Below are 230,686 nucleotides of genomic sequence, written 5' to 3' on the forward strand. Positions count from 1 at the left end.
TCGACGGCAGGGCCTTCCCTGCCTCTACTCTCGTTCCTTCCGAAGAAGATGTGATCTTGAACAGATCCATCAGACGCTTCGTTCCGGTGAGCCCCTTCCCGAGCCCCGTTTTCGAAACGTATCGGCCGTCCAGCACTCCTTGTAAATCGGAAATGCCTGGCCCCGAGTCGCTGACAGCCATCACGAACATCTGCGGAGTGGAGTCCACGATTAGGAACTCCACAACTCCGTCTTTCGCATACCTGTAAGCATTGCGAGCAAGTTCTGAAACCGCTGTTGCCAGACGGATCTGCTCCTGGTGCTCGAAACCCAGTAGTGCCGCAATATCCCGCGCTCGCTGACGCGCGTGTACCACGTGACGTTCATGCCGTAACCGCAGTGTCAGGATCGAAAACGTCTTTGGATCATTCATGCTGCTATCCGCGAAACCAGGATCGTAGCGTCATCCCGTTTCCGGCAAAAATCTCTGAAGAGCACGCCCGCAATCAGAGCCGGATGCCGCATCGTCAACCCCGGATATTGTTCAAAACTCCACCGCGTGCCCAAACCGTCGGAATGCATGATCAACGAAGACCCTGGCTCCCAAGGGTAGGAGAACTGGTGCAGTGTTCCCATCGAGTGCCCCACTGTCCCATTCATCGATACCAAGCTTCGCGTCTTACCCGCGTGGCAGATCGCACCAACAATGTTTCCTGCGCCGATGTAATTGAGCACGCGCTTCTCGTGTATAACTTCCGCAATCGCCACCGCCGCGCCACGCGTCTTGGCTAAGGCCAGGTGTATCTGACTCAAGATCTGTTGCGGTGTCCAGTCCGCGCACTCGTGGAAGACTCTCACGGCCTCGTTCGCGGCCTCTGCCGCCGTTGGACCATGCCCCAATCCATCAGCCACAATGTAAAGAGTGCGCCCCGTTCTCCACTCCGCGCTCCAGGCGTCCCCGCATACCGTCTCCCCATGCACCGGCAGCGAAATCGCGCTCATGTTCCACTGCTGATCTTCATCTTTTGGAGTGCGAAGAACCCTCGCCCACACCACCGTCCCATTCCCTGGCAACGAGAAAATCTGGAAGCTCTCTGCCAGCCGCTCCATTGCTCCCAACCCGTTGCCCGGAGTTCCTGCCGTCGAATAGCCGTCTTGCATACTGCGGTCAACATCTTTGATGCCCTTACCTTGGTCCAGGGCAAACATGTCGATCCCCGCCGAATTGCCAAACGTCCACGGAGAGAGAACAATCTGCCCCTCCCCGGCATGAGTGGCGATGTTCCGAGCCGCCTCTGTCACGACAATTCCGAGTTGCCCCTGCCGCACTTCATCGAAATGCATCGATGAAGCCATCGAAATCGCCGTTCGCCGCGCATTTCCTGCCAAACTCGAATCTGCCGAACTGATCGGAATCTGGCGATGCTCTTTCGACATCATCTACAGCACTCATTTCCATCGAATCGTCGTGACTTTCGTACCGGCGCCCGGCTTCGACTCGATCTCGAATTCATTCATCAGACGTTTACTCCCGCCCAGTCCAAGTCCCATTCCCTGACCAGTCGTGAACCCGTCCTTCAACGCCTGCTGCACGTCAGGGATACCCGGCCCGTTGTCAACAAAACGTAGCCTGATGCCTGTTCGTGTTCCATTCATTACTTGTGACAACTCGAGGAATCCGCCACCACCATGTTCCAATGTGTTGCGGGCAAGTTCGCTGGCTGCTGTCACAATCTTCGTCTGCTCAACCAGGCTGAACTTCATTTCAGTAACCCACACGCGAACGCGCTGCCGCACACTCACGACATCGGACTGGACCTTGATGGGGATATTCTCAGCCTTCAGTACGGTCCCCATCATACTCATACCCATCGCTCTCCTCGCGGCTCGTCAGTTTCTCGCGCAGGTATTCCATCCCGGATTCGACATTGAGGGCCGTTCGTATTCCTGGTAGTGCCATCCCCAGTTCCACTAGGGTGATCGCCACAGCCGGTTGCATTCCCACCACCACCGTCTCCGCGTCAAGCACCTTCGCCATCGATGCGATATTGGCCAGCGTTCTCCCAATGAAGGAGTCCACGATCTCAAGCGATGAGATGTCGATTAGGACACCTTTCGCACTCACCTCCGCAATGCGGGTTGTGAGATCGTCCTGTAACGTCAGAGCCAGTTTGTCGTGCATATCAACCTGGATCGTGACCAGCAGGAAATCTCCCATTCGCAGAATCGGAATTCGCTCCATCATGCCCCTCGCTGTTGTTCAGAGGTGCCCGAATTCGTGCCCGTTAGCTTTGTGGTAGTCGCGCGTACGACCTTTCGTCCGCTCTTTTCCAGCGCCAGCCAGAGTGCGTCAGAAAGTTTTGCCTTTGTGATGACATCTTCCAGGTTGATCCCGAGATGTACAATGGTCTGCGCAATCTGCGGTCGTATGCCGCTCAAGATGCACTCGGCGCCCATCAGACGTGCAGCCGTAATCGTCTTGAGCAAGTGCTGTGCCACCAGAGTGTCGACCGTCGGTACTCCCGTGATGTCGATAATGGCGAATCGCGAGTTCGTACGCACAATTGCATTCAGCAGCGACTCCATCACCACTTGTGTGCGCGCGCTGTCCAGCGTGCCAATCATCGGCAGCGCGATGATTCCGTCCCACAAAGAAACCACCGGAGTCGATAACTCCAGCATTTCTTCCTGCTGCCGCTGAATGATTTGATCGCGCCCATGTATATAGCTGTCCGTTGTGTGCAGCGCGAGATTATCGACAAAATCGTTCGCCAATGAGATCTGCCTGAACATCTCGTCAGGATCTTTGCCCCACTGTTTCCTCACTAGGGAATAGAGCGGTCCCTTAAGCGAGATCACAAACTTCGCTGTATCAGATGGCGTAAATCCCTGCACAGCGCGCGAAGCCGACAGATTGGCCAGCAACTCCCTCAGTGGTTGCCACTCAGCGGAATCGAGATTATCCAGCGCCCCCCTGGTCCCAACCGACGTGATCGTCGAGAGCACATCCGTTGCCTGGGCATTCAATTCGCGCTCATCGAACACACCGTTCCGACTGATGCGCTTCTTCAAATCACCGATCCAATCCTGCACAATCAACTCAGAGTTCTTCTGAATCAAATCCAGCAAACCGTCCATGAATGCTCCTCCGGTTAATGCTCTGCGGTCATCTGGCCGCGTGTCACACAAAGCACGGCTGTTGCGTTTGTTTGAGACCGAATTTGTAGTGGGAAAAGAAGTGTGCCTTCGTCAAATCTGGCTCGATTTCACAGCACGCTCTTGACTTTGGGAGCACTGCTGCACCTGTATGATGCCGATTCCGCAGCAAAGGTTTACACGGCCCAGATACTTCGCCTTAATGCCAAGGTGCTCGCGTTAAATCCACACATCCCGTGCACGCCGCCTCCCGGCGGGGTCGAAGACGAACAGAGATACACTCTCCGGTCCGACGTTGCATACTGACGCCACGTCGGACGAAATACAAATTGCGACAATGAAACTTCTCCCCCGTTGATATCGCCACCCGCAAGATTCGAATCCATCGCTTCAAGATCGCGTGACAGCAACACCCTGCGCGCTATGACGCAATCCCTGAACCCGGGTGCATAACGTTCGATTTGCGCTTCAAACCTCGGCAGCATATCTTCTGTGGAACCGTTCGGCACATGGCAGTAAGTCCAGGCCACATGCTTTCCCTCAGGTGCTCGCGTGCGGTCAAACAATGTCGGTTGCGACACCAGAATGTATGGACGCTCTGCATGACGCCCCCTACTGACCGTCTTTTCGGATTCCGCAATCTCTTGCAGACTACCGCCCAAGTGCAGTGTTGCTGCCCTTGAGCACTCCTTCGCTGTCCATGGAATCGGCTGCGACAGCGCGTAGTCCACCTTGAAGACTCCCGGCCCATGCCGAAATTTCTCCAGCAGGTTCCTGAACGGCGGAGTAAATCGTTCTCCCGCCATTTCAAGCAAAGCTCGCGGAGTCACGTCGCACATTGCCACATCGAAGTCGCCTAGATCCGACAACCGTTCCACGCGCTGCCCGGTCTTCACCTTTCCGCCTAACGATTCAAGATGCTGAATCAGCGCTTGCGTAATTGACTGTGATCCCCCTCGCGCAATCGGCCAGCCCTCCGCGTGCCCAATTGCCGCCAGAATGATTCCGAACGAGGCACTGAGTGGTTCATCCAGCGCGAGGAATGAATGCGCCGCCAGTCCAGCAAATAGCGCTCTAGTTCTCTCATTTCGAAACGCGCTCTGCGCCAGCGTCGATGCAGGCATTAGCGCCTTCACCCCAAAGGCCGCCGCCAGCAACGGATGCCTTGGCACATGCAGCATCGGACGTAGGAGATCTATCGCAATGCTCTTCCAATTCAGTGCCAGGCTTTCCACCAGTGTCCGCCACGCCTCGCCATCTTCCCCTAACTCGCGCACCGTTGCATCAAGGTCGCGCTCCAGCATTACGGCCGTGCCATCATCGAGCGGATGCGCCAGTGGCGCGTCTGGATGAATCCATTCCAATCCGTACTTCTCAAGTGGAAGTGACGAAAAGAACGGCGAACCCGCAGCCATCGGATGCACCGCCGCCCCAAAGTCGTGTTTGAATCCCGGAAGCGTCAACTCCAACGTCCTCGCCGCTCCACCTGCCACTTCTTCGGCCTCAAACACTTCGACTCGCATCCCGGCCTGCGCCAGTACGATGGCCGCCGCCAATCCATTCGGCCCCGCACCCACTACAACCGCCCTGCGCTGTGAACTCATTGCTTCGGCTCCGTTATTGCGGGCATGCTGATCACCGCCACTCTTCCGTCTGGCAACTTTTCCAGTGTTGGCGCGTATGGCCCCACTAACTCACGCCGCCACCAATTTCCTGTTTGGCGCTTCTCATTCATCGATGTCATCCAGTACTGCCACAGGACAGCGCGCACTTGTCGTGGCGGAGCCTTCGCAAATGGGTTCGCTGCAAACAACCCCAGAACGTCAGGATCATTGGACAGCAGCAACAGCTCGGTGCTCGGAACCAGCGCCGAATCTCTCCACGTTCCCAACGAAGCGAACCACAGGTTCCAATCGAATCGTGGTTGGTACGGCGCATATATCCTCGGCCTTGCGTCCAGTGCTTGTGGCTTGTAGCGAAATGGATATGCGACCCAATTCACACCATCTGCCGAGCCCTGGAATTCCACTTCGTATCGCCCACGCGTCATCACCGCAAACAGCCCGTACTGGTTCGTTACTCGGAATGGCTCTAGCGCTTGCACGGGAGCCATTGGAAGCGGTGCTCGACGAGCCACCATCCACACCAGCTTTGCAGTCGTGGCATAAAACATCCATCCCAACACGACGACAGTTCCGGCCAGCTTCATCGCTCCAAGCTGCTTCGAAACACTCTCGCCCCATCCATTTTTCGAAGCTGGCGACTCATCCAAATTCCTTGGGGCAATCCAACCTCGCAACACCGCAGGAGTCCACTTCATTACGAACCGGTCGTCCACCAGCAGGATTCCCAGCGCGAGCACCAGATAGTTGAGAAACGCATAATTCGCCGTCAGGATTACCCCTGTCTCCCACAGCGTGACGATCACGAACAGTACTCGCCGAAGTCTTCGCGGAAGCAGAATCATCCAGACCAGCACCAGTTCCATCACGAGCGTCGCAACCACCGTTCCCGCATGAAACCAGTGCGGAAGATGTTGCACGTACCATCCCACCCACGTCGGCAGCGGACAGTTCTGGTAATACTCATCCATGGCCGTGAAGTTGCGCCATTGAGGGTCACCGCTTGCCAGCTTCACCATGCCCGACTGCAAGTAAATCCGGAACCACTCCCACTGCAGCAGAAACAGGCTGAACCTCGAAGGAGGATTCGCCTCACCAAGCCCCGGCCTCACACCTGGCGGCGCGAAAAACAGGCAGATGAATCCTGCCTCCAGCAACATCCCATCTGATTGGTATCCCGAAAACTCTCCAGCCGCGGCCACAAATGACAGGAAGCACACGAAGCACAACGCCAGCATCAAGCGCGGCCATACATTCACAACCAGCAGCACCGACGCAAGCAATCCCACCCAACACAACCCCATCAGCATGCGCGCGCTGCTCGCAAACCACAGCAGCGTTGGCGCATACCAGAAACGAATCGCGCCCGGAGCTGCATCACTAATCAGCCTCAGATACTGTCCCGCGGACAAAATCCCATGCGGTCCAATCAAGCCTTTGATCTGAAACAGGAGTGCGTAGAAAGCAGAAAAGTAGATCAGTCCCAAGGAGCGTAGGAAAATCCATCGTGGCAGCAGCCTGTCGGTTGCTCCGAACCGAATCTCTCCATGGCGTGAACTGAAGACCCTGCGCAGCAATGAAGCGGGATCGCGCGAGCCCGGAACGGTCTTCTCTAGTTCCACGGGCTCCATTTCCCGGTCCATAGTAGTGCGGAATTATATAGACATTCTGAGCTGCGCAGTCCTGCGCCTCGTCACTTGGCGTAATTCACCTAGCACCCGTACAGGCATGTGGTGTTGGTGGGTCGCAGAACCAATCCCAGCTTCTTCATCTCCCCTACTTCTCCTGCAACACTGGCGCATTTACCTCGTACGCCTGATCTCCCTCCAACAGCACTCCTGTTATACGTGCTGGCACAGCATGCAGGTGATCCGACTTCTTCAGCTCCAGCCTTATGACTCCCTGAGTATCTTGACGTTGCTGCGGGGCGGCGTTGTCAATCGTCCCAACCTCCTCCGGAAAGAACGCCACCGCCTTGGTCGCATCTCCCGCAAAGCTCAGATCGAACGCATCCTTCTCGTTTGTAATTTTCAGCCGCACACGATGCGGCCACGACTTCGGCAGTTGAGCTGCGGCTTCTTTCAGAGTTGCGTCTGTGCTCGCGTCCGCGTGCTCCACTCCCGCGACCTTCAAGTCCGCGTTGAGTTCCGCTTTATGCGGCATGCAAACATCGTGGCACACCAGCCATCGTAGTTCGCCATTCACCGCCACATTCGTTCCAGCCTTCATCGTCGCCGGAATCTTCAAGGTACTCAGCAGCACTGTTTTTCCCTCGTACCCGTAACCCGTTCCAGCGGTATTCGCAATGTGTTGCGGTGCTGGCCACTCCAGCGGTCCCATCGTCACGCCTTCCGGAAGTTGCCACTTGATGCGTGGTGGCTCACCCGAATCTCCCGGATTCTTCCAGTACGTGTGCCATCCCTTATCCGTTTCGATCGCGATCCCAACTCGCACCTGCGCACCGGGTTTAGCGGCCGTCCGCTCCAGCAGCAGCGATGCTCGCGAGTGCGCAGGCGGAGCACTCGCCTGCGCCTCCTTTTTGTCCTGCGAACACGCCACCGTCATTATCAGAAACAAGCAGGCAGCCAGAATTGCTCGCATACATTCAAACTCCCGGAGCTATAGATTGGCTCTCACCATCAGAAGCTTCATTGCGACGAGGAGTTCAATACGATGCGATTCATGGTTCTGGTAAAGGCCGACAAGAATTCCGAGGCAGGTGTACTTCCCGATCCTTCTCTTTTTGAGAAGATGGGCAAATTCAACCAAGCCCTTGTAGAGGCTGGCGTGATGCTCGCTGGCGAGGGACTTCACCCCACATCCAAGGGAGCGCGCGTGCGCTTCGAAGGCTCCGAGCGAACCGTGATCCCCGGTCCTTTCTCTAAGGGTAAAGACCTCATCTCTGGCTTTTGGATCTGGCAGGTGAATTCCTTACAAGACGCCATTGAATGGCTTAAGCGCGCACCCTTCGACGGCGGCTCCGAAATCGAGATTCGCCAGATCTACGAAGCCGCTGATTTCGGCGATGCGCTCCCGCCCGAAGTCCGCGAGCAAGAAGAGCGTCTACGCCGGGAGGTTGCTGGGAAAAAATAACTCATCCAGCTTGCAATTCTTTCCCACCCAGTGCTGGTTTCCGTGCACACTACTCAGCCGGAGGATTACATGGACAACGTTCATGCCACCGTTGCCGACGCTGACTTGACGCTTCGTCTCTATGACTTGCGCCGCGAATCCGAAATGCGCAAAGCCCGAACCTGGTTTGGAGGCGAGTTCTGGCCACAAACCTTTGCCGAAGTCGAGCAGTGCATGTTCGATTTCGATTCTCAGCACAATCACTGGCTCCGCCAGGTACTGTCTTACTGGGATATGGCAGCATCGCTCGTACTTCGCGGAGCCTATCATCCAGGGCTCTTCTACGACACCTGTGGCGAGGCTTGGTTCTGCTACGCCAAGATGAAGCCTTTCCTTGCAGAGTGCCGCGCCCGTTTCGGCCCGGAATTCTTCTCGCATCTCGAGAAGGTCATCCTGAGCACGGAAGAAGGGCGCACCCGGCTCCAGCAACTAGAACAGCGTATGGCTCAGTTCAGCGCCATGCGACGTGGCCAGCGTCAGCCCAGCGCCACAACGGCTGCATAACGAAAAGGCCGGACAGTGTCGTCCGGCCTTCATCCCAACCAATCTCGATCTTAGTCGCGATCAGCAGCTGCAGACTTCCGCTTCGCCTTCAACAACCGTTCGATTTCATCCAGGATGCGGAATATGCCGCCGCCCTTCATGAACATTGCATCGGCACCCGCATTGCGCCATTCCGATACCGGGATCGGATAGGCCGACAGGATGATTACCACGGGCCTATTGTCGCGAGACTTTGCCTGCCGAACGACCTCGAACCCAGAGGTTTCCTTCTCCATGCGCATGTCCGTTACAACCAGGTCAAATGAAAGCTGGGCGAGTCGCTTAGTCGCATCTCCAGCAGAAACCGCCGTCGAAACGCTGAAATTGCGCGTCTCAAAGATGCTCTTCAATGTCTCGAGCACTGCTGTATCGTCATCCACCAGCAAGGCGTTAAATTGCATGTATCCTCGATCTTGCTTCATTTCTGTCAAGCGTGTGTTTCGCTAACATCCTGTGCCGAGTAGTCAACGCGGCGCGAGAGTGCGTCGGCCGTGGCATCCTTCAACGCCATATTGATGCGCTCCACTGCCTCATCGGCAATTCTTTTTGCGTCTGCATCACCGAGTCTCTCTACCGCTATATGCATCGGGAAAATAGCATTCCGCACATGATGATTCAACTCGGCAACGATTGCTGCACGCTCTAGTGCGACTTGGAAGTGTACTTCCTCGTGCCCAAGCTGAATAGCGAGCGTCACAATTACGGTCACCAGACCACCAATGCTGTTGGCGATCACCTGCCGCGCCATGGTCGAGTGGTCAATGGGCATCAGCGCCATCTGCGCTATGGCCGAAACCACCCATACCAACAATCCGGCGGCAACGGCCTTCATCACCTTTCGTTCTCTCTTGCGTCGTACCTGCACGTGCGCCCTCCAAGTCTCTCCATGAACCCACAAAAAGCAAACTAAAGCCTTTGAATGTTAAGGAACATCAGATAAATAGATGAGCAAATTGTCTGCCACGGCCCTAACTTCCACGCACTCTGCCTTGGTTACCATTGGCCCTGCTCAGCGCATGTCCTAAACTGATGTACTCTCGTTCAGCTCACGATTCCTTGGGCTGTCAGAATCTTCGGCAAAAGAAAAGAGGCCCTATTCTAAGGCCTCCTCCTAAGTTTCTGCATCTCGGCCGGCTAGCCCATCTGCTCCGATAGGTAGCGCTCGTATCCAATCTCCTCGATTAGGTGCAACTGCGCTTCCAGCCAATCCACGTGCCCTTCTTCGTCCTTCAGAATATTCTGAAGAAAATCGGCCGTGGAGTTATCTGCCTCTTCTCTCGACAACTTGATTGCGCGGTTGTAAAGCTGCACTGCGCCCAGTTCCAACTGCAAATCGCTCGCAAGTTGCTCTTTCACCGTCTTGCCCACGTTCAACTGCGTAGGCCCGCTAAGGTTAGGCGTTGCATCCAGGAAAAGAATTCTTTCGATCAACTTTTCGGCATGCTTCATCTCGTCGATCGATTGCTTCTTGATGTACTTTGAGAGCGCTTCGTACTTCCAGTTTTCGCACATCTCCGCATGAAGAAAATACTGATTCACCGCCAACAACTCTTCTTGCAGAGCCTCGTTCAATACGGCAATTACCTTGTCATTACCCTTCATCGCCTGTATTCCTCCGGGGATACGTCCGCTGCGCGGAACAGATAGCTTACACCACGAACACCCTTCCATGTAGTATCCGCGTAAAAACCAGATCTAAGCTCCGCGCCCACTCGCACGCGAGGGCTTGACGAAAGAGACTGTCATAATTCTTGGCTTCTCCCGTCCCTTATCGCCGTTGTTGAGCGTTTTCATTAACTCGAACTTTGCGCAGACTCAATAGAATTTTTCTATCTCGAAAGTCCGCTCATCATGTGCTCGGGATACCGCGTTCCTGCCGCGACTCCCTTTGGTGCGATCTCCTCAATCTGCTTCAACTCATCTTCCGTCAGCTTCACATCTAACGCCGCCAGGTTCTGCTCCAAGTACTTCCTGCGCTTCGTACCCGGAATCGGCACGACATCCTCTCCCTGTGCTAGCACCCAAGCAATTGCCAACTGCGCGGGCATGCATCCCTTCTGCGCTGCCAGCTCTTCCATCTTCTTCACCAGTTCCAGGTTCTTGTTGAAGTTCTCTCCCTGGAATCGTGGCTGGTGTTTGCGGTAATCGTCATCCGAAATGTCTTCCCAGCGCTTGATCTGTCCTGTAAGGAACCCGCGCCCCAGCGGACTGTAGGCGACGAATCCAATGCCCAGCTCGCGACACGTCGCAAGCACCCCATCCTCCGGATCCCGTGTCCATAGCGAGTATTCCGTCTGCACCGCCGTAATCGGGTGCACCTTGTGTGCCCGCCGAATTGTGTCCGGTCCGGCTTCGCTCAGCCCCAAGTAGCGCACCTTTCCCTCGCGCACTAGTTCCGCCATGGCGCCAACAGTTTCCTCAATCGGAGTCTCCGGATCGACGCGATGCTGATAGTAGAGGTCAATCGTGTCCACACCCAGACGCTTAAGACTTCCTTCACAGGCCTGCTTTACATACTTCGGTGAGCCATCGATTCTTCGATCCAGCGCCCCTGGGCCTGTGCGTACAAATCCAAACTTCGTAGCGATCACCACATCATTGCGCTTGCCGCCCTTCCAGCTTTTCACCGCCGCACCGACCAGCATCTCGTTCGTATGCGGCCCATACATATCGGCCGTATCTAGAAAGCGCACCCCTCGATCCAACGCGAGATGAATCGTTGCCGTAGATTCCGCGTCATCACGGGTCCCGTAGAAGTCGCTCATTCCCATACAGCCCAGCCCAAGAGCCGTGACCTTCAAGCCTTGCTTACCAAGTGCGCGTTCCTGCATTCAAACTTCTCCTTTTTCAGTGTTTGATGATTCAGCGTCTGCCCGAGCGACATCAACCACCTTGCGAAACTTTGATCACTTCGCGAAATCTCGCGAAACCTTATAATTTTCCTATGTCCTTCCCCGTACAGAACGTAACCATAGGCGGCCCAGATCTATTTCTCATCGCTGGCCCGTGCGTCATTGAAAGCGAGGAGCATGCTCTCCTCATGGCCACTTCCATTTCAATGATCTGCCGTGAGCTCAACGTGCCGTATATCTTCAAAGCAAGCTACGACAAAGCGAACCGCACATCCATCAGCAGCTTCCGTGGCCCCGGTCTCTCCGAAGGACTTCGCATTCTGCGCAAGGTCCGTGAACAAGTCGGCGTCCCCGTTCTCACCGATGTCCACGAAGCCTCACAGGCTTCCGCTGCGGGAGAAGTCGTCGATGTGTTGCAGATTCCGGCATTCCTCTGCCGTCAGACCGACCTTCTTGTCGCCGCCGCACACACTGGCCGCGCTGTAAATATCAAGAAGGGCCAGTTCGTCGCGCCGCAGGACATGCGCCACGCAGTCTCCAAAGTTCGCGAGAGCGGCAACGATCATGTCTCGCTCACCGAACGCGGAGCCAGCTTCGGCTATCACAACCTCGTCGTCGACATGCGTTCCTTGGCCATCATGCGCGAGTACGCTCCCGTCATTTTCGATGCGACTCACTCCGTCCAACTTCCCAGCCAGGGCGAGCAGTCCGGAGGACAGCCGCAGTTCATTCCCATCCTTAGCCGCGCCGCCGTCGCCGCTGGCATCGATGGCATTTTCATGGAAGTGCACGACGATCCCGCACAAGCAAAAAGCGACGGAGCCAATGCTCTGCCGCTGGCAAACCTCAAATCAACCTTGCAGCAACTCCTGGCCATCCGCAACGCCATCACAGTCTAGTTAGTTGGGTTGGTGTGCAACCTGTTCAAGATCACTGCAACCCCAAGCACCGCGGGTGCCCCATATACGCTCGCCTCTTTTGGCGAGCGCATGTGGGACCTAACAAAGATCGCGCGAAGCGCGCACCAAAGGTTCTTCTGTTGCCGTCGCTCTTGCCTTTGGCCTTGCCTTCGGTCTTGCTTCTGGTTTTGCCTTGAAGGTGTCATCCTGAGCGCAGCGAAGGACCCCTACCGACTCCCATTCATCTTTTGCCGCTCAAGGTCACCTACCACCAAACGCTCGGACCACATCACCTTCTCCCCTGCTTCCACCTCCACATCCACCCTGCATACACTTCATGGTTATCAATCCCCGGATTCAGAGGCGCAGTCTCATTATTCGAAATGTGGTGATAGTTCCACCCGACCAACAACGACGACCTCTTACCGCTAAACACCTGCACTCCGGCCCCGAAGTTGAACGTAAAATTGAATTGCGAAGAGTTCGGCACCGGTTCCTGCCGCGAGAAGTACAGGAATCCACCATGTGCATCGATGAACGGCTGAACCATTCTCCGATTGCGGAAGTTCAACTGCATTCCCAATGGAGTGAACCCGCCCGCATAGACCGTCGCACCCGGACGGGAATAGAGAAGCTTGTGCTGTGAATCGAAGTAGTATTCGGTTGGCTCATTCAGCAAAGTGACCGGCTCAACTTCCGATACCCACTTCACAGCCAACTGCCGCCACGTCACGAACGTCACCGCATATTGCCCATTCAGTTCAAACCAGCTTCGGTCATTCACCTTGCCGATGCCGATTGTTGAATTCGGCGAGTACCCAGCCCAGACACCGATTTCCTGCGTGCCTCGCCTCAACGTAACGCTCTCGTTCGTTTGCGCGGCCATGGACAACGATAGGCCGGCGACTACGGTCAAAACCCGAAGCCAATCTCTCATTCCCACATGGTACGATAACCAGCAGTAAACTCCTGTGCGTCGCAGTCGAAAGTCAACCGCGTTCCGGTTGCAGCGTCTCGGTGCACACTTTTTCGTAAATCATGGAAACCGCAGAAAAGGTCGTTCGCATTGAAGCCGAGGCTCTGGGCCGCCTCGCCGATCGTATTGCTGGCCCCATGGCCGTTGACTTCACGCGTGCCGTTGAACTCATTCTCTGTTGTGCCGGTCGCGTCGTTGTTACCGGTATGGGCAAGAGCGGACTCATCGGACGCAAACTCGCCGCTACGTTCGCTTCGACCGGGACACCGGCTCTCTACCTGCATCCCGCCGAAGCACTCCACGGCGATCTTGGCATGGTGATGCGTGGCGACCTCGTGCTCGCGCTCTCCGCTTCAGGCGAAACCACTGAGATTCTCGAACTCCTTCCGACCATTAAGCGACTCGGAGTTCCCCTCATCAGCTTCACCTGCGACTGCCTGCACCCGACTAACGGCCATCCAGCATCAACGCTCGCCCAGGCTGCCGACGTTGCACTCGATTGCTCCATCAACAAAGAAGCCTGCTCTCTCGGACTCGCGCCCACCGCTTCGACCACGACCATGCTTGCACTCGGCGACGCACTGGCCGTTGCTCTCAGTGAGCGCCGCGGCTTCCGTGCCGAAGATTTCGCCAACCTGCACCCCGGCGGCAAGCTTGGCAAGCGTCTCGCACGCGTCTCCCAACTCATGCATACCGGAGATGCCATCCCGCGCGTCTCGCCATCGACACCGATGATCGAAGTCATCTACGAAATGTCGCGCAAGGGTCTGGGCGTGACCGCCGTGACCGACAACGACGCCCTCGTCGGTATCGTCAGCGATGGTGATCTCCGCCGCCTCCTCGAAAGGCGCGGCAAAGACGTGCTCGACCTAACAGCCTCGCAGTGCATGACTGCGAATCCCCGCACGATCCAGGCAGGAGCTTTCGCTGCTCAGGCTCTCGACATCATGGAGCAGAAGAAGATCACTTCTCTCATGGTCGTCTCCGAAGGCAATCGCCTCGAAGGCGTCGTCCACCTCCATGACCTGTGGGGAGTCGAACTCGTTTAGCTTCGCGACAACTTCCTTTCGAACGAAATATGCGGGCTCCTGGATTAACTCATCATCCACCAGGAGCCCGCACATATTTACCTATCAGTTACGCCAGCGCGCTGAAATCTAAACCATTCACCACTTCAATAACTTCTGCGACATCGAGCGATTAACCAATTGGTGAATGCCCTCTACTGCAAAGGCTTTCCGCCCGCCGTCATCTGATCGAGCAATTTCTGGTCTTGCGCAATCAGTGCAGGCGGAAGAGGAGCATAGTGCAATGCACTCGCCTGCTTCTGTCCGTCCGTGACCACATACTTGATGAAGCGCTTCACAACCTCTCTTTTCGCAAGGTCTGGCCCATCCGTCGTTATCATCAGGAATGTCAGTCCCGTAATCGGATAAGCGTCTGGCGCGCTGGCCGGAGGATTCACGATCGGCACCCGGACATCAGCCGCAATCTTATCCGCATACGCAGCGATAGCTGCCGAAGCACTCTCCGCGCTCGGCGCAACGAACTTCCCTGCCGCGTTCTGCACTTCAGCGACCGGCAGATTGTTGCCAAGCGCATACGTCAGTTCAACGTACCCAATCGCGCCCGGCGATTGCTTCACGATTCCCGTTACCCCCTCGCTGCCTTTGCCACCAAGCCCAACGGGCCATTGCACGTTCGTCCCTTTGCCAACCTTCTGCTGCCAATCGGGACTGATCGCCGAAAGATAAGTCGTGAAGATGTTGGTTGTTCCGCTGCCTTCCGTACGATGCGCCACCACGATCGGGGTATTCGGCAAAGCCGCGCCAGCATTGGCTTTCACGATCTCAGGATCTTGCCAAGTCTTGATCGTGCCAAGGAAGATTCCCGCCAGCGCCTTCGAGGTCAAGCGCAGAGGCTTGGCGATGCCAGGGAGGTTATACGTTATACAAACTGGTCCCGCACTTTCAGGAATCTGCAGCATAGGAGCAGTTCCTTTCAGCGCCTCATCGTCCAGCGCGGCATCACTCGCGCCAAAATCAACAAGGCCTTTCTTCAACTGCTGAATGCCGCCGCCCGAACCAATCGACTGATAGTTGATCTGCACTCCATTGCTCTGCTGCTGAAAACCCTCGATCCACTTGCTCATGATCGGATAAACAAAGGTGGAACCGGCGCCAATGATCTGATTTGGATTACTGCTCTTGTTCGCAACCACGGCGCTCGAGCCAGACTTCGAATTGCAGGCTAGGCCAACCATTAGCGCCAGCGTCGCGAAAACCAACATCCATTTGCCATTCTTCATAGGTGCCTTTCTGTTGCGGAACTCCTCCGCATCAGCAGCAGTATATGAATGACGTATGAACAGAATGTTAAAACGAGCGTCGTTGTTTCTTTTTGGAGCGTGTTTCTGAGCGGGTGCTTTTCGCCTTGATTCTGTTAGAGGTGTTCCTTTCGGCGAAGAAAGTATGGTGATGAACAGCCATGTCGACCTTCAGTCCAAGAAACCTTACGCCCTCAGCCTGCAGGTGCATTCTCTGCTCGAATCCATGTTCACCGGTCAGAAGAATCTTTCCACCAGCACCGACTATGCGATGCCATGGCACTCCGGCGGCTGAAGCGTGCAATGCCCAGGCGGCTTGTCGTGCCGCACCAGGATAGCCCGCAGCGTACGCGATGTCGCCGTATGTCGCCACTTTGCCACGCGGAACTTTACTGACCTGCCGCAGCATGTCTCGAAACATGCTGGTCTTCTCAGCACGCGGCTTTTCGCTTTCTGAAGTTGCCTTCGTCTTCATTTCGCGATGTTCCGCATGACGGGCTTCTTCGGCGATCGGCGCGCGACTTCCCGAAACCCGGCTCGTTCGAACGTCGGCATCACACCTGTCCAGACAAATGCAGGCGGCAGTTTCTCTTTCAACTCCTGCGGATACCCCTCGACTATCTTCGCGCCGCGAGAGCGCGCAAACTCCACTGCCGCTTTCAGAACTTCGACTGACAGTCCTTTGCCGCGAGCTTTCTTTTCGATGAAGAAACACGTGATTGACCAGACCTTCTGATCATCAACCGGAGCCCATACTTTTGAAGCACCAAGCCGTATGAACTCTTCCCGAGGCGCAACCGCACACCAGGCAATGGCGCTGCCATTCTCATACAGCAGCACTCCGGGTTCATGTCCAGCATCCACGAGTGCGCGCATTGCTTTCTTATTGCCTTCACCCTCGTTCTGTTTGAACTCCGATCGCGAAAGACGCCAGGTCATACACCAGCATCCGCCACATGCACCGCGAGGACCGAACAGCGTCTCGAAATCATTCCAAGTCTCGGGAGTTAAAGGCTTCCAGTTCTTCGCGGCATTCGTCATCGAGTAAGGATACTAGCTCGGCAGCTAAGCGAAAAGCACGTCATCATGCTGCAAAGCTGAGACGATCTGAGTAGCTCTTTAGGAAGTTGTCCCGAGGGCGAACGCTCCTGAAAGCAAGCTACAATGAAAGTACATGGAATTATCGAAGTTGCAGCTGAAACAATTTCTCCCAAAATCAATTCTCTGCTTCAAAGACTACTCCGCTAAAATCTTCGCTGCGGATCTCGCGGCAGGGGTCACCGTTGGACTTGTTGCATTGCCGCTCGCCATGGCGTTCGCGATTGCATCAGGTCTGACTCCACAGGCCGGGATTTACTGCGCGGTCGTCACCGGATTCCTGATCTCGGCGCTCGGCGGCTCGAAGATGCAGATCGGCGGACCCACCGGCGCATTCGTCGTCGTAATCGCAGGCATTCTCGCCAAGCATGGTGTTCACGGGCTCTTTCTTTGCACCATGATGGCCGGAGTGATCTTGGTTGTGATGGGCGTTACTGGATTGGGGAAAGCAGTACAGTTCATTCCACGTCCGGTAGTAATGGGCTTCACAAACGGCATCGCCGTATTGATAGCCAGCACACAGATTCGCGATTTCTTCGGGTTGAAACTCGAGCACAATCCTGGCGAATTCTTTGCCCGCATGAAAGAGCTGCTCGAACACGCGAACACGATCTCGCTGCCTGCCACGGCGCTCGGCATTGCGTCGCTGGCTGTCATTCTGATCACGCCGCGCATTACGAAACGAGTACCTGGCTACATTGTTGCGATGGTGGCGGGAACGGCGGCCGCGACTCTGCTGCATCTCAACGTCGAGACAATCGGGACGCGCTTTGGCGGAATTCCCAAAGGGCTTCCGCAAATTCAGGTTCCGGAATTTCACGTCAGCCTGATTCTGCCGCTGATTTCTTCAGCGATGACGATTGCAATGCTTGGCGCAATTGAATCTCTGATGTCGGCAGTGGTTGCCGATAACATGAGCGGCGACAAGCACAATCCGAACGTGGAGCTCGTCGCGCAAGGTGTTGCGAATATTGTTTCTCCGATATTCGGAGGTCTTCCGGCGACAGGAGCCATCGCACGAACGGCAACAAACATTCGCTCCGGCGCGAAGACGCCGATGGCGGGCATAATCCACGCGGTAACGTTGCTGGCAGTGCTGCTGTTCGCCGCGCCACTGGCCCGTTTCATACCGATGGCGATCCTCGCGTCGATCCTCTTCGTCGTGAGTTACAACATGGGCCAATGGGCAGAAACGTTGCGCTTATTACGCGTGAACAAAGCGGCAGTCGCTGTGTGGCTTGTGACGTTTGCGCTCACCGTGATCGCTGATTTGACCACAGCCGTTGAATTCGGAATGATCCTTGCTGCGCTGACATTCATTCGCAATGTCGCCGACACCACGTCTGTATCGCCTGTGACGAAGGATTACATTCTCACTGGACGTCCGCATGTTCTGCACGATAAGCACATCCCCGAGTACGTTGAGGTCTTTTCGGTTCAGGGAGCGTTGCTGTTCGGAGCGGCTCAGAAGCTAGAGATTATTCTTCATCGCCTTCAGCACTTGCCACCGATTGTCATACTGCGATTGCGAGGTATGAGCGCGCTGGACTCGACTGGGCTTGGAGCGATTGAGGACATCGCAAACCGCTTGCGAAATAGCGGTCGTCACCTTCTGCTCTGCGGAGCAAAAGAACAGCCATCGCGACTGATTCACCAGGCTTCATTCATCGAGCGAATCGGTGCGGACAACGTTTGCAACAACATCCAGCAAGCTTTGGATCGGGCCGAGGTGATTATGCAACAGCAGACCGCGCAGCAAGCATAGACTCAGCAAGAGAAATGAAAAAGGGCATCGCAGCAGCGATGCCCTAAGTTTTTTCTCCAACCGAACTACTTAGCGGCTACAGTCTTCGCAGCCTTGGCGGCTTCGCGAAGAGCGTCAGCCTTGTCCGTCTTCTCCCACGTGAAGTCCGCGTCATTGCGGCCAAAGTGGCCGTAGGCTGCGGTCTTCTGGAAGATCGGGCGGCGCAGGTTAAGCGATTCGATGATCCCCTTCGGTGTCAACTGGAAGTTCTTGCGAACCAGATCGCTCAGGACATCGCGGTCGAACTTGCCGGTGCCGAAGGTTTCAACCAACACGCTTACAGGCTCGGCAACGCCGATAGCGTAAGCAAGCTGAACTTCAGCGCGGTCTGCCAATCCGGCAGCGACGATGTTCTTGGCGATGTAGCGCGCCATGTAGGCTGCGGAACGATCAACCTTGGTCGCGTCCTTGCCGCTGAATGCGCCGCCACCGTGACGGCCCATGCCGCCGTAGGTGTCAACAATGATCTTGCGGCCAGTCAAACCGGTGTCGCCCATCGGTCCGCCAACTACGAAGCGGCCAGTTGGGTTGATGTGGTACTTGGTGTTTTCATCCAGAAGGTCAGCTGGTACGGTTGCCTGGATGACGTGCTTGAGAATGTCAGCGCGGAGTTGCTCGGTGGTCACGGAGTCAGCGTGCTGGGTCGAGATGACCACAGCATCGACGCGTAGCGGCTTGCCGCTTTCGTCGTACTCAACAGTGACCTGACTTTTTCCGTCCGGACGCAGATAAGCAAGCTTTCCGCTCTTGCGAACTTCGGTCAGCTTGAGAACCAGCTTATGGGCCAGAGAGATTGGGGTCGGCATCAGTTCGGGCGTTTCGTTGGTTGCATAACCAAACATCATGCCCTGGTCGCCGGCGCCGCCGGTATCAACGCCCATTGCGATATCGCCGCTCTGCTTGTTGATGCTGGAGATGACGGCACAGGTGTTGGAGTCAAATCCATACAGAGCGTTGTTGTATCCGATGGAGCTGACTACGCCGCGCACCAATTGCTGGAAATCAACATAAGCTTTGGTAGTGATTTCGCCAGCAATCACGACGAGGCCGGTACAGGTGAGGGTCTCGCACGCCACGCGACTGTAAGGATCCTGCTCCAGACAGGCGTCGAGGATTGCATCGGAAATCTGGTCTGCGATTTTGTCGGGATGCCCCTCGGTCACCGACTCAGACGTGAAAAGAAACCGGTTATTGGACGACAAGGTAAAGCCTCCTAGAACTAAGCCCGTTTGCGTCTCGGACAGGAGAGGGTGCCGCAAGCCGAGATCTGGGCTGTAGCTTCGGAAAGAGTTTACAGTGCGGAAGTCTCGTAAAACAATGCGGCATAAGCCCGAAGGTGAAATCCGGAGTTAAACGGCAAGATCAGCGCGGCGAGTGGAACAGCAGCTTGCGAACTGTTTTGCTCCATGCACACGAGGCTGTTTTGCCCTGCGGTTTGGGGGAATCAAAGCTTGCGTTTGCAGGTAAAGCGCTGACGCGAGCGGAGTAGCTTGTTACAATCAGCTTTCACAATCCAATAATGGGAATTCTCTAAAAATGCAACGCTGGTCCAAGCTGTTCATTCCGACACTCCGTGAGGCTCCCGCCGACGCGGAAGTTGCCAGCCACAAGTTCCTGGTTCGCGCGGGATACATCCGCCAACTGTCGGCCGGGATCTACTCCTATCTATTTCTTGCTCAACGAACCGTTCTGAAGATCACGAACATCGTGCGTGAGGAGATGGACACGATCGGGCAGGAACTCTACCTGCCTGCGCTGAACCCGCGCGAGGTTTGGGAGGCGAGTGGCCGCTGGGAAGTGATGGGCGACAACATGTTCCGCCTAAAGGACCGCAAAGGCGCCGACCTGTGCCTCGGCATGACGCACGAAGAGGTCATGACCGACATTGCGCGCAAGGAACTACGCAGCTACAAGCAGCTGCCGCAGATTTGGTACCAGATTCAGACGAAGTTCCGCGACGAGCCTCGCCCAAAGAGCGGACTGTTGCGAGTACGCCAGTTCACGATGAAAGACTCGTACTCGTTTGACATTGACCGTGCGGGACTGGACAAGAGCTTTGATCTGCACGATGCCGTGTATCGCCGGATCTTCAAGCGCTGCGGGTTGGAGTTTGTCGCCGTCGAAGCGGATTCGGGTTCGATGGGCGGATCGCAATCGCAGGAATTCATGGTCTACACCGATGCAGGCGAGGACCTCGTGGCCTCGTGCGCGAAATGCGGGTATGCGGCAAACCTTGAAAAGGCTACGTCCAAGCTCGAAGCTGTCGAAGACCTTGCACCGAATGCCAGCGGAGCACGTGAGAAAGTTCACACGCCTGGAACAAAGACCATCGATGAGGTGGCCACGTTCCTAAAGACTCCGGTCAACAACAATATGAAGTCGCTGGCGTTTGTAGCGACCGACGGCACTTCGGCGAATGGCGCACCGGTGTACCGTCCTCTGCTCGTCCTGATGCGCGGCAACGACCAGATGAACGAAGCGAAGCTCTCCAGCGCTATCGGTGGACGCGAATTCCGCCCCATGCAGGAAGAAGAAATCGTGAAGTATTTCGGTTCCCCTGCCGGGTATCTTGGTCCGGTCGGACTGAAGCAGGTCCGAGTTCTAGGGAACGATGGCACCTCAAATTACGTCGGCGAGGCAGACCACTTCATTGTCCTGATGGACGAGGCGCTACGCGGACGTAGGAATCTTGTCGGCGGTGCAAATGAGGTAGATCATCATTTCACCGGACTGAACGTGGGTACGGACTTTGAGGTGACCCGCTACGCCGATCTTCGCAATGTAGTCGAAGGCGAGGGTTGCCCCCGCTGCGGAGAACCTCTGAAACTGGGCAAAACGGTCGAGATCGGACACATTTTCAAGCTCGGGTACAAGTACTCGGAGTCGATGGGAGCGAAGGTTCTCGACAAGGACGGCAAGGAAGTGATGCCAATCATGGGCTGCTATGGCATTGGTATCGAGCGAATCCTGACGTCCTGCATCGAGCAGAACCATGATGACAATGGATTCTGGCTGGCGCCATCTATTGCGCCATTCACGGTGGTAGTGGTTCCGACTAACGTGAAGGACGCTACCCTAGTCGAGGCGGCGGAAAAGATTGCGGCCGAACTGGAGGCAGCAGGATACGATGTCCTGCTAGACGATCGGGACGAAAGACCGGGAGTGAAGTTCAAGGACGCCGATCTTGTAGGCATTCCGTATCGTATCAACATTGGCAAGACGCTGGCGCAGGGCAAAGTTGAAGTTTTCGAGCGCGCAACAACTCAGAAGAGCGAGGTTGAGGTTTCGGAAGCCGTAAAGCATCTGCTTGGCTTGTACAATCCGCGGGCTTAGGAGAGTTCCCTTGAAAGAGTGGAAGTCGATTTTCGGTCTGCTTTTACTCGTGGTGGGTGGTTTTGTGTTTTACAAGCTGTTCCCCGTGTACTGGGACGACTATCGTCTCGGCCGTGTCATGGATGAACAGTCAATCAACTTCACCTATAACCCCAAGAGTGATTCGGATATAGCGATGTCTATCGCACAGAAGGCACAGGACTTCGACATTCCACTCGCGCCCGAACAGGTAAAAGTTGAGCGCAGCGGTTCAGAGCTGATGATCTCTACGAGCTACACCGTTCACGTCGATCTTCCGGTCTATCCGCTTGATCTCCACTTCAACACCGCTAGCAAAAACAAGAATGTAATGAGATAGTTTCCAACTAGTAAACAGATGGGCCGGGATCGTGAGTCCCGGCCTTTTTGTTTCGCGATTGCTAAACCCTTGTCGTACTTGAGTCCGTCGCTTGGTAAGTGAGTTTTTATCTGATTGAATGGAAGTCTCTAGAGCCGGTGTTATGCAGAGCCGCTTTCTTGCGCCACTCCGGTGTCTTACAATGAAAAGTACATCGCTGTGGCCATCAAAGTAAAAATTCCGACCTCCTCGTCCACTGGCACGCGCGGTCCGATTCTTCGCGCCGTTGTCGCCGCTGCAATTTTCATCGCGCTCTGCGTCTTCGGAGTCTTTGCTTTTTATTACGTGAGATATGACCGCATCATCTCGAAGCGGATGAGCGGGCAGATCTTTTCGAACTCAGCAAAGATCTATGCGCGGCCGGTGGCTGTGCATCCGGGCGATAAATTCACGTCCTCGCAGATTGCAACGACGCTGCGCCGGGCCGGATACGTCGATGCGGATACTGGATCAGATGGACCACTAGGCACCTTCCGCGTGATCAGTGGCGGAATCGAAGTTCGCCCGGGACCGCAGTCCTACCATTCGACGGATGGGGCGAAGATCGTGATCGGTTCTGACGGTCGCGTGGATCGCATTGTCGGCGTGGGAAGCAATTCAGGAGCTTCACTGGATTCGTATGAGCTTGAACCTGAGCTGCTGACCGCACTCTTCCAAGGCCAAGACCGCACAAAACGCCAAATTCTGCGCTATAACGACATTCCCAAGGTGATGGTGGACGCAGTTCTGGCAATCGAGGATCGCAAGTTCTTCGAGCACAGCGGAATTAATTGGGTCAGTCTGATGGGATCGTTTATCACCGACGTGCGTGGTGCCGGACGACGACGCGGCGGTTCAACGATCACTATGCAGGTGTCGCGCGGCTTCTTTCTGACCCAGGAAAAGACGTTCAAACGCAAAGCCACAGAAATGCTGATCGCCATTGAACTGGAGCAGAAGTTCAATAAGCAACAGATCTTCGAACTCTACGCGAATCAGGAGTACATGGGGCAGCGTGGGTCGTTCTCGATCACTGGCTTTGGCGAGGCTGCCCGTTCATATTTCGGCAAGGACATCAAGGAGATCACGCTGCCCGAGGCGGCGCTACTGGCTGGCTTGATCCAGTCCCCGAACAATCTTTGGAATCCCTACAAACGCCCCGAGAAAGCTCTCGAACGTAGAAACATCGTGCTGGATTCGATGGTCGAAACCGGAGCCATCACGCGCGAGGAATGCGAGAAGGCCAAGGCTACGCCGCTGAAGCTCGCGCCGCCTAATGTCGAAGCCAGTGACGCTCCGTATTTTGTGGACATGGTGAAGGACAACCTGGCCAGCAAATACTCGGAATCGGATCTGAACGAGAACGCTTACCGCATCTACACCACCATCGATCCTGACTTGCAGCACGCTGCCGCCGAAGCTGTCGCGGAGGGCATCAAGCTGGTGGACGATCAGGTTGCGAAACAGCGCACGCACCGCACAAAAATCGGCAAGGGTAAGGATGCAACTGTCCAAGAAACGAAGGTTTCCGGCCCTGTTCCTCAGGTAGCGCTGGTTGCGCTGGACCCACACACGGGTGAAGTACTGGCCCTGGTTGGTGGGCGGAACTATGGCTTTAGCCAGTTGAATCACGCAATTGCAAAGCGCCCAACAGGCTCGATTTTCAAGCCATTCGTGTATGCAGCAGCCATGAATTCTGCGCTGACGGCGCAGGGTAGTGATCCGGTCTACACGCCAGCTTCCCTGCTGGATGATTCGCCGACTACGTTCGAGTTCGATGGCAAGGTGTACGATCCTCGCAACTACAAGAACGAGTACCACGGTCAGGTGACCGCTCGTTACGCTCTGCAGATGTCGCTGAACAATGCGACGGTCAGGCTGGCTGAAATGACCGGCTATGACAGAGTGGCGGAGTTGGCCAGAAACGCGGGTATTGCCAGTGTCAAGGCGACTCCTGCAGCCGCGCTCGGTGCGTACGATGCGAGCCCGGTCGAGATGGCCGGAGCATACACGGTTCTGGCAAATAGTGGTGTGCGCCTGGATCCCTTGATGATCCACTCGGTCCGCACTGCCAAGGGCGACGTAGTAGAAGACTTCCACAACGGCACCCGCCCCGTGCTCGATCCTCGTATCGCCTACGTCGTGACCAACATGATGCAGAACGTGATCGATCATGGCACGGGCTTCACGGTGAGGGCTCGTGGATTCACAGCTCCTGCCGCGGGCAAAACAGGTACGTCTCACGATGCATGGTTTGCCGGTTACACCAGCAACCTACTTTGCATTGTGTGGGTGGGCTATGACGATTACAGCGATCTGAAGCTCTCGGGCGGCACAACCGCAGGCCCAATCTGGGCAGAGTTTATGAAGCGTGCGGTTCGCTTGCCGCAGTACAGCAACACGAAAGATTTCACGCCCCCATCTGGCGTCATCACCGTGAGCCTAGACAAGGCGACGAACATGCTAGCAACCGCAAGCTGTCCCGACGCCTACAACTCCGCATTTGTCGAAGGTTCTGAACCGAAGGACACCTGTGATCACGCAGATCAGAGAAACATCTTCCAGAAGATATTTGGCGGTGCTCCGACTCCTCCGCCTCCGGTGAATCAGCCTGGACACGTCATTCCACCAAACGCGCAGCGACAAGTATCAGGAGCACCGGGGGCGGCGCAACCGCAGCCGCCTGCTCCCGGCCAACCGGCTCAGGAAGAGAAGAAAAAGGGATTCTGGGGCAAGTTGGGTGGAATCTTTGGCGGCGGTGACGACAAGAACAAAGACAAAGATTCGGATAGAAAATAAAGCGAAAAATGGGAACAATCTGAGAGCCGTATAGGTCTAACATCTCAAGCGCGAAAGTATCGCCCTGTGACGGTAACTTAAGGGTAGCTTGGGGGGGTAGGATATGGCTTTGGGTTCGCTTAAGGTCGCCAGTCTTTTGTTCGTTGCTGCAGTTTACATGGATGCCGCAATCGGCCAGCAGTCGGCCACACAACCGGCCATTCCTTCTGACCCGCAGTTGGGCGCTGTTGTCAGTCCTCTGGTTTTAGATCCCCCTCCGCCGACTCCAGCGGAGATGCGCGAGATGAGCGCCGATCGGCTGAACGCCGAAGGCGACCGGATGCGAACAGCCAAGAACTTTCTGGCAGCGATCGACTGCTATCGCGCGGCGATCAAAAAGCAGGCCAGCGCCGAGTACTACAACAAGATTGCCATTTCCGAATTGCAGTTGCGGCATCCATCAGAAGCAGAGAAGGCCGCAAAAAAGGCTCTCCGCAAAAACAAGCAGATGGCCGAAGCCTGGAATAATCTGGCAGTAAGCTACTACATGCGTCATAAGCTTGAGAACGCGATCCGAACTTATCAACGCGCAATTGCTTTGCAGCCCGATAATCCTTCATTTCACAACAACGTCGCTGCGGCTCTAATGGACGACAAGCAGTTTGAGCGTGGGATGGCCGAATATCGTAAAGCATTTGAACTCGACCCGTCGTTCTTTGAACACGCCTCAAGAAATGGCATCAGCGCGCATATGAGTTCGCCTCAGGATCGCGCCCGGTTTTCGTTCGTGATGGCCAGGCTATTTGCGGCGAGCGGAGACCTCGATCGAGCGCTGCACTACCTGCGCAGCGCAATGGAAGATGGGTATCCGAAGATCGACGAGGTCTACAAGGAAAAGGAATTTGCTCAAGTGGTGAAAGATGAGCGATTCCAAGCCTTGATGAAGGATCGCCCAGTCGCCATTCGCTGAAAGCTTATCCTCCCAAACCGGATGCGGGAAGGAGAATGGTCTGGTTGGCACGGCGTGAACGCTCTTCGAGATGCCGCTGGCGGAAGTGCGCCAGCGCGCGATTTCCCCACGCCTTTACGAAGTAGTAGTTGAGCACAGCGCCAACCGCCGAACTGACAACAGGCACTGCACGCGCCACGATCTTTTCCGAAAACTCGACACTGAATCGCGCCGCCATACGCCCGATCACCCGCTGAACAAAGCTCTTGAGGACTGTCCGCTCCAGCAGATCCTTGCTCATATCCACTCCTGCCGCAGTGGCCGCCGCTATCCAGAGCTCCGCAACTTCCTCGTCGGTGTTGTATTGGAATCCGTAGATCAGGCTTAGTTTCTGAACTGTTCGCATCGTAATCGCAGACAGAATACCCAAATCAGGCACGATCGTCAGGAAGCCACCGAATCCGAGACCAGCGCCCTCAGCCCCGGCCATTTTCATGGCCCCGCGCACGGTCTGTGCAGCGATGGAATCAAGTTCTGCCACCGGGACGGAGAACAATCCCTCGTAACTTGCGACTGGCACGGCATGCTCGGTCCGAAGCTGCATCAGGTACTCGTCCGGATCTACACGCACGCCCTTGTACGCCCGGGTCAGCGCGGACCTGAGCGCCCATTCGAGGCGCCTCGTAATCCAGGAATTGTTCTCTACTGCTTCATTCATGAGGGCACCAGTGTATTCGGATGCGAAAACCGCGAAAAGGTGGTTTCTTATGCAAGCTTGCGATGATTGCAATTGCGGGAATCTGCAGGTCGCTGAGCGTGAGCTGTCGTCGTGTATGTGCTAGCATCAAAGGTCATGCCAGTTGGAAAGCTACATATAGTGCCACTGGGTGGTCTTGGCGAGTTCGGAATGAACTGCATGGCCATTCGCTGGAACGATGACATCATCATCATTGATGCCGGGATGATGTTCCCTGAGGGCGAACTACTTGGAGTGGACATCGTCGTCCCCGCACTCACCTACCTCACGGAAAATCGAGATAAAGTTCGGGGCGTACTGCTCACACATGGACATGAAGACCATATAGGCGGAGTTCCCTGGCTTATTTCAGAAATGAACGTGCCTATCTATGGCACGGAATTCACTCTGGCATATGTGGAAGACAAACTGGAAGAGCATGGGTTGCTCGCGAGCGCGGAATTGCACGAGATGCTGCCCGGCAAACGCTTCCAGATTGGCCCATTCACGATTCATCCCATACAGGTCACGCACTCGGTAGTTGATTCGGTATCGCTCGCGATACACACGCCACTAGGCGTCATCATTCACACTGGCGACTTCAAAATCGACCCCACGCCCACGGACAACAAGATGTTTGACTTGCACTCGTTTGCCGAATATGGCAAAGAGGGCGTACTCGCGCTATTGCAGGACTCGACTAACGTGGAGCGGGCGGGCTATACGCCGAGTGAGCGGGCAGTCAGACCAAAATTTGAAGAGATCTTCGTGCAGACGAAGAAGAAGCTGTTCGTTTCGTGCTTCTCGTCCTCTATCCACCGGATCAAAATGGCGACCGAAATGGCTCACCAATTCCGGCGCAAGATCGCGCTGGTGGGCCGTAGTCTGACGGAGTCCACTGAGATCGCACAGGACCTTGGCTACATCAATCTCCCACAGTCGGCGTTCATCACTCCCGGGCAGATTCGGGATTTTCCGCCCGAACAGGTGATGGTGATGATCAGCGGCACGCAGGGAGAACCGATGAGCGCATTGTCACGGGCTGCGGTGGACAATCATCGGCACGCGAAAATCGATCCCGGCGACACGGTGGTACTGAGTTCGAGAGTCATTCCAGGCAACGAAAAAGGCATATACCGGGTGATCGATCACCTGTTCCGCCGGGACGCAAACGTCATTTACGACGACGGCTCCAAGCCTCCGGTACACGTGAGCGGACATGGCAGCCAGGAAGAGTTGAAGCTGCTGATCAATCTGGTGCGCCCACAGTACTTCATTCCAATTCACGGTGAATATCGCCAGTTGAAGCGCCATGCTGAAATGGCAGCCGGGATGAAGGGCGCTGTAGGTCAGGTCATCATGATCGAGACGGGCGACATTCTGGAATTTGACGAGATCGGCGCGCGGCGAGTCGGCGAAGCTCCCGTGGGTCGTGTCTGCATTGATTCGGGATCCAACTCAGACATTGTCGAAGACCTCATCATTCGCGACCGCAAGCACCTGAGTGAAGACGGTTTCGTGATGCCGATTCTGGCAATCAATAAGTTGACCGGAAAGCTGGAAGGTATCCCCGAGATCGTCATGCGCGGTTTTGCGGGAGCGCCGGACGACAATGGATTCCTGAGTGAGGCGAAGGGTACGGTGCTTCGCACCTTCGAGCAGTCAACAAAGGAAGAAGTCGCCGACTATGGGCTGATCAAAGAAAAGATCCGCGTTGATTTGAAGCGTTATATCAACCGGAATACATCTCGGCGGCCGCTCATCATACCGGTGATAGTCGAGATCTAGGGTTGAAGTATTCGGCGTTAGGTAATGTAAGTACCTGACTGAAGGTGTGCCAAGTCTGGTACGCCTTTTTGTTTGCCTGCAATTTCTGCGATGCGCATGAGATTTCCTGGCATCAGACCTAAGGTTCGTTGCCCGCGAGCTGAGCAAAAACTTACGGGCGGGCCTTCCCTTGTACACGCAAACCAGAGTACAACGATTGTATGTCTTCAGCTGCAACCCCGGCGTTAGCACCAGCGGCGCAACCCGCTCCGCCGCCGGTACGACACACTCCCGTAGTCCGGCCAATTCGCCGGATGTTTGTTGTGCTTTCGTTCTTTCCGGTCCTAATTCTTGCGCTGGCGCCGACTACTTATAAACATGTGCGCGCGGCATCCGTACTGATGGTGATTGCCGACATGCCGCAGTCGGCGATGACCAGATTCGATTCGAATCCGATCAGGGAAGAAGAGATCACGTTTCCCTCGACCACGACGGCGCGGGCGAGAATCTATCACCCAGTCGGAATCACGCATCCCAGCCCCGTCGTGGTCGTCCCCGGTGTGCATCATCTGGGTATGAATGAACCGAGATTGGAGCGATTCGCTCGGGCGCTTGCGTCCCATGGCTACCTGGTATTGACGCCCCAGGTGGATGACCTCGCGGATTACAACATTACGAAGGATTCCTCGGTGGTTATCGGCGATGCAGTGCATGAACTGGCGCGCAGAAGCGGCGCCCCGAAAGTGGCTCTTCTTGGTTTGAGCTTCGCCGGTGGAATGTCGCTGATTGCCGCGAGCGATGACAAAGTGCAACCGCAGCTTTCGGGCGTGATTGCCATTGGCGCTCATGACGATTTGAATCGCGTCTTGCAGTTTTTCGAAACCGATCAGACAGTCGCTCCTGACGGAACCGTTCTGAAGATGAAGGCGCACGAGTATGGGTCGCTGGTAACGGCCTATTCTCATGCTTCCGCATATTTTGCTCCCGAGGATGTTCCGCAGGCACGCCAGACGCTTCGAACCCTGCTTTGGGAGAAGGTTCCGGAGGCTCACGCCGAGGCTACTAAGTTAAGCCCGCGTGGCCGCGAGCGTATGTCACTGCTTTTCGAACACAATACAAAGTCGCTGACGGAAGATACGCAACGCACACTGGCTAGTGTGCAACCGGAGTTGCAGGCGGCGTCACCGCATTATTATCTCTGGAAAATCCATGTACCCGTAATGCTGCTACACGGTTCGGCTGACAACGTTGTGCCTCCTACGGAAACCCTATGGCTGCAGCGAGACCTGCCGAAAGGCGTATTGAAGTCTGCGCTGATTTCCCCTGCTATCGGCCATGTGGAAGTTGGCGGCGCCACCACCATGGACAAACTTCGGCTGATACATTGGATGAAGCAAATGCTGGACCTCGTGGATACATCCACGGCGCAGCATAACTAGTCCCGCAAGATGACTCACGCATGATTACACTCGCAGATTTGAAGCAGGCGCAGGCACGGTTGGAAGGCGTGGTTGTACATACACCTTTGGTTCGCTACTTTGGCCCAACCGCATCTGGCACGGACGAGCAGCTTTACTTCAAGCCGGAGTGCCTTCAGCCCATCGGCAGTTTCAAGCTGCGCGGCGCATACAATAAGATTGCCTCGCTGAGCGCGGAGGAGCGCGCGCGGGGCGTTATCACGTATTCGTCGGGAAACCATGCACAAGGAGTTGCCTATGCGGCGCGGGCACTCGGTACAAAAGCCGTGATCGTGATGCCGCGCACTTCTCCGAAGGTGAAGATCGACGCTACGGCTGCGCTTGGGGCCGAGATTGTAATGGTTGGCCCCGGCAGCAATGAACGTCGCGAGAAGGCCCTGCAACTCGCAACCGAGCACGGCTATGTCGTCATTCCCCCCTACGACGATCAGAAGATCATCGCGGGACAAGGTGCGGCAGGTTTGGAAATTCTGGAGGACCTGCCCGATGTTGAACTAGTACTTGTACCCATTGGGGGCGGAGGTCTTTCGAGCGGCGTGGCTTCGGCATTGAAACTTGGCGGAAGCCGGGCGAAGGTCATTGGAGTGGAACCCGCGCTCGCCAACGACGCTCAGCAAAGCCTGCGCGAAGGGCACATTGTGACAATTCCCGCCGAACAGGCTGCGAGCACCATTGCTGATGGATTGCGCACCCAGAGCATCGGCACAGCAAACTTCGAGCATCTCACAAAGTACCTTGATGGAGTTGTAACCGTAAGCGAAGACGAGATTACGGCGGCCATGCGGCAGGTCATCACCAATGCGCATTTGATGGCCGAACCCAGCGGGGCAGTCACGATGGCGGCATGGATGTTCCACCGCGGCGAACTGCCTGAAAGCTGCAAAACGGTTGCCATTATCAGCGGCGGAAACGCCGATCCGAAGCAGATAGCGGAGGTCCTAAAGAGTCGATGATTGCGAAGGCGCACTTGAATGCTGCCACGACCGCGGTTTGGCGTACTTTCTCGATGTGCCTGCTCCTGGGCGCGTTGGCAATCGGCGCTTCAGCGGCCACGGAACGCGGAACGATCATTCGCCAGGCAGTAATTTATGTGGCTCCGGACGTAACCAGCGCCAAGCTTGCGACGGCAGACCGGGGACGTGAGGCAGTTGTGCTGGAACGAACAAAGGGCTGGGTGCATGTGATCGCGACCCTCATGGATGCCCCGTACAATCCTGATCCGGAGGCGACAGGCGAGCGCAACGTGACCGGGTGGATCCTGGAGAAAGGCTACATCAGCGACCAGACTCCAAAGGGCGACGAGATCCTGTTCGGAGAGGCCGCAGCGTGCGAAGATGAGGCAAGTAGCGCGCATTCACGGAAGGGTGCGGCAGCGGACGCCAAACGTCTTTACTACCGTGTTTATGACATCTTCCCCAAGTCGCCGCTCGCGGGCGAAGCCTTGTATCGCGCAGCCGACATTCAATGGCAGCTCGACCGGGAAGACATGCAGACGCGACCTTCATACAAAGCGATGAGCCCAAATGACCGGATGCCAATTGACGAACAGGCAATGCGGCTTGTGCAGAAGAAGTTCCCGGGAACGAAATGGGCTGATATGGCCGCTTTCGAAATGCTTGAGAACAAGATGTGCGGAGATTGGGCGGGAGCTTCCAAGTGTCCAGAGAAAGAGGCCGAGATCTACGAAAAGTACGCCAATGATCATCCGAACTCGCCTAAAGCCGCCGAAGCCTATTACAACGCGGCAGAGCGGTGGGCCGCAGTGATGGTGATTTACGCTGGCGAAGGACAATCGAAAAAGGTTCCCGAGGCGCAACGCCGTGCCGTGGCTGTGGCGCAGAAGGCTTTGGCGAAGAACGCTAGCCCGGAATGGAATGCGCGCGCCGAACGGTTGCTGTATATGGCGCAAAACGAAGTTCCGGTTTACGGTTCGGCCGTCGAGTAATTGCTAGTAGAGCGTTCACCATCCCACACGTGAGCTGTTAGACTCGAAGCACAGTCATGCACAACTACGTCCTTGCCCTCGTCCTTGGAATTGTTGAGGGGTTGACCGAATTCCTTCCGGTCAGTTCCACAGCTCATCTTCGTATCTGCCAGTCGCTGTTTGGAATAGCCCTCGACGACGGATACTGGAAGATGTTCGCCATCGTCATTCAGCTTGGCGCGATTTTGACTCTGCCTATCTACTTCCGATCGCGCATCACGAAGTTCCTGTCGACGTTTCCTGATGGCGAGCGGGGCGACCGCACCGTGCTAACGCATCCACTGACGCTCGTGCTGATCGCGTTTGTATGCACTGCGGCTCCGGCATTCCTGCTAACGAAGATCATCGGCAAGCACCTCGAAAGCTTGGTGATCATGGGCGCTTCCCTGCTATTGGGCGGCGTGATTATGTGGGTAGTCGATGCGCTGTACTCACGTGGAGCGCTGGCGCACAACACCGATCACGTTGAGGAAATGTCGCTGGGGCAGGCTGTTTGGATCGGCCTCTGCCAAACGCTGTCTGCCATCTTCCCCGGGACGTCGCGCTCAATGTCTACGATCGCCGCAGGTCAACTTGCTTCGATGTCGCGCGCATCGGCTCTTGAGTTTTCGTTTTTCTTGTCGATCCCGACAATGGTGGTCGCCACGGGTTATGACCTGCTCAAGAGTGTGAGACCGCATCATGGAGAACCGGCTGTGATCGGGCATCTGACGATGAACTCGAGCAACTGGATTACTCTGGCAATCGGGTTCGTGGTCAGCTTTATCGTGGCGTACGGAGTCGTCGCTTGGTTCATGAACTGGGTACGTACGCGCGGGTTTGCTCCGTTTGCGGCGTATCGAATCGTGGTTGGATGTGCTGTCCTCTGGTGGGCGTTGAAGTAAAAGATTTATCGCGAGAATCACCCGACGTCCATCATCGACTTCAACCCGATTCGATGATGGACATCTCCCGCCCAAATCAACGTGGCAACAGACATAAGGACACGTCCTGCCGGGAATCCTTCTCATAACCAACCTGAGCTGATTCAGATTCGTTTTCCCCTCCGATTGCGTCATAATGATCTAGCTCTGGCGTTGATCGGACGGATTCCGGCGCAGTACTTGCGCGCTCGGGTTGGTGTGTCCGGTCGCTGTCCTGCACGCCACTTATGATGGTTCTCTCCCGATTGTTTGTTCCCACTCAGAGCAAGAGGCTCAATGAGCTGATCGGCATCGTATTGCTTGCAATTGCGGTACTGATGACGCTGGCGCTCGTGTCGTACTCTCCGCTGGACCGTTCGCTGAACACGGCGACCAATCCCCCGGTTGGCCGTCCGGCTCACAACTGGATCGGTCTTGTAGGAGCGTATTCTGCCGATCTTGTGCTTCAGTCGCTTGGCTTGATCGCTTTCCTCGTTCCAGTGATGCTGGTGTTCCTCGCCGTGCGCTGGATGCGTTCCCGGACAGTGGAGAACCCGCTGGTAACGGCACTTGGGGCCGTTTCGCTTCTAGCTTTCCTGAGCGCACTGTTGGCCTTGCTACCTTGGCCGTTGCGCTGGATGCATGCCGTCCCGATAGAGGGACTCCTGGGCCGGTTATTGGGCGATCTGCTCGTCCATTACCTGAACTACGCTGGGGCGTACATCGTCGCATTCACCGCGATTGCCGTGGCGTTGTATTTGGCAACTGCTTTCTCGCTGAGCAGCCTTCGTCTGTGGATGCAGACGCGGTTGACGTTCTTCTACGCGCTTCGCGACCGGTACAAGGAATGGCAGGAGCGGAGAACCAAGGCACATGAACTGAAGCTGCTGGAAAAGAAGCAGCGCATGCGCGAAAAGCAGGAGAAAGCAGCAGAGGCCGCCAAGGTCCGTGCTACAGCCCGGCAAAGCACAAGAGAGTCGGAATCTCCGATCATGTCAGCACCTCTGCAGGCGCAGCCAGCGGAGCAAACAGCGACCGAGGATACGGCAGTTACCGAGCGTGACGTGGAACCCAGCTACCGGCCACCACGGCGCGGCGAACGCGGGCCCTCCGGAATCGAGCGCATGGATGGCGACGACTTCGCGGAGAACACGACGCCGTTGTCGGGAGAACCGATCGATTCCATCTCGTTTGGTACGCGAGCCGATGCTGGGCGCGCACAGACGCGTACGACGTTGCCCAAGCAGCAGGGCTCATGGAAACTGCCTTCGAGCACCCTACTCAAGCGTCCCGAGGCACGCGAAGCCTATGACGAACAGGAACTTAAAGAACTCGCGCTTACGCTAACGCAGAAATGCCAAGAATTTGGCGTCCTCGGATCGGTGGTACAGATCAATCCGGGCCCGGTGGTGACAACATTCGAGTTCAAGCCGGAAGCGGGCATCAAGTACAGCCGGATCGTGGGATTGCAGGACGATCTCTGCCTTGCAATGCGCGCAGAAAGCATCCTGATCGAGCGCGTGGCCGGGAAATCGACCGTCGGCATCCAGGTTCCGAACGAAAAGCGCGAGACTATCTGGCTACGTGAAGTCGTCGAGAGTCCGGATTTCAGCGTCTCCAAGTCGCGGCTTACCATCGCTCTTGGTAAAGACATCAACGGGCGCCTGATGACTACCGAAATGAACTCGATGCCACATCTGCTGATCGCCGGTTCGACCGGTAGCGGCAAGTCGGTGGCAATCAACGCGTTTATCATGTCGCTGCTCTACAAGAGCACACCCGACCAAGTGCGCCTCATCCTGGTCGATCCGAAGCGAGTCGAACTGACGAATTACGACGGCGTGCCGCATCTGTACACGCCGATCATTAGCGAACCCAAGCAGGCGAGTAACGCTCTGCGCAACGCTGTTCGCGAGATGGAGCGCCGCCTGAAACTGCTCGCTCAGAAGGGCGTGCGCAACATCGACCAGTACAACAAGCTGTTTGAGGACGGCTACACGCCTTCGCTCTTCGAGGACGGCACGGAAGAGAAACCGCTTCCCTACATCGTGATCATCGTCGACGAGTTGGCCGACCTTATGATGGTGGACGGGGCCAACGTCGAGGAATCGATCACGCGTTTGGCCCAGATGGCACGAGCCATCGGCATTCACCTGGTATTGGCGACGCAACGTCCTTCGGTCGATGTGATCACGGGCCTAATTAAAGCGAACTTCCCTGCCCGTATGTCGTTCCGAGTGGCAACGAAGATCGATTCCCGCACGATCCTCGACGCGAATGGTGCGGAGTCATTGCTCGGGCGTGGCGACATGCTTTACTTGCCAAGTGGATCGTCTCGCGTACTTCGCGTACATGCCCCGTTCGTGACAGAGACAGAAATTGCAGCGACGGTGGAGTTCTGGAAAGCGCAGGCTCCGGCGCAGTACGAGCACGGCTTCCTGGCCGCGCCGAAAGAGGAAGGCAACAGCGTGATGGACGAGGCCGGACTCGAAGCTGACGCGGATGACAACGATCCGCTGTATAACGATGCCGTGCGCCTGGTATTTGAATTCGGCAAGGCATCGACTTCCCTGCTGCAGCGCAGACTTCGCGTCGGTTATGGGAGGGCCGCTCACCTGATCGACTTGATGGAACGCGATGGAATCGTCGGACCGGCTGATGGACCTAAGCCGAGAGAGATTCTGAAACCACCAGATTGGCTTTCAGAGCTTGAGCAGAATTGATTCCAGGCGCGGATGAACTCCGCGCCTGATTTATTTCACCTTACTTGCTCACGCGCCACACGACATTCCCGCCGTCATCACTAACCAGAAGGCTGCCATCCGCGGCGACAGCAACTCCTACCGGCCTTCCCCAAACTTTCCCTTCCGGCGTTACGAATCCAGTTAGAAAGTCCTCATAGGTACCGTCAGCGCGTGTGCCTCCATGCATTGGAACGCGGATAACTTCGTATCCGGTGCGAGTGCCGCGATTCCACGAGCCATGCTCCGCAGCGAAGATATCCCCACGGTACTGCTGGAACATCTTGCCGTCGTAGAAGACCATTTCGAGCGAGGCGTTGTGCGGCTGCACGAGTACGTCGGGAGTGATCACTTTCTGTTTCAACTCAGGATGCGCGCCCTTGTGTCGCGGGTCCTGCACTCCGCCCATGTACCACCACGGCCACCCATAGAATCCATTGGGCTCCACGTGGGTGATGTAGTCAGGAACCAGGTTGTCTCCGAGTTCGTCACGCTCGTTGACTGACGTCCAGAGTTCACCGTTAGTGGGATGAACAGCGATTCCGACCGCGTTGCGAATTCCCGAGGCAAACACCTTCTGCCCACTACCATCGGGATTGAATTGCAGAATGTCGGCTCGATTCTTCTCGGCTGGATGAGTATCGGAATCGTCGTCATTGGAGTGCGATCCGACGGAAACATACATCGTCTTTCCTTCAGGAGAAAACGCGATGTCGCGAGTCCAGTGCCCTCCACCTCGCAGACGACCGCCTCCGGGAAGATCGCAGATCTTCTCGGAGGGACCGCGCGCCTTGAGGTCGCCATTGCGATATGGAAACCGCACAACAGAATCAGTATTGGCAACGTAAACGTATTGTGGATTCTGTCCCGGAGGATAGAAAGCTATTCCGAAGGGCTGCGTCAATCCGCTGGCGAATACTTCCACCTGCTTCGCGCTGCCTTTCTCATCAATTCCCCGGAGGGCCTTGACGTTCCCAGAATAGCTTTCCGCCAAGAACACGTCCCCGTTTGGCGCCGTGCGCAGCAGCCTCGGATTCTTAAGTCCCGTGGCATAAATCTGAACAGAGAATCCTTCCGGAGCTTTGGGCCATGCGTTGGCAGGACGAGGAATCACCGAGGAAGGCGTGTCAGCAGAGTCGGTGGCATAAGGCTTAGGCAGGTCCTGAACTGTGATGTGATGCACTCGCCCCGGTGATTGCGATCGAAAGTCTGTAAATGGGGAAGACGCTTCTGCAACCGCATCCCGATTGCGCGTGCGGTGATAGACGATAAACGATGAGAACAGAAGCAATGAGAGGGTGAACAGCCAGACATAGCGCGGCGAAGTACGCGATCTCATGGCCTTTTAGATGCGGGTGCCTGTTGGCCGATTCTCAGAACCTGGCGTCAGCCTGTGCGCGACCGTTGAAGGCCGAGCCAATCGCGCTGGTAGGCATACGATACGGCCAGCAACAACACTCCGAGAATGATGAAGCTCAGCACACGCCATGCGTGTTCAAGTTCCGACACATCAAGCAGAAACACCTTCAGGACGGTGACTCCAATCAACAGAATCGCCTGCCAGCGCAGTGCCGCCGACTTTCGTACAAATCCGAACCACATAAGTACTGCGCCGTAGAACATGAAGAGCGCCGAATACGAAAAGTTTTGCGCAATCGCCAAGGAGTGTCTGACCTGTTCCACGTCGCTGCTGGCTGCTTGCCGGGCATTGATGAGCAGTTGGAAGTGGTCGTGAATCTCCAAGCCCGCTGCGAGCAGCACCAGCGCATTCACAACAACCATGCCCTCGACCGTTGCCGTCGCGCGATCAACTGCACGATTGAGATAGCCCATCCAGAACATCACAGCGATAGCAACTGCGAAAGTTGCAAATCGCGCATTCAAGATGAGGTGCTGTTGCAGTCCCCAGTCCATGAGGTCGAGCGTAAGCAGGCGCACTATTGCGAGAGCGACCACCACAACCGCGAACTGCTTGATCCTGGCCCGAGAGGTCCGCACCCCAGCCCAGAACAGCATTGCACCTTCGAGCAGCCAGCCAAGGGTAATCCAGTGCTGTTGCAGTTTGAGAGCGATGCCCGTCGTGACAAAGGTGACAGCCAATCCGTAGTGTGCAAGCGGGAGGAGACGCTCTACTCCGGGATGCTCGGCAACTCGCCTTTCCAATGCGATCGCCAGAGACAAATACACAATCGCCAGACCGAAACTGTACGCGGCGGCACGAGGCTGCACGGCGACGCCAGAGGTCAGCAGCATCGAATAGATTGAAATGAAATATGTGCCACCGTTGAGAATCGCGAGCAGCAATCCACTCTGCTGAGTAGAGCGATCTCGCTCAGGCTCAAGGATTGAATACAGCGGCGCCACGGCGAATAGCGAAAAAAGAAGCGTGGAAAACAGAAGAGTTTCACCGAACTGAGGATCGGTGTAGAACTTGTCAAACCATCCCGCCGCAAGCACTGCAGTGCCAACAAAGGCTCCGAATAAAATGCGCGGCCAGGGCTTTACACGCTGGAGGATGAAGGCTCCGAGCGAGAGCAGCAGCAAGTAGCTAAACAGCACGCCTTCGTGGTTTTCACCCGTGCTGCAGAGGACTGGCGTTAACAAGCCGCCAAGCAGCGCAAGTCCGGCAAGCAGTTCGGCATCTTGCGACAATGCCATTGCTGCTGTCGCCGCAGTGACGATGATCATGGCCAGAAATGCGATCGTTCCCGGAACGAGATTGTAGAGCTGAAAAGATGCCCAAAGCGAGAGATAGAGGATTCCGATACCAACAGCTTTTAGTGAGTATGAGAAAGCAAGCGAGGTGGGCCGGCGAAACCGCTCGCTCCACCAGCACAGGCCAGCACCACACACGATTCCAAGGAGCACGCGCAGGCCGGGACCGATCCAACCATAGTCAAACGCGAGTTTCAGGAAATAGGAGACACCAACGAGTACGGCGATTACGCCTACGCGATTGAGCCACTGCGAGCCAATCCGACGCTCCAGAGAGTCTCGTTCCTGTATCTCGTTAAACAGTGAAGATGCTGCGGGGGAAACATCCTGTACTGTTGGTCGCGGCGGTGGGGGCGTGGCTGGCGGCGTTGAGGAAGCGGATTCGGCCTCAGACGGCGCGCGTTGTCCCTGCTCCAATCTATAAACGCGCTCGGTGAGATTGGCGATAAGTTCGCGTATCTCGGCGATTTCGTCGTGGTTGGCCATCGCCGGGATTATACCCGTCGAACACCGTAAATCAATGCTTGGGTTGTGGCTTACACTTTCTGTATGAAATCGCATACCGAATACCTGACGTTCAACACGCGCAACGAACACGAATACGTTCACATCACGCCCCAGGTGGAGAAGATCGTGCGCCAGAGCGGCATACAGGAAGGATTGGCGCTTGTGTCGGCCATGCACATCACAGCTGGTGTTTACGTCAACGACAACGAAGAAGGCTTGATTGAGGACATCGAGACCTGGCTGGAGAAACTTGCGCCACGGGACCCGGATTATAAGCATCACCAGACAGGAGAGACAAACGGCGACGCGCACCTGAAATCCATGTTGGTGCACCATCAGGTTATCGTGCCTATCACGGCAGGTCGGCTTGACTTGGGCCCTTGGCAGAGGGTCTTCTACGCAGAGTTCGATGGACGACGCAACAAGCGAGTTCTCGTGAAGGTCATCGGCGAGTAATTCGATGCCCGATTCTTTGCAGCCGGTCGTAAATGAGACAATACAGGGGTGCATTACAGGTCCAGTTCTGAACCCCACAAGGGGCCGCCCGTAAAGGTATTCAAAGCTCTTCCTGAAGTCTGGGCGCTCATGCGCCCACGCCGAGGTCTGCTCGCCCTTGGATTCGGACTCATGGTGGTCAACAGGATCACCGGACTGGTGCTTCCAGCCTCTACGAAGTTCCTTGTGGACGACGTTATTGGTAAGCACCATCACTCGTTGCTTGCTCCGTTGGTCTGCGCAGTTCTGCTCGCAACAGTCATTCAGGGAGCCACATCCTTTGCGCTGACCCAAACGCTGTCAAAGGCGGCACAACGGCTGATAGCAGAGCTGCGAAGTCAGGTCCAGGAACACGTCGGTCGATTGCCTCTGCAGTACTTCGATTCAAACAAGGTGGGCACGCTGGTGTCGCGCATCATGACCGACGTGGAAGGCGTCCGCAACCTGATCGGCACAGGGTTGATTGATTTTGTCGGCGGGCTGCTGACGGCAATGATTGCGTTCGTCGTGCTGGTCCGAATCAGCCCAGTAATGACGGCCATCGCCTTCGGATTCCTGCTGGTGTTCGGCATCGTCCTGCGCAAAGCCTTCCAGGTAATCCGTCCCATCTTCCGCGAGCGAGGTAAGATCAATGCCGAGGTCACCGGACGTCTGACCGAATCACTCGGCGGCGTACGCGTGGTGAAGGGATACCACGCGGAAGAGCGCGAGCATGATGTCTTCGCTGCTGGGATCGATCGCCTGCTCCAAAACGTCTTCCGCACCTTGACCGCATCGTCCTTGATGGGACTGTCTTCGGCGATGCTGATGGGAATAGTGGGCGCAATCGTGATGTACATGGGCTCGCGACAGATACTCGCAGGCAAACTCACCATGGGCGGGTACTTCACCTACATTATGTTTCTTGGGTATCTTGCCGCGCCGCTGTTTCAGGTGGTTGGCATCGGAACGCAACTCACCGAGGCTCTTGCAGGACTAGAGCGCACTCGCGAGGTTCTGAGTGAGAGCCCCGAAGATGAGGATCCCAATCGCACTCAGACGATGGGCAGGGTCGAGGGACTGGTCGATTTTCGCGATGTCACATTTGGCTACACATCGGAGAAGACAGTCCTTCACTCCATCAGCTTCCAAGCTCTACCTGGAACGTTAACGGCTCTCGTCGGATCGTCGGGCTCGGGCAAGTCAACCATCATTTCACTTCTTGCGGCGTTTCATAAACCGCAATCAGGAGAGGTACTGGTCGATGGCGTCGATCTCTCGAACGTTCGACTGGACAGCTATCGTAGCCAACTTGGCGTAGTGTTGCAGGACTCGTTCTTGTTCGACGGCACCATTCGCGAAAACGTGGCATTTTCGCGTCCGAACGCTAGTGACGAGCAAGTGATGGAAGCTTGTCGCATCGCACGGGTGGACGAGTTTGCTGAAACATTTGAGGACGGCTACAACACCGTGATTGGTGAGCGAGGGGTGAAGCTTAGCGGCGGGCAGCGCCAGCGCATTTCAATCGCGCGCGCCATCCTGGCCGATCCGCGGATTCTGGTTCTCGATGAAGCGACCTCAAGCCTGGACTCCGAATCGGAGGCGGTCATTCAGAGCGGACTTGCATATCTCATGCGAGGCCGCACAACGTTTGTTATCGCGCACCGACTCTCCACGATCCGCAAGGCCGATCAGATTCTGGTTATCGAGGCCGGGCGCATCGTTGAACGCGGCACTCACGCAAAACTGCTGCTGCATGAGGGCCGCTATTACGATCTCTACACACGCCAACATGGATTGGAGGAGAATCTGTTTCTCGCTCCCGGTGAAGGCGATCCGCGCTAGATCACTGAATCAGCGGTCGGCAGGTGATACAGCAGAATGGATTGGAACTATGCCTTTGGGATGCGCCGCATGCTGTGTCAGCTGCTGAAAGAGCGCACTCGCACGAGCGGTTTCGTCGGGAGTGCCGGTATCAAGCACAACAAAGTCTTCGCGCTCTGCTCGATTCACGTTGGCTTGAAAGGCTCCTTGCGATTTGTGTGCAGCGACTTCCCAGCTCACCACGATGCGGTAATCAAGAGCATCGTTGAATCCGAACTTCACAGTGCGGTCCGTCGAATAGACCTGCGGCAGCACGGAAATCGGGTGCTGCTGACTTTGGAATGGCAGCCATGAAAGCTTCGCCTCCGCATCGTTTCGGGAGGCTTGGCACCCAAGCACGACGGGCTTGCGCCCCGTCATCTGCTGTACAGCGTTGATTGCAGTAACTGTCGCGGCCTTATGGCCTCCATGCGTCTGCGGAGATGGGAACAGCGTGAAGACAAAATCGTAATTTCCTGCTGCGAGGCGACGTTGGACCGCTGGCAGGACTACACCGGGATGCCAGTGCTTAGTTAAGACTTCTTCGATGTCCTTGGTATTGCGGAGATCGGGCTCATCCAAGAAAAAGTGATTTGAAATGCCCAGGACACGTCCAGCTTCAAGCAGTTCGCGTTTGCGAATCTCGGGCAGTGAGGCCCGGCCCGTAGCTTCATCGGTAAGCGCGACGCCATAGTAGGATTCAGCTAGCAACGAGTACCGATATCCGCCCTCGCCATTCGTGACCACAAGTTGATCGACGGTTCCGCCCAGGTTGTGCGTGATTTCATATACGGTCGCCGCAAAGCAAGTCTCATCATCAGGGTGCGCTACTACGATCAGGGCACGTACAGCTGTTGCGGATGCAGCGGGTTGCTGTGCAATGGCGACCCCCGCCAACAGAAGGAAGATCAGGGATAGCACGGTCGTGCGCGTGACGACCGGAAACGATTTCTCCATCGAGCGCTCCGAAAGTGAATCAGATGTAGCAGGTCTGAGTGTAGTCGCAAGCGGCGGGAAGGACAAAACACGGTACTCTGGTTTGGGGATGTTGGGTTGCAGGAATTATAGTCAAAGCAATGCACGCGAACTCACAGCAAGGTCACTCTGCGGCGCCGAATGGCAAGTCGGGACTGGAACGTGGACTGACATTGCTTCCGGCAACGGCGCTGAACATGGTCGACATGATCGGCGTTGGACCGTTCGTGACCCTTCCGCTGATGGTCGCAGCGATGCATGGGCCACAGGCAGTTTACGGATGGATAGCAGGCGCGGTGCTTGCTCTCTCCGATGGACTGATATGGGCTGAGCTTGGCGCGGCAATGCCCCGCGCCGGCGGTTCTTATGAATACCTGAAGCAGATCTACGGACCACAGAAATGGGGTCGGCTGCTGTCATTTCTGTTCGTGTTTCAACTTGTCTTCAGCGCACCGGTGTCAATGGCCACAGGATGCATTGGACTGGCAGGATACGCAGCTTATGTCCTGCCAGCGCTGAGCAAGGTGCTATGGCGCACTACAGTGGCCTTCCCAATGTTGGGAACGGTGCGACTGGTGTTCGAATTATCAGGCGCGACCGTACTGGCCATGCTGGCTGGAGCCTTCGCAACGTTCCTCGTGTACCGACATATCAGCGGCGTGGGCCGGGTATCGAAGTTCTTGTGGGTCGGCGTTCTCGGCACGCTAGCTTTCGTTATCTACGTAGGCTTCTCTCATTTCGATCACTCACTCGCTTTTCCTGCAGGCTGGGCCACGCCTCCCGCGACAGGATTCACGGCAGCATTTGCGAGTGCGCTGATGGTGGCCCTTTACGACTACTGGGGCTATTACAACATCTGCTTTCTTGGTGAAGAGGTAGTCGACCCGGCAAGAACGATCCCGCGCTCAATGCTGCTGTCCATTGCTGCTGTCGCTACCCTCTACATTGCCATGAACGTCAGTGTGCTCGGCGTGATGCCAGTGACGCAGATTGCGGCGATGTCGGGCAGCACGGCTCAGAATTTTGTGGTCGCGAAGGCCGCTGAGATTGTATATGGCCGATGGGCAGGAATACTCGTTGCGGTTCTAGTGATCTGGACTGCTTTCGCGTCGATCTTTTCCTTGCTTGCAGGCTATTCGAGGATTCCATTCGCCGCCGCGCGCGATGGAAATTTCTTTGCGCTGTTTCGGCGCGTGCATCCAACGGGACATTTTCCATCGGCGAGCGTTCTGCTGCTGGGAGGATTGGCTTGCCTGTTCTGCATTTTCCAATTGCGCGATCTGGTCAGCGCTTTGGTGGTCATCCGCATCCTGCTTCTGTTTCTATTGCAAGCAGTAGGCGCTGTGGTGTGGAGAGTCACGAACCCGGATCAGCCACGGCCCTTCCGAATGTGGCTTTACCCTCTCCCAGTGGTGATAACGGTCGCAGGCTTCTCGCTGGTGTTGCTGGACAAGTTGCCCCTTGTCGGTCGTGCAATGCTGTTCGCCGCAGTCGGGATCATCGGCTTTCTGATGCTCTCGATGCGAACCCGCAAATGGCCGTTCGAGCCACAATCGCGCTAGAAGTCGCTACTCGAATCGAAGTGTAAGTCCGGTACTGAAGCCAATCGGATAGCCCGGCGTGCCGTGAATACGAGCTTGCACGGGACCGGTTGGAGTCAATCGCGAATCGAACAGATTCTGCGTCTCGTAGTAGCGCTTGTTGTTGAGATTGTCGATTGCCAGATTCCAGTCGAGACCTCGCCGCAGTCTCTTACTCAGAGCAAAATCGATCACATCCAGACCGCTCGCGTGTGCAACCGCTTGGTTTGAATAGGGCGCAGCGGCAGTAACCGAAGTGTCGTCTGGATTGACGAGCAGATATCGGCTGATATGTCGATATCGGATTGAAGTGAACAATCCATGCCAGGCGTTCAGTGTGAGGCTGGAATTCGCCACTGTATGTGGGGCGCTATCTACATACTCGCGAGGACGTGTGCCGAGGAAGAATGCGTTTGAAACCTGCGTCACGCCAGCAGCCCAACTTAGATGATCGGTGAGCTGTACTGAGGTCTTCGCTTCCCAACCATACGAGCGGGTCGGGCCTTGATATTCCATGCTTCCATTGTCGGCGTCGTACACATCCTCATGCTGGCGATTGATCAAGAACAGATCAGTGCTGGCCGAAAATCGCTTCAGATTATGAGACGTCCCCAACATGTAGAAATCGGTGGCGCTCGCCTTGGGAGCATCTGGAGCCAGTGCGATTCCTCGTGCATCCTGACTGGTAACGGCGCGGCCGTAATTAAAATGGAAGGATGCGGGAATGCGTTCCGATGGGGTGTAAACCACATTCAGTTTCGGCTCCGCGTAGCCTGAGTAACTCGTGCCTCGACCTGAAGAGAGTCGGTCTACGGAGTTGAACCGGTAAGCGTCGTATCGTAGGCCCGCATCGAGATGCAGATGCGGAAAGTCCGCGCCCTCCTGCAAATAGAACGCCCCATTTGTGATATGCGCGTTGTCCTCGGTCCATGGTATTCCCGGCACCGGAGCGATGATTCTGCGGTCCTGCTGATGGAACAAGTCCACATTAATCCAGCTTTCAAACAGATTAGCGCCAGCAATCAGCACGGCCGGGTGTCCGAACAACTTGTGTGCATGCACGTACTGTGCACTCGTCCCATCCTGCAAGCGAGAATCGTGCTGCTGAATGCCATCGCCGTGAATAGGATCATTCAGGAAGAACGTGAAATTGGAATACAGGTCGAAAAGCGAACGGGTCAAGTAGGCATCGAGCCGCAACGTGTTCGTTCTAGAAATATCGACTTTGTAGTACGCCGCGAGTGTGCCGTTGCGGACGCTTCCCCCGTCACTTGAATCGATAAAGCCAAACCGATCCAGATGCCCAGACATCACCTGGTCGAGCGGAAGTTGGCCAGACGAGTCAAAGTCATTACGCCCGATCGCAAATCGCAACGCGACCGACTGAGTACCTGCAAACTTGAATGAGTAATTTCCCGTGAGGTTGTCGCGAACATACTTCAGCGGCCGCAAGAAGGGGCCATTGGTATATGCATGCTCCCACGCGACGAAACTATCCGCGTCTGCGATTCGTGGACTCCACGCGGCAAACGTACGATACGCCCCGAACGATCCCCCTTGAGTGCGCAGGGTGAGGACGTTCTCAAGTCGTTGTTTCTGGCGTACGTGAACAACACCCAGTGCTGAAAAATCTCCGTACTCTGCATTGAACGGACCATTGATTACGTCGACTGAATCCACTAGCTCAGGACTGAGCGCCTTTAGAGCCGAGGTAGCCCTGTCCGTGGGCCTGTGTCCCCTGATTCTGCGGTACATCGTCGACAAGAATCTTCAACCCGCCGTTTACCCCACCGTGATCGAGGTTGAATCCAAATCTACGGAATTCCAGCGACTTGCCACCGCCCTCGTGCTGCCCTGCATTGATCCCACTGTCCAGCGCCTCGAAGAGCTGATCGTCTCGCGCGAAAAGCGTCTTTTCGTAAATAGCTCCGTCGCGGCGATCAATAGACGGGTCGGCGGCGTTTGCACTAATAACAATTGATTCCTTCGCAACAGGAATTGCGTAGCGAATCTTCAAGCGCAAATCTGTGGTTGCGGCATCGGCCGCGACCACCTGCTCAAATTGTGTGATGAACTTTCCTGTAACCGAAAGCCTAGTAGGCCCTCCAGGAACACACACACTGAACAGGCCCTGAGCGTCTGACCTTGTAGTCTCGACAAGATCTGCCGCATGCGCCGAGATAGTTGCACCCGGAACAGTTTCTCCCTTGTCAGTCACTACAACACCGGAAACGACACGACACACGGCCTCAGAATACGCCTGGGAATACACCGAGAACGCTAGCAAGAAGCAACAAATCAGCAAAGCCTTGATTGAGCGGGGCGGGAGTCCGAAAAGAGTGTTACAGATCATGCGCAACCCTGTTCGCAAGGAGAAGTACTGAACAGAGTTGATCCTGTTCTACAAAGATGATTGCATGCGTAACACGCTTTTGTAAATCGTGCTACGCACAAAACAAGGTCAATGCTGGGCTACGAGGTGGAAAAGGTTCAGAGATTCTCGCCCGTGGTAGTCATCACCAGTTTGCCGTGTTTCACTCCCTTCATGCTAAGCATGTGGTCGGCAAGATGTTTCACTTCGCCTGCCCGGCCCTTCATGATCACTACTTCCAGGCAGTTGTTCTGGTCGAGATGAACGTGAGTGGCTGCGAGCACGTTGTCATGGTGATGGTGTTGTGCGGCATTGAGCTTGTTGGAAAGCTCCGGGCGATGGTGGTCATAGACCATGGAGAGGGTGGCAACAACTGCCTTGTTATCGCTGATTTCTTCAGACACAAGCGCCTCACGAATCAAATCACGCAGCGCTTCGGATCGATTGGCATAGCCGCGTTTGGCTATTACTTTATCGAACTTCTCCAGTAGGTCCTGCTCGATGGAAACCCCGGTTCTGATCAGTTCAGGCATTTTGTCGTTACCTATGGCTCATTGTGACTGATACGACATTTCCACCAACACATCTTCGGGCGCAACTTGGATTTCCAGCGAACCTTCTTGTGGCAGGGCGTCGATGGGCAATCGATCGCGATAGAGCACAAATCGAAGGTTGAAGGTCTGCCCCTCTTTCGCTCCTACAAGCGCCATAGGAATCTTTACTTCGAGCACCTTGCCGATCGCAATCTCAACTCCTTGCGGCTTGCTCTGTGACGCAACGGAACTCTTTCCATTGCGCAGTTTCCACCCGGTCACCTGATCGTTCGCCAATTCGACATCGAGACGATGTGTCGCGATGGTCTGCTCGCTGTCACGCAATGCAAGCTGAAGCGCTGCCGTCGTGCTTCCGGCAGGCAGTGTGGCAGCGAAATCGAGGCGAGCATACAGATTGTCGTCGTCAATACCTGCGTAGATTGCCTCGAGCACGAAGAGTTTTCCGTGCATGCTACCGCTGCGCCTGTCACTCGAGAACATGGCCGCGCCCATCCAGTCGAAGTAACTGCTCACCTGACCATCGATGTAAGGGTGCACGTACGCGGTCTGCGGAACAAAGATAGACCGCGTCGGCACACCGGAAATTGGGTGCGCGAGATGATCGGGCGGCACACCACCCAGAGCGGTGTACACGTTGGAAAGATGCTTGCGGTAGAGTTCGTCGAAGTCTCGGTCGTTCGCCGAGTGATGCTCCGGCCCGTACCACCAGTTCCAGTCGCTGCCTTCAGCGATAAGCAACTCTTCATAGGCAAGGGCGCGGTCGGAACTCTTTACACGGCTTTCATTCGTGTCGAAGAACTCTCGTGCCTGATTCAAGTAATCCCAAGCCTTGTTGTCTTCAGGCGCACCGATCCAGACGTTGAAGTTTGCATTGATCCATGACCCGGGAACAAGCCCGCGCAACTTGCCAATCGTCTCTGGCTGCTGACGCTCGATCGCCTCGGAAATAGTAATCGGCTCTATTTGGGGTTCATGCTGAAGCCCATCGTAGAAGCGGCGCAGGAAATCGCGGCCATTCGCTTCATAGCTTTCCCAAGCATTTTCCCCGTCTAGGATGATTGGCAAGACGGCATCGCGTCCTGTCTCCACGACCGGCGCTGCCGCACGCTTGATAGTGCCGAGCAAATGAGCAGCGGCATCAGCAGAACTCATGCCGGCATACACGAATCCGAGCAAATCGCTAATACGATGATCCCGGAACACGAGGTTCATCGACTGACCATCGTGCTCCCAGCAATAGATGTTGTATAGCTTCTGAGCGCTTATGCAGTCGAGGAACCCGTCTGCGTCGCGTGTCATTTCATGGCCGATGCTGCGCCCAAGAACGCCTTCGTCTGTAGCCATCCACTTGACGCCCAGTTGAGCAGCAATGCTCAAGGCCTCATCCGACACCGAGCCTTCGCTCGGCCACATCCCAGCAGGACGAACGCCGAAAGTGCGCTCGTGTAAGTCAAGCGCGCGGCGAATCTGCTCCTCGGCATCCTCGGGACGGCGGAATCGTTCCGTCGGCATCGGCAGTCCCGGTACGGATTCCCTGCCCGAATCCGTATCGCAGATCAACGGCAAGATTGGGTGATAATACGGTGTTGCGGACAGTTCTGCAGAACCTCGCACGGAAGCGGCACGATACGCTGGCAACACGGCCCGTAAGATTTCGTGCTGCTTGCTCATAATAAATCGCTGATCTTCGTCGCTGAAGTCCTGGCCCTTCTCGATAAGGGCTTTCACTGCAGGATCTTCTAGGTAATACTCATCAAACCAAGCAAGCTGCGATAGGACCTGCAAGTCGCGATAATCGCGGTCGGAAAAAGTAATGGCAGCATTGGCTGGATCCGGCCCGGCTGCACGTACCTGATCCCACAAGCGGCGATATCTTGGATACCGCCCGATCATGTGCTCGCCGTGGGCCTGGAAAAAGTAGGTGAGGGCAAAGTGCCGCTCCTCAAGGCTCAATTCCGATGCGGGCTTGGCAGCGACATCCCAAAACGGGTCGCGGAACATTCCGGAGTTGTAGTCCTCAATTTGCGCCACAAGCGAAGGCACAATATTGAAGTTCTGGTGAACCTCCGGGAACTCATCCAGCAGTTTCACCATCCCGTAGTAGTCTTTCAGTGCATGTAGTCGAACCCAGGGAAGACGGTATTCGCCACTGACCAAGTCCTTGTAGAAGGGCTGGTGCATGTGCCAAAGAAGTAGAAGTCGGATTTTACCTTGAGCCATCGGTATGAACTAAACGGTACAATTTGCCTTGAACTTGACTAGGATAGCAGTCCCCAAGCATTTGCGGCCATGCTAGACTCACGAAAGCACATTTAGTATCGACGAAAGTACTTGCCGGTTGCGCCGTGAAGATTCTCTCGCGCTACATCCTTAGCGAAGTTGTACAACACGCCGTGATCGGCGCATCGCTGTTCACCTTCGTAATCTTTATGCGCGATCTCGGGAAGCTTCTCGAGATCGTCGTGCGCAACAGTGCGCCGCTTCCCAGTGTAGCCGAGCTTTTCTTCCTTACACTTCCCGTAGCTTGCACCATAACGATCCCGATGGGCCTGCTGATCGGCATCTTGCTCGGTCTGAGCCGGCTCGCTGCTGACAGCGAAATCACCGCCATGCGTGCAAGCGGTTTGGGCGCTTGGAAATTCGTGAGAATCATCGCGATCTTTGCGATTGCTACGTGGGTCTTAGCACTGACAAACAGTGTTTGGATCGCGCCGATGTCGTCTGCCGCATTGGCACGCTTGCAGGATAAGCTGAAGGGTTCGCAAGCGTCTTTCGAAGTGCAGCCCCGAGTGTTCTATGAAGATTTCAAGAACATGGTGCTGTACGTCGAAGACGTGCGCTCGGGATCGAACGCTTCCGAATGGCGCGGGGTGTTCCTGGCAGATGTGTCGGACCCGACCGCGCCGAAAGTTACCGTAGCACGCAACGGACTGATCATTTCTGATAGCCCGGACACGATCCGCATGCACCTGAACCAGGGCTCGCAGCAGATCGTGCAGTCGCGCAACCCGGATCAGTACGAAATTTCGACCTTTTCTCACACCGACATACCCATTTCCCTGCCGGCACCGGAGGAAGACAAGAAAGAACTGGTCCCGGTAAGCGAAATGAGCACCGCCGAGCTTTGGTACCGCGGACATCACCCGGACGCGAATACAGGAAAGCCTCGAAATGCGCAGGACACCCCTGCCGCCCGCGCCCGCTGGAACTTAGTTGAATTCCATCGCCGCCTTGCCCTGCCCACATCATGCCTTGTACTTGCTCTGGTTGGCATCCCTCTGGGCCTGTCCTCGAAGAAGGGCGGCAAGAGCATGGGATTCGTGCTCACAATTGTTCTCGTATTCCTGTACTACTTCGTCTCGCTCACAGGAATCTCACTCGGACGGAGCGGCAAGATTCCTGCCGGCGTTGGAGTCTGGGGGGCCAATGTTGTCTTCTTGATCGCAGGAATCATCCTGCTGTATAGGGTCGAGCGTGCCCTCATCGACATTGGCTCAATTCGTGGTGCGTGGGACGCGATTCGTGAACGTTTCACGGCACGCGAGCCGGACAAGGACCGCCGCAAATCACCACGAGGACTTTCTCGTGCAAGCGACAGAGCTTTGCGCAGCGGCAAGTACAGCCTCCGCTATCCGTTGCTGCTGGACGAGTTAATTCTGCGCGATTTTGTCATGTATCTCGGGATGATCCTCGTTTCGTTCATCCTGCTGACCCTCGTTTTCACATTCTTTGAACTGCTCGGTGACATCGTTCGCAATCGGATTCCGCTGATCGTGGTCGGAAAGTATCTGTTGAATGTAACGCCGTCGATGATCTACATCATGACGCCGCTCAGCGTGTTGTTGGCGGTGCTGACCACCATCGGCCTGCTGCAAAAATCGAACGAAATCACGGCGATGAAGGCTACGGGCACGAGCATCTATCGCGTGATCTTCCCGGTGTTCGTGATTGCGGCCATTTTGAGCACGGGGCTGTTCTTCTTTGACCAGTTTTATATTCCGGGCGCAAACCAGCGGCAAGAAACCATACGAAATCAGATCAAAGGCAAGCCTGCGCAAACCTACCTGCGTCCGGATCGCAAGTGGATATTTGGCGAGCATCACACGATCTACTACTACGAGTTCTTCGATCCGGATCAGAACACCTTCGTGAACGTGACCGCCTTCCAGTTCGATCCGAACACCTTTGAGCTGACAGGTCGAGTGCACGCGGCACGGGCTCATTGGTCTGAAGAGGTCAAAAAGTGGATTTTTGAGCAGGGTTGGGCACGAAGCTTCAATGGATCGGCTATTCAGAATTTCCACCAGTTCGATGCTGAGACTTTCCCGAGCCTGATCGAGCCGCCAACCTACTTCAAGAAGGAAGTACGCCAAAGCTCGGAGATGAATTACCAGGAGCTGCGGGCTTACATTGCTGACCTTCAGCAGAGTGGTTTTGATGTTGTTCGCCTCCGAGTGCAATTGCAGAAGAAATTTGCCTACCCACTCATCACTCTCGTGATGGCGGTTTTGGCAGTTCCCTTCTCGCTTTCCTCGGGCCGCAAGGGTGCACTAACGGGTATCGCCGTGGCGCTTGGAGTGGCTATTGTGTACTTCGTGGCAGCTGGCCTCTTTGAGGCTATGGGCAACGCGAGCCAGTTGCCTGCAGCGATGGCTGCATGGGCTCCAGACCTCATTTTCGGCTTCCTTGGCGGATACCTTCTGCTCAAGGTTCCGACATAGGTGAAAAGCTGCTCGCGACCACCGCTGCTACAATCGCATCTAGATAAAATCGATAGTTCCTACAGGTGACTAGCTTTGCGATTGTCAGAATTCCGCCCCCTGCTGCCGTACATGAAGCGGCATTGGAAGGGGTTTCTTGCCGGCACGGTTGCTGTTTTCTGCAATAACGGCATCTGGATTCTAAGCCCGCTTCTGATCAAATTCATCATTGACGACCTGAACCGCGGCGTTACGCATGGCAAGCTGCTCATGTGGTGCTGCTTGCTCGTGGCCGCAGCAGCCGGAAAGGGAGTATTCCAATTCCTTACCCGCTGGATCGTGATCGGAATTTCGCGCGAAATCGAATTTGATCTGCGCAATGACCTGTTCAGGCATTTGGAAGCCTTGGATGCGGGGTTCTATCAGCGCACACGCACGGGCGACATCATGGCCCGTGCTACCAACGACCTTAATGCGGTTCGCATGCTGCTCGGGCCAGCGATCATGTATTCGGCCAACACGCTGGTGTTTACCACCGGCGCTCTGATCTTTATGACCCAGATCAGCCCGAAACTTACTCTGTGGGCCTTCTTGCCACTGCCGATCGCCAGCGTTATCGTGCAGTACTTCGGCACCAGAATTCATGAGCGGTTCGAGAGAATTCAGGCGAAATTCAGCGACATCAGCGCACGCGCTCAGGAGAATTTCTCCGGAGCTCGCCTGATTCGAGCATATGCCCAGGAAGATTCGGAAATAGCACTCTTCGAAACCGAAAACATCGATTACATCAATCGGTCCATGCCGCTGGCTAGGCTCATGGGAATGCTTTGGCCAACTTTGGAGATGATGCTTGGATTCGCTCTGGTCATCGTGCTCTGGGTGGGAGGAAAAGAGGTACTGCTCCACCGAATTTCGGTCGGCAGCTTCGTCGCATTTACGACGTACATGATCCAACTCACGTGGCCGATCATCGCTCTGGGATGGGTCATCAACATTTTCCAGCGCGGCACTGCTTCGATGCAGAGAATCGACGAAATCCTGCGGCAGAAACCAGCAATTATCGATCAGCCAGCGCTCATAACAGTCCCTTCGGACACCGAGATCCAAGGCGAAATCGAATTCCGCAACCTAACGTTCGCATATGACCAGCGTTCCAGCTTGGCGAACACGGGTCAGACAGCCAAAGTCGAGCCCGGAAGTCCTGTATTGCGCAATGTGAACTTGCGAATCCCTGCAGGAACTAGCTTGGCTATTGTGGGCCCGACCGGATCCGGAAAATCAACACTCGTTTCATTGATTCCGCGAATTGCCGATGCTGAACCCGGATCTGTGCTGATCGATGGACGTCCTATCCGCGAATATCCTCTGGAAACGCTTCGGCGGCAGATCGGGTTTGTTCCCCAGGAAACATTCCTGTTTAGTGCAACTATTCGCGAGAACATCACCTTCGGCACCGAGAACGCCACGGAGGAGCAAGTCCGAAGAGCAGCGGAAATCGCGCGTATTGCCGACGATGTCGAGGGTTTTCCCGAGAAGTACGACACGACGGTGGGAGAACGCGGACTCACGCTATCGGGCGGCCAGAAACAGCGAACGGCCATTGCCCGAGCCGTGATTCGCGAACCTAGAATTCTCGTGCTGGACGACGCCTTGGCGAGTGTCGACACTCAGACCGAAGATCACATTTTGAACGGACTTCGCGGCATCATGAAGGGGCGTACCACAATCTTCATCTCACACCGCGTTTCGACCGTACGGAATGCTGACCGCATTGCGGTGTTGCACGATGGAAAGATCGTAGAGTACGGCACTCACGACGAGTTGCTCGCGCTGAACGGGTACTACACCGATCTGCATGACAAGCAGTTGTTGGAAGAAGAACTCGAAACCGCTTAGCGCACCAGCAACACTTCGCGAATGCTTTCCTTGCCCAAGAAGAACTTAATCGAGGTGTAGTCGTGGAAGAGGTTCTCGACGTGGCGGTTCTGGAACACGCGCTGCAGTTGGAAATGAGGGCCCTGCTGTAATTCCAGAGTGTCTTCGCTCTTTATGTGGAACCGATAGAACGGTGCTTCGTGGCCTGCGTCCTTGGTGTGAAAGAACGCCAGCAATACACCTTGTGGCTTCGTGATCTGGTAGATTCGGTCCACAACCGGCTTGACCAGTGGCTCTGCCAGGTAATCACACACATCCCACAACAACACGGCGTCGAAAGACTCGTTCTGGTACTGCAGGTTCTCAGTCAGGAACCGCTCAACATCTACGGTTGTGCTGCCTTCCTCAGGGCCAGGGATGACCAGCTTGCTCGCATTCGCTTCCATCAGCACATCTTCGTTGTAGGCCTTATGACCAAGCCCGGTAATGAACTGGATGTTGCTGCTGGATGTCGAGCCTAGGTCAAGGATCCTTTGCCCATCAGGACGCAGAATGGCCCTGGTGAACTGGTTGAACCCTGTGGAGCGGCGGGGTATGCGTGGAGCACTTTCGCCAGCGGCGGACTGCTGCTGGGCGCTACCCCCAAAGATGTTGCGAAAGAAACCCAAAGGAAACCTGACCGGACTGGAGAATGTGGATCGGCACACCAGAGTGCGCCGATGCCAATGTCGTCAATTCTACTTCTTTTCAGCTCCCACCGATGCGCTTGAAGCCGGACCATTGAACAGGGGGTTTGCAGCGGTGGCCTGCGCAGCCGGGCGCGGCGCGTCAGACTTGGAAGGCTTCGCTTCGCCCTTGCGAATGTCAATCGAACCCTTAAAGTACGCTCCATCCTCAATGACGATGCGCTGAGTATTGATGTCTCCATTCAGCACTGCGGACTTCTTCAGCTCGACCTTTTCCACCCCGGTGACATTGCCGTCGACCTTGCCCTGAAGCACAACATCCTTCGCGTAAACGTTCGCGCGCACGCGACCATTGGGACCGATCACCAGATTGTGCTCACGAAGATCAATGCTGCCCTCGACTTCGCCATCCAGATACAAATCTTCGCTGCCGGTAAGTTCACCTTTAATGATCACAGACTTACCAATGTGCGCCACATCAGTGCGATGAATGTCCACTTTCGGAGTCTCCAGAGTGCGAGGTTGGTACGCTGTAGGGGCCGGAACGACCGGTGCCGGCTGCTGCGGAGTAGGTGACGCTAACGGCTTTTCGTCTTCTCTGCGGGTTTTCCACATTGGGAACACTCCCATCATTCGGCGGCCGCTAAATTGGCCAACCGATTTATATATCACAAGGAACAGCTGAACCTTCGGCTCACTTGACTATAGCGAACCGCGAAGCTAGCGGCAATCGCCTTGCCAAACATTTTACGCCTGCCCTGATGGCCGCCCTCGTTGAGAGCTCTTTGCAGGCTGCTGCGAGTTCGCGCCCTGAACACCTGATCGGGCATATGCCTCCTTGCTGTAATATGCAGCGCCTGCAACAACTCGCGCGCCATTTGCTTCTAAATCTGCCTGTTCGTTCTTCAATAAAGATGATTTCTTCAAGACACTACCGGAGCAGTTTGAACCCTCAACGCGCGTTTGCCCTGACCTGTCTGCTATTCGTTCTATCACTCAGTACTCTTGCCCAGTTGCAACAAACGCCACGCGAAATTGTGGCCATGGCAGTCCAGCACGAACTGCAGGACAGTTCCCGGCGCTCGCACCTTTTCACTTGGAAGGAACGAAAGAAGCGTGGCCGCGACACTGAGACCGAACGCATCGTGGAAACACCGAATGGGGTCCTGAGCAGGGTTGTGCTCATCAATGGCAAGCCACTCACTCCTGAGCAGTTGCAGATGGAGGAAGATCGAATCCGGAAAATGAGGGAGCCCGCACAACTTGACCGCAAGAAAAAAGAACGGCAGGAAGACGATCAGCGGACGAGCAAAATGCTCGCGACTATCCCAGATGCTTTCGATTTCCAATTGATCGGTACTACGCAGGACGCGAACGGACACAAGATCGATCGAATCCGCTTTGTGGCGCGCCCCGGGTTCAACCCACCCAGCCGCGAATCTGCGGTTTTCACAGGAATGCAAGGCGAAATGCTAATCGACGAAACCGCAGGCCGCCTTGCAAGCATTGACGGCACCTTATTCAAGGACGTGAACTTCGGCTGGGGCATCCTCGGCAAACTGTACAAAGGTGGCCGCTTCGTTGTGCAGCAGAGCGAAATCACGCCGGGACATTGGGACACCACGAGAATGATTCTTCATTTCGACGGTAAGGCACTATTCCTTAAATCGATTCACATCGATGAAGACGAAAGCTCCTGGGACTACCAACCCGTACCTCCCATGTCGGTAGATCAGGCACTGAATTATCTGAAGACAGAGAATTCTCAGAACGCGCGATTACGCCGCTAAGCTCGGATGGTCTCTTTTCGCACCGTCAGATGCTCGATTAAGTCGGATTTGAGCTCATAGCCGCGTCCCGGCTGTTCGCTAATGGCGATGGTGCCCGCTGGCGAGACCACAATCTCCGGATCGATGATGTCCTCACGCCAATATCGAGCGGAAGCAGATATGTCTCCCGGTAGTGAAAACCCCACCAAGGTCGATAGTGCGATATTGTGTGCGCGACCGATTCCGCTCTCAAGCATCCCACCACACCAAACGGGAATCTCGGAGGCGAGCGCAACATCATGAACACGAATTGCCTCTGCAAATCCGCCAACACGACCAAGTTTCACGTTCAGGATCCGACACGCTTTCATCTCGATGGCGGCCAGTGCATGACGTGCGTTCTGGATGGACTCATCAAGGCAGAGACTTGTAGCAAGTTCGCGTTGAAGTAGTGCATGAAGATAAATCTCGTCGCTCCAAAGCGGCTGCTCGATCATCAACAGTCGGAACTGGTCGAATTGCTTGAGATGCTCAACCTGGTCGAGCGTGTAGCTGCTGTTCGCATCACAGGAGAGCAGTATCTTCGGCCAATTCGCACGTATCTTGGCTAAAACTTCCAGGTCCCAACCGGGCTTTACCTTCACCTTGATGCGCTGATATCCGGCAACAACTTCGACGGCGATCTTGTCCAGCAGTTGCTCGTGCGAGTCTTGAATCCCGATAGAAACGCCCGCTGCGATTTCCTTGCGTGCGCCGCCGACCAACTTCCACAGCGGAACATTTTTGATCTGCGCTTCTGCGTCCCAGACAGCGTTTTCGAGTGCCGCCTTGGCCATCCGATGCATGCGCACACCCGGCATGCGGAACGGAGCCTCGCGCCCACTCTCAATGGATAGTCCAGCAAGCGCCGGTGCGAGGTACTCCTTCAAGACGTACCACGCGGTGTCCGTCGACTCTTCGGAGTAGAAAGGGTGCTCGCCTGCGGTACACTCGCCCCAGCCATCCACTCCTTCGCAATGCACAGTAACAAGCAGAATGCGGCGTTCAGTCGTGCGCCCAAAACTAGTCTCAAAAAAATGGACCAGCGGCATTCGAATTTCGCGGAGTGTAATGGCTTCGATCTTCATTCCGTGCACGGTACCAGAGCGCTCCGTCGTGTGCAACTCTGTGCTCATGCCGCGGGTCTGCCGATTTCCAGTTCTGCTCTATTCCAATGTCCGAGTTCTGCAGCCGCCTCGTAGGTACTCTGCAGGAAGCTCATCACCGTTTGCTCAGGCGATTTCGCTCCCCTCACGCGGTCATACATCAGGATGAACTCCTTCAACTCCCGATGGTAAAACGCGTCTTCGGGCTGGACTATTTGCTTGTCGAGTCCTGCAGGTTCAGGTGCAGCATAACAGTAGAACGCCGGGCCATCGATGCCTGCCCCTGGCCACCATCCGGCACTGATTACCTCGTGTGAATAGGCCTCACGCGTGATTGGGTCGGCGCCCGGACGCTCTGGAGCGCGGCGGCCGGAAAATCGAGTTACGGCCAAATCGAAGCTGCCCCAGAAGAATTGCACCGGACTGTTCTTTCCCGTGAAACTCGCACGGAACTGCTTAAAGACAGCGTCGCACGAAACGAGAATCCTCCAGAATCGATGGGCGGCTTCGGCGTCGTAAGCTCGGTATAGCCGGTCACTGGCAAACGGAACCGGGTCAACAACCTCCACAGGCATGGCATAGATCTTCACGTCGATACCGAGTGAACTCAATGCTCCCATGAAATTTGTGTAGAAATCGGCGACCGTGCACGGCTCAAGCGGTAAGGTTTGTCGTGTTCCATCGGAACGGTCGATCAACAGCTTGTGATCAATAAAGTCGAACTGCACCTCGAAAACAAAATTAGTGTATGGAATGGGGCTGGTCGTCAGGCCACGTGCGCTCACATATAGAGGCACGTTCCACCAATGATTCGTGCGATCGGTAAGTTCGAGACGAACCTTGCCCACGATCTGTGTCCACATATGCAGGTTGTGGTAGGTTTCCCGCCATTCGTTTAACGGCAGTGCGGGCCAAGCTTCGGAAGGTGTTACGGCGAGGGGGCGCGAGGGGGTCTGATTCATGGCGCAGCGCTCCAGACAGAGATGCGCAGCCTTCATGATGGCGAAGGCTGCTGAATGTCAGATGCGTTTCTGCACGACCAATAATGTCTGATCGTCGTAAACGGGAGCTGCTCCAAGGAACTTTTCCAGGTCGCTAACACACTTTGCCACTACGTCGCAGGGATCCATGCCGACGCAGTTCTGCACAGCAGCGGCCAGACGCTCATAACCGTAGTCTTCGTCTTCGAATCGCGCCTCTGAAACTCCATCGCTGAAGAGCACCAGCGAGTTCCCTGCCTCGACTTGAAACTTCGACGTCGAGAACTTCTGATCGGCAAAGAGACCAAGCGGTAGTCCATGCGAATCTACCTTTGTGACACCAGACTCGGTCACAACCAGTGCAGGAACGTGGCCAGCGCTGCATAGCTCAAGTGCGCCTCCGTGTAATCCGCGGCCGCAAATGAGCGTCGCGAACTGAGTAGGTAGAGTGTTTCCGGTGAATATGCGGTTTGCACGCTCCATCAGCTCAGCAAGCGGTAAGCCCAGGGGAATCAATGCGCGGAAAATCGCACTCAGATTCGACATCAGCATGGAAGCGGCAACGCCTTTTCCGGCAACGTCCCCCACGATGAAGTAGAGCTGCTCGTCTGGTCCGACCACGAGATCACAATAATCGCCGCTCACGATTCCCAACGGCTTGTAGTGGTAAGCGGCACACCAACCATCCGCTTGGAAGTTGGATTTTGGGAGCAAGCGACGCTGAATTTGTGCCGCCAACTCGAGGTCGCGTTCAAGGAACGCTTGCTCTTTAGGGGCCAAGTGATCGAGGCAAAATCTAACGAGGGGATCAGCCAGCAACCGATTATCTTCGACAGTGTCGTGGCACACCTCGCAAATTCCATACGTACCAGCGGTGAGGCGGTCCAGTGCGGCATCCACGTCATGCAGGAGTTGAACTATCTGCGCTCCGTCCGGAGCTGTTTCTACGGCTTCTGCTAAAACTCCGCGCCGATGTTCAAGTTGGTGGCGAAGGGCGGAATGCAGTGCATCATTGCGCTTGGATGATTGCTGAAGTGAGTAGTCTCTGGCGGCCATGTGCGCCTCCCTTTCACCCGCATACAGATGTCCAGCAGCGGCGATGGATTCTGTATCTTCCTCTAGAAAGCCGGCCTGCGCTTAACTCGCAGCGACATACTTTCTCACTCTCAAGGGCTAAAATGGAAGCCCAAGGGGAGCTCACTCGAATGAAACTCGAGATTGTACAGGCAGGGGATCCCGTTTTGCGCCAGATGGCCCTCCCCCTTACGCCAGAAGAAATTGCAAGTCCGAAAATTCAGCAGACGATAGAGGACATGCTCGAAACCTTACGCCTCGCTCCGGGTGTTGGACTCGCGGCGCCGCAAATCGGATTGGGGGTGCAACTCGCGATTATCGAAGATCGCCAGCAGTATCACTCGGCATGGAGTCCCGAGCAGTTGCGCGATCGGGGGCGTGTTCCCGTTGATTTTCATGTGCTTATCAACCCTGAGTTGGAGATTCCCGACGAGTCACAAGTCGAGTTCTTCGAGGGCTGCCTTAGCGTGCAAGGCTACACTGCCGAAGTCCCCCGGTATCGCAGCGTGCGAGTGCGCTTTCTGGACGAGCATGGTGAAGCACACTCCGTCAATGCGGAAGGATGGTACGCTCGAATCCTGCAACACGAAATTGACCATCTGCACGGCACTCTTTACGTGGACCACATGAAGTCGCGCACTTTTATGTCAGTAAAGAATTACGTCGAACGCTGGCGCAATGCCGAACAGGAAGCTCACGAAGTTTTCGGATAGCGGACTGCGGAATTACCAGTTCGCCTCGTTCCAGAGCCCAAGAAGGAAGCGACCATCACCGTGTTCGGTTTGTTCAAAACCGACGACACACAATCCCTGGTCGAAGTATGTCTGTAACGCTTCGCGATTGTGTCGCTGAATCTCGGCAGCACGCGAACGAGTCTCCGGTTGCGACTTCCACTCGGGCACTTCTGCAGGAACTTCCACCTTCTCGATGACAGCGACTTCAGGTCTCTTTCCGCAGTCCAGCGTCTTCTCGACGCGGGGCGATTGCAACCACCATTCCGCGATCAGGCGATCGCTAGGCAGGCCACCTTGCAACGGCGACGAAGTGATTCCATATTGATTCACCACGTAGCGACGGACTACCGCACCGAGCTTCTCCAGGTTGAAGTAAGCATTCTTGATTTCCAACGGATCGAATGTCCACTCGATCAGATCGAAACCTTGGTCGATCGCTAGCTCGCGCTGAAACAATTTCATCTCGCGACCAAGTCCGGTATTTCGATATGCATCCTTAACTCCGAGCATGTGTGAGTGGATATACGAATGCCCATCGCGGATTCCAACTAGACCATAGTTGAAAGCTACGAGCGATAATCCATCGAATGCACCGAGCACATGTCCACCGATCTTTTCGCCGACGACGAAGAGTCGTGTTGGGACAAGTTCGATGTCTTCGAACTGCCAGATTTCTTTCTGCAGGTCCACGGCCTGTCGGAAATCACCGACAGTGTGGCAAGTGCGTAATGTGAGTCCGTTCCACTGCTTTTCTGCATGTGCTCCCAAATTCGTTGCCTCCACGATTACTCAACTGCATTGGGCAGGTTTATCGGTCGTACAACTTCGCCAGGGCTAGCAGCCGCTCTCCCATTTCCGGCTTCAGTTGATTGCGATCGTAACGCCACTTCCAGTTTCCGCTCATTCGTCCGGGCAGATTCATCCTGGCCTCACTGCCTGCCCCGAGAATGTCTTGCATAGGGACGAGCACTGTGTCAGCGACAGACGCCATCAGAGTACGAATCATCGCCCACTGAATCTCTTCGTCATCAGAAAGGTGCAGGTATGCGATGGCGAATTCGTGCTCACGGCGCAGATCGTCCTCGGTTCGCGTCGATCCCTCTACACCGCTACTCCACCATCCCCGTGTCGTGTCGTTGTCATGCCCGCCGGTATAAGCGACAAGGTTGCGAGCGTAATTGTGCGGACGGAAACTTGGTCCTTGAGGGTCGTTGCCAAAGGCAAATTGCAGGATTGCCATCCCCGGATAATTGAATTGATTCCGGATTGCTTCAACTTCCGGCGTAATAACACCAAGGTTCTCGGCAACGATGGGAAGTTCACCGAACTCGCGCTCGAGCACCGCGAATAGTTCCGCGCCTGGCCCCTTGATCCAGGTGCCATTTATAGCAGTGGTCTCCTTGGCCGGAATCTCAAAGTACGCCTCAAATCCGCGGAAGTGGTCGATGCGCACCATGTCGAACATCTTCAGCACGCCGCGCACGCGCTCGATCCACCAACGATATCCATCTTGTCGAAGCAAATCCCAGCGGTAAGTCGGATTGCCCCATAGCTGTCCTGTCGCGCTGAAGTAGTCAGGAGGTACGCCAGCAACCTTGATCGGTGTGCCATTGTCGTCCAGCCAGAACAGATGACGAGCAGTCCAAACGTCGGCACTGTCGTGAGCTACATAAATCGGCACATCGCCCATAATGCGAATGCCCTTGGCGTTGCACGCCGCACGCAACGCGCTCCACTGATTGAAAAACTCGAATTGCCAGAACTTATAGGCGGAAATGTCAGCAGCAAACGTATCGCGCGCACCGGCCAGTGCCTCGGGATCACGGACAACGTACTCATGCTCCCACGAGGTCCAACTGACTCCGCCATGAGCATCCTTCAGAGCCATGAACAGGGCATAGTCCTCGAGCCACGATGACTGTTGCAGGCAAAACTCTTCGTAAGCGGCCCGTCGCGCACGGTTCGCTGCTACCTCAAGAGTGGCGAAGAACCGCTCTGCTGCGAGGCGCAGCAACGGGAAGCGGAACTCGATCACAGGACCGTAATCAATGCAGGTAGTCGAAAATTCCGGGACTGTTGCCAGTTCTTCGCGAGTGAGCAACTGCTGCTTTGCAAGCAGATCGAGACTGATCAGCAGCGGATTGCCAGCGAACGCTGAGAAACACTGGTACGGCGAATCCGCGTATCCCGTCGGATTGAGCGGAAGCACCTGCCAGATATTCTGTCCGGCGGCGGTTAGGAAGTCGATGAAGGAAAAAGCCTCGGGTCCAAGATCACCAGTTCCATACGAACCCGGCAGCGAGGTCGGATGCAACAGGACTCCGGAACTGCGCTGAAATCTCATAACTGGCAACACTAAATTGTCGGTGCAACAACATGCAAGACTTTCACTGTTGCCAATCTCATTCGATCACTTTCGCCTCTTGCCAATGCTTCTCCATTTCGTCGAGTGATGCATCGGCAGGATTCTTCCCTGCTTTCTGTAAGCTGTTCTCCACATGCGCGAAACGTTTGCGAAACTTTCGATTGGTGTGTCGAAGCGCCGATTCAGGATCGACTTCGAGATACCGTGCAAGATTCACGACCGTGAATAGCAGGTCACCGACCTCGTCCTGGAGGCGGGATTGGAGGTCGGGAGGGGTGGTGGTACCCCGGGCACCGGCTACCCCCCTGCCGATCGGTTGGGGGCCGGGGGGCGGGATCTTGGCCACCTCCTGCTTCAGTTCGTCTGCCTCCTCGTGGAGCTTGTCAAAGATGCCTTCGATGTTGGGCCAGTCGAACCCGACGTGGGCAGCCTTGTTGGACAGCTTTAGTCCTTCCAGCAGAGCCGGCATGGCGGTGGACACGGAGGCAAGGAGCGACTTCGGCTTGGCTTCGCCATCGTCGCCGTCCTTCTGAGCGCGTTCCTGGGTCTTGATCGCTTCCCAGTTCTGCAGCACCTCCCGAGACGTTTCAGCCTCCACGTCCCCGAAGACATGCGGATGGCGGCGAACCAACTTGTCACTGAGTGTCTGGAGGACGTCATCCATGGTGAAGTGACCCTGTTCCTGGGCCATCTCGGCATAGAACAGCACCTGGAGAAGGAGGTCTCCCAGTTCCCCAGGAAGTTCCTGCCAATCACGGTTCTCGATAGCCTCAAGGACCTCGTAAGTCTCCTCGACGGTGTACTTCTTGATGCTGTCGAAGGTCTGTTCGCGATCCCATGGGCATCCGCCGGGAGCGCGGAGGCGGTGCATTATCTCCACGGCACGTTCAAAGCGCTGGCCTGTTGTCATGATTACCAGTTTCGATGCCGGGGCGGGCTCGTGGCAAGAGGCGCAGGTCTGACGAGCCAGAGTTTCTCCCCAGATGCAGCCGACCCGACTGAAGCACACCGCATCTAATCTGCTCTATGCGCAGCTTCCTCGGACGTGGGCCTTTGCCGGAACGAGTCGATATCACCATCATCGGTGGAGGCGTCAGTGGGGTAGCTCTGGCCAGGGAATGCGCACGTGCGCGGAAGTCTGTTCTGCTGCTGGAGCGGGAGGACTTCGGCTCTGGCACAACGAGCCGCTGCACGCGCGTGATCGAAGGCGGTCTGCGTCACCTGGAACGGGGCGAGCTGGGCTTGCTGCGGGAGTCACTACGTGGACGCGAAACTCTGCTGCTGGAGCAACCGCATCTAGTGCAGCCGTTGCCGTTTGCATTGGCGGTTGGGCCTGGCACACGCTACTCCTCACTCGAGATACGTGCGGCGCTATGGCTGTATCGCAAGTTCGGCAGGATTCCAGCACTAGACACGGACGCGCATGTCGCAACCCTCAAACGCAGCCTCGCGGGAGATCAGCAGTGGTCGCTCTATTCCTATCAGGATGCGGTGTGCGACTTCCCTGAGCGCCTGGTCGCGGACTGGCTAGTGGAGGCATGTGCGGATGGAGCCGTGGCCCGCAATCACGCCGAGGTGCTGGCGATTCGGACGTCCGAGGGACGCGTGCGAGGAGTTCTCGTGCACGACCTGCTGTCGGACAAGCACTCGTTCGTGGAAAGCGACTGGGTGATAAACGCCAGCGGACCGTGGGTCGATCGCGTGCGCGACCTGACGGATCTTCCGGCACAGAGCAGGCTTGTGAGCGGGATGCGCAGCACACACGTGATGCTGCGGCGATGGCTCGATGCCCCGACGATCGGCTTGCAGATGAAAGTCAGAAGTGGACAGTCCATCTCGATAGTCCCCTGGAATGGCATGATTCAGGTCGGCGCGACCGAGATGGTGCACGGCAGCGATCCCGGAATGGCTCAACCGGACACGGATGAGATCGCTTCCCTGCTCAATTCGGTCTCGGCAATGTTCCCCCGAGCAAAGCTGGGCCGGGCAGACGTTGTATTCAGCTATACGGGCGTTCGGCCGTTTGCGTATGCAGGGATGAAGCATAGAGGCAACAACACGCTCGAAGCAGGCGTGTGCCGTCACGTCCTGCACAACCATGCAGACGAAGGCGCGCTTGGCATGCTCTCCATATTCGGAGGGAACCTTACAACCGCAATGTCGCTTGCTCGGAGTACCGCGAAGACGATGGGGTTGACGCCCAGCCAACACTCAGCAAGGCAAGTCGCCATTGGCGAGGCAAGCGGTGTAGAGAGCACGCTGCAGCAATGGTCGATGGCGGTAGATGCGGTGACTGGGATTCCGCAGACCTCGGCTGAAGCAGTAGCACGTTGGCACGGGCGCCACGCGATGTGCGTGATTCAGACCGCAATGCACAATCCTGTAATGCGCATGCCGATCCTCGACGGGCAGCCGCAGATCGTGGCTCAGGCAGTGGAAGCGGTAACTTACGAGCACGCAGTGACGCTTGGCGACATCCTGTTACGTCGCGTGCCGATGGCTCTTGACCAGTCTTGGGACGAGAATTGCACGCGTCAGGCCGCAACGCGACTGGCTCCAGCACTGAACTGGAATGAGCGCCGAATGAAGCAAGAGATCGAAGCTTTCGAGGAAGAGCGCAGCGGTTTTTTGCAGAAGCCGAAAAATCTGCGCGAAAACGGCGTCGCTGCCGCCTGATGGACGGGGGATCCCCTCCCCCTATATTTCCGCGCAAAAATTTGGAAACAAAGGGCTTAGATGCCTCGTTATACCCCTCTATTCAGAGTAGCAGATTGGAGGGGTGATTCCATCGCAGGAAGGTCAACTCTATGTTGCTGCCTATCAGCAGGTTGGGAGGGATTCGGCAAAAATGGGGGTTGACAGAGTGGGGGCCTTGGACACGGGGAGAGGTGGTAGGGATCCTTCGCTGCGCTCAGGATGACACAACATCTTCCAGATGAGGTTGGGGATGGGACATTGTCCCTGCGACGGTGAAGATTTTTAAGAACGTGGCCGATAGACTCACTTCGCGAAGGAAGCGTTCAAGCAAAGAGGTGAGGAAGGGGTTATGTCCATAAACGGAGTGGGGGGTGGTTCGTCGGAAATTGCACAGACTGCGTCGCAGTTTTTGAAAGACTTCAGGCAGATTGGCAAGGATTTGAAGAACGGCGATCTCGAGGCCGCACAGCAGGATTTTGTGACGCTTTCGAAGGATGCACAGTCGGCCTCTGTCACCTCCGCTATCACTGGTTCGAGCGATTCGCAGTCAAGTCAGGCTGCGATGGCAGCGGCATTCGCGGCATTGAATCAGGACCTGCAATCCGGAGACTTGGACGGTGCGTCGCATGCTTTCGCGGAGATCAAGAATTCGCTGCAGGCGAACAATGGACATCACCCTGAGCACCCGGGTAGTGCTTCGGATGCATCCAGCTTGGTTTCGCAGCTACTTAAATCTCTGTTTGGCAGCAGTGCAGCCGGAGTGAGTGAAGGCAGCGACAGCTCGGACCCGGAGTCTGGCAATTCGTCCACAAGCGCCTCGACATCAGCTTCTGTACCCGGCAGTTCGAGTTCTTCAAGCACGTCGAGCACGGGTTCGGACTTGTCGAGCGCGCTCAGCACGCTGACGAATGATTTCCAGGCGATTGGAACGGCGCTTCAGTCGGGCGATGCTGCCGGAGCACAGCAGGCATTGGCAAAGTTCGCACAGGATGCGCAAAGTGCAGCCAAGACCTTCGCATTGCCAGCTACGCAGTCACAGCGGGACGACTCGCGCGCTCAGGGTCTGGTCCAGAACAATCCCGGCGAGCAGCTCTTGCAGGCGTTCATGCAGAGCCAGAGCACGAATACAGTGGTGAATGCTTCGGCCACAACCATTACTGATTCGGCTGTAAATGTGAATGTTTGATACTGGATTGCATCGGCGCAGTTCAGCGCTCGACATTCCCCCCTCGCTACGGTAAGCAACAGTGATGATGATCTGGCGGTCCACGCTAGAGGTGATAGGCTTGCGTTCGTGAACAAGAACATTGTCATTGTTGACATTGATGGAACGCTGGCAGATGTACAGCACAGACTGCACTTCATCAAAGGTCCGGGAAAGAAGAATTGGAAACAGTTCTTCCGACGCATGTCAGCCGATACACCAATTGACGTAGTCGTACGCTGGGTGAATAACCTGACTCCGGAATATGAAGTCGTCATCATCACTGGACGACCAGACGAGTACCGCCAGATGACGGAAGAATGGTTGGCGGCGTCAGATATTCACTATTCACGACTGCTGATGCGGAGATCAGGAGATCACAGGCCAGATACGGTAGTTAAACGCGAATTGCTGGACAGCGTGGGCCGAGAGCGGGTCGCATTTGTGATCGACGATCGGCAGTCGGTCTGTGACATGTACAGGGAATGCGGTGTGCGAGTTTTCCAGGTATCAAGTGGCGAGAGTTATTAAATTGCGCCATTCCCGCACATTCGTCAAATAACAATCATTGCCATCGAGTTCTATGCGGCTTCGGCGCGCGTACGAGCGAGTAGTACTGGGTCGTCGCCGATGACACCATCGACTCCGAGTTCCATCAGACGCCGCATCGTCACTGGATGATTCACCGTCCAAGCCAAGACTTTCTTCCCCTCCGAATGAAATTCGCGAACGCGCGAGGGATTCACAACCCGGACGCTGGGCTTAACGTATTGGACGGGCAGCCTTCGCCAGACGTGTGCGCGCGGCATGCGGTCGAAGATAAATCCGAGCGGTAGCGCAGGGTCGACACGATGAAGGTCGAGCAGAATACGCCGCCGGAAGGATGAGACAACGAATCCGCGAGCTGGCGGGAAACGGCGCAGCAGCGTGGCTATGTGGGCTTCCATCCCCGGAACTTTGAGCTCGATGTCGATCCAAGCAACATGGGAATAACGGGCGAGAACTTCCTCAAGCTGGCAAAGATCAATGATCGGGCGGCGAGGCAGACGGCGCGCAAGAGAACATCGCTGGTGAAGGCTCGCATAGGGTTGCCGGGAGATGAACCGGCCGCGAAGGCGCGCATCGTGCCAGATGATCGGTATGGAATCGGCGGTTCGACGCACATCGAGCTCGAATCCATCACATCCACTCTGAATGGCGTGGTCAAACGCGGCGAAGGTGTTCTCCGTGAATCGGCCGCGACATCCCCGGTGTCCCAGCAACAACATGTGGTTCTCTTAGACTTTGGCTTTCAAACCTAAAGTGTAAAAACCCCACTCAAGCCAAGGAAGGCTTGAATGGGGTACCAGATCACTGAAATCTATTCAAGATCGAAATCGCGAAGGAAGGGCTTGGAGAGATCGGGTGCTTCCTTGGCTTTCTTCACGGCTTCGGCAAACTTCTTCTCCAGCAGGTCGGCCTTATTCTTCTCAGCCTCAACCGACTGGCGGAAAATGGATTCCTTACGGACATCGCCCTCGCGCATGGCGCGGGCTGCCGCTTCCATGTCGGCGAACGTGCGGGCAGCCGGCTTGGGAGTATGGGAGATGACGGCGCGAGTGACCGGATCGATCCGCAACGTCGCCTCACAGCAGGGGCACATGACTTCAAAGCCGATTTCGGGCGCGGAATTCTTCTGCTTCTTCGACATAACGCCCTTCATGGTAGCACTAGAGATGGTTGCTATGAGATAGCAGAGTTCAATCGCGTCGTCCGACATTGAACTCTCAAGAAAATGCAACCGCATGGTTGCGATTGACGCGCGAACGGAATAGTATTCATGCACTAAATGCAACCAGGAGGTTGCGAATGAATACTGACCGCATCGAGAAGAAGATTCTGTTGCGAGCGCCTATCAAGAGGGTTTGGCGGGCGATCTCAGACTCGAAAGAGTTTGGGACGTGGTTTGGGATGAACTTCGATGGGCCGTTTGTTCCTGGAACGAAGCTGCGCGGGACGCTTGTGCCTACGAAAGTAAATACCGAGGTCGCTAACGCCCAAAAGCAATACGAGGGCATGGCGTTTGAGATTTTCATCGAGGAAGTAGTCTCGGAGCGTACTCTCTCCTATCGCTGGCATCCTTATGCGGTCGATCCCAAGGTGGATTATTCCTCGGAACCGACCACGCTGGTGGTCTTTTCTCTGGAGCAGGTTCCGGAAGGCGTTTTGCTGACGGTGACGGAATCAGGGTTCGAGCAGATTCCACTGGCACGACGCGCAGAAGCTTTCAAGGCCAACGATCAGGGCTGGGGAATGGTCGTGAAACTGGTCGAGGAGTACGTGGCCGATGTCCACGCGCAATAGCGCACGGAACAAAGCGGAGCCAGAGAGTTCGGCAGTGGTGTTTGCGGCTTTGGGAGATGAGTCGCGGTTGCGGCTTGTCTCCCGGCTGTGCGCGGACGGGCCGATGTCGATTGCTCGGCTGACCGTGGGATCGAAAATCACGCGACAGGCGGTCACAAAGCACCTCCGGGTGATGGAAGGCGCGGGGCTGGTGCGCAGTTCACGTCATGGCCGCGAGCGGCTGTGGGAACTGGACCAGCGCCGGTTGACTGATGCCAAGCATTACCTCGAGCTGATTTCAAACCAGTGGGACAATGCCCTGCTCCGGCTGCGAAGCTTCGTCGAAGACTAGCTCACAGCCGGATGATCTGATGTCCGGGGCATTGCGGAGCGGCGGCCTGCTTCAGATGGGTGATCAGCTCCGGACCGTAATGCGCGAGGAAGTAGATGCCGGGAAGAACTCGCTCCTGAAGCTCCTTATGCGGGAAGAGTTCCGTGAGCACGTGGTGTGCATCGCGCGTGAGCAATTCGCTTTGACGTAGCTGGGCGCGAGCAGCCTTGCTGCCGATTTTTGAGAGCTGGTAGAGCATCTTGCGCTCGCTGCGAGAGGCGGCATCGACCAGCGTGGGATCAAGCTTTTGAAGCTGGGTGCGCAGTTCGGCGAGATTCGCTTCCAGCGACTCACGAGCGGTGTGCAGGGCGGATTGAAGTTCCGGAGCGAGGACGCGAGAAGAGAGCAGCTCGCACACGCTTTCGGTCCCGTGAAACAAGTCTTTGAAGCTGAGATGGTACCGTGCAAGAAGGTCACTCATCTCGGCACTGACGATGGTGGCAGAAAGGCGCGGCATCACTGGAGTGGTGCGGCCAAGCAGCTTCTCGTAAACGACACCAGCCTGCGCGAAGTAGGCGATTTCGGCTGGTCCGCCGAAGTAAACGGCGGTTGGGAAAAGGTAATCCTGCAAAACCGGACGGAAGAGTACGTTGGCGCTGAACTGCTCTGGGTGCGTGCTGATCTTGTCTAGAATCTGCTGGCGCGGAACGCGCTGGGCGCCAAGCATGAATCCGTCTCCGGCAAGGTGGAGCACGGTGCGACGATTGCCTTCAATTGAAAACAGCAGCGTAGATTCAGGCGTGACGCGGACCTGCTCGTGGTATCCAGCAGCGTGGAGAGCTTTGCCGCGCTCAAGTAGCGCCTGGTCGAGTTCGTCGGCGCGTTCGGCGGCAGCGGTAAAGAGCGGCTGGACAATGCTGTGCAGATCGTCATCCAACGGATCGACAAGCACCATGCCGGTTTCGGCCACTATGCGCGTGAAGAGCCGGGCGAAAGCGGAACCGTAAGTCTCACCGGAGCGATAGCTGTCACGGAGCGCATCGCTGATCCAGCCGGGGCCGAGCAGTTCGGCGGCGTGCTTAACCATCGAGTCGATGCGCGGATCGAGAGGCAATGAGCCGACCGGAGCATCGGAGCCGTTCTGTGTGGCGGCGGTCAGCTTTTCGAGCTCGCAGCCGTTGGGCAGCGTGACGCTCGCGATTTCGGCGAGGTCGTGATCCTCAGTTGCCAGCCAGAAGATCGGAATAGCTGGAACGCCGAGGGACGAGAGTTCATCCGCCATCTCAATAGCTGAGATGGCTTTGAGGATTGAATAGAATGGCCCGCCAAAGACTCCGACCTGCTGCCCGCTGATGCAGGCGACGGCGCCCTGCCGAAACTTTTCAATGGACGCGAGTGCCGCGGAGGAAGCTCCCCATCGGCGATTCTGCCTTTCGAGGACATCGGCCACACGGGCACGGCGCTCGGCAGGAAACTGGATGGTACGGGCGTACTCGAGTACAGCCTGCGAATGAGGACGGTGCTTGTAGAAAGCTGCGACCTTGTCGTACTGGAAAAGAAAATCGAGGAAAAGGCGGGAGTTGTGAGGAATTGCCGTGAACGGCATACACTCGGTTTTCACAGCACCACCACCTTACATTGACACGACTCGAACATGCAGGCCACTTTCTCTCTGTCCTATGTTATCGCTGGTGAAATGGAGCTTCACCGGATTGGATGTTGCGGAGCTTTGCACGATGCACCGGATGAGGCTGACGGGGCTTCCAGCAACAACCCTGAATCTTGATTGTATCGAAACTTTCCGCCTCGAAACTGCACAGGGCTAACAACTCACTAATTCCGCAGACACTTAGGGTCGCGGAAGGCTCCTTGTGCTTCTAACAGAGTAATGATGCTTCCCATTGCCTCTGTTGTAATGCATTCCTTCTGGATGTTTGTGCGCCGTTTTGGTGCTTTCATGTTCTTTCCCCTTGGATTGCTGGACATGTCCGTTATACCCGCGCCGGGCAGCTTTGACGCACTGCTGATCGTTCTCACGGCGTCGCGCAAGGAATTGTGGTGGTACTACGCGTTGATGGCTACAGCGGGTTCGGTAGTTGGCGGGTGGCCCACTTTCCGTTTGGGACGCAAAACAGGGGAGGAAGCGCTGGAAAAGAAGCTGGGCGAGGCTAAGTCCAAGAAGATATTCAGGGCTTTCCAGAAATGGGGCTTCTGGTCGATGTTTGCTGGGGCGCTGGCACCACCGCCGATGCCAGCTTCTGCTTTCGTAATGACGGCTGGAGCCTTGAAGTACCCTTGGCACAAGTTCCTAGCCGCCTGGACCCTGGGACGCTTGGTTAGATTCGGGTTGGTGGCGTGGATCACAGAACAGTACGGAGGCGCCATTTTCAAGTGGCTGCACACGTATTATCGGCCGGCACTTTGGACGGTGACGCTGATCGGAGTTGCCGGAGGCGCTACAGCTCTGTGGTTTTACTTACGCGAACGCCGCAGGACTGAACACGCGGAACCGCAACGCCGGGCAGCCTAGAGACGCGTATTCACATCTCACTGTGCGCGTCCTCGTCTTTAAAAGGAGCATGCAATGAAGAAACAGTACTTTGTGCTGAGTACTCTGCTGGCCCTTGCTCTGTCGTTGCAGCCGGCCATGGCTCAGACCGCAACTTCAACTCAGGGAGAACAATCCAAAAGCGCCGCGCAGACCGCCGGAAGCGAGACGAAGAGTGCCGCAAAGAGCGCAGGCAAAGCTACCAAGAGCGGTACGCTGGCCGTCACGGACAAGATTCGGGACAAAGTTGACATTAACAGCGCCAGCAAAGAGGACCTAATGAAGGTTCCAGGAATCGGCGAAGCGATCTCAGACAAGATCATCGCCGGACGTCCGTATAAGACTAAGAGAGAGCTGGTCACTCGCAAGGTTGTCAATCAATCGACGTACGCGAAGATCAGCGACAAGCTAGTGGCGCATGAGCCGAAGTCGAGCAAGTAGCCACAACTCTTTCACGATAGCCGCGCTCACCTTCCGGGCGCGGCTTCTTTTTTGTCTAATCGAAGCTCTTTCGCTTCCGGTATCATGGAATTCGTATGAGCCTTACGCGCGAACAAGCCTTGGACATGTTTCGCTCCGATGATCTGATCGGAATTGGCATGGAAGCCGATTCGATCCGCCGCAAGCTGCATCCCGACGGAATCGTCAGCTACATCATTGACCGGAATATCAACTACACGAACATCTGCACGGAGTACTGCTCTTTCTGCGCCTTCTACGCACCAGTGAAGGGGCCGGGACGCGAGAAGGGTTACCTGCTCGACTTCGATACGATCTACGCAAAGATCGCCGAAACCGTGGAGATGGGCGGCACAGGTGTGCTGATGCAGGGCGGCATAAATCCCGACCTGAAGATCGATTGGTTCGAAGCGCTGTTCCGTGGAATCAAGGAACGCTTCCCGCAAGTGCATCTGCATTGCCTGTCGGCGAGCGAAATTATCGGCATTGCCGAGTACAGTAATTTGTCGATCGAGGAGACGATCCGGAGGTTGCAGGCTGCGGGACTGCAGTCGATTCCGGGCGGTGGTGCGGAGATTCTGGATGACGAGGTACGTTCCAAAGTGGCGCGCCTGAAGTGCACGACACAGGATTGGATCGATGTGCATCGCGCGGCGCACAAGCTGGGCATGAAGACTACCGCCACCATGATGTTCGGCGTAGGCGAAACGGTCGAGCATCGCATCAATCACTTCCAGCAGATATACGATTTGCAGGAAGAAACGGGCGGATTCACTGCATTCATCCCGTGGACCTTCCAGCCAAAGCACACGGCACTTGGCGGGCGTGGCTGGCCGGAAGCGACTGCGGTCGAATACTTGAAGACGCTAGCAATTTCGCGCATCTTCCTGTCGAACTTCCCCAACGTACAAGCAAGCTGGGTGACACAGGGCTTGAAAGTCTGCCAGATGGGATTGAGATTTGGCGGAAACGATGTGGGCTCGGTGATGCTGGAAGAGAACGTGGTAAAAGCCGCGGGAACCAGCAATTGCACCACGGAGGAAGAGTTGCGGCGCATTATTCGCGATGCCGGATTCCGTCCTGTGCAGCGCGACACGCTGTATCGGACTTACTTCCTCAACTAGATCCGAACAGATAGATTCAAGCGCGCCGACTTCCAGTTGGCGCGCTTTTCTTATCGCCCACTAAGCGGTCTTCGTCCCTAGCGCAGGTTTTCGCTCTGGAGCAGGAGCCCCTATGCGCACGCGAAGGTCCTTCGGGATGAAGAAGAACGTTAGCATCGCACCAATGAGCAGCATCGCGGCAATCACGTAAAGAGCTGCTGATTTGTCGCTCGATACCGACCTGACCCAGATAGGCACATTCGGCCCGACGTAGCCTCCGAGATTGCCGATAGAGTTCACGATTCCGATGCCAGCCGCAGCAGCCGTTCCTGCAAGGAAGGCAGAAGGTATAGGCCAGAATAGTGGCATGGCTCCGATGACGCCGAGAGTTGCGACGGATAGGAAGACGATGGACAGGACAGGACTACTGGCGAAGACTCCACTCAAGATCAGCCCCAATGCTCCAGCAGACGCAGTAAAGACGTAATGTAGGCGCCGCTCACCGGTCTGGTCAGAGTGATGGCTGATCAGAATCATGCCGATTACCGCGACTCCGTAGGGGATGGCCGTGATAAGGCCGACACCGAGGTATCCCTTGATGCCGAAGGCCTTCACGATGGTGGGTAGCCAGAAGGCGATTCCGTACAGGCCGATCATCAATGTGAAGTAGATGGCGCAGAGCACCCAGACTTTCCCGCTCTTGAAAGCGTCAGAGAGGCGATTTTCGGTCTTGTGCTGATCTTCGGCTGCGAGGTTGCGCTCAAGTAGCGTCTTCTCGTCAGCCGTGAGCCACTTCGCTTCCTGAATACCGCTTTCGAGGTAGTAGATCACGAAGAAGCCAACGAGGATGGACGGAATGCCTTCGGAGAGGAAAAGCCACTGCCATCCGGCAAGTCCTCCCGCTCCAGACAGCGCGTCCATGATCCACCCGGAAATGGGATTGCCAACGACGCCAGAAACCGCGATCGCCGCAACGAACCAAGCGGTGCGAGTGGCACGCATCCGCGAGGGATACCACAGAGTGAGATAAAAAATAACTCCCGGGAAGAAGCCTGCTTCCGCTAGGCCCAATAGGAATCGCAGCGCGTAAAACGACATCTCACCTTTCACGAAAATCATGCAGGCGGAGACAATGCCCCAGGTGATCATGATTCTGGCGATCCAGCGGCGGGCACCGAACTTCTTGAGCAGAACGTTACTCGGAACCTCGAAGAAGAAGTACCCGATGAAGAAGATTCCAGCGCCAGTCGCGAAGGCCGCATCGCTCAGGTTGAGCGCCTTGAGCATTTGCAACTTGGCAAAGCCTACGTTTACACGGTCGAGATAGGCGAGGATGTAGCAGAAGAACAGGAAAGGAACTAGCCGCAGGTCAACTTTTCGGTAGGTGTTGTTCTCAAAGCTGCTGTCGAGACTCATACTGCAGACCTCCGCTTCCTCGGGCTCTAGCCGGGATTTCCACGCAAAACCGAGTAGAGACGGCGTCCGGCGGCGTGCGCTCGCGGATTGTATCCTGCTTCAGCGTCCCTCAAACGTATATCTCGCTCGTGCGAGCTATAGATGCCCAGAACGGTGCACGGGGTCCCCGAGCCGGGGTATCCGGCTGTAAATGAAGGCTGGCTTGCGATGATGGAGGCGGATGCTACTCGTCACCGTCATTCGCGAGTTGCTCGGCTTTCTTCGAGGCAGCTTCAGCTTCGGAGGTCATGCCCTTCGCTTTGTAGGCTTCGGAGAGGAGTCGCTCCGTCTCGGCGTCGTCTCCGTTGAGCTGAATTTCGCGGCCGTATGCGGCTATGGCCTGATCGTATCGCTTGGCAAGCATCCAGCAGCGACCCCGTCGAGAATTCAGGAACGGCAGGCGGGGATTCAGCCGCTCGGCTTCGTCGAATTCCTTCTGTGCAGCATTGCAATCGCCTTGGCTGGTCGAAACGGCACCCAACCCGAGGTGAGCGAGGGCGCTCTCCGGATTGACAGCAAGCAGTTGGAGGAATGTCTTTCGGGCATCCTCAAAGCGATGCTGCTCGAGGCGCACTCCCCCGAGTTCGTACAAGGCTTCCTCGTCACGAGGAGCGGCAGCAAGGGCCTTCTGCAACTCTCGCTCGGAAGCGTCGTAGTTTTGCTTCTGCCAGTAAGCATGGGCCAAATCATAGTGAACGCTGGAGGCAGACTCGGGCTTGAGCTGAATTGCTCTCTCGAAGAGGGGCACTGCGCGATCAATATCGCCGTCCGAAGCAGTTTCGGTTGCACGTGCCATGTATGAAGCAAAACCGCGACTTCGCTGCAGCGAGTACGCAGCTGTGCCGAGGAGCGCGGCTACTACGAAGATGACTGCGAATCGCGGGAGAATACGCGAGCTGCGTGCAACAAGGGCGATCAGCGCGCCGAGAACGACTCCGGCGATAAGGCCTCCACCGTGGGCGGCGTTGTCAGTGCGGCCCGAGAGGGCTCCAAATAGAACGCTGTACCCCAGGAAGGCTATTAGGCTCTGGAGGGTGCCACCCGCGAGCCCTGGAAACGAGAACTCGCCGAATTTCAGTGATGCAACCAGAGCTCCGGCGATGCCGAAGAGGGCTCCGGAAGCCCCGGCGCTGATCGTAGGAGGACGGTGCCAGAAGACAGAACCGAGGCTTCCCGCGACGCCGCAAATAATATAGATACATGCGAATGTAAGGCGTCCGTAGAAGCGCTCGGCCAGCGCTCCGAGTGACCACAGGCACCACATGTTGAGAGCAATGTGGATGATGCCTATATGCACGAAGCATGACGTCAGAAGACGCCACCAATCACCGCTTAATGTGTACGGTCCGTAATTGGCACCCCAGGAAAGGAGGCTCTCGGAGGATGGATCCACGGGAGAGACACCGGAGAGAAGCATGCCGATGAAGACGGCGACGTTGATTCCAAAGATCGCCTGAGTGACCAACATGGGCATCGCTTCGTGGCGCGCCCACGGCGCTGGCATTACGGGCTGAAACTCGGAATCCACACCACGTTGCGCGGCTTCGTGCTGCTTGCACCAGACACAGATCTTCTTGCCAAAGCCGAAGGCAGAGATCGCACGACCACAACGAACGCATTTAGACATGATGGGGCTTCCGAGGCAAAGTTCTGCTACTCAGTTTGCCATGGATCCCAGGTGCGACGAAGCGATTTCGACTGGAACGCGGACTATCCAACAATGGCCGAGAACGTGCCGTGGAGAGCTCCGTAGCCCACCCATGAAGCCGCGGCGGCCAGCGATATAACGCTCAAAATCATCACGCCACTGGAGGTGAGCCCTTCATTGCGGCGCCGGTAAAACTGCGCCAGCGGGAATAGATAGAAGAACTGCACCAAGGCAAAAAGGATGTACCCGATGAGGCGGGCCTCGTTGGTCAGTATTTCAGTGCAGAAGGAGAGATATGCAAACTGGCACAGGAAGGCTAATCCGATTCCTTTCCAGATGCTGCCGCCCTTGGAAGTCTCGTTTGTGCTGTTCATACCAAAACCCCATGCGGTACAAGCCGCGACCAAGCGTCCGGAAGTACATGTCCGTATGCCTGTATGAGTAACCATAATTGATGGGCAGAGATGATCCAACCGAAAATGATTGCAGTAAAAAACGTAAGTAACCGACAAAAAGAGTCCGGCGGAAGTAATCACGCCGGACGTTACTCAAGGTTGATCAGTGCTTCTATTCCCACTCGATAGTGCCGGGCGGCTTCGAGGTAATGTCGTAAACCACACGATTGATGCCGGTGATTTCGTTCACGATGCGACTTGAGATGGTCTTAAGCACCTCATGAGGTAGGGGCACCCAGTCGGCCGTCATTCCGTCTTCGCTGGTGACGGCACGGATGGCGCAGGTGTAGGCATAGGTGCGCTGGTCTCCCATCACTCCGACGGACATGACAGGAAGCAAAACGGCGAACGACTGCCAGATTTGCTCGTATAGTCCGGCACGCTTGATCTCGGTCACGACTATGTCATCGGCTTCCTGCAGCAAGCGAACGCGTTCCGGCGTGACTTCGCCGAGGATACGGACGGCGAGACCGGGACCGGGGAACGGTTGGCGCTGCAGCATGTCTTCGGGCATTCCGAGATCGCGACCGATGCGGCGAACTTCGTCCTTGAATAGATCGCGCAGAGGCTCGATGAGCTTGAGCTTCATCTTGGCGGGGAGACCGCCGACGTTATGGTGGCTCTTGATGGTGACGGAAGGGCCTCGCACGCTGACTGATTCGATGACATCAGGGTAAAGCGTGCCCTGGACAAGCCATTCCACTTCGCAGTGTTCGCGCTTGATGCGCTGCGACTCAGCGTCGAAAACCTCGATGAATTCATTGCCGATGATCTTGCGTTTGCGCTCGGGGTCGGTGACTCCGGCGAGTTTGGAGAGAAAACGCTCGCTGGCATCAACCGCGTCAATGTTGAGCTTCAGCTTGGTGCGCAGATTGTGCTGAACTTTGGCGAACTCATCTTTGCGTAACACACCGTTGTCGACGAAAACGCAGGTGAGGCGGTCTCCGATTGCGCGATGGACAAGTGTTGCTGCAACACTTGAATCCACACCGCCAGAGATGGCGCAGAGGGCGCGGCCTTCGCCGACGGTTTCACGAATCTTCGAAACCGTGGAGTCGATGAATTTCTGCGGAGTCCACGTGGGTTCAGCGTGGCAGATGCCGAAAACGAAATTCTTCAGCAGGTTGGTACCGAACTTTGTGTGGTGAACCTCAGGGTGGAACTGCACGGCGTAGTATCCGGCGGCAACGTTCTCGATGGCCGCAACCGCGTTGGAGGAACGTGCAACCAGGCGAAAGCCCGGTGCTAGTTTGTCGGCCTCGTCGCCGTGCGACATCCAGACGGATAGCGTCTGAGGCATATCGGCGAACAAGGTAGAGGTCTCAAGGACGGAGACCTCAGCGTGTCCGTACTCACGCTTGCTGGCGGCGTGAACTGTACCTCCGAGCGTGTGGGTCATGAACTGGAGGCCGTAGCAGATGCCAAGCACAGGCAGGCCCAGATTGAGCACCTCGGGATCGGCGGGTGGCGCGTCTACGTCATAAACCGAGCAGGGGCCGCCAGAGAGAATGATTCCGACCGGGTTGTAGCTGAGAACTTCAGTCACCTTGGCCGTGCAAGGCAAGACCACGGAAAAGACATTCTGCTCACGAATACGCCGCGCAATCAGTTGGGTGTATTGCGAACCGAAGTCCAGGACGACGATAGAAGGAAGTACGCTGTGTTCCACACTCAAGGTTCGCAAAATTCAGGGCGGAATGTAAAGCGTCTATTGCGCGATGGTCCCGGAATGGTTCGGGGAAAGTTCCTGGGTAAGCAGACGCTCGCGGACCGCAATCGAGACATACGCGCCAAGACGCACCAGGAGCAGGGCGTCGGAGATGACGAAGTAAGCGCAGGTTTCGAGCGCGAGAAGAATAGAGATTGCGATGGGCGATAATGACGAGCGCGCAGCGACCGTGCCAAGGGCCAGTGCTGTAAACACAACAGCAGAGATGCTACGGATACTCGCATTTGCAGAGGCGGCGCCTGTGAGCCTCGGGAGATTGCGACGGACGAAAGCAACGGCCTCAACGATAGCATCCATTGGCGAGAGCGCATCGCGGACGACGAACAGCGGTGCAAATGAGAGCACCCAGTTCACGTACGCCCAAAGCAGGCATGCGAATGAAAGCGAAACAAAGACGATTAGCGCAGAACCAAGCAGGTTCTGCCCTGACGGATCGATAAAAGTGGCCAGGAGCGCTCCGCCGACGTATCCGATGACAAGGATCAACGTCATGAGCACGCGGGCGAGGTGCAGCACGGCAAACGAGGTCCAGCGAGGAGCATCGGACGCGATGCTCACACCATACTCCGACGCACACCGGCGAACCAGAATCCGGGTGATGACGCCGCGTCCGAGTGAAGTAGCCGCGATCCAGAGAACGGCAGCAATGGCAGCCACTTGAGAGACGGTGCGCAGCAGCAGTGTCATTGCCCCGGCCAACACGTTGGCAAGTGCCTGCGCGATTGTGAACGGATTCTGTGCGCTAAGTGCTAGCTGATCGGCATCGGACAGCAGGATGGCCGGGCGCACGCGCGAGTAGGCGAAGAATGTGAGCGCGAGCAGACCGAGTCCGAAGCTCCAGCGCCAGAGGAGTTCCATGGCGAGCAGTGCCGGTTCGCGGCGAAGAATCCGGAGGCCTTCACGATTGGCGTCGGAAGTCATTGGTTGAGGATAGCGCAAAGAGACGTTTGGGAACCGCTGCCGCAAACCTCGGAGCAGGCGATTCCCAAAGTGAACTGTTCACATTATCGAACGAGCTTTCTCTACGTCATCCTTTAACAACGATGTTGACCAGCTTGTTCTTAACAACGATCACCTTGACGATGACCTTGCCAACGAGCGCTTCCTTGATCTTTTCGTCGTTGAGCGCGGCTTGGCGAACGGTTTCGTCGTCGGCATCGTGCGGCACTACGAGACGCTGCCGTAGTTTGCCATTAAACTGCACCACGATTTCGACCTCGTCCTCCTTGGCCAACACGGGATCTCCCTGCGGCCACGGATGACGAATCAACGCGCTGGAGTCTTCGCCGAGGGCGGTCCAGAGTTCGGCGGCCAAGTAGGGCGCGAACGGACTGAGCATCAACACGAGGTTGTGCTGCACTTCGGCCTGGAATGCCTTGGGGGCGGTCGAAGTTGCCGAGAAGAGTTCCTGCTTTACCATGCAGGCGTTCAACAACTCCATCATGGCTGCGACGGATGTGTTGAAGTGCCAGCGCCCCTGGAAATCGTCGGTGATACGCAGGATGGTTTGGTGCATCTTGCGCAGGATCTGTCGTGCGTCCGGTGCGAGGTCGGCAACCTTGTACTCGAACGAACGGATCGGAATTGCTCGCTTGCCGCCAACTTCCGTTGCGCTCCACCCCCCGACGACTGGGTTATCAGTGATGAAGCGATGCAAGCGCGCGAGGAACCGATATACACCTTCCACGCCCTGATCCTGCCAGTCGAGGTCGCGGTCAGGCGGCGCAGCAAACAGCGTATAAAGGCGCGTCGCATCCGCACCGTAGCGAGCCACCATGTCATCAGGCGAGACTACGTTGCCCAGCGATTTCGACATCTTTGCGCCATTCTTGATGACCATGCCCTGCGTGAACAGGCGCTTCGCAGGTTCGTCGTTCTTAATGAGTCCAATGTCGCGCATGAACTTGGTCCAGAAGCGCGAGTACATCAAGTGCAGGATGGCGTGCTCGACTCCACCGATGTACTGATCCATGGGGAACCAGTAGTTGGCGACATTGCTGTCGAATGGAGCGCTGTCGATAGGACTGGTGTAGCGATAGAAATACCAACTCGAATCGACGAAGGTGTCCATGGTGTCCGATTCGCGACGAGCAACACTTCCGCACTTGGGACAGGAGACTTCGTAGAACTCCTTCACTCGCGTGAGCGGAGACCCACCGGCGAGAGTGATTTCGACGTTTTCCGGCAGGAGCACAGGAAGCTGATCTTCGGGCACAGGAACGATGCCACACTTCTCGCAGTAAATCATGGGGATAGGTGTGCCCCAGTAGCGCTGGCGAGAGATGCCCCAATCCTTTAAGCGATAAGTCACGGTTGCCTTGCCAAAGCCGTGCTCCTCGGCATATTGCGCCATCTTCTTCTGCGCTTCTTCGCAGGAGAGGCCGTTGAACGGTCCAGAGTTGATCAGCAATGAATCTTCGGCCACGAAAGGCAGCACGGGGTCTTCGGGCTGGCCAGCAGCGGGCGGTTCCTGCTCGCGACGCGGAAGGATCACGATGCGAATGTCAATGCCGTACTTCTTGGCGAACTCGTAGTCGCGCTCATCGTGCGCGGGGACCGACATAATTGCGCCCGTGCCGTAGTCCATCAGGATGTAGTTGGCCACCCAGATCGGAATGCGCTCCTGATTGAAGGGATTGATCGCGAAGTGACCTGTATTGAAACCCTTTTTGTCGAGTGCGCCCATGTCTCCGGACTCACGCGCCTTCTTTTGGTCACTCAGCATCTCTTCGAGGCTGGCGAGTTTGGCGGGATCATTGCCGACCAACTCGGCAACCAGCGGATGCTGCGGCGCAAGCTGCAATGAAGTCGCACCGAAGATAGTGTCAATTCGTGTGGTGAAAACCGTAATCTTGTGAGCACTGCTATCGAGTGCAAACTCAACATTCGCGCCTTCACTGCGGCCGATCCAATTGCGCTGCATGGTGCGAACCTTCTCAGGCCAGCCTTCCATGCTGTCGAGACCCTGTAACAGTTCGTCAGAGTAGTCGGTGATGCGGACGGACCACTGCTCGAGTTCGCGCTGCTCTACCGGGGTGCCTTCATGGCGCCAGCAGCAACCATTCACAACCTGTTCATTGGCAAGCACGGTGGCGCAATTCGGACACCAGTTCACCTTGCTCTTTTTGCGATACGCTAGGCCCTTCTCGTAAAGCTTGAGGAAGAACCACTGGTTCCAGCGGTAGTAGTCAGGAAGGCAGGTGGTGACTTCACGAGACCAGTCGTAGCTGAATCCGAGACGCTTCATCTGCGCCTTCATGGCAGCAATGTTTCCGAGGGTCCACTCGCGAGGCTGGCGCTTGTTCTTGATGGCGGCATTCTCGGCAGGAAGGCCGAACGAATCCCAGCCCATGGGATGAAGCACATTGTGCCCGGTCATCCACATGTAACGCGCGAGTGCGTCACCGATAGCGTAGTTGCGAACGTGTCCCATGTGTAGCGCGCCGGAGGGATAAGGCAGCATCTCAACGACGTAATACTTGGGCTTGTTGCTCGAAGGCGGCTCAGGCGCGTAACGCTGTGTGTCACTCTCCCAAAGCGCAGCCCACTTCTGCTCCACCGGAGTGGGATCATAACGGGTATCGTCGGCAGCACGAGAGGTGCGGGTCGGCTCAACTGGCGTGGTCCTGTTAGCTGCCGGCTTGGCCAACGGCGGATCAACGATACCGAGTTCCTGGGCAATGCCCTTTACGTCTTCCACGATGCCTTCGGTGGCATCGCGCACAACCTCCACAGCTTTGTCGAGGATGTCGGAGGGAGATTCCGATTTCGGAGTAGATTTCTGCTGGTCTGCCATGTGTATTGGTTTCGCCTATGTGAATCGAATATTGCGCTAAGGATAAGTTTCAATTCTACAACTTGTGGGGTTAAAGGCGAGAGCTGTGGCTGTTGTGTGGATTGAGTGCTAGTTCCGGCCATGGAGCAAATCCGGCTTCGTGATCGTAGATTCTTACTCCCGGGTTGCCCGTGTTCGAACGAATTGCTGCAATTCAGAAAGGCGCAAATTGGCGAGCCAGAATGACTTGTAGCAAAGCTATAATCATCCAACTACGAGGATGAATTCTACGCAAACATACGAGACCGGAATGGAGTTACGGGACCTACTCAATGACTCCGATTTTCCCGCGCGCCCGGAACGGAGCCACGACCCGAGCGATCAACTTCAGGCATTCCGCAGTCTCGCGCAGGTGTTTGCGGAGCATCCCGATTGCGTCCTTCAGGAATTATGTGATGTTGCAGTGAAACACTGCGCGGCGGAAAGCGCTGGCATCAGCCTGGAAGAAGAAGATGAATACGGCAGGCTTCGGTTCAGATGGGTTGCTGTGGCGGGTAGCTTCTCGGCGTTTTTGAACGGTACGACGCCCCGCTTTTTCAGCCCATGCGGCACGACACTGGATGCCGGACGCCCGCAACTGTACCGCGTTACACGTCCCTACTACGATTTCCTGGGAATAGTGGCTGATCCAATCAACGATGGCATTCTTATTCCGTGGACAACACAGAATCTTCGGGGAACGCTATGGGCAGTGTCGCACGGTTCGCGCGAGACATTTGATATTCAGGATTACAACCTGCTAAGCAGCCTCGCGGACTTCGCGGCGGTCGCCGTTCAATATCAATGGCAGCAAAGAGCACTCCGCGCACAACAGGAAGATAGAGCACTTAAAGCGGCGGTTAACACGCTTGCTCACGAGATCAATAACCCATTGCAGTCGCTAACGAACGCGCTATATTTGGCATCGATCAGCGATGGGACGGCGCTACCGGAATACATTTGCATTGCGAACACCCAGCTACAGCGGATTGCAAGTCTTATCACCGGTCTCCTAGGCACAAAGAACGAACTTCACTGTGCGCAGAAGCATGAGCATGCTCCGGAATCAGAGAAGCGCGCTGCATGAGGCTTTGCTACAGAAGCGTTACCGGGCAAGCGCCTTTAACGCCTCGATGTTGTGAAGATCGTCGAATGGCTCATCGACGGGAGTTTCAAGGATAAATGCTGCATGTGCGTTCCGCGGGTCGTTCAGCAGACGTTGGAACGCTTCTGAGCCAATACTCCCCTTCCCTATATGTTGATGGCGGTCGAGTTTGGAACCGCAAGCCGCCTTGGCATCATTGCAATGCCATACATGCACGTTCTTTAGACCGACGGTCGAGTCGAGTTGCCGCATCGTCTCTTCATATCCTTCAGGGGTGACGATGTCGTATCCGCGCACGTGGGTGTGGCAAGTATCAATGCAGGACGCGACGGGAATGTGACGGGATAGCGCCTCGATCAGCTCGGCGACGCTCTCAAAGCTTGAACCGAGGGAGAACTCTGCTCCGGCGGTGTTCTCGATCAGCAAGGTGAGTCCGTGATCCGCCATGTTGAGCCCTTCACTGGCCCGAGAGATGGCGGAGCAGGCGTTCTGGATTCCCTGCTCGCGGCTGCAACTGCGAAAGCTGCCGGGGTGAAGGACAATGTATTCGGCTCCAATTGAAATGGCGCGCTGCATTTCGGATCGGAGTGCGGTGACGGACTTTTCTGTGAAGACCGGGTCGGTCCCGGCTACGTTTATCAAATAGTTGGCATGGATTACCAGCGGCTTCAGATCGTAGGTCGAACGCAGACGAGCCATGTTTTCGCACTGCTGGTTCGTAACGTCATAGGGCTTCCACATGCGTGGACTGGAACTGAAAATCTGAAATGTGTTGCAGCCTAGGCGCCATGCGCGCTCGGCGGATGTATCAACGCCCCCGGCGGTCGAGGTGTGAATGCCGATACGGCGGGACTCGGGCTGCGGATGATGCTCGGCGGCAGGGATCAGCTTCAATATGTCACGTTCAGGTTTTGCGGCTGAGTTTTTAACGGCTCGGGGCATGCGGAATTGTAGCCGCGACGCGGACCAGATCCAAAATGAGGAGATCTGCGTCATTGCAGCACGTCGTGCATCGAATTAAGGTTAGATCAACGATCAAATGGCAGATTCCAGTATTCCAATCAGTGATCACTTTGATGGCCGGCGATTTCACAACCCACAGAGACGCCAGCGCGGTTTTCTAGACATGATTCGCTGGATGCGTACCCGCCAGCAAGGCCCCTGGCCTGAATGGGTGGAAAGCTCACCGGGCATCGCTCCGCCAAAGCGGGTGCCTGCACATAACGACGCCGAGGACGCGCTCAGAGTCACGTTTGTAGGACACATGACGTTCCTCATTCAGTGGCAGGGGCTGAATATCCTCACGGACCCGATGTGGTCGGAACGCGCCAGCCCGGTGCAATTCATGGGGCCAAGGCGAGTGCGTCCGGCGGGAATCCGTTTCGAGGACCTGCCGAGGATTGATATCGTCCTGCTGAGCCACGATCACTACGACCACATGGATCGCACGACTTTGCAGCGGCTCTGGCAGGCGCATCATCCGAAGTTCTACATGTCGTTGGGGAATGCGCGACGCCTGCGGGGATTCGGTCTACAAGGACTGAGTGATTCCGATGTAGTGGAGATGGATTGGTGGCAGGAATCACGCCACGACAGCGGCACACAAATCGTTTGCACCCCCGCGCAACACTTCTCTGGACGCACGCCTTGGGATCGCGATGCGACACTGTGGTGCGGATTCACACTCGTGCCGAAGTCGGGAGGAGTTGAAGGCAAGGCAATCTATTTTGCAGGAGATACGGGATTCGGACCGCTTTTCACTCAGGTTGCAGAAAGGTTTCCGAATCCAAGGCTAGCCCTGCTGCCGATTGGCGCGTTTCGCCCCGAGTGGTTTATGAGCGAAGTACATTGCAGCCCGGCGGACGCTATCGAGGCGCACCGCATTCTTATGCCCAGACTAAGCATTGCGACGCACTTTGGAACATTTCCGCTGGCAGATGATGGATTTGACGAACCTCAGTTTGAGCTGATGAATGTGCTGCACGTGCTCGACCCCGAGGCGACCGCAAATTTTGAACTATTGGCCGAGGGCGGCTGGCGAATGGTGGACTGAGTCAGCAATCCCGGAAAACACGCGCGGTGATATCCTTAGGGGCATTACGCCAACAAAGAACGAGGCTTTTACCTCCATGGATAACCCGCGCGATCCTGAAATCCAACCTGCACCCGAGTCCAACGAATCCTCTTTCGCAGACATTCTTTCGCAGTACGAGCGCTCGCACACACACAAGGCTCCAGACGGAAATAAACAACTGGAAGGCACTGTGGTTGCCGTAAGCGCCGAGTCGGTGTTCCTGGACATTGGATACAAGACTGAAGGAATTCTGCCCATCAGCGCATTTCAGGGCACCGGAGAAACAGCGAAAGTAGGCGACAAGCTTCCGGTTTCCGTGAAGGGTCGAAATCCAGAAGGCTATTACGAACTTTCACGAATGAAAGTCGAACTGCCCACGGATTGGTCCGCTTTGGAGAAGGCTTTTGCCGAGAAAACGACGATTCTGGCAACGGTGACCGGTGTCATCAAAGGCGGCCTTAGCGTGGACGTGGGAGTGCGCGCGTTCATGCCATCCTCACGCAGTGGCGAACGTGACGCGAAGCTGATGGAAAAGATGGTGGGCGAGCAGATTCGCTGCCGGATCATCAAACTCGACGTGGCGGATGAAGACGTAGTCGTGGACCGCCGAGTGGTGCTCGAAGAGGAAGAAGCAGCAAAGCGCGAGCAGCGTTATGGACAGATTGAGGAAGGCGCGACCCTGAGCGGTACGGTACGCAGCCTCGCTGATTACGGGGCGTTTGTCGATCTGGGCGGCGTGGACGCGTTGCTGCACGTCAGCGACATGTCGTGGGGTCGAGTAGGTAGGCCGGACGATGTGCTCTCGGTTGGGCAGCAGGTTGAAGTCAAGGTTCTCAAGGTCGATCCGGACAAGCATCGGATTTCGGTTGGACTGAAGCAACTTCAGGCGCATCCGTGGGACGCAGTGCCGGAGAAGTACAAGGTTGGTGAACGCGTTCGCGGCACCGTGACGAGGATTGCGGAGTTCGGAGCATTTGTTGAATTGGAGTCAGGGATCGAGGGCTTGATTCATATCTCCGAGATGTCGTGGGGCAAGAAAGTTCGCAGAGCCGATGACATCATCAAGCCAGGCGAGACGGTCGAGGCCGTGATTCTGGGTGTGAACCTTGGCGAACGCCGCATCTCGCTGGGGTTGAAGCAGGCGCTTGGGGATCCGTGGTCGCAGGCAGCGCAGAAGTTCGCTACGGGCACGGTGATCGAAGGCCCTGTGACGAACATCATGAAGTTCGGCGCGTTTGTGCAGTTGGCCGAGGGCGTTGAGGGCTTGGTACACGTCAGTGAAATTAGTGCCGAAAAGCGCATCGAGCATCCGAGTGACGTGCTGAAGGTTGGACAGGTGGTAAAGGCACAGGTCCTGGACCTCGATCTCGAAAAGCGCCAGATCAAGCTCAGCATGAAGCAACTGATCCCAACCGGACTGGATGAATATATTGCCGAGCACAAGGTCGGCGACATCGTCACGGGTCGTCTGATTGAGCAATCTGGAGACCAGGCGCGCGTAGAGTTGGGCGACGGAATTCAGGCCACGTGCAAAATGTCTCGAGTGGCCGCGGCGAAAGAAGAGCCTAAGGCTGAGACCGGGAAGCTGGATATGACTTCGCTCTCGGCCATGCTGAATGCGAAATGGAAAGGCGCGGCAAACACCTCGACCACATCCAAACCTGAACCGGCACGCGCGGGACAGATTCGTAGTTTCAGGATCGCGACGCTGGACGCGACGGCGAAGAAGATCACGGTAGAGCTCGCATAAATCAAAGCGCCGCAAGCTGGTCCTCAGTTTGCGGCGCAATCTTTATGAATGAATGCTGACTATTTTCCGGCGGCGAGAGCTCGCTTGCTCTCAATCGCACGGAGGATGCTCTCTTCCACAGTGGCCACATCTGGCCCGCTATCAACCACGACATCTGCATAAGCTTTGCTCGGGAGCAGGAATTGACGCTGCGCAGGAGTCACGGTGTTTTCGTACTGCCAGCGAATCAGTTCCAAAGGACGTTGGCGTTCAGTGATGTCGCGGACTTGACGACGGCGGAAGCACGTTTCATCGGCAGCGGTGAGGTAGACAGCAAGATTGTAGTGAGGACGCAACTGTGCAAAGTGCAAGGCGAGAATGCCTTCGACGATGAGCAGTGACTTTACGGCGAGATGCTCGGTGCGATTCGCAATGCGCAGATGTTCGGAGAAGTCGTAGATAGGAACCTCGACTGCTTCGCCGCGAGCATATTGTGCAACGTGTGTGGCAAGCAGCGAGATGTCGATTGCCTCGGGCGCGTCATAGTTGATCTTGGCACGCTGCTCGAGTGGAAGATGGTTCATAGAAGTCGAGTAGGTCTCCATGGAGATGACCTGCCCGTTGAGACGTGAAGCAATGCGCCGGGCTACCGTAGATTTTCCACTTCCAGTAGGTCCGGCAAGTCCAACGATAAAGGGCTTGCTGTTAATCGCAGGAGTGCTCATGATTTGGATATTGTTGCAGGTATTTACCTCTCAGTTAGTGAATTTCATGTAAATTGGCGCACTTTAGTAAGTAAGGATCTCAGTTCGAACGGATTCCATTGGCGGTATAGACACATTGCTCCTAGTACGGGGGCTCCGCTAAACTAATGTTTCTGCGAGGAAACCATGCTGGTAGTAATGCAGTCGCGCGCTACGCCGGACGAAATCCGAGCCATTTGCGAAAGAATCGAAGCCCTGGGGTTCCGGGCACACTCTGTCGAAGGCGCTCAGCGCTATGCCGTTGCCGTTACCGGCGATCTACGCGGGATTGAGACCTGCGGGATCGAAGAAATGCCCGGAGTGCAGGAAATCATCCGCATCAGCAAGCCATATAAGCTGGTGAGCCGCGAGTCGAAACCGGAAAACACAATCGTGCGGTTCCCGAACTCCGATGTGACCATTGGGGGCGAGGAGTTTACCGTCATCGCCGGGCCATGCTCGGTCGAAAGCCGATCGCAGACACTCGCGGTCGCAGAGAAAGTGGCAGCAGCGGGAGCAATGCTCTTCCGTGGCGGCGCGTACAAGCCGCGCACCTCTCCTTATGCGTTCCAAGGGATGGGAGTCGAGGGCCTGAAGATTCTGGCCGAGGTCCGCGAGCGCTTCGGCATGCTGATCGTGACCGAAGCAGTAGATACCGAAGCTCTGGAAGCCATCGAAGATTACGCCGACATGATCCAGATCGGCGCACGCAACATGCAGAACTTCTCGCTGCTGAAACGAGCAGGGAGATCTCCCCTACCAGTGCTGCTAAAACGTGGATTGAGCGCGACACTAGAAGAACTGCTGATGGCAGCCGAGTACGTCATGAGCGAAGGTAATCGCAACGTGGTGCTATGCGAACGCGGCGTCCGTACGTTTGCCGACCACAGCCGGAACACACTCGACCTGAGCGTGATTCCTGCGGCACAAAAGCTTAGCCATCTGCCAATCCTCTCTGACCCAAGCCATGGAACAGGCAAGCGTGACCGAGTCACTCCGCTGGCGCTGGCTTCGGCCGCGGTGGGAGCAGACGGAATTATCGTGGAGGTACATAACGATCCAGACCGGGCACTTTCCGATGGCCCGCAATCCCTGTACCCCGATCAGTTTGCCAATATGGTGTCGCAAATTCGCGGAATACTGCCGGTCGTGCATCGCACACTCCGTTCCGCACCGGCGAAGCGAGCGAGCGCCACAGAATCGCAGGTGGCGCGCTCGTGACGCTACAACGTATTTCCTCTATGGGCCGGCGAGCTGCCGGCCTTGCCCTTGCAGCCACGTTGTTGTTGGCAGGTTGCACAAAGCGGAACGCAGAACCAGCCCACAGCTTTGCCTACGTCACAAATTCCGGATCGAACACGGTGACCGTGCTTGATCTGGGAACACTGAAGGTTGTGAATACCCTGAACACAGGGAATAATCCTTCTGGCGTAACGGCAAGTCCGACAAAAGATGAAGTCTATGTCGTAAACACCGACTCCGGCACAGTCAGTGTGATCGATGCCGCAGCGAATCGCGTGGTGGGCAGTATCGCCGTGGGACGTACGCCCTATACGATTTCTGTCACCTCCGATGGAAAACGCGGTTGGGTCGCCAATGCTGATTCAAACACGGTGACAGTGATCGATCTGGAGGCGCATCGCGCAGTCGGCCAGGTGGCGGTTGGCAAACAGCCTGGGATCGCACGGGTTGCTCCGGATGGATCGGTGGTTGCCGTGGCCAATCGTGGGGACGACACGGTCACGCTTATCGATGGCTCCACGATGAAAGTGCACGGCACATTGCACGTCTGCAAGTCTCCCGACTCACTGGTTGTGTTGCCGGACGCTTCGAAGGCTGTGGTCGGTTGCTCTGGGTCGCACCAAGTGGCATCAGTGAACCTGAAGAATGCTGTCGTGGAAGCATTGCTGAAGGTTGGTGGCACGCCGGTGGACCTTGGAATGAAGCCCGATGGCGGCGAAGTCTTTGTTTCGAATTATGAGGCACAGACGATTTCGGCAGTGAGCCCCTATACCGATGAAGTCGCGCAAAGCTTCCTAGCGGGAGATCATCCGGTTCGCGCCCTGGTGAGCGGAGACAATACAACGCTCTACGTGAGCAATTTTGCCTCTAATGATGTGGCTGTGTTTGAGGCGCTGACTAGAAAGCTGATCACTACCGTGCAGGTTGGGTCACATCCCGACGCCCTGGCACTTAGTCCGGCGGAAAACATGCTGCTCGTGGCAAATTCCGGATCGGGAGATGTGGCCGTATTGCGCCTGGACCGGAGACGTGACAAAAAGGTGCAGCAACCCGCGCCGCGACTGTTCATGATGATTCCCACCGGCGTCAGGCCATCTCAAATCGCGGTGAAGACAGCCTCGAAAGCGACATAGGATGAACATATGTACGTACTGCGGGCGTGAGTTCGAAGCTGAATCCGACGCGGACAGTTTGTGTCCCCAATGTGCGGCTGAGGTGATCTCGAGCAGGCAGGCAGAGGCGCAGCCGAGCCGGTTCCGGCAAATGCTGGAATCACCCACGATCGTTCTGATTGCGCTCAATGTGCTCGTGTACGTGCTCATGGTGATCCAGAGTCGGCACATCAACTTCGATTTTGAAGACGCTGGTACCCTCCTGCTGAACTGGGGTGGCAACTCCGGCGTACTTACGCCCAGTGGGCAGTGGTGGCGGCTCCTCACGTCAACTTTCGAGCACGGCGGTCTGCTGCACATTGCCCTGAATATGTGGTGCCTGTACAACCTCGGGTGGTTGGCAGAGCTGCTATTCGGACGGTCGCGTTTTACGCTGCTCTACTTGCTGTGCGGGATCGGCGGCAGCCTTGGGAGTATTTGCTGGCGTGCTAATGTGCTGAGCGTAGGCGCTTCAGGCGCCATCTTCGGGATTGCCGGGGCGCTGATTCCAGCAATGATGCTGCACAGCAATCCTCAGCTTCGAGCACTGCTGAAAGGCCAACTCGCGAGCATTGCGATGTTCGTGGTCTACAATCTCGCCTTCGGCGCAGCAATTCGTGGCACGGACAATGCAGCGCACATCGGTGGACTGCTGACCGGATTTGTGCTGGGCGCGGTGTTCCCTACCGGGTCAGACCGACACCGCTCACGTGGAAGGATTCGTGTGGCCGTGGGCACTGTAGCCATGTTGCTGGTGTTCGCCGGTGCAGGAGCTTACGCACGAGAGCACAACCAGAGCTACGTCGAACTCGACCGCGCCTCGGACGCGCATGAACGCGGCGACGACAACGAAGCGACAGCACATGTGCAGCGAGCGGTTGAGCTGAAACCTGACAATCCGCAGGCACAGTTCTTGCTGGGAACCCTGATGGTGAAGCAGAAGCGGTTTCCGGAAGCCATGAAGGCATTTGCCGAAACGACCCACCTGCGACCCAAGTTCGGCCCGGCATACATAAATTTGTGTCTAACACAACGCCAGTTGCACATGTTGAACGAGGCATTGGCGAGTTGCGAGCAGGGAGTAAGGCTCTCAGGTAACGATTCGGAGTCGTGGTTCAACCTCGGGCGGGTTCGTTACGACTTGAATGACCTACCCGGAGCCCGCGATGCATTTGCTAAGGCGGTTGCGATCAATCCGCAGGGTTTCGATGAAAACGAGCAATACGCCTTGATGTTGATCGCCAACGGAGAGACGGCCAAAGCGATTCCCTACCTCCAAAAAGCACACGACCTGCGCCCGGAGGATGCCGGCTTGACGCGATTGCTCCAACGCATAACGGGAGAGTAGAGAGCCACCGATTCGATGGCTCCCAAGCCCGCTTATGCCGCTGACTGGCAGACATGCTCGAATGCCTGCTTGAGCGAGGCAGCAATCGCAGCCGCGTCCCGGCTTTCGATTTCGGAGCGAGGCATGAAGTAGGCAAGTTTCCCCTCTCGCAGAATAGCGATGCTGGGAGAGGACGGCGGCCGTCCTTCGAAATATGAGCGAGCGCGTTCTGTCGCGGCAACATCCTGCCCGGCAAATACGGTGATTGCGTGATCGGGCTTGATCGCATTGCCAAGCGCAGCTCGCACAGCAGGCCGCATTTTGCCAGCAGCACACCCGCAAATAGAATTTACGACCACCATCAGGGTTCCACGATTTTCGCGAACCGCAGCATCAACCTCTTCCGGGGTTCGCGCTTCCTGCACGCCCAAACGCGTGAGTTCCTCGCGCATAGGCACTACCATGATCTCTGGATACATTTCACCTCCACGATCATTGGATGAGGGCTGACCACCGCCGGGCGCAGAGAGTTCGAGGTCGAGTATCATGAGAGCAGAATGTTGCAGATCCGAGAGAATGTTCCCCTTGCGCCCTACACAACCTTCCAAGTAGGCGGCCCGGCACGCTACTTCGCAGAACCGACAACCGAAACCGAAGTCGTAGAGGCTCTGCGCTGGGCTCGAGAGAGAGATGTCACTATATTCGTCCTAGGGGGCGGCAGCAATCTGCTGGTGAGTGATGATGGGTTCCCGGGACTCGTTTTGCACATCGCGATCGGTGGGATCGAGGCACGGCACGAGGGCGACAACAATATCTATTCGGCTGGGGCTGGGGTTGAGTGGGATGTTCTCGTAAAACAGGCGGTCGAGGAGAATTGTGCGGGACTGGAATGCCTGAGTGGAATTCCGGGCACGGTGGGTGGTACACCGGTGCAAAATGTGGGCGCGTACGGTCAGGATGTCTCGGAGACGATCAGTTGCGTGCATGCGATTGACACAGCCACGCTCGAACGGGTCCAGTTTGATAATGCCGACTGCAAGTTCAGCTATCGGCAAAGCCGATTCAACGGACGCGACATTGGGCGATACATTATCACCAGAGTGGAGTACGCTCTGTGCCCAGGCGGCGAGCCGAAAATTGCTTATGCGGATTTGAAGCGCCGCTTCAATGAGAAGCTGGCAAGTGGTGATTCCGCTACTCTCTCCGAAACACGCGAAATGGTACTCACTATCCGGCGCTCGAAGGGCATGGTGCTCGACGAAGCTGACGCGGATAGCCGCAGCGCAGGTTCTTTCTTCAAGAATCCCGTGGTGAGTGTGGCAGAGTACGAGCGCATAGCCGCAAGCTCAGGTGCTCCGGTTCCACATTTCGAGGCCGGGAATGGCCAAGTAAAACTGGCGGCAGCTTGGCTCATCGAGCATTCAGGACTGGCCAAGGGATTTGCGCTAGGGCCTGTTGCAATTAGCAGCAAGCACACTCTGGCGTTAACAAATCGCGGCGGAGCAAAGGCTGCGGATGTCATCAAGCTCAAAGCATATGTGCAGCAGCGGGTTCGCGAGCATTTCGGCGTGGAATTGTGTCCTGAGCCGGTAATGGTCGGCTTCGACTGCAAGTAGGCCGGTGAACCTAGCGACGCAGCAGTTGGATGGAGTGGGTCTTTATGATGAGCCACACGGTCTGACCCTGCTGTAATTGCAAGTTCTGCAACGCCCCGCGGGTAATGCGAACGCAGAATGCGGTGTGTCCAGCGCCGCAACACACGACCTTCAGTTCGATCATGCCTACACGATCTTCGATTGCATCAATGCGACCGCCGAGTATATTTCGCGCAGAAATCGACGTGGGGCATTCAGTGGCTACGAGGATGTCTCCGGCACGCAATGCAAGTCGGATGGGATCTCCTGGAGCCTTGTGGGCAAGAGGCGATTCAAGCAGCAGTTCGCTACCGATGACGCGACACGTCATCGTACCCAGCGCTGGATGGGTCTCTTCGACAACGGCGTCGAAAAGATTCTCGTACCCGGAGAGAGCGGCGCGCTCGCTGCTTACGGGCGTATCGAAGACTTCATGTGGCTCACCATCAGCCACAATGCTTCCCTTCTCAATTAACAACACGCGACGTGCGAGCGAATAGGCCTCCGACTGGTCGTGCGTGACGTAGAGCATTGGGATTCCGCGCTCACGCTGCCAATCGAAAAGCGCTTCGAGCAGCAATGGTTTGAGTGCCATGTCGAGAGCCGACAGCGGCTCATCAAGCAGAAGAAGTTCCGGTTCCCGAACCAACGCGCGTGCCAATGCAACTCTCTGCTGTTCGCCACCGGAAATCGCGGCTGGTCGGCTTGAGGCTAAAGCTGCCACCTGAAATCGATCAAGAATGCGGTCTATAAGTTTCTCGCGCACGGTACGGGGCAAATCGAGGAGCCCATATTCGACGTTTTGCCGCACAGACATGTGCGGGAATAGCGCTGGTTTCTGCGACAGATAAGCGATCCGGCGCTGGCGGACTGGAACATTGATCCGCTGATCGGTCGAAAACAGAACCCGATCACCTAGTTCGATCCGGCCCTGCTCAGGACGTCGAAATCCTGCGATGCAATCGAGCACCGAGGTCTTGCCTGCGCCCGAGCGGCCAAAGAGCACAATTGCCTCGCCTGCAGCCTGAAATGTGCACCGGAGTTTGAATTGCGATAGCTGGTACTGGATATCAACCTGCAATGTGGGGCCCGCCTGGCTCACTGCAGCCTCCAGTTGCGCTTACGATTGAGACCATTGATGAGCACCAGGAGCGCAAAAGAGATGGAGAGCAGGGTCAGTGACTCGCGTCCCGCAGTAGTGTAATCGAGCATCTGCACGTTGTCGTAGATCGAGATGGAGGCTGTCTGTGTGACACCAGGAATATTGCCACCGAGCATGAGCACTACGCCAAACTCCCCGAGCGTGTGGGCAAAGCTCAAAGCAAAGCCGGTGACGATTCCCGGAAAGGCGATGGGGAAAGTGACGCGCCAGAAAGTGCGCCAGGGAGAGGCTCCGAGACTGGCGGAGGCGGCAAGCAGACGGCGATCCACTGAAGCCAGTGCGGAGGTAAAGGGCTGCACGGCAAAGGGAAAGCTGTAAATGATGGAACCGATCACGAGTCCGGCAAAGCTGAATGCGAGCGTGTGCCCAGTCAGGCGCTGCCATGTGGCGCCGAGAATCCCCCGCGAACCAAACTGCAATAGGAGATAGAAGCCCAGCACTGTTGGCGGCAGCACGATAGGCAATGCGACCAAGGACTCGACCAGGAAGCGCAGACGGAAGCGCGTGAACGCCAACCACCACGCGATCGGCAACCCGATTACCACCAGCAGAGAGGATGTAACCAACGCCAGCTTTAAGCTCAGCAGAAGCGGTGAGTTCATCAATTGCTCCGGGCAAAGCAAAGGCAGGCGTTCAGAACAATGGGAAGGTTCGTCTTTGCTGGCCGGTGGAGTCTACTTTTGCGTCGTGTTGCGAACGCGCTTAAGCTGCCACACACTACCCGGCAGGCCGCGAGTCTCATTCAGCACGGCGACCGTTGCCAGCGCACCCATCACGAGGAAGAGCGCAAAGAAGATCACTCCGACGACAAGGACTGGCATAAAACACCTCGGGCGCTATTGTCTGTCGACAACTACAGTGCTTCGGTGATGCCCATCACCGTCCCCAGTGAGTAGTAGCTAACCCAGCTTTGCCAGCTCGCCGTCGATCTGCGTCAGTTCTGTATTGAGCAGGGTCATGTAGCGCTCGTTTGTAGTGCGCGACAACTGCTCGCAGATGCGGGCGCGATTCAACTTCAACGCCTGAACCTGGCGTGCCAATTCGGCCTTCGCACGCATCAGGCGAACTTTCTCATCTACATCAAGTTCTTGTGGAGCTGATTGTTGCTGGAACTGATTCTGCTGCTCTTCGACTGCTTTGCTTTCGAAACCATTAGCCATACATAGATTATATGCAGCTTTGCATACGTTCGACAAAGCAAAGAGGGCCAGAAAACCGGCCCTCCAGTAAAAAAGTGGTCAGCACTAGAACTCTAGGACTAGTCCTGCGCTGTATCGGAAGTGGTTTTCGCCATCTGTATGGTTTGTGTGAATGTAGTCCAGTTGAGCCGGCCGGAATGCCACGTGTTCAGAGAGCTTGAGGTCAAAGCCACCACCCAGAGCGAGGGCAAACGAGTTCGTAGAGCTATCGCCAAGCTGAGTAATGCTCAGGCGTTCGTGGTCAGCACCGAACAGGACGTGGACATAGGGTGTGACGTTCGAGGTGGTCTTCACCGAGTACGTTGGTCCGAACAAATAAGTGTAGCGAGTGACGTCTTCTCCACTCTTGTGGATGTCGCTGGCGTTGACACGTGTCACATCAGCGGTAAAACCGATGTTGCTCTTGAAATATCGCGTGGCCTGCAGCTCGACACCATTGAGATTTGCGTAGTCGAGGCCGTAGTTTTGGAGCCCGGAGCGCATGTAGCTGTAGCCGGCAAACACTTCGGCATTATTTTGCGAGGGCTGTTGTCCAAAGAGCACTGTGCTAAAAGCAAGAACGGCGAGCAGAACAAAAATTTTACGCATTACTTATGTCTCCCTGATTGCGAATCGCAACCTCAGCGCCTGACAGCCGGTTCTGATTTCCGGTCGGCATCACAGCGGATGGTCAGGATGGATTGCGCATTCACGCGAGAAAACACGCTCAATTTTTGTGAGTTGCTGTGCATAACTGCTGAACGGCGGTTTCAGTGACACTCCACAAGATGGGATAATCCAGAGCTGCAATTTGAGGCCTGTACATATAAGAAAACCGCCGGATGCATCCGGCGGCATCGCAACAAAACTCGTCACTAGAAGCGCACTACAACTCCGCCTGTGTACCGATAAGAACTCTGGTTCGTTTTGTAGTGGTTGGTGTAAATGTAGTCGAACTGTCCAAGACGAACTGCGAGATGGCGGGACAGATTGCCGTCCAATGCAACACCTCCGGCAACGGCAAGATCGGTGTTGCGGTAGTCGAGGGTCGTGTTGGACAGAGGAATCGTGAGGTCATCGTGGTCAACACCCGCCATGGCGTGAACCGACGGCGTGAACATCACGAGCTTGGGCAAGCGATAGGCGGGGCCACCCATGTAGCTTGCACGGCTGTACTTGATACCCGTGCTCTCGACACGTCCATTGGCTGTGCGCGCAATGTCGATGGTGAATCCGAGGTTGCTCTTGTAGTAGTGGCTGACCTCAATTGCGAATCCGTTCAGCGCCGCGTTATTCACGTAGCCACTGCCAGAAAGATCGGCGTGCAAGTAGGAATATCCGATGTAGAGTTCGGTGCGCGGAATCTCCATGGGTTTCGGCGGCATCATTTGCGCCGCGCCAAGCGCGCAGCACGCGAGGACAAAAGCAAAAAGAACGGTAACTCTACGCATCAATATCGATCCTCCGGGAGGTGAGAACCATCGCCGGCAAGCCCGAATGCGCTATTTGTGCCCGGACCTGAACCCTGAGATGAATGGCTCGTCTGCCCTCAACTTAACACGGCGAAGCCGCAAAAGGGCAGAGGTGGTTTGGCCCAGCCCTTTTGAATGTGGCATTCGTCAACTCAGGATAAATGACTATTCGTTTTCGCGCGATTCCCTCATGAGGCGCAGCGACCGTCCGGCAATCTGGGGCTTGAGTTCCGCGGGACCGTTTGAAAACGGCTCATCGAGGTTGCTGGTGTCGAACACATTGCGCCAGCATCGATTATTTGGGCTCGGTGGCAGCTTGTAATTGACGGCTTCATGATGCGAATTGAGGAGAATGAGGAAGGTGTCGTCCTTTACCGGACGCCCCATCTCGTCGACTGTTCCAAGGGTTTCGCCATTGAACATGACGCCAATGCTGCGTATCCACCCAGCGTTCCACTCCTCTTCCGTCATCTCGTGACCGTCGGCACCGTACCAGGCAATATCCTTGACGATTGAGTTGCGGATGCTGCGGTCCTGATAAAAGTCGCGTCGGCGAAGGTTTGGGTGCTTTCGGCGAAGCTTGATCAACTTGGAGACGAACTCCAGCAGATCTTCATTTTCCTTCGCACGTTCCCAGTCATGCCAGCTCAGTTCGTTGTCTTGGCAGTATGCATTGTTGTTTCCGAACTGTGAGCGCGCGATCTCGTCTCCACCACAGATCATCGGCACGCCCTGAGAGAGCAGCAAGGTAGCAAGGAAATTGCGCATTTGCACCCGGCGAGCGTTAATGATTTCTTCATCGTCGGTCGGTCCTTCGGCACCCATGTTCCAGGAATTGTTGTCGTTGGCACCGTCCTGATTGTTCTCACCGTTGGCGATGTTGTGCTTGTCGTTGTAGCTGACCAAATCGTTGAGGGTGAAGCCGTCGTGGGCGGTGATGAAGTTGATAGACGCGGACGGCTTGCGACCATCGTTTTTGTACAAATCGCTGCTGCCGGTCAGGCGATAAGCGAGATCGGACAACATGCCTTCGTCGCCTTTCCAGTAACGGCGCACAGTGTCCCGGTATTTGCCGTTCCACTCGGCCCAGAGCACCGGAAAATTCCCGACCTGGTATCCGCCCTGCCCTACGTCCCACGGCTCAGCAATGAGCTTCAGACGCGAAAGAATGGGGTCCTGGTGGATGATGTCGAAGAATGATGACAGGCGATCTACATCATGCAGTTCACGCGCCAGAGCCGAGGCGAGGTCAAAACGGAAGCCGTCTACGTGCATCTCCGTTGCCCAGTATCGCAAGCTGTCCATGATGAGCTTGAGCACTTGGGGATGTCGCACGTTCAGCGTGTTGCCCGTACCGGTGTAGTCCATGTAATAGCGCGGCATCTCGGGAACAAGGCGGTAGTAAGCCGTGTTGTCGATACCACGAAGATTGAGCATGGGACCAAGGTGATTGCCTTCGCCGGTGTGGTTGTAAACGACATCGAGAATGACTTCGATGTTTTCGCGGTGCAATGCCTTCACCATGGCCTTGAACTCGGCAACTTGGCCACCGGTGTCGCCACTGGCGGAATAACGCGCCTCTGGGCTGAAATACGCCACGGTGTTGTAGCCCCAGTAATTGCGCAGGTTCATATCTACCAGACGCTTGTCATCAATGAACTGATGAACAGGCAGTAATTCGACAGCAGTCACCCCAAGCCGCTTCAGGTACTGAATACTGGGCGGCGAGGCCAGTCCGGCATAGGTGCCTCGCAGCTCCTCAGGAATTTCGGGGTTGAGCTTGCTGAACCCCTTTACGTGCAGTTCGTAGATCACGGAATCCGAAAGCGGAATGTTGGGTGAGCGATCCTGCTCCCAATCGAAATAGGGATTTACAACAACGGCCTTGGCCATGCCGTCGCCGTCGTCCTCCTCATCGCGTGTAAGGTCGGGATCAGGTCCGCCAAATTGGTACGGATAGATGGGCTTGTTCCAATCGATCGCACCGCAAACAGCCAGGGCCTGTGGATCGAGGAGCAACTTCGATGGATTGAAGCGATAGCCGTTGGCAGGATCCCAAGGGCCGTAGATGCGGTAGCCGTAAAGCTGCCCGGGATTGATACCTTGCAGATACGCATGACGAACAAAGGCAGTCGTTTCGCGCAGCTCTATGCGGTCAATTTCTTGACGGCTGCGGTTGTCATAAAGGCAAAGTTGAACCTTTGTTGCATGTTCGGAATATAGGGCGAAGTTTGTTCCGGTTCCATCCCAGGTGGCGCCGAGAGGATAGGGCCTGCCTGGCAAAACTGTTGGTGACATTGAGTACCTATCGAAAGCAAGAAAACTTACCTCTTGATTGGATGCAGGAACAAAGTTAGCGCTGCATGAGGTACAAAAGAAAAGGCCTTCCGATTGGAAGGCCTTAGAAGATTCTGAAGATTTCCTATTTCAGGACAGCAGTGTGTACCGTGCTTTGTCTCCCGGCGAAGTAGTTGTGATCGCCAAGGTTCCGGTAGAAGTGACCGGCCAGTTCAGCGGCTTTGGGCCCGTACACGGCATGATCTCCGCGCAGGAAGATAACTGTCACGATTCGGCCATACTGCGAGTTAGAGAACGATCCAAACCAGCCGAAACGCGTTCCCTCGTTGCTGCAGGTTCCCGTTTTTCCGAGCACCTGTTCAGATGTAAAGCTCGTGCGCAGGCTCCGGGCCGTACCATATTGTGTTGCGCCAAGCATTCCGACGCTTACTTCGGGAATCAGCGGTGCGATATCCAGATAGCGCTTCACCTTGGGTTGGAAGTTGGTGACATCTACGGGCGACTTCGGATGCTGCAAGTAGTACAGGGTGCCACCGTTTGCGATGGCTGCCATCATTGCTCCGAGCTGCAGCGGAGTCATGCTGACGCTCTCGCCAAAGGAGCACATCTTGCCGACGCCGCCGAGGCTCGCGGGAAGCTCTGTGCTGGGATATACGCCAAGGTGCTCGCCTTGGATGTTCCATCCCGCCAGCTCGCCTAGTCCAAACTGGTGCGAGTAATAGCTGACCTTCTGGAAGCCGAGGCGGCGGCCCAAGGCTTCGAAATACTGATTGTTCGAGTGCGCCAGCGCCTGGTTCATATTCATCTTCCAGCCGCCCAGATTCACCGGCGTGTCCTTGGTTACGATTCCTTCACTCAACGCTGCCAACGCAACCGAAACCTTAATCGTGGAACAAGGCTGCGCGCCGCTCGATAGTGCAAGCTTCTGGTTGACCATCGCCAGAATGCGGCCATTGCTGGGATCGATCGCTACGACTGTTCCATTCAGGTTGCCAAGTGCTTCGACGGCCGCGCGGCGGACGACCGGATCCTCACCGGTCGTGATATCGCCGGCTTCAGGATCGGCGAGGTAGGAGCTTGCATTGAAACGTTCCCAATAACGCGCTTTCTTCTTGCCGCGCTTGCCTGTAACAACTACATCTGAACTTCTTCCCGCCCGCTTGCTTGCACGCGAAGCCACGGCACGTCCGTGCCGAGATGCGGCCATGCGACGCTCGGTCGCCGCGCTCTCTTTGATCTTGCGACTGCTGCGCCGCTCCTGACGCGTGGAAACGGTTGCCGCAAAAGAACTGAGGGCAAAGACAAACACAACAAGCGCCACCAGCGCGGTTTGAAATCTACGGGATTGCACCAAATTCAACATTCTGCCTAGCCTCTACTGCCGCGCCGCATAAAGCGGGCGTGCCCCCCAAAAATCTTCATCTACTTTCGGTGAATGTCTGGATGGTATGTGAGTTGTTCCTGTCAATACAAGCTCAATCAACCATCTCAGGGATACAGATCCATAACCTAAGTACAATTCCTAACTCTGATGGATGTACGAGCTTTGGCCAGAGTTGCAGAATTGACTGGTTACGCAGGATCAATGACCGATATTCCTGCTGTGTTGATAGGTAACACAATCAGCTAGGGATGGAGGCTTACCGTCTTGAGTCCCCCAACGCGATTTGTGATTTCTCGGAAAAAACTGCACGAAGACTCACCGGAAGATGGCGAGTTTTGCGGATCGCGCATGGGGTGTGTGCGCGTGGCTTGATCGGTTGAAACAATCAAGACGCGCACACAGTCGACTTTTAGCTTTGATCGGTTGTGTTCTTCTTGCGCAGATACGCCGGAACATCAAGTTCGTCGCGATCTTCGTCCGCTCCGAAATCTTCGAGGGAAGGCATGGGGCGCGTAGGCTGCACGGCTTCCCATACGCGCGTAGACTGCTGCACCGAGGGTTGCGGGGCTTCCACCACTGGTGCGGGAGGAGGCAGCTGCGGAGCGCTCATTAGAGGCTCAGGCTCGGGAAGTGGATCAGGTTCGTCAGCCAGCAGTTCGTACACCGGATCCTGCCGACGCCCGATCTGCGGTTCCGGAGGCGTAGCCCACTGAGCCTGGCGTGCCGCTTGAATGGCCGCGGCGGTAGTGGTCATGGTGTCACGCGCCCGGGTGCGCGATTCGGAACGAAAGCCGGTGGCGATAACGGTGATTTTAACTTCGTCCTTCATCTTCTCGTCGAGCACGGCACCGAAGATGATGTTCGCATCCTCGTGTGCGGCACTCTGGATGATTGTCGAAGCCTCGTAAACTTCAGCCAACTTGAGCGAAGTCGATCCGGTGATGTTGAGCAGGATGCCTCGGGCTCCATCGATGGCTCCTGCTTCGAGCAGCGGCGATGCGATTGCACGCTGAGCTGCTTCGACAGCACGGCGGTCCCCCTTCGCAGTCGAGGTACCCATCACTGCGTAACCCATTCCGGCCATGATCGCCTTCACGTCGGCGAAGTCACGGTTGATGATGCCGGGGATTGTGATGATGTCGGAAATACCCTGCACGGCCTGGCGCAGAATGTCATCAGCGACGCGGAAGGATTCAAAGAAGCCCGCGTCCTGAGCTACAGCGAGTAGTTTTTCGTTGGGGATGACGATGACGGTATCGACCGAGTCGATGAGTTCGTTCAAGCCGCGCTCGGCTTGATTCATGCGACGCTTGCCTTCGAAGGCGAAAGGCTTTGTCACGACGGCGACGGTCAATGCGCCCATTTCGCTGGCGAGCGAGGCAATGATCGGGGCGGCGCCTGTACCGGTACCGCCACCTAGACCGGTGGTGACGAAGACCATGTCCGCGCCTTCAAGGGCGGCGATGATGCGATCCGTATCTTCGAGTGCAGCCTGGCGACCTACTTCGGGATTGGCTCCCGCGCCTAGCCCGTTTGTCAGCTTCACACCGAGTTGCAGCTTCTTGGGCGCACGCGACATCTGCAGTGCCTGAAGATCGGTGTTGGCCGTTATGAATTCCACTCCCTCAACGCCGGTCTCAATCATGCGATTGACCGCGTTGTTACCTCCACCGCCGACGCCGATGACCTTTATCTTTGCGTTATTGCGCGGCTCCTCGTGAAACTGAATCCGAATATCCTGTTCCATGTCCATATTTAAAATTCCGCCTCACCCAAGCGCTCGAAAGCACCTTTGTATCAATTAATTCGTATATCCCCGGGCAAACAGTGCCTTTACTCGCGCCCCGAAGCCGGTCTCTTCCTTGCCCTTCAGCACCCGTGCGCGTTGCGTGTAGAAAACCATCCCGATGGCCGTAGCGTATTCCGGCTCCTGCAACTCTACCGGAAGCTGCGCCATTCCCATTGGCAGCCCGATTCGCGCCGGGCGCCGCAAAATGTCTTCACAGGTCTCCGTCAGGGAGCCCAGCCGGGCTCCGCCACCAGTAAGGATGATGCCGCCGCCCAGCACGTCGAGTACTCCGGCATGGCGCAGGTTGTCGCGGCACATCTCCATCAATTCCCGTGCGCGCGGTTCGAGAATCTCGCCCAGATCGCGCTGCCGCATCATGCGTGCAGGTCGATCTCCGACGGACGGCACCTCAATCTCATTCTGCTCGTTGATGCGCGTCACCATGGAGCAGCCGAACTGGCGCTTGAGGCTCTCAGCATCAATCAAGGGCGTTTCAAGCCCGTATGCGACGTCGCGGGTGAAATTGATTCCGCCCAGAGGCACCACGCCGGAGTGAACGATCACGTCTTCTTGAACGACGGCGATGTCAGCCGAGCCGGCTCCTATGTCGATGACGGCAGCTCCGAGCTCGCGCTCATCGCGGCGCAGGACCGACTCGGTGCACGCCAGCGCCTCGTAAACCGTGTCTTCTACGTGCATGCCAGCGCGGTTCAGAGCCGTGACGACGTTCTGCACCGCCGAGTGCGCAGCCGTAATGACGTGAACACGAACTTCGAGCTGGCGGCCCATCATGCCGACTGGCTGGCGGATGCCATCCTGCTCATCGACTACGAATTCCTGCTGCAAGAGATGCAGGATTTCGCGGTCTTCGGGCATCGCGATTTCGCGAGCACGGTCCCCTGCGGCCTGCACGTCAGCCGAGGTCAGTTCGCGCACGCGGGAGCCTACCGAGATAATGCCATGGCTGTTGACGGAGCGAATGTGCGGGCCACTGATGCCGACGACCGCCGAATCCAGAGCCATTCCGCATGACTTCTCCGCATTCTGCACAGCCTCGGAAACGCTTTTGGATGCGAGGTCGAGATCGACGACGACTCCCCGCCGCGTACCTGCCGAGGGCGCAACGCCGTGGCCGCGATAACGCAGCCCGGCTTCTGTTGTTTCCACCACGAGCGCCACCGTTTTGGCGCTGCCAAGATCAATGACCGTGATGATGTTTTCGTTTCGCTTACTCATCTACTTCCGTTTCTTCTTTAGCTTATGCAATGTCTTGTTGGCTTTCGCTGGCTCCTGCTTGTGCGGCGCGGCTGGCTTCGCAGCTTCGGGGGGAGTTGGTTTTACTGCCGCTGTAGCAGCAGGAGGAGCAACAACCGGGGCGTGCAGGTCGGGATTGAGAATGACCTCGCGCCCATAACGCAAATCCACTGATTCCAGCTTACCGCGTTCCTGCTCCCATTTCTGCACGTTGGAGAGGAACACCATGAAGCGTCGGAGAAAATCTTCATTGCCCAAATGCAACAGGATGGGAGCCGAACCTCCACGAGCAAGCACCTTCACATCCTCAGGATCGGACAGGTCTACCTCATCGATGTTGCTCGAATACTGCGTCTTGGCTCCACCATTGCCATCACCATCATCAAGCTCGTGGATGAGGCGCTGGTAGGTCCTCATGCGCGGCGCGCGCGTAGAAAGCGGCTCGCTCTCATTCATTCCTACGATCACGGGGAATGAATAGTTGCTCTCCCCGGCAGCAGGGTTCTCCATCAGCACGCCGTGTGAGTCGATCAGCTCGATCCGTTCGCCTAGTGCTACAAAAGCCACGGGAGTGCGCTCGTTAACGATGACGCGCAGATGGTTAGGCCACAGTCGCATCACCGAAGCGGATTCAACCCACGGAATTCGCTCCAGATCCTGTTTCCGATCCTGCAACGAGACCTGGAAGACGTTGCGGCCGAGGTCCTGACGCAGCTTTTCCATAACCTGGGTTCGCGAATTGGGCGCATTACCGGCGAGTTCGATGTCGTTCTCAGAGCGTATGCGGAAGCGCCACGAGTGCAAGGCGAAGGTTTTGGCCTCGTACAGGCCCGCGCCAACTGCGGCGAGTGCGGCGAGTGCGACAACGATGGTGCGCACCCGCGAAGCCGTCTTGCGGGGCAAGGCCCCACGTCGGACGGGGACACGTTTGCTGACGCGCCGAAATTGTTGCTGCTCCTCCTCTGAGTCATCGTCATCCGTCAATCCCGCATCGAGCGGCAAAGCGTCGTCCGCGAACGAGCTACGGACTCCCGCGCCACGGCGGTAGAACGGATCATCGGAGGGTGGTCCCTGATTGCGAGCCATAAAAATGCATGCAGGCAGCGAGCGGCCTTTCGCTCACTATACCTGCTTTCTTGGTGGATTCAGCTATTGATTATCGAGGCTCCCCCAGTGGATTCCAAGTGATTAACACCATGAGGGCATGTTATGGCGACGAATGCACCTGCTCCGGTGCATTCATCGCGAAGAAGCTAGACCTTTGCAACCTGCTCGCGCGAGCGAAGCTTTTCGACGATTTGCGGGCCCAACTGCGACACCGACCCTGCGCCGAGGGTCATGATCACGTCGCCGGGCTGTGCCTGTTCGACCGCTGCCTCAATCGCGGCCTCGAAGCTAGCGGCAAACTCCGCAGGGCGATCATTGCGGCAGTGAATCTTCTTGGAGAGCGTAAGGCCACTCACTCCGGCGATAGGCTGTTCGCTCGCGGCGTAGATATCAAGCACCAGCAGGCGGTCAGCATCGGGGAAGGCCGAGGCGAACTCATCCATGAGCAGATATGTGCGCGTGTATCGATGCGGCTGGAAGATGACGTGAATACGTCCCTGAGGTCCCAGCCACTGACGCGCCGCAGCCAACGTGGCTCGAATCTCCGTCGGGTGATGGCCGTAGTCGTCCACTACCTGCACACCCGCTGCAGTTCCCTTCTTCTGGAAGCGACGATCGACGCCCCGGAACTGGGCGATTCCCTCGCGAATGCGTTCGACCGGAATCTCGAGGCCCATTCCAACAGCGATCGCAGCCGTGGCGTTCAGCACGTTGTGAGCTCCGGGGACGAACAGATCAAACCGTCCAAGGTCGTTCCCATGGAAACTCACTCTGAAACTGTTGTGAAGGGCCTCGGGTGCGTGCTCGGTTACAACGTCGTGAGCTCGGAAGTGAGCTTCTTCGCGGGTGCCATAGGTGAGCACGCGGCGCTCGACTCGCGGCAAAAGATTGCGGAGCAAATCGTTATCAATGCAGGCCACAACCGTCCCATAGAACGGTACCTTGTCCATGAACTCGACATACGTAGCCTGAACGTCGTCCATGTCGCGATAGCAATCCATGTGCTCGCGATCAATGTTGGTCACCACGGAGAGAATCGGCGAGAGCTTTAGGAACGAGCGGTCGCTCTCATCGGCCTCAGCGACCAGGTATTGGGAAGTCCCAAGGCGCGCATTCGACCCCATGGAGTCCACGCGTCCGCCTACGACAACAGTGGGATCGAGCCCTCCAGCGGCCAGAACGGCGGCAACCATGCTCGTCGTGGTGGTCTTGCCGTGCATGCCGGCGATAGCAATTCCGTACTTCAGACGCATCAACTCGGCCAGCATCTCTGCCCGCTGAATTACCGGCAGATGCAGGCGGCGGGCTTCGGCGACTTCGGGGTTCTCGCTGTGCACAGCCGAACTGGTCACCACAACCTCGGCCTCATGCACGTTGGAAGCTGCGTGGCCGGTGAAGATTTGCGCCCCGAGCTTCGTCAAACGTTCAGTCGTCGGCGAGCTCCGCAAATCCGATCCGCTAACGCGATAGCCAAGGGTAAGCAGTACCTCGGCAATTCCGCTCATGCCAATGCCGCCGATGCCTACAAAATGAATGCGCTGGATATTAAGAAACATGACTTTCCGATTGTACGGCAGGCTGAAGCCGGTAAGCCTGAACTCACACCAAATGCGGATTCTCTTCCAGCTCCGGAGCCATAATGCCTTCCGGCAGTGAGCCTCCGTTGTAGCTGGCCATGCGGTTTTTCCATTTCAGAAAGTCGCCGATGCGCTGCGGCTCAATCCTCACTTCGACCCGGCGCAGGCTAGCCAGCAGAAGATTCATCTCATTCATGAGACCTTCGGGACTACGCAGCTTGCGTTTGGATTTCTTCGCCAGCTTCACCTCGCGACCATGCACCTCCAGAAGTCCCCACCCCGCGGGCATCTCTTCCGGCTTGAGTAGGCCCCTGGGGGCGAGGAAGTATCGCTCGCAACCGAGGGCGATTTCCTGATTCTTGCGCCACGGCTTTGCCGCATCAGCCAGGAAATCGGAGCGGCTCACTTTGCATTCGATCACGATGGAGTGATTCTTGCCCTTCCAGCCGATGGCGTCTGGCATTTCACCGCTCGAGCAGCCTTGCTCGCTTAGCACGATGCCGCAGCGGTATCGCCGTAACCAGGCTTCCGCCATTTCCACCAACCGGGCGTGAGTCATAGAGCTTTTATCGCACGAAATACCAAAGTTTGCGATAGCGATCAGGTCACGTCAGGACAGTGTCCGCTTCAGCCGCACTTACTTGAGCTTGGAGTAGAAGAACGCAGCCGTGATCAGGAAATTGGCAACGCTAATCCCGGCACGCAGGTGGGACGAACGAACGAGCAACGTCAGTCTTGCACCCAGATAGCCTCCTGCGGAGGCAGACAAGAGCATTATCCACGTGTCGTGCCAGACGACCTTGCCAGCGAACGCAAAGCACACAACAGCCACGGTGTTCGCTGCCGCGACGAGCAAAACCTTGCCGGCATTCATGGCCTTGATGTCGTGGAATCCCATGACGCTCCACGCCGACATCATCATGATTCCAACCGCACCGCCGAAATATCCGCCATACATGCCCAAAACGAACTGCGCGATGAGCAGCGCCGCTGCATTTGGCTCGTAGAACCTTCTGAGATGTGATCCCATCCGCGGTCCGAAAGCAAACGTTGTAGCTCCGATCAGCAGCAGCCAGGGGATAATCTCGTCGAACGAAGAGCTTGGCGTAAACATGAGCAACAGCGCACCAAAGAGTCCGCCAAGCAGCGTCGTGGCAAACAGAGCCTTGAACGAAACTTTCTCAATTGGCTTAAAGTGGTTTCGATAAGCCCAAGCGCTGGTGAGGCTTCCCGGATAGAGCGCGATGGTACTCGACATATTGGCCGAGACCGATGGCACGCCCATCCAGATAAGTGCGGGAACCGTGACGAATGACCCACCTCCAGCGGCGGCATTCATCGCCCCTGCAGTAAAGCCAGCAAGCAAAAGAAAAAGAGTGCGATTCATCATCCCGGAACTTAGATGATGAATTTCGCACTCGGGCCTTTAACTTTGAAACCTTTCAACCTTGAACTTTGAAACCTTCGACTACGTCGAGTAGTCCGCATTGATGTGCACGTAGTCCACCGTCAGGTCGCAGGTGAGGAACAGCAACGAGCTCTTGCCTCGCCCAAGCTCGACCTTGATCTCATACTCTGGCTGCTTAAGATACTCGTGCGCCTGCTTCTCATCGAACTTGTACGCAGTGCCTGCTTTGCACACCTGCTGCGGGCCAAAGAAGATGTTGACCTTCGCAGGATCGAGCGGAATTCCGCTCTTGCCGACCGACGACAGAATGCGACCCCAGTTCGGATCGCATCCTGCCCACGCGGTCTTGACCAGCGGCGAGTTGGCAATGGAACGGGCGATCACCCGCGCCTCGTCTTCCGACTTCGCTCCGGTGATCTGCAACTTCACAAGATGCTTTGCACCTTCGCCATCGCGCACCACCTGCTCAGCCAATGAGGCGCAGACAGCACGCAAGCCCTCGGCAAATTTCTTTGCCACTCCCGGAGCGTCGAGACTGACCTTCGAGGCTCCCGAAGCCAGCAGCAGAACCGTGTCGTTGGTCGAAGTGTCACCATCGACCGAGATAGCATTGAACGTGGGATCAACAGCGGTCTTTAACGCTGTTTGCAACGCCTTCGACTCAGCATCGAGGTCGGTGAAGATATACACCAACATGGTCGCCATGTTGGGATGGATCATGCCCGACCCTTTGCAGACGCCCGCAATGCGAACCGCCTTTTTGCCCGCTGCGAATTCCACGGAAGCCATCTTCATGCGCGTATCTGTGGTCATGATGGCCGTAGCGAAAGTCTTCAGAGCCTGTTCATCGCTCGCGCGCCCTTCGAAGACCGCAGGGATCGCCGCGACCAGTTTCTCTACTGGCAGTGGCACGCCAATGATTCCGGTCGATGAAGGAATAATGAACTCCGGTGCCGCTTCCAGAGCCTTGCCTAACGCGGCGCAACTTTCTTCGGCCACTGTGATGCCAGCGGCTCCGGTCGCGCAGTTTGCATTGCCTGCATTTACCAAAATGGCGCGCACGCGGCCCTTGTTGCGCTTCATGTGAGCGCGGCCAACCTCTACGGGTGCGGCTGCGACGCGGTTCTTGGTAAACATGACCGCGGCACTGGCCCCGAGCGGAGCTTCGGCCAGCGCGACGTCAGTTCGTCCACTTGCCTTGATGCCTGCTTTTGTAGCTGACCAGGAGAAGCCCTGGGGAAGAAATACCGGTTCGTCCGGTCCGTGCAAATTCATTGTTCGAGTTTCACCAGCGGCTGTCGCATGCGAAGTTGCAGTTTGGCTGGACGAGGCAGAATCGCAAAGTGCGGCAACTCGCCGCGATACATTGCCACCTCGTCGCACTCCTGCAGCTTGGGACAGTTCGCGCAATCCTTATAGATTTTGTCCGGCAGTTCTTCGCGCTTCGCCTCGATGAATCCGAGGTGGGCAAAGAACTCCGGGATGCGTGTGAACAGGCACACGCAGTGTACGTAATGCTGCTCGGCTTCATCCAGCAACGCGTCGACCAGCAGACGACCTGCACCGGTGCCCTTATAACGCGGCCACACAGCGATGGAACGGATCTCAGCCAAGTGCGTGCCGTAAAGGTGGAGCGCGCCACAACCAATCATTGTGTCACCCTCGACCACCACCGTGAAATCGCGAATGTTCTCGCAGATTTCCGGCAGCGAGCGGGGTAACAGTGTGCCGTCGCTCGAGAAATCCGCAATTAAATCGCGGAGATTCTCGGCATCCGGCAATATCGCTTTACGCGTGTACATCGACCGCCTCAGACTCCTGGAACTGCTTGGTACGCCGCTCCATAGCGGCAAGGGCGTTCGCCACTTGGGAACGGGCCGTCCCACCCGTAACATTATGGCAGTCCAGCACCGCCTCCAGAGTCACGTTTGCATAAAAGTCATCGCCAAATGCTTCACTGATCGAGCGCAAGTCGGCCAGAGACATCTCATGTAGTTCTCTGCCCTGCTCCAACCCTAGCCGCACGGCCTTGCCGATGATTTCATGCGCCCGGCGGAACGGCACGCCCTTTCCTACCAGGTAGGTAGCCGCGGCCATCGCGTTCATATAGCCCGTCCCCGCAGCCTTCGACATGCGTTCGAGGTCAAACTGCACATCGTGCATGAAGCCGCCTGCAACGCGCAGCATCATGGTGACGGTCTCGGCCACAACGAACACAGGCCCCTGAGTTTCCTGCATGTCCTTGTTGTAGGCCAGCGGCAGGCCCTTCAATGTCGTTAGCAACTGCTGAGCCGCACCGATCACCCGTCCTGCTTTACCTCGAATCAACTCTAGGCTATCGGGGTTCTGCTTTTGCGGCATCGCGCTCGAACCCGTTGAGTAGCTCTCGGGCAAGTGCACGAATCCATACTCAATGGTCGAGAACAGGATGAGTTCCTCCGCCCAGCGGCTCAGGTGCACGGACAGGATCGAGAGCACCTGCGCAAATTCGATGGCGAAGTCGCGGTCGCTCGTGGCGTCCATGCTGTTCGGCGTTGGAGCCGTGAAACCCAGTTCGTTGGCAACCATCTCGCGATCAAGCGCGAGGGTCGCTCCGGCGATGGCTCCCGAACCCAAGGGACAGTAGTTCAAGCGCTTGCGGCAGTCACGTAGACGATCCGCATCGCGCAGAAACATTTCGCAATACGCCAGCAGCCAATGCGCAACCAGAACCGGCTCGGCACGCTGCAGGTGCGTATAAGAGGGCATTGCCGCCGTGCCGGCCTGCTTCGCCCGGGCGTGGGTGGCATTGACCAGCTCGAGCAACAACGCAGAGATTTCGTCGCAAGCTGCACGCACATAAAGACGCAGGTCGGTCGCAATCTGTTCGTTGCGGCTACGTCCAGCATGTAGCTTCAGCGCGGTTTCGCCAATAATGCGTTGCAGGTGCTTCTCGACGAAGTGGTGGACGTCTTCCGCTTCTTCGTCATTCAGGTACTCGTGCCCTGTTTTCGATAGCGTTTCCAACCCACGCAGCATTGTGGCGTATTCGTCGCCAGAAAGTACACCAGCCGCGAGCAGGGCTTTCGCGTGCGCGCGGCTGGCTGCAATCTCTTCCTGGAGTAAGCGCTGATCAAAAGGAAATGACCTTTGCCAACGCTCAAATTCAGGATCGAGCGGTTGTCTAAACCGCCCGGACCACATCTTCACTTGGTCACCTCGACTGCTTCCTTCTTTTTCGCGTTCAGGATGCGAGCGCGAGCAGGCAGCGCGAGAATCTTGATGAACCCGGCAGCATCCTTCTGATCGTAACTCTCGTTCATGGTGAACGAAGCGATGTCAGCATTGAACAGCGAGTTCTCCGACTTTCGGCTGCTGATGCCCACATTGCCCTTGTATAGTGCGAGCTTCACGGTACCGGTCATCTCCTCCTGCGTCGAAGCCACAAAGGCATCCAGCGAGGCGCGTAGAGGTGTGAACCAAAGGCCGTTGTAAACGATGTCGGCATACTTCAGAGAAACGTGCTGCTTGAAGTGAGACAGGTCGCGATCGAGGCAGAGCGCTTCGAGTTCACGATGAGCCAGCAGCAGCAACGTTCCGCCGGGAGTCTCATACGCGCCACGCGACTTCATGCCGACGAAGCGATTCTCAACAAGGTCAATACGGCCAATGGCATTGCGTGCGCCTATCTCATTTAGCAGATCGAGCAGTTGCACCGGGGGCAGAGCCTGACCATTGACCGAAACCGGCACGCCCTTCTCAAAACCGATCTCGACTTCCTCGGTGCGATCGGGCGCGGTCTGCGGAGAGTTCGAAATCTGCCAGGTCGTGTCCAGAGGCGCGTTCGCCGGATCTTCGAGTTCGCCACCTTCGTGCGAAATGTGCCACAGATTGCGGTCGCGCGAGTGAATCTTGGTTCGGCTCGCCGTGATAGGAATGTTGCGCGCTTCAGCGTACTCGATGCAGTCTTCGCGTGACTTCAGAGTCCATTCACGCCACGGTGCAATGATCTTCAGCTCAGGCGCAAGAGCCAGGAACGCGTGCTCAAAACGCACTTGATCGTTGCCCTTGCCGGTGCATCCATGAGCCACAGCTTCGGCGCCTTCGGCTAGAGCAATTTCCACCTGGTACTTGGCAATAATCGGACGCGCCATTGAAGTTCCGAGCAGATACTTGTTCTCGTACACGGCTCCGGCCTGCACGCACTTCCACACGTATTCGGTCAGGAACTCTTCACGCAGATCTTTCACCACAACCTTGGACGCGCCGGTCTTGATAGCCTTTGCGGCTACTGCTTCCATGTCCTCGCCCTGCCCCACGTCGGCAACGAACGCGATGACGTCGCAGTTATAGTTTTCCTTGAGCCACGGAATGATGATCGAAGTATCAAGACCGCCCGAATACGCCAGTACAACTTTCTTCTTAGACATTAAAGCTCCTCGACGGGAAGCGGCGAGTGCCGTTTCCCAATAGCTGCAGAAGGATCGCCTTCTGAATGTGCAGACGGTTCTCCGCCTGATCAAAAACAACGGAGGCAGGCGAATCGATTACCGCCGCTTCCACTTCTTCGCCGCGATGCGCGGGCAGGCAGTGCATGAACACAGCCTCCGGAGCGGCGTTTGCAAAGAGTTCAGGTGTCACTTTGAAGGCGGCGAAAGTACGCGCGCGCTCCGCTGTTTCCGCTTCCTGCCCCATGCTGGCCCACACGTCGGTGTACACAGCATCGGCACCCTTCACGGCTGCGACCGGATCGTTGACAACCTCGATCGTAGCTCCAGTTTCACGAGCAATCTCACGTGCCGCGGCCAGAACTTCAGCCTGTGGTTCGTATCCCTTCGGAGTCCCCACAACGATGTGGCTACCAAACAAAGCAGCGCCGAGCATCAGCGAATGCGCCACATTATTGCCGTCGCCAACATATGCCAGCCGAACTTTGTGCAGGTCGCCGTACTTCTCGCGCAATGTCAGGAAATCTGCCAGCGCCTGGCACGGATGTTCGTAATCACTCAGTGCATTGATTACCGGAATTGACGCAAAACGCGCCAGTTCGGTCACCGTTTTGTGATCGAACGTACGCAGCACCAAGGCATCCACCCAGCGCTCCAGGTTGTGGGCCATGTCGCTCAGCGGTTCGCGCTCGCCAATGCGAGAGTTCATCTGATCCACGAACATCGCCTGCCCGCCCAGCGAGTACACGCCAGACTCAAAGGTCAGCCTTGTGCGGAAGGAAGGCTTCTCAAAGAACAGCACGATCTGCTTTCCCGCGAGCGCAGTGCGAAACTCCGCCGGGCGCGCCTTCACCCTTGCCGCAAGTCCCAGAAGGAATTCGGCATCGGAAGGCTTCAGATCGCTCATCGATGTGAGATCGCTCAATACCGGTGCAGGGACCGTATCGCCAATATCATTCTTTTCCAACGGCCGTGTCGCCATGGCGTTGTCCTCCTCTAGAATCCCGATTGCGATCCGGGAACGTTACTTCGCGTTGCTCGCTGATGATGCCTTTAGGAGCCTCTGTCGAGGGCTGCGCTTTGGTGCAGGCGCAGCGTCGCCAGATGACGCGCAGGAGGACAGTACTCGGTCGAGCGCTTCCACTACGGATTTCACTTGCTTTTCAGTCACGACGTACGGCGGCAGGAATCGCAGCACCGTCTCATGCGTGCGGTTGATGATGATCTTCTGTTCGAGCAGGGCTTTCTGCACGGCTTTGGCGAGATCGGCGGAGTCCAGTTCAACACCCACCATCAATCCCACACCGCGCACGTCAAGGATCGAGCCATGGCGCGCATCAAGCTTCTGTAACTCGTTAAAGAAGTAGTTCCCCACCTGCTTCACATGGCTGAGAATCTTCTCTTCGTCCATAACCTTCAATACTTCTAATGCCACAGCACACGCCAGCGGGCCTCCGCCAAAGGTCGTGCCGTGCATGCCAGGATGGATCACGCCTGCGACTTCTTCTGTCACCAGAATTGCTCCCAGCGGCAGTCCAGCAGCCAGGGGCTTTGCCAGCGTGACCACGTCAGGCTTTACGCCATAATGCTGGAAAGCAAACATCTTGCCCGTACGTCCTAATCCACACTGAATCTCGTCCAGCAACAACAGCGCGCCAGTACTCTGCGTGAGTTCGCGAGCAGCCTTCATGAATTCGCGGCTTACAGGGTGAATTCCGCCCTCACCCTGAATGGGTTCGATACAAATCGCGCAGACCGTGTCATCAAACTTCTTCTTCAGGTCTTCGACATCGTCGAACTTCACGAATGTCACACCGGGCATGACCGGAGCAAAAGGCTTGCGATACTTCTCGGTGTAGGTCGTTGCCACCGAACCCATCGTCCGTCCGTGGAACGAGTTCTCGAGTGCCAGGAACTTTGTGCGCTTCGAAAGTCCCTTGCTGCTCGCCACGGCGCGCGCAATCTTCAACGCACCTTCCCATGCTTCCGTGCCGCTATTGGAGAAGAACGCACGGTCTAGTCCCGAAAGCTTCGTTAGACGCTGTGCGAGCGCCGAAGGAAACTCCGTGTAAAACAGGTTCGAACAGTGAACCAGCTTGCCAGCCTGTTCCTTGATCACCTTCGTGATCTTCGGATGCGAGTAGCCAAGCGCCATCACGCCGATTCCGCTCAGGAAATCGAGATACTTGCTACCGTCTTCGGCGTAGAGGTACGCGCCTTTACCATGGGTCAACTGCACAGGGTGGCGGTCGTAAGTGTGGAGCAGATATCTTTCTTCCAGTTTCTGTACTTTGCTCAGACTCACGACGCCATGACCTCCGTGCCACATTCAATTTTGGTTTGATAGAACGCCGGCAAACTGCCAGCCTCAAGCGCGGGCAAAATGCGAACGCGCTGTACTCCTGAACGCAAAGCCTCCTGGCAAGCCTGCAGCTTCGGCAACATCCCGCCGCAAACCACCGACGACTTCACCAGTTCCGGAATCTCGCTGATGGAGAGCCAGCGAATAACCGAGCCATCTTGCCCCTTTACTCCCGCAACATCGGTGAGGAAGATCAACGCGTCAGCCTTGCACCCCGAAGCGCATGCGGATGCCATCTGGTCTGCATTTACGTTGTAGTACTCGCCGTCCGAACCCAGAGCAAGACTGGAAATCACAGGGATTCCATCGTTGTTCCAGATTGCTTCGATCCATCGCGAATCAACCGAACTGATCTCCCCGACGTACCCGAGATCACCACCCTTGGTCTGCTTTTTGCGTGCCAGAAAAGCCGCGCCATCTCCGCCGCAAAGTCCGACTGCAGCCTGACCTGTTGCAGTGATCGCTGCCACGAGTTGCTTATTCACGCGTCCTGCCAGCACCATCAACGCAACATCACGCGTATCCGAATCCGTCACGCGAAGACCGTTCACGAATGTGGACTCTTTGCCCATCTGCGCGAGCGTCTGCGTCAAAGCCTTGCCACCACCATGCACCACGGCAACCTTGTGCCCTTCTGATGCGAGATCGGCAATCGCCTGCACGCACTTCTTAAGCAGCGACTTGTCCTCAAGCGCCGCACCGCCGATTTTCACCACGAGTTTCATCATCAGAACCCTTCTTTCTCGCTCCAGCCGTACATCACGTTCAGGTTCTGGAGCGCCTGACCCGCTGCGCCTTTCATCAGGTTGTCCAGGCAGGACACCACGATGAGTCGCTTTCCATCCGGGGCCAGTTGAAACCCCACATCGCAATAGTTTGTCCGCAGTGAATGCTGAATCTGCGGCAGGAATCCATGGTCATAAACCCGGACCCAATGCGCGTCGCCGTAGAATTCGCGCAACACTGCTTGAATTTCGTTCGGAGTGACCGGCTTCGCCAGCCCTAGATAGATCGTCGAAAGTATGCCGCGGGGAATCGGCAGTAGATGTGGAGTAAAGATGAGTTCGTCAGCATGCAACCCTGCCTGTTCCAAGATTTCGCCAGTATGGCGATGACCAAACACCGAGTACGCGGAAAAGTTCTCGGCCACCTCTACGAAATGCGTTTTCTGAGTCGGCTTCTTTCCCGCGCCAGAAACGCCCGACTTACAATCACAAACCACTCCACGATGGGTGTCGACCAATCCCGACCGCACCAGCGGCGTTAAAGCTACAATCACCGAAGTGGCATAGCACCCGGGATTCGCGACCAACGCTGCATCCCGAATTTCTTTTCGATGCAGTTCAGGCAGTCCATAGACCGCCGACTGATCCAATTTCGCCGCCGTAGCAGGATCTTTGTCTTCGAACTTATAAACAGCGCGATTGGTCGCTTCTTTCAAGCGCCACGCACCGCTCAGATCGACAACACGCAACCCCTTCGCCAGCGCTTCCGGAACTATCTCCCGCGAAAGCTCGTGCGGAGTAGCGAGGAACAAAACATCAACGCCACGCGTCTTGAGCAATTCCCATGAAAACGGTTCCAGCGGGTAGCTCGTGTTCGCGGCATACTCCGGATACAAACTTTCCTGGGTACCTTTTGCGCTCTCCCGGGTCAAAAACACCGGAGTAGCCATATTCGGGTGGCGAAGTAGCAATCTCGCCAATTCAAATCCCGCGTACCCTGTAGCCCCCATCACTGCGGCCTTGATCTTGGCCGCGCTCACTGCATCATCCCTTTAATCCGTAACGACATTTTGTGTGCATTCTTCTTGTTTTGAGAAATCACCAGAATGGTGTCATCCCCGGCGACAGTACCTACGATCTCTGACCAGCCTTCCGAATCGATAGCCGCAGCAACCGGCTGCGCCGATCCAGTTGCCGTCTTGATGACCAGCAGGTTCTGCGCCTCGCGCACCTCGATCACAAACTCGCGAACCAGGCGCCCAGCCGAATGAAATGCTGGTTCAGCCTGCTGATCACCAGTGGAAACCCGATACCCGGCAGGGCTCTTTACCAATGAGAGTTCGTTGATGTCGCGCGACAGCGTAGCTTGCGTAACGTCAAAGCCCTGCCGCAAAAGCAGCTTGCGCAGTTGTTCCTGGTTGGCAACGGACTCCTGCTGCACCAGGTCCAGGATCAAATTTTGACGCGACAATTTCGACATAAGCTTCCAGCCAACCCAGAATTTTTATTCAGGGGACCGTATAAGTATGCAGCTCATTCAGAGCCCGCGTCAACGTTTTTGAAGGGGAATTTGCGTTATCTGTGAATAATTCTTATGAATATGCGTGCATAAACACGGGGCGACGCGAACGCCGCCCCAGTTTCTAAGGTGTATGCATCAGACGCTTGTAGTCTTCGCCATCACTTGCGCTTTCTTGCTCCTGGCCACGAGCCACAACATGTAACCGACCGTCAGCAGCCCGCCGACAAACAACACGAGAAACAGGACGATAACTCCAGTCTGCGAATGCACTGCCAGCCCACTGAGATTTGCATATGGCCTGAGATAAGCCACCCGTAGCAAATACCGGAGGCACACCATGAGGAAGAGCGTGACCAGCGACATGCCGAACCCCGCATGCACCAGCTTCGAAGGCTTCTCGGAAAGGCTGCCAATCAGAATCAGCAACATGGCGGAGATCACGGACATCAGCGCCACTCCAAACACCGCGCCAGCCAGCGGGTCGCGCAACAAGGTCATCGCAATCTCGCGTGGAATTGCCAGCAGTAGCCACATGCCGAGCAGGAATTGCAATCCCGTGCACGCAGCAAAGACCAGCGCCGAACGTTGCACAATCCAGCGCCCGTACTCGACATCAGCCTTCATCTTGCGCATGCCGAGATGAGCGAGAATCGCCGAGAACAGCGCAACTGCACCATTCACAATGTGCAGGTATCGCGGAAGGACGCTGTGATCACCGAGGTTCAGGTTCCACCCGTTCGGGTGCGCGCGGTACATGGTAAGCCAGCGCTCGGGGCCGAGCATCAGGGTCATGTTGTTAACAAATATGAATGCAATACCAAGAAGCACGCATACCGACAGCGCCAGCACGTATGCGGCGTTTCCCTTCCCCGTCGCGGCCGTGTAGGAGAAGTAGTAATAGCCGTAATAGGCGACCATCACCAGCGGAACTACCATCAGCCACAGCGAGCCGATCAGGATGGAACTGGTGTACAAGAAGTTCCCGTAGAGTACCTGCACAAAAAGCAGCGCCGCGACCCCGAGCGTGACCGTAAACGCCAGGAACGCTGGGAGCATTCGTGACAGCTCGTTAGCGAGCCGCCGCGAATAGGGGTGCTCCGAGTTGCGCCCCCGGAGATAGTTCCATAGCGTCCAAATTCCTCCGCCCAGTGCGGAGTTCATTGCCACCACGTGCAAGGTAAATACCACGAGCAGAAGCGCGGTGAATAGCCACACCGGCCCCGGCAAAGGCAACGGATCAACATGCGGAATAGGAACGGTCTGCATTAGCGCACCTCCCTGCCGCCTGCGATTGCACGGTGCGCAGTGGGCAATTTCAATTCAGAATGCGTAGCGCCGGTAGGCATGTCAGCCGGGCTCGATTTGTGCGGCACAGGCTTGTTTGCCTCATGCGCAATGTAGAACGCTAGCGCCTGCGCCTGATCATCGGGAGCATTGAACTTCGGCATATTGCTGCTCATGGAGTCGAGTGCTGGGAATACGTCCTGCACTTGTGCGGCTGTCGCATTCTCAAACGCACCTCGCAAAGGCCGGAAGTTTCCATTGACCGAGTGGCAATGTCCGCAACGTGCGCCAAAAACTTTCTCGCCCACCTCAAGCCGATTCGCGTCCGTGATGTTGAATTTCCATTCCGAATTCAGAGAAGCAAGATACTGTCCCAAAGCTTTGCGGTCCTGCTCGTTTCCTGAATAAGGAGGCATCGTGCCGCGAAGCATGTGAATGTGTTGCAGGATGTCGGCCGCGAAATCGGCGTCCCATCCGTCCACCCGCTGCCTCATTCCGCGATATCCACCCTCGGCATGGCAGCTTGCACACTGCAATTGGAAGAGATTCTTTCCGTACTCCACACCAGCCGTGTTGTCCGTCAGCAGGAAGTTTGCTGTGTGACTCACACCTGTCTGCTGCAAGGTCTCCACTTGAGTCGTGCGCAGATCATTCGCATATACGACCTGATTGATGACCCACGGCTTGCGAACAAACTCGCGCAGATACTCGCCCGCACCGATCATGCCCAAACCACACAGCACAAGCACCGCCACCACAGGAGCACGCATCCAGCGCGGCTTCCAAAGGCCAAAGATCAGCGCGAGCAACAACGCCGTCAGGGTGAACCCAACACCGCCACGAATCGCGTGCCGTACTCCGACCAGCACACCATTCATATAGACCTGCGAAAACTTCGGAATCAGCGCAAAGTACCACCACAAGGACAACGGAAGCACCAACGAGCCAACGACGATCCACAGGGACGACCAGCGAGCGATTCTTTCACGGCCTTCGTTCCGTGGCAGCGTTATGTATCCAAAGATACCGGCCAGGATGACGCTGACTGCAGTTCGAGCCACGAGCGATGGCAGGAATGTCGGATTGAAGATTCCGTCCCAGAAGTTCTGGGTCTGCACCCAGCGCCCGGGTGTCAGCATGAAAGTGAGAATCCCATTGATGATGAACAGGCTCATCCAAGCCGCAACAAAGTAGATCCAGCCGACGATCTGGTGTTCGCGTGCAGGTAGGCTCTGCCACGTGTTGGCGTAAATGATGGCCGCCGCAATCTCAACAAAGAAGAAGATCCACTCGATGGCCCATGCCCAAACAAACGTGTGAATCAACATCGAGGTGGCTTCGGGGCTGACAAGCCCAATGGTGAACCAGATACCAACTCCGCTGATCGCGCCAAACACGAGCGTCAGCAGGGCAAAGAACTTCGAGTGACGCCGGCAATACTCCAGCACTGCACCGTCGTTCCTCCGACGAGCCAGATGCTCGGTGGCCACGAGAAAGAAGCCGCCACCAACGGCGAAATGGGAGATAAAGACATGTAGCACCGCGACCAGCGCAATCAACATGCCGCCTGGTATCGCTAATTGCCAGTGTGGATAGTTCAAGGATTACGCTCCTTGGCTGAATACGGATGACTACATGTGTATCTTCTATCGGTGCTGGACGGAATGCAACGAACATTGGCGCAAACAGATCATCCCAGGCCGAAGCACTGGGATGATCTATTTCGAAACGAATGTAGTCGAAGAACCGCTTCCTTAAGCCAAGGCCAGATTAAGCGTAGTAAGCAGCGTTCTTTTCTGCGAAGTCCTGCTTGTCCCCGGGCAGTTCATCAGCAGGGTAAATCGAATTCGTCGGGCACTCCGCGATGCAGGCGCCGCAATCCATGCACTCGGCCGGATTGATGTAAAGCTGCGGAGCAGCCTCGTACGTGGCCTCGTCCGTCGTGGGGTGGATCGCACCGCTAGGACAGGAATCGGCACAGAGGTTGTCTTTCACGCAGGTATCGGTAATGACGTAGGCCATCTCTCTAGTCTCCTTGCGCGGTACCGGGTTCAGAGGATGCGGATCCAAGTTCTGCCCGCGCGCATTTTGATCATAGAACGCAGGGTCGGGCGTGACTCTGTGATTTTAGTCACTTTTTGATACTGGTCGTTCTAATTTCTCGGCCATAGCCCGTACCTGCTCGGGCGAGAACCCCTGCCCACGCAACTCGCGCAGGCTCAAGGAATCGTGGCGCTTAGCGAGTCTCAGGCCTGCTTCATCTTTCATCAGTTCGCAATGGTAGTAGGTCGGACTCTTAAACCCGAGTGCCCTTTGCAGCAGAATTTGCCGGGCGGTAGAACGCAGCAGGTCTTCGCCCCGAACTACCTCCGTGATTTTCATGGCTGCATCATCTACAACGACAGCCAGCTGGTATGCGGGAACGTCATCGCGCCGCCATACTACGAAATCGCCGAAGTCCATGCCCGCCTTGAAGGCTTGATGGCCCAAACGTTGGTCTTCAAATTCGATCAGCTCGCCATCGGGCACGCGGAAGCGCCAGTTGAAACCGCCCGGCGCGGCTGCCTCGATCCTTCGATGGCGGCATATGCCCGGATACACTGGCTCATCATTGTCATCGTGAGGTGCGCTGGCCGACATCACAAGGTCTTTACGCGAACACGTGCAGGGATAGATCCAGCCCTCGCTCAGGAGTTTGCGCCATGCGGCCAGATAGAATTCCCGCCGCTGGCTCTGCGAATAAGGACCATACGGTCCACCAACATCGGGTCCTTCCTGCCACTCAATGCCGTACCAGCGCAGGTCTTCATACATGGCTGATACGAACTCGGCACGGCATCGCTGGGTATCAAGGTCCTCGTTGCGAAAAACCAGTATGCCTCCGACCTGCCGTGCCCGCTCGAAGGCCCGCCAGAATGTCCGAGCGTGCCCCAGATGCAGGTAGCCGGTTGGCGAGGGCGCGACGCGTCCCCGATAAAAATGAGAATTCACATCATCGATTCTACTTCGAGCTTGCAAACATAGACGTCACCTCGATAGGTGATCACAGTCGGACGAGGTTCACGCTTGTTTACCTAAATTCCCTGCGCGTTCTCTCGACTTCGCTTTCGGGGCGGAAGTACGATGAGCTGACATTTGGATGGAGGAGCTATGAATCGAGACGTTCCAACAATCGTGGTTCTGGCGTTTGGCATCTGCTTCATCCCTGCATTGTTTGCCGGAGTCAAAGACCCGGCTCCTGCGCCAGTCCCCACGCAAATACTAATGGCGACGAAGGTGTTTATCGCGAATGGAGGAAGTTCGGTCGAAACAGCGGACACCATTCCGCCCAACCTTCCCTACGACGAGTTCTATGCAGGCATGAAGACGCTCGGAAGGTTCGAACTTCTTTCGAGCCCGGCAGAGGCCGATTTAGTTCTGGAACTTCGATTCGTAACTGTCTCCCCTACCCTCTTCAGGAAAGAAGGTGAGCGCACGAAGCGTCAATTGGAACTGCATATCATCGACCCCAGAACCCACGTGACACTCTGGACAATCTGCGAGCAGTTTGATGGGGCAATCTTGGATTCCAATAAGCGCAAGGATCTGGATCAAGGCGTGGCTGCGCTCATCAATGACGTGAAGAAGCTGACGACGACTCCTATTCCATAATTCATTCGGAGCGTGGTCTTTGTGTGATGCGCTGTGGTCAGGTATTCTGAAGGCAAGAGATGGGAATGACGCGTTGTGGGTATCAACAGAACAAGAGCCAAACAGGGTGTGAAGTAGAACCTCAGGAACCCACGCAAAACGCGGCTTCAGACGAACACGACGGTCTTCCAACACCTCGAAGATACTGGGCCATGCTAACCATAGCAATTGCGGTTGGCATGACTGTGATCGACGGCACGGTTGCGAATGTCGCGCTGCCCACCATTGCGCGAGAAGTCGGCGCAAGCCCCGCATCTTCAATCTGGATTGTGAATGCGTATCAGCTCGCGCTTGTCATTCTTCTGATTCCGCTCTCGGCATTAGGGGACATTGTCGGTTATACGAGGGTGTACCGAGCAGGCTTCATTCTATTCACCATCTCATCCCTATTCTGCGCGCTCTCCCATTCTCTGCTCGGATTAGCGCTGGCCCGTTTTGCTCAGGGAATCGGCGCCGCTGGAATTGTCAGCGTCAACCTGGCAATCGTGCGCATGATCTTCCCCGCGAGAATGCTTGGTAGAGGAGTAGGTCTGAACGCTATGGCCGTAGCTGTATCCTCAACTTTGGGACCTACCATTGCCGCAGCAATTCTTGCGATCGCTCCGTGGCCCTGGCTGTTTGCTATCAATGTTCCGATGGGCATCTTTGCGCTGATCATCTCATCGATAACTCTCCCCAAAACCTCGGGGTCAGGACGCGAATTCGATATTCGAAGCGCGGTGTTGAGTGCTCTTGCCTTCGGCTCTTTGCTGGCCAGCATCGAGGCACTCGGCCATGGCGAACCAAGATGGGTTGTAGGTTGTGAATTTGCCGCAGCTATCGTGATCGGAACAGCTTTCGTGCGCAGACAAATCGCGCAGCCAGCGCCACTGTTTCCAGTCGACCTTTTTCGCAGCCCAGTGTTTAGCCTTTCCATCGGTACTTCGATAGGATCCTTCACTGCGCAGATGTTGGCCTATGTTTCGCTTCCATTCTTTCTGCAGAATGTTCTGGGCAGGACTCAGATCGAAAGTGGATTTCTGATTACCCCGTGGCCTTTGGCGACCATGATTGCCGCCCCAATCGCCGGGTATCTCGCAGATCGGTATCCAGTAGGTATCCTGGCCGGAGCAGGGTTGGGCACTCTGACCTCGGGCCTTCTGCTGCTGCTTTCCATGCCGCATCATGCTGGAGCATTTGCCATATGCTGGAGAATGGCGGTCTGCGGTATGGGATTTGGATTCTTCCAGGCGCCCAATAATCGGGAGATCATCTCCTCAACCCCACGCGAGAGAAGCGGAGCCGCCAGTGGAATGCTTGGAACTGCACGCCTCACAGGTCAAACCCTTGGCGCGGCACTTGTGGCATTGATCTTCAATAAATTTGCTGGTGCGAGTAACGCGACTTCTCTTCTGGTCGGCGCCTGCTTTTCGTTCGTCGCTATGATCGTAAGCTGCATGCGTATTGGCCGCCCTAGCGCAGCGCTCTCCAACGTCACTGAAGCCACACGATAGAACGAAGCCCGCCCTCAATAATGGGCGGGCTCTGAATCCCTATGCGGCTTTGACTCTCTCGACGATTTCCCTCGCCTCTGTCACTGCTCCCATCACTTCATCAAATGATTTGATAGCAAACAGTCGCTTGTGAACCTCATCGACTTTCACTGTTGCGTTCAGCACTTCGTCGACGTTGAAATCACGAATTTCGCAGCCGCCCGTAATCACATTCGTGCACTCGGCCTGCGATGAAGCCACTCCCGAGCCATAGACCTTCACCTGTCCATCTTGCCGAATCAAACCGAACTCGAATGTGTACCAGTACAGGCGTCCCATGCGCTCTAACTTCTCTTCGCTCTCCATTGAGTAGCAGACGCGACCATACTCGGCGACGGCATCGGCAAATCGTTGCTCGGCAAACATGGGCAGATGCCCTAATGCATCGTGCAGAATGTCCGGCTCCGGGATGTAGTCCATCGACTCGCGGCTTCGTAGCCAAGTGGTAGTTGGAAACTGACGATTGGACAACATCTCGAAGAACGCGCGTGACGGCATAAAGCCCGAGACGGGCTGCACCTTCCAGCCAGTACGTTGCTCGAGTTTGCGGCTGATCTCGGGGAGATGCGGGATCTGTTTCTGCTCCAACCCGAGCGCATTCCAGCCCTCAAGGTACTCGCGACATGCAACCTGTCGCAGTTGCGACATGCGACGCTCAACCAGTTCGCTCCAGAGCGCATGCTGGCCAGGTGTGTATTTGGAGTAGTCCTGCTCAATCAGGAATGGTTTTGCCGCGACCAGCTCGGTGTGCTCCAAACTTGGCATCGGTCACCTCGTGGATCTCCCATGAAGAGCGGGAGATGCGTTTATCTGAGATGCCACAATCGGGGTCGAAGTAGAGCGGTAAAATGCTCACTTGTTGGCGACACCTGGAACGCCGTCGTCGTGCCATTCCGGGCAAACTTTGTTAGGCTGTCTTTCGGAGACTCTCCAATGTCTAATTTCAATAACAATGATGATCAGCCCGAAATCCGTATCCAGAATTCGGAGGATTACCGCGAGGGCTATTCAAACAGCGTGCAAGTTCGCATGAGCGTATGGGACTTCTTCCTGGCGTTCGGCATGGCAGTCCCGGGTAATGGCCCCGGCATTGAGCTGCGCAACTTCCAGGGAATCTACCTGAGCCCGCAGCAGGCAAAGGCACTGGCCATCATGCTCAACCAGAACGTCCTTAACTACGAGCAGACCTTCGGCGAAATCAAAATCGATCCGCAGTTCGCACAGAACGGACCGATTCACTAGGCATGCACAGCAAGCCCCCGCACCCCCCTGCCTCAGACTCTCTGGTCCGGGATCTGCTGGGGTTTGCCATCCTGTTTGCCGGGCTATGGCTGCTACACCTGCCTTGGCTCGGGCTCCCCTATTTCTGGGACGAGGCGGGATACTTCATCCCAGCCGCTCACGATCTGCTGCTCACCGGTGACCTGATTCCGCACACCACATTATCCAATGCTCACCCACCGCTGGTGATGATCTGGCTGGCTCTGTGCTGGAAGCTGACGGTCTACACTCCACTGATCACGCGCACGGCAATGCTGATCGTGGCAGCATTCGGGTTCACAGCGCTGTGGAGCATCGCGAGACGGGTTGCTGGTCCAGAGGTGGCCATCGCCACCGTTGTGCTTACGGCGTTGTCTCCGACTGTCTTCTCGCAGTGCATGATGGCCCAGTTGGATATCGCGGCTTTCGCGCTGGTGCTGTGGACGCTGGATGCGCATTTGCGGGGGTTCCGATGGCAAGCAGTCGCGTTTGCCGCGCTTGCGGCGGTGGCAAAGGAGACGACAGTTGCGATCACGCTGACCCTGTTTGGGGCTGACCTGCTGGGAGCGATTGCGTATAAGGTTCGTCCCGAGTTGGCAGGTAAGTGGTGTGTCAGACGTGAGACTGTGTTGCGCAGCGCGGCGTACCTAATCTCGCTGCTGCCGCTGGTTGCGTGGTATGCGTATCACTTCCATCGCACCGGACACGTCTTTGGGAATCCCGACTACTTGCGCTACAACGTCGGAGCGACGGTCACACCGACGCGCATCCTGTTTGCCGGACTGATGCGGCTGTGGCACGCGACAGGGTACATGAACCTGTTCGTGCTTACGGCGTCGGCGGTAGTGCTGGTATGGAGCGCGCGGTCCGCATCATCAGATGCTCTTGGCATTCGCCAACACAAGGCGGATGTGGGCCACCAAAGGCAAATTGCCCCGAGCGTGCAGCTATTGCTCATATTGGTGATCCTTGCCCAAGTGGCGGAGTTCTCGGTAGTCGGCGGCGCGTTGCTGGCACGCTACATGATCGCGGCGGTACCGCTCACGGTTCTGCTGGCGACGAATGTGCTCCGCATGTATGCACCGCAATGGAAGCTCTGGGTTGCGGGATGCGCGGTCGCCTTCATGGCAGCGCTGTTCTTCAATCCTCCATGGTTCATCTCTCCGGAAGATAACCTGACATGGACGCGGTTTGTGCGCATGCATCAGGAGGCGGCGAGCTATGTTGAGAAGCACTATGCAGAAGACCGGATTCTGACCGCGTGGCCCGCATCGGACGAGCTGAATCGTCCGTTCCTCGGCTATGTGCAGAAGCCGTTGACCGTTGTGCGCGTCGAGAACTTCACACCTGAGGAAGTGCTGCGCGCTGGCCAGCAACCCGAAAGCTTCGATGTCGTCGTGGCGTTCTCAACTAAGTTCGAGCCGCAGCGCGGCGTTTTCCAGCGCATTCCGGGATGGACGCGAATCCAGACGCGCTACTTCGATTTCCATCAGGACTTGCCGCCGCAAGCGATTGCTCGCATGTTGCACGGAAGGATTGTGTGGAAAGCCGCAATCAACGGAGAGTGGATTGCCATAATCGAGGTGGACAAGATCAGGAATGCAGAGGTTTTCGGACTTCGTTTTTAGGGTTTGAGCGAGCGCAACACGGGTCGCACCCCTCCCCCTATATTTCCCGTCAAAAATTTGAAAACAAGGTACTTAGGACCACTAGATACCCCCTAACTTCAGAGTACCACATGGGGGAGGGCTATCCCTCAGTGGGAGAGCAGGAGGATGTGGTTTGTTTTCACGATGTTAGTTGATAATTTTCGGTTTTGAGGGTTGACAGGGTTGGGCGTAGGTGACCTGAGGCAGAGGCGAAGATGGGAAGGGCGTAAGGATCCTTCGTCTGCGACTCAGGATGACAGCAAAAGCAAAAAACAAGGTCAACTACCCACCCTAAACTCGAAAAACGCGAGTTTAGGGTGGGGCACCCGGGCGTGCGCTGCTAATCAGTGTGGACTCACCAGGCGGTGAGGTTCACGCGATCGAGCCAGACATCGTAGTTGGTAGCGTTTCGGACTTCGTCCATCTGGAAGGCGACATTCAATTCCTCGCCTCCGGCTGGCTTGGAGCCAAAATAACGGTTGATGTAGGACTTATTGCCATTGAGCGTGATGGAGATGAAATGCTCCTGTCCGTTGACGCGCTCGAACTCCAGCACAACATGATTCCATGTGTAGGTGGGTGGGGCCGAGCAACCTACGCCGGTGTGGACCCATGCGGTGGCGGCGTTGTTCCAGACGTCCCACTGATGTGCAGCGACGTTGCATTGGTGTCCAAAGATGTATCTGCGCCCGCCTGTGACCTGGTTCCCATCGAACTCAAGCGCCTGCACAGCTCCGGCGTTTGTGTAATAGAAATACAGGTTGTAGATGAAGTGGGAGGCACTTGGCTTTACAGCGAGTTCCTTCCACCAGAGCGCGTTGCCGAATGGCGTCTTTCCGCCGATCCAGAAATGCGCGGACTTGCCGTCCATCGATGGAGAGTTGGCGTACTGCGAGATGGAATACGGAACCGAAGGACCGTGTCCGCCTTCGCCAGCGCACGAACCGCAACTGCTCCATCCAGGCATTTCGTCGATGTTGGCAAAGGTGGGCCTGGGTGTGTTGGTGTTCGCAGGCTGGTTGTTCGACGCAGACGACGAATTGCCGCCCGAATTGTTGTTGGAACCGGAGCTACTACTGCCAGAACCGCTCGCCGATGATGGATTGCTGCTCGTACTGCTACCGTTTGTTCCAGTACTGTTTCCCGCTCCAGATGACGTACTCGTTGAGGCTGCTGCGATCTTCACGGTGGCTATGCCAGCCTTGGACGCATCGTCCTGGGGAATGGCCGCGACGGTGTGCGTGCCATCGGACGAGGGTGCGGTGTAGAGCCCCGAGGTGCTAATGGTGACAACCGCGGCATTGCCTCCTGCGATGTTGTCAACCGACCAAGTGATGGCGCTGGAAGAAGCACTGAACTGCTGTTTGCTTCCGTGATTAACGGTTGCAGACTGAGGCGTAACGGATACTGCGGCGGCAACAGGAGCGGATGTCTTCTCATGACTTGCACCTGCTCCGCATGCGACGAGGGTTGTGGCGACACAGACTGCGGCGGCAGCCTGGAGGTTGTGAACAGTAGTAGTTTTCATTCTCCTCCATCGATTCGTTCATGAAAGCAGTGGATCTGCTGAATGCTGACGCGCTTCACGAAGCGTCGAGCAGGGATCGTGATGCTCAAGCAGTCCACCGGTTCATGACTGAAATGGGCAATGGCATGGGCCACTGCCGTGCGGTGGTTGGGCGACGCAAGGCTTTCACCGGTCGCAACGGTTCTGAATTGTCGGGATTTTACGAACTAGGCTCTCAAGTGGGTCGAACACTCCGGGGCGCGAGACGTGCAGAACTCGGAAGCCGTAGCGACCAATTCCCTGCGGATGACCTCACGCCATAGTCGGCGTAAACTGCCTGGCCACACACAATATATGCAAGCAGGAAATCATTCAAAGTCACTGGCCATTTTCTGACAACTCACGAGCGCGTAAGAAGACGGCCTCGAACATTGCTGTCGTGAGTTTGCCAGTGGCAGTGTTCTGATTGGAAGGGTGATAAGAGGCAAGAAGCGTGATGCCATTCGGCATTCGGTATTCAGCGGCGTGGGCGAAGGTGTATTCGCTCTTGCGCTGGATCACTTGCTGTCGCCGAAGTGCGTCTAGGTACGCATCGAAGCCAATTTTGCCGAGCGCGACGATCACCCTCACATCTTTCAGCAAAGCAAGTTCGCGATCCGTGTACTCGGAGCAATTGGCGATCTCTGAGGGGAGGGGTTTGTTGTCGGGAGGCGCGCAACGTACGGCGGCGGTGATCCACAGATTGCGGAGAGTGAGGCCGTCATTTTTTTCTACCGCGGTGGGCTGAGAGGCAAATCCGAGCCGATAGAGAATGGGATACATGAAGTTTCCAGAGGCGTCTCCGGTGAACGGGCGGCCAGTGCGATTGCTGCCGTGAGCGCCGGGGGCAAGGCCCAGGACGAGCACACGGGCGTGTGGATCTCCAAAGCCCGGAACAGGGCGGGCCCAGTAGTCACAGTTCATATAGGCACGGCGTCTTTCCCGACCGATACGCTCACGGTATTCCACAAGGCGAGGGCAACGAAAGCAGTTGATGACTTCCGCTTCGAGAACGGACAGCGGTGTTGGCTGGGCGGGCTTGCGTTTGGAAGTTATTTCGGGAGCCACGGAAGAAATATACGCCGGTGCGTGTCACCTGCAGGCGGGATACGCCGGTGTCGCCAGGTGGGTCAAAGCGCGCCAGTGACTTTCGCTTGGCGGAACGGCAGGGCTAATGAGGGTAGTAGGGCCGGAATTCCGAGGTGGCTGCTCGATTTGGCCCAACGTCAGAGAAGGATCGCCCATCTTATGAGTACGCCACTTCACAAGATTGGATTTTGTCTTGGCCGTAGCAACGGCCAGAGGAGACTCGCGCAGATGAAGAAACTATTACTGGTAGCAACCCTTTCACTCGGAACGTTTGCCTTTGCTCAGACGGTGGGCAGCGGATCGGGAACCGGTGCAGCCGCCGGGACGGGCACATCGACACAGTCAAGCCAGTCAAGCACAATGCCCGGAAGCAACGTAGGCGACACGCAGGGCACTCCGCAGAACAACACGACACTACAAGGCCAGACCGGCGGCAGCACCACGGGAACATCCAGCACCTCACCGAGCGCTGATGGAACCTCCGCGGGAGCAAGCACCGGTTCAACCAATACCGGAGCAAACTCGACCTATGGTAACTCCGGCGGTACCGGAACATATGGCAGCAGCACGACGAGCAGTCCGGGCTCGATGAGCAATCCGAATGGCAGCAGTACCGGCTCCAGCACCGGCACCATGAGCAATCCCAGCAGCACGGGGTCGAGCACGGGTACGATGAGCAATCCGAATGGAAGCAGCACCGGAACGAGCACCGGCAGCAGCAGCACTACCACGACATCGCCTTCGACGAGCTCGCCTTCGTCGACCACCACCCCGGACTCGACTACGTCGCCCCGGTAACGCCTCAGAATCCCAAAATGGTAACCGCAAGCCTGTAACGGCTTGATCCCGATGTGGCCTGTAGCGATACAGGCCACATGCTATTTATGCCAGAAGATTTTCGCCCTCGGTTTGACCCACCCTCGCCTCGTCTCATACACTGAATCGTTCGCAGTCGGCAGTCGCGCCGCTGCATGTGCTCTCAGAATGAACAAATGGCCGTTCCGGCCGAAATCTTCAGAATAGTTAAGGCTACCCCGTTGACATCCACTGATTTGACATCTACCGAGTCCACCGCTGAAGTAACGAAGAACCCTTGCGAGCGCGAAGTTTCCGTCGAAATTCCTGCCGAGGACGTATCGCGCGAATGGAAAAGCGCTATAACGCGTTTGCAGAAATTTGCCCGGATCCCAGGCTTCCGTAAGGGCAAAGTGCCCACGACGCTGATCCGCAACAAGTTTGCCGATGACATCAAGTCGGAAATCGTGGAGCACCTGATCCCAAGCGCGTTCCGCGAAGAGACGAAGAAGCAGAATCTGATTCCTATTGGACAGCCGCGCGTCACTGAGCTTGAGCTGGAAGAAGACAAGCCAATGCGCTTCAAAGCTGTGTTTGAAGTTTTGCCGCCGTTTGAAGTCGAAGGCTATAAGGACATCAAGGTGACGCCCGAGCCTATCGTCGTTGACGATGCGGACGTACAGAAGACAATTGACAGCCTGCGCGAACAGAACGCTACCTACGCCAACGTGGAAGAAGACCGCGGGCTGAATGACGGCGACTACGCTTCGGTGGCATTCAAGAGCACGAGCCAGGAAGAAGGCGCAGAGCCGGTTGAGATGAAGGACGTGCTGGTCGAAATTGGCGGTGCGAACACGTTGCCGGATTTCACCAACAACCTGCGTGGGGCAAAAGCAAACGAAACTCGCAGCTTCGACGTGACTTATGCGGAAGACTTCTCGGACAAGCGTCTGGCGGGCAAGACTCTGCATTATGACGTCGAAGTCAAGGGCATCAAGACCAAGGTAGTTCCGGAACTGAATGACGAGTGGGTCAAGGATCTGGGACAGGAAGACCTGAACACCCTAGATGACCTGCGCAACCGGATCCGCGAAGGAATGGAACACGAAAAGAAGCATCAGGCGGAGCACAAGGCGAAGGACGAACTGCTGCAGCAGTTGACCAGCAAGTTCCCGATCGACGTTCCCAACGTGCTGGTGGAGAACTCCATCGATCAGCGGCTTGAGCGCGGATTGCGTTCGCTGGTGTCGCAGGGACTTCGCGCAGAGGACATCAAGCGCATGGACCTGAGCAAGCTGCGAAATGGCCAGAGGGAAAGCGCGCTTCGCGACGTGAGGGCCAACCTGTTGCTGGAAAAGATCGCCGACAAGGAGAACATCCAAGTGTCGGAGGAGGATCTGGACAAAGAGATTCAGGCGGCGGCGACACAGTCGCGCCAGAACCCTGCGGCGCTGCGCAAGCAACTGGAAGAGAACAACGGGTTGGACGGGTTGCGCCAGCAGCTTCGGTGCGACCGTGCACTGGATTTCCTGTATAAGCAGTCCGAGTAGGTGTAGTTAAAACGTTTTGTCATCATTGCGCCCCCGGCGAGCATCGAAGTCTCGGGAGCGCAATGATCAGAACTGAGGAGCGGTTAGGCCTCGGATCGTAAAGGAGCCGGACAACTATGCTTGTGCCGATGGTAGTGGAGCAAACCAGCAGGGGCGAACGCGCCTATGACATTTACTCCAGGCTACTGAGAGACAACATCATCTTTTTGGGCACGCCCATTGATGACAATGTCGCGAACCTGATCATCGCGCAATTGCTGTTCCTCTCGGCCGAGGACCCGGAAAAGGATATTTCGCTGTACATCAACTCGCCGGGTGGTTCGATCACCGCAGGAATGGCGATTTATGACACGATGCAGTTCATCCGTAATGATGTAGTGACGATCTGCATCGGACAGGCAGCTTCGATGGGCGCGATGTTGCTGGCGGCCGGAGCGGCAGGAAAGCGTTATGCCTTGCCGACATCTCGGATTTTGATCCACCAACCGCTGATCATGGGAGGCGGAATCTCCGGACAGGCTACGGACATCGACATACATGCCCGCGAGATCCTGCGCATGCGCGAGTTGATGAATCAGCTCATGGCGAAGCACACAGGCCAGGTGCTGGATAAGGTGGAACGCGACACTGAGCGCGACTTCATCATGAACGCCCAGCAATCGAAAGAGTACGGCATTGTGGATGACATTATCTACAAGCACAAATAGTAACGACGAACTCGATAGATCGGAGGCGAGGGTTGCTGAATCAGCTTCCCTCGCCTCCGTTGCAGTAAGCCCGGTTCTTTGAAAGTGCAGGACTAAGGTACTCACGTTATTGCTATGGTTCCCGTCGGAGCGCACACTGAGCGGAAGCTTTGGGCATCTAATGGGCTTGCACATCCCTTGTAGGTGCGGGAATATTAACGGATGTACGGCAGTCGTGTTCGGCAATGCAGTTGATCGAGGACAGCACCGAAAGACCAGTCTCCTGTCCAGGACCAACTTATTAGAAATACCGGGCTACCCGGGAAGTAACAGGAGTCATTAGTGAGATCCAGGTCTGGTTCTGACGAAGTATTACGATGTTCGTTTTGCCACAAATCTCAGGATGCAGTGGCGAAACTGATCTCCTCTCCCTCCGATTACCCACGCGCGTACATTTGCGATGAATGCGTCGCGGTCTGTAACTCGATTCTCGAAGATGATCGCAGCGAGGCGACTCCTGCAGCAGGGCCTAATCACTTGCCCAAGCCGCAGGAAGTCAAGGTCTTTCTGGATGAGTATGTAATCGGTCAGGAAAAGACAAAGAAAAAGCTCGCAGTGGCGGTGTACAACCACTACAAGCGTATCTACATGAACCGCCAGCGCACGAACGAGATCGAGCTGACGAAGTCGAACATTCTGCTGATTGGCCCCACCGGAACCGGCAAGACCTTGCTGGCGCAAACGTTGGCCAAAATGCTGGATGTGCCGTTCGCGATTGTGGACGCCACGACGTTGACGGAAGCCGGTTACGTTGGCGAGGACGTCGAGAACATCATTCTGAAACTGCTGCAGGCCGCCGACGGAGACGTGGCGCGCGCGCAGACCGGCATCATCTACATCGACGAAATCGATAAGATCGGCCGCAAGGATGAGAATCCCTCGATCACGCGGGACGTTTCGGGCGAAGGCGTGCAACAGGCGTTGCTGAAAATTCTGGAAGGCACGGTGGCCAATGTGCCTCCGCAGGGTGGCCGCAAGCACCCGCACCAGGAATTCACGCCGGTGGACACGACGAACATCCTCTTTGTTGTAGGCGGAGCTTTTGTCGGACTCGAGAAGGTAATCGAGCGCCGAATTGGCAAGCGCTCCGTGGGCTTCAAGACCGGAGAAGATGCGCAGCGTGACGATGTTACGCCGATCCACAAGCGAGACGATGAGTTGCTGCAGCAAGCGCAGCCACAGGACCTGATCAAGTTTGGCCTAATTCCGGAATTCATCGGCCGCCTGCCAGTGATGGGCGTGCTGAGTGATCTGGATGAATCGGCACTGGTTCAGATCTTGACTAAGCCACGCAACGCAATCGTGAAGCAGTATCAGCGGTTGTTCGAGTTCGAAAATGTCAAGCTGCGGTTCGCCGACGATGCGCTGACAGCTATCGCACGCGAGGCTCTGAACCGGAAGGTAGGCGCCCGCGGACTTCGAATGATTTTGGAAGAGTTGATGCTCGACTTGATGTATCAGCTACCAGGACAGAAGAAGATCAAGGAGTTCGAAGTCACTCGCGAGATGGTCGAAAATCGTGATGTTTCGATGCCGCGAGTTGAAAAGCAGGCATCTTAGCACTATCGAACTAACTCTTTAGCCCAGCCTCCACTGGCTGGGCTTTTCATTTAGAGCCGGGGCGGACTGAAACTCATCCAACAGAAAACGCAGGATAGGACATTCGCGAAAAAACCACATGATTAACTCTCGTAACCTATCGGAAGCTGCGCAAAGCTTTGGAGGGCGGGAGGATAGCCGAGGGGAACCCTTTCAGGTACGGAGTTCCCTTTCAAAATGGGCATCTACAACAAAAATGGGCTGCAGATTGCTGCAGATCTCAATTATTGCCGCCGTTATAACGTTGTAGTAGGCTCGAAAACAATCGTGGTGGGCTAGCGAGTCCTGACAGCTCGCAATGAATCTAACTGGCATACCACTAAAGGGAAGTGAGGCTGCGTGAGCCTGATTAAAGAGAAATTCGAAACCCGCAAGTTGCCGATGATGCCCATTCGGGATGTCGTCATATTTCCATTCATGATGACGCCGTTCGTCGTCGGGCGCGAGTCAAGCGTGCGTGCCCTCGAAGAGGCTCTGGCGGGAGATAAGAGAATCTTCCTCGCGACTCAGCACGACCCGGGTGTAGATGAGCCAAAGCCGGACGAGATTTACCAGGTAGGCACGATCGTGAACATTGTGCAGAGCCTGAAGATGCCCGACGGCAATATCAAAGTTTTGGTCGAAGGCATTGAGCGTGGACGCATCCTGCAGGTCAATGAGACCGAAGGCTTCTACATGTCTTCGATACGCGTGAACCGGTATACGCCGGAGATCACGCCACAGGTCGAGGCGACGATGCAACGTGTCGCTTCCCTGTTCGAGCAATACGTGAAGTTGTGCCAATCGCTGAACCAGGAAACGATTGCAGCGACGGTGCGGATGGATGATATCTCGCGCTTGAGCGACACGATCGCCGCGAACCTGCAACTCTCGATTGAGGAAAAGCAGGAACTGCTGGAGATCTTCGATCCTGCCGAGCGGCTGTCGCGCATTTCGGACGTGCTAGATATTGAGATCGAAAAGCTGAACATGGACCGCAGCATCCAGTCACGGGTGAAGCGGCAGATGGAACGCGCTCAGAAGGAGTACTACCTTAACGAGAAGATCAAGGCAATCCAGAAGGAGTTGGGGCGCGGCGAAAAGAGCGAGTTCGATGAACTGAAGAAGAAGATCGATGGGTCGGGCATGCCTCCCGAGGTGCTGGAAAAGGCGACTCAGGAGTTGAAGAAGCTCGAGGCAATGCCGCCGATGTCGGCTGAGTCCACGGTTTCGCGCAACTATCTGGACTGGCTTCTGGCTGTGCCGTGGAAGAAGAAGTCGAAGGAAATTCGCGACATCGATTTTGCCGAGCGCACGCTGAACGAAGATCACTATGGGTTGGAGAAGATCAAGGAGAGGATTCTCGAGTTCCTCGCCGTCCGGCAACTGGTAAAGAATCCGAAGGGCTCGATTCTCTGTCTCGTGGGACCTCCGGGTGTCGGCAAGACTTCGCTGGGTATGAGCATCGCGAAGGCCACTGGGCGAAAGTTCGTGAGGATGTCGCTGGGCGGAGTGCGTGACGAGGCCGAGATTCGAGGGCATCGCCGCACCTACATTGGTGCGCTACCCGGCCAGATCATCCAGATGATGAAGAAGGCGGGAACACGGAATCCGGTGTTCATGCTGGATGAAGTGGATAAGATGTCGAACGATTTCCGCGGCGACCCTTCATCGGCGCTGCTCGAGGTGCTAGATCCTGAACAGAACTTCATGTTCGTGGACCACTACCTCGACGTGGAGTATGACCTGTCGCAGGTGTTCTTCATCGCCACGGCCAACGTGCTGCACACCATTCCGGCACCGCTGCAGGACCGCATGGAAGTGTTGCGACTGCATGGCTACACGGAGCCGGAAAAGCTGGAGATTTCCCGCCAATACCTGGTTAAGAAACAGTTGGAGCAGGCTGGTCTGACGGCGGAAAACATCCAGTTTGAAGATGATGCTCTGCGCGGGATCATCCGCTACTACACGCGAGAAGCAGGCGTGCGCAACCTGGAACGCGAAATTGGAAACGTGTGCCGCAAGGTAGCACGCGCGGTTGTACGCGAAGGCGAGAAGTACTCGACCACCATCACAGCGGAAAGCCTGGCAACACACCTCGGAGTCGCGAAATTCCGCGATGCGCTCGCCAATGAGAAGAGCGAGATCGGTCTGGTGACGGGTCTGGCGTGGACCGAGGTGGGCGGATGCATTCTGACCACCGAAGTTGCAATTGTGGATGGCAAGGGCAAGCTGACGCTCACTGGCAAGTTAGGCGATGTGATGCAGGAGTCGGCACAGGCAGCAATGAGCTATCTGCGCTCGCGCTGGCAGCGGCTCGGCATTCCTCGCGACTTCTATCGCAATGTTGATATTCACGTCCATGTTCCGGAGGGGGCGATTCCGAAAGATGGTCCCTCGGCAGGTATCACGATCGCGACGGCGATCGCCAGCGCACTGAGCAAGATTCCTGTGCGTCGCGACATCTGCATGACCGGCGAAATCACGTTGCGCGGCAAGGTGCTGCCGATTGGCGGAATGAAGGAGAAGTTGCTGGCAGCTCATCGAGCCGGCATCACGGAAGCAATTCTTCCGGCGGAAAACGAACGGGATCTGGCCGATGTTCCGGAGAATTTACGCAAAGAGATGAAGCTGCACTTCGTGGATGCGATGGACGAGGTGTTGCAGATTGCGCTGGAACAGCCGCTGCCGGAGATTCCGGTAGGAACACCGTTACCGCTCGCCCCAACAGAGCAACCGGAAGCGCGACAGTAGTAGGTTTGAACGAGGAAACAACAAAAGGCCCGCTGGAAATGGCGGGCCTTTTCTTTTGCCTGACGGAGCTGTATCGGTGTCGAGTCGCAATGCGCGATGGGAGATCAGTATCTGAACCGATAGCGGACTTCCGCGTAGATTTCGCGAGGCGAATTCCAGTGGAGGCCGCCAAAGGTTACGCTGTTGTCGAGCAAGACTCGACGGTTCGCAACATTGAGGGCGTTGATTGAAAGTACACAATGCTCACCGATTGGCCGACTAAAGCTTAGGTCGAAGGTAGTGTGCGATGGAAGATAGTCTCCGGGATACAGCTCGCCGGGAAAGGCGTTGGTGAATCCGGAACCATAGGAGAGATTGGTCGCGGCATGCAGTCGCCACGGCAATACCAAATCACCACCTACGCTGAGTGTGTTGCGCTGGTCATGGTCGAGAGGCGAGAGTGCAGCAGGCCATGTGGATGGCTCGGGCACGGAAGCATTGAGCCCACCGGTAATTGCGCCTCCACCTTGGGCAATTTGATTTGAGTAGGCAAGGTGAAGCTGCGCGCGATTTGCAATGCGAGGCGAGCGAACCGTGAGTTCCCATCCACGAATCAGCACGGCCTGAATCGTAACAGGAAAGAACACGTTAGACTCGCCAATGTTGTTGTGGTCGAAGTAGTTGGTGGCTCGCGTGCGAAAGGTGTTCACATCAACAACCCAGCCGCGAATTGGAATTGCGAGGCCGAACTGATGTTCTTCATCGCGCTCTCCGTAGAGCGGGACGAAGTTGAGACTGTTCGCGTTTGCGAACTGCAGCAGCGGGCCTGACGCGGTGACAAGAGGCGGTGCCTGATAGTAGTGTCCGTAGGACGCGCGAAGCGTCCAGTGTAGGCGCGGGATTTGCAGTGCAGCGCCGAATCGTGGACTGATCGCGCTCTCGGAAATAGAGCCGCTGAAGAACGTCGGACGGACGCCTGCGGACAGAGTCAACCACGGCGTGGGCTTGAACTTTTCATCGACAAAGAAGCTGACAAGATTTCCTGTTGGTTGCTCGCGATCTACAAGAGGAGCGCGCTTGGTGCCATCGTTGAAGATCGCGCCAAGAGTCTCATGATTACGCTGGTAGAAGGTAAACATGCCAAGTTGTAAATGGTTTCGGGGGAGACGAACCTCCAGACTTACTTGACCTCCTGCGTAGGTGGAAGAGCGATCCTGACGGGTTGCGATCGGATAGTCGCTGCGGTGCCCGTCGTAATTCGCGCGATTGTAATGATAAAACGGCGATAGGGTAAGCATGGCGTTCGCACTGAACGTATGTACCCACGAGGAGTTAACGAGGGCATCTGCTTCGTGATCTCCGTCGCGCAGGCCCAGGGTGGGATACTGGCCGCTGGTTGGATTGTTCTCGATATCGTTAAGAAACGGGTCGTACGGAATCTGGTAATAATCGCGGCGTAAGGATGTCACGAAGCGGAATTGGTTAGCGGCATTGAGGTTGAAGACGATCGTGCCGAAGCCTCCGTAACCGTTAGTGGCGTCGTGAACGACCTGCGGAACTGGAGTTTGAATGCCAAGGTCGCTGCGACTGCCGTTGATGCTGGAGTAATATGCAAAGCGGCCAGTGTGATCGCCAATGCTGAACTGGTTATTGGTCTGATGAAAGCTGCCCGCGCTCAGAACCAGTTCGGCTTCTCGGTTGCGCTCGAATCCGGTGCGAGGGACAACGTTGAACACGGCGTAAGTGCGATCTCCAAGTTCTGCACCATAGCCGCCGCGATCGACTTCGAGATAGTCGATGTCTTTGGGGTCAAACTGAGGGCCGATATTCGATGCGATGTTGGTGTTGGGAACAGGGACACCATCGACGAGCCAACCCGTCTGATGTCCGCCACGAATATGAAGTTGATCGTGGGTGATATAAGAACCCGGTACAAAGTTCGTAATCATGGCTAGACTGTTGCTGCGAGAGGCGCCAGGGCTTTGCGCGATTTCGGCCCGGCTTATGGTTGTGATAGGCGCGGCGGAACCACCGAACACAGCTTCAGCCCGCTCATCGACCGTGACAGTTTCTTTCGCAGCAGCGGGAGTAAGCATGAAGTGGACTACGGGTTCCGCACCTGAATTGACGGAGAAGCTCTGAGAGGACGGAGCAAATCCTATGCTGTCGACCGTGAGGATGTAATCTCCGACAGGCACAGCCGTAAACAAGAATTCTCCGGTCGCGCTCGAGGTCGCAGTGCGGGACCAGTCGGATGATTTGGATTTCAGGAGGACAGAAGCTCCGTGAATGGGCCTGTGCTGAAGATCGTGCACAATTCCACGCGCGGATCCGAAGGACGCGGCAAACGCCGAAGCAGTGGTGAACAGAACCAGTACAAACAGAGTTCTGCAGAGCATGTAATGGTGATGTGAGTTATAGGCAGGAAGTTGGAAGAGTTGATTCAGGCCACCAGGACATCGGACCGTATCTAGGAATCAGTTGGCAGCAGTTCAGCCCCTGTGCGAAACTAGTTCTGCCTACGATAAATACCGCGGGTGCCCACCTACAAGCCGGGATGGCGAAATTGGCAGACGCAGCGGACTTAAAATCCGCAGACTCGAAAGAGTTGTGGGGGTTCAAGTCCCCCTCCCGGTACCAAGATTTTAAAAGACTTATCCCGTCCGTGTAGCAACCCAGAATGCGCGGAGACTTGGCGAGTCAATCATTGCCACCTCTGCAAGCAACCCGTCGACAGTCGCGATCCAGAGACACCACGCTGTCCCAAATGCGGGTGGCTCACCTGTGCCGCCTGTCTAGCTTGTAACTGCGAGCATTAGCGAACATCGTCGACGCCGTTTCCCCTCAATCCATTCCGTTTTGATCTTCATAACTCTTCCCACTCAACCATTCTGAACGCTGCACATCCTCTCTCGCTTCTATACAGGAAATCCCAACCACAAGGAGAACACTTCGTCGCAATGGCACGAATGGAATTCGTGCAGGCGAAAGCTCTGCCATTCTAATTACCTGAGCGCGCTAATCCATGCCAGCCGTCTCCCTCAGACTGAGCAACTTCACATCTATCCTTGCGAGTACTGCGGCGGGCTGCACGTCGGGCACGCACGACGAAACAAATGCCGCCGTCCTGTTCCTTCTCGCAACTCCCTTGAAGACCGAATCCTACGGACACGTGGGCGACTGACACGAGCATTGCGGCGAGATGGGCAACTACGCAGGCGTGAAAAGCAGCTCAGGAATCGCCAGCGAAGTGCAAGCCTTCAAGCTCATTTGCAGGTGCTGCTTGCAGAACACAAAGCACAGGAGGCTCAGGCCTCTCCACTGCAACACTGCCGTGATCCCTGAGTCTGCAATGCAGTTCGACCTGCGTTCATTCTTCTTTCCGATTCGTTCCTCTTTGAACACAACATCCAGGACAAACTCATGGCTTTCAAAGATAACTACGCATTTATCCCTGCGCGTTTGTTGGCGAACTTCGTTGAACAGCGCCGAACCCTGTTGAAGCTGACCGTTATGCGTGCTGCTGAACTATCCGATCTTACCGAACGTCAGTGGTGCGCACTCGAATCCGGCTGGGTGCCAAATGACGCGAACCTGCTTCACTCTCTGGCAAGTATGCTCATGATCAACAAAGATGACATCTTCTTGCTCGCAACAATCAGCCGTATCGCACAGGACAACCCCTCTGAAATGAAGGCAACTGCATGAAACGAGCAGCTCTTTATCTTCGTGTCTACACCGTCGATCAACACCCCGAACTCAACTTCATGACCTGCGAGCACTAGCACAGCAACGTGGATTGGAGATCGTTCATGAATACACAGATAAGATCAGCGGCGTGAAGGCGAAGCGCCCCGGTCTCGATGAACTCATGCGGGATGCCAAACGGGGAAGGATTGACGTTGTGATTGTCTGGGCTTTCAATCACCTCGCACGATCGGTTCGACATTTGTTGGACACACTCGACGAACTTAATAGCTTGAACATCGAGTTCATTAGCTTCCGAGAAAACATTGACACGGGCGGCCCGCTCGGGCGTGCCGTCGTGGTCATCATCGGCGCCATCGCGGAACTTGAGCGCAACCTCATTATCGAACGCGTGCGGGCTGGTATGCGGCGCGCGAGACTGGAGGGACGACAGATCGGACGGCGTCCACTGGATATTGATCGTGCCGCGGTTCTGCGCGATCGCGATCGTGGTATGTCCCTGACAGAAGTCGCCAAAGCGCATTCCATCTCACGCGCGATGGTCAGCAAGATCGTTAGAGAAGCGAAAGACACTAATAGCCACGAAGGGGGTACACAAGCCCCCTTCCAAGTGCCTGAAAACAGGCCATCGCAATCGATGGCCTGAGGTGGTCACAAACGTATAGCTCCGTCGCCGTCTCACGCCTGCTGTTCCGTTTCGGGATAAGTCCATACTTGCCCTGTACGCAACAGGTAAACCGGACATCGTATACGGTTGGCGGAGATTGTTGGACTGAAGGGCTGCGATGCCAGAAGATACAGACGTACGATTCTTGATGCGGCTGTTATATTCGTTCCTTGCGCTGCTAGCAGGGCTTGCAGCCATGTTGCTGTATCTAATGCTAATCGCGTATCACTTTTTTGCGCTTTACGCCATTTTCTGTTTTGCAGGTTGGGTCTTGGTTGGCCTTCCCATTGCTCTGGTACCTGCACGCATTATCAGCAACATTTCTTTGCGGATGTGGACGTTTGTGGGCATTCTGACGGGCCCATTGGCTTTGTCGATGATCATTTTGCTACTGAGCCGTGGCCATATAGCTGGTTTTGCGCGCACGGGCCCTTTCTTTCCAATTTCGAGTGTGGTTTCAACGGTTGCCTCCGTTGTCTATTGGCTTCTGTTGAGTAAGAGAGTGCCCCTCCCGGAAGCTGCTAAACGTTAACTGTCTAATAATCCAAAAGTATGGAGCAATCCCGTTCCGGGATAGTTCACTACTTGCCCTGTAGTCGCCAGTAATCAGTTGTGCGAGAATCCATTTGTATGGCAGATAGCGTGACCCTTGTATCCATCGTTCTCCTCGTAGCCGTTGCTCTATGCACACTTGCATGTCTACTCTTTCCCAAATTCCACCTAAAGGTACGCAGTAAACTTCGGCCAAACGAGGTTCACTTCGAGAGCGAGCGTCCCGATAGAGAGCGACAGCTGGCCATGATCTTCATACTTGGGATGTGCATATTCATGCTGTTTGACACCGTAAGATGCAGAAGATAGCGGAATACACCCGAAGCTCCCGATATATCCCCAAACAATGACGTATCCCACAACGGGACGCGAAGCCTCTCGCGAAGCGGCTACAATTTCTGTATGCAACCTTGCACGACAAGCACGCCCTTTGCCTGGATTCAGCATGGTCGAGTTCGTCTCAGACCCCGGCTAGATTCGCGGTCGTGGCAAGCTCTGGTCTGCAATTTATTGCCGCCGATCTTCCAGCGATACGCCAAGGTGCTTCACCGTCTCGACGCTCACTACGAGAATATCGACAGTCCTCTCTCAGAAACGGAAATAGCGACGCTCGGAATACCTCCATGCACGGCGGTGAGGGACTTCGTCGAGGCCAAGCGAAAGACATCCACGGGAACGAGACTCCGATGGCGGGAAGTTGCGGAATCGCTGGGTGTTCCGTATAAGCCGGAAATAAACCATCAATGGTTTGTTGAAAGACTTAGCCCTAGCCCACAGTGCTGGCCACGATTTATCTACGGCCCTGCGGATGGAGGACTCGATGATGAAGAGTGCAAAGAGCTTGTACGCACTCTCACTCCATTCACATCCACAACAGAGTGTTTTTTTCGTTTCCCGGAGATACCATTCATAGCTACTGATGCGCCTCTACTTTTTCACGGACGTCTCGATGGAGTTGTGCAGTTGGCAAAGCCGCACAACTTCACCCCTGAATATTGGTGGCCAGCGGACCAGGCATGGTGCCTATGCTCCGACTATGATCTTGATTTCACCTTGGTTGGAGGTGGATCGCAGCTTGTCGACGCGCTGATCAGGAATGAGTTCCTAGAATGTATAGAGGTCACGGCCGACACCCGCGTCGACTCCCTCATTCCGATTCCAGAAAGCTGATCCATTAGGTATGCCAGAGGGAGATGGCGCACCATTCGTGGCGATATATCCCCAGTAGTGAAGTATCCCGAACCGGGACAAGCCTGCCCTGCATTAGTCAGCAATTTTGGGTAGGTAAGCCCATTCAGCCTCAAATCTGGAATACCAGTTCTCAAGCACACCGTAGAAATTTTCAGCCACCAGCCACTCCTAACGCAGACTCTCTGGATCACGTAAGGGATTTTGTGTGCGGCTGAAGGCGACGAGGCGCACGCGACTTCCAACATCAAACTGCAAAACGCAGCTCCCGTCATCGAACGCTTCGTCGCCATCTGGAACCCAAAGAAGATGGTTTGTATAGATTGTGTTCCTCAATTCGGATTCGGACATTCTTCGCTCAGTTGTTCCAGTCTGTCTATGAACGCTGCCGCGCAAAGCTCTAATCCGCGTCCTCATTCCCGGAAAGCAGCGATGTGCGGCATATGTGATCGATTTGAGGAACAATGACTCGAAGCATGGTGTCAACATGGTGTAATGGAGCGATCTCGAACCTTTATCACTATCATCGTCATTGTCGGATTCATACTTACTTCCTCAGGACGCATCCGCGGAGACCAGCCACTGTCGGATGGAACTCCGTTCGTACATGGAATCGAAGCTAGTATCAACGGAAGTGCCCGGATGAAATTCGGCTTGGATACTGGTTTTGCTTGGGACTTCGCTGTCACTCCGGCGCAGGCGCGGCAGCTTGGGCTGGAAGTCATTGGCCACCATACGATACACACCTCAACTCAGGGCGACTGGAACGCCGATGCGGATATAGTCCGCGCTAGAGAGCTCACGGTAGCTGGACATACGTTTCTCAATGCAGTCGGGTTGGCGTTGCCGGGTGAGCATCATGTGTTGGGAATTACGCTTTTCAAGGACGTGCTGCTCACATTGAATTTCCCTCAGGAACAACTCTTTATCTCAGATGGAGAGCTCCCGATTGCCGACGGGCACACAATACTTGGATACACGACGAAAACGGATGCAAGCTCAGGTAGTACAAAGGATTCCATTTCCTCACCACCCGAAAGACCAACAACACGATTCGAAGACCTCTTCCCAGAATGCTCGATTAGCTCCGGGAACTTCCTAGCAAACGCAGGCCAGAGATTTGTTTCCTCTGAGCCAGTATCAAGTACTGCATTAAGATTCTGGTTGAATACGGTCATGGTCGTAATGAGGTCGGGACCGCCGAAGAACAGATTGGGGGTAGCTTGCTTGTCCTCGGCAGGAAAAGCTATTTCTATGTCGCCGTCGCTGGTCCACCGAATCCTCTTCAAGGCAATCATGACTTGTAGACCGAGAACCCCGCGTTGCGACTCTTCCATATCCACAAATGGAGGTTGGTCATCTCGAAACACCAGAAACAGCACATGTCTCAGCACCACAGTACCAAGCATCATTCTGTCTGCAACAGCAATGTGGAACGTAGCGTCTGAGCCGCGTGCATCATGGACCCCGGCGGCTCCACCATCATGGATTTGCATTCCAAACCGCTTGGCTTCCGACTCGCTAATCGCGGAAATGGTGGCATTGGAATCGAAAGCATAGTGAGCCACTTTGCCGTTGATCGAAACCGGGACTTTGCCTTTCACCTGAGACCGAAGCGTGGAGTACTGGAGTGTAACTTTGGTCGCCTTGACGTGCCGGGTGATGCTATGCAACATCGTCATCCCGGCACGGTCACTAGCGTTGGATGGCTTGACTTGACGCATCCGTTCTAAGTGCGCCTGAGCTTTCGTGTAGTTTCCTTTGCGGAAATATGCGTAAAACAGGAGATTGTGTGCATCATAGGCCTCGTCCGAGTTGGGGTGATTGCGAATAATCGAAGCGAACTTTTGCTCTGCACGTTTGCTGTCGTTGAATGCACACGCAACTACCCCGTTATAGAATGCTGCTCGACTCGAACGTTGCGTGGCAGAACGAAGTTTGAACCAGTCGTGCTCTTTATACAGTGTCGGAAGGTCCGGGTTCGGAGAAATCTCAGCAGGATGCGGTAGCGTGACGCCCCAGACCATGTCAGAACACAATAGGAGAACGATGATACTGAGACAAATCCTCCACGAATTCTGACCCCCGCGGCGTACAAAAAGTTTTCGGAATCGCGGTGACGTGTTCACGATCAGCACTTTACGCCGATTCGTTCATGAGTTCCACGATAACTGGCGGCTACAGGGCAAGTATGGAGTTATCCCGAAACGGACTGTCGGATTTCAACCCGGATAGGTGCCGGCTCCATATGCGCTGACCGCAGATGAGTTCCATGCCGACTTTTCACCCAAGTGGATGTCATACGTGTATACGTCCTCACCGATTGCTAGGTCGATAAGTGCATTGGCGATGATGTGCTCATTAAGGCAGGCTGCCGTCGAAGTCGGAGAATCGCTGAATGCGGTCCCGTTTGTCCGGTACGAATTTGGCGGACCTAGTTCGCAGCCGTGCCGCGATCCAAAACCTCCGCCGTTCGGCTCGCACTGGTGCCCAGTTGAACCTGCCTTAGCAAGCCTGAAGTGTAAAGATACATGTAGTCGAAACTTTACTGAACGGTCCAACATCATATAGTGGACTGGATGGTCAAAGATTCGGCCTCCGGTCACGCACTTCGCAGGAAAGGAAAACCATGAAAAGGCTGGAAGGGAAAGTCGCACTCATCACGGGTGGAACCAGTGGCATCGGATTGGCGACGGCAAAGCTCTTCGTCAACGAAGGTGCGAAGGTTGTAGTCACCGGTCGCCGCAGAGAGGCTCTGGATAGCGCTGTGAAGGATATCGGCGAGGGAGCAATCGGCGTTCAAGCGGATGCCAGCAAACTGGATGACCTTGATCGTCTCTACGCAGAGATCAATCAGAAGCACGGCCGCATCGACGTCCTGTTCGCAAATGCCGGTGGCGGCGAATTTGGCACCACGGAACAAGTCACGGAAGAGCAGTTCGACAAGACGTTCGACACCAATGTCAAAGGTACGTTCTTCACTGTAAAGAAGGCTCTGCCGCTCTTGACAGAGGGCGCGACCATTGTGATCAATGGTTCGATTACCTCAGTCAAAGGTATCGCAGGATTCGGTGTGTATTGCTCCACAAAAGCAGCTGTTCGTTCCTTTGCTCGAACATGGGCGAACGAACTCAAGGGCCGGAAGATTCGCGTCAACGTTGTCAGCCCTGGCCCCATTGAAACACCAGGCGCCACTGGTTTGTTCAAGACCGAAGAAGAGGCAAAGCAATACAACATCGATATGGGCAAAAAGATCCCTCTTGGCCGCGTCGGGCAGCCAGGGGAGATTGCCAACATCGCTCTCTTCCTCGCTTCTGATGAATCGAGTTTCGTGAACGGCATTGAATTGTTCGCTGACGGCGGAATGATCGAGGCCTAACAGCTATGGCAGGGCGAAGACAGTTTGACGAGGACAAAGTTCTCGCAGCGGTACGAGACGAGTTCTGGAAAAATGGCTACACTGCCACTTCTCTAGACGACCTGATGCGAGTGACGGGATTGGGAAAGGGGAGCATCTATGCTGCTTTCGGAGACAAACGACGCTTATTCCTGTCCTCACTGAAGGTGTATGCCGACGACACGCTGACAAAAGTCCGCCGTGCTCTTTCCACGAACCAACCAGCAATTGACCGTCTGCGTGCGCTCTTTCTTCGGCCGGGGCGCGGTCCTCTTGACGGGCAGCCTTATCGGGGTTGCTTCCTTGCCAACAGCACGACGGAACTGGCCTACATCGATAAAGATGTCACGGCACTGGCGCGTGGCGTCTATCGGGCTCTGGAGGAATTGATCGTGGAGGTCGTGCGCGAAGCGCAACGCGACGGGTCCCTCGCTAGGGTCATTCCTGCAAAGGACCTCGGACGTCTCATTCTAGCGGTTATGCAGGGGGAGGAGTTTCTGCAGAAGAGTGGAATGTCGGGCGCAGATCTGAGAGGAATAGGTGCTGCGGTCGACCTGTTGTTATTTGGAGGCCAAAGCATAACGGCGCCCCGATCAAAGATGGTGAAAAACCGGAAACTCCCGCGCCGAGGAGCTTACTAAAACTGTCTCTGGTTTTGCTTTGATTAAACGGGCAGGCCGATATCGAGGAATCGACCATGCCGATTCTGGGATGACGACTTCAGGGCAATGCACTCATTTGCGGAATTGCTTCATGTAGACGATAGGTAGATCGGGTTTGCAGTGAGAACTTTCCTCTGCATCGTCACTTTGCTGCAAAACGGGCAATGGTCTGACTGCAGATGAGTTCAACGCCAGCATCGAGAAAACTGACGCTGACTGAGCCATCATGGTCAGTAAACTCCTCGTGGAGAACGGCAACATCGCAACACCGCTGCCGAATACCAACAACCTAAGTTTCGCGTAGTAGGCCTAGAGCTTCGCCGCACTTGCTGAAGGCGCTGGAATTCACATAAGTCACATCTCCAAGTGAGAGGAATCACCGATGCCGTGTCGGACGTTGGGTATATTCCCAGCGTCCACAGAGGTGATCCGTGCCCCTAAAGCCGATCACGCCATCCATTGTTTCTCTTGCCCTTGGCAATCTCTATTTCAGGCGCGCACGTCGTGCTAAATATTACTGCGCACAATCAACTTCTTCGATTGCTTGCTCGGTTGGTGCTCCCATCAAGTGGCGCCAACAGTTGCGATCGTAGGAGGTATCCGAGGTAGCCAATTATGCAGAACGCAATCTCGGCCCGACCAGAAAGCAGATCACATCCGCAGCGCGCGAGACACATCGAAGGGGGACTATCTTCAGAGCAGGCTGCGCGGCGCTTAAGGGAAGAGGGCTCAAACGAGCTGCCATCCAAAGGTCGCGCTGGGTTACTCACGTTGATACTGAGGACGTGCAGTGAACCGATGTTGCTGTTGCTACTTGGGATAGTCGCGCTCTACACCTTCTTGGGGGAATTGCATGATGCGTTGATGCTGGGATTAATGGCGTGCACCATCATCGCAGTCACGATATATCAGGAACGAAAAACAGAACGAGCATTAGTGGCGCTACGTGAGCTTTCGAGTCCCCGAGCGATTGTGATCCGAGATGGAGAAACGAAATCGATTCCCGGACGTGAAGTGGTGCGTGGCGATCTCCTAATCATATCCTCCGGGACTCGCGTTCCCGCCGATGCCCTGGCAATCTCAGCAGTCGACCTGCGATGTGATGAATCCCTGATTACCGGCGAATCGGTTGCGGTCACGAAGAAAGTCTGGGACGGAGTGGAGCGGCAGTACCGTCCTGGAGGCGACGGAATTCCTGTGCTGTATTCGGGAAGTATGGTGGTTCACGGTCGTGCGGTGGCTGAAGTGATTGCGACAGGAGCGCGTACCGAACTGGGGAAAATCGGCACGCAACTGCAGACAATCAAAGAAGCTCGAACTCGGACAGAGATTGAGATAAAGAAGCTCGTAACTTATTTCGCCACAGGCGGAGTCGCCGTATGTTTGGCGGTGACTTTGATTTACGGGATGGTTCGCAACAATTGGCTAACGGGAGCTCTGTACGGCCTTACCGTCGCGATTTCAATGGTGCCAGAAGAGTTCCCGGTCGTGTTAACTGTATTCCTGGCACTTGGCGCATGGCGCATGGCACGCAACCGAGTGTTAACGCGAAAGACGTCCGCAATCGAGACCCTGGGATCAGCAACAGTCCTATGCGTGGACAAGACCGGCACCCTGACACTGAACCACATGGCTGTGCAGGAGTTGGTTCGTGAGGGAGCGTACGCACGTCTCACAGGAGACGGGCAGCTCACGCCCGAGCTTCGCGAATCGCTTAAAGTCGGAATTCTCGCCAGCGAAAATCCGGCAACTGATCCAATGGACGTTGCCCTGCACGAAGCGGGAGCACGATTTGAGCTGTTGGGTGAGAATCTCAGTCTGGAAGCTTTCTCTGAATATGGCATCACTTCCGAACTGCCAATCGTAGCTCGGGTCTTCAAGCAGGGAGATGCTGAATTTCGGGTATGCATGAAAGGAGCACCTGAGGCGATTGCGCGGATAAGCCATCTCTCGAGCGACGAACAAAGACAATTGAAAGAGGACTTGACCGCGATGGCGATGCGCGGCATGCGCGTGCTAGGCGTGTCGGAGGCGCAGTGGTCAGAAGGGCAACTGCCCAGTTCGCCCGAGGGGTTTACCTCGAAGTTTCTCGGATTAATCGGCTTCGCCGATCCCGTGCGCAAAGAAGTACCTGAAGCCATCGGTGACTGCCGTCATGCGGGAATTCGAGTTGTCATGATTACGGGCGACTATCCCGCAACCGCAGCGCACATTGCAAGTGCAGTCGGCATTCCGGATTCCAGCAGGGTTGTAAGCGGCGAAGAATTGAGCCGCATGTCTGATGAGGAACTCGACACTGCGGTTAAGAGCGCGCAGGTATTTGCCCGAGTTCTCCCGGAGCACAAGCTACGCTTGGTTCAAGCGCTCCAGAGGCATGGAGACGTGGTCGTCATGTCTGGCGACGGCGTGAACGATGCTCCGGCGCTGAAGGCGGCCAATGTCGGCATTGCAATGGGGAAACGTGGCACCGACGTTGCACGGGAAGCTTCCGCTTTCGTCTTGTTGGACGACGACTTCAACTCGATCGTGCGGGCAGTCCGCATGGGCCGAACTGTTTACAACAACATTCGAAAAGCTCTGGCTTTTGTAATCGCGGTGCATTTGCCAATTGCAGGACTGGCCCTGATCCCGGTGATATTCGGCTGGCCGCTTGCGCTGTTGCCAATACACATCGTCTTTCTTGAACTGGTGATTGATCCCGCATGCTCGGTGGCTTTCGAGTCGGAACCGGCTGACCCTGCATTGATGCGGCAACCACCGCGGCCCACAGGAGCACGTTTGCTCGATTCTCGAATCGTGTTGCTCAGCATCATGCAAGGAGTGGTGGCCCTAGCGACCGCCCTCATCGTGTATCTTTTCTGCGTTTGGAGATCATTGCCGGAGCCGACCGTGCGCGTCTCTACTTTTTCGACGGTGGTTGCAGCTGTCCTTGCGCTCATTTGGACTAACCGATCGTGGCATCGCCCGGTCGGCGAGGTGATTCGGGTGCACAATCGAGCAATGTGGGTTGTAAGCGCAGTCCCCGAGGTGTTCTTGCTCCTGGCCGTCTACACACCTTTAGGAAGATCTGTTTTCGATTTCGAATACCTGCCGCCGGCAAATATGCTCGCATGCATCTCGATAGGGATTAGTACAATCGCTTGGTTCGAACTCTATAAAGCTTTGCGGCGACGGAGAATTGCTGATTAGGGCGAGAACCCTGAACCGTGAAATCAGTTCCCGGATGCTAAGGCTGGGTTTGGGCAAAGGGCTCAAGCGCGGAAACTAGCGAACAAGGGAGTACTTCGCAGCCTTGTACCCAAAGTCACTCCGAGATAGGTTCAGCATGCGTGCGGCTTCTGCCTGTATTCCATTTGCACGCTGGAGTGCCCTATCCAAGAGCGACCGCTCGACTTCAGTGAGCACCTCGCGGACGTCCAAAGCGTCCGGAAGCGTTCGAACCCATGCAGCCGCGTCCAGAGAGGTACTTAAGGAAGCTCCAGCCTCGAACTCCAGGGGGATATCTTCGATCTCCGCACCATGGGCCAAGATGTGAGCACGCTCAAGCAGGTTTCGTAGTTCACGTATGTTGCCAGGGAACGAGTACGACATAAGCTTCTTGAGTGCGCCAGGGCTCAGCCGAAGTGGGTGAATCTTAAGATCCTTCGCAATCTGTGCAGACAGGAGATCGCACAGTCCAGGGATGTCCTCTTTTCGCTCCCTTAATGCAGGAAGGTGTATGGGAAACACAGCCAGACGATAATAGAGGTCCTCTCGAAACTGGCCTTGCTTGACGCGCTCCAGCAAATTGCGATGAGTCGCTACGAGCACGCGCACATCGACTTTTCTTTCCTGTGTCGAGCCCACTCGCTGTACCTTCCCATCAACCAGAACACGCAGCAGTTTTGCCTGTGCGGCGGCAGACATCTCACCTGCCTCGTCGAGAAAAAGCGTGCCCTCGTGAGCAGCTTCGAAGAGCCCCTGGTGAGCTTTGTCCGCACCGGTGAAGGCACCGCGCTCGTGTCCAAAAAGCTCGCTCTCTAGCAGCGTCTCAGTAAATGCGGCACAATTCACAGCAATGAGAGGCTTCGATGAACGATTGCTGTTCTTATGAATAGCGCGCGCAACGAGTTCTTTTCCCGTTCCCGTTTCCCCTGTGATAAGCACAGTCGCATTCGTGGCAGCAACTCGCGAGATCTTTTCGCGCACGTCCGCAATGGTTTCGCTGCTGCCATAGACGAAATTGGGGCCCACTAATTGCCCGACGGTATCTCTGAGTAGAGCGTTCTCACGAACCAGTTGTGCGCGCTCACAAGCCCGGCGGACAGTTGCCTTGATTACTTCCGGGGTGAAGGGCTTTGTAATGAAATCGAATGCACCTTGACGCATACTTTCGACCGCAAGCTCGATCGTGCCAACCGCCGTCAGGAAGACTACTGCTACGGATGGATCGCTGTTGCGAGTGGCAGCAAGAACATCAAGACCATCGCCATCGGGCATCTTCTGATCGGTAATCACCGAGTCGTATTCCCGTTGGTTTAGTAGATTAATCGCGGACTCGACGCCATCTGCGACGTCAACTTCATGATGATCTATGGTCAGATTTGAGGCCAGGATTCGACGCATATTTGGTTCGTCATCTACAATCAGCACCCTACCCATGGAGTGTTTCTCCTGTGGCAACTCTGGCAATCTCGGTATCCCTTAAGACGATCGTGAAACATGTTTTCTGTCGTTCGCAATCGAGCATAATGTCTCCACCATGCGCTCGAGCAATATTGCGGGCGATTGCCAGTCCCAAGCCCGTACCTCGTGGTTTCGTTGTGTAGAACGGTTCGAATATGTTTGCCAAGACCGTATCAGGAATAGGCTCACCAACATCCTCTACTTGAATCTTGGTCTCACCGGGATCACCCTCAAAAGCGCTGATCAGAACATTGGTTCCGGGCAGTGCAGCATCTACCGCGTTCATGACAACATTCAATACCGCTCGCTGAATTTGGTCGGCATCAACGTTGGAAGATAAACCCTCTCTGACGTGTACGCTTAGATTCAGCCCCCTTTGCATAGCACGTGGCTTCACCACTTCCGCTATGTATCCAAGAAGATCAGGGAGCAGAGTCGGCACTCGGAATGGCCTGCTGGGGCGAGCATAGGACAAGAATTCAGTTGTCAGCCGCTCAAGGCGCGAGGCTTCCGCCGCAGCGATTGACAACATTTCTTCTCGCATTTCGGGTGTCGAACTGGCTGATTCGGCAGTGGCCATCGAGCTGGCGATCATTGCCACAGGATTTCTGATCTCATGGGCTATGGCACTCGACAGTCTCCCAACCGCTGCGAGCTTTTCCTCTTCCGCGAGTTTCATGCGAGTGCGTCGCAGTTCCTGGAGATTTTCGGTAATCCTTTCCTGATCTTCGCGTATACGATTCACGAGACTCCACACGAGTAGCGCCACGACTGTATAGATCAAGGAAAGGACGCCTGCCTCCAAGTACTCGCTGACATGAACCGGTGGATGAAAAGTAGAAAAATGCCACACCCATAACAGCATCATGGAATCAGCTATCGCAACAACGCCCAGCATCGCTAAGAGTCGTAAGTGATAAGCAGCCTGCAACAGTGGCACCGCAAGCAATACAAAATATGGACTCTCTTCTTTATTCGTTAGGAACGTGAGCAGTAATGTCAGGATGAGATTTACCGCAATAGAAAACCGAGTAAGAACGGCACTCGCGGAACGAGATAGCGCGTGGGCTTTCGCCTGTAGCCAGATAAGTTCGAGCACCTTGGCTAAGAATGCGGCTCCCAGCGTAACAAGAAGAAGCGGCGATGGATTCCCCAGAACCTGCGAAAACAGGGTATGGAGTAGCAACAGCGCCGCCAGGACAAATAGATTCAGAAGCGCGAAAGTGGTCTGCTGCGAACGAAACGATTCGGGATCGAATTGTGCCATTGCTAGCTCGCTCCCTACTCCACTGCACTAGTTTCGAACAGTTTAGCCCCGGCACCCAAGGTGCGGAAAGCGGTGAGTTACATGGTGGTCGGGGTCAGTCCTTGTCGTTCTGCTCCAACCCACCATCAGAGAGAGGTGCATTTGGCAGCGTAGCACCGGGCGTTGGAGTTACAAGTACCCTCACGCCGAACTCATGTACCAGCCTGCCGCCGTTATGGGCAGTGTTGACGAGCAACAGTGTTCCTGCCGAATAGAGTACCAAGAACGCCAATGGCAGTGTGGTGCTCAACGTCCTGTTTGCAGAAAGCTTAAATACTTTCGGTACGAAGAGCAGCGCAGCAAATATCACGGTAAGCACGCTGAAAACGACACGGGTCCGTTCTGCGAGTGTCTCGTGCGTCTCTAACAATTGGTTTACACCTTGTGTCCGTTCTGCCAATTCTCCGGCGGCCTCACCAGTTTGAGTGGCAACAAAGATCGAAATTGTCCCCATCACCATGAGAGCAAATCCAGCGATTTGATAGGCACGGCCCTTTAAGGGCTGCATCACCGCACCAGCGATAATGAACACTGGCGCTACCAGCAGGAGCACGATCGGGAAGTGAATGACTAGCGGGTGCAGCGCGTCCCAGCTCGGAATAGGTGGAAATTGGAACATAGTGTTTCTCCTCCAGGTACATGGTTGGGCCGCCGCCAAGGACGGCCCGCGTCCGTTAGCCAACCTTCACAAACTTCTCTTTTGGGTTAAAGCACGATGGGCACTTCGCAAAGTCAATCTTTGCGATGGTGTACCCGCAGACCGAACACACATAGAACTCTTTTGCTTTCGATCCTTTCAACTGTGCCAGTTTCGCGAGTGCATCGGAGTAGAGCTTCGCGTGTTCAATTTCAGCAGTTTTTGCTTGGTTAAACGTCTTCAGTGCGTCCCTATTCCCGTCCAGTCGCGCCTGCTTCAAGAACTCGGGATACATTGTGTCGCGCTCGTATGATTCGCCCTTGATTGCGGCCTCTAGGTTCTCCCTCGTGGATTTCACATCCGGAGTTTCCACCTTGGCCTGTGGAGTTGCGCCCAGTTTCTTAATGACCGCCGCATGATTGCCGGCGTGCGTCTCTTCCGCTTTTGCAGCGGCACGGAACAGGCTTGCGACCTCTCCATATCCTTCTTTGTCGGCCTTCTCCGCGAATGCGAGATACCGGGCATGGGCATTACTCTCGCCATTGAACGCGGCCTGTAGATTGTTAACAGTCTTGCTGCTTGTTGTTGCAGTTGCGAAACACGCAAGCCCGAGTACAACCAGCGAGGTCAGAGCGAAACTCGTACAAAGCTTTCTCATGCTGTTCTCCTTTGGAGTGAGTGGCCTGAAGATCCACCCCGCCCAAGGGAAAAGCATGTCCTTTGCCAACCGTCCAAAGGGGTAAGTGATTGAAAACGTTGGCACCCTCGCACGGCAGTCACGAACGCAGGGGATAAAAGTCAAAATTCTTGGACTTGATTTGTCAAAGGATTCTGACAATGGGGCTGCCGAGCCGACCGCGAACCAATGCAGCACCGTATTTGCCTGTTCGACCTCAACACCTACGCTGCGAACCTGCAAGCATCATTGATCGGCTTGGAAGCCCGGGCCGGAGCGCATTTTATCGGAGCTGCTGAAAATCCTGGCACATACTTGAGTGTGGTAACAGACCGCTCACCTAATCAGGATCAGCACGCGCGAATCATCATCGTGAGCCCGGAGAACATTCTCCATCAGAGGCCGGATACATAGACGCAGACTGTACTTTCTCCAAACCATCTCCCCTTGCAGTCAGGCGGCGGACCATACAAAGGATAGAGTTATCCCAGACCGGACCTGCCGAACCGGACCACAGGCAGGTACCGGACGTATATACAGCGCCGGGAGCGGCACGTCTAAGAATCGGATGAGAGCTCCGTCCCCCGCGAGTAATCTCCCCGGACCGCACAGGTTGTATGAGACCTGCAGGCTCCTCAGCTGCGCCGCGTGTGCGGCGCGAAAGCTGCGGTTGAGGAGGATAAAATGCCGAACTGACTGCGTCCGTTGTTCCCTGTTGCCAGTGGCGAGCCACTTTAGTGTGGGTACAAGAGTTCAAGAGGCCTTTGTGGCTTCCATGCCGTAAACAGGGACGGCGATCACTCTCGGACGCCTCCACAGCTGCCAAATGAAAGACGCTGAATCTGAAAAACGTATTCGGGGACAGGTTCAGAACTGATGCCGATTGGATCAATTCCGTACTACGGTATAGCACGGAAAGAAAGGTTGAATCACGGGATATTGGTAGAAATGGTGGACTATATGGAATTCTCGGGAACTACCTAACTCGATTTCATTGAGCTATTTGCAATGAAGTCAGTATGTTGCATGAGATTTCCCAGTCGAGTCCCTTCTTGAGGCCCTCTACCTACGGCAGATCGGATTCAGTTCCCTTCCCTTACCCAGCCCGACCCGGTGCAACTCTCACGTGCCAATAGTTTCCTAATCTCAACGAAATGACCAGAACGATCGGAATGAGAGGAATGTATTCTCTGTAGCTGCCAGCGATACTGCCTACTACAGAATCCCTACAAGCAGTCAGTGTGGCAGGCCCGCAGAGGTCGTATCTGTCTTGCGCGCCTGGCACTCCTTGCCAGGTGCATGAATCCTGATTTTTGTTCCGAGTATGTCATCACCGTTCGAGAGAGCGTTAATTTCCACCAGGTCATTCGCCCGCAGGGCGCCCAAGTCTAGCGGATATTTGCCGCATGTGATCACGCTCGCTTTCGTAATATGAACTGTCCGGTTGGGATGCCATCGCGTACGGAAGGCGAATGCGCCATCACTTACCGAAATGACGCGGCCCTCGTACCACATTTTGTGTCGCTTGATCTGGGGCACATCTAGGCTCCACGAAGGAAGCGCTATGAGTAGCAATGTTAGAAGGGAAAGTACTCTTCTCGACATTGAAACTACCTACCTTTCACTCTGGGGAACGGATTCGGGCTGTTGCTGTGCCATGCGCGATGAGCGCCAAAGGTCGAACGCGGGTAATGCGAGCAGGACAACCGGAATCGTCGTTACCATCGCGCCGACCACTACGCGCGCAAGGGGTTGTTGCGCCTGGGCGCCGATACCGTGCGAGACGGCCGCAGGCAGTAGTCCGAACGCAGCTGCGAGGCAGGCCATCAAGATGGGCCTCATCTCTTCCATGGCGCCATCGCGAATGGCATGAGCAACGGACAGTCCCGCTTGTTGTTCACGCCGTATGGCGCTGAGCAGGACTAGAGCGCCAAGGGTGGCGACGCCGATTGCCGAAGCAAAGCCTACCGCCGCCGAGATACTGAACGGTGTTCCCGTCAGCACGAGGCAGAGTATTCCGCCAGACAGGCTGAGCGGAAGGGTGCCGAGCACAACAAGCGCGTCGGTCAACGAATTGAACGCGAGATAAAGCGTCAGCAGAATCACGCCAAGCGTCACCGGCGCCACAATGCTCAATCGGTGCTGCTCTTTCTTGAGGCTGTCGTACTCTCCCGCCCACTCGTAGTGATAGCCACGCGGAAGCTGAACGTCATTTTCGAGTTGACGCTGCAACTCCTCCATGGTGGTGGAGAGGTCGCGTCCGCGAATGCTGAACTTGATCGGGATATAGCGCCGGTCGTTTTCGCGGTAGATCATGAAGGCGCCATTGCGGATTGAGACAGTCGCAATTTGCGCCAGCGGAATGCGCGAGCCGTCGGCGGTGGGAACGAGGATATTCTTGATCTCCTCCACGTTCTCGCGGAACTCAGGTTTGTAGCGAATGATGAAGTCGAAGCGCCGGTCGCCTTGCAATACCTGCGTGGCCGTGATTCCACCGACTGCGCCCTGTACGGCCGCGTTCACATCGTTCGCCATCAATCCGTAGCGGCTCGCGGCGGAGCGGTCGATAGAGACGACGAGGTTCGGCTGGCCGTTGACATGGAACACGCCGAGGTCGGTGATGCCGGGCACCTTCTGCATCACGGCGGCGATCCGCGTGGCGCGGTCTGTGAGAACGTCGAAGTCGTCGCCGAAGAGCTTGAGCGAGTTCTCGCCCTTAACGCCGGACATGGCTTCTTCAACATTGTCCTGGATGTTCTGCGAGAAGTTGAACACTGCGCCGGGATACTTCTGCATAGCGGTACTCATCTCTTCGATCAGCTTCTCCTTGGTCAACCCGGATGGCCACTCAGAGAACGGCTTGAGCTGCACGGAAAACTCAACGTTGTTGAAGCTGGCGGCGTCGGTTCCGTCATCGGGGCGTCCGACTTGCGAGATGACGCGCGTGACCGGAGCGTACTGGCGAAGGTCGTTGCGGATTTGATCGGCAAGGTTGACCGAGGTCTCGAACGAGACATCCTGCGGCAGCGTGGCACGAACCCAGAGATTTCCTTCCTCGAGCTTGGGCATGAATTCGCCCCCGAGGAATGGCAGGAGCAGGACTGCCGCTATTAGCGGCAACGCGCAAAGCGTGATAGTCATGACCGGCTTGCGATGCACAAAATTCAGTAGCCGCGTATACCTGCGCGAAAGCCAGTGCACAAGGCGAGTGCTGCGGTGCTGCGCAGACTGCCCCCCGTAGGAGGCGAGCACCGGTGTGAAAATGAACGCGAAGCATTGAGCCCCAGCGAGCGCGAAGCCATACGCAATCGACATCGGCCCGAATATCTGTCCTGGGACGCCGCTCATCGTGAACAGCGGGAAAAGTGCGATCACGATGATGAGCACGGAAAACAATACGGGGCGTGCGGTTTCCGCCGCGGCCTCGGCGATTGCTTCGTATTGTGTCTGGTACTCGGGGCGATCTCGCAGACGGCGATGGATCTGGTCGAGGCCGATGATGACGGCATCAACAAGAATCCCGAAGTCAATAGAACCGAGGGAAATCAAGTTCGCCGAACGCCCGGAGATCTCCATCATTCCGAAAGCGAACAGCAATGCGACAGGTATGCTGAGCGCCGCGATGAGCGACATGCGCCAGTCGCCAAGAAACGCAATCAGCAGAACCAGCACAAGCCCGACGCCGATGAGCACGAGGTGACGTACGGTGCTAGTCGTTACCTGGATCAATTGCGTGCGGTCGTAGATGGTCTTGAGCTTCATCCCCATCGGAAGAAGCTTGTCGTTCAATTCCTTGATCTCGTCGTGCAATCCGGCGAGCGCGGGCAGAGACTGTTCGTTCTTTTGCAGCAACACGGTGCCCTGCACGATATCCGCTTCGTCATCGACGCCTACTTTGCCTAAGCGCTGCTGTTGCCCTTCGTGGATTTCGGCAACATCCGAAAGATAGACGGGAGCGCCATTGCGCGCGGCAAGCACTATTCCGCGCATCTCGTCGATGTTCTTGAGAAGTCCCACGCCGCGCACATTCACGTCCTGGCTTCCGAGCGAGAGATAGCTGCCACCCACGTTGGCGTTACTGCTCTGCACGGCGTTCACAACCTGCGACAGCGTGATGTTGTATTGCAACAGTTTGTTGGGATCGACCTCGGCTTGGTATTGGCGCGTGGTACCGCCAAAGATGGTGAGGTCGACGATTCCGGGAACTTGCTTGAGTTCGCGCCGGACGAGCCAGTCAGCGGTGGCCTTGAGTTCGTTTGAGCTGTAGCCGTGGCCGCTCAGTTGGAAACGGTAGATCTCTCCAGTGGCTGACCACGGCGACAATTGCGGTTGCAGCCCGGAAGGAAGTTGCAGCGTCTGCAGACGGTTTAGAACTTCCTGCTTATCCTTAAGGTAATCACTCCCGAATTCGAAGTAGAGCTTCACGTCGCTCAGTCCGAAGATGCTGATCGAGCGGATGTACTGGATGTGCGGCACGCCATTCAGCGTGCTCTCCACCGGCACAGTCACCTGCTGCTCGATTTCTTCCGCCGACCACGATGGGTTTTGCGTGATGACTTCGACCAGCGGCGGCGAGGGATCTGGATAAGCCTCAACGTCAAGTTTGAGGAACGTGTACACACCAGCAATCAGCCAGACTCCCAGACCGATTAGCACGAGCGTGCGATAGCGCAGCAGAAACGTGGTAAATGCGCGCATTACTCGTCTCCCGTTCCGCGCAACAGTGCAGCCCCTTCGCTCACGACGACCTCGCTCGGTTTCAGGCCGGAGGAGACGATGACCTCTGTACTGTTTAGTGAGTTGGTCGAGACAAGGCGGCGCTCGTAACCGCTCGCGCTCTTCACCATCACAGTGCTGTCGCCACCTTCATGCAATACAGCCGAAGCGGGGATGACGAGCACGTCCGTAGCGGGACGACTGAGGTGCAATGCGGCAAACATTTCCGGCTTCAGCTCGCGCTTCGGATTCTCCAGCACTACGCGAAGTTTCGCTGTGCGCGTTTGAGGATCGATTGCATCGGAGATGTTGGTGATCGTGCCCGACCAATGGCGGTCGGTATACGCGCTGACGGAGACCTCAACTGCGGCCCCGGGTCGCACGATGGACAGGTCTTTTTCGTATACGTCTCCGGTAAGCCAGACCTTCGAAAGATCCGCAATGGTGCAGATAGGCTCGGCGTTGTCGGTGGACTTCGACATTTCTCCTGTACTCGCGCCTAGGGCGAGCACTGTGCCGGAGATCGGCGAAACTACTGCCACTTCGTTGCTCGAACCCTTCTCCGAAGCGCCAAGGACACGCATGCGTCCGTGGGCGCGCTCAAGCTCACTGCGGGCTTCGATTTGCGCCGCTTGCGCGTCTTCGAACTCGCGCTCGCTGAGTACTTTGTGATCGAGCAGCAGCTTGGTGCGGCTCAATGCATGTTCGGTGCGCTCGAACTCGGCCTGCGCCTTGACCAGATCGGAGCGCGCTTGCGCAACGTCACCACTTTCGAGTATGGCAACGGTCTGTCCTTTGAAGACGAAGTCTCCAGGGCGCACCGCAACACGAACCAATCTGCCGCCAGCGGGAGGAAAGACGCGCACTACGCGTGCCGGATCGGCCTGCACGCGCGCCGGAAGGTCGAGCGCCTGGCTGACGTGGCGAACCTGGGCCTGAGTGGTCTTGAGCTCCATCTGGCGCGCGGGCGTGGGCTCCTTAGCGGAACTGCGCTTGCAGGATGTGGCCGTCATCAGCGCCGCACAGAACGCGAGAGCGATTAAGAGTCTATTCATGGCAGTAACTCCGTTGCGGAAGCAAAACTGAGCTGGTGGATTGCGGAAAGGGCTTGGGCGTTGGCATTGAGCGCACCGAGGCTCACCTCACGATGGCTGCGCACTGCGTCGAGATAATCAAGCAGGCTCGTCGCGCCGTGCTGGTAGCTGAACGTCACACGCTCGAGTACCGACTGCGAGCGTTTGAGATAGTCGGAAGAGTAGAGCCTCTGACGCTCAAGCGCGGCTTGGTATCCATCCCACGCCTGCTGCACGTCGGAGACGACTTGGAGCCTGACGGCCTCTTCGGCGAGTCGCGCCGATTCGAGGTCGCGTGCGGCACGCAGCTTCTCTCCCTGGTTGCGGTCGAAGATGCGAAGCGGCAAGGAAAAGGTGACGCCGAGTGTGTTGTCAGGCCCGTTGCGCTTGTACTCGGGCTGAACCGTCACGTCTGCCGCGCCGTTCGCCCGCGCCAACCGCGTGTCCGCGAGTGCCTTTGCAGTGCCGAGCACCGCGCCGAGATAATCCGGACGCCGTGATAACGCACTCGCTTGCAATTCCGTCAGAGAGTTTCGCAGCGTAGGCGGAGTGAGGTCGCCTTCCACTTGAAGGCGCGAGGAATCGGATATTCCCAGCAGCGTGGCAAATTGCGAACGCGCCTGCAGCATCGCTGCGCGCGCTGAAAGCAGGTCTGTCTGGAACTGCGCTTCTTCTATCTTGATGCGGTCGAAGTCGGTCTCACTAATGTCCCCGCTTTGAAGGCGGAGCCGGTTGGCCTCAATGACCTGCCCATACTCGCGCAGATTCTCTTCCGCGAGCTTCAGGGTGTCGATGCTCAGCAACAAGTTCACGAAGGCGAGTTTCACTTGCAATTCGAGTTGTCGCTCGTTGTCGCTGACGCCGAGCTGTGCAACTTGCGTTGTGAGTCTGGCATCCTCGATGCGCGCGCCGCGCTTGCCTCCACGCTCGAAGGTCCACGCGAGACTGTTCGTGAACTCCTGCGCGTTGGCGAGATCAAGTCTAGAGGGCTGAAAGACGTTGAAATCCTGGCTTGCCGAAGTGAAAACAGGATTGGGCCGCAGCGCGGCCGTGATTTCTCCGGCTTGGATGGCGGAAGCGTGCGCGCGAACCGAGCGGAACGCAGGACTGTTCTGCCGCGCCCACTGCAACGCTTCGCTGAGTGTAAGCAGACGATCGGGTGTATCTGCCGCCCATGAGCTGCAAGTAGAAAGCAGCACAATGAGCAGCACAAAAGTGCGCTTCATGGAATCTCGTTGTTGGCCCGGGTACGGGCGTGCTCAGTGCAAATAGTTGAACTGGATCAAAAGGAAGAACTTAGGAGAGGCAGACAGGGGGAGGCTTTGAGACTACGGGGCGGAGAAACCCGTCGAGTGGAGCAGGCACAACGTATGATCCGCGAATACCGCCTTCTAGCGAAGGCAGCAAAATGACTAGCAGCAAGAGAAGTTCAAGCGATAACCACAATTGAGGATGTGCAAGCGCGTCGCGATGAAGTTCCGAGAGAACAACTCCCTGAGGATTCTCCTCGCTCGCAAACGTAACCTGCTGCAGATCGTCAGTCATCGAGATCGCGGGAAACAAAACCACCCAAACGCAGAGCACTGCGATGACGAGCAGCCCTCGGCGCGGCGCGCTCTTCCAACGTAGGCCGGCCGCAACGGCGATCGCCATCGCGAGCGTGAACCAAACGAGGTTGAACAATAATTCCATTCCGACTCAGTTTACACCACTGAAAAGTAGCTGACGAGGCACTTATGCCCTGTTTTGCTGTATTTGATGTTGCTGACACACAAAGGTTGCGAGAAGATCCTCGGGACATTGCGGACACAAACCAACGCTCGCGTTCGAAAGTCTGGTCCCAATCTTTCGACACCGGTGTCGCCCTCCTCAATCAGACCATAGCTGTCATAACGGGCCCCAGACTTCAACGCACTCTGGAGAGCAGCAACCTCCCTCTTTCTCTACGCGTCCAAATTAGCTATTGTGCAAAGCCTGCCATGGACGTCTGCATGAAGAAGGCCGCGCTCATGCTCATTTTGGCGGCGCTGGTTGTGTCTACTCCTGCCGCCGCCCAGTATCTCTCTCATTCCTTCCATGCTGATACGTCCCATGGGGCGCAGATCTACAGATCCGCTTGCAGTTCGTGTCATGGCAATGATGGGAAGGGCACACCACAAGTGCTCAGCGGGTTCAAGCGTGCGGACACATTCCCGGATTTCACTCGTTGCGATCAGACCACAGCCGAGGTGGACACAGCGTACCTGGCAGTAATTGAACAGGGTGGTCCGTCTCGAGGATTCTCGCAGATCATGCCCGCGTTTGGAGAAGCGTTAAATCCGAAAGACATAGCGGATGTCGTTGCATATGTCCGGCAGTTTTGCGGAAACCGCCACTGGCCGCGAGGTGAGTTGAATCTTCCGCGCGCGATCCTTACAGAGAAAGCCTACCCGGTGCTGACCTCCCATTTCGCACCAGCGTTGCGCCGCAATCGCTGTTCTTCAATTCCGCCATCGGCCAAAGCCTGGCAGCAAACCACGGACTTGGACGCCTCTGGTCTCCCATGGTTGAATTCCTCGCCGCCCGAGATCTGGCAACAGGTGCTAAAACCGATTGGGACGTACTCCCAGAGGTGCAGGTTACACTCAGCCGCCGCCAGCACGTACGCGCAAACCTTGGATTTCGTGTGCCGTTCACTGACACTGCAGCTCGACAGAAGCAGGTCGTCTTCTACTTACTATGGGATTGGCAGGACGGCAAACTGACGGAAGGATGGTAATGAAACGCAAACTCATCGCCCTTGCCATGCTTTTCGCAGTGTCGCTCTTCTCTGCCCAGGTGCTAAAGAGTGGCGAACGTCACGACAGCCCCAAGCCTGAGTTTCACACCTCAGACCGATGCATGGCCTGTCACAACCAGCTGACTACACCCGCGGGACGCGACGTTTCAATCGGCATCGACTGGCGCGCGAGCATCATGGCAAACTCCTCGCGCGATCCTTACTGGCAAGCCAGCGTCCGGCGAGAGACCATCGAGCATCCTGAAGCCACTCGCGATATTGAGGACGAGTGTTCAGTCTGCCACATGCCTGTTAAGCGGTATCAGGCAAAAACACAGGGGCAAAAGGGAGAAGTATTCGCATTCCTTCCTTTCAGCCAACAGCGCAAAGGGGCGGCAGCAGCCGAAGACGGCGTTCCTGTACCGTCTGCCACCAGATCACGAAAGATAAGCTTGGGACGCGGGCAAGCTTCAATGGCGAATTTGTAGTCATGCACCCAGCGGGCAAGAATGACCGTCCCGAGTACGGTCCGTTCGCCATTCCCCCCGGTCATCAGCGCATCATGGACAGCTCGACGGGCGGATTCAAACCTGTCGAAGCGCAGCACATTCGCGATTCAGCGCTGTGCGGCTCGTGCCACCAGTTGTACACAACTGCACGCGGGCCAGGAGGCAAGCCTATCGGTTACTTGCCCGAGCAGATGCCCTACCTTGAATGGCTGCACAGCGACTACCCAGCCAAATATAGCTGTCAGCAGTGCCACATGCCGGAGGTGCACGAACCGGTGAACATCAGCTCCGTCCTCGGTACTCCCCGTGAAGGACTTCATCAACACGTCTTCTTGGGCGGCAACTTCTTCATGCCGCGAATGCTGAACCAATACCGCAGCGAACTCAGCGTCGCGGCGCTTCCACAGGAGTTGACCGCCGCGTTCGACGGCACTCTTGCTTTTCTGCAGAAACAGGCCGCTCGCGTCGAAATCAGAGATAGTCGTACTGTTGCGGGCAGGCTCGAGATGGACGTCTTCGTCGAAAATCTCACCGGACACAAACTCCCGACTGCGTTTCCGTCGCGCAGAGCATGGCTGCACTTCGTCGTGAGAGATCGTGATGGACAAACTGTGTTTGAGTCAGGCGCACTCCATGCCAACGGATCGATCCAAGGAAACAAGAATGATGCGGACCCGAGCCTTTATGAACCGCATTACCGGAAGATTACGAGCGGAAGCCAAGTTCAGATTTTCGAATCGATTCTCAAGGATTCGGAGAACCATGTAACAACTGGCCTGCTTGCCGCGATTGGCTATCTCAAAGACAATCGTCTGCTGCCCTCGGGATTTGATAAGCAGAGCGCCGGGAAAGATATTGCTGTCGTAGGAGCAGCAGCTGCGGATCCAGCATTCGCCGCCGGTGGTGACCTGGTCACATATTCTGTTCCAGTCGCAGAGGACAAAGGACCGTTCCATATACAGGTTGAACTTTGGTATCAGCCCATCGGCTTTCGCTGGGCGCACAATTTAACGCCGTACAAAGCTACCGAGCCACAACGGTTTGTAAGCTACTACAACTCCATGGCCTCCACCACCGCAACCGTCCTTGCACGCGCCGAGATTACAAAATGAGTTCCTGATCGGAATATATGCGCAGCCCCACTCGGCCTACACAGGCACTGAATCTGCGGAACTTCAAGATGCTCTGACGCCCTGAGTTCCTTGAACTTACTATGCGATACCAAACTCGTCGGCCATTCTTTCGAGCGGCATACTTGCCGACTTACCGGTAATGCGAGTTTTCCGTTTCCACGCGGCATAGCCGACTCGATCCACCTTTTGCGCAATTTAGCTTTGAGTGTGATTGAACCAATGTCCGTTTTGCAGCGTCATTCAGGGATGGGAATAAGGAGAGAGTCGCTAGGCATTGATGATCTTGTCGTATTCAGGTGAGTCGAGGAACACCCTTTCCCCAAGTCTCGGGCGGCGCAAGATTGGGGCGGAAGCGAGGTCGCTCCGTGTCGCGGCGATTGGACGAAAAGATGGCCGTTCCTTGGGAGATCAGGTAGTCAGCAGTTCTTGCCGCGAGCGCCTGGATGGTTAATCCCGGATTCGCCGAGCCTTGCGTGGGCATCACGCTTCCGTTGCAGACGAAAAGGTTAGCAATGTCATGTGTCCGGCCGTATTTGTCCACGACCGAGGAGCGCGGATCATCTCCCATTCGCGCGGCACCGACCAGATGAGCGTAGCGGGCTTCCTGCACGACTTCTTTTGCTCCGGCCGCCCACATTACTTCCATGACTTTGTTTTTGCCGAACTCGATCAGCTTGTTGTCGTTTTCGTGCAAGTTAAACGTTACCTTCGCGACGGGGATGCCGAAACGATCCTTCTCTTGCGCAAGTTCGACGCGATTCTCGGGCCAGGGGAGGATCTCGCCAAGTAGGGCGATGGCAGCCCAATGGTTGTAGTCCATCATGGTGCGGCGCATGCCCCAGCCCCATGCGCCTTTCGCGACCATCATCTGCTTGGCAAATGCTATGGGCAATGGCCCCACTGTTTGTATGGCAAATCCTCGGGCGAAGCCTCGTTTGGGATCAGTTTCATAAAACTCTTCTGTCAAGGCATGCGCGGGCGGGGCCTTATACATGCGAACGAGTTCATCAAAGCGGCCCAGGACGATGTTGCCTGCCTGCGCCATGAGATAACGACCGACAGTACCGCTGGAATTCGCGAGACCAGTATCAAAACCCGGACAGGCGGAATTCAGCCATATGCGCCGGAGAGGATCGCCACTGGTCCGCCGACGCTGACTCCGATGCCGAGCTTTGTGCATCCGCGGATTAGAACATCGCCTACGCCGCCCATTGGATGGGGACCATAGGGATAGCCGTGCGGATCGCCCCACGGATAGTAAGCGGGGCCAGCCACCGGCATCTCGAGTTCAATTTGTTCGTAATATGGTTTCAGGTCGTCGTAGCTGATCGGCCAATCGACGGCGACTCCATCTTCGGAATGAACGCGGAAGTCCGACGGATGCAGCCTTGGGGTGAAGGCGGCCCAGTGAACCGATCCTCCGCCAACGCCGCGTCCACTGTTGTTGGCTCCGAGGGCGAGCGGATCCTTGCCACCCGTGATGCGCAGATCCTCCCAATACAACTGGTGCGATCCAGCTTCGTCGCTGACCCAGTCACGTTCTGTATCCCAGAAAGGTCCGGCCTCAAATCCAATGACTCGGAAGCCAGCGCGAGCAAGCCGCTGCAACAGGACGCCACCTGCAGAGCCGAGCCTATGATGCAGTAGTCGACTTCTTCGTTTTCGGAATACCTCTTCATCGGCACGTCGATGTGCTGTATCGGGCCGAGCATATGCCGATTCGGCGGTGCACCGAATTTCCCGAACAGGGGCGACTTCAATGCGTCCCTCCCTGTCCGGGCGTGCCGCGGTGCTCGCTCTCTCCCGCGATGAATTCATAAGTTTCGGAAACGGAGTCGGGCGGTGCCTCCCACTCATATCTCTGTTCATCCACCTCCCAAGGTTCTGCCTCGCCACGTTCCAAGCGCATGTAGCCACGGGGATACGCTGGGCCACCATAGCCGATTTCATTCCACGCCAAGGGATGCGCGTAGTAGACATCAACACAGTCTTGCACCAGCAGCATCCAGTACCGATGCGCGGGCATTTGCTTCCAAATTTCCGTGGCCGCCGGTGGATTGCCATCGTGAATAGACTTCAGTACACGTTCCTGCTCCGAGGGTGAGATATCGAGGAAGCTTGCCCTATATAGATGATGAGCGATTTGATCGATAGCCTTGAGTCCAAGTCGGTGCGCTTCTCGGTCCGGAGGCATTGACTCGTAGCGATAACCGTCAATTCGTCCCTCATGCAGGCGCTTGTCGATGAAAGGCATGATGGGGATCTTGTGCTCCTCATCCCGATCATCTTGGGGAACGATTCGATCGCATACTGCCGTCAGCAGCTGCGCTTCCTCGGCGGAGAAGAAGCGAATCGCAGGAGTGTTCTTTACGCGTTCGAGTACGACTTTGCGGGTGGCTTCGTCCCAATATTTCTGTTGGGAGAGGGTGCTATAACCGGGATAGTAGCCCGGCTGCGCCATCGGCTCTATCGAGATGCCGGTCTTTGGATTTACCGGCAATGACTCGCGACGCATCTTGGCTGGAGTCGTCATGACTCTCTCCTGAGCAGGCTGGCTAGGAGTCCCAGGAATCCAGAAGAGGCGAACAGAAGCGGTGCGAAGATTGGCGGTCCGTACATGACGTTGTAGAACGGCATCTTTAGTCCACCGGGACGGCGAACGACTCCCAGTGCGTGGTAGTAGAAGCCCAGTGCACCATCTGCGATGGCCAAGGCAGACATCGCGGGCAGCCAGGTGTGAGAGGCGTGGCGGCTCTTCATGGCCAGCAATGGCCGAGCACATCAACGCTGGCGCAATGATCACGGGCGTCCACTGCATTTTGAAACGAAAGTTGTTTTTGTAGTGTGAGTACAGCGCTTCAATGCCGCTGAAGCAAGCCGAGGCGGCAGTAGCAACCGCCATGTGCTTCTGGAATCGTCCCTCTCGCAGATCCTGTTCCCAACTGATCTTCTCGTGTTTGGCATCACGACGGAGATAGGTGGCCCAACTTTTCTGGTGAGCGGCTATCGGGACGCGCTCTTCTCTTGGATCGCCCTCGCGCCGGAGATAGCACGCAATCAGCCCAAGGTAAGCACTGGTACCGAACAGAAGAGGCGCGAGCACGGGCGGTCCCATCACCACGTTCACAATTGGGATTCGCCACCCACCCGGCTTGCGTTGGATTCCACGGACGTGGAAGTAGAAACCAACGGCGCCGTCGGCCAGCGTGAGCACCGAGACAGCGGGTAAGAGCGTTTTAGCTGCTTCCTTGCTCTTGCAAGCAGCTATCCCTGCGCCGAATAACGCAGCGCTGAGGATCACCGGCGTGTACATAATCCGCCGACTGTAGCTCCCCCGATAGTGCTCGTAAGTGACCTCTAGTCCGCTCAGGATACTGGATAGCCCGGCAATCAGAGAAAGACCCCGCTGGAAGCGTCCCTCCCGGATGTTCTCGTCGGCGGTTTCCGCCACTTTCAGCAGATTGAAGCCAACGCGATCTCTGCCTGGAATTGGTGTTGGCTCGGCATCTCGATGCTTTGACGGACTTGCAGTTGCTGCCACCTAGACGACCTCCCGGACTTTGTCCGACGGCAACGATTTTCAGTATTTCGCATTCGCCGTCGCGAGGGTTCTCAAAGAGAGAACTGCTTGTCGTCTCGCGAAAGCTGCATAAATCGCCTTGGAACAGACTGGATCAATCACGCCCAAAATGGCTCAGCAGAAAATCAGTGCGTAGTGATGGACTACGCTTTCGGGTCAGTGGAGAAGGTATCATGAAGCGGATCAAGGAAATCATCGAGGTCGCGTTCTCTGTGTCAGCGCGCTGCCATCAGCCGCGATGGTGGCACATGACCGCGCTGTACTGAGTAGGCTTCAACAGAATCATCAACTCACCTACTGACGCTGTCGAGTCTCTTCTCGAACTACACGGCCTCATGGAAGATCGAACTGTGATCCTAAAGGTACTTCCCTTCCCACGTGCCAATAGCGTGCCAAATCTCAACGAAATGACAGGAACGAGCGGAATGACCGGAATGTGTTCTCTGTAACTTACACATTGTGCGACGACTTAAATGGTTCAACTCCCCTCACCTCCACTAATTTTCAAATTCACTCATATAGCGCAGAACCCCGCAGGAATCCTCATTCACTCTTGTGCAACTGGCGGATGATTGCTTATGCAAACGAGTTTTCGCTAACTATCTTGTTATTTTTGGGAAAGGCATGCCTTAAGTGCTTGGTGCCTGTTTTGGTGCCTGTTGGATCTTGGATTCTATGCACCGCAATGCAACTTCATGCACTCACGATGCCTATGTATTCCACTGATTTTATTTGGTTTATTCATTACCATGCAGCCCCGTGCAGCTTCCTGCAAATCCCCATGGATCGGACTTAAAATCCGCAGACTCGAAAGAGTTGTGGGGGTTCAAGTCCCCCTCCCGGTACCAGAAAACGAAAGAGTTATCCTGCTAATGACCGCTGAGACCGAGCGGCCATTATTTTGGGTGCCTGTTCGTGGTTTTGGTTTCGCATTGGCTTGATTTGCCGCCGCCGTGATTCTGTGAATTCTCCACCTGGAGCACTGTGGGTGTATTGTGGCGTGCAATCAACGTAGCCCACACTTTCTCAGAAAGTACATCGCCGGGCACCAGTTTGTGAACGCCGACTGAAACAGGTTCAGTCCAACGAACGCAGTGAGCCAGTACCAGTTGTGATTGACCGTCATTCCCAGCGTGACCGAGATGAGAATGACGACTCCCGCCAGAAATCTCAAACCGCGTTCCACAGTCATATGAACTCCTTACTCGAATGTCAAAGCGGGTGACACAGCTTTGGTGGATTGCTGAATCCTCGATTCAACCATGTAGTAGAGAACAGGGACTGCCATTCGAGAGAGGAGCGTAGATGCAACCTCTCCCGCCATCAACGATAAGGCGAGTCCTTGGAAAATTGGATCCGAGAGAATCACGCTTGCACCAACTACGACGGCTGCAGCCGTCAGTAGCATGGGCCGGAACCGAACTACACCTGCATCGACTACTGCGTCCGCCAGTTCCATTCCCTGTGAACGACGAAGCTCAATGAAATCGACAAGGATAATGGAGTTCCGGACGATGATGCCGGCTCCCGCGATAAAGCCAATCATCGATGTGGCGGTGAAGAATGCACCCATTATGGCGTGAGCGGGCAGTATCCCGACAAGGGTCAGTGGAATAGGCGCCATGATCACCAGCGGAATGATGAACGATCGGAACCACCCTACAACAAGCACATAAATGAGGACCATAGCTCCGGCAAATGCCAGACCAAGGTCGCGGAATACTTCGATCGTGATATGCCACTCGCCATCCCATTTCATGGCGTAGTGTTCCGTCGAGTCCGGTTGAACGGCGTTGTACCTTTGCAGGGTGTACCCAGCCGGGAGTTTCAGGTGCTCGAGCGCCTCGTTCATCTTGAAGATTGCGTAGACGGGGCTCTCCGTTTCGCCAGCAACATCCCCCGTCACGTACACGACGCGCTTCATGTTCTTGTGATAAATACTGGGCTGCAGCGTGGTGACTACGGGCTTAGTTATCTCGCGTAGAGAGACGAGTGAACCGTCAGAGCCTGTGAGCTTTGTGCTTTCAATAGCATCAATTGACGACCGATCCGCACGTGTCATGCGGACAGTGACAGGGACATCCTCACGTGATGCGGGTGAATGCAGAAGACCTACACTCTTTCCATTCAGCAGAGTTGAAAGCGCATCGCTGATAACCGACGCCGATATTCCATGGAGCGCTGCCTTCTCTTGGTCAACTTCCAGGTTGACTTGCGACTGGGGATCTTCAACGTACCAGTCCACGTCCACTACGCCAGGAGTCTTTTGGAAGATTTGCTTAACTCGAGTCGCTACGTCGGTCTGCCCATTAAGCTCTGGCCCATAGACTTCGGCTACCAAGGTCTGTACGACTGGTGGGCCAGGCGGAACTTCGCTTACCTTGATTCGCGCTCCAAACGGCTGAGCGATCCTCTGCAATTCGGGGCGAAGTCGCTTGGCAATGTCATGGCTCTGGATGCTCCGTTCCTTTATGGGCAGAAGGGTTACCTGAATGTCTGCCTGGTTTGCCTTGCTGCGAAGGTAGTAGTGCCTGACTAGGCCGTTGAAGTTGTAGGGACCAGAAGTTCCCGCATACAACTGGTAATTTGCCACTTCAGGTTGCTGGCTTAGGTATTGCCCGAGCGCCTGCCCGACACGGGCGGTCTGCTCCAGAGTCGTTCCGTTGGGCATGTCAATGATGACCTGAAACTCGCTCTTGTTATCAAAGGGCAGCATCTTCACTTTCACGAGCTTGAGCGGAATGAGAGCGACAGCCGCCAGTAACAGACATACAACCGCGAGAATGAACACATTTCGCCATTTTGCCGAGTGGACCATCGGTGTCATGAAACGCCGGTACAGCCTTGTTGCCCAGTCTTCTTTCTGGTGCGAGGCGTGCTTCGAACTGGTTGCGGTGTATCGCAACAAGCGGAGCGATGCCCAGGGAGAAACCACGAAAGCAACCAGCAGGGAGAACATCATTGCGGAAGACGCGCCGACCGGAATGGGCATCATGTATGGCCCCATCAGCCCATGTACGGTGGCCATCGGAAGGATCGCTGCGATCACTGCGAAGGTGGCGAGAATGGTCGGATTGCCAACTTCGGCAACGGCTTCGACCGCCACTTCGCCCAAATGACGTCCTTTGTTTTCCGGGAGTCGGAAGTGTCGAACGATGTTTTCGACCACTACAATGGCATCGTCTACCAGTATGCCAATGCTAAAGATGAGTGCAAACAGAGTGACACGATTGAGCGTGTACCCGAGCAGATAGAAGATGCCCAGTGTAAGTGCTAGCGTTACCGGAATGGCCAACAGTACGACACCGGACTCTCGCCAGCCCAGGAATACTGCGATCAATAGAGTGACGGAGAGGGTCGCCAACAAAAGATGCTTCAGCAGTTCATCCGACTTAGCCTTCGCCGTCTCGCCATAGTTTCTGGTGGTTGTGATGTTGAGATCGGAGGGCAGAGAGGTGCGCTTCAGCTCCGCTATCCTCTCCAAAACATGATTGGCGATGTTGGTCGCATTTGTGCCTTTGCGCTTTGCGACAGTGACCGTGACGGCTGGAAGCTCTGTTCCTACTTGCGCACGGGAATCAACGAGTAATGAACCTCGACCGATTCCGTACTCTACATATGTTGTGGGATCAGTCGGGCCATCGATGATCTTGTCGGCAACATCACGCAACAAAACAGGACGATTACCGCTTGCCCCAACTACTACCTGCTCGACATCTTCGCGACGAGTGAACATGGATCCCGCATCCAGCCTGATCTGCTCGTTTCCCGTCGAAAATTCACCTGCTTCCAATTTGGCGTTCGCGGACTGTAGTTTAGCGACTATGGCGGAGGGGGCCAGCGAGTAGGAGGCAAGCTTCGATGCACTCAAGTCCACACGCAACGTGCGAGGTTGACCTCCCAGAAGGCGGGTCTCCGATACATCATCCACCTGCTTGATTGAGTGCTCCAGTTCAGATGCGATCTGTCGCAGTTGATACGAGTCGTAATTCTTCCCCCACAAGGTTAGCGAAAGAATTGGCACATCATCGATTGACCGTGCCTTGACTATCGAAGGAGATGCACCTGGTGCCATACGATCGAGATTCGCATAGATCTTGCTGTAGACCTTGATGAGTGCGTCTTCCTGCTTGGTTCCAACATAGAAGCGCACGATAATGAGACTCGTTCCCGGACTGGATGTCGAATAGACATACTCGACCCCGGGAATCTCCCGCAAAATCATCTCCAGTGGAGTCGTTACTCGCTGTTCAACTTCTGTTGGGGATGCGCCCGGCATAGCGGTCATCACATCGAGCATTGGAACCACGATTTGAGGTTCCTCTTCGCGGGGAATTTCCAGAACGGCCACAATGCCGAGTAGAAGCGCTGCCACGATGGCGAGAGGCGTTAATTTCGAGTTGATGAACGCCTTTGCGATTCGGCCTGCGATTCCAAATTGGCTGCTCATTGCTGAACCTCTATTCGCTTGCCGCTAAGTTCGCGTTCTCCAGGCGAATCTATTACCGTTTCACCCACACTAAGCCCAGATGTGACTTCGATCTGGTCGTTGTTGGAATTCCCGGTCGAGATATAACGCAGTCCTGCGACGCGATTCGGGCCCATCACGTACACACTTTGCATTGAGCCACGAGTAATGACAGCCGAGCGGGGAATCAGCAGAGCATTCTTTGTGGCGCCGCGTTGCAACAGTGCATGTCCAAACATTCCACTGCGTAGTGAAGCGACGGGGGGCAAGCTGATCTTTACAAGGAAACTTCTGCTGGCGGGATCGGCAGCCGGAAGGATTTGTGTGACTTTGCCGTCGAGCCTAGAGGTTCCAAGCGTCTCAACCATGACGGGGATTATTGAGCCAATGCGAACTTCGGACACAAGCGACTCGTCAACCGCAGCTTCGAGACGCAGTGGACCGCCTTTCTCAATCAACAGAAGTGAAACCCCCGGTGCTGCAACTGTTCCTGGATCAACTTTTCGTTCAGTCACAATCCCGTCGAACGGAGCGCGGATTCGGGTATATCCCAGCATCGTGCGGGCAGATGCTTCCGCCGCCTTGGCTTCATTCTGCTGCGATCTCGTCATTTCGAGCCGTGCGGAAGCAGAATTGGACCTAGATTGAACCTCATCGAATTCCTGTGGACTGACGCTCTTCTCTGCTTTAAGAATCTCGAACCGCTTGAGAGTGCTTGCGGCCAAAGCCGCATCGCTCTTTGCTACGGCAATCTGCTGTTCAGACGCCAGAACAGATGCGTGCGCGCGGTTTAGCTGTGAAGCTAATTGAGAATCATCAATAGTCAGAAGAACTTGCCCTGCCCGGACGTGATCTCCCTCGCGCACAGCCACGTTTGTGACAGTCCCCATCACTTGGGCAGAGAGAGTTGCAGATTCGTTTGCTCGGACTGTACCGACTACATCAACGGTTTCAGGTATGACTTTACTTGTGGTCTGAAATACGCGAACGCCACCTACAAGCTCTGGGGCAGGAGCGGGCGCTTGCTTCTTGGAACAGGCACTCAGTCCGACAACGGCCAACAGGGCGACTGAAAGAGAGTAGAGCTTTCGAGAGTTCGTCATTGGAACATCCTCACCTGCTCCGGAGTCAAGCTCCCGGTAGCTAAACGAAGTGCAGCAAAGCTGAGCGCGTTTTGATAGACGGCCTGCCAATATCCGCTCTGGCTTTGGCGTTCCGCGTCTTCAGCTCGTAGTACATCGGTCAGAGTTGCCATTCCGGCGTCATAGCGATTGCGAAGTATGCGGAGGCTTTCGCTGGCTTGCGCCAGAGTGCTGCGAGCGACCTCAATGGTTTTCGCGGCTGACTGATGGCTGTAGTAAGCGCGACTGACCTCAACCCGGACCAAGGTTCTCGCCGTCGCTTCAGTAGCCTGCATTCTCATCAACGACGCCTTTTGTTGCTCCAAGCGGCTTCGCTTTTCAAACGGAAGCAGATCTACACGAAGTTCGGCGCCCGCAAGCCAACTGCTTCCCCCGACTCCGGCGAAGCTGTGCCTGTCTGTTTGCCACGATCCAAAGGTGTCTACACGTGGACCAAACTCGGACTTCACCGATCTAACCGCCGACTGCTGTGCGCTTACCTGCAGTGCGAGCCCCTTGAGATCTGGTCGATTCTCCATGGCCTGATCTATTTCTTCCTCTAAAAGAACTACAGGAAAATCGTGCTCGGTAAGTTGCTCAACTGTGCGGGAGCCTTTCGGTACCACGACTCCCATTGCTGCATCGAGCTCGGCCCATGCAGACTGTTCCGCTCCCTGCGCGCGAATGAGTTCTTGCTGCCGCGACGCGAGATTCACTTGCGCCGAGAGCGCATCCGACTCAACGCTGAATCCTGCAGTCACTCTCACTCGACTTTGGTTATAGAGTGCCTGTGCAGTTTCGACCGCGTGTGATGCAACTTCAACATCGCGCGCGGCGATCAGGATGGCTTGGTACGCAGTCACAACATGATAGATAGTCTCTTGGTCCGTTCGACCTTTTGAAGCTTCTGCGCTCTGCTTCAGTTTCGATGCCCTTGCGATCTGACGCTGAGTACGAAGCGAGTCGAACATCGTCCAACGAGCAGAAAAAGCACTTGAGAAGTTTTGCAGTGGAGATGGACGGTTCAGACTATTCAGACTGAAGTCGGATTGCTGGAACACTTGCTGGCGCAGCTTCGTTCCGAAGGCATATACGGGATCATTTCCGCCTGTCAGGTTCTCAGAAAAGCTGATCTGGGGTAAGAGAAGTGCGTTTGCCTGTGACCCACTGGCATTGGCTAGGGCGATATCAGCCGCAGCCAATTTCGTCGCCGGGCTTTGATCAAGCGCTACTTCGACCGCCCGTTGCAAGGTCAACTTCTCCTGCTGCGCTTCGAGCGATGCCGCAAGTAGAGGAATGAGCAGCATCAGAATTTGGGTTCGTAAAGTGATTGCCATCGCTTATCAGCCTCCAGTCGGAAGCTTCTGAGCTAATAAATGCAATGGACATCCTGCGCGTTACAGCACGGAACGAAGTAATTGTATTTTTGAAACGAAGTTCAAAATGACAGCAGACGATATTGGAGGATGAACTGAGGGCATTCAATGCATTTTGAAATAAAAGGTCAGCAATGAAGTTCCAGAACGCCGAACATGATCTGATGCGGCAAAGCCATAAGTGCTCTGAGTGCATTCGTGGCACGCCAGTGCGGGTGCCGCGACTGATATGATGGGTCACCTTTCAGGCACAATCTTCGTTCCAGCGCGTCGAGGTCACTTCGCAACTGCTGAAGCAAACTCGGCACTGGATCTGAGTAAGCGCGCTACGAACTTGGCTCAGCTCAATTGTCGAACTGAGCCAAGCCCAGGTACTGCAGACTTAAGCGGAAATCATTCTTCTGGCCAGGCACCGCAAGCACATTCGCATTCGCCCCCGACCTGACGGTGAAGCTCGTCTTCCTCGGGTTTTCTCAAACGTTCGTTCTCGGGTATGGCAATGTTCTAACGCGAGATACTTGCGTGATAGCCTATGACAGCTATGCGATCTGACGTTGTCAAAGCATTTGAGCTACTTCGAGCTGGCGAAGTAGCCGACATAGAACAGGCACTGGAGCTTTTGCAGAGGACTGTGTTTTCATTCAGCATGAACGTCTGCGGACATCGTGAAGACGCCGAAGACACAATGCAAGATGTACTGCTGAAATCCATACCTTACCTTCGCAAGTTCGATACTCCAAAGGCTCTCACTACCTGGCTCTACACTGTTGCGAAAAATCGATGCTGGATGTCTCGCCGCAGGAGCAAGTTTGCTCCAAAAGAGCATCTCTCGCTGGAAGAACTGATGCCTGATGAACAGGAACTAGATCGACTGGCAGAACTTGCCTCACATGAACCATCACCGGAAAAGTCTGCAATAGCCATGCAAGACAAGGCGGAACTCCAGCAAGCCATCTTGAACGTGCCTGCTGCATACCGGCTTGTGCTTGTGCTGCACGACATGGAAGAGCTTTCAACCGAGGAAATTGCTCAGATCCTAAAGCTGACAGAAGGGAATGTGCGTGTACGTTTGCACCGTGCCAGGCTCTTCCTCCGTAAAGAACTTTCGCATGCAACTCTCTCCTCGCACAATCAACAACGACTAACACCTTCCGGGGCGTCTCACTTGTCTGCCCGATCCAGGAACTGCAAGCAGATATTCTCCAGCCTTTCAGAGTATCTGGATGGCGCGTTGAACGAAGAGCTGTGTCAGGAGTTAGAGCGCCACATGAAAGGATGCAAGCCTTGCGAAGCTTTTCTTGCCAGTTTGCGAATTACCATAGAACGGACGCGTTCTCTAGCAGATGAGGTACCAACAACAGGAAGTTCGAGTGAGGTTCGCTCCCGAGTCGCACGAGAATTGTCGAAGAGAAGATCGGCACACAAATAGGCCAGATATCTAGTCCTCAGCCCTTTCGCCTCGAACAACTCGTCTAGTTTCTGTATTCACTCCCTGCAGAGCACCCACCAGTGGTGGCGGAATAGCACGGGCGCCGACTAGAAAACAGCATCCCGCACACACCCCAACGGCTATGCTTGCACTTGCGCAATGGGGAACGTCTATCGCATCTTGGAGCCAGTTCTTCTGTACATGCTAAGGAGCGGGGAAAACGTATGGATATGAGCTCGCGACCAGCCTGCAAGAGCATGCGCTCACCGATGCAGAGGTTGAAGGCGCAGCCATGTACCGCACGTTGCGAAGGGTGGAAGAACATCGGTACGTCAAATCAACATGGGATGCCCAGAGCAAGGGCCCAGCACGTCGGGTGTACTCTCTCACGAAGGGCGGCCGTAAGCATCTTGATGAATGGTCTCAAGTGCTGGATAACCTATCGGAATCCATGAGTGGCTTCGTTGCGAAAGTGCGAAGTAATGCTGCGGACGTCTCCAATCAAAAGCGCTCTACTAACGGCAAAGCCCTCCTTTAGTCTACACGCGTATCCATCCAGAACTAATCAACGCGAGTGATGCCCCGCCGATCATTGCCCAGAGCACTAGCCCTTGCAGAAATGGTCGAATCCCAACCTCTATTAGCGTGTGTCGACAGTCCACTGCCAATCAGAAACAACGTTACAGTCAAGCCAATGACGCCAAGATGAGCAAGGCTTGGATAGATCCCTCACAATCGACCGCTGCGCCAGCTTGTTGCCACTTGCATCCACCGCGGTCACGTAACAAAACCTCTGGTGAAGATCGCCCCCTACGTGGATCATCGGCGTACCTCCTGAAACTAAGTCACACTCCTTCAGGAAGGTACGACTTCTTTCATTACATCTGAGCACGGTTTTTTCTGTTATCCCAAGGCCGAATCCTTTACAAACCCAGGTTCAAGTTGTGCATTGGCGAACAGGTGATATTTTGACGCCCAAGAAATCAACACCGATGAATCCTGGGTACAGGAGATCCTTCAGAAGGATGCTTTTCTACCGTCTTCATTTCTAGCGAGCCATGGAGGCAACAAATTTCGCCACTGTCTGAGAAATGCCGCCGTGAGTCCCTCCCTCGAATTAGTCGCTCCTACCCTGACGCGCATCACACCTGTTTTGGTGTTTGTGTCGCGTTGGAGGTGCTGATGGCCCCGAATCCACAAGTTGCGCCGGAAATTGAAGCTAAGGCGAAGGCGATCCCGCGTCGAAATGTTAAGCACCTCCGGATTCGGGATCTGCTCTGGCCACATTGGGTAGCACTCACTATAGGCTTCATTGCCGTTGTTGGAGAAGGAGCAGCAAACCTTCTTGAGCCGTGGCCACTGAAAGTTGTGCTTGACGGAGTGCTTCGCTCGAAGGGGGCTCACCGCGGCCTGATGTCATTGGTCCAGCGCTTCACTGGTTCCGAATCGCTGGCAATCTTAAAGTTCGCCTGCGTTGCAGTGATAGCGATTGCGGTTCTCGATGCTGTTTGCACGTATGCCGAGAAGTACCTAACCACCAGCGTCGGCCAGTGGATCGCTTACGACCTTCGTCTCACGATATACGCGCACATTCAGAAACTATCACTTGCTTTCCATGACCAGAACCGCACAGGCGATCTGATCTCACGAGTAACAGCCGACATCGACGCGATACAGAGTTTCATAACCTCTGGATTGTTGGGTGTTCTGGTCAACGCCATTACTCTCGTGGGAATGATCGGAGTGATGTTTTACCTGAATTGGCGATTCACGCTGATCGCGCTGTCCATCGCTCCTGTGTTATTTGCGATCGTGTTTGTGTATACACGACGGATCAAGAAGGCCTCGCGTGCCGTGCGGCGAAAAGAAGCAGGAATCACATCTACCGTTGAAGAAGTGTTCTCATCAATTCGCGTGGTAAAAGCGTTTGCGCGCGAAGACTACGAACTGGAGAGACTGAAGCAGGAGAGCATAGAACAGGTCGATGCGGCACTACGGGCACGCAGCCTGAAAGCCAAACTCACGCCAATTGTGAACGTCGTTGTCGCCACAGGCACCTGTCTCGTCCTATGGTTTGGAGCACGGTTTGTGCTCGCAGGCACGCTGTCGGCAGGCTCGATGGTAGTTTTCATTCTGTATCTCGGCAAGATGTATAAGCCGATGCAGGAGCTCTCAAAAATGACCGACAGCTACACGAAGGCTGCCGTTGGATACGAGCGCATTCAAGAGATTCTGCAGAGCGAAGATGAAATTAAGGATCGTCGCGGCGCGCGTCATGCCGGCAAGCTAAGGGGACACATCGAATTTGAGCATGTCAGTTTTGGGTACTCACCAGAGAATCTGGTCTTGAAAGATGTCAGCTTGGAGGTACAGCCGGGACAAGTTGCTGCGGTGGTTGGGCCTACTGGCGCAGGCAAGACGAGCATCATCAGCCTAATTTCCAGGTTCTACGAACCTCTATCTGGCGTCGTAAAGATCGATGGCGTTGATGTGCGCATGTTTCGCCAGAAGTCTCTGCGAGACCAGATCAGTTTTGTGCTGCAGGACACTCTGCTGTTCTGCGCTCCAGTGTGGCAGAACATCGCATATGGCAAGCCAGGCGCGAAACGCGAAGAGATTATCCGCGCCTCGGAGCTGGCGAATGCCGCCGAATTCATTGAAAAACTTCCCGAGGGTTACGATACCGTGTTGGGTGAGAAAGGAATGACGCTCTCCGGTGGACAGCGCCAGCGCATAGCGATCGCGAGAGCTGTCATACGTAACACGCCTATTCTGATCCTGGATGAGCCAAGCTCTGGACTGGATACTGCGTCCGAGAAACTTGTCTTCGATGCGCTTGATCGGCTTATGAAGAGCCGCACGACCATCGTGATTGCACATAGGCTGTCAACCATCCGAAACGCGGACGTCATTTTTGTCGTGAAGGATGGGCTAATTGTCGAACGTGGCAATCACGAACAACTGTTGCGTGCGGGAGGAGTGTACGCCGAATTGCACGAGCTGCAATTCAGATCTGCATAGTCAAAGCTTCGATAGTTCGCCAATGCGCGCTTCTAGCGCCTCGGTGAATTGATCCAGCGTCGTGTCTGAATATCCTGCAGCCCTGAATGCATCGCGAATTTGCTGGTGCGAAAGCTGTGAGAGCAGGCCCGCAATCCATTTCACATCTTGTTTTGGAATGTCACGACCTACCCAGCGATGTCGCATCTCCTGCCACACGAACGGGAACTCAAACAGCGGGAAGTAGTAAATGAAGGACGGGTGGGTCGGAAAATTGAAGTCCACAGAATCGGGCCTTACCTTGGCGATGAACTTGTGTTTTCGATAGGCCTTGAGATTATTCTTCGACTTGCCGTTCGTGAAACTCTTGCCTGAAGTGCCAAAGGACGCGCCCACATCGCTGACGCCGTAAACGACATGCGACGGATCGTGCGTATCCTCATAAATTGTGTTGTTCTCATCCTTCAGGTCCCAATTACTTAGTAGCGCCATCATCACCCGCAAACCGTTAAACTCACGTGTATTCTTCAACGGATTACTACGCCAACTCCATGTAGCTCTCTTCTTTTCGTGGGGAGGGCGCCGCTGGAGTCGAACGTGGTGCACCGTGTTGTCCTTTTCGATGTATTTCTTGCCGCGTTTTTGATGACTGGCTATATCGAGAATCTTTACATCGTCGTAGTAGTAGTTCTCGTTTGCTGAGTACCCAACCGCCCAAAGCAGGCGTGAGGCCACTATCTCTGGCTGAGCTTCTGGACCCAGTTTGGCTTTCCACTTTTCATCGCTGGCATCTCTCACATCGAACTTCGGACTAGTGCCGCCCTTGTCCTCCGATTGGTATTTGAGTGGTTCGCGCGGAACTCTGTCTTCACCCCCGACGCCATAGAAAAGATTCTTCGCTCGAATGTTCCCGGGATCGTTCCAGATGACTGGAATAGGACGTTGCGCCGGTTGTCTCTGTGCAGCGCAAACCGCATTGCCAAGTGGTAGCGCGAGACCGAGATAAATGATGAGAGCAAGACGCATAGAAGAGTTCATTCACGCCGCGCAGAGTCCCTCTCGCACAGCAACTGTTTGTCCCTTGTACTTAAATGCGAAAGTAGCTGATTGTAGTTGCCTGTGAACTCGCAATTGCATCAAAACGGAAGCACACGGGAGGCGGATAGAGCTTGCGTCTTATAGTTCAGCCGGGAGACGGGGTGGAACCGCTCATAGCGGCCATTAAGAAAGCCAAGACTTCAATTGAAATCGTGATCTTCCGGTTTGATCGCGCCGAGGTCGAACGCGCGCTCATAGATGCGGTCGAACGCGGGGTCTTTGTTCATGCGCTGATCGCATTCACAAACCGCGGCGGGGAAAAGAATCTCCGTAAGCTGGAGACGCACTTTTTGGCAAAAGGTATCACGGTGGCGCGAACAGCAGGGGACCTCGTGCGGTATCACGGGAAGATGGTCCTCATCGATCGAAAAGAACTGCATGTCCTTGCGTTTAACTTCACCCACCTCGATATCGACCACAGTCGAAGTTTTGCGCTGATCACTCGCAATCGGAAGCTGGTGCAGGAGGCTGTGAATCTGTTTGAAGCCGACTGCAAGAGGCAGCCGTACACATCAGGAAATCGACGATTCTTGGTCAGTCCAGTGAATGCGCGGCGCGAGTTGACGTCATTCATCAAAGCTGCGAAAAGGCAGTTGCTCATTTACGATCCGAAGATTGCTGATCCAGCAATGATTCGGTTGCTCCACCAAAAGTGCGAGGCGGGCATAGATGTGCGTGTTATCGGCGAGTTGCACACGCATGGCATCGAAACGCGAACATTGGGTCGCATGCGTCTGCACACGCGCACAATCCTGCGTGATGGCAGCGAAGCGTTCATCGGAAGTCAGAGCCTTCGACAGCTAGAACTCGACGCTCGGCGCGAAATTGGGGTGGTGTTCCGGGATGCCAAGGTTCTGAAAACCTTGATGCGCCAATTTGAGGAGGACTGGAAAGCATCGGAGGCAGTGGCAGCAACGGAGAAGCGCACAAAAATCCCTGTGGCTAAAACCGCAAAACTGGTTGCGAAGATTGTGGGCAAGAACCTTCCCGTTGATCCTGTCGTTCAGCACGTAGTCAAAGCCGTACGAAAATCTGCGAAGGGGAAACTGGAGCCGCGCCACATTGAGGAGAGTGTCAAACAGGCAGTAAAAGCGGCAGTGGGTGAGACCGTGCGCGATGTGACCAAGAAAGCGGTGCGTGACATGGCGCAGGAGGCGGCTAGGCCATGAGGTATCAAGTTCGTCCTAGGCACATCGCGACTTTTGCCGTTGTTCTCGCGTCGGCTGCGCTATGCTTGGCGCAGTCCGGAAGTATCTCATCGCCGAAAACTCCCAAAGATGAGTTCCTCGCACGCGTTACTGAATACCTAGAATCACGGAAGCAGGTGATTGGCGTTCCTATTAAGCCCGCAGCATCGGCAAAAAAGATCAACTCTCAACGTCAGCAAGCCGCCCAGAAGATGCTGGAAGCCCGTAGGGAGGCGAAGCAGGGGGATTTGTTCACTCCCGCCGTTACTAGGTACTTTCAGGAGCAATTGGCGTCTACGCTATCCGGACCGGAAGGCAAGAGCGTACGGGCAACACTGAAGCACAGTGAGCCAGTGAAGATCATTCCTCTCGGTGTGAATCAACGCTATCCAATGTCCGTGCCGCTGCAGTCTACTCCTCCAACGCTTTTGCTGCACCTTCCGCAACTCCCACAAGAGTTGGAATATCGCATTGTTGGTAGAGCACTGGTTCTACGTGACACGGGAACAAACTTGATAGTGGACTTTATTGCTAATGCACTACCCCCAATTTAGCCCCAATATGAGATTCCACTGCCGGTCTATTGTCCTGGCGCTGACAGCTGCGCTTGCATTAACGCCAGCGGGCATTGCGCAGCCGGCACCGTCTGCCGCAGCCCAAGGCAGTCTTGACCTTCGAGTGCCATTGAAGTCGGGTTCGGTACGGTTTGTCGTGATCGGCGACAGCGGAACTGGAGAACGGGAGCAGTACGAACTTGCACAGATCATGGAGCTGTATCATGACACCGTTGCCTTCGATACCGTCATCATGTTGGGCGATAACATCTATGGCGGCCACAAGCCTGATGACTTTGCCCGCAAGTTCGAGCGTCCATACCAGCCACTGCTCGGGTCGGGCGTTAAATTTTACGCCTCACTCGGGAACCACGACGATCCGGATGTTGAGCGCAACTACAAACCATTCAACATGGGAGGTCAGCGCTATTACACGTTTAGAAAGGGGGCAGTGGAGTTCTTTGTGCTCGACAGCAACTACGTTGATCCGGCACAACTCGAATGGCTTAATCGTGTGTTGGCGGAGTCAAAAGCGAAGTGGAAGATCGCATACTTCCATCATCCCTTATACAACGATGGCAAGTCACATGGTCCTGATCTCGATCTTCGAACCCAAGTTGAGCCGATGTTTAAACGTTATGGAGTAGACGTTGTATTCTCCGGACACGAGCACATCTACGAACACGTCAAGTCGAAGGACGGGATTGCGTACTTTGTACTGGGCAATTCAGGGAAGTTGATGACCCATGACGTGCGGACTTCGTCGCAGACTCTGAAGTCCTATGATATGGATCGTGCTTTTATGCTGGTCGAAATTAGCGGTGATACGATGTGGTTCCAAGTTATTGCGCGCCGCGGGATGACTATAGATTCAGGAGAGCTCTCGCGTGGGAGACAGCCACGTTGAAACGCTGGGCACGAGTCCTAGTCGGCTATGCCCAATGGTGCCTTTCATGCTGCTGCTTCGTAGGCGATTTACCTCTCATTGAGATTTGCGGTGCGGTTTACTTCCGGATAGGCAACAAACCGGACACGGCCGGCCAATCACGAACTTGCACGCATATCTCACACTCACCTAAAGGAAGCGTGTGCTTCGCAGCGGTGTGCAAGGAGTCACGAGAATCATATGAACAGCCGCCCTCGCCGACTCTTCACTTACCCACTAAACCGATTTGGTGCAAATCAGTATGCATTCAACCGGTGCCATGGTCGCAAGCTCAGATCTTCTGACAAGCGTTAGGCCGCCTTCTGACCACGGAAGTATTCGCTAACCATTTCTGCATTGATATCCCGGAAGCTGTTGATGACCCAATTGGCACCGTGCTGGAGCAACTGCTCTGCGTCCTTGCCGCGATTGACACCGAGCACGAGGCCAAATCCACCTGCGGCCCCGGCCTCGACTCCGGAAATTGCATCCTCCACCACCATCGCTCGCTTTGGATTCAGCGATGGGCCCATCTCTCGAAGACACGCGAGGAATATGTCGGGCTTAGGTTTGCCCCTCAGACCTTGTTGCTCACTGGTCTTGCCGTCCACGAGGGCTTCAAACAACTCGAGCAGCCCCACACGTCGCAACACCGAAACCGCATTCTTGCTGGACGAAGCCAAGCCAACGTGAACTCCGCAGGCACGCAGCTCTCGGATGAAGCGCGCCGCATCGTCATCCACGTCCACTCCCAAGTCCTGAATCTTTGCATTGAATAGATCGTTCTTACGATTTCCGAGACCGCAGACCGTCTCGTTGGCAGGAGAATCGGCGGGAGTTCCACGCTGAAGGTGGATTCCGCGAGACTCGAGGAACGAGGCCACACCGTCGTATCTTGGCTTTCCATCCACGTATGTACTGTAATCCGCTTCGGAAAAGGGCCGGAAAGCTTCACCAACGCGTTCCGCCTGCTCACGCATGTAGTCGTCGAACAATTCTTTCCATGCAGCGGCGTGAATCTTGGCAGTGAAAGTAACGACTCCGTCGAGATCGAACACTGCAGCGTCAATTCCCTCACACCTTGGCATCGCCGATGTCCTTCAGCGTGCTGCATGACGCCGTACAGATGAGCAAAACCGGACACTTGGAGCGACGGATAATGGCATCGATCGCACCTCCCTTCTGGGTTTGCCAGTTTCCATGCCACGGAACGATCACGAGGTCGGAATCATTGTCACGCGCAAACTGAGCGATCTCCGATCCGGGCTGCCCTCCACCAGTGACCAGCAGTTTGAAATTAATTGCCGCCGCCGAACCTCCCAGGGCCAGCATGCGTTGCACGAATTCACCGGCCCACGATGGCCACTCGTGTTGCGGCTGGTCGAGGTAGCGCGGAGCGGAAAAGCTGCCAGGCTCGTTGGGGTGCTCTGCATGGGGTGCGGCAACATGAAGGGCGACCACCTCGACACCGCTGAGTTTTGCAAGTTCCGCAGCCGGCAGGATGGCGGAGGCAGCGCTGGGCGAACCGTCATGCGCAAACAGAACGCGACGCAAACGCCAAAGCTCGCTGGTGGCATCAGGCGTCATGAGCAGTAGCCTCCGAGGTGCGGCCGCAAGCAAGGCTTCCGACACTGATCCGAGGGAGAGCTTACCGGCGGCCATGGTGTGCGTGCACATTACGATTAATGAGTTGGGCAGTTCCGTCGCCATCCGCAGAATTGCCTCGGCGGGAAGACCGCCGGCATGGTCGATCACGGCGCCGCGCAGATCCTCCATGTCAAGTCCAAGTTCTCGCGATGTCTGCCTCGAAGTTCCACCTCGCTCGCTGACGTAGATAACGTGCAGTGTTGAATTCTGCAGTCGGGCGACAGCTTTTGCCACTGGGAGCGCCCGCCTCGCTTCATCACTGTCGTCGAGGGGTACGATCACATTTTCTAATACGAACCTGCTGGAGCCAGGCGGTTTTCGAAGCGCACCTTGCCAGTCCCGCATTGCTGCTGTCATGACTACCTCACTTTTCTTCAACCCCGCTCCGTGTCGTTCCAGCGGTGTTATGGGTTGGGCACCTGCCACTGTGCCCAAGCCCCGTCCAAGCGATGGATCGTGTATTCTCCGGCAATATTCGCAGACACCCGGTTGCCTGCCACTTCAAGATTGATTGGTTTGCCACCGGGCTTCACCTTCACGCTCAAAGAATGATCGTGAATGTTTACAGCCAAGCTCGCCCCACGGTAGAGCAACGGGAAGGACAGGCGTTTCCAATGTGGGAGTAGATGCGGATCAAAACTCAACCCGTTTTCCTGTATGTATAAACCTCCAAAGCCGAACACAACCGCCTGCCACAGGCCGCCGATAGCCGCCGCGTGTACGCCGAGGGCGGCATTACTCATGTTGTTTCCGAGATCGATTTCTGCCGCTTGCTTCAGGTACTTGGACGCAGTGGCCAAGTGATCAAGTCGTGCTGCCGCGAGGCAATGCATTGAGGGACTCAAAGAACTGCTGTGTCCAGTTAGAGGTTCGTAGTAGCGGAAATTTGCTTCACGAACATCCGAGGGGATTTCGTTCCACAGCAGCAGGATAGCCATGATCACGTCGGCCTGCTTCACGATATCCGTCTCCTGAATACGGTCGTGCCCCAGGATGACGTCCATCGCGGTTGTGCGTGGCTCATACGCTCGGAGGTCAATATGCTGTTTCTGATAGAAACCGGTGAATTGCTCGAATAGCTTCGTTGCAGGGTTGAACGGAATGAACATTATGTCTGCAATGTGCGACCACGACTGAATCTCTTCACTAGGGATTCCCAAGCCCGAAACGAGTTGCTCCCACTGTTCAGGCCAGCTTTCAGACATGATCTTCGCCGCCTGAACGCCATGGCGCAGATTCCACTGAGCCATCAGGTTGGTATAAGCACTGTCATCCACGTCTTCGTGATGCTCGTCCGGCCCAATCACATGGCGAATGTGGTAACGCCCATCGCTCTCTATTTGTCCGCGGGACGCCCACATGCGAGCTGTCTCAATGAGAATTTCGGCGCCGGCCGTGCATAAGAACTTCTCGTCCGTTGTAACTTGCCAGTATTGCCACACGGCATAGGCGATGTCTGCTGAGACATGAATTTCCATTCTGCCGTTGGGGATAGCGATGACTTTTCCGTCGGGGCCGATGACAGCTGTCGGAGTTGTTTCTTCTCCGATATCGGCCGACTCCCACGCAAACATGGCACCGCGACACCCCTCACCACGCGCCTTCTCGCGCGCGGCAGGCAAAGTGTGATACCGATACATCAGCAAGGCCCGGGCTGACGCCGGATGAGTCAAGGCATAAAACGGCAGCATGTAAATTTCTGTGTCCCAGAAAACATGACCTTTGTATGCCTCGCCGGTGAGAGCACGCGCACCAATCGAAACGCGCTCATCCTCTGGATTTGCCGCGCTGATCAAGTGGTAGGCCGCAAAGCGCAAAGCGGTCTGCAGAAAATCATCGCCTTCAACTTGCGCGTCCGCGGCACGCCAGCGATCTGCCCAACAGCGCTCGTGCGCAGCCACTGCATTCCGAATCCCTGAGGACATCGCACGATTCGCATGCGAAATTGCTTCTACGTAGGGCTGAGCGGTGTCGCGCGACGAATACACGCAGACAAGGCGGTCAAGCCGGTACTCAACGCCTATCTCAACATCCAGACTGAAGCGTTCAGTGACGCGACGCTCGGTGATTTCAATATCGCGCCGGCCCGTACCATGGTTGTGGCACAGCAATTGACTTATCCCGGCGATTGCGACCGTGATTTCTGTACCAGTTGAACGCAGTCCGAGCGGAAGGATGTTGGGCCGCAGAGCACTGTGTCGGGTGACCCAATCCTCAGGCGGTGGCGACGCGACGACGTTTGGCGCCAGTTCGATCGAGGTCTCAAGTTGCACTGAGCCGCTGTAATTCTCTGGCGTGAATACGATCGAGTGCACCAGAAGATGTCGGTCCGCCAGCGATGCCAGGCGAACACTGGAAATGCGGCTGACTCGACCATCAATATCGCTATGCCGCCACTCGCGCCAGAGCAGAGCGCGGCGCATGTCCAGAATGCGACGATGCTCCAAAACCTTTCCATCGGCCAGGCTTAGAGGATGCCCTTCTATCCACGCGCGCACTCCGGTCCAGTCGGGCAACAGCAGCAAGCCGGGAATGGCGCCGGGATAATCAATCTCGAACACACCGGCGACAAACGTTGCGGGAGAAGAAAGTGGACACCCTTCCGCGAGCGACCCACGATTGCCAATGTACCCGTTCGATATTGCAAATAAAGACTCTACTTCGTGCTCGCGTGCGAGCGTAAAGCCCTCTTCGACTAGGACCCAATCTGGATCGAAGCTCAACTCACAGAGTGCGCTAGGCCCCCCGTAACGTTCCCGTTGCTTGACTGCATTCAGCATCTCTTCAGATGAGCCACCCGAAACTCTCTTGAGCTAGCGCCGCGAACCGGAACCATAGGTGCACGCCTCTGCTTGATCTTCGATGTCCAGCCAGCGATAGAAGATAGCAAACAAGCCGGACGGTTTCGATCGTAGTGAGGCAAGTATGCCCTTCAGAATTGCAGCTCACGCCGCGTGATCTCGAGTGTGTCCGGACTCAAGAATTCTGCTGTACAACGCACAATAATCGCGTGCCATCCGCTCTTGCGAGAAGTTCGCCTCAACGTACTTGCGAATCTCCGTAGGATCAGTCTGAAGATCCCGCAATCGCAGCACCAGCGTGTCAGTGTTCCGCGCAACATAGCCCGACACACCATCTCTGACGATCTCGGGCACCGACCCAGCTCTGAGCGCCAACACGGGAGTTCCACAGGCCATTGCCTCAACCATCACCAGACCGAATGGTTCATCCCATTTGATTGGGAATAGCATTGCCATTGAATTGCCCAATAGCTCATTCTTCGTGGCTCGATCCGCCAGTCCTATGTATTCAATGAACTTGCCATCAATGTGCGGCTTCACCTTCGCTTCGAAGTAGTCGCGGTATAAGGGTTGAACCTCACCAGCAATCTTTAGCGGAATTCCCGATCGCTTGGCGATCTCAATTGCAAGGTGAGTGCCTTTGATCGGAGCGATCCTTCCTATGAAGCTCAGATACTGCTGCTTTTTTATCTGGAGACGGTACTGCGAAAGGTCAATTCCGTGGAGGATCGTGTGACTCTTTGGCATATTCTCGCGCTTGCACTGATCCGCGCTGATGCAAACGTAGTCAACCTCTGGAAGGCGGGAGTAGATCTCGCTTAGTTCTTTATCTTTTGGATGATGAAGCGTGTATACGCAGGGAAGCGGTGATAGAACTGTGCATGCAAGCCCGGTGGCTGTGTTCAGATGAATGATGTCGCAGGATTCGGCAGCATCCCTTAACGCCCACGCCGTGTGCTCCACGTCATGTATCTGGGCGTAATCGTTGCCCTTCAGTGGCCAGCGCGATTTACTGAAGAGCCAGCGCTTCTCCACATCCACGGTTGACTCGCCATTTGTATAAACAATCACCTCAGCGCCGATCGCCTTCAAGCCGATTGAAAGGTGGGCAATGAAAAGCTCAGTCCCGCCGTACTCTACAGGGGGAACAGGAATAAAGGGGGGAGAGATCAGGCCTACTCGCAATGCAATCCTCCAACGTCAAATCACGACATGGTTGATTGGATGGCAATAAAGTAGGCACAGGCAGGCACTGCCATTGATGAACTCCTCAGCTAATTTCCGCCGTGAACCTACTTTGCAAGGAATCCGGACGGCAAAGCTGCCCTAAAAGTGATTTGTGCTCCGGTGCCGTGGGGATTTCAAAGATTCGGCGTACCGGAAATATCCTCCGTCGCCTGGAACGCTGGGGAATTTTTCAAGCAGGGTGGCCGTTTGCTCCTTTCGGCCTCCAGGCCGCTGGCATGCCCAAAACGACCGTACCAGGAAGTCTGGCCTAAAAAAACGCCCAGGCCGATTTACCTCTCATTGAGATTTGCGGTGCGGATCATTTCCGGATTGCCGACAACCCGCCCGCAGCTCAAACCACCGGGAATAGTCCTGAAAGTCGATGAGTAGCCGATCACAATGAGCGACTTGCCCCGGACGCGTCGGAGGTTATCTCGCAGATCGGTCAATGCTGGTTCGCCGCCGTGAAGAGCAGCAACGGTTGCCCGGCATTCTCCTGCCAAAGCCGGATAGGTAAACGAAAGCCCCGTTATGGACAGGTATCCGTCTGTGGGATAGGGTTGTCGCGTGAGACACGGACTTGCAACTGCATCGTTCTTCCTGATCATCGGCACGTTGGCATGTAATCGCAACAGCGTCAGCCCATCAAGTCTAGAAGGTCAGATGGGGTCGGTCGTTATGAAGAAATGCAACCCGACAAGAAATTGCGTTATTCGGTTGAAAGAGCTTACGCCGTTTGAGTGGGACAGGATGTTCTGTCTCGACTACGGCGTCTCGCCAATTGAGCGTCAGAGAGTGGCTGGCGTTCATTTCGATAGTGAAGAGTTGCGTCGCCAGTTGCTCTTTCTGCGGAACGGAACCGTGGTTCGCAACGAGCTACTCCCAACGGACATTGAGAAGCCGGTAAGAGATGAAATTGCATTTGAAACGGGCGATGGACATAACTGGATAAGTTGTGACAACGAGGCTCAAGTTTCCGCAACTCACGATACGTTCGGCACTGGCATTTCTTTCTTTGAGTTGAAGCCCATTTCGCAAGGATAACTGTCGATAAATCGCCATCTCGTGCACGATCCAGATTTGGGATCGTCGAAGCGAAGCCCCGTTCGCAGCAAGTAACGTGAACTTGGACGCGATTTGGCGTAAAGTGCTGCCGGAATGAGCGTCCAATCCGAAACGCTGTGTATCGCCGCAGAATGAACATATCCAGAGCGTTAACATTCGCAGTGTTTTTTTTCATTGCCACAATCGCACAGGAATGCCCGAAGGAAAGCGCAACGGGGCCCACCGTTCGATCGACGGTCCGGACGTTGGAGGGCAGGCTCATTTATCACGACGGTATCCGCAAGTGGTTTGAGCTTAAGCTGGAGAAACCACAGTGCGGACAGACCTCGATTCAACTCGTATCTCTCAAAGAAGACTGGACGCCACTCGAAGTCCTGAGGGGCTGTCGAGTGCGAGCAAAGGGCGCTCTTGATTTTGCCGGTACTGGATACTACTCCCGGGATGTGTATCAGGACGTAAGTCACATCGAGCCCGTGGGTTCCTGTATGCGGAAGTTGCCATTACCTGATTTTTCGAAGGCAAAGCCAGATAATTCGGTCAACGCATATCGGGTCGAAATGCAAGTTAACTATTCGCGTGGAGATCACCCAATCATCTTCCGCGTGTCGAGCGGTGGCAAGGATTGCGGCCATGGCAAGCTTATGCAAGTTATTACCTGACGGGAGGCTTTGTCCTCTATGGACACTGTGGAGAAGGCTTTGTTGTCGATAAAGTCTTCGGAACGACTCAGGCGCGTCCGTTGCACTTCGATGAGCCGAGAACCTCAAACGACATGGCCGCATTTGATCCTGAGAGTGCTGGCGCAGTCGGGAAAGTGAACCTGCATCTGGGATATACCTGCGTACGCGATAGATAGCTGCTCACATATCCGCATCGGTGAAGGTAATCCGTTCTGGCATCGGTGGCTGAAAGCCCCGTTCTGGTTAACTATCGTGGAACTTGGCTATGAATCGGCGTAAATTGCTGGTGTGAAGCTCCGAGACGATGCTTGAGCGGTCGCCTCTAAAAGAGAGATCGCGAACTATCTCCCGTGTGTTTGAGCAACATCCTAGACGGGGTTTGTGCGAGCTTGCACTGCAAACGATTGCGTCGATGCTCAAACTTCTCTTTTGTGCCCCGATAGGCGACTGCGGCGATCATCCTTGTTTGGTTAGCCCGTCGGAGTTGTGAAACTGCTTCGTTGGTGATGGCCAGCGCACGTTGCGGCTGCCGCGCTTGATGTTCGAAGTAGATCGCGAGCTGCTCATATGCTTCGTAACCCTCACGCGAGTTACCGAGCACGCTCTCCCAGAGTTCGCGTGCGCGTTTCCAGTCTCCATCGCGTTTCGCAAGACGCGCAAGGGATGCGCGAGCAGCGCGATCCTCCCCCTTTGGCAGTTCGGCGCCAAGTGTCTGTTCGTACAATCTGCGCGCGCGGTTGGTCTCTCCGCGGCGTTCGCACATTCGCGACAGGCCATAAAGTTCGAAGCCGTCATTAACCGAAGAATCCTCTGCTAAAAGCGTCAGTATCCGCATCGCGAGTCCGGCGAGACCACGCAAGTCCATCTGATTGTGCAGAAATACGGAGACCAAGGGATCGGCGTAGCCGCATCGCACGAAGTCCTGGTAGATGCGCGGAATCTGCTCGGAAGGCAGATCGTCGCCGCGATCCCATGCGAGCACGTGTTTTTCCAACCGCGAGAGCCTGACCGAGCCGAGCCGGATCCGCCAGAGATTACGTGCGGGATGCAAGAAATCGAGGTGTGCCTTGGGAGTGGGCACAGTGATCTTCCTCGTCATGCGGTAGCGTGTCTCGAGAAGGGGCCAATCGAACGACTTGCCGTTGAAGGTCACCAACACCGGACGCTCTTCCATCCGCTCAGCGAGCGCGGCCAGCAGTGATTGTTCCTCGTTGTACTCGCGCATGAACAACTGCTCGATCTCCAAACCTCCACCGTCGAACCAACCGAGGCCCACAAGAAAAGGATAGGTGCCGGTTCCTCCTGAGAGACCTGTGGTTTCTGTGTCGAGAAAGAGCCAGCGCTGCGGATCGAGCGCGTCTTCGTGAGCTTGCGGAGCGAACAGACGCATGGCCGCTTCTGTCGGAGTGCACGGCGCGCTGGTGCCGTGCCAGCAGCGGAGGCGAAGGTGGTCGCCATAACCGTTGGTGTTTACCGTTGCACCGAGAATCGAAACAAGCCTCGCCGACCCTGCGGCAAGTGTCACCGCGCTGTCGCCTGCGGTATCGTCCGCAACCGGCACGAGTTCGTGATCAACGATCGCTGATGCCGACGGGCGTTGCAGCGCCTTCAATCCTGCAAAGCGGTCACGCGTTGGGCTTTGCGGATTACTCAGCATCTTTATTTTCCGCTAGAACAGAGGCGTGGAGCCGCGACAAAATCGTCAAGGCAACTTCCTTTGCGTGCTTGCTGTTATCTCCCGCAGGTCCTACACACGACGGACAGCCGCTCTCGCAAGGACATCCCTCGATCAGTTCACGCGTGCGCGCAACCAGCAGATCGTGCATGCCATAGAGAGGCTCACTGAATCCGATTCCGCCGGGATAGGCATCGTAGATGTAGAGGTTGGGACGGAAGAACTCCTTCTCACTTTCCGGCGAGGCAGAAAACTCCTGCCACTCGACGGCCGACCCGGCACTCGGCGGCCGTTCGCCGACGGCGGTTCCGATATCCCCCCGGTCGCACATCAAGAGCAACGTCGCGATAGAAGCCATGGCATGCAGAAGGCCGAAGATTCCACTCTGCCTCTCTGAAAGCGAAAAAGGCAGTCTCGCCAAAAGCGCTTTTTCCAAGGTGACCCAGTAGGCGGTGGTGTGCATTTCGTTCTCCGGCAATTCAAGTTTGCCGGAGCCAATGTTTTCGTTGGTGAAGAATTTGATCTTCTTGAACCCGACGACCTGCGACCGCACAAGAACGTCTCCGTGCGAACGCGCAGCGGGGCCGGGAGTAAGTTCTTCCTGGGCGATTTCAAGCACGCGCACCTGTGTGTAGCGAATTGCGTCGGTGTAGTAATCAACATTTACGCGCTTGATGTATGCCTTGCGGTGATCAAAATCAAGGCGCTCGACGTGATACTGCTGTCCCTGATGGATGTAGATCGCCTTCGGATGAACTGTCGTGAGCGCGGAAGTGAAGTCCACCTCTCCAATCACTTCGGGCTTGCCGCCGTCGTCGCCGGTCGTGTCGATGATGATGAAGTTGTCGGATGTGACCGAACGCAGACTGATCGTGTTCGCCGGATAGCTCTCCTGAATCCAGTGCCAATTCTTTCCGCTTCGGTGGAGAAATCCTGCATCCGCGAGTCGCTCGCAGATGTCCAGCAGGTCGATGCTGCCAAAATGCTCGTCGGGCGAAAGCGGTAGTTCAAAGGCCGCGCACTTCAGGTGATTGACGAGAATCTCTAGGTTGTCGGGCTGGATGTGGCCGTGCTCAGGAGAGCTTTCGAAGAAATACTCTGGATGCTGGACGATGTACTGATCGAGCGGCGCCGAGGATGCGACAAAAACTGCACATGAGGTCCCGTTGCGTCTGCCTGCGCGCCCGGCGCGCTGCCATGTTGATGCAATCGATCCCGCGTAGCCCGCCATCACGCTTGCGTCGAGCGATCCAATGTCGATTCCCAGTTCGAGAGCGCTGGTTGCGACAACGCCGCGAATGTGCCCTTCACGCAGACCGCGTTCGATTTCCCGTCGCTCGCGTGGCAGGTAGCCGCCACGATAGCCGCGGATCGGCTCCGACTGTCCGGGCTTTGGTCTATTCGCTTGTTGCAGATAGGTGAGCATGACCTCTGTGTGCAAACGGCTGTTCGCGAATACGATCGTCTGTAGCCTACGGGCAATTAGCTCTTTCGCAACTCGGGTAGCCTCGTTGATGTAGCTGCGGCGGATACCCAGATTCTTGTTGACTACGGGTGGGTTGTAGAAGACGAACAGTTTCTCGCCTGCAGGAGCGCCGTTCTCCTGAACGACCTCAAGATCCTTCGCGATCAGTTGCGACGCCAACTCGCCGGGATTGGCAATCGTAGCGGAGCAGCAGATGAACTGCGGATCGGAGCCATAGAAGTTGGCGATGCGCCGCAGCCTGCGCAAAACATTCGCCAGATGACTGCCGAAAACTCCGCGATACGTGTGCAGTTCATCGAGCACGATATAGCGAAGATTTTCGAACAATCTCATCCACTTGGTGTGGTGGGGAAGAATGCCCGTATGAAGCATGTCAGGATTCGTGAGGACAATGTGCCCGCGCTCACGTATCGCCTTGCGCGCATCACTCGGTGTATCACCGTCGTAGGTGAAGACTCCGAAACGATCTTCGAGGCGTGTCGCCAGATTGTGCAGCTCCGCAAGCTGGTCCTGCGCCAAGGCCTTCGTTGGAAACAGGTAGAGCGCGCGGGTATCGGGATTCTCCAGTACTGAGTTCAACACCGGAAGGTTGTAGCAGAGCGTCTTACCCGAGGCGGTCGGTGTAACTACGACTACGTTCTTTCCATCGTGAACGACCTCGGCCGTGCTCGCCTGATGCGAGTACAGCTGGTTGATCCCCTTCGCACGATACGCTTGGGAGAGTTCGCTCGTCACCCAATCGGGCATAGGCTGGAACGTCGCCTCGCGCGCCGGAATCTGTCTCACGCAGGTCAGCACCTCGTCCGCAGTGTGACGGCCAGCAAGATTGCCTAGAACTTGGCGAACGGTGTCTAGTGTTGTGGGATTTCGAGGTGCGAGCGCCGACTGAGACATGCGAGAACTCCGGCGAAAAAAGTAGTTTCGCCTTTTCTTCGCCAGCTTAGCATCCAAACAGCAGTTTATCAACAGCGCAGATCGAGCCCTTGCTGATTCGACAACTCCTAGGATCGATCCTGCCTATGTTCGGCAGTTTAGGCAAAATGCTTGGCGAACTATCCCGGAGTAATAATGACTCAGAACCTAAAGGTTCAGCGCAGCTTGATCGCGAGGAGGGCGATCTCGGAAGCCAAACTCAGAGTTGGGCTCGGGCTATCTTCTGCCAGATCCTGTTCCAGATAATGAAGGATCATCACTAGGTTTAATCGTCCACCGAAGGCGATTGTTCGGACCGACACTATTGAAACAGTATCTTCGTCTAGGAGATAAGTACGAGGAATGGAAATACATTTGTGGGTGCAATCTTCAACTTGCGAGGTGTGCACCCGGATTCGAGAGAGGCCACTTCCCTTCCGAATTGGCATGCGCGGAGTGACCACGTCTTTCTGACCTCACGTGCCAATGGCGTGCCAAATTTGAACTGAATGGCTGGAATCAGCGCAACAAAGAGAATGTAGTTTCTGTAACTCTACACATTCCGCACAGACTTAGACAAAGCAACTCCCATCGCCCCACCAAAGAGAACACGAACCACTCCAAAGGTGGCGCCGCCCAAGACCATTCACATTCAGAGCGGTGCTCTTGACGACACGTCACTGCGCGCCAAGCTGCTGCTGCCCTACGTTTCGCGTCTGCTTCAGCGACCTCGTCGAAGTCAGCACGCACAGCCTTCAGAGCGTAGTATTCGCGATCGATATCATCCTGCGTGCGAATCTTGAGACGGCGAAGCAAGGGCAACAGCGGATACCAGCCGTGTACGGCATGAAACAACACCATTGCTGCGACAAATCCGGGAATCGCCAGAAAACGGCGATCTACGGCAGCGCTCAGCACCAAAGGAGTCAGAAAGGCGACATTCTGGCACGATGTAACGTTCTTCGTTCCGCTTGATTTGATCCGGTTATGGCATGCACCGAAAAGTCCCTCCGAACCATCGAAGAAATGAGCAAAGCCGGAAAGAGCGCAAGGCCATCGGCGCGCGGTACTTCTCCGGAGATCCAGCAGACGTTGCGGTCAAAGGGCATTGATCTCGGAACGATTGTCGGATCTATTACGTCTGCAATCCTCAACCCGCGACGAAATGTATCTGTTGTTGGGCACGACCCGACAATGCGAATCGAGTGCTGCAGGAGGTAGTTCAGTGAAGAGCAGTTCAGGGAAGTTCTCAAACAGGTTGGCACCGCTTCTGGCACTCTTGTTTTCGCTTCCATTGGTCGCCGCGAATCTCGGATGCGGAGGCGGATCGACTCACTCTTCAACGCCCACTGCGAGTACATCGGCCGTATTGGTGAATGTGGGCGACAGCCCCTCGGATCGCGTTATTGCGATTACAGTAACAATCAGTGCCATGAGCTTTACTGATTCCTCCGGAGCATCGGTGTCAGTAATCTCATCTCCAATGACGCTGGAGATGATGCACCTGATGGGGACGATGCAACCGGTTGCGATGCCGAAGTTGCCGCAGGGGACTTACACGGGGATGGGGTTGACGATTTCGTCAGCCACCGTCACCTACATCGATCCGACAACCCATGCCTCAATTCAGAAGACAGTGTCTGGTCCAATGTCCGTTAACATCCCACTAAACCCTTCGTTAACCGTTGGCACCTCAGCGATTGTGATGAACCTCGATATGGACGTGGCGCGCTCTATCGCGATTGACAGTTCCGGCAGCGTGAGCGTGACACCCACATTCCGGGCCTTTGCGAATACGGCGATGGCGAACGCGGCGGACCCCGAGCACGGCGCGATGATGCACATGATCGGCAGCGTGAGTGGAACCGCAGGCAACACGTTCACCATGTCCAGCTTACAAGGCATGCAGATGAACTTCGCGACGGGCAGCGGAACGCAGTTTCAAGGCATAAGCGGAATGGGAGCAATGGGCAGCGGAATGATTCTTATGCTGAACGGAAGCCTTCAGCCTGATGGATCAGTTACAGCGAGCTACGTGCAGCAGATGATGGGATCAGGCGGGCTGATGGCAATGGGAATGATCGGTGCTGTGACCGGTTCTCCCGCCACGCAGTTCAGCATGATTCCAATGGACGGAATCGGTAACGGGATGATGTCATCATTTCTGGCGAGCGGAATGACCGTGAATGTTGGGGCCAACACCACGTATGTAATCGACACACAAGGCACCGATATGCTCAACCTGCCGTTTACTCCCACGTTCAATGCAGGTCGCGTCTTCGCGGGGCAGATGATTTCGTCCATCAGTTCCTCCGGCATGATGAGTGGTGGAGGCATGATGGGCGGCGGCATGGGAGGAATGAACAATTTGGGATCACAGAACTCCAGCACTGTACAACTCGAACCACAGGGCTTCAACGGAACAGTCTCAAACTACAACGCAAGTTCTGGCGCAGCGACATTCACTCTGAGCATACCCTCGGACTCCGTATTCACGAGTCTGACGGGTGCAACCTCGATCATGGTCTTCCAACAGGCCGGAACGCAGCTTAGAGACTTCAGTTCGGTAACGAACGGCATAAACATCCACGCTCGCGGATTGCTGTTCTTCGATTCTGGTACGTACAAGCTAGTGGCAACCCGAATGACAGCGGCGCAGTAAAGCCCTACGCGTACAGACCTAACTCGAGCCCTCGGGAGGGTTCTTTCATCGGACTCACTCTTGATGGTCCCACAGGGAAGTGCGCAGCACGACGCGAGCGATCTCTATTGTGGCTTTTGGGGCGATGTCGAATTTTGATTGCTATCGGGCTGTGCATGCATCATCCCATGCCGATGCATGCCACCCTGCATCATCATTTGCATGTGTGATTGCATACGCGACATAAACTGATCCCACATCTCCACGTTGTCAAGAAGAGCAGCCTTGGTACTTGCGTCTTGAACCTTTTCTGCATCGGAGCGCATCTTGGCGATCTGAGTTTTCATTTGGTTCATATCCGCCTGCATCTCCGCCATGTGTGTTTGCATGGTGGAAGACCGCTGAGAGTGCCTTCTACTCATGTCCGTGGTGGTGCCTGACTGTCCGCCGGTCTGCGTAGTTGTATCGGTCTGTGCGAGAACACTGCCACAAGCAACCACAACCGTAAGTAATGCAAAACCCAATCTCATCATTCTGCTCCTAAGCATTTGACTTCTAGTAGATGTTCATTTGCGCGTGGGATGTTTCCTTAGCTGTTGCGCGAGGGGCAAGCGCAGCACTCGGTTGGGCAGTGCTGACGTCATCGCGTAAGCACTGAGATGTGACAAAGAACGCGCGCGAGCTGCCACGGCTCTCATTCGTATCGACACGGATCGCAAGAACTCCAGTACCCACTGTGGCGATCAACGTAGGTCAGAAAGCACGTGTGGTTCCTTTTACCGAGAGGAATCTATTCTCCCAACGTGTTCAAGGGTGAATTCTCTGAAGATCCCGGCAAGTCCATCGGGCTTGGGGCCTACCACATAGACCAGAGAAAAACTGCGAATTATCCGCAAGCCTTTGATGGGCGCTGTAGCGATCTTGCCCAAGGGTAATCTGGGAACAACCGCAGCTCGGGTCACGAATCCTATCCCGAGGCCGGATTCGACACTGGAAATAATTGCTTCGCTCGAATCCAACTCCATTGCAATCTCAAGGTCTTTGATTTTAAGTCCTGCCTTTTCCAACGCTGACTCGAGGACGCGGCGAGTGCCAGACCCTCGCTCGCGCATGAGAAAAGGAGCGCCCTTGAGATCCTGGATGCCAAGCTCTTTGCTGGTTCGCCACGTATGGTTGGCGGGAAAGAGTAGAACCAGCTCGTCTTTCATGAATGGTTCGACATGAACATCCTTGCGCAATGCTGGACCTTCGATGAGACCGATACCAATCTGCCCTTCTACAAGCCAATCGACTACCTGTTCCGTGTTGCCACTGCGAATCTGGAGTTTGACTCGAGGATGCTCTCGCTTGAAGTCTCCGAGCATCCTGGGAAGTACGTATTGCGCGATGCTAGTGGAAGAGCCAGCTCGTAAGATCCCGGAGTGTTCGCCATTGAGGGCAGCCAATTCCTCCTGTGTGCGCGCGGCAAGTTGCGCCATCTCTTCGGCTCGGTTTCTGAGTAGCCGGCCGGCTGGCGTAAGAACAACTCGCCCACCTGTACGGTCAAATAGGCGCACGCAGAGCTCTTCCTCAAGCGCCTTGATCTGCTGCGTAACTGCAGGCTGACTGAGATGCAGATCTTCGGCAGCACGGCGGAAGCTTAGTTGTTCACAAACAGATCGAAAGACCTTCAGACGGAAATTCTCCATCGCAACCTGACCTCTGGAAATTATCGTACAAAGCTGGTTTCAATGGATGGAGATACGCATGATTTAGCCGAACGATTAAAAAGTCGACTGGGATGGAGCCATCGCGGGTGCTATGACGCAATCTACCAAAAAGGCTGGTGAGGAGCAGCGGATGGATGCCACCCCGTTCGAAATACAAATTGGCCATTACTATTAGTGATTGGATATCCTCTCACATCGCACGCCACAATGAGTTGATGGCAAAGAACGTGTTTTTCGTTTGCTTAATTGTGGCGGCTAGTGGCTTTGTATCACCGCCGGTTGCGTTGGCTCTTGGTCTTGTTTATGCCTTCTCGTTCGCTCACCCTTATCATACGGATTCGAGAAAGCTATCAAAATTCCTGCTACAGATCTCGGTAGTGGGACTTGGTTTCGGCATGAACCTGCATGAGGTGTTGCGCGCAGGAAGAAGCGGATTTCTCTATACCGCCGTGAGCATAACTTCTGTACTGCTGATCGGCCTCGCTCTGGGACGTTTGATCAGAGTGGGAGCAGTATCGTCGTTTTTAATCTCAGCCGGTACGGCAATCTGTGGCGGTAGTGCGATCGCAGCTGTTGCGCCGATTGCAAACGCAAACGAGGAAGAGATGGCTGTCTCGCTCGGCACTGTGTTCATCCTCAATTCCGTCGCACTGTTGGCCTTTCCACCAATTGGTACAGCGCTGCATCTCTCGCAATCACAGTTCGGACTTTGGAGCGCGTTGGCAATTCATGACACGAGTTCGGTCGTTGGGGCAACGGCAAAGTTCGGGGCCGTGGCTTTGGCGGTTGGCACAACTGTGAAGCTCGCTCGCGCGTTGTGGATCGTTCCCCTGTCAATCGCCACGGCTGCCGTTACAGGAAGCAGAGCGCGTATTCAATGGCCCTGGTTCATCCTGTACTTTTGCCTAGCTGCAGTGGCCAATACTTATGTTCCAGTGTTTAAGGGAGTCTATCCAAGCCTTGCTCATCTTGGCGTCATCGGCTTGACGGTAACATTGTTTCTGATTGGCAGTGGACTGTCGAAACACACGCTAAGAGAGGTTGGAATTCGACCATTTCTGCAAGGGCTAGTGCTCTGGGCAATAATCGGCGTGGCATCACTCGCGTTGATTCGGTCTGGATGGATACACCTGTAGATTAAAGAAAGGGTTTGCCGTTGCTAGAGCGCTTTCGATTGGAGACGTTCATAGCATTACTCCGCACTTTCGCAACGGAATCACTCATGGATTTCCGATAGGTTATCCAGGAATGATTCAGCGAATTCTGGCAAGATAGAGCATCCTGGGCCAAACAGATGTTTTCCGCTTCCAGCCGACCTCCACCGGTGCTACCTGAGATGTCATCTTCACGAACAATCATCTTCGCGCCATCGGAGCGGGGTGCCGATCCCACGTTGTCGAAGACAGTCACAACCGCAAAACTCCGCCCATTTGCAGCAACTGCACCATTTCACGGAACAGATTGTGTGAGTTCATGATTCCTCCCGGAATGTGCCGATTCATCTACTCGAATGTGCGGACACTTCCCGATCTTCGTTCATGTTCAGCGAGACACAGGGACGGCTTTGTTGTGGCTTGCTGCGATATCAAGCAGCCTATCCACTCCTACAGGCTCGTCCCTTAGCAAAGGAACCACAGCCAATCGCTTTGAATGAACTCGTGAAACGAGATCGATTTCTCGCAGTTCGTTAAGGGCTCGCTGCTTGAGTAAAGTCGAATTGGTCTGAGCTGCCGCAACGCTCTGGTTGATAATCCAAGCCCAGGGTTCAATCCCTGCACGCCGTAAATCTGCTTGCAGGTTGGCCGCTTCCAGTACCGGCGTAGGTTCCGCAAGGGTCACTAGCAAAACCTTGGTGCGGGTCGCATCCTGCAATTGCATCATAGGCGTGACCTGGTTCTGATTGCCCATCAACCGGATGACCTCACGGTGATACGCACCAGTCGCATCGAGCAGCAACAGGGTGTGTCCTGTGGGAGCGGTATCCAGCACTACGAACTTGCTGTCCGCCTCTGCTACCACGCGAGAAAACGCCTGGAACACAGCGATCTCCTCCGTGCACGGAGAACGTAGGTCCTCCTCCAAAAGGGCACGACCTGCTGCATCAAGGTGCGAGCCTTTCATTGCGAGAACATGCTGCCGGTAATTCTCTGTTTCGACCTGCGGATCAATGCGGCTTACGGTCAGGTTGTCGACGGTTCCCGCAAGCGTCTCAGAGATATGCGCAGCGGGATCTGAAGTGGAGAGATGAACGGGGTGTCCACGGCGCGCCAACTCAACCGCAACCGCGGCGGCCATAGTGGTCTTGCCCACGCCACCTTTGCCCATGAACATTATCAAGCCATGCTTGACAGCGGCGATCTCCTCGACGAGTGCGGCTATATCAGGAAAGTTATTGGCCGGCGCGCCATTCGCAATGACTGGCGATGAAACTCGATCAATAAACAGTTTCCGCAGAGCATCAACTCCAACCATATTGACAGGCTTCAGCGCGATGCTCTCAGACGGTAAGGATTCTAGAACCTCTGGGATCGCAGCCAACGCGGCCTGCTCGCGCTCACGGATGGCAGACGCCATCTCATCATCGGGGGCTTCGTGGATAGGCAGCACTCCGTTGATCACAAGAAACTGTTGAGATATCCCAATCGCCGCTAGTTCTTCGTGCGTGCGGGCTACTTCGCGCAAAGTCGCTTGCTGTGCACGAGCGACCAGAATCAAGCGCGTGCGAGTGCTGTCACTAAGAGCAGAAAGTGCAGCTTTATAGTGCTCATGCTGTTTCTCAAGTCCAGCCAAAGGGCCGAGGCAAGAAGCATCGCCCTTGCCTGAATCCAAGAAACCGCTCCATGCGCCAGGGAGGCTCAGTAAACGAATCGTATGCCCGGTCGGTGCGGTGTCGAAGATGATGTGATCGTAGTCGGAGGTGAGAGCCGTCTCGGTAAGCAGCGCAGTGAATTCATCAAAGGCTGCGATCTCGGTTGTGCAGGCGCCTGAAAGTTGCTCTTCAATGCCTTTGACAACCGAATCGGGCAGCACTCCCCGCACAGGCCCCACGATACGATCACGATATGCCTGTGCCGCTGTCGGGGGATCAATCTCCAGTGCATACAGGTTATGAATAGCGGGGATTCCTACGATTGAATTGCCGATCGAAATTCCAAACACTTGGCCGACGTTGGATGCCGGATCGGTGCTCACCAGCAAAACGCGGCTTCCAGTTTCGGCCAACTGGATAGCAGACGCACATGCAATCGACGTCTTACCAACTCCGCCCTTGCCGGTGAAGAACAAGAAGCGAGGAGGATTCTCCAGGAATCGCATTTCAACCTCCAACGCTTAACAGCAGCGTCCGCCTGAACAGCAAGAATTGATCATCTTCAGGGCGGGAGAAGACGATTGTGAGATTCCGGCCCATCGAGCCAGTTCGGTGCGATCTGGATAACGGCCCGCCAAGGCGATCTGGCCATCGACCAGCACCAACGGCAGAGCGTCTGCTCCTGAGCGGTCGAGAAAACCTTTCACGGTCGAGTTCTCAGCAAACGCCATTGGTTGCTGGGCGAGATTGAAGCGCTCGATGTTCGCACCATTTTGTTTGGCCCATTCCACATCGGCAGCAAACGTAACCAAGTTCTTGTCGACGTCGACCCCACAGATGCCCGTACTGCAACACAAAGCCGGATCGAATACTTGAATGCTTTTCATTTCAGTTCTCCTTAGAAATCGTTGTAACGCGATGCAGCCCAAAATCTGGCGTCCAAGATTGTTGTAGAACTCTAATTTCATGACCGTGCCAGGATCGCCTCAATACGCGGGCGCAGAGTTCATTTGGATTTCCCCACCGATGTGAGAGGTGGAAGAACGGCGTCGCAGCATTTAGAACTCGCGCGAATATCAGCGCACTTCTCCGGATGGCCAGCGCAACACTCTTCGGTGAGGTAAGCGACCAGGTCGAGCATCAACGGAATGTTAGCTCTATAGCGCTGAAACCTGCCTTCTTGTTCCACCGTCACCAACCGGGTGTGAGCAAGCTCTTTCAAATGAAAAGAGAGATTGGTAGGGGGCACTTTCAGGGTCGAAGCAATCTCCCCTGCCACCATCCCGTCGGGTCCCTGTTTAACCAACAAACGATAGGCGTCCAGCCTGACCCCAGAGGACAAAGCTTCAAACACCGAGAGAGCAACCCTCTTTTGCATGACGCAATGCTACAACTATTCTTGAACAATTGAAACAACTGATTACATCTTTTTGCGTTGGGAAGAGGACGAGCTGTCGCCGGAGGTGAGCCTAGAACAAGGGCGTTGCGGTCGTCGTACCGACTTCGAAGAGGTGCCAGGTCTCAACAACCGAGCGGCATTGGCGTATTCGTGTTTAGCGGTATTCGGCTCTGGCAGTCTGAAGTTCTACTGAATCGGGGAACAAGGACAGGCCTCGCGAGAGCAACGCTTGAGCGAGTTGCGGCTGGCCGAGATGTGCGCGTATGGCAGCAGCGCGGAGGTATGTTTTGGGGCTGCCGAGGTGGGATGCAAAGCTCTCGGCCGCTAGGGCTGCTCCTTCGAGGTTTCCTGTTGCGATACAGGCTTTCACGAGCAGGTCGTGCACTTCAGGACGTCGTGGCATTTTCTGTACGCCGTAGTGCAGCTTTTGAAACCCGCGCTGAGCATCTCCCAAACGCACCTCCAGGTAACCAAGTCGGCTGCCAATCAGCGGGTCGGTGTTGCCGAGGTTCAACGCTCGAGTGTAGGCGGCTTTCGCAGAAGCAAGGTCGCCAGATCGCAGGCAGATATCTCCTCTGAGCCGTTCACGCCAGCTTGGTGCCTCATTTGAGTTGTCAGTGTGCGCGAGAGCCGAGAGAGCGTCGGTTGGCTTATCTAACTCCAAGCATATTTCTGCTGCGAACAGCCATGCGCGTGTGAATGGGGAATGCAATTTGACTGTCTGCATAAAGCAGGAGAGGGCAAATTCGAGGTTCTGAAAAGATTTGTACTCCAGCTCGCCGAGTTCGAACCAGGCAAGTGGGTTGTGGGGCTCTTCTTCCACCTTGAGGTGGCCAAGCCGACGATAGTAATCGTTCTTTGCCGTCGCAGCCGTGGGTGTTTGCTCGCGCAGGTAGCCATAGTGGTGCACGAGAAGATGCGATTCCGGAAAGGCAATCCCCATGGCGCAAACTCGATACTCAATCAGTTCATGAATGCGTCCAAAGAAGTAAATCTCAGGGTCACGCCGAAACAACCGTATGACGGTCATGTCGTGATAGGAGCCGGCGGAACGCGCGCGATCGAGTTCCGATTCATTTTGAACAGAAAGCGATTCTCGCGAATAAGACGCACTGGATCGAACATAGAGGCGGCGAGTTATAAGGTACGCTCTCGCTTCTGGCGGTTCGAGCAGGGCGGGCAGCAGTTCCTTTGCGCCACGGTCCAGTTCCTCATCCGCGTCGAGCACCAGAACCCAGTCGGTGGTCATCTGATCGAGGACAGCGTTGCGTGCTCTGGCAAAATGATCCTCCCAAGGGACTGGGATCACGGTTGCGCCACAATCACGAGCAACTGCCACGGTGTTGTCTGTCGATCCTGTATCTCCTATGACGACCTGGTCTACGAGACCCCTCACGCTCTCAAGGCAGGGGCGTAAACACTCTTCCTCGTTCTTGACGATCATGGAGAGACCAAGCGTTGGCATGGAGAATCCTTCTACGCGTGTGAATGCAGAATAGTGATGCAAGTTCATTGCCGAACTCTCCGGCGCATAGCTAACCCAATCTGCACACATCATTAGCGCTTACTACCTTGACTCAAAAGCATCGCCATCCAATGTTCGAATTAGAAATAGATTAATGGCCGGGGGTAAGCAGCGTCCCTTCCCCGAAGCAATCACCTGTCATTTCTTACAGCTGACACGACACTGTGTCCATGAGAGCGTGTCACTGCGCTGTGCTGGATTGGAGGTCAGTCACAGCACGGAACGAGAGCCGGAATCGTTGGCTCCCATTCAAGTTTTGTATGCGAGATCGAACACAGCGGTGTCCGGATATCCAGTGGGCGAACGCTGTTCGAAGAGGTCGGAGCAAAACGGCCTCAGGTCCGTGTGTTTCGAATTGGCGGTGACCGAGGTTTCCTCCTCCGTCTCCGCCGTTTTCCAAGACGGGCCAGTTACCGTGAAGCTCCGTTGAATGGGTTAGAAGCGCTGAAAGCAGCACGGAATGAACGAACCAGATTTCACATTCTATGAAAGAGAGGTCTGCTCAAATGCACGGACCGATAGTTGGAGAATTTCTCGGCACCATGGTTTTGATACTTCTCGGTGATGGAGTTGTCGCAAATGTCACGCTGGGAAAAACGAAGGGCGGAAGCAACGCGGCAGGATATTTCATGGTGGCCACCGCTTGGGGATTAGCGGTACTTGCCGGTGTTTGCGCAAGCTTATCAGTTGGAGGCGTGGCACATCTGAATAGCGCTGTCACGTTCGCACTTGCACTGGCGGGAGCTATTCCATGGTCTGTTGTTCCGGGTTATGTCGCCGCTCAGTTTGCCGGCGCGTTTGTGGGTGCAGTTCTGGTGTGGCTCGCTTACCTGCGCCACTGGGCTGAGACGCCGGACCCCGCAGCGAAGCTCGGAATATTCTGCACAGCTCCGGCAATCAGGGACATTCCCGCAAATTTCATGACAGAAGCTATTGCGACGTGCTTCCTTGTGATCATTGGGTTTGGATTTGGATCTAAAGGCCTCTCACCCACTGGGCTTCCGGCGGGTTACGGGCCGTACCTGTGGGGAATGCTGATTTGGGTGCTTGGAATGGGGCTTGGTGGTCCTACGGGATGGGCGATGAGTCCGCCACGTGACCTTGGCCCACGCATCGCACATGCGGTGTTACCTATTCCGGGCAAAGGCGGTTCCGATTGGGGCTACGCTCTAGTTCCAGTTGTTGGTCCGCTCTGTGGAGCTGGCATCGGATCACTAATCTGCAAAGTGTCCGGAATTCTGTGAGGGATTGCTGCTAGTCGAGCAGAATCAAACCGCGTGCGAGGGCAAGGGCGACGGCTTGGGAGCGATTCACTGCTCCCAGTTTCTCAAGAAGGTTATACACGTGGAAGTTTACGGTACGCTCACTGATCTTGAGCACGACCGAAATCTCCCAAGAGCTCTTGCCTTCCTTTAGCCAATAAAGAATCTCCTTCTCTCGAGGGGAGAGTGTCACTTGTCGGTGGTCGGGATCGTGAGCAGCAGCGCGTAAGAGCGCTATGTGGAGATGAGGTACTACATCTTCGAGTATCTCTACTGTTCGAGAATCGAATTTGAGCGCTCGTCCATGGAAGCTACAAAAGCTGCCACTATCCGAATGCGAAGAAGTTGGGCAGCCATGTGTGTAGCCGCTTGGGATGCCAAAATCGATGAGCAGCGATTCAACTGTCCTCGAAGAAGAGATTTTCTTTTGTATTCCGCTTCTTGCGAGCATGTGCTGCTTGGAGAGATTGGACCAATACTGGGGCTCGTAGGTTCGGAAGTTGTCGATTGCGAGAGCGTCCTGAGCGAATAGATCCTGCTCGCCGTATTCAATACAGAATTGAAGTGGAAGTGAGAGGTCGAAGAATCTGGTAACGGCCACCACCTTGCCAGAGGAATTCGTTTTACAAAGTACGGCGCCTGCGCAGTCAAACTCCATCAGCTTCTGCAAGCAAGGTACTACTTTCTCTCGCAGAGTGTTCTCGCTGTCAGCAGAGATGCACTCGTGAACGGCTTCATGCAGAAGCACGCCATCCACTCTTGACAGAGATGAATGCATCGACCATGGCATAGCATTCCTCCGCGAGCAAGTTCCGAAGGCGAATAGTACCACAAGCGAAACAGCCTATTCCGTGTATGGTGCGCTCAACGCACCCGGTCGAACCTTCCGGCCCCAACGAGCGCAGAACGGCGTTCGCAAATCGCAACATGTCGGTGAACAGATGGGCGAAAGTGTGCGAGATTGTTTGTATGGCTGAAGTACAGAAACATCGGGCGTTAGGTTTTGGAGCCTGCGCACTGGCAAGTTCGTTTTGGGGCTGCGGATTCTTCTTTGGCAAGATTGCGCTGGCTGAAATGGGCTTCGCGCACATGGTGCTTTATCGATTCTTATTTGCAATCGTAGTGCTGAGTCCGTTCCTGGTAAGCAATCGATCGGGGCTGCGCCGCCGTGAATGGGCGCTGCTACTGATCGCCTCCTTTCTGGGTGTGCCGCTTCAATTCCTGATTCAATTCCTCGGGCTCTCGCTCACGACCGTGAGCCACGCCTCACTGATGGTGGGAACCATGCCAGTGATCCTCGCGGTGGGCGCGACGATATTCGCAAATGAGCGCTTATCCGGCGCGGGATGGCTTGCGTTGTGCGCATCGACGTGCGGTGCGGCGCTGATCGCTTTGGGCGGAAGGAACCACTCCGGGTCGGGTCAGGCTTCGCTCACTGGAGATCTGCTGGTTGTGCTTTCTCTTGTGGTCGCGCTCTTCTGGGTGCTGTTGAATAAGAGCCTAGTGACACGGCATAGTCCGATCATGGTGACGGCCTACGGGCTGTTTTCAGGGACGGCGATGCTCGCAGTCTGGGTTCCGATCCGGTATGGATTGCCGCCGGTTGCGAACGTTTCGATGAAAGCGTGGCTGGCTTTAGCGGCGAGTGGCGTGCTCTGCACGGCAACCACTACGCTGCTGTGGAACTGGGGAATGACACAGGTCCCGGCGTCGCAAGCTGGCGTACTACTGAATATCGAGCCATTGGTGGGAAGTCTGCTCGGAGTGGTTATTCTGAAAGAAAGGCTCGGCCCGAGTGCCTGGGTTGGAGGCACATTGATCTTGGTGGCAGCAGTGATGCTGACTACGCAAAGCCAGACCGCCGCAAGCGATCAACCTGCAGAAGTTGCGGAACAATAGGCGAGCTTATTCAGAGGTCAACTCGAAGTGGGGCAAGTGGAGTCATGCAGCACAAGCCCATGTCTGAACTTTGAGAACGATCATGCCTAACGCTGTTTATAAGGACAGCACACCGGCGAATTGAGATTCACTTAGATTCGAGATTCGGGTACTCTCATATGCACTCTGGATTCTGGAGCGGGGCCGAGCATGGGGGATAACCGGATCTCAGTAGTGATCGCTGATGACTATCCTGTGTTTCGCGATGGTCTTCGGCATCTGGTGCAGACTGACCAAGAGCTTGTGGTGGTTGGCGAAGCTGCACACACGGCTGGCGCAATCACTGCCGCGGAAAAGTTGCGGCCTGACGTGTTGCTGCTTGATTCACAGATGCCGGAACACAGTGGAACTGAAGCTCTGTCCAAGCTTGCCTCGCGCACCAAGTCCTTCGATACAAAAATCTTGCTCATGACTGAAAACATGGAGCGCGACGAGGCCGTTCAGGCGCTTCATTTAGGCGCGCGTGGACTGATCGGGAAGAACGCGGCTCCGGACCTATTCCTTAAAGCCATTCATTGCGTGCACCGTGGGGAGCTATGGGTGCAGCGCGACATTCTATGCGAGTGGGCAGAGTCAAGTCAGCGGCGGGCGGAAGTGAAAGAGCGTCTTACCGCTCGTGAATTGGAAGTGGTCGCAGAGATTACGGCAGGGGCTTCCAATCGAGACATCGCGGCCCGCTTCGGCATTGCCGAGCACACGGTCAAGCGTCACCTGACGAATATCTTCGACAAGCTGGGATGTTCTAATCGTCTGGAGCTGTGCCTTTACGCGATGCACCATCGACTCATTCACTCGCGGTAATCGCGTTGCAGCGTTGCCCTTGCCTTTCGACAGCTATATCTTCAACGTACTACTTAGGTCGTAGCTATACCTGCTACCCTCGTGCCATTTGTCGTTCCACCCCAGAGCAATTTACCTAACCAGAGTAGCTGGATAGACTCCCCTGCACTATGGCAAGGTGGCGCCAGCGATCACGACGTTTTCCTCTCCCCCTTTTGCTGCGCTACCGAATGCAGGGAGCGAATTCCTGGTCAGCGGGACGGGTTCGCAATGTAAGCGGAACCGGTGTTCTGTTTGCAATTGAGGGCGATGCTCGAGTGGGCTCACAGTTCGAGCTTGAGATGCCCTTCGACGCAAACGGCACCCAGTACCGTTGCGAACTTTGTGCGAAGGCACACGTGGTGCGAACGGTTCGGAACGATGGCTCTTCGACGTTCATCGCAGCGCATTTCGATGCTTATGACTTACTCCCTGTAAACCGAAAACGAACGCAATGAAGATCCGGCTCTACGCAGCCGACCTTGCACCCCGAGCGTGATGCGATTTCTCGCGGGGACACATCGGAGTTTTCTGCTCAAGGAGAGTACCTGAATGCGCGCCTTACGTTATGCAGTGATAGCCGCTGTAGCAGTCTGTCTTGGTCTCATCCTACACGCCAGTTCAACACTACACGTCGCGACCGGATCATGGGTTGCGAGCCCTTCAATGAGCACCTCGCGAACGGGAGCAGCGGCCGTCGCATTGCCTCACGGTCGCATGTTAATCAGCGGTGGCGAAGCGAGTGACGGAACAGCAACAGCTACCGCGGACTTTGTAAACCCGGACGGAACGATATCGCCTGCGCCCTCCATGAATGTTGCGCGAAGCGGACACGCCGCCCTGTGGCTCAAGGGTGGATTCGTGCTGGTAACAGGCGGTCGCGATCGCCAGGGATACACGAACTCAGCAGAGGTGTTCTATCCAGAGGCAAATAACGGACAAGGCGCCTGGATCATGCTGAACTCCACTATTAGCGAGGCGCGTGCGAACCATGCGATGGCGCAATTGTCAGATGGCAACGTCGTCATTGCAGGCGGCGAGAGTAGTTACGGCGGCGTGCGCTTGTTGATCGTGTTCGACCCTGTGGCCCAGACATTCACGACCGCAGGCAGTTTGATTGTCCCGCGCTCTGGTGCAGCGGTCGCCGCAACACCAAATGGCAAAGTCCTTATCGCTGGTGGCGTGGACGAAAATGGTGTGCCGCTTGCCTCAACTGAAATATTCATTTACGACAGCAACTCGGGCACAGGGTCGACGGCAGTCGGTCCCAATCTGGTAGTTCCGCGTGCCTATGCAACTGCGACGGCGACCTACGATGGAGTGGCCGTTATTGGAGGGAACGACGGTGCGAACGATTTAGGTTCTGCGGAAATCTACAGTCAGTGGACAAATGCATTCCGTACGGTTTGGGGTGGCACGCCTCGCAGTCACCACCTGGCGATGCTGCTCCCCAACAATGGAAGCATCCTTGTGACGGGCGGAACCGGAGGAAGTGCTGTAGACCTGCTGCAACCGTGGCGCAACAACACCGCGGGTGCCTTCTTCGTGACGACCAGCAGTGCGGTGAATCACAACGGCGGGTTCCTCTCTGCGACCGGGCTAACGGGAGTTGCATTTGCGGGTGGCGGCACTGGAGTGCCGGCCACATCGGGCGAGTTCTACGGCTTCGCCACGATCACAACAGATCAAAGCGATTACGCCCCCGGTACACCGGTTGTGATGACTGGAAATGGTTTCGCCCCGAACGAACAGGTTGCGTTGCACCTGCATGAGTGGGTCAACCAGACGATTGCTGATTACCCGGATTACTTGGTGACTTCAGATTCAAATGGCAACTTCGTTTTCAGCGGGTACGCACCCACACCTTCAGACCTCAACTCCCGCTACCACTTGACTGCCGTTGGACTGACGTCTGGAATTCAAGCGCAGAACATATTTACAGATGGCAATTTAACTTCTGTGTCGGGAACGGTGCGAACCAACTCCGGAACGGCTATCTCGGGTGCGACCATCACCTGCACATCTGGGTGCAATTCCGCAACGCCGCTAACCGCGACATCGGCGAGCAATGGCGCGTACTCGTTTGCAGGAGGCAATAAGCTCAGCTTCGCTGGAAACAGTGCCAACGAGATCGTACTTACTGCAACTGCTCCCGGCTTTACTCCGGCAACGTATGTCATCTTGAATGCAAGCAACCAGGGCACGGTAACGGGCGCGAACTTCAGCTTGACGCCCTCTGCTGTCGATACCACTACCGCGATTACATCGACGCCCAATCCGTCCATCTATGGCCAAACGGTCTCTTTTACTGCCACCATCTCCTGGACTGGCGGCACAGGCACACCCTCGGGAACCGTTGATGTGAAGGACGGCAGCAATGTCCTTTGCACAATCGCAAGTCTGACTGCGAGCGGAGCGACCGCAACTGGTAGTTGCTCGTCTTCCGCATTGGGTGTGAGCAGCAGTCCTCACTCGATTACCGCGACCTACAACGGCGACAGGAACTTCCACAGCAGCACTTCCCCCACGATAAGCCAGACAGTGACAGGCAAGGAGCTTTCGGTCACCGGGATCTCAGCAGCGAACAAAATCTATGACGGGAATACAACTGCCACGCTGAACCTGAGCAATGCCGCACTGCAAGGGATAGTGAGTTCGGACGCCGTTACGTTGAGCACAGTTGGAGCAAGCGCCTCCTTCGCAGATAAGAATGTGGGCACAGTGAAGACTGTAACAATTGTGGGACTGGCGCTAACGGGTACGAGTGCTGCAAACTACACGCTTGCCCGGCCATCTCTGACTGCGGACATCACGCCGCTTTCGATCAAAGGCGCGTTTACGGCAAAGGACAAGGTGTATGACGGTTCCGTTGCGGCCACTGTAACTGGAACTTCGCTGATTAGCGCAATTACGGGCGACTCCGTTTCACTCACGGGAGGCATGGCGACTTTCGGCGATAGGACCGTCGGCACAGGAAAGGCGGTGACGTTGACCGGAGCCATGCTTGCGGGCGCGGATGCCGGGAACTACGTGCTTAGTTCAGTGGCGACGACAACCGCGAACATCACTCCCTTGGGCATTACGGCTGCCGTTACTGCTGACAACAAAACCTATGATGGCACCAGTGCTGCAACTGTGAAATGCTCGTTAACAGGACAGATCTCGGGTGACGTCGTGAGTTGTTCTGTAGCAACCGCGGCGTTCGACACCAAGAATGTCGGTATGGGAAAAACCGTGTCGGCAACTGGAGTGACACTCAGTGGCGCGGACTCGGGCAACTACACCGTAAACACCTCCGCGACGACAACGGCCGACGTTTCTCAGCTTACGGTTACTGGAGCGTTCACGGCGGCAGACAAGGTGTATGACGGTTCAACTGCTGCGACGCCTTCGACTCGCACGATTTCGGGTGCGATCAGTGGGGATTCGGTATCACTTACTGGAGGAACCGCTTTATTCACTGACAAGAACGTGGGTAACGCGAAGGTTGTCACCTTGATCGGAGCGGCGCTTGCAGGAACTGATGCAGGCAATTACCTTCTGAGTTCGGTCTCTCCGACAACTGCGAACATTTCGCCTCTGGCGATTACGGCAGAAGTGAAAGCAGCAAACAAAGTGTATGACGGCACAACAGCGGCCTCGATCACGTCGTGCACTTTGTCTGGGCAGATCACTGGAGATACCGTGAACTGCTCGACTGGCAGCGCGAGCTTCGATACTAAGAATGTCGGCACCAGCAAGGCCGTGACTGCTGTTGGCGTACTCCTAAGCGGTGCGGACGCTGCGAACTACACGGTAAACAATACTGCAAAGACGACTGCTGATATCACTCCACTCTCGGTTACCGGAAACTTCACCTCCGAGAACAAAGTCTATGACGGTACGGCCGCTGCAACGGTTTCGGCTCGTACGGTTTCGGGAGCAGTCGGTGGCGATTCGGTGTCGCTGACCGGGGGAACCGCTTCATTCGTTGACAAGAACGTCGGCAATGCAAAAACCGTGTCGCTGAACGGTGCCACTTTGTCGGGAACTGACGCGATGAATTACCTGCTAAGCTCAGTTGCGACAACAACGGCTAACATCACACCGCTCGGGATCACTGCATCGGCAACGGCGGCAAACAAGGTGTACGACGGCAGTACGACAGCCACGATCAATTCATGCACTCTGGCAGGGCAGATCAGCACTGACACCGTGAACTGCTCGGCTATCAGCGCAACTTTTGATACAAAGAACGTCGGTACGGCGAAGACAGTCTCGGCCAGCGTGGCATTGAATGGAACTGATGCAGGCAATTACACGGTAAACGCAACCGCCACTACGACCGCGAACATTACGGTACGTGAGTTGAAGGTGACGGCGACGGGAGTAAACAAAACTTACGATGGCACAACAACTGCAGCCGTAACGCTGCGTGATGATCGCGTTGCTGGTGATGCATTGACAGTGACATCAGACGCGAGCTTCGACTCCAAGAACGTTGGCACAGCGAAGCCAGTGTCAGTCAAACTTCAGATTAGCGGAGGTGCTGACGCAGGAAACTACCAACTGGAGAGCTCGACCATCTCTACTACTGCAAATATCACCCCTCGTACTCTGACTGTGAGTGCAACCGCTCAGAACAAGGTTTACGACGGTACAACTGCCGCGGCCGTCAGTCTGAGCGATGACCGAGTCACAAACGACGTGCTATTGCTCTCGTACTCAGCGGCAAGCTTCTCTGATGCAAATGCCGGTACGGGGAAGAGCGTGACGATTACGGGAGTTAGCATCAGCGGGACCGATCAGGCGAATTATCAACTGGCGAGTTCGACTGTGCTGACTCATGCAGATATCACTCCGAAGAACGCATCTGTAACTCCGAACGCAGCCAGCAAGGTTTTTGGGCTCGCTGACCCGAACCCGCTCACAACGGGTACGCTCACGGGGTTCCTGGCCGCAGACAACGTGACAGCCACGTACACTCGCAATTCGGGTGAAACTGTCGGAGCTTATACGATCAGCGCTCAGTTGAGCCCGGCATCGGTGCTAGGCAACTACAGCATCACCTATAACACCGCCACATTTACCATCAAGGCCTGGACGCTCACGGGATTCTATCAACCAGTAACTCCCATGGCGCCTGGTTCCAATGTGGTTGTATGGAACACGATCAAAGGTGGATCGACCGTGCCCGTGAAGTTCAATGTTTTGACGGGGACCGGTCAGAGCACGGATCCATCGGTGGTGAACGGGAAGTCCATAACCCTATACACAGTGAATTGCAACGGCGTTGGGGTTGAGGATCCTGTGGACTACGTTGTGAATAGCGGTTCTACGTCATTGCGCTACGACCTGACGGGTGGACAGTTCATCCAAAACTGGCAGACGCCGAAAGGCGGGGGGCAGTGCTTCCTTGTGCGAATGACGACGCAGGATGGCAGTAAGCTCGAGGCGTACTTCATGACCAAGTAGTCTGTCCCAAACAACACATAAGGCCGTAGCTGATGGCTACGGCCTTTTCTTATTAGAACTATATGACGGTATCATGCTGACCACGAGGAATGAGGGACTTCCTCTTCGCCGACTTGTGCGTGCGACATCTGCACCTTCGTCGAGGGCTGAGCAGGCGCTGCTGCGGAATTGGTTCTGGATTCCAACTCTTGCCACGCACTGCGAACATCAAGGACTTCGGCGCACTGCGCCTCGAGGGCTTCGGGCGAACACTTCACTTGAGCATCCATGACCTTAATGCGGAGTTGCGAATAGAAGCGAATCAGCCAAGGGACGGCTGGCTCGCCAGTATTGCGATCGAGAGAGCCTTCGAGATGCTGAATTACCGCCAGAGCATGTTTGACTTCACGAGCGCAGCCCTCGAAGTCTTTTACACGCGTCGCAGCGGAAGCCCGTCTCAAGTCTTTTACCAGCTGATCGTAGAGCATCAAAACGCTTCCGATCGGCGATGTGCTGTAGGCGGCCGCCTGGCGATATTGCAGTTCCGACTGTCCCCAACTCATTTGTATCTACCTCCGAACCTTAATCATTCAATTCTGCTATGGGTTCCTACTTCCCGGTGTTCGCGTAATCGGCGTTGCCCAACTCCGCCTGTATCATTTGCTGCTGAGCCGGCAGTTGCATGAGCAGAACATTCATTTTGTTATACTGCGCTGTCCACGCCGCCTTCTGATTTGTTAGATACGTCTGAAAATCGTCGATCTGCGATTGCAAGCTTGCGACAGACGCATTCAAGCCCTTGATGTCCAGCGTGAAGGATCCATCAGCCACGTCAATGACGGAATGGAGCTGAGGAGCAAGCATCGTAGCGAATCCGCTGGTTCCGGTACCGTCGCCCTGAAAGAACTCTTGAACGGCGCTGTAGTTACTCGACACAGCATTGGACATAGCTGCGGAATCGACCGAAAGCGTGCCGTCATTGTTCATCGTGATCCCGAGATCAGACAGTGTCTTGATCGCCGAGGTCGAATCCCCGGAATAGGACAGAGCAGCAAGCAACTGATTTTGTAAGAGGGCGACGTTCGTGTCTCCTGACAATGGGCCGCTCTTGTTCGAGCTTGAGTCGTATGCGTACTCCGTGTTGATCTGACCGATGATGGTGTTGTAGTCGGTCACGAAGCTGTTCATCACTTTCAGCACTGCAGACGTGTCCGGCGTGACGGATACGTTAACTTCCGTTCCGGGGTTAGCTCCGGCGAGGTTGAAAGTGACTCCGTTAATAGCACCAGTGACTTTGTTTGTCGAACTGCTCACTGGGACGCCATCCACGGTAAGCGATGCATTGGTTCCAGTTGCCGCTTTTGTAAATTGCAGTTGGCTGCTTGAGAGACTAGAGACCGTCAGGCCACTTGCGTCACCAGTGGACTCGTTCAGGAGCGACAAGCTGTAGGTTCCATCGGAGTTGCTAACCACACTTGCCGTCACGCCAATTCCCTGCTGGTTTATCGAATCGGCCAAACCATCAAGGGTGTTGTTCGTGCTGTCGACGGTGATGGTGGTTGGGGTACCGCTTCCAACAGTGATGTTGAAGGTGCCCGCTGCAATCTGGGTGGTGGGGCTGGCGACACCATTCGACTTGCCTCCCGTGAATTGCAGAGCGTCAGAAGAAATGGTCAGATCGCCAGTCGCGCCTGAATTCTGGCTTACGAGCGCTAACCTGGCGCCGTTGGTATCTGTGATGACGCTGGCATTCACACCTATCTGCATACCATTGATAGTCGATGCAAGCTTGGCCAGCGTGTTGTTCGTACTATCGATGGTGACCGTTTTTGCAGTTCCAGAACCCACCTGAATTGTGAATGATCCAGTAGCGATCTGGGCGCTCGCGCTAGAGGCTTGGTTAGTGTAGTAGGACGACGTGGTCGCGAGATTATTGACGACCAAGACATGATTCCCAACAGCCGATGCTGACAAAGCAGTTGCGGTGAGTATCGAGGTATTGGACGACGTCACTGATCTTGAGGCAATGGCTCCACCAGCGTCCTTGAGATCATTCATGTCGGCCCACAGCTTCGTGATACTCGTCTGCATTACATTCAGGTCGGAAATCGCCCCCTTGAGGTTTGTCTGTTGCGCTTGCCACTGCGTGACTGGGACACTGGCGGCAGTGGCCAATTGATTGACCAGTGAATTAACATCGACTCCCTGCCCATTGGTCAGATTGATGCCGCTCAGATTGATTCCAGTCGTTGAAGACATTTGATTGCTTCTCCCTTCATATTTCTGGCCTGGCAGTGCTACCACTGCCAGGCCGTTGAATTACTCGTGTTATTACTGGAGCAGCTTGAGGATCGACTGCTGGGACTGGTTGGCCTGCTGCAGAGCGGCCATGCCGGTGGACTGCAGGATGTTGAACTTCGTCATGTTCGCGACTTCCTGAGCGATGTTCGCGGAGCTAATGCTGTCTTTAGCGCTCGTGAGGTTCTGAACTTGGTTATTGACGACGTTCGTTGCACTCTGCAAACGATTGATGGCTGCACCGATCTTGCCGCGATCGCCAGCGATGTTCCCGATGGCAGCGGTGATGTCGGTAAGGGCGGCAGTCGCATTCGAGACGCTGGTCAGATCGTCACTAGAGATATTCGTTGCAGTGGTGGCGCTGTAACCAATCGCCGAACTCTGGAGCGTTCCAACGGTGGCGTCGATTGTGCTGGCGCCGACGCTGGTTCCGTCACTGATGAACACGCTGGTCGTGGTGCCCGAGAATACCTTGGATCCGTTGTAAGTGGTGTTGCCACCGATACGGTCGATTTCAGCCTTGATCGCGGTGAATTCGTTATCCAGTGCTTTCTGCTGCGACGTGCTAACAGTGCCGTTCGCGGCTTCGGTCGCCAGGGTGACTGCGCGGTTCAGGAGGGTTGTTACCTGCGAGAGCGCGCCGTCAGCAACTTGCAACATTCCAACGCCGTCAGTGGCATTTTGTGCAGACTGAGTCAAAGCCGTGGTGTTCGCCTGCAACCCATTGGCAATTGCAAGACCCGCGGCGTCATCAGCACCGGAGTTGATTTTCGAACCAGAGGACAACCGGCCAAGCGTGGTCTGCAAGGAAGCGGAGGTCTGTGCAAGTTGGTTCTGCGCTGCAATCGACGAAATGTTGTTCAAGATGCTCATTGACATAGGAAAGCTCCTTTTGCTTCGCCTGCTTTTGTTTGTGCGGCAAAGCCGCCATGAGCAGGGAATCCGTTTTGATGGGCCTATCTATCGGCAGTTCCCTCGGAGACTTTAGAAAATTTATAAAGGGATTAAACCGTTCGCGATTTGAGTCACACTTCGGTGCATGAGAATGAGAAATCTCAGCCAGAAGGTTTAGTTTTGATGAGTATTGGCCTGGCGGTGAAGAGCCGCCAGGCCATCAGGAGGTCTAAAGTCACTATGAAGAAGTCGCTTCTCGTGACTGCTAGTGGCGCTGCTCAGACTCTGCACCTTCTTGTATCTCGGTACTTTCCGCTATTTAGTCGAACCACGTTTCCATCTGTGGAACGTTTTGCGGGCGTCTCTTAGGCCGACCTATCTATCGGCAAAACCACAGCGACGCATCAACACTTTCCACGACTGCGTCTCGATGAGAGCCTCTCACAAATTGTCTTGAAGATTTAGAGCGATCTGCCGATACACAATCCCCAGAGCTGTACGTCCAGGAAAGTAGGTGGACCGCGCCGTGATCGTACTTAGCCGTCTGAACGGTCAATCTATGATCATTAATTCTGATCTTATTAAGCTGATCGAAAAGTCCCCTGACACCGTTATAACTCTCACAACCGGGGAGAAACTCGTGGTCAACGAGGACCCCGAAGAAGTTGTGGCACGGGTCATTTCGTTTCGGCAGAGCATTCTCACTCCGAGGTGCCACGGCAGCTCAGAACAGACATCGCAGGATGCCACTGTGCACCCTTCTAGTTTTCGTGCCCGCCTAGATACAGAGGAAAGATAAATGGATAAGAGCACATTCTTCGGACTTCTGATCGCAATTTGCGGCGTCCTCACGGGGCTAATCCTCGAAGGCGGCAAGATAGCCCAAATTCTGCAACCTACCGCGGCGATCATTGTCCTTGGCGGAACGATTGGCGCCGTAATGGTGCAGTTCCCTCTTTCAATGGTGAAGAGTGCGATATTACATGCCCGCTTCGTTTTTATGGAAGGTAGCAGCGACCCGGACCAGATAATTAGTGACTTGGTTCGCTTCACGCAGAAAGCTCGAAAGAACGGGATCGTGTCTCTCGATTCGGACCTTGATCGGGTAAGTGACGCCTTTATGAGGCGGGCTCTGATGTTGGCCGTTGACGGGACCAATCCAGAAGAACTCAGAGGCATGCTCGAAACAGAGCTCGACACGAGAGCTGAGCACGATGAGCAGATTCCGAAGGTCTATGAGTCAGCCGGAGGCTTCGCGCCGACGGTGGGCATCATCGGCGCCATTCTTGGACTGATACAGGTCATGCAACATCTGCAGAACATAGATGAAGTGGGCCGCGGCGTGGCTGTAGCATTTGTAGCAACCATCTACGGTGTTGCGTGTGCAAACATCTTCTTCCTTCCTGCGGCCGGAAAACTCAAAATCAGGCTCCGGCAACAGCAGCTTACTCGCGAAATCATCGTGGAAGGAGTGAGCTCGATCCTGGAGGGAATGAATCCGCGAATGCTCGAGATGAAGTTGAACGGCCTATTAGGCATGGATGAACGCAGACGGTCGCGTAGGGCTAGGCAGTCAGAGCCCGAAGGTGACACGGTGCCAGCATAATGCGGAGAACGAGAAGGAAAAGGAACAAACCTGCCGAACCAGCGAATCACGATCGCTGGTTAATTTCCTATGCGGATTTCATTACGCTCCTATTTGCGTTCTTTGTTGTGTTGTACGCCTCGTCACAGGTTGACAAAAAGAAAGCAGCGCAAGTGGCCGCTGCTATCGAGGGCGCGTTTCAGCAACTCGGAGTGTTCACTGGAGGACTAAGCGCATTTGATCCGAGTAGGGGACCAATCATCATAAAGGGCGCTGACGGGAACATATCCGCTCCCGCGACTGTGGTTGTCGTGCAACCTGATAAATCAAAGGTCGGGGCTAACGCAACCGAGAATGAGGGAGTCGACACAAAAGAGTTACAGAAAGAGCTCCAGGAAGCTCTCGGCGACGAGATCAAGAACAACAAAGTTCAAATGAGAATCGGGCCCGAGGGCCTTGTAGTAAGCTTGCGAGAGATTGGCTTCTTCAATAGCGGCGAAGCTACGCTACTTCCGTCAGCAGTACCGGTGATTACTCGGTTGGCCAAGATCCTCGAGAAGCGGCATTTTGAGATTCGCGTCGAAGGCCATACCGACAATGTTCCGATCCATACCAGCCAGTTCAAGTCCAACTGGGAACTCTCGACAGCGCGGGCCACTGAAGTCGTAATCATGCTTGTGCGAGATTACGGGTTCGATCCGACTGCAGTCTCAGTTGCCGGATACGCAGAGTATCGCCCGATCTTTCCGAACGACACAGAAGAAGGAAGGAAGGCTAATCGAAGAATTGATCTGGTCGTAATTGGCGAGAAAAAGTGAACCCGTAACTTTCGTTACGGGTTTCAGCTTCAGACTCAATCTAGCTTCTCTTGCAACTCAACTTAGGCGCTAACGTTTGCGAGTAGTGGCTCGAGCTTCGCTTGAATGTCAACTGCCGTGAACGGCTTCTTGACATAGCCGGAAGCGCCTAGGTTTGCCGCCTCTAGCACCGTGTCAACTCGACCTTCAGTAGTGATGAGCAATACTGGAAGGTTCTTCCAGCGATCGTCACCCTTCAGCTTGGTGAGCAGCTCCATGCCGTTCATTTTTGGCATGTTGATGTCGGTCATCACTAAGTGAATTTTCTCTTGTTCGAGGACCGCGAGTGCTTGCTCACCGTCGCCAGCCTCATGGACTTTGCCAACTGCGACATTCGAGTGTTGAATGCACCGGAGAATAATTTTCCGGATGGTTGATGAATCGTCTACAACGAGGATGTTGTACATAGATACTCCTTATCTGTGCGCTGCCGTAAACGGCAAGTTAGTTGAGGCGGAAGAGCTTACTAGTGCGTGCGCAATTTCAGAGAGCGGTAGCACACGCTGAGACGCACCAAGGCGAATCGCTTCCTTTGGCATTCCAAACACGACACAGGAGGCTTCATCCTGCACCATGGTGATGCCGCCATTCTGTTTGATATTGAGAAGTCCGCGAGCTCCATCCGCTCCCATCCCGGTAAGCAAAGCAGCAACGGCGTGCTCGCGCGCGACCTCAGCAACTGAGTTAAACATCACATCCACGGACGGGCGCTGATAGCAAACCTTCGGCCCTCCCTTAACTGACACGTAGTACCCACCGCTGGAATGGCGGCTAATCACCAAATGCTGGTTGCCAGGAGCAATCAACGCGAGCCCAGTCTCGACTCGATCTCCGTCTTTTGCTTCTCGTACCCGAACCTTGCAACTCTTCGCCAGCCTCTGGGCGAAAGCAAGAGAGAATCCTTCCGGAATATGCTGCACGATCACGGTACCGGGGGAGTTTTCCGGCATCGCTTCCAACACGACTCGAATAGCTTCTGTCCCTCCGGTCGATGCGCCAATTGCGATTAACTTCTTGCTACCCACAACAGGAATTACGGGGGCAATCTTCTTTGCTGGCGGCACCCGACTGGCTACTCTTGCGCACGCCGCGGCGCGCACACGCCCGGCGAGGGATGAGGCGAGGTCCCCGACAGAATACGGGCCACCAGGCTTGGGCAACACGTCCACGGCACCTACTCTGAGTGCCTCTAAAGCTGCAGCACACGATTTTTGGGCGAGAGAACTGATAATGATCACCGGCATCGGCTTCTCACGCATGAGTCCGTCGAGAAACGTGAGGCCATTCATTCCCGGCATCTCGATATCGAGCGTCAGGACGTGAGGAGTGAGCGTGTCAATCTTCTTCCTCGCAATGAAAGCATCCGGGGCGGTTCCAACAACCTCAATATCGGCTTCTTTCGCCAGGCTGTCCGTGAGAATCTTTCGCACGATTGCCGAATCATCCACGACCAAAACACGAATCTTTTCGCTGGTTAGCATTCATTCATTCCAATACGAGGTTGATCCACATGCTTCCGATATCATTCACAATGCTGTATCCGCTCTCGGGCTCGGCACCTTGGGCGTCGGCGGGAGCCTTCACAGGGCTCTCAAGCTTGAACTCTCCAGCGGGATCGAGTTCAGTCAGCGTTGCACCGCATACTATGTTTACCAATTCCAGCAGGACAGATTGAGTCGCGTCAGCATCTCCCTCGGGCTCTCCGAGAATGTCCATTGTCGCTGCGTCGCCGAATTCGAGAGATGACCAAATCTCCATGCGCCCCTTCAGCGATCCTGAGAATGCAATCGCAACACCAACAGGAGTTTCGAGCGGCTGATATGAAGCCGGGACACATTCAGATGCGGATGCAAAGCACATCCTCTCGAAGGTGTTTGAGACCGCATTCGTGATGGCAGACTGCAATACTTCCCGCGGAATTCGCGGCATCTTGAGTGCGCGCTCAATTTCGTCACGCAATGCCTCAGGGCGAAATGGTTTGGGCAAATACCCTGCAACTCCGAGCTCCGACATCCGTGCAATTCGCCGGTTCGTACCATCGCTCGAGATCACGATGACAGGAACATTGCGCAGGCGCTCATCATGATTCATCTCACGGACAAGTTCCTCACCGGTTACCACAGGCATACTGATATCCGTGAGTAGTAAGTCGAAGTTTTGTTGTCGAAGCATTTCAAGCGCCTGTTTGCCATTCTCGGCTTGCAGACACGAATCAATCTCCAGCCCAGACAAGCTAAGGACTCGTCCAACAAGTTTGCGCACCATGGGCGAATCATCGGCAATCAACACATTAAGCGCCATTGAATGTCCCCCTCGCTTCCCGCCCCACTCTGTTGCAGATTGCCGCTCTTTATCCAAACCTTGCCGGTCGCAACTTCGAGGCGGACAGTGCGAGTCATCGCACCTCCAACCTCTTCGCCTCGTACCAGAAAGCCCGCCTGCCAGAGCAGCTTTCTGATTGCCAGATAATTGCGCTTACCCACATTGAAGGCATCGGAGTTTTGCAGTGTCTGGGCACCACCAGCCAGCCAGACAACCGTTCTCTTGCGATCCGCTCCGAGCGACTGTATTCTTGCGAGTAATTCCTTAAGACCGCTGTCTGCAAACATCCAGGGCCGCTCTTTGGCCTTGTTCAGGTCCAACTTCGAGTCGGGTAGCATCAGGTGGAGAAGACCGCCTACCTTTGCGATTGCGTCGTGAGTTATAACTGCAACACACGATCCAAGCGCGTAGGTAGTCAGGATGTCTTCCTGATTACTTGACACTTTCCCGTCACCCATTCCAACAACCAGGGTTGCCATCGACACCTACTCAGATTTCGAAGATGTATTGCGGTAAACGGATGGGCTTACATATTTCAACGAATGTTCAATTCCATTTAGGCTCTCAGCATGACCAATGAGCAGATAGCCGCCTGGCTTTAACTTTCTCTGCAGATTGCGCACCACTTGCTGCTGAGTTGCCCGATTGAAATAGATCATCACGTTGCGACAGAAGATCACGTCGAAACTTCCGTTAATTTGCAAAGGCTCAATCAGGTTCTGCGCCTGGAAACGAACCATCTGCCGAATCTCGTCCTGCACTCTTAACTGATCAGGCTTCTTCGTACCGACCTTGACGAAATATCGTTTGCGCAACGCTGGCGGAATAGTCTGAACATCTGCCTCGCTGTAAATTGCTTCGCGTGCCTGAGCGAGCACCTTGGTGGACACGTCGCTCGCAACGATCTCTGCCGTTTGCGGAGTCAACCCTGCATCGCGGAGACAAAGCGCAATGGAATAGGGTTCCTGTCCAGAGGAAGATGCAGCACTCCAGATTCGAAGGACGCCCTTCCGTGGCGATGACAATATTTCCTTTTTCAGCAGCTCGAAATGTGCGCTTTCGCGAAAGAAGCTGGTGAAGTTGGTGGTCAAAGCATCAACCATCTCGGTGATTGCTTCGCCTGAGCGGTCTGCAGTGACGTACTTGTAGTAATCGGTTAGAGAACCAAGATTGCGTCTGCGCATAATCTTCCCGATTCGCGCAGCGATCATAGCGTCCTTGCCACTCCTCAGATCAAGACCGAATCGTGCATATGCGAGCTGCTGGATCAGCTTGATCTCATGCGCAGTGTTGCCCTGCAGGTTTCCAATCGGCGATGCTTCGCTCATGCGCGCACTTCCATCTGCTGCATATCAAGGATCAGACCGACTCTTCCGTCACCGAGAATTGTGGCCCCTGACACTCCCGGGGTTTGGTGCAGCAATTGGCCGAGACTCTTGATTACGACTTCCTGCTTGCCCACTAGCTCATCTACAAGCAGACAGAACTGGCTACCTTCGGACTGCGCCACCACTAGCACAGCTTCCGTAGGATCGGTGATGGCTCCCGACACTGCGAACTCTCGGTGCAGCCGAACGATAGGCAGCACCCGGTTGTGCAACATCACCAGCTCTCCCCTGCCCTGCACTTTGGACAAAGTCGAAGGAGATGGCCGGAAGATTTCTCGCACGCTGCTGACCGGAATCACGTAACGCGTTCCGCCCACCTTCACCACTAGACCATCGATAATCGCCCTGGTCAGAGGTAACCGGATCGTGAACTTCGTACCGACACCTTCTTTGGACTCTACGTCGACCCGGCCGCGCAGCTTTTCAACCTGCCGGCGGACGACATCCATTCCGACACCTCGGCCAGACACAGTAGTAAGAACTTCGGCCGTCGAGAATCCAGGTGCGAAGATCAGTTCGAACACTTCGGCGTCAGTCAAATCATCATTTGTGATGAGCTTCTTTTCTTTCGCCTTTTTGAGGACTCTATCCCTGCTGATTCCGCGCCCATCGTCGCTAACCTCTACGACTACCTGACTGCCCTCATGGGCAGCCGCGATTCGAATGGTTGCCGACGGATTCTTCCCGGAGACAGCTCGCTGGTCGCGGGTCTCAATTCCATGATCGATCGCGTTGCGAACGATGTGCATGAGCGGGTCAGCGAGTTCCTCGACGATGGTCTTATCGACTTCGGTGTCTTCACCAACAAGATCGATCTTGACCTGCTTATCAAACTTCCTTGCGAGATCGCGAATGATGAGGCTCGTTCGGCGGAGAAGTTGGCCGATGGGAATCATGCGCATACCGAGCGTGGTTCGCTGAACCTCACTCGTGATTTGCGCGAGCTGCGTGATGTTGCGCATCAGATCGAGATTGCTCGATTCATGTGTTTGGAGGTCGGTGCGCACGAGGGATTCCGCGATGACCAGTTCCCCGACCATATCCATCAGGTAGTCAAGCTTGTCGGTATCGACACGTATGGAGTGTCTCTCCGCATTTGAACCGGACTTACTCGGCTGCTCGGAAGCTGCAGCTTCAGGAGCTTTCCCTGGCTGCGGCTCAGGGGGCGACGCAACGGGCGACGCAGCTTTTTTCGGCGCTGCCGCCGGCGCAGGCTGCACGACAGGCGCGGCTGCAACATCTATAGCGGCTTCGGGTGACGGAGCGCTCGGTGCCTCCGACGGAACCTCATTTGCCCCCTCAACCAAGGGCTGCTCGACGCTAACGCTTTGCTCAGTGGCTTCCGGATCCGACGAAGTCTGTGCGGAGGCGTGTTCGATGACTTCCTTGATTTGCACAATGATGCGCTCATCAACCGGCGGCAATGAATTGAGCTTGCCACCCTCAATCGCCTCCAAGCACCGCGAGAGAAATCCCGCTGACGAGAGGATTACGTCGATAACTTCCGGAGTTACCGCCATCTCCTGGTTTCGCGCGAGATCCAAGAGCGTCTCGGTCTCATGCGACAGGCGATATACGCGCGTGAAGTCCAGAAACGCGGCCAAGCCCTTAATCGAGTGGAACGCTCTGAAGATTGCATTCACGGCCTCCGCATCCGCAGGATCTTTTTCCAGCGCTAGCACTTGCTCTTCCGTTACGACGAGGTGTTCCTTTGATTCGACAATGAAGTCGCTTACCAGTTCCGGGTCCGCCGCAATTGATTCTTCTTGTGCGGCTTCTTGAAATGCGCTTTCCATGGTTTCCTGTACTTGAGTCACTGCGTCGCGGAAGTGAACTAAGAACTCCTCGGCCGGGACTATGGCAAGAGCATCACGAGTGGAGGTAGTGAGCTGAGCGAGCTCCAGCGCCCCCGCGGTTGATGCAAATTGGGAGAACAAGTCGAGCTGCTTGAGGAGTTCGGCTATTTCGTCCTTCGCTGGAGCAATCGCTGACATGGATCGCGCAGCCATTGCATCAAGAAGTTGCCGCATCTCAGCTTCAGAGCTATCGTTTATTACGCAGTTCGCCATCTCGCCACTCACTTTGATTTACCTGAACAGCACAGGTTTTTACGCGTTTGCGCTGACCGCCGCCAGGGCTGAAAAGTCCGTGCAATTCACGGCGCGATCTATGTCTAGAAGCAACTTGATTTCGCCACGCGACTTTGCGATACCGAGCAGGTAAGAAGTATCTAAATCGGCGCCGAATGCTGGTGCCGCTTCTACGTCACCCTCAGCGATGTTGAGGACTTCTACCACGCCGTCAACCACAAGACCGACCGGCACGGCATCCCCGCTCGCACCTGCGAGCGAAACCACGATGATGCAGGTCCGGTGGGTGTACTCGACCTCAGACATTTGAAAGCGCAAGCGAAGATCGATGACGGGAATAACTTTGCCGCGAAGGTTGAATACACCCTTCACGTATTGGGGAGTATGAGGTACGGCGGTAATGTCCTGGAGTCCCATGATCTCGCGAACTTTGAGAACACGGATGCCGAAGTGCTCGTTCCCAAGATTGAAGACGAGGTACTTGTCAGAGCGCGTTGGATTCACGCCGGGCTTAGAAGACGTGACTGGACTTTCTAACTGCATGACAGCTCCTATACTCGATTCTGAGTGATTGCTGAACCACTGTTAGTGTCTGGGCCCCCGCGTTTGCGCCTTTGTACTCGCAACGCACGCCAGCACCGGTGTCGCTAGCTGACCATGTCCGGCCCTTGAATGAGCGAAACGACGAAAGGTCCAAAGTCGGTTTCGAATACAGACTCATAAAGGGTTACACCCTGTTGAACCGTGAATTCGAAATCGCTTCCCATTACCACGGTAGGAAGAGAGATCGCACACGGGCTGGCCAGAAGCTCTTTGACTCCACCAGCGGTCATGTTTGCAAGCTCGCCTGCTGCGTCCTGAATATCGCCATGAGAGAGTTCATCAGGTTCGGCGCCAATCAATCGGGCCGTCGCCTGACGTGCTAAGTCCACGCCCATATCCAGACGGATGGCACCTTGCCAACTACCCACAATCTGCACACTGGAGAGAACACGAACCGACCCCGCTTGAAAATCCCGAGGACTCGCTGCTGGAGAGAGAGAAATATTCACCATTGACGACCAGATCTCTGAACTGATCGCGTCAACTTCATTTGAACTTGGGAGAGTTACCATACGCGAAAACCGGCCTTTTCTGAAGCGGATAAGGTGGCAGTTATATCGGCACAATTCTGAGCATCTTCAGCGGAGTTTTGACGAAAGTTCATGCACTGGATGGGATTTAGGAAAAGAAAAGGCGCGAATCCGCTGAAGTCCTTCGGGATTCGCGCCGCGAGCTAGGGAACTTACTGTAGATAATTAAGCAACGACATTGGGCTGATCTTGGCCGCCGCTGCGAGTGTTGCTTGTTGCGCAACCTGCGTCTGAGTCAAGTCAGAGATCACCGAGGTTATATCAGCAGCTACAAGGCTGTTTTCCTGTGTCTTCAGCCCCATCTTCACATTCTGCAGATAGGTGCTGTCAGTGTTCACCTGGTTGATCGACTGGCTATACACGCTACGTTGCAGATTCACAACTTTCAGTGAGTTCGTTATAGAACTCGTTGCTGCTTCAATGCCTGTGGTCGAGTTTGATTGCAACGCATTGATCATGTCGGTCAGGGCTTGCATTACGTTGCCGCTGGCCGAAGTGAAGACGTCGCTACCCGCAACATTCACCTGAACGGACAAATCCTCACCCACCGGAACAGAGTTTGTGTTGGAATTGCCATTGTAGGTGACGCCAGTTGTCGGATCCGAGTTCAGCGTAAAGGGTGCCGCGGTGTTTGCGGTCCCGCCAAACAGGTACACGCCCTGCAACGATGAGTTGGCCAATTGGATGACCTGATCGCGAATCGCGCTGATTGTGTTGGCAATGATCAATCGCTGATCGGCCGACACGGTTCCATTCGCGGCTGTCACTCCCTGCGAGATCGCCTGGTTCAGCTGATCGGTCACGGAACTCAAGGCAGAAGCGGCTGACTGCATCAAAGCTTGAGCGCTGGTGATGTTCTGCTCGTATTGCGCAGCATCTGCCTGTGCCTCTGCGTTTCCGACCGCTAGGGACGCCGCGGCTGGATCATCAGATGGAGTATTGACCCTCTTGCCGCTCGAAAGTTGCTCCAGCTCGTTCTGCTGCCGCTGCTGGATCGTGTTGATAGAACTCAGAAACTGAGAATAGTAATTTGTGGCTACTCGCATATGACCTATGACGTCGTGATCGCGTTCAGCGTTGAGTAGAGACTGTTAATGGTTGAAATGACCTTGGCCGCAGCTTGGTAGGCCTGCTGGTACCGGATCATGTTTGCGGTCTCCTCATCGAGCGAGACACCAGAAATCGCGGACTGTTGCTTTTGCAGTTGGTTCAGGGCAGCGGCTGAGGTGTCGTTGTTGGCCTTAGCAGTCGCGTTTGCGCTGCCAACCGCATACACGACCTGAGCGTACGCATCTGTCGGAGTCATTCCCGAGGGCAACTTAGAATTCTGTACGGCGAGAAGATTCGTAAGGTTGCCATTGCTGCCGCTTGCGCCGTCCGAGCTTGCGGCAATTTGCGAGCCACCAGTGATTGCTAACTTGATTGTCGAGGCGGCGCCACCCACGCCTGTTGTCGAAAAGATCGCCTGCCCCGGATTGCCATTCAGATCGTAGCCCGCTTGATTCGCTGCATTGACCGCGGAGCTAAACTGACTGGCGAGCGTATCCAACTGATCGGAGAATCCCGGGAGAGTGGTCTTTACAAGCTGCAGATTAGCCCCAAGTGATCCGCCTGTCAGCGAGGACGTAATATCCTGACCATTCTGAGATATATGCGGGAGTCCGTCGAATCCGATGGACGAATCGAGTTTGAATGCTTTATTCCCCATAACCAGCGGCGTTCCATCGCCTGTTGTGATCATCTGGCCATCGGACGTCTCCGTTGTCTGGACGCTCGTGAGCTGGGATAGCTGGGTAACCAGCCTATCCCGCTGGTCCTGAATGGATCCGGGGTCTTGGCCTTTCATTGCCACAGAGGCAATCTGAGCATTCAAGTTAGCGATCTGCGTGCTCAGTTGGTTGATCGCAGCCGCGTTCTTCGGAACAGTTTCGATGAGACCAGCGGAGACCAGAGCCACGGAACTGGATGCGCTATGGAACGCGTCTACGAGACTGGACGCACTACTCAGAACAGTCTGGCGCAAGGTCGGATCCGCAGGGTTGGTCGTCAACTGGCTCACAGCATTGAAGAAGGCGCTAATGCTGGATCCCAGACCGCTGGTAGTACTCGAGAACGAGGTCTCGATCTGCGACAATGCATTCGCCTGAGCTTCGGAACTGGCTGACTGTTGCGTCTCATTATTAATCTGCATTTGGAGAACTTCGTCGCGAATGCTCTCGAATCCTTTGAGCGTCACTCCGTTCCCTAACGCGAGCACGCCGCCATCAACGGGCTGTGCTTCCGTGAGATTCACAACTTCGCGCGAGTATCCAGGCGTGTTACTGTTGGCGATGTTATTCGTGGTGACTTCCAGTGCACCCTGAGTTGCCTGCAAAGCACCTGCCGCTATGGAAAGTATGCCATTCAGAGTAGACATCACTACACCTCGCAAGACACCGAACCAGCTTGGAACGTGGCTCCGTGCACTTCATGCTCTTTGTAGCTCTTGCATAGTGCAAAGAGCACTTGGTGGTATTGCGCAGAACGCGAGATCAAGGCTGCGAATGCTAGCCTTTTTTGATCTAAATGCCGCAAGGCAGCGACGAGTAACGAGGTCATCTGAGAGTCGGAGGCACGAAGAACTTGTTTAAGATCGGCCGATTGTAGAAGATCGCAAAGCGTTTGCTGATCTTCAACATGCCTTTCCAAACCAGCAATATCGTTTCGTGAGATTGCAGCCGTTGCTTCGGCAATGTGCTGCTCAAGCTCTCCGATGGTGCCCAGAAATGAGGAAGGACTCACTTCCCCTTTATGCTCGACCTCTGGTCGCATACCCAACCTCCGGGAAGACCGCGGGCGTGGCCGGGAATTCCCTTCACAAATGGCGCCAACTACACGTCCTTGTTCTGTATTGCCTTGGCGATCTCTTTCGGATCAAGCCGGTACATCCCTGACTGAATCTGTTGCTTTAGAGCATCGACCTTGGCCTGCCGAACATCTGGGGTCGCCATCGCCTTCGCTGCAAGCGAACTCACAGAGGCTGCATCGTTTCTGAGAGAGGTCCGATCTTCGACCCGCTCCTGAACGGATGGAGACTGCTCACTTACTTTCCCGGTTGCGCTCTTGTCGAGTTCAACTTGGTTGTTTGAAACTTGGTTTGCATCAATTCGCATCTTCTATCTCCAGTGAGACCGCTTCCTATATCGGCATCCCCGGAGGAAACTTTAGAATTTTTTAATAATTCACTTCAGCGGAGTCTCAGACGCCTTTTCAGAGGCCGCCGACTGTTGCTCAAGTTCCGCATTCTTATGGAGTTGCGAAGAAATCATTGAGGCGATGCCGATTCCCCCGGAACTGGTGAGAGCGCTGGCAACCGCTTGCATTGCATAACCCTGGAACTGATTCTTGGTCGGATCTTTTTCCTCATCCTCATTCGATCCCGGTACCGAGGCAAACGACTTTTCAGCCGATTGTAGCCACGTGCTCAGCAGGATCGACTCAAACTCTCGCGCGGACCGGTCAATCTTCTTCGACTCTCCGGAGGACGACTGCGCCTGATGAGTCAGGTTGTTAACCTTTGCAGCCGTAAGTTGGGAAAAGGCATTCGCCCCAATTTGTCCGATTTCGCTCATTTTAGAGTACCTCCAGCTCGGCCTGAAGCCCGCCAGCAGCCTTAATCGCCTGCAAGATCGCAACGATGTCGTGAGATGTAGCGCCGATTGCATGTAAGCCATTGACCAGTTCCTCAACGCTTGCGCCCTCAGCCATTCGAATGCTCTTTGCGGGAGCATCCTGGGCACTGAGCTTCGTCTCAGGAACTACCGTGGTTTCTCCGACCTTGGAGAACGCGTTCGGCTGTGAAGTCACGAACTTCGTGGTGACTTCGATTGATAGCCCGCCGTGCAACACAGCAACTGGGGACAAACTCACATCGCCGCCCATGACAATGGTTCCCGTACGTTCGTTCAATACGACCTTTGCACGTGGGTGTATTAGCACCGAGACGTTTTGCACGCGCGCCAGCAGCGCAGTTGCCGATGGCTGACCAGCTCCGGGCACGTCGATGTCGATTCGGCGACTGTCGCGTGGAATTGCTACTTCCTTTCCGAAATCGTGGTTGATCGCTTCGGCAACGTCGCGCACGGCGGTGAAGTCTGCATCGCGCAACGAGAAGGACAGAACTTTTTCATTCGATAGATCTACCGACGTGTCACGTTCGACGATGGCTCCCTCAGGAATTCGACCGACGGTCGAGTGATTGACCATCTTGACGTTTCCGTTGCCGCCAGCGCTGTAGCCACCCAGAGTAAGCGGCCCTTGCGCGAGCGCATATACCTGACCATCAGGGCCCTTCATGGCTGTGAGCAGAAGCACTCCGCCTTCCAGGCTTCTGGCATCACCAATGGAAGAGACGGTGACATCGATTGTGAATCCGGGCCGCGAGAAGGGGGGCAACGACGCGGTCACGAATACCGACGCTACATTGTTGACGCGAGCAGAACTTGCAGGGACCTGCACGCCAAATCTTTCCATTGCGGCTGCAAGGGCCTGCGTTGTGAATACAGTCTGTCGTGTGTCACCTGTGCCATGCAGACCCACGACAATACCGTATCCAATCAGGGGATTGTCACGCACGCCAGAGATCGTCGTGATGTCACGCACAAGAACCCTACGAGTGTCCTTTCCCGCCTCTGCCCAACAAACACTGGAGAGAAGGAGCAAACACACGAGGAAAACCCGTTGCTTTGCTTTTCGGTATCTCATTATCAGAATCCGGCGAGCCACATGAAAATGCGTGAGATTGCGTTAGGACCACGCGTTGCGTCGGTCACGAGGCCTTTACCCTTAAGTTCCACTTCAAGATTCATCAACTGAGTGGACAGCACCGAATTGTTTGAGCCGATATCACCTGGCCGAACGACTCCGCGAACGATCATTGTTTCTTTCTGGCTATTGATGGAGGTTTCACGCTGCGCTTCGACGACTAGGTTGCCATTCGGTAGCACCGACACGACTTGGCCTGTCAAGCTCGTCTGCAACTG

Annotated in this window: 198 protein-coding genes, 1 tRNA gene and 5 pseudogenes (2 of these 204 only partly in view); 79 read left to right on the forward strand and 125 right to left on the reverse strand. The window is 55.5% G+C overall.

The genetic code is table 11. From position 1 onward, the window contains the following. The 8 genes from AC6IZD_RS10495 to AC6IZD_RS10530 form a co-directional block, all read right to left on the reverse strand. Positions 1 to 412 carry the start of an ATP-binding protein gene (locus tag AC6IZD_RS10495; protein WP_497783258.1) on the reverse strand. The gene continues 1,715 nt to the left of window position 1, outside the view, so the window shows 412 of its 2,127 coding nt (coding positions 1-412); the start codon lies at positions 410 to 412; the stop codon falls past the left edge of the window. Continuing rightward, positions 409 to 1,419 (reverse strand): SpoIIE family protein phosphatase, encoded by a 1,011-nt coding sequence (locus AC6IZD_RS10500; RefSeq protein WP_497783260.1) that lies wholly within the window; start codon positions 1,417 to 1,419, stop codon positions 409 to 411. Before AC6IZD_RS10500 ends, AC6IZD_RS10495 begins: the two co-directional genes overlap by 4 nt. 9 nt (positions 1,420 to 1,428) lie before the next feature. Continuing rightward, positions 1,429 to 1,845, reverse strand: coding sequence for an anti-sigma regulatory factor (locus AC6IZD_RS10505; RefSeq protein WP_497783261.1), 417 nt, complete (start codon positions 1,843 to 1,845; stop codon positions 1,429 to 1,431). Next, the gene (locus tag AC6IZD_RS10510) at positions 1,814 to 2,224 is read right to left on the reverse strand and encodes an STAS domain-containing protein (RefSeq protein ID WP_497783262.1); all 411 of its coding nucleotides are present in this window, start codon (positions 2,222 to 2,224) and stop codon (positions 1,814 to 1,816) included. The genes AC6IZD_RS10505 and AC6IZD_RS10510 overlap by 32 nt, the downstream gene beginning before the upstream one ends. Continuing rightward, a complete protein-coding gene (locus AC6IZD_RS10515) occupies positions 2,221 to 3,117 on the reverse strand; it encodes an STAS domain-containing protein (protein ID WP_497783264.1) in 897 nt (298 codons plus the stop codon). Before AC6IZD_RS10515 ends, AC6IZD_RS10510 begins: the two co-directional genes overlap by 4 nt. A 194-nt stretch (positions 3,118 to 3,311) precedes the next feature. Further along, a complete protein-coding gene (locus tag AC6IZD_RS10520) occupies positions 3,312 to 4,739 on the reverse strand; it encodes a phytoene desaturase family protein (protein WP_497783265.1) in 1,428 nt (475 codons plus the stop codon). Beyond that, positions 4,736 to 6,379: a lipase maturation factor family protein gene (locus AC6IZD_RS10525; protein WP_497783267.1), complete on the reverse strand. Its 1,644-nt coding sequence runs from the start codon at positions 6,377 to 6,379 to the stop codon at positions 4,736 to 4,738. Before AC6IZD_RS10525 ends, AC6IZD_RS10520 begins: the two co-directional genes overlap by 4 nt. Before the next feature lie 154 nt (positions 6,380 to 6,533). Further along, complete coding sequence (locus AC6IZD_RS10530; protein WP_497783268.1) at positions 6,534 to 7,358, reverse strand: protein-disulfide reductase DsbD domain-containing protein; 825 nt, start codon at positions 7,356 to 7,358, stop codon at positions 6,534 to 6,536. A 72-nt stretch (positions 7,359 to 7,430) separates the two neighbouring features. On the opposite strand from AC6IZD_RS10530, the gene AC6IZD_RS10535 reads away from it, so the two are divergent. Together AC6IZD_RS10535 and AC6IZD_RS10540 are read left to right on the forward strand one after the other, a co-directional pair. Beyond that, positions 7,431 to 7,850, forward strand: coding sequence for a YciI family protein (locus tag AC6IZD_RS10535; protein ID WP_497783270.1), 420 nt, complete (start codon positions 7,431 to 7,433; stop codon positions 7,848 to 7,850). Positions 7,851 to 7,919: 69 nt separating this feature from the next. Continuing rightward, positions 7,920 to 8,393, forward strand: coding sequence for a DUF4760 domain-containing protein (locus AC6IZD_RS10540; RefSeq protein ID WP_497783271.1), 474 nt, complete (start codon positions 7,920 to 7,922; stop codon positions 8,391 to 8,393). A gap of 50 nt (positions 8,394 to 8,443) precedes the next feature. On the opposite strand, the gene AC6IZD_RS10545 is transcribed toward AC6IZD_RS10540, so the two are convergent. From AC6IZD_RS10545 to AC6IZD_RS10560, 4 genes are all read right to left on the reverse strand, one after another. After that, positions 8,444 to 8,833, reverse strand: coding sequence for a response regulator (locus AC6IZD_RS10545; RefSeq protein ID WP_497783272.1), 390 nt, complete (start codon positions 8,831 to 8,833; stop codon positions 8,444 to 8,446). A 26-nt stretch (positions 8,834 to 8,859) separates the two neighbouring features. After that, a complete protein-coding gene (locus tag AC6IZD_RS10550; protein WP_497783274.1) occupies positions 8,860 to 9,267 on the reverse strand; it encodes a hypothetical protein in 408 nt (135 codons plus the stop codon). A gap of 299 nt (positions 9,268 to 9,566) precedes the next feature. Then, complete coding sequence (bfr, locus tag AC6IZD_RS10555) at positions 9,567 to 10,034, reverse strand: bacterioferritin (protein WP_497783276.1); 468 nt, start codon at positions 10,032 to 10,034, stop codon at positions 9,567 to 9,569. Positions 10,035 to 10,261: 227 nt separating this feature from the next. Next, on the reverse strand, positions 10,262 to 11,263 hold the full coding sequence (locus AC6IZD_RS10560; protein ID WP_497783277.1) for an aldo/keto reductase: 1,002 nt from the start codon (positions 11,261 to 11,263) through the stop codon (positions 10,262 to 10,264). Between the two features lie 113 nt (positions 11,264 to 11,376). Between AC6IZD_RS10560 and kdsA the strand changes: the two genes are divergently transcribed. After that, positions 11,377 to 12,183, forward strand: coding sequence for a 3-deoxy-8-phosphooctulonate synthase (gene kdsA, locus AC6IZD_RS10565; RefSeq protein ID WP_497783279.1), 807 nt, complete (start codon positions 11,377 to 11,379; stop codon positions 12,181 to 12,183). A 289-nt stretch (positions 12,184 to 12,472) separates the two neighbouring features. Here the strand turns inward: kdsA and AC6IZD_RS10570 are convergent, their stop codons facing one another. Continuing rightward, positions 12,473 to 13,120: an acyloxyacyl hydrolase gene (locus AC6IZD_RS10570; protein WP_497783280.1), complete on the reverse strand. Its 648-nt coding sequence runs from the start codon at positions 13,118 to 13,120 to the stop codon at positions 12,473 to 12,475. A 101-nt stretch (positions 13,121 to 13,221) separates the two neighbouring features. Between AC6IZD_RS10570 and AC6IZD_RS10575 the strand changes: the two genes are divergently transcribed. Beyond that, positions 13,222 to 14,208, forward strand: a complete 987-nt coding sequence (locus AC6IZD_RS10575) for a KpsF/GutQ family sugar-phosphate isomerase (RefSeq protein WP_497783282.1) — start codon at positions 13,222 to 13,224, stop codon at positions 14,206 to 14,208. Positions 14,209 to 14,381: 173 nt separating this feature from the next. Here the strand turns inward: AC6IZD_RS10575 and pstS are convergent, their stop codons facing one another. The 3 genes from pstS to AC6IZD_RS10590 all read right to left on the reverse strand — a co-directional run bounded on the left by pstS (position 14,382) and on the right by AC6IZD_RS10590 (position 16,424). Continuing rightward, entirely contained in the window at positions 14,382 to 15,467 is a 1,086-nt protein-coding gene (pstS, locus tag AC6IZD_RS10580) for a phosphate ABC transporter substrate-binding protein PstS (protein ID WP_497783284.1), read from the reverse strand. 67 nt (positions 15,468 to 15,534) lie between these two features. Beyond that, entirely contained in the window at positions 15,535 to 15,960 is a 426-nt protein-coding gene (locus tag AC6IZD_RS10585; protein ID WP_497783285.1) for an MGMT family protein, read from the reverse strand. Next, on the reverse strand, positions 15,957 to 16,424 hold the full coding sequence (locus AC6IZD_RS10590; protein ID WP_497783286.1) for a GNAT family N-acetyltransferase: 468 nt from the start codon (positions 16,422 to 16,424) through the stop codon (positions 15,957 to 15,959). Before AC6IZD_RS10590 ends, AC6IZD_RS10585 begins: the two co-directional genes overlap by 4 nt. 235 nt (positions 16,425 to 16,659) lie before the next feature. On the opposite strand from AC6IZD_RS10590, the gene AC6IZD_RS10595 reads away from it, so the two are divergent. Further along, on the forward strand, positions 16,660 to 18,348 hold the full coding sequence (locus AC6IZD_RS10595; protein WP_497783287.1) for a SulP family inorganic anion transporter: 1,689 nt from the start codon (positions 16,660 to 16,662) through the stop codon (positions 18,346 to 18,348). A gap of 65 nt (positions 18,349 to 18,413) precedes the next feature. Here the strand turns inward: AC6IZD_RS10595 and metK are convergent, their stop codons facing one another. Next, the gene (metK, locus tag AC6IZD_RS10600; protein ID WP_497783288.1) at positions 18,414 to 19,589 is read right to left on the reverse strand and encodes a methionine adenosyltransferase; all 1,176 of its coding nucleotides are present in this window, start codon (positions 19,587 to 19,589) and stop codon (positions 18,414 to 18,416) included. Between the two features lie 334 nt (positions 19,590 to 19,923). Here metK and AC6IZD_RS10605 point away from each other — a divergent pair, with 334 nt between their 5' ends. The 4 genes from AC6IZD_RS10605 to AC6IZD_RS10620 all read left to right on the forward strand — a co-directional run bounded on the left by AC6IZD_RS10605 (position 19,924) and on the right by AC6IZD_RS10620 (position 25,844). Further along, positions 19,924 to 21,720, forward strand: a complete 1,797-nt coding sequence (locus AC6IZD_RS10605; RefSeq protein WP_497783289.1) for a proline--tRNA ligase — start codon at positions 19,924 to 19,926, stop codon at positions 21,718 to 21,720. Between the two features lie 10 nt (positions 21,721 to 21,730). After that, positions 21,731 to 22,078 carry a hypothetical protein gene (locus AC6IZD_RS10610; RefSeq protein WP_497783290.1) on the forward strand — a complete coding sequence of 116 codons (348 nt, stop codon included), beginning with the start codon at positions 21,731 to 21,733 and terminating at the stop codon, positions 22,076 to 22,078. A gap of 171 nt (positions 22,079 to 22,249) precedes the next feature. Continuing rightward, entirely contained in the window at positions 22,250 to 24,895 is a 2,646-nt protein-coding gene (locus tag AC6IZD_RS10615) for a transglycosylase domain-containing protein (protein ID WP_497783291.1), read from the forward strand. Between the two features lie 103 nt (positions 24,896 to 24,998). Then, positions 24,999 to 25,844 carry a tetratricopeptide repeat protein gene (locus tag AC6IZD_RS10620; RefSeq protein WP_497783292.1) on the forward strand — a complete coding sequence of 282 codons (846 nt, stop codon included), beginning with the start codon at positions 24,999 to 25,001 and terminating at the stop codon, positions 25,842 to 25,844. Positions 25,845 to 25,848: 4 nt separating this feature from the next. Here AC6IZD_RS10620 and AC6IZD_RS10625 read toward each other — a convergent pair whose 3' ends face one another. Next, complete coding sequence (locus AC6IZD_RS10625) at positions 25,849 to 26,541, reverse strand: EcsC family protein (RefSeq protein WP_497783293.1); 693 nt, start codon at positions 26,539 to 26,541, stop codon at positions 25,849 to 25,851. A gap of 135 nt (positions 26,542 to 26,676) precedes the next feature. On the opposite strand from AC6IZD_RS10625, the gene AC6IZD_RS10630 reads away from it, so the two are divergent. The 6 genes from AC6IZD_RS10630 (at position 26,677) to AC6IZD_RS10655 (ending at position 35,413) form a co-directional block, all read left to right on the forward strand. Next, entirely contained in the window at positions 26,677 to 28,347 is a 1,671-nt protein-coding gene (locus tag AC6IZD_RS10630; RefSeq protein ID WP_497783294.1) for a ribonuclease J, read from the forward strand. A 200-nt stretch (positions 28,348 to 28,547) separates the two neighbouring features. Next, complete coding sequence (locus tag AC6IZD_RS10635) at positions 28,548 to 29,765, forward strand: alpha/beta hydrolase (RefSeq protein WP_497783295.1); 1,218 nt, start codon at positions 28,548 to 28,550, stop codon at positions 29,763 to 29,765. A 20-nt stretch (positions 29,766 to 29,785) separates the two neighbouring features. After that, positions 29,786 to 30,757, forward strand: a complete 972-nt coding sequence (locus tag AC6IZD_RS10640) for a threonine ammonia-lyase (RefSeq protein ID WP_497783296.1) — start codon at positions 29,786 to 29,788, stop codon at positions 30,755 to 30,757. Further along, a complete protein-coding gene (locus AC6IZD_RS10645; RefSeq protein ID WP_497783297.1) occupies positions 30,754 to 31,749 on the forward strand; it encodes a hypothetical protein in 996 nt (331 codons plus the stop codon). Before AC6IZD_RS10640 ends, AC6IZD_RS10645 begins: the two co-directional genes overlap by 4 nt. Before the next feature lie 56 nt (positions 31,750 to 31,805). Then, on the forward strand, positions 31,806 to 32,672 hold the full coding sequence (locus tag AC6IZD_RS10650; protein WP_497783298.1) for an undecaprenyl-diphosphate phosphatase: 867 nt from the start codon (positions 31,806 to 31,808) through the stop codon (positions 32,670 to 32,672). Between the two features lie 266 nt (positions 32,673 to 32,938). Continuing rightward, positions 32,939 to 35,413, forward strand: coding sequence for a DNA translocase FtsK (locus AC6IZD_RS10655; protein ID WP_497783299.1), 2,475 nt, complete (start codon positions 32,939 to 32,941; stop codon positions 35,411 to 35,413). Positions 35,414 to 35,453: 40 nt separating this feature from the next. Here AC6IZD_RS10655 and AC6IZD_RS10660 read toward each other — a convergent pair whose 3' ends face one another. Continuing rightward, complete coding sequence (locus AC6IZD_RS10660) at positions 35,454 to 36,770, reverse strand: PQQ-dependent sugar dehydrogenase (protein WP_497783300.1); 1,317 nt, start codon at positions 36,768 to 36,770, stop codon at positions 35,454 to 35,456. A 47-nt stretch (positions 36,771 to 36,817) separates the two neighbouring features. Beyond that, on the reverse strand, positions 36,818 to 38,632 hold the full coding sequence (locus tag AC6IZD_RS10665) for a DUF2339 domain-containing protein (protein WP_497783301.1): 1,815 nt from the start codon (positions 38,630 to 38,632) through the stop codon (positions 36,818 to 36,820). Between the two features lie 63 nt (positions 38,633 to 38,695). Here AC6IZD_RS10665 and AC6IZD_RS10670 point away from each other — a divergent pair, with 63 nt between their 5' ends. Both AC6IZD_RS10670 and AC6IZD_RS10675 read left to right on the forward strand, forming a co-directional pair. Next, positions 38,696 to 39,109 carry a secondary thiamine-phosphate synthase enzyme YjbQ gene (locus AC6IZD_RS10670; RefSeq protein ID WP_497783302.1) on the forward strand — a complete coding sequence of 138 codons (414 nt, stop codon included), beginning with the start codon at positions 38,696 to 38,698 and terminating at the stop codon, positions 39,107 to 39,109. A 129-nt stretch (positions 39,110 to 39,238) separates the two neighbouring features. Then, positions 39,239 to 40,972, forward strand: coding sequence for an ABC transporter ATP-binding protein (locus AC6IZD_RS10675; protein ID WP_497783303.1), 1,734 nt, complete (start codon positions 39,239 to 39,241; stop codon positions 40,970 to 40,972). A gap of 9 nt (positions 40,973 to 40,981) precedes the next feature. On the opposite strand, the gene AC6IZD_RS10680 is transcribed toward AC6IZD_RS10675, so the two are convergent. Continuing rightward, positions 40,982 to 41,947, reverse strand: a complete 966-nt coding sequence (locus AC6IZD_RS10680; RefSeq protein ID WP_497783304.1) for a PIG-L family deacetylase — start codon at positions 41,945 to 41,947, stop codon at positions 40,982 to 40,984. Between the two features lie 119 nt (positions 41,948 to 42,066). Between AC6IZD_RS10680 and AC6IZD_RS10685 the strand changes: the two genes are divergently transcribed. After that, on the forward strand, positions 42,067 to 43,527 hold the full coding sequence (locus AC6IZD_RS10685; RefSeq protein WP_497783305.1) for an APC family permease: 1,461 nt from the start codon (positions 42,067 to 42,069) through the stop codon (positions 43,525 to 43,527). A 6-nt stretch (positions 43,528 to 43,533) separates the two neighbouring features. Here AC6IZD_RS10685 and AC6IZD_RS10690 read toward each other — a convergent pair whose 3' ends face one another. The 4 genes from AC6IZD_RS10690 to AC6IZD_RS10705 form a co-directional block, all read right to left on the reverse strand. After that, on the reverse strand, positions 43,534 to 45,300 hold the full coding sequence (locus AC6IZD_RS10690) for a TonB-dependent receptor (protein WP_497783306.1): 1,767 nt from the start codon (positions 45,298 to 45,300) through the stop codon (positions 43,534 to 43,536). Beyond that, a complete protein-coding gene (locus AC6IZD_RS10695; protein ID WP_497783307.1) occupies positions 45,230 to 45,898 on the reverse strand; it encodes a carboxypeptidase-like regulatory domain-containing protein in 669 nt (222 codons plus the stop codon). Before AC6IZD_RS10695 ends, AC6IZD_RS10690 begins: the two co-directional genes overlap by 71 nt. 137 nt (positions 45,899 to 46,035) lie before the next feature. Continuing rightward, positions 46,036 to 46,449, reverse strand: a complete 414-nt coding sequence (gene nikR, locus AC6IZD_RS10700) for a nickel-responsive transcriptional regulator NikR (RefSeq protein ID WP_497783308.1) — start codon at positions 46,447 to 46,449, stop codon at positions 46,036 to 46,038. Positions 46,450 to 46,467: 18 nt separating this feature from the next. Further along, positions 46,468 to 48,690 (reverse strand): glycoside hydrolase family 57 protein, encoded by a 2,223-nt coding sequence (locus tag AC6IZD_RS10705; RefSeq protein ID WP_497783309.1) that lies wholly within the window; start codon positions 48,688 to 48,690, stop codon positions 46,468 to 46,470. A 125-nt stretch (positions 48,691 to 48,815) separates the two neighbouring features. Here AC6IZD_RS10705 and lptF point away from each other — a divergent pair, with 125 nt between their 5' ends. After that, positions 48,816 to 51,191, forward strand: coding sequence for an LPS export ABC transporter permease LptF (gene lptF, locus AC6IZD_RS10710; protein WP_497783310.1), 2,376 nt, complete (start codon positions 48,816 to 48,818; stop codon positions 51,189 to 51,191). 111 nt (positions 51,192 to 51,302) lie between these two features. Further along, entirely contained in the window at positions 51,303 to 53,066 is a 1,764-nt protein-coding gene (locus tag AC6IZD_RS10715; RefSeq protein ID WP_497787573.1) for an ABC transporter ATP-binding protein, read from the forward strand. On the opposite strand, the gene AC6IZD_RS10720 is transcribed toward AC6IZD_RS10715, so the two are convergent. Together AC6IZD_RS10720 and AC6IZD_RS10725 are read right to left on the reverse strand one after the other, a co-directional pair. After that, positions 53,063 to 53,713 carry a methyltransferase domain-containing protein gene (locus tag AC6IZD_RS10720; protein ID WP_497783311.1) on the reverse strand — a complete coding sequence of 217 codons (651 nt, stop codon included), beginning with the start codon at positions 53,711 to 53,713 and terminating at the stop codon, positions 53,063 to 53,065. The genes AC6IZD_RS10715 and AC6IZD_RS10720 overlap by 4 nt on opposite strands. Before the next feature lie 69 nt (positions 53,714 to 53,782). Beyond that, positions 53,783 to 54,346: a bactofilin family protein gene (locus AC6IZD_RS10725; RefSeq protein ID WP_497783312.1), complete on the reverse strand. Its 564-nt coding sequence runs from the start codon at positions 54,344 to 54,346 to the stop codon at positions 53,783 to 53,785. Between the two features lie 428 nt (positions 54,347 to 54,774). On the opposite strand from AC6IZD_RS10725, the gene AC6IZD_RS10730 reads away from it, so the two are divergent. Next, a complete protein-coding gene (locus AC6IZD_RS10730; RefSeq protein WP_497783313.1) occupies positions 54,775 to 55,521 on the forward strand; it encodes a hypothetical protein in 747 nt (248 codons plus the stop codon). On the opposite strand, the gene menC is transcribed toward AC6IZD_RS10730, so the two are convergent. Genes menC through AC6IZD_RS10745 form a run of 3 tightly spaced genes read right to left on the reverse strand, consistent with a single transcriptional unit; the run spans position 55,518 to position 58,681 of the window. Beyond that, entirely contained in the window at positions 55,518 to 56,675 is a 1,158-nt protein-coding gene (gene menC / locus AC6IZD_RS10735; protein ID WP_497783314.1) for an o-succinylbenzoate synthase, read from the reverse strand. The two genes, AC6IZD_RS10730 and menC, sit on opposite strands and share 4 nt — an antisense overlap. Next, a complete protein-coding gene (locus tag AC6IZD_RS10740; protein ID WP_497783315.1) occupies positions 56,672 to 57,607 on the reverse strand; it encodes a DUF5996 family protein in 936 nt (311 codons plus the stop codon). Before AC6IZD_RS10740 ends, menC begins: the two co-directional genes overlap by 4 nt. Positions 57,608 to 57,664: 57 nt before the next feature. After that, complete coding sequence (locus AC6IZD_RS10745) at positions 57,665 to 58,681, reverse strand: PP2C family protein-serine/threonine phosphatase (RefSeq protein WP_497783316.1); 1,017 nt, start codon at positions 58,679 to 58,681, stop codon at positions 57,665 to 57,667. Positions 58,682 to 58,830: 149 nt separating this feature from the next. Between AC6IZD_RS10745 and def the strand changes: the two genes are divergently transcribed. Continuing rightward, complete coding sequence (def, locus tag AC6IZD_RS10750; protein WP_497783317.1) at positions 58,831 to 59,412, forward strand: peptide deformylase; 582 nt, start codon at positions 58,831 to 58,833, stop codon at positions 59,410 to 59,412. A gap of 12 nt (positions 59,413 to 59,424) precedes the next feature. Here the strand turns inward: def and AC6IZD_RS10755 are convergent, their stop codons facing one another. The 3 genes from AC6IZD_RS10755 to mazG are packed head-to-tail and all read right to left on the reverse strand — an operon-like array spanning position 59,425 to position 62,708. Continuing rightward, positions 59,425 to 60,201 carry a GNAT family N-acetyltransferase gene (locus AC6IZD_RS10755; RefSeq protein WP_497783318.1) on the reverse strand — a complete coding sequence of 259 codons (777 nt, stop codon included), beginning with the start codon at positions 60,199 to 60,201 and terminating at the stop codon, positions 59,425 to 59,427. Between the two features lie 40 nt (positions 60,202 to 60,241). Next, entirely contained in the window at positions 60,242 to 61,777 is a 1,536-nt protein-coding gene (gene malQ / locus AC6IZD_RS10760; RefSeq protein ID WP_497783319.1) for a 4-alpha-glucanotransferase, read from the reverse strand. 58 nt (positions 61,778 to 61,835) lie between these two features. Continuing rightward, positions 61,836 to 62,708: a nucleoside triphosphate pyrophosphohydrolase gene (gene mazG, locus AC6IZD_RS10765; RefSeq protein WP_497783320.1), complete on the reverse strand. Its 873-nt coding sequence runs from the start codon at positions 62,706 to 62,708 to the stop codon at positions 61,836 to 61,838. Positions 62,709 to 62,824: 116 nt separating this feature from the next. Here mazG and AC6IZD_RS10770 point away from each other — a divergent pair, with 116 nt between their 5' ends. From AC6IZD_RS10770 to AC6IZD_RS10780, 3 genes are all read left to right on the forward strand, one after another. Next, positions 62,825 to 64,474 carry a glycerol-3-phosphate dehydrogenase/oxidase gene (locus tag AC6IZD_RS10770; protein ID WP_497783321.1) on the forward strand — a complete coding sequence of 550 codons (1,650 nt, stop codon included), beginning with the start codon at positions 62,825 to 62,827 and terminating at the stop codon, positions 64,472 to 64,474. Positions 64,475 to 64,844: 370 nt separating this feature from the next. Beyond that, positions 64,845 to 65,681: a hypothetical protein gene (locus AC6IZD_RS10775; RefSeq protein ID WP_497783322.1), complete on the forward strand. Its 837-nt coding sequence runs from the start codon at positions 64,845 to 64,847 to the stop codon at positions 65,679 to 65,681. Between the two features lie 108 nt (positions 65,682 to 65,789). After that, positions 65,790 to 66,230: a phosphatase domain-containing protein gene (locus AC6IZD_RS10780; protein ID WP_497783323.1), complete on the forward strand. Its 441-nt coding sequence runs from the start codon at positions 65,790 to 65,792 to the stop codon at positions 66,228 to 66,230. 50 nt (positions 66,231 to 66,280) lie between these two features. On the opposite strand, the gene AC6IZD_RS10785 is transcribed toward AC6IZD_RS10780, so the two are convergent. Then, positions 66,281 to 66,967, reverse strand: coding sequence for a glycerophosphodiester phosphodiesterase (locus AC6IZD_RS10785; protein WP_497783324.1), 687 nt, complete (start codon positions 66,965 to 66,967; stop codon positions 66,281 to 66,283). 92 nt (positions 66,968 to 67,059) lie between these two features. Further along, complete coding sequence (locus AC6IZD_RS10790) at positions 67,060 to 67,458, reverse strand: hypothetical protein (RefSeq protein ID WP_497783325.1); 399 nt, start codon at positions 67,456 to 67,458, stop codon at positions 67,060 to 67,062. An 89-nt stretch (positions 67,459 to 67,547) separates the two neighbouring features. Between AC6IZD_RS10790 and AC6IZD_RS10795 the strand changes: the two genes are divergently transcribed. Then, positions 67,548 to 68,042, forward strand: coding sequence for an SRPBCC family protein (locus AC6IZD_RS10795; RefSeq protein WP_497783326.1), 495 nt, complete (start codon positions 67,548 to 67,550; stop codon positions 68,040 to 68,042). Beyond that, positions 68,026 to 68,373, forward strand: a complete 348-nt coding sequence (locus AC6IZD_RS10800) for an ArsR/SmtB family transcription factor (RefSeq protein WP_497783327.1) — start codon at positions 68,026 to 68,028, stop codon at positions 68,371 to 68,373. The genes AC6IZD_RS10795 and AC6IZD_RS10800 overlap by 17 nt, the downstream gene beginning before the upstream one ends. 1 nt (position 68,374) lies before the next feature. Here the strand turns inward: AC6IZD_RS10800 and bshC are convergent, their stop codons facing one another. Beyond that, positions 68,375 to 69,973 (reverse strand): bacillithiol biosynthesis cysteine-adding enzyme BshC, encoded by a 1,599-nt coding sequence (gene bshC, locus AC6IZD_RS10805; RefSeq protein ID WP_497783328.1) that lies wholly within the window; start codon positions 69,971 to 69,973, stop codon positions 68,375 to 68,377. A 336-nt stretch (positions 69,974 to 70,309) separates the two neighbouring features. On the opposite strand from bshC, the gene AC6IZD_RS10810 reads away from it, so the two are divergent. From AC6IZD_RS10810 to mqnC, 3 genes are all read left to right on the forward strand, one after another. Next, entirely contained in the window at positions 70,310 to 70,882 is a 573-nt protein-coding gene (locus AC6IZD_RS10810) for a YqaA family protein (RefSeq protein WP_497783329.1), read from the forward strand. A gap of 54 nt (positions 70,883 to 70,936) precedes the next feature. Beyond that, positions 70,937 to 71,341, forward strand: coding sequence for a ComEA family DNA-binding protein (locus AC6IZD_RS10815; RefSeq protein ID WP_497783330.1), 405 nt, complete (start codon positions 70,937 to 70,939; stop codon positions 71,339 to 71,341). Between the two features lie 95 nt (positions 71,342 to 71,436). Continuing rightward, the gene (gene mqnC / locus AC6IZD_RS10820) at positions 71,437 to 72,483 is read left to right on the forward strand and encodes a cyclic dehypoxanthinyl futalosine synthase (protein ID WP_497783331.1); all 1,047 of its coding nucleotides are present in this window, start codon (positions 71,437 to 71,439) and stop codon (positions 72,481 to 72,483) included. 60 nt (positions 72,484 to 72,543) lie between these two features. On the opposite strand, the gene AC6IZD_RS10825 is transcribed toward mqnC, so the two are convergent. The 6 genes from AC6IZD_RS10825 to leuS all read right to left on the reverse strand — a co-directional run bounded on the left by AC6IZD_RS10825 (position 72,544) and on the right by leuS (position 81,545). Then, positions 72,544 to 73,878 (reverse strand): MFS transporter, encoded by a 1,335-nt coding sequence (locus tag AC6IZD_RS10825; RefSeq protein ID WP_497783332.1) that lies wholly within the window; start codon positions 73,876 to 73,878, stop codon positions 72,544 to 72,546. 223 nt (positions 73,879 to 74,101) lie between these two features. Beyond that, complete coding sequence (locus AC6IZD_RS10830; RefSeq protein WP_497783333.1) at positions 74,102 to 75,544, reverse strand: rhomboid family intramembrane serine protease; 1,443 nt, start codon at positions 75,542 to 75,544, stop codon at positions 74,102 to 74,104. 83 nt (positions 75,545 to 75,627) lie between these two features. Then, positions 75,628 to 75,939, reverse strand: coding sequence for a hypothetical protein (locus AC6IZD_RS10835; RefSeq protein ID WP_497783334.1), 312 nt, complete (start codon positions 75,937 to 75,939; stop codon positions 75,628 to 75,630). 193 nt (positions 75,940 to 76,132) lie between these two features. After that, entirely contained in the window at positions 76,133 to 77,689 is a 1,557-nt protein-coding gene (gene guaA, locus AC6IZD_RS10840) for a glutamine-hydrolyzing GMP synthase (RefSeq protein WP_497783335.1), read from the reverse strand. A gap of 39 nt (positions 77,690 to 77,728) precedes the next feature. Next, on the reverse strand, positions 77,729 to 78,670 hold the full coding sequence (locus tag AC6IZD_RS10845) for a hypothetical protein (protein ID WP_497783336.1): 942 nt from the start codon (positions 78,668 to 78,670) through the stop codon (positions 77,729 to 77,731). A gap of 106 nt (positions 78,671 to 78,776) precedes the next feature. Next, positions 78,777 to 81,545 (reverse strand): leucine--tRNA ligase, encoded by a 2,769-nt coding sequence (gene leuS, locus AC6IZD_RS10850; protein WP_497783337.1) that lies wholly within the window; start codon positions 81,543 to 81,545, stop codon positions 78,777 to 78,779. Between the two features lie 289 nt (positions 81,546 to 81,834). Between leuS and AC6IZD_RS10855 the strand changes: the two genes are divergently transcribed. Further along, positions 81,835 to 82,650, forward strand: a complete 816-nt coding sequence (locus AC6IZD_RS10855; protein ID WP_497783338.1) for a GAF domain-containing protein — start codon at positions 81,835 to 81,837, stop codon at positions 82,648 to 82,650. An 18-nt stretch (positions 82,651 to 82,668) separates the two neighbouring features. Here the strand turns inward: AC6IZD_RS10855 and AC6IZD_RS10860 are convergent, their stop codons facing one another. Then, entirely contained in the window at positions 82,669 to 83,610 is a 942-nt protein-coding gene (locus AC6IZD_RS10860) for a deoxyribonuclease IV (protein WP_497783339.1), read from the reverse strand. A gap of 97 nt (positions 83,611 to 83,707) precedes the next feature. On the opposite strand from AC6IZD_RS10860, the gene AC6IZD_RS10865 reads away from it, so the two are divergent. Next, positions 83,708 to 84,721 carry an MBL fold metallo-hydrolase gene (locus AC6IZD_RS10865; RefSeq protein ID WP_497783340.1) on the forward strand — a complete coding sequence of 338 codons (1,014 nt, stop codon included), beginning with the start codon at positions 83,708 to 83,710 and terminating at the stop codon, positions 84,719 to 84,721. Positions 84,722 to 84,797: 76 nt separating this feature from the next. Further along, positions 84,798 to 86,492: a 30S ribosomal protein S1 gene (locus tag AC6IZD_RS10870; protein ID WP_497783341.1), complete on the forward strand. Its 1,695-nt coding sequence runs from the start codon at positions 84,798 to 84,800 to the stop codon at positions 86,490 to 86,492. A gap of 59 nt (positions 86,493 to 86,551) precedes the next feature. On the opposite strand, the gene AC6IZD_RS10875 is transcribed toward AC6IZD_RS10870, so the two are convergent. Then, positions 86,552 to 87,196 carry a uridine kinase family protein gene (locus AC6IZD_RS10875; protein ID WP_497783342.1) on the reverse strand — a complete coding sequence of 215 codons (645 nt, stop codon included), beginning with the start codon at positions 87,194 to 87,196 and terminating at the stop codon, positions 86,552 to 86,554. A gap of 165 nt (positions 87,197 to 87,361) precedes the next feature. Between AC6IZD_RS10875 and aroF the strand changes: the two genes are divergently transcribed. From aroF to AC6IZD_RS10890, 3 genes are all read left to right on the forward strand, one after another. Then, positions 87,362 to 88,435, forward strand: coding sequence for a 3-deoxy-7-phosphoheptulonate synthase (gene aroF / locus AC6IZD_RS10880; protein ID WP_497783343.1), 1,074 nt, complete (start codon positions 87,362 to 87,364; stop codon positions 88,433 to 88,435). Then, entirely contained in the window at positions 88,432 to 89,589 is a 1,158-nt protein-coding gene (locus AC6IZD_RS10885) for a beta-propeller fold lactonase family protein (protein ID WP_497783344.1), read from the forward strand. Before aroF ends, AC6IZD_RS10885 begins: the two co-directional genes overlap by 4 nt. A gap of 130 nt (positions 89,590 to 89,719) precedes the next feature. Next, positions 89,720 to 90,955: a rhomboid family intramembrane serine protease gene (locus AC6IZD_RS10890; RefSeq protein ID WP_497783345.1), complete on the forward strand. Its 1,236-nt coding sequence runs from the start codon at positions 89,720 to 89,722 to the stop codon at positions 90,953 to 90,955. A 32-nt stretch (positions 90,956 to 90,987) separates the two neighbouring features. On the opposite strand, the gene AC6IZD_RS10895 is transcribed toward AC6IZD_RS10890, so the two are convergent. Then, positions 90,988 to 91,413 carry a BrxA/BrxB family bacilliredoxin gene (locus tag AC6IZD_RS10895; protein WP_497783346.1) on the reverse strand — a complete coding sequence of 142 codons (426 nt, stop codon included), beginning with the start codon at positions 91,411 to 91,413 and terminating at the stop codon, positions 90,988 to 90,990. A gap of 78 nt (positions 91,414 to 91,491) precedes the next feature. On the opposite strand from AC6IZD_RS10895, the gene AC6IZD_RS10900 reads away from it, so the two are divergent. Beyond that, the gene (locus AC6IZD_RS10900) at positions 91,492 to 92,550 is read left to right on the forward strand and encodes a UDP-N-acetylmuramate dehydrogenase (protein ID WP_497783347.1); all 1,059 of its coding nucleotides are present in this window, start codon (positions 91,492 to 91,494) and stop codon (positions 92,548 to 92,550) included. A 10-nt stretch (positions 92,551 to 92,560) separates the two neighbouring features. Here AC6IZD_RS10900 and modC read toward each other — a convergent pair whose 3' ends face one another. From modC to gluQRS, 27 genes are all read right to left on the reverse strand, one after another. Then, complete coding sequence (gene modC, locus AC6IZD_RS10905) at positions 92,561 to 93,670, reverse strand: molybdenum ABC transporter ATP-binding protein (protein ID WP_497783348.1); 1,110 nt, start codon at positions 93,668 to 93,670, stop codon at positions 92,561 to 92,563. After that, the gene (gene modB / locus AC6IZD_RS10910) at positions 93,667 to 94,332 is read right to left on the reverse strand and encodes a molybdate ABC transporter permease subunit (protein ID WP_497783349.1); all 666 of its coding nucleotides are present in this window, start codon (positions 94,330 to 94,332) and stop codon (positions 93,667 to 93,669) included. The genes modC and modB overlap by 4 nt, the downstream gene beginning before the upstream one ends. Positions 94,333 to 94,404: 72 nt before the next feature. Beyond that, the gene (locus AC6IZD_RS10915; RefSeq protein ID WP_497783350.1) at positions 94,405 to 94,551 is read right to left on the reverse strand and encodes a hypothetical protein; all 147 of its coding nucleotides are present in this window, start codon (positions 94,549 to 94,551) and stop codon (positions 94,405 to 94,407) included. Between the two features lie 78 nt (positions 94,552 to 94,629). Then, complete coding sequence (locus AC6IZD_RS10920; RefSeq protein WP_497783351.1) at positions 94,630 to 94,890, reverse strand: hypothetical protein; 261 nt, start codon at positions 94,888 to 94,890, stop codon at positions 94,630 to 94,632. A gap of 84 nt (positions 94,891 to 94,974) precedes the next feature. Then, the gene (locus tag AC6IZD_RS10925) at positions 94,975 to 95,517 is read right to left on the reverse strand and encodes an outer membrane beta-barrel protein (RefSeq protein ID WP_497783352.1); all 543 of its coding nucleotides are present in this window, start codon (positions 95,515 to 95,517) and stop codon (positions 94,975 to 94,977) included. 266 nt (positions 95,518 to 95,783) lie between these two features. After that, positions 95,784 to 96,359, reverse strand: coding sequence for a putative outer membrane beta-barrel protein (locus AC6IZD_RS10930; RefSeq protein ID WP_497783353.1), 576 nt, complete (start codon positions 96,357 to 96,359; stop codon positions 95,784 to 95,786). Between the two features lie 186 nt (positions 96,360 to 96,545). After that, on the reverse strand, positions 96,546 to 98,678 hold the full coding sequence (glgX, locus tag AC6IZD_RS10935) for a glycogen debranching protein GlgX (protein WP_497783354.1): 2,133 nt from the start codon (positions 98,676 to 98,678) through the stop codon (positions 96,546 to 96,548). 124 nt (positions 98,679 to 98,802) lie between these two features. Further along, a complete protein-coding gene (locus tag AC6IZD_RS10940; protein ID WP_497783355.1) occupies positions 98,803 to 100,041 on the reverse strand; it encodes a penicillin-binding transpeptidase domain-containing protein in 1,239 nt (412 codons plus the stop codon). A 430-nt stretch (positions 100,042 to 100,471) separates the two neighbouring features. Beyond that, positions 100,472 to 101,815, reverse strand: coding sequence for a cell division protein FtsZ (gene ftsZ / locus AC6IZD_RS10945; RefSeq protein ID WP_497783356.1), 1,344 nt, complete (start codon positions 101,813 to 101,815; stop codon positions 100,472 to 100,474). Between the two features lie 48 nt (positions 101,816 to 101,863). Then, positions 101,864 to 103,087 (reverse strand): cell division protein FtsA, encoded by a 1,224-nt coding sequence (gene ftsA / locus AC6IZD_RS10950; protein WP_497783357.1) that lies wholly within the window; start codon positions 103,085 to 103,087, stop codon positions 101,864 to 101,866. Then, positions 103,088 to 104,191, reverse strand: coding sequence for a cell division protein FtsQ/DivIB (locus AC6IZD_RS10955; protein ID WP_497783358.1), 1,104 nt, complete (start codon positions 104,189 to 104,191; stop codon positions 103,088 to 103,090). A 167-nt stretch (positions 104,192 to 104,358) separates the two neighbouring features. Then, positions 104,359 to 105,768, reverse strand: a complete 1,410-nt coding sequence (gene murC, locus AC6IZD_RS10960; RefSeq protein ID WP_497783359.1) for a UDP-N-acetylmuramate--L-alanine ligase — start codon at positions 105,766 to 105,768, stop codon at positions 104,359 to 104,361. A gap of 43 nt (positions 105,769 to 105,811) precedes the next feature. After that, positions 105,812 to 106,324 (reverse strand): hypothetical protein, encoded by a 513-nt coding sequence (locus tag AC6IZD_RS10965; RefSeq protein WP_497783360.1) that lies wholly within the window; start codon positions 106,322 to 106,324, stop codon positions 105,812 to 105,814. Between the two features lie 102 nt (positions 106,325 to 106,426). Continuing rightward, positions 106,427 to 107,179 (reverse strand): sulfite exporter TauE/SafE family protein, encoded by a 753-nt coding sequence (locus AC6IZD_RS10970; protein WP_497783361.1) that lies wholly within the window; start codon positions 107,177 to 107,179, stop codon positions 106,427 to 106,429. Between the two features lie 78 nt (positions 107,180 to 107,257). Then, positions 107,258 to 108,472 carry a bifunctional glutamate N-acetyltransferase/amino-acid acetyltransferase ArgJ gene (gene argJ, locus AC6IZD_RS10975; RefSeq protein ID WP_497783362.1) on the reverse strand — a complete coding sequence of 405 codons (1,215 nt, stop codon included), beginning with the start codon at positions 108,470 to 108,472 and terminating at the stop codon, positions 107,258 to 107,260. Further along, complete coding sequence (locus AC6IZD_RS10980; RefSeq protein ID WP_497783363.1) at positions 108,469 to 108,999, reverse strand: N-acetyltransferase; 531 nt, start codon at positions 108,997 to 108,999, stop codon at positions 108,469 to 108,471. Before AC6IZD_RS10980 ends, argJ begins: the two co-directional genes overlap by 4 nt. Further along, complete coding sequence (argH, locus tag AC6IZD_RS10985; protein ID WP_497783364.1) at positions 108,986 to 110,386, reverse strand: argininosuccinate lyase; 1,401 nt, start codon at positions 110,384 to 110,386, stop codon at positions 108,986 to 108,988. The genes AC6IZD_RS10980 and argH overlap by 14 nt, the downstream gene beginning before the upstream one ends. Further along, complete coding sequence (locus AC6IZD_RS10990; RefSeq protein ID WP_497783365.1) at positions 110,383 to 111,606, reverse strand: argininosuccinate synthase; 1,224 nt, start codon at positions 111,604 to 111,606, stop codon at positions 110,383 to 110,385. Before AC6IZD_RS10990 ends, argH begins: the two co-directional genes overlap by 4 nt. Further along, complete coding sequence (argF, locus tag AC6IZD_RS10995) at positions 111,599 to 112,606, reverse strand: ornithine carbamoyltransferase (RefSeq protein ID WP_497783366.1); 1,008 nt, start codon at positions 112,604 to 112,606, stop codon at positions 111,599 to 111,601. Before argF ends, AC6IZD_RS10990 begins: the two co-directional genes overlap by 8 nt. Positions 112,607 to 112,648: 42 nt before the next feature. Next, positions 112,649 to 113,929, reverse strand: coding sequence for an aspartate aminotransferase family protein (locus AC6IZD_RS11000; protein ID WP_497783367.1), 1,281 nt, complete (start codon positions 113,927 to 113,929; stop codon positions 112,649 to 112,651). Next, positions 113,926 to 114,711 carry an acetylglutamate kinase gene (argB, locus tag AC6IZD_RS11005; protein ID WP_497787574.1) on the reverse strand — a complete coding sequence of 262 codons (786 nt, stop codon included), beginning with the start codon at positions 114,709 to 114,711 and terminating at the stop codon, positions 113,926 to 113,928. Before argB ends, AC6IZD_RS11000 begins: the two co-directional genes overlap by 4 nt. Positions 114,712 to 114,713: 2 nt before the next feature. After that, positions 114,714 to 115,751: an N-acetyl-gamma-glutamyl-phosphate reductase gene (gene argC, locus AC6IZD_RS11010; protein ID WP_497783368.1), complete on the reverse strand. Its 1,038-nt coding sequence runs from the start codon at positions 115,749 to 115,751 to the stop codon at positions 114,714 to 114,716. Next, positions 115,748 to 116,191, reverse strand: a complete 444-nt coding sequence (gene argR / locus AC6IZD_RS11015; RefSeq protein ID WP_497783369.1) for an arginine repressor — start codon at positions 116,189 to 116,191, stop codon at positions 115,748 to 115,750. Before argR ends, argC begins: the two co-directional genes overlap by 4 nt. Positions 116,192 to 116,368: 177 nt before the next feature. Continuing rightward, positions 116,369 to 117,499, reverse strand: coding sequence for a hypothetical protein (locus AC6IZD_RS11020; protein ID WP_497783370.1), 1,131 nt, complete (start codon positions 117,497 to 117,499; stop codon positions 116,369 to 116,371). After that, a complete protein-coding gene (locus AC6IZD_RS11025; RefSeq protein ID WP_497783371.1) occupies positions 117,499 to 119,118 on the reverse strand; it encodes a c-type cytochrome in 1,620 nt (539 codons plus the stop codon). The genes AC6IZD_RS11020 and AC6IZD_RS11025 overlap by 1 nt, the downstream gene beginning before the upstream one ends. A 169-nt stretch (positions 119,119 to 119,287) precedes the next feature. After that, entirely contained in the window at positions 119,288 to 119,539 is a 252-nt protein-coding gene (locus AC6IZD_RS11030) for a 4Fe-4S dicluster domain-containing protein (protein ID WP_497783372.1), read from the reverse strand. 105 nt (positions 119,540 to 119,644) lie between these two features. Next, positions 119,645 to 120,508: a tRNA glutamyl-Q(34) synthetase GluQRS gene (gene gluQRS, locus AC6IZD_RS11035; RefSeq protein WP_497783373.1), complete on the reverse strand. Its 864-nt coding sequence runs from the start codon at positions 120,506 to 120,508 to the stop codon at positions 119,645 to 119,647. 159 nt (positions 120,509 to 120,667) lie between these two features. Between gluQRS and AC6IZD_RS11040 the strand changes: the two genes are divergently transcribed. Both AC6IZD_RS11040 and AC6IZD_RS11045 read left to right on the forward strand, forming a co-directional pair. Next, positions 120,668 to 121,168, forward strand: coding sequence for a hypothetical protein (locus tag AC6IZD_RS11040; protein ID WP_497783374.1), 501 nt, complete (start codon positions 120,668 to 120,670; stop codon positions 121,166 to 121,168). Between the two features lie 191 nt (positions 121,169 to 121,359). Next, the gene (locus AC6IZD_RS11045) at positions 121,360 to 122,700 is read left to right on the forward strand and encodes an MFS transporter (protein WP_497783375.1); all 1,341 of its coding nucleotides are present in this window, start codon (positions 121,360 to 121,362) and stop codon (positions 122,698 to 122,700) included. Positions 122,701 to 122,739: 39 nt separating this feature from the next. Here the strand turns inward: AC6IZD_RS11045 and AC6IZD_RS11050 are convergent, their stop codons facing one another. Then, positions 122,740 to 123,504, reverse strand: coding sequence for a phenylalanine 4-monooxygenase (locus tag AC6IZD_RS11050; protein WP_497783376.1), 765 nt, complete (start codon positions 123,502 to 123,504; stop codon positions 122,740 to 122,742). A 168-nt stretch (positions 123,505 to 123,672) separates the two neighbouring features. On the opposite strand from AC6IZD_RS11050, the gene AC6IZD_RS11055 reads away from it, so the two are divergent. After that, positions 123,673 to 123,981 (forward strand): DUF3467 domain-containing protein, encoded by a 309-nt coding sequence (locus AC6IZD_RS11055; RefSeq protein ID WP_497783377.1) that lies wholly within the window; start codon positions 123,673 to 123,675, stop codon positions 123,979 to 123,981. Between the two features lie 2 nt (positions 123,982 to 123,983). Beyond that, positions 123,984 to 125,627: a glycosyltransferase gene (locus tag AC6IZD_RS11060; protein WP_497783378.1), complete on the forward strand. Its 1,644-nt coding sequence runs from the start codon at positions 123,984 to 123,986 to the stop codon at positions 125,625 to 125,627. A gap of 376 nt (positions 125,628 to 126,003) precedes the next feature. Here the strand turns inward: AC6IZD_RS11060 and AC6IZD_RS11065 are convergent, their stop codons facing one another. Then, on the reverse strand, positions 126,004 to 127,176 hold the full coding sequence (locus tag AC6IZD_RS11065) for an Ig-like domain-containing protein (RefSeq protein WP_497783379.1): 1,173 nt from the start codon (positions 127,174 to 127,176) through the stop codon (positions 126,004 to 126,006). A gap of 20 nt (positions 127,177 to 127,196) precedes the next feature. Here AC6IZD_RS11065 and AC6IZD_RS11070 point away from each other — a divergent pair, with 20 nt between their 5' ends. Further along, positions 127,197 to 127,478 carry a hypothetical protein gene (locus AC6IZD_RS11070; protein ID WP_497783380.1) on the forward strand — a complete coding sequence of 94 codons (282 nt, stop codon included), beginning with the start codon at positions 127,197 to 127,199 and terminating at the stop codon, positions 127,476 to 127,478. 55 nt (positions 127,479 to 127,533) lie between these two features. Here the strand turns inward: AC6IZD_RS11070 and AC6IZD_RS11075 are convergent, their stop codons facing one another. Next, positions 127,534 to 128,118 carry a uracil-DNA glycosylase gene (locus AC6IZD_RS11075; protein WP_497783381.1) on the reverse strand — a complete coding sequence of 195 codons (585 nt, stop codon included), beginning with the start codon at positions 128,116 to 128,118 and terminating at the stop codon, positions 127,534 to 127,536. A 393-nt stretch (positions 128,119 to 128,511) separates the two neighbouring features. Here AC6IZD_RS11075 and AC6IZD_RS11080 point away from each other — a divergent pair, with 393 nt between their 5' ends. From AC6IZD_RS11080 to lon, 5 genes are all read left to right on the forward strand, one after another. Continuing rightward, positions 128,512 to 129,081 (forward strand): hypothetical protein, encoded by a 570-nt coding sequence (locus AC6IZD_RS11080; RefSeq protein WP_497783382.1) that lies wholly within the window; start codon positions 128,512 to 128,514, stop codon positions 129,079 to 129,081. A 194-nt stretch (positions 129,082 to 129,275) separates the two neighbouring features. Then, complete coding sequence (gene tig, locus AC6IZD_RS11085; protein ID WP_497783383.1) at positions 129,276 to 130,628, forward strand: trigger factor; 1,353 nt, start codon at positions 129,276 to 129,278, stop codon at positions 130,626 to 130,628. A 116-nt stretch (positions 130,629 to 130,744) separates the two neighbouring features. Continuing rightward, positions 130,745 to 131,335 (forward strand): ATP-dependent Clp endopeptidase proteolytic subunit ClpP, encoded by a 591-nt coding sequence (clpP, locus tag AC6IZD_RS11090; RefSeq protein WP_497778464.1) that lies wholly within the window; start codon positions 130,745 to 130,747, stop codon positions 131,333 to 131,335. Positions 131,336 to 131,656: 321 nt separating this feature from the next. Then, positions 131,657 to 132,934 (forward strand): ATP-dependent Clp protease ATP-binding subunit ClpX, encoded by a 1,278-nt coding sequence (gene clpX, locus AC6IZD_RS11095; RefSeq protein WP_497783384.1) that lies wholly within the window; start codon positions 131,657 to 131,659, stop codon positions 132,932 to 132,934. Between the two features lie 420 nt (positions 132,935 to 133,354). Beyond that, positions 133,355 to 135,706: an endopeptidase La gene (gene lon, locus AC6IZD_RS11100; protein WP_497787575.1), complete on the forward strand. Its 2,352-nt coding sequence runs from the start codon at positions 133,355 to 133,357 to the stop codon at positions 135,704 to 135,706. Positions 135,707 to 135,810: 104 nt separating this feature from the next. Here the strand turns inward: lon and AC6IZD_RS11105 are convergent, their stop codons facing one another. Then, positions 135,811 to 138,084: a TonB-dependent receptor gene (locus tag AC6IZD_RS11105; protein ID WP_497783385.1), complete on the reverse strand. Its 2,274-nt coding sequence runs from the start codon at positions 138,082 to 138,084 to the stop codon at positions 135,811 to 135,813. Between the two features lie 152 nt (positions 138,085 to 138,236). Here AC6IZD_RS11105 and AC6IZD_RS11110 point away from each other — a divergent pair. The 5 genes and pseudogenes from AC6IZD_RS11110 to AC6IZD_RS11130 form a co-directional block, all read left to right on the forward strand. After that, positions 138,237 to 138,325: transfer RNA gene (locus tag AC6IZD_RS11110), tRNA-Leu, on the forward strand. Between the two features lie 783 nt (positions 138,326 to 139,108). Continuing rightward, on the forward strand, positions 139,109 to 139,393 hold the full coding sequence (locus AC6IZD_RS11115) for a hypothetical protein (protein ID WP_497783386.1): 285 nt from the start codon (positions 139,109 to 139,111) through the stop codon (positions 139,391 to 139,393). Between the two features lie 91 nt (positions 139,394 to 139,484). Beyond that, positions 139,485 to 140,039 carry a recombinase family protein gene (locus AC6IZD_RS11120; RefSeq protein WP_497783387.1) on the forward strand — a complete coding sequence of 185 codons (555 nt, stop codon included), beginning with the start codon at positions 139,485 to 139,487 and terminating at the stop codon, positions 140,037 to 140,039. Between the two features lie 139 nt (positions 140,040 to 140,178). After that, positions 140,179 to 140,592 (forward strand): hypothetical protein, encoded by a 414-nt coding sequence (locus AC6IZD_RS11125; RefSeq protein WP_497783388.1) that lies wholly within the window; start codon positions 140,179 to 140,181, stop codon positions 140,590 to 140,592. A 1,703-nt stretch (positions 140,593 to 142,295) separates the two neighbouring features. Then, positions 142,296 to 142,646, forward strand: a pseudogene (locus AC6IZD_RS11130) (aspartyl protease family protein); the annotation flags it as partial. Positions 142,647 to 142,711: 65 nt separating this feature from the next. Here the strand turns inward: AC6IZD_RS11130 and AC6IZD_RS11135 are convergent. Beyond that, complete coding sequence (locus AC6IZD_RS11135; RefSeq protein ID WP_497783389.1) at positions 142,712 to 143,827, reverse strand: aspartyl protease family protein; 1,116 nt, start codon at positions 143,825 to 143,827, stop codon at positions 142,712 to 142,714. Between the two features lie 602 nt (positions 143,828 to 144,429). On the opposite strand from AC6IZD_RS11135, the gene AC6IZD_RS11140 reads away from it, so the two are divergent. From AC6IZD_RS11140 to AC6IZD_RS11150, 3 genes are all read left to right on the forward strand, one after another. Next, on the forward strand, positions 144,430 to 145,179 hold the full coding sequence (locus AC6IZD_RS11140; protein ID WP_497783390.1) for an SDR family NAD(P)-dependent oxidoreductase: 750 nt from the start codon (positions 144,430 to 144,432) through the stop codon (positions 145,177 to 145,179). Between the two features lie 5 nt (positions 145,180 to 145,184). Continuing rightward, a complete protein-coding gene (locus AC6IZD_RS11145; protein ID WP_497783391.1) occupies positions 145,185 to 145,838 on the forward strand; it encodes a TetR/AcrR family transcriptional regulator in 654 nt (217 codons plus the stop codon). Positions 145,839 to 146,474: 636 nt separating this feature from the next. Beyond that, a complete protein-coding gene (locus tag AC6IZD_RS11150; RefSeq protein ID WP_497783392.1) occupies positions 146,475 to 149,048 on the forward strand; it encodes a cation-translocating P-type ATPase in 2,574 nt (857 codons plus the stop codon). A 75-nt stretch (positions 149,049 to 149,123) separates the two neighbouring features. On the opposite strand, the gene AC6IZD_RS11155 is transcribed toward AC6IZD_RS11150, so the two are convergent. The 4 genes from AC6IZD_RS11155 to AC6IZD_RS11170 all read right to left on the reverse strand — a co-directional run bounded on the left by AC6IZD_RS11155 (position 149,124) and on the right by AC6IZD_RS11170 (position 153,125). Beyond that, entirely contained in the window at positions 149,124 to 150,500 is a 1,377-nt protein-coding gene (locus AC6IZD_RS11155; protein ID WP_497783393.1) for a sigma-54-dependent transcriptional regulator, read from the reverse strand. Further along, positions 150,493 to 151,791 carry a sensor histidine kinase gene (locus AC6IZD_RS11160; protein WP_497783394.1) on the reverse strand — a complete coding sequence of 433 codons (1,299 nt, stop codon included), beginning with the start codon at positions 151,789 to 151,791 and terminating at the stop codon, positions 150,493 to 150,495. The genes AC6IZD_RS11155 and AC6IZD_RS11160 overlap by 8 nt, the downstream gene beginning before the upstream one ends. Before the next feature lie 94 nt (positions 151,792 to 151,885). Next, the gene (locus tag AC6IZD_RS11165; RefSeq protein ID WP_497783395.1) at positions 151,886 to 152,449 is read right to left on the reverse strand and encodes a DUF2231 domain-containing protein; all 564 of its coding nucleotides are present in this window, start codon (positions 152,447 to 152,449) and stop codon (positions 151,886 to 151,888) included. Positions 152,450 to 152,504: 55 nt separating this feature from the next. Beyond that, complete coding sequence (locus tag AC6IZD_RS11170) at positions 152,505 to 153,125, reverse strand: rubrerythrin family protein (RefSeq protein WP_497783396.1); 621 nt, start codon at positions 153,123 to 153,125, stop codon at positions 152,505 to 152,507. A gap of 207 nt (positions 153,126 to 153,332) precedes the next feature. On the opposite strand from AC6IZD_RS11170, the gene AC6IZD_RS11175 reads away from it, so the two are divergent. After that, entirely contained in the window at positions 153,333 to 153,557 is a 225-nt protein-coding gene (locus AC6IZD_RS11175; protein ID WP_497783397.1) for a hypothetical protein, read from the forward strand. A gap of 822 nt (positions 153,558 to 154,379) precedes the next feature. On the opposite strand, the gene AC6IZD_RS11180 is transcribed toward AC6IZD_RS11175, so the two are convergent. The 5 genes from AC6IZD_RS11180 to AC6IZD_RS11200 form a co-directional block, all read right to left on the reverse strand. Then, positions 154,380 to 154,682 carry a hypothetical protein gene (locus AC6IZD_RS11180; RefSeq protein WP_497783398.1) on the reverse strand — a complete coding sequence of 101 codons (303 nt, stop codon included), beginning with the start codon at positions 154,680 to 154,682 and terminating at the stop codon, positions 154,380 to 154,382. A gap of 75 nt (positions 154,683 to 154,757) precedes the next feature. After that, on the reverse strand, positions 154,758 to 157,841 hold the full coding sequence (locus AC6IZD_RS11185; RefSeq protein WP_497783399.1) for an efflux RND transporter permease subunit: 3,084 nt from the start codon (positions 157,839 to 157,841) through the stop codon (positions 154,758 to 154,760). Continuing rightward, the gene (locus AC6IZD_RS11190; protein ID WP_497783400.1) at positions 157,841 to 158,914 is read right to left on the reverse strand and encodes an efflux RND transporter periplasmic adaptor subunit; all 1,074 of its coding nucleotides are present in this window, start codon (positions 158,912 to 158,914) and stop codon (positions 157,841 to 157,843) included. Before AC6IZD_RS11190 ends, AC6IZD_RS11185 begins: the two co-directional genes overlap by 1 nt. Continuing rightward, positions 158,911 to 160,158 carry a TolC family protein gene (locus tag AC6IZD_RS11195; protein WP_497783401.1) on the reverse strand — a complete coding sequence of 416 codons (1,248 nt, stop codon included), beginning with the start codon at positions 160,156 to 160,158 and terminating at the stop codon, positions 158,911 to 158,913. Before AC6IZD_RS11195 ends, AC6IZD_RS11190 begins: the two co-directional genes overlap by 4 nt. 70 nt (positions 160,159 to 160,228) lie before the next feature. After that, on the reverse strand, positions 160,229 to 160,624 hold the full coding sequence (locus tag AC6IZD_RS11200) for a hypothetical protein (protein ID WP_497783402.1): 396 nt from the start codon (positions 160,622 to 160,624) through the stop codon (positions 160,229 to 160,231). Positions 160,625 to 160,941: 317 nt separating this feature from the next. On the opposite strand from AC6IZD_RS11200, the pseudogene AC6IZD_RS11205 reads away from it, so the two are divergent. The 4 genes and pseudogenes from AC6IZD_RS11205 to AC6IZD_RS11220 form a co-directional block, all read left to right on the forward strand. Further along, positions 160,942 to 161,229: pseudogene (locus AC6IZD_RS11205) on the forward strand (c-type cytochrome); the annotation flags it as partial. Positions 161,230 to 161,474: 245 nt separating this feature from the next. Further along, positions 161,475 to 161,690: a hypothetical protein gene (locus AC6IZD_RS11210; protein WP_497787603.1), complete on the forward strand. Its 216-nt coding sequence runs from the start codon at positions 161,475 to 161,477 to the stop codon at positions 161,688 to 161,690. Further along, positions 161,690 to 162,178: a hypothetical protein gene (locus AC6IZD_RS11215; protein WP_497783403.1), complete on the forward strand. Its 489-nt coding sequence runs from the start codon at positions 161,690 to 161,692 to the stop codon at positions 162,176 to 162,178. Before AC6IZD_RS11210 ends, AC6IZD_RS11215 begins: the two co-directional genes overlap by 1 nt. 2 nt (positions 162,179 to 162,180) lie before the next feature. Beyond that, entirely contained in the window at positions 162,181 to 163,311 is a 1,131-nt protein-coding gene (locus AC6IZD_RS11220; RefSeq protein WP_497783404.1) for a hypothetical protein, read from the forward strand. Positions 163,312 to 163,624: 313 nt separating this feature from the next. Here AC6IZD_RS11220 and AC6IZD_RS11225 read toward each other — a convergent pair whose 3' ends face one another. The 7 genes from AC6IZD_RS11225 to AC6IZD_RS11255 all read right to left on the reverse strand — a co-directional run bounded on the left by AC6IZD_RS11225 (position 163,625) and on the right by AC6IZD_RS11255 (position 173,838). Next, complete coding sequence (locus AC6IZD_RS11225) at positions 163,625 to 164,377, reverse strand: GMC oxidoreductase (protein ID WP_497783405.1); 753 nt, start codon at positions 164,375 to 164,377, stop codon at positions 163,625 to 163,627. A 65-nt stretch (positions 164,378 to 164,442) separates the two neighbouring features. Continuing rightward, a complete protein-coding gene (locus AC6IZD_RS11230) occupies positions 164,443 to 164,940 on the reverse strand; it encodes a hypothetical protein (RefSeq protein ID WP_497783406.1) in 498 nt (165 codons plus the stop codon). 148 nt (positions 164,941 to 165,088) lie between these two features. Then, on the reverse strand, positions 165,089 to 166,873 hold the full coding sequence (locus AC6IZD_RS11235; RefSeq protein ID WP_497783407.1) for a gluconate 2-dehydrogenase subunit 3 family protein: 1,785 nt from the start codon (positions 166,871 to 166,873) through the stop codon (positions 165,089 to 165,091). 1,045 nt (positions 166,874 to 167,918) lie between these two features. After that, positions 167,919 to 168,104 (reverse strand): YgaP family membrane protein, encoded by a 186-nt coding sequence (locus AC6IZD_RS11240; protein ID WP_497783408.1) that lies wholly within the window; start codon positions 168,102 to 168,104, stop codon positions 167,919 to 167,921. A gap of 9 nt (positions 168,105 to 168,113) precedes the next feature. Then, positions 168,114 to 171,362, reverse strand: a complete 3,249-nt coding sequence (locus AC6IZD_RS11245) for an efflux RND transporter permease subunit (protein ID WP_497783409.1) — start codon at positions 171,360 to 171,362, stop codon at positions 168,114 to 168,116. Then, positions 171,359 to 172,483 carry an efflux RND transporter periplasmic adaptor subunit gene (locus AC6IZD_RS11250; protein ID WP_497783410.1) on the reverse strand — a complete coding sequence of 375 codons (1,125 nt, stop codon included), beginning with the start codon at positions 172,481 to 172,483 and terminating at the stop codon, positions 171,359 to 171,361. The genes AC6IZD_RS11245 and AC6IZD_RS11250 overlap by 4 nt, the downstream gene beginning before the upstream one ends. After that, complete coding sequence (locus AC6IZD_RS11255) at positions 172,480 to 173,838, reverse strand: TolC family protein (protein WP_497783411.1); 1,359 nt, start codon at positions 173,836 to 173,838, stop codon at positions 172,480 to 172,482. Before AC6IZD_RS11255 ends, AC6IZD_RS11250 begins: the two co-directional genes overlap by 4 nt. Before the next feature lie 580 nt (positions 173,839 to 174,418). Here AC6IZD_RS11255 and AC6IZD_RS11260 point away from each other — a divergent pair. The 3 genes and pseudogenes from AC6IZD_RS11260 to AC6IZD_RS11270 all read left to right on the forward strand — a co-directional run bounded on the left by AC6IZD_RS11260 (position 174,419) and on the right by AC6IZD_RS11270 (position 178,327). Next, positions 174,419 to 175,306 carry a sigma-70 family RNA polymerase sigma factor gene (locus AC6IZD_RS11260; RefSeq protein ID WP_497783412.1) on the forward strand — a complete coding sequence of 296 codons (888 nt, stop codon included), beginning with the start codon at positions 174,419 to 174,421 and terminating at the stop codon, positions 175,304 to 175,306. 226 nt (positions 175,307 to 175,532) lie between these two features. Then, positions 175,533 to 175,844 (forward strand): annotated as a pseudogene (locus AC6IZD_RS11265) (PadR family transcriptional regulator); the annotation flags it as partial. A 644-nt stretch (positions 175,845 to 176,488) separates the two neighbouring features. Next, on the forward strand, positions 176,489 to 178,327 hold the full coding sequence (locus AC6IZD_RS11270) for an ABC transporter ATP-binding protein (RefSeq protein WP_497783413.1): 1,839 nt from the start codon (positions 176,489 to 176,491) through the stop codon (positions 178,325 to 178,327). Here the strand turns inward: AC6IZD_RS11270 and AC6IZD_RS11275 are convergent, their stop codons facing one another. Beyond that, positions 178,328 to 179,344, reverse strand: a complete 1,017-nt coding sequence (locus AC6IZD_RS11275; protein WP_497783414.1) for a hypothetical protein — start codon at positions 179,342 to 179,344, stop codon at positions 178,328 to 178,330. It lies immediately after the preceding gene. 161 nt (positions 179,345 to 179,505) lie between these two features. Between AC6IZD_RS11275 and AC6IZD_RS11280 the strand changes: the two genes are divergently transcribed. From AC6IZD_RS11280 to AC6IZD_RS11290, 3 genes are all read left to right on the forward strand, one after another. Next, positions 179,506 to 180,573: a phospholipase D-like domain-containing protein gene (locus AC6IZD_RS11280; RefSeq protein ID WP_497783415.1), complete on the forward strand. Its 1,068-nt coding sequence runs from the start codon at positions 179,506 to 179,508 to the stop codon at positions 180,571 to 180,573. Continuing rightward, positions 180,570 to 181,145 (forward strand): hypothetical protein, encoded by a 576-nt coding sequence (locus AC6IZD_RS11285; RefSeq protein WP_497783416.1) that lies wholly within the window; start codon positions 180,570 to 180,572, stop codon positions 181,143 to 181,145. The genes AC6IZD_RS11280 and AC6IZD_RS11285 overlap by 4 nt, the downstream gene beginning before the upstream one ends. Before the next feature lie 124 nt (positions 181,146 to 181,269). Further along, on the forward strand, positions 181,270 to 182,052 hold the full coding sequence (locus AC6IZD_RS11290; RefSeq protein ID WP_497783417.1) for a metallophosphoesterase family protein: 783 nt from the start codon (positions 181,270 to 181,272) through the stop codon (positions 182,050 to 182,052). Positions 182,053 to 182,381: 329 nt separating this feature from the next. On the opposite strand, the gene AC6IZD_RS11295 is transcribed toward AC6IZD_RS11290, so the two are convergent. The 4 genes from AC6IZD_RS11295 to AC6IZD_RS11310 form a co-directional block, all read right to left on the reverse strand. Further along, entirely contained in the window at positions 182,382 to 183,158 is a 777-nt protein-coding gene (locus AC6IZD_RS11295; RefSeq protein ID WP_497783418.1) for an HAD family hydrolase, read from the reverse strand. Further along, positions 183,145 to 184,074: a universal stress protein gene (locus AC6IZD_RS11300; RefSeq protein ID WP_497783419.1), complete on the reverse strand. Its 930-nt coding sequence runs from the start codon at positions 184,072 to 184,074 to the stop codon at positions 183,145 to 183,147. The genes AC6IZD_RS11295 and AC6IZD_RS11300 overlap by 14 nt, the downstream gene beginning before the upstream one ends. A 47-nt stretch (positions 184,075 to 184,121) precedes the next feature. Further along, on the reverse strand, positions 184,122 to 186,497 hold the full coding sequence (locus AC6IZD_RS11305) for a glycoside hydrolase family 65 protein (RefSeq protein ID WP_497783420.1): 2,376 nt from the start codon (positions 186,495 to 186,497) through the stop codon (positions 184,122 to 184,124). A gap of 165 nt (positions 186,498 to 186,662) precedes the next feature. Further along, positions 186,663 to 187,703 carry a glycosyltransferase family 4 protein gene (locus AC6IZD_RS11310; protein WP_497783421.1) on the reverse strand — a complete coding sequence of 347 codons (1,041 nt, stop codon included), beginning with the start codon at positions 187,701 to 187,703 and terminating at the stop codon, positions 186,663 to 186,665. A gap of 609 nt (positions 187,704 to 188,312) precedes the next feature. Between AC6IZD_RS11310 and AC6IZD_RS11315 the strand changes: the two genes are divergently transcribed. Further along, complete coding sequence (locus AC6IZD_RS11315) at positions 188,313 to 188,789, forward strand: hypothetical protein (RefSeq protein ID WP_497783422.1); 477 nt, start codon at positions 188,313 to 188,315, stop codon at positions 188,787 to 188,789. Positions 188,790 to 188,971: 182 nt separating this feature from the next. After that, entirely contained in the window at positions 188,972 to 189,469 is a 498-nt protein-coding gene (locus tag AC6IZD_RS11320) for a hypothetical protein (protein ID WP_497783423.1), read from the forward strand. 343 nt (positions 189,470 to 189,812) lie between these two features. On the opposite strand, the gene AC6IZD_RS11325 is transcribed toward AC6IZD_RS11320, so the two are convergent. Further along, positions 189,813 to 191,147, reverse strand: coding sequence for a ribonuclease H-like domain-containing protein (locus AC6IZD_RS11325; protein ID WP_497783424.1), 1,335 nt, complete (start codon positions 191,145 to 191,147; stop codon positions 189,813 to 189,815). Further along, on the reverse strand, positions 191,137 to 193,545 hold the full coding sequence (locus AC6IZD_RS11330) for a DEAD/DEAH box helicase (RefSeq protein ID WP_497783425.1): 2,409 nt from the start codon (positions 193,543 to 193,545) through the stop codon (positions 191,137 to 191,139). The genes AC6IZD_RS11325 and AC6IZD_RS11330 overlap by 11 nt, the downstream gene beginning before the upstream one ends. Positions 193,546 to 194,788: 1,243 nt before the next feature. On the opposite strand from AC6IZD_RS11330, the gene AC6IZD_RS11335 reads away from it, so the two are divergent. Continuing rightward, a complete protein-coding gene (locus tag AC6IZD_RS11335; RefSeq protein ID WP_497783426.1) occupies positions 194,789 to 196,225 on the forward strand; it encodes a DUF4382 domain-containing protein in 1,437 nt (478 codons plus the stop codon). Between the two features lie 104 nt (positions 196,226 to 196,329). Here AC6IZD_RS11335 and AC6IZD_RS11340 read toward each other — a convergent pair whose 3' ends face one another. Together AC6IZD_RS11340 and AC6IZD_RS11345 are read right to left on the reverse strand one after the other, a co-directional pair. Further along, entirely contained in the window at positions 196,330 to 196,581 is a 252-nt protein-coding gene (locus AC6IZD_RS11340; RefSeq protein WP_497783427.1) for a hypothetical protein, read from the reverse strand. Between the two features lie 399 nt (positions 196,582 to 196,980). After that, entirely contained in the window at positions 196,981 to 197,892 is a 912-nt protein-coding gene (locus AC6IZD_RS11345; protein ID WP_497783428.1) for a LysR substrate-binding domain-containing protein, read from the reverse strand. 236 nt (positions 197,893 to 198,128) lie between these two features. Here AC6IZD_RS11345 and AC6IZD_RS11350 point away from each other — a divergent pair, with 236 nt between their 5' ends. Continuing rightward, positions 198,129 to 199,049, forward strand: coding sequence for a YeiH family protein (locus AC6IZD_RS11350; protein WP_497787576.1), 921 nt, complete (start codon positions 198,129 to 198,131; stop codon positions 199,047 to 199,049). 1 nt (position 199,050) lies between these two features. Here AC6IZD_RS11350 and AC6IZD_RS11355 read toward each other — a convergent pair. The 5 genes and pseudogenes from AC6IZD_RS11355 to AC6IZD_RS11375 all read right to left on the reverse strand — a co-directional run. Beyond that, a pseudogene (locus AC6IZD_RS11355) lies at positions 199,051 to 199,338 on the reverse strand (XdhC family protein); the annotation flags it as partial. A gap of 117 nt (positions 199,339 to 199,455) precedes the next feature. Then, on the reverse strand, positions 199,456 to 201,228 hold the full coding sequence (gene arsA / locus AC6IZD_RS11360; protein WP_497783429.1) for an arsenical pump-driving ATPase: 1,773 nt from the start codon (positions 201,226 to 201,228) through the stop codon (positions 199,456 to 199,458). Between the two features lie 15 nt (positions 201,229 to 201,243). After that, entirely contained in the window at positions 201,244 to 201,609 is a 366-nt protein-coding gene (gene arsD / locus AC6IZD_RS11365) for an arsenite efflux transporter metallochaperone ArsD (RefSeq protein ID WP_497783430.1), read from the reverse strand. Between the two features lie 119 nt (positions 201,610 to 201,728). After that, positions 201,729 to 202,100, reverse strand: a complete 372-nt coding sequence (locus AC6IZD_RS11370; protein WP_497783431.1) for an ArsR/SmtB family transcription factor — start codon at positions 202,098 to 202,100, stop codon at positions 201,729 to 201,731. Positions 202,101 to 202,275: 175 nt separating this feature from the next. After that, a complete protein-coding gene (locus AC6IZD_RS11375; protein ID WP_497783432.1) occupies positions 202,276 to 203,634 on the reverse strand; it encodes a glycosyltransferase in 1,359 nt (452 codons plus the stop codon). A 518-nt stretch (positions 203,635 to 204,152) separates the two neighbouring features. On the opposite strand from AC6IZD_RS11375, the gene AC6IZD_RS11380 reads away from it, so the two are divergent. Next, positions 204,153 to 204,890 (forward strand): MIP/aquaporin family protein, encoded by a 738-nt coding sequence (locus tag AC6IZD_RS11380; protein ID WP_497783433.1) that lies wholly within the window; start codon positions 204,153 to 204,155, stop codon positions 204,888 to 204,890. Between the two features lie 10 nt (positions 204,891 to 204,900). Here the strand turns inward: AC6IZD_RS11380 and AC6IZD_RS11385 are convergent, their stop codons facing one another. Further along, positions 204,901 to 205,698, reverse strand: a complete 798-nt coding sequence (locus tag AC6IZD_RS11385; RefSeq protein WP_497783434.1) for a LuxR C-terminal-related transcriptional regulator — start codon at positions 205,696 to 205,698, stop codon at positions 204,901 to 204,903. A 179-nt stretch (positions 205,699 to 205,877) separates the two neighbouring features. On the opposite strand from AC6IZD_RS11385, the gene AC6IZD_RS11390 reads away from it, so the two are divergent. The 4 genes from AC6IZD_RS11390 to AC6IZD_RS11405 all read left to right on the forward strand — a co-directional run bounded on the left by AC6IZD_RS11390 (position 205,878) and on the right by AC6IZD_RS11405 (position 213,119). Further along, positions 205,878 to 206,807, forward strand: coding sequence for a DMT family transporter (locus AC6IZD_RS11390; protein WP_497783435.1), 930 nt, complete (start codon positions 205,878 to 205,880; stop codon positions 206,805 to 206,807). Positions 206,808 to 206,996: 189 nt separating this feature from the next. After that, positions 206,997 to 207,647, forward strand: a complete 651-nt coding sequence (locus AC6IZD_RS11395) for a response regulator (RefSeq protein WP_497783436.1) — start codon at positions 206,997 to 206,999, stop codon at positions 207,645 to 207,647. A 149-nt stretch (positions 207,648 to 207,796) separates the two neighbouring features. Continuing rightward, positions 207,797 to 208,123, forward strand: a complete 327-nt coding sequence (locus AC6IZD_RS11400) for a PilZ domain-containing protein (RefSeq protein ID WP_497783437.1) — start codon at positions 207,797 to 207,799, stop codon at positions 208,121 to 208,123. A gap of 208 nt (positions 208,124 to 208,331) precedes the next feature. Beyond that, positions 208,332 to 213,119 carry a YDG domain-containing protein gene (locus AC6IZD_RS11405; RefSeq protein WP_497783438.1) on the forward strand — a complete coding sequence of 1,596 codons (4,788 nt, stop codon included), beginning with the start codon at positions 208,332 to 208,334 and terminating at the stop codon, positions 213,117 to 213,119. Between the two features lie 71 nt (positions 213,120 to 213,190). Here the strand turns inward: AC6IZD_RS11405 and AC6IZD_RS11410 are convergent, their stop codons facing one another. From AC6IZD_RS11410 to AC6IZD_RS11420, 3 genes are all read right to left on the reverse strand, one after another. Continuing rightward, positions 213,191 to 213,661, reverse strand: coding sequence for a flagellar export chaperone FliS (locus tag AC6IZD_RS11410; RefSeq protein ID WP_497783439.1), 471 nt, complete (start codon positions 213,659 to 213,661; stop codon positions 213,191 to 213,193). A 46-nt stretch (positions 213,662 to 213,707) separates the two neighbouring features. Further along, positions 213,708 to 215,357 (reverse strand): flagellar filament capping protein FliD, encoded by a 1,650-nt coding sequence (gene fliD, locus AC6IZD_RS11415; protein WP_497783440.1) that lies wholly within the window; start codon positions 215,355 to 215,357, stop codon positions 213,708 to 213,710. 72 nt (positions 215,358 to 215,429) lie between these two features. Next, entirely contained in the window at positions 215,430 to 216,275 is an 846-nt protein-coding gene (locus AC6IZD_RS11420) for a flagellin N-terminal helical domain-containing protein (protein ID WP_497783441.1), read from the reverse strand. 541 nt (positions 216,276 to 216,816) lie between these two features. Here AC6IZD_RS11420 and AC6IZD_RS11425 point away from each other — a divergent pair. The 4 genes and pseudogenes from AC6IZD_RS11425 (at position 216,817) to AC6IZD_RS11440 (ending at position 218,693) form a co-directional block, all read left to right on the forward strand. After that, positions 216,817 to 217,089 (forward strand): flagellar FlbD family protein, encoded by a 273-nt coding sequence (locus tag AC6IZD_RS11425; RefSeq protein ID WP_497787577.1) that lies wholly within the window; start codon positions 216,817 to 216,819, stop codon positions 217,087 to 217,089. After that, on the forward strand, positions 217,090 to 217,896 hold the full coding sequence (locus tag AC6IZD_RS11430; protein WP_497783442.1) for a flagellar motor protein: 807 nt from the start codon (positions 217,090 to 217,092) through the stop codon (positions 217,894 to 217,896). Continuing rightward, positions 217,896 to 218,015, forward strand: a pseudogene (locus tag AC6IZD_RS11435) (flagellar motor protein MotB); the annotation flags it as partial. The gene AC6IZD_RS11430 and the pseudogene AC6IZD_RS11435, both read left to right, overlap by 1 nt. A 33-nt stretch (positions 218,016 to 218,048) precedes the next feature. Further along, positions 218,049 to 218,693: an OmpA/MotB family protein gene (locus AC6IZD_RS11440; RefSeq protein WP_497787578.1), complete on the forward strand. Its 645-nt coding sequence runs from the start codon at positions 218,049 to 218,051 to the stop codon at positions 218,691 to 218,693. A 62-nt stretch (positions 218,694 to 218,755) separates the two neighbouring features. Here the strand turns inward: AC6IZD_RS11440 and AC6IZD_RS11445 are convergent, their stop codons facing one another. From AC6IZD_RS11445 to AC6IZD_RS11510, 14 genes are all read right to left on the reverse strand, one after another. Further along, positions 218,756 to 219,139: a response regulator gene (locus tag AC6IZD_RS11445; RefSeq protein WP_497783443.1), complete on the reverse strand. Its 384-nt coding sequence runs from the start codon at positions 219,137 to 219,139 to the stop codon at positions 218,756 to 218,758. Positions 219,140 to 219,148: 9 nt separating this feature from the next. Continuing rightward, complete coding sequence (locus tag AC6IZD_RS11450; RefSeq protein WP_497783444.1) at positions 219,149 to 220,213, reverse strand: protein-glutamate methylesterase/protein-glutamine glutaminase; 1,065 nt, start codon at positions 220,211 to 220,213, stop codon at positions 219,149 to 219,151. A 4-nt stretch (positions 220,214 to 220,217) separates the two neighbouring features. Beyond that, positions 220,218 to 221,033, reverse strand: a complete 816-nt coding sequence (locus AC6IZD_RS11455) for a response regulator (RefSeq protein WP_497783445.1) — start codon at positions 221,031 to 221,033, stop codon at positions 220,218 to 220,220. Continuing rightward, the gene (locus tag AC6IZD_RS11460; protein ID WP_497783446.1) at positions 221,015 to 221,533 is read right to left on the reverse strand and encodes a chemotaxis protein CheD; all 519 of its coding nucleotides are present in this window, start codon (positions 221,531 to 221,533) and stop codon (positions 221,015 to 221,017) included. Before AC6IZD_RS11460 ends, AC6IZD_RS11455 begins: the two co-directional genes overlap by 19 nt. Before the next feature lie 6 nt (positions 221,534 to 221,539). Next, positions 221,540 to 222,382: a CheR family methyltransferase gene (locus tag AC6IZD_RS11465; RefSeq protein WP_497783447.1), complete on the reverse strand. Its 843-nt coding sequence runs from the start codon at positions 222,380 to 222,382 to the stop codon at positions 221,540 to 221,542. After that, complete coding sequence (locus tag AC6IZD_RS11470; protein ID WP_497783448.1) at positions 222,379 to 224,472, reverse strand: chemotaxis protein CheA; 2,094 nt, start codon at positions 224,470 to 224,472, stop codon at positions 222,379 to 222,381. The genes AC6IZD_RS11465 and AC6IZD_RS11470 overlap by 4 nt, the downstream gene beginning before the upstream one ends. A 78-nt stretch (positions 224,473 to 224,550) precedes the next feature. After that, on the reverse strand, positions 224,551 to 225,075 hold the full coding sequence (locus AC6IZD_RS11475; protein WP_497783449.1) for a chemotaxis protein CheW: 525 nt from the start codon (positions 225,073 to 225,075) through the stop codon (positions 224,551 to 224,553). 104 nt (positions 225,076 to 225,179) lie between these two features. Continuing rightward, positions 225,180 to 225,587: a chemotaxis protein CheX gene (locus AC6IZD_RS11480; RefSeq protein ID WP_497783450.1), complete on the reverse strand. Its 408-nt coding sequence runs from the start codon at positions 225,585 to 225,587 to the stop codon at positions 225,180 to 225,182. 230 nt (positions 225,588 to 225,817) lie between these two features. Beyond that, the gene (gene flgL / locus AC6IZD_RS11485) at positions 225,818 to 226,711 is read right to left on the reverse strand and encodes a flagellar hook-associated protein FlgL (RefSeq protein ID WP_497783451.1); all 894 of its coding nucleotides are present in this window, start codon (positions 226,709 to 226,711) and stop codon (positions 225,818 to 225,820) included. A 5-nt stretch (positions 226,712 to 226,716) separates the two neighbouring features. Beyond that, positions 226,717 to 228,081 carry a flagellar hook-associated protein FlgK gene (flgK, locus tag AC6IZD_RS11490; protein WP_497783452.1) on the reverse strand — a complete coding sequence of 455 codons (1,365 nt, stop codon included), beginning with the start codon at positions 228,079 to 228,081 and terminating at the stop codon, positions 226,717 to 226,719. 454 nt (positions 228,082 to 228,535) lie between these two features. Continuing rightward, the gene (flgM, locus tag AC6IZD_RS11495; protein ID WP_497783453.1) at positions 228,536 to 228,817 is read right to left on the reverse strand and encodes a flagellar biosynthesis anti-sigma factor FlgM; all 282 of its coding nucleotides are present in this window, start codon (positions 228,815 to 228,817) and stop codon (positions 228,536 to 228,538) included. A 69-nt stretch (positions 228,818 to 228,886) separates the two neighbouring features. Next, the gene (locus AC6IZD_RS11500; protein ID WP_497783454.1) at positions 228,887 to 229,276 is read right to left on the reverse strand and encodes a hypothetical protein; all 390 of its coding nucleotides are present in this window, start codon (positions 229,274 to 229,276) and stop codon (positions 228,887 to 228,889) included. Between the two features lies 1 nt (position 229,277). Continuing rightward, positions 229,278 to 230,408: a flagellar basal body P-ring protein FlgI gene (locus tag AC6IZD_RS11505; protein WP_497783455.1), complete on the reverse strand. Its 1,131-nt coding sequence runs from the start codon at positions 230,406 to 230,408 to the stop codon at positions 229,278 to 229,280. Positions 230,409 to 230,410: 2 nt separating this feature from the next. Further along, positions 230,411 to 230,686 carry the final stretch of a flagellar basal body L-ring protein FlgH gene (locus tag AC6IZD_RS11510; protein WP_497787579.1) on the reverse strand. It continues 432 nt past the right edge of the window, so 276 of the gene's 708 nt are visible here — the last part of the coding sequence; its start codon lies off the right edge, out of view; the stop codon is at positions 230,411 to 230,413.

This window comes from Koromonas humicola (genome assembly GCF_059726255.1).

What these genes read in the sequence shown, in the direction of transcription:
- AC6IZD_RS10500 (WP_497783260.1), bottom strand. Translation starts at nt 1,419, where the DNA reads ATGATGTCGAAAGAGCATCGCCAGATTCCGATCAGTTCGGCAGATTCG.
- AC6IZD_RS10505 (WP_497783261.1), bottom strand. Translation starts at nt 1,845, where the DNA reads ATGAGTATGATGGGGACCGTACTGAAGGCTGAGAATATCCCCATCAAG.
- AC6IZD_RS10510 (WP_497783262.1), bottom strand. Translation starts at nt 2,224, where the DNA reads ATGATGGAGCGAATTCCGATTCTGCGAATGGGAGATTTCCTGCTGGTC.
- AC6IZD_RS10515 (WP_497783264.1), bottom strand. Translation starts at nt 3,117, where the DNA reads ATGGACGGTTTGCTGGATTTGATTCAGAAGAACTCTGAGTTGATTGTG.
- AC6IZD_RS10520 (WP_497783265.1), bottom strand. Translation starts at nt 4,739, where the DNA reads ATGAGTTCACAGCGCAGGGCGGTTGTAGTGGGTGCGGGGCCGAATGGA.
- AC6IZD_RS10530 (WP_497783268.1), bottom strand. Translation starts at nt 7,358, where the DNA reads ATGCGAGCAATTCTGGCTGCCTGCTTGTTTCTGATAATGACGGTGGCG.
- AC6IZD_RS10535 (WP_497783270.1), top strand. Translation starts at nt 7,431, where the DNA reads ATGCGATTCATGGTTCTGGTAAAGGCCGACAAGAATTCCGAGGCAGGT.
- AC6IZD_RS10540 (WP_497783271.1), top strand. Translation starts at nt 7,920, where the DNA reads ATGGACAACGTTCATGCCACCGTTGCCGACGCTGACTTGACGCTTCGT.
- AC6IZD_RS10545 (WP_497783272.1), bottom strand. Translation starts at nt 8,833, where the DNA reads ATGCAATTTAACGCCTTGCTGGTGGATGACGATACAGCAGTGCTCGAG.
- bfr (WP_497783276.1), bottom strand. Translation starts at nt 10,034, where the DNA reads ATGAAGGGTAATGACAAGGTAATTGCCGTATTGAACGAGGCTCTGCAA.
- AC6IZD_RS10560 (WP_497783277.1), bottom strand. Translation starts at nt 11,263, where the DNA reads ATGCAGGAACGCGCACTTGGTAAGCAAGGCTTGAAGGTCACGGCTCTT.
- kdsA (WP_497783279.1), top strand. Translation starts at nt 11,377, where the DNA reads ATGTCCTTCCCCGTACAGAACGTAACCATAGGCGGCCCAGATCTATTT.
- AC6IZD_RS10570 (WP_497783280.1), bottom strand. Translation starts at nt 13,120, where the DNA reads ATGAGAGATTGGCTTCGGGTTTTGACCGTAGTCGCCGGCCTATCGTTG.
- AC6IZD_RS10575 (WP_497783282.1), top strand. Translation starts at nt 13,222, where the DNA reads ATGGAAACCGCAGAAAAGGTCGTTCGCATTGAAGCCGAGGCTCTGGGC.
- pstS (WP_497783284.1), bottom strand. Translation starts at nt 15,467, where the DNA reads ATGAAGAATGGCAAATGGATGTTGGTTTTCGCGACGCTGGCGCTAATG.
- AC6IZD_RS10585 (WP_497783285.1), bottom strand. Translation starts at nt 15,960, where the DNA reads ATGAAGACGAAGGCAACTTCAGAAAGCGAAAAGCCGCGTGCTGAGAAG.
- AC6IZD_RS10590 (WP_497783286.1), bottom strand. Translation starts at nt 16,424, where the DNA reads ATGACCTGGCGTCTTTCGCGATCGGAGTTCAAACAGAACGAGGGTGAA.
- AC6IZD_RS10595 (WP_497783287.1), top strand. Translation starts at nt 16,660, where the DNA reads ATGGAATTATCGAAGTTGCAGCTGAAACAATTTCTCCCAAAATCAATT.
- AC6IZD_RS10605 (WP_497783289.1), top strand. Translation starts at nt 19,924, where the DNA reads ATGCAACGCTGGTCCAAGCTGTTCATTCCGACACTCCGTGAGGCTCCC.
- AC6IZD_RS10620 (WP_497783292.1), top strand. Translation starts at nt 24,999, where the DNA reads ATGGCTTTGGGTTCGCTTAAGGTCGCCAGTCTTTTGTTCGTTGCTGCA.
- AC6IZD_RS10625 (WP_497783293.1), bottom strand. Translation starts at nt 26,541, where the DNA reads ATGAATGAAGCAGTAGAGAACAATTCCTGGATTACGAGGCGCCTCGAA.
- AC6IZD_RS10630 (WP_497783294.1), top strand. Translation starts at nt 26,677, where the DNA reads ATGCCAGTTGGAAAGCTACATATAGTGCCACTGGGTGGTCTTGGCGAG.
- AC6IZD_RS10635 (WP_497783295.1), top strand. Translation starts at nt 28,548, where the DNA reads ATGTCTTCAGCTGCAACCCCGGCGTTAGCACCAGCGGCGCAACCCGCT.
- AC6IZD_RS10640 (WP_497783296.1), top strand. Translation starts at nt 29,786, where the DNA reads ATGATTACACTCGCAGATTTGAAGCAGGCGCAGGCACGGTTGGAAGGC.
- AC6IZD_RS10645 (WP_497783297.1), top strand. Translation starts at nt 30,754, where the DNA reads ATGATTGCGAAGGCGCACTTGAATGCTGCCACGACCGCGGTTTGGCGT.
- AC6IZD_RS10650 (WP_497783298.1), top strand. Translation starts at nt 31,806, where the DNA reads ATGCACAACTACGTCCTTGCCCTCGTCCTTGGAATTGTTGAGGGGTTG.
- AC6IZD_RS10655 (WP_497783299.1), top strand. Translation starts at nt 32,939, where the DNA reads ATGATGGTTCTCTCCCGATTGTTTGTTCCCACTCAGAGCAAGAGGCTC.
- AC6IZD_RS10660 (WP_497783300.1), bottom strand. Translation starts at nt 36,770, where the DNA reads ATGAGATCGCGTACTTCGCCGCGCTATGTCTGGCTGTTCACCCTCTCA.
- AC6IZD_RS10665 (WP_497783301.1), bottom strand. Translation starts at nt 38,632, where the DNA reads ATGGCCAACCACGACGAAATCGCCGAGATACGCGAACTTATCGCCAAT.
- AC6IZD_RS10670 (WP_497783302.1), top strand. Translation starts at nt 38,696, where the DNA reads ATGAAATCGCATACCGAATACCTGACGTTCAACACGCGCAACGAACAC.
- AC6IZD_RS10675 (WP_497783303.1), top strand. Translation starts at nt 39,239, where the DNA reads ATGCGCCCACGCCGAGGTCTGCTCGCCCTTGGATTCGGACTCATGGTG.
- AC6IZD_RS10680 (WP_497783304.1), bottom strand. Translation starts at nt 41,947, where the DNA reads ATGGAGAAATCGTTTCCGGTCGTCACGCGCACGACCGTGCTATCCCTG.
- AC6IZD_RS10685 (WP_497783305.1), top strand. Translation starts at nt 42,067, where the DNA reads ATGCACGCGAACTCACAGCAAGGTCACTCTGCGGCGCCGAATGGCAAG.
- AC6IZD_RS10690 (WP_497783306.1), bottom strand. Translation starts at nt 45,300, where the DNA reads ATGTACCGCAGAATCAGGGGACACAGGCCCACGGACAGGGCTACCTCG.
- AC6IZD_RS10695 (WP_497783307.1), bottom strand. Translation starts at nt 45,898, where the DNA reads ATGATCTGTAACACTCTTTTCGGACTCCCGCCCCGCTCAATCAAGGCT.
- nikR (WP_497783308.1), bottom strand. Translation starts at nt 46,449, where the DNA reads ATGCCTGAACTGATCAGAACCGGGGTTTCCATCGAGCAGGACCTACTG.
- AC6IZD_RS10705 (WP_497783309.1), bottom strand. Translation starts at nt 48,690, where the DNA reads ATGGCTCAAGGTAAAATCCGACTTCTACTTCTTTGGCACATGCACCAG.
- AC6IZD_RS10715 (WP_497787573.1), top strand. Translation starts at nt 51,303, where the DNA reads ATGAAGCGGCATTGGAAGGGGTTTCTTGCCGGCACGGTTGCTGTTTTC.
- AC6IZD_RS10725 (WP_497783312.1), bottom strand. Translation starts at nt 54,346, where the DNA reads ATGTGGAAAACCCGCAGAGAAGACGAAAAGCCGTTAGCGTCACCTACT.
- AC6IZD_RS10730 (WP_497783313.1), top strand. Translation starts at nt 54,775, where the DNA reads ATGGCAGTCCAGCACGAACTGCAGGACAGTTCCCGGCGCTCGCACCTT.
- menC (WP_497783314.1), bottom strand. Translation starts at nt 56,675, where the DNA reads ATGAGCACAGAGTTGCACACGACGGAGCGCTCTGGTACCGTGCACGGA.
- AC6IZD_RS10740 (WP_497783315.1), bottom strand. Translation starts at nt 57,607, where the DNA reads ATGAATCAGACCCCCTCGCGCCCCCTCGCCGTAACACCTTCCGAAGCT.
- AC6IZD_RS10745 (WP_497783316.1), bottom strand. Translation starts at nt 58,681, where the DNA reads ATGGCCGCCAGAGACTACTCACTTCAGCAATCATCCAAGCGCAATGAT.
- def (WP_497783317.1), top strand. Translation starts at nt 58,831, where the DNA reads ATGAAACTCGAGATTGTACAGGCAGGGGATCCCGTTTTGCGCCAGATG.
- malQ (WP_497783319.1), bottom strand. Translation starts at nt 61,777, where the DNA reads ATGAGATTTCAGCGCAGTTCCGGAGTCCTGTTGCATCCGACCTCGCTG.
- mazG (WP_497783320.1), bottom strand. Translation starts at nt 62,708, where the DNA reads ATGACAACAGGCCAGCGCTTTGAACGTGCCGTGGAGATAATGCACCGC.
- AC6IZD_RS10770 (WP_497783321.1), top strand. Translation starts at nt 62,825, where the DNA reads ATGCGCAGCTTCCTCGGACGTGGGCCTTTGCCGGAACGAGTCGATATC.
- AC6IZD_RS10775 (WP_497783322.1), top strand. Translation starts at nt 64,845, where the DNA reads ATGTCCATAAACGGAGTGGGGGGTGGTTCGTCGGAAATTGCACAGACT.
- AC6IZD_RS10785 (WP_497783324.1), bottom strand. Translation starts at nt 66,967, where the DNA reads ATGTTGTTGCTGGGACACCGGGGATGTCGCGGCCGATTCACGGAGAAC.
- AC6IZD_RS10790 (WP_497783325.1), bottom strand. Translation starts at nt 67,458, where the DNA reads ATGTCGGACGACGCGATTGAACTCTGCTATCTCATAGCAACCATCTCT.
- AC6IZD_RS10795 (WP_497783326.1), top strand. Translation starts at nt 67,548, where the DNA reads ATGAATACTGACCGCATCGAGAAGAAGATTCTGTTGCGAGCGCCTATC.
- AC6IZD_RS10800 (WP_497783327.1), top strand. Translation starts at nt 68,026, where the DNA reads ATGTCCACGCGCAATAGCGCACGGAACAAAGCGGAGCCAGAGAGTTCG.
- AC6IZD_RS10810 (WP_497783329.1), top strand. Translation starts at nt 70,310, where the DNA reads ATGTTCTTTCCCCTTGGATTGCTGGACATGTCCGTTATACCCGCGCCG.
- AC6IZD_RS10815 (WP_497783330.1), top strand. Translation starts at nt 70,937, where the DNA reads ATGAAGAAACAGTACTTTGTGCTGAGTACTCTGCTGGCCCTTGCTCTG.
- mqnC (WP_497783331.1), top strand. Translation starts at nt 71,437, where the DNA reads ATGAGCCTTACGCGCGAACAAGCCTTGGACATGTTTCGCTCCGATGAT.
- AC6IZD_RS10825 (WP_497783332.1), bottom strand. Translation starts at nt 73,878, where the DNA reads ATGAGTCTCGACAGCAGCTTTGAGAACAACACCTACCGAAAAGTTGAC.
- AC6IZD_RS10830 (WP_497783333.1), bottom strand. Translation starts at nt 75,544, where the DNA reads ATGTCTAAATGCGTTCGTTGTGGTCGTGCGATCTCTGCCTTCGGCTTT.
- AC6IZD_RS10835 (WP_497783334.1), bottom strand. Translation starts at nt 75,939, where the DNA reads ATGAACAGCACAAACGAGACTTCCAAGGGCGGCAGCATCTGGAAAGGA.
- AC6IZD_RS10845 (WP_497783336.1), bottom strand. Translation starts at nt 78,670, where the DNA reads ATGACTTCCGACGCCAATCGTGAAGGCCTCCGGATTCTTCGCCGCGAA.
- leuS (WP_497783337.1), bottom strand. Translation starts at nt 81,545, where the DNA reads ATGGCAGACCAGCAGAAATCTACTCCGAAATCGGAATCTCCCTCCGAC.
- AC6IZD_RS10855 (WP_497783338.1), top strand. Translation starts at nt 81,835, where the DNA reads ATGGAGTTACGGGACCTACTCAATGACTCCGATTTTCCCGCGCGCCCG.
- AC6IZD_RS10860 (WP_497783339.1), bottom strand. Translation starts at nt 83,610, where the DNA reads ATGCCCCGAGCCGTTAAAAACTCAGCCGCAAAACCTGAACGTGACATA.
- AC6IZD_RS10865 (WP_497783340.1), top strand. Translation starts at nt 83,708, where the DNA reads ATGGCAGATTCCAGTATTCCAATCAGTGATCACTTTGATGGCCGGCGA.
- AC6IZD_RS10870 (WP_497783341.1), top strand. Translation starts at nt 84,798, where the DNA reads ATGGATAACCCGCGCGATCCTGAAATCCAACCTGCACCCGAGTCCAAC.
- AC6IZD_RS10875 (WP_497783342.1), bottom strand. Translation starts at nt 87,196, where the DNA reads ATGAGCACTCCTGCGATTAACAGCAAGCCCTTTATCGTTGGACTTGCC.
- aroF (WP_497783343.1), top strand. Translation starts at nt 87,362, where the DNA reads ATGCTGGTAGTAATGCAGTCGCGCGCTACGCCGGACGAAATCCGAGCC.
- AC6IZD_RS10890 (WP_497783345.1), top strand. Translation starts at nt 89,720, where the DNA reads ATGCTGGAATCACCCACGATCGTTCTGATTGCGCTCAATGTGCTCGTG.
- AC6IZD_RS10895 (WP_497783346.1), bottom strand. Translation starts at nt 91,413, where the DNA reads ATGTATCCAGAGATCATGGTAGTGCCTATGCGCGAGGAACTCACGCGT.
- AC6IZD_RS10900 (WP_497783347.1), top strand. Translation starts at nt 91,492, where the DNA reads ATGTTGCAGATCCGAGAGAATGTTCCCCTTGCGCCCTACACAACCTTC.
- modB (WP_497783349.1), bottom strand. Translation starts at nt 94,332, where the DNA reads ATGAACTCACCGCTTCTGCTGAGCTTAAAGCTGGCGTTGGTTACATCC.
- AC6IZD_RS10915 (WP_497783350.1), bottom strand. Translation starts at nt 94,551, where the DNA reads ATGCCAGTCCTTGTCGTCGGAGTGATCTTCTTTGCGCTCTTCCTCGTG.
- AC6IZD_RS10920 (WP_497783351.1), bottom strand. Translation starts at nt 94,890, where the DNA reads ATGGCTAATGGTTTCGAAAGCAAAGCAGTCGAAGAGCAGCAGAATCAG.
- AC6IZD_RS10925 (WP_497783352.1), bottom strand. Translation starts at nt 95,517, where the DNA reads ATGCGTAAAATTTTTGTTCTGCTCGCCGTTCTTGCTTTTAGCACAGTG.
- AC6IZD_RS10930 (WP_497783353.1), bottom strand. Translation starts at nt 96,359, where the DNA reads ATGCGTAGAGTTACCGTTCTTTTTGCTTTTGTCCTCGCGTGCTGCGCG.
- glgX (WP_497783354.1), bottom strand. Translation starts at nt 98,678, where the DNA reads ATGTCACCAACAGTTTTGCCAGGCAGGCCCTATCCTCTCGGCGCCACC.
- AC6IZD_RS10940 (WP_497783355.1), bottom strand. Translation starts at nt 100,041, where the DNA reads ATGTTGAATTTGGTGCAATCCCGTAGATTTCAAACCGCGCTGGTGGCG.
- ftsZ (WP_497783356.1), bottom strand. Translation starts at nt 101,815, where the DNA reads ATGGACATGGAACAGGATATTCGGATTCAGTTTCACGAGGAGCCGCGC.
- ftsA (WP_497783357.1), bottom strand. Translation starts at nt 103,087, where the DNA reads ATGAGTAAGCGAAACGAAAACATCATCACGGTCATTGATCTTGGCAGC.
- AC6IZD_RS10955 (WP_497783358.1), bottom strand. Translation starts at nt 104,191, where the DNA reads ATGGCTCGCAATCAGGGACCACCCTCCGATGATCCGTTCTACCGCCGT.
- murC (WP_497783359.1), bottom strand. Translation starts at nt 105,768, where the DNA reads ATGTTTCTTAATATCCAGCGCATTCATTTTGTAGGCATCGGCGGCATT.
- AC6IZD_RS10965 (WP_497783360.1), bottom strand. Translation starts at nt 106,324, where the DNA reads ATGGCGGAAGCCTGGTTACGGCGATACCGCTGCGGCATCGTGCTAAGC.
- AC6IZD_RS10970 (WP_497783361.1), bottom strand. Translation starts at nt 107,179, where the DNA reads ATGATGAATCGCACTCTTTTTCTTTTGCTTGCTGGCTTTACTGCAGGG.
- argJ (WP_497783362.1), bottom strand. Translation starts at nt 108,472, where the DNA reads ATGAATTTGCACGGACCGGACGAACCGGTATTTCTTCCCCAGGGCTTC.
- AC6IZD_RS10980 (WP_497783363.1), bottom strand. Translation starts at nt 108,999, where the DNA reads ATGTACACGCGTAAAGCGATATTGCCGGATGCCGAGAATCTCCGCGAT.
- AC6IZD_RS10990 (WP_497783365.1), bottom strand. Translation starts at nt 111,606, where the DNA reads ATGTCTAAGAAGAAAGTTGTACTGGCGTATTCGGGCGGTCTTGATACT.
- argF (WP_497783366.1), bottom strand. Translation starts at nt 112,606, where the DNA reads ATGGCGACACGGCCGTTGGAAAAGAATGATATTGGCGATACGGTCCCT.
- argB (WP_497787574.1), bottom strand. Translation starts at nt 114,711, where the DNA reads ATGAAACTCGTGGTGAAAATCGGCGGTGCGGCGCTTGAGGACAAGTCG.
- argR (WP_497783369.1), bottom strand. Translation starts at nt 116,191, where the DNA reads ATGTCGAAATTGTCGCGTCAAAATTTGATCCTGGACCTGGTGCAGCAG.
- AC6IZD_RS11020 (WP_497783370.1), bottom strand. Translation starts at nt 117,499, where the DNA reads ATGCAGACCGTTCCTATTCCGCATGTTGATCCGTTGCCTTTGCCGGGG.
- AC6IZD_RS11030 (WP_497783372.1), bottom strand. Translation starts at nt 119,539, where the DNA reads ATGGCCTACGTCATTACCGATACCTGCGTGAAAGACAACCTCTGTGCC.
- AC6IZD_RS11040 (WP_497783374.1), top strand. Translation starts at nt 120,668, where the DNA reads ATGAATCGAGACGTTCCAACAATCGTGGTTCTGGCGTTTGGCATCTGC.
- AC6IZD_RS11045 (WP_497783375.1), top strand. Translation starts at nt 121,360, where the DNA reads ATGCTAACCATAGCAATTGCGGTTGGCATGACTGTGATCGACGGCACG.
- AC6IZD_RS11050 (WP_497783376.1), bottom strand. Translation starts at nt 123,504, where the DNA reads ATGCCAAGTTTGGAGCACACCGAGCTGGTCGCGGCAAAACCATTCCTG.
- AC6IZD_RS11055 (WP_497783377.1), top strand. Translation starts at nt 123,673, where the DNA reads ATGTCTAATTTCAATAACAATGATGATCAGCCCGAAATCCGTATCCAG.
- AC6IZD_RS11060 (WP_497783378.1), top strand. Translation starts at nt 123,984, where the DNA reads ATGCACAGCAAGCCCCCGCACCCCCCTGCCTCAGACTCTCTGGTCCGG.
- AC6IZD_RS11065 (WP_497783379.1), bottom strand. Translation starts at nt 127,176, where the DNA reads ATGAAAACTACTACTGTTCACAACCTCCAGGCTGCCGCCGCAGTCTGT.
- AC6IZD_RS11070 (WP_497783380.1), top strand. Translation starts at nt 127,197, where the DNA reads ATGAAAGCAGTGGATCTGCTGAATGCTGACGCGCTTCACGAAGCGTCG.
- AC6IZD_RS11075 (WP_497783381.1), bottom strand. Translation starts at nt 128,118, where the DNA reads ATGAACTGTGACTACTGGGCCCGCCCTGTTCCGGGCTTTGGAGATCCA.
- AC6IZD_RS11080 (WP_497783382.1), top strand. Translation starts at nt 128,512, where the DNA reads ATGAAGAAACTATTACTGGTAGCAACCCTTTCACTCGGAACGTTTGCC.
- tig (WP_497783383.1), top strand. Translation starts at nt 129,276, where the DNA reads ATGGCCGTTCCGGCCGAAATCTTCAGAATAGTTAAGGCTACCCCGTTG.
- clpP (WP_497778464.1), top strand. Translation starts at nt 130,745, where the DNA reads ATGCTTGTGCCGATGGTAGTGGAGCAAACCAGCAGGGGCGAACGCGCC.
- lon (WP_497787575.1), top strand. Translation starts at nt 133,355, where the DNA reads ATGATGCCCATTCGGGATGTCGTCATATTTCCATTCATGATGACGCCG.
- AC6IZD_RS11105 (WP_497783385.1), bottom strand. Translation starts at nt 138,084, where the DNA reads ATGCTCTGCAGAACTCTGTTTGTACTGGTTCTGTTCACCACTGCTTCG.
- AC6IZD_RS11115 (WP_497783386.1), top strand. Translation starts at nt 139,109, where the DNA reads ATGGCTTTCAAAGATAACTACGCATTTATCCCTGCGCGTTTGTTGGCG.
- AC6IZD_RS11125 (WP_497783388.1), top strand. Translation starts at nt 140,179, where the DNA reads ATGCCAGAAGATACAGACGTACGATTCTTGATGCGGCTGTTATATTCG.
- AC6IZD_RS11135 (WP_497783389.1), bottom strand. Translation starts at nt 143,827, where the DNA reads ATGGTCTGGGGCGTCACGCTACCGCATCCTGCTGAGATTTCTCCGAAC.
- AC6IZD_RS11140 (WP_497783390.1), top strand. Translation starts at nt 144,430, where the DNA reads ATGAAAAGGCTGGAAGGGAAAGTCGCACTCATCACGGGTGGAACCAGT.
- AC6IZD_RS11145 (WP_497783391.1), top strand. Translation starts at nt 145,185, where the DNA reads ATGGCAGGGCGAAGACAGTTTGACGAGGACAAAGTTCTCGCAGCGGTA.
- AC6IZD_RS11150 (WP_497783392.1), top strand. Translation starts at nt 146,475, where the DNA reads ATGCAGAACGCAATCTCGGCCCGACCAGAAAGCAGATCACATCCGCAG.
- AC6IZD_RS11155 (WP_497783393.1), bottom strand. Translation starts at nt 150,500, where the DNA reads ATGGGTAGGGTGCTGATTGTAGATGACGAACCAAATATGCGTCGAATC.
- AC6IZD_RS11160 (WP_497783394.1), bottom strand. Translation starts at nt 151,791, where the DNA reads ATGGCACAATTCGATCCCGAATCGTTTCGTTCGCAGCAGACCACTTTC.
- AC6IZD_RS11165 (WP_497783395.1), bottom strand. Translation starts at nt 152,449, where the DNA reads ATGTTCCAATTTCCACCTATTCCGAGCTGGGACGCGCTGCACCCGCTA.
- AC6IZD_RS11170 (WP_497783396.1), bottom strand. Translation starts at nt 153,125, where the DNA reads ATGAGAAAGCTTTGTACGAGTTTCGCTCTGACCTCGCTGGTTGTACTC.
- AC6IZD_RS11175 (WP_497783397.1), top strand. Translation starts at nt 153,333, where the DNA reads ATGCAGCACCGTATTTGCCTGTTCGACCTCAACACCTACGCTGCGAAC.
- AC6IZD_RS11185 (WP_497783399.1), bottom strand. Translation starts at nt 157,841, where the DNA reads ATGCGCGCATTTACCACGTTTCTGCTGCGCTATCGCACGCTCGTGCTA.
- AC6IZD_RS11190 (WP_497783400.1), bottom strand. Translation starts at nt 158,914, where the DNA reads ATGAATAGACTCTTAATCGCTCTCGCGTTCTGTGCGGCGCTGATGACG.
- AC6IZD_RS11195 (WP_497783401.1), bottom strand. Translation starts at nt 160,158, where the DNA reads ATGAAGCGCACTTTTGTGCTGCTCATTGTGCTGCTTTCTACTTGCAGC.
- AC6IZD_RS11200 (WP_497783402.1), bottom strand. Translation starts at nt 160,624, where the DNA reads ATGGAATTATTGTTCAACCTCGTTTGGTTCACGCTCGCGATGGCGATC.
- AC6IZD_RS11210 (WP_497787603.1), top strand. Translation starts at nt 161,475, where the DNA reads ATGGTTGAATTCCTCGCCGCCCGAGATCTGGCAACAGGTGCTAAAACC.
- AC6IZD_RS11215 (WP_497783403.1), top strand. Translation starts at nt 161,690, where the DNA reads ATGAAACGCAAACTCATCGCCCTTGCCATGCTTTTCGCAGTGTCGCTC.
- AC6IZD_RS11220 (WP_497783404.1), top strand. Translation starts at nt 162,181, where the DNA reads ATGCACCCAGCGGGCAAGAATGACCGTCCCGAGTACGGTCCGTTCGCC.
- AC6IZD_RS11225 (WP_497783405.1), bottom strand. Translation starts at nt 164,377, where the DNA reads ATGGCGCAGGCAGGCAACATCGTCCTGGGCCGCTTTGATGAACTCGTT.
- AC6IZD_RS11240 (WP_497783408.1), bottom strand. Translation starts at nt 168,104, where the DNA reads ATGACTGTGGAACGCGGTTTGAGATTTCTGGCGGGAGTCGTCATTCTC.
- AC6IZD_RS11245 (WP_497783409.1), bottom strand. Translation starts at nt 171,362, where the DNA reads ATGAGCAGCCAATTTGGAATCGCAGGCCGAATCGCAAAGGCGTTCATC.
- AC6IZD_RS11250 (WP_497783410.1), bottom strand. Translation starts at nt 172,483, where the DNA reads ATGACGAACTCTCGAAAGCTCTACTCTCTTTCAGTCGCCCTGTTGGCC.
- AC6IZD_RS11255 (WP_497783411.1), bottom strand. Translation starts at nt 173,838, where the DNA reads ATGGCAATCACTTTACGAACCCAAATTCTGATGCTGCTCATTCCTCTA.
- AC6IZD_RS11260 (WP_497783412.1), top strand. Translation starts at nt 174,419, where the DNA reads ATGCGATCTGACGTTGTCAAAGCATTTGAGCTACTTCGAGCTGGCGAA.
- AC6IZD_RS11270 (WP_497783413.1), top strand. Translation starts at nt 176,489, where the DNA reads ATGGCCCCGAATCCACAAGTTGCGCCGGAAATTGAAGCTAAGGCGAAG.
- AC6IZD_RS11275 (WP_497783414.1), bottom strand. Translation starts at nt 179,344, where the DNA reads ATGAACTCTTCTATGCGTCTTGCTCTCATCATTTATCTCGGTCTCGCG.
- AC6IZD_RS11285 (WP_497783416.1), top strand. Translation starts at nt 180,570, where the DNA reads ATGAGGTATCAAGTTCGTCCTAGGCACATCGCGACTTTTGCCGTTGTT.
- AC6IZD_RS11295 (WP_497783418.1), bottom strand. Translation starts at nt 183,158, where the DNA reads ATGCCAAGGTGTGAGGGAATTGACGCTGCAGTGTTCGATCTCGACGGA.
- AC6IZD_RS11300 (WP_497783419.1), bottom strand. Translation starts at nt 184,074, where the DNA reads ATGACAGCAGCAATGCGGGACTGGCAAGGTGCGCTTCGAAAACCGCCT.
- AC6IZD_RS11305 (WP_497783420.1), bottom strand. Translation starts at nt 186,497, where the DNA reads ATGCTGAATGCAGTCAAGCAACGGGAACGTTACGGGGGGCCTAGCGCA.
- AC6IZD_RS11325 (WP_497783424.1), bottom strand. Translation starts at nt 191,147, where the DNA reads ATGCTGAGTAATCCGCAAAGCCCAACGCGTGACCGCTTTGCAGGATTG.
- AC6IZD_RS11330 (WP_497783425.1), bottom strand. Translation starts at nt 193,545, where the DNA reads ATGTCTCAGTCGGCGCTCGCACCTCGAAATCCCACAACACTAGACACC.
- AC6IZD_RS11340 (WP_497783427.1), bottom strand. Translation starts at nt 196,581, where the DNA reads ATGGCGGAGATGCAGGCGGATATGAACCAAATGAAAACTCAGATCGCC.
- AC6IZD_RS11345 (WP_497783428.1), bottom strand. Translation starts at nt 197,892, where the DNA reads ATGGAGAATTTCCGTCTGAAGGTCTTTCGATCTGTTTGTGAACAACTA.
- AC6IZD_RS11350 (WP_497787576.1), top strand. Translation starts at nt 198,129, where the DNA reads ATGGCAAAGAACGTGTTTTTCGTTTGCTTAATTGTGGCGGCTAGTGGC.
- arsA (WP_497783429.1), bottom strand. Translation starts at nt 201,228, where the DNA reads ATGCGATTCCTGGAGAATCCTCCTCGCTTCTTGTTCTTCACCGGCAAG.
- arsD (WP_497783430.1), bottom strand. Translation starts at nt 201,609, where the DNA reads ATGAAAAGCATTCAAGTATTCGATCCGGCTTTGTGTTGCAGTACGGGC.
- AC6IZD_RS11370 (WP_497783431.1), bottom strand. Translation starts at nt 202,100, where the DNA reads ATGCAAAAGAGGGTTGCTCTCTCGGTGTTTGAAGCTTTGTCCTCTGGG.
- AC6IZD_RS11375 (WP_497783432.1), bottom strand. Translation starts at nt 203,634, where the DNA reads ATGAACTTGCATCACTATTCTGCATTCACACGCGTAGAAGGATTCTCC.
- AC6IZD_RS11380 (WP_497783433.1), top strand. Translation starts at nt 204,153, where the DNA reads ATGCACGGACCGATAGTTGGAGAATTTCTCGGCACCATGGTTTTGATA.
- AC6IZD_RS11385 (WP_497783434.1), bottom strand. Translation starts at nt 205,698, where the DNA reads ATGCCATGGTCGATGCATTCATCTCTGTCAAGAGTGGATGGCGTGCTT.
- AC6IZD_RS11390 (WP_497783435.1), top strand. Translation starts at nt 205,878, where the DNA reads ATGGCTGAAGTACAGAAACATCGGGCGTTAGGTTTTGGAGCCTGCGCA.
- AC6IZD_RS11395 (WP_497783436.1), top strand. Translation starts at nt 206,997, where the DNA reads ATGGGGGATAACCGGATCTCAGTAGTGATCGCTGATGACTATCCTGTG.
- AC6IZD_RS11400 (WP_497783437.1), top strand. Translation starts at nt 207,797, where the DNA reads ATGGCAAGGTGGCGCCAGCGATCACGACGTTTTCCTCTCCCCCTTTTG.
- AC6IZD_RS11405 (WP_497783438.1), top strand. Translation starts at nt 208,332, where the DNA reads ATGAGCACCTCGCGAACGGGAGCAGCGGCCGTCGCATTGCCTCACGGT.
- AC6IZD_RS11410 (WP_497783439.1), bottom strand. Translation starts at nt 213,661, where the DNA reads ATGAGTTGGGGACAGTCGGAACTGCAATATCGCCAGGCGGCCGCCTAC.
- fliD (WP_497783440.1), bottom strand. Translation starts at nt 215,357, where the DNA reads ATGTCTTCAACGACTGGAATCAATCTGAGCGGCATCAATCTGACCAAT.
- AC6IZD_RS11420 (WP_497783441.1), bottom strand. Translation starts at nt 216,275, where the DNA reads ATGTCAATGAGCATCTTGAACAACATTTCGTCGATTGCAGCGCAGAAC.
- AC6IZD_RS11430 (WP_497783442.1), top strand. Translation starts at nt 217,090, where the DNA reads ATGGATAAGAGCACATTCTTCGGACTTCTGATCGCAATTTGCGGCGTC.
- AC6IZD_RS11445 (WP_497783443.1), bottom strand. Translation starts at nt 219,139, where the DNA reads ATGTACAACATCCTCGTTGTAGACGATTCATCAACCATCCGGAAAATT.
- AC6IZD_RS11450 (WP_497783444.1), bottom strand. Translation starts at nt 220,213, where the DNA reads ATGCTAACCAGCGAAAAGATTCGTGTTTTGGTCGTGGATGATTCGGCA.
- AC6IZD_RS11455 (WP_497783445.1), bottom strand. Translation starts at nt 221,033, where the DNA reads ATGGCGCTTAATGTGTTGATTGCCGATGATTCGCCCATGGTGCGCAAA.
- AC6IZD_RS11460 (WP_497783446.1), bottom strand. Translation starts at nt 221,533, where the DNA reads ATGGCAACCCTGGTTGTTGGAATGGGTGACGGGAAAGTGTCAAGTAAT.
- AC6IZD_RS11465 (WP_497783447.1), bottom strand. Translation starts at nt 222,382, where the DNA reads ATGAGCGAAGCATCGCCGATTGGAAACCTGCAGGGCAACACTGCGCAT.
- AC6IZD_RS11470 (WP_497783448.1), bottom strand. Translation starts at nt 224,472, where the DNA reads ATGCGGCAACTTCTTGATGCAATGGCTGCGCGATCCATGTCAGCGATT.
- AC6IZD_RS11475 (WP_497783449.1), bottom strand. Translation starts at nt 225,075, where the DNA reads ATGCAGTTAGAAAGTCCAGTCACGTCTTCTAAGCCCGGCGTGAATCCA.
- AC6IZD_RS11480 (WP_497783450.1), bottom strand. Translation starts at nt 225,587, where the DNA reads ATGGTGAATATTTCTCTCTCTCCAGCAGCGAGTCCTCGGGATTTTCAA.
- flgL (WP_497783451.1), bottom strand. Translation starts at nt 226,711, where the DNA reads ATGCGAGTAGCCACAAATTACTATTCTCAGTTTCTGAGTTCTATCAAC.
- flgK (WP_497783452.1), bottom strand. Translation starts at nt 228,081, where the DNA reads ATGTCTACTCTGAATGGCATACTTTCCATAGCGGCAGGTGCTTTGCAG.
- flgM (WP_497783453.1), bottom strand. Translation starts at nt 228,817, where the DNA reads ATGCGAATTGATGCAAACCAAGTTTCAAACAACCAAGTTGAACTCGAC.
- AC6IZD_RS11500 (WP_497783454.1), bottom strand. Translation starts at nt 229,276, where the DNA reads ATGAGCGAAATCGGACAAATTGGGGCGAATGCCTTTTCCCAACTTACG.
- AC6IZD_RS11505 (WP_497783455.1), bottom strand. Translation starts at nt 230,408, where the DNA reads ATGAGATACCGAAAAGCAAAGCAACGGGTTTTCCTCGTGTGTTTGCTC.